Consider the following 176,451-nt stretch of genomic DNA (forward strand, 5'->3'; position numbering starts at 1 on the left):
GGGAACTGCGGAAATTCTGCAATGACATTTTCAGGCGCATCAAACAAGAAGCCATGATCAGCCTCACCCAGCATAGTTGTATCATTATAAGAATCGCCGGCAGCGATAACGCGGAAGTTTAAGCCATGCAATGCTTTTACCGCTTGACGCTTTTGATCCGGCTGACGCAGCTTATAATCGGTAATCATGCCATTTTCATCTGTTTCTAATTTATGGCAGAAAATCGTTGGCCAATCTAGCTGCTTCATTAACGGATGCGCAAATTCATAGAATGTGTCAGACAGAATAATCAGCTGGAAATGCGTGCTCACCCATTTTACAAATTCTTTCGCGCCTTCAAATGGCCCCATATCTGCAATAACCGCTTGAATATCATTTAAGCCTAAGCCATGCTCTTTTAAAATATTCAACCGCTGAGTCATCAGCACATCGTAGTCTGGAATATCGCGTGTAGTTGCTTCCAACTCTTTAATTCCAGTTTTTTTAGCAAAATTAATCCAGATTTCCGGAACTAAAACACCTTCTAAATCAAGACATACGATTTCCATGGACTCTCCCAATCTCAGTGAAAAAATTTGCACTATCATAGCTTAAGAAATAGCTTTTGCCTTGTTCTTTTTTAAATCTATTTTTTTCATAAGTATCTATTTTTTAGTGATAAGTCGTATTTATCAATTCTATTAAAATAGTTGTGAAATAAATTAATATAGGCTTAATGTTTCCAAGCCTATCGCCAGGACAATCATGACAACAATCCCAACGATCGATATTGTAGATGCGCTTGCAGCTGAATATGCAGATAAATCTCCAAACGAAATTATTGAACTTGCACTGAGTCAAGAAGGCGAAATTGCCATTTCATTTTCCGGTGCAGAAGATGTGGTTCTTATTGATATGGCCTCGCATTTAGGCAAGCCTTTTCGTGTTTTCAGCCTGGATACAGGCCGCCTGCATGCCGAAACTTATCAATTCATTGATGCAGTGCGTAAACACTATAATATTGATATTGAGATTTGCTTCCCTGAAACTGAAGCGATTCAGCAATTAGTGACTGAAAAAGGCTTCTTCAGCTTTTATCAGGATGATCATAAAGAATGCTGCGGCATCCGTAAAGTTCAGCCGCTGCGTAAAAAACTGGCGACTTTAGATGGCTGGATTACCGGCCAGCGTAAAGATCAGAGCCCAGGCACCCGCAATGATATTCCGGTCGTGCAAGCTGACCCAGGTTTTTCAGGCCCGGGCAAGCAGCTGATTAAATATAATCCTTTAGCCAACTGGTCTAGCGCCGATGTCTGGAACTATATCCGCCTGATGGAAATTCCTTATAATCCATTGCACGAACGCGGCTTTATTTCCATCGGCTGTGAACCGTGCACCCGGCCTGTATTGCCAAATCAGCATGAACGCGAAGGCCGCTGGTGGTGGGAAGACGCCACACATAAAGAATGCGGCTTACACGCCGGAAACTTAAAGAAATAATCAAGCCTAAACCATTGCCTGAGCAGTGGTTTTTTTCATCGTATTGATACATATAAAGCAGTTTTATTCTGATGGAAAACAGCTATAATTTCAGAGTAATTTATAATTCTAACAAGGCAGCTCATATAGGAGCGTCCCTAGACATTGCAGTGAGGCAATCCACGCTATGCGTCCATTACATCCGATTGATTTTATATTTCTCACTTTAGAAAAGCGTCAGCAGCCGATGCATGTTGGCGGACTATTTTTATTTACGATTCCAGATAATGCGCCATCCAGTTTTATTCAAGATCTGGTTACAGATATCCGAAATTCCAAATCAATTCCAATCCCGCCCTTCAATAACCGCTTAAATGGCTTTTTTTGGGATGAAGATGAAGAGTTCGATTTAGATCACCATTTCCGCCACATTGCCCTGCCGCACCCTGGCCGAATCCGTGAGCTTTTGACTTATATATCGCAAGAGCACAGTACGCTGATTGACCGCGCTAAACCGCTGTGGACTTGCCATATTATTGAAGGCATTGAAGGCAACCGTTTTGGCATGTATTTTAAAATCCACCATGCCATGGTCGACGGCATTGCAGGCATGCGCTTAGTGGAAAAATCGCTTTCAGATGACCCGAATGCAAAACGCATTGTTCCGCCCTGGTGTGTTGAAGGCCCCCGCGCGAAGCGTTTAAAAGCGCCAAAAGTCAGCCGTATCAAAGGTTTAATGGATGGACTGAAAGGTCAGCTGGAATCGACACCGCGTGTGATTTATGAACTGTCTCAGACTGTAATGAAAGACATGGGGCGCAATCCTGATTATGTCTCCAGCTTTCAGGCGCCAAGTTCCATTCTGAATCAGCGTGTCAGTTCGTCGCGCCGTTTCGCCGCGCAATCCTTTGAGTTTGCAAGATTAGCGCATATTGCCAAAGAATTGGGTGTGACCATTAATGATATTGTTTTGGCCATTTGTTCAGGCGCACTGCGTGAATATCTCATCAGCCAAAATGCGCTGCCGAAAAAACCGTTGATTGCCATGGTTCCCGCATCTGTGCGTACGGATGATTCGGATATGTCTAACCGCATTACCATGATTCTGGCCAACTTAGGCACTCACAAAGAAGATCCGCTTGAGCGCCTTAAAATTGTGCGCCGCAGCGTACTGAATGCTAAAGAACGTTTTAAACGCATGAACGCCAATCAGATTTTAAATTACAGCGCTTTTGTTTATGGCGCTGCCGGCTTAAATATCGCTTCCGGCTTAATGCCAAAACGTCAGGCATTCAATTTGGTGATTTCTAATGTGCCGGGACCGCGTGAACCTTTGTACTGGAATGGCGCGCGCCTAGATGCGCTCTACCCGGCCTCTATTGTTTTAGACGGTCAAGCGCTGAACATTACCATGACCAGCTATTTGGACAAATTGGAAGTGGGCCTGACCGCATGCCGCAATGCATTGCCGAAAATGCAAAACCTGCTGACACATTTGGAAGAAGAAATTCAAAGATTTGAAGAAATCGTGAATAAAAACAGCCCAAAGCTTCAGGCGGTTAGCTGACCGCAAACCCGCTGGAATAAATTGCCAATCAGGTTTGGCAGAATGTTGTAATTAATATTTCAAAAAATTGATTAAAAAAAAGGGGCTTTTAAATTGCCCCTTAATTTTTAATATTTCGGCACTGTTTTAATAATTGATGGCATGCTGTGCGGATCATCGATGCAGTGATTTGCACTTCATTGCCGCGCTCATCTACGATATAAGCTGAATGCATTGTTTTAACGTCCAGCATATGCTTTAAACCTGTACTCATTACTGCTTTACTTACACCCATCTCACACCTCACATTGCTAAACCTGTTCAAAAAAGGTTTTGGCTATTCGATGTGTTAAGTATAAAAAATACAGTTCAAAAGTAAAATTTCAGTTGTAACAAGTGTTTAACGATATTCTGTTACAATTTCAGCTCAAGATGATATCGTATTGCTCTTGCGTATATAGATTTTCCACCTGGAACTTAATCACGCCGCTGATAAAGTGCTCTAAATCAGAGACAGCTGGCGCTTCTGCTGTTAACAAGCGGTCAATCACCGATGGATGCGCAACGACAGTAAAGCCACTCTGATTTTCAAAAGCCCGCGCATAGCGCAAGATTTCCCGAAAGATTTCGTAACACACTGTCTCGGCCGTTTTCACATAACCCCGCCCCTGACAGGTCGGACACGATTCACACAGCAAATGCTCCAAAGATTCACGGGTACGCTTTCGGGTCATTTCCACCAAGCCCAGCTCTGAAACTTGGGTAATTTTGGTTTTGGCATGATCCCGTTCCAGCATTTTTTCAAACTGGCTCATCACCTGTTCACGATGATGCGCTTCCTGCATATCAATGAAATCGATAATGATAATGCCGCCCAAATTGCGCAGGCGCAGCTGGCGCGCAATGACCTGTGTCGCTTCCATGTTTGTTTTGAAAACAGTATCTTCTAATGTGCGGCCACCGACATAAGAGCCCGTATTCACATCGATGGTAGTCATCGCTTCAGTCTGATCAATCATCAGATAACCGCCAGATTTCAGCGCAACACGGGTCTGCAGGGCCTTCTGAATGTCTTCCTCAACATTGTATAAATCAAAGATTGGACGTTCGCCCGGATAATGAATCAGGCGGTTGCGCATAGTCGGCACAAATTCGTCTACAAACTCGGTCAGTTTGGCGTGGATTTCCCGTGAATCGACATGAATTTTAGAGGTCTCTGCATTAGCCAAATCACGGATCACCCGCTGCGGCAAAGGCAATTCTTCAAAAATCAATGAAGGCACCGCGATGATTTTTTGCTTGCGCTGAATAAATTCCCACAATTTCGCCAAATAGGCCATATCCTGAGCAATTTCAGCTTCAGCAATGCCTTCCGCGGCGGTGCGCACAATGACGGAGCCCGGCAATTTATGTTCCGCCTGAATGCGCTCAATCATGCTGCGAAGGCGGTCACGCTCTTCTTCAGATTCAATCCGCTGCGACACGCCGGTATGACTGCCAAAAGGCATCATGACCAAATAGCGGGATGGAATGGATAGATCAGTGCTTAAACGGGCGCCTTTCGTGCCCAGCATATCTTTCATGACTTGAACCGTCAGAACCTGACCAGGCTGCAGCAGTTCAAAGACATTTGGCGTCGGCTGATTTTTTGGCCAGACCATATCATTGATATGCAGAAATGCAGTGCGTGACAGCCCAATATCAACAAAAGCCGCCTGCATGCCGGGCAGCACGCGAACCACTTTTCCTTTGTAAATATTGCCCACTAACCCGCGTTTAACAGTACGCTCAACAAATAATTCATTGACTGTACCATTTTCGATTAACGCGACACGGCACTCCATCGGTGTGACGTTAATCAGCAACTCGTCAGACATAATAAAACTCAAAGCATTATAAAAATTCTTTTTTTCAGCAGTTAATTTAGTGCTTTAACTGTCTGTAATAACTGTGCAGTTTCATGCAGAGGCAATCCGACAACATTTGAATAGCTGCCGTCAATGCGTGGAATATAGCGGGCGGCAATGCCTTGAATCGCATAGGCTCCCGCCTTGCCCAAAGGTTCACCCGTAGCCCAGTAATCTTCCATATCCCTGAGGCTCAGCGCCTGAAATTCAACCTGTGTACGCACTACTATACTGCAAATTTGTTCTTTTGTACGTACGCAAACACCTGAAAAAACATCATGTTTTCGGCCTGAGATTTGCGCCCAAATTTCAAAGGCATGCTGTTTGGATTCAGGCTTGCCTAAAATACGCCCATCCACACCTAGACTGGTATCCGCAGCCACAATGACTGCTTCTGGGAAGCGCATCTGTACGGCTTTGGCTTTCATTCTGGCCAAACGCTCGACATATACCGCGGCGGTTTCACCATGCAGTATAGACTCGTCAATGTCCGGGCTGTAGACATCAAATGTCAGCCCCAGCTGGCTGAGCAGCTCATTGCGCCGAGGCGAACTGGAAGCCAGAATTAAATGCGCCATTTTTTCAGCAAATAATAAATGACAGGCCAGACCAATACGCTGCTTAGCAGCGGCTGCCAATGACGCGCAAAAGAAAAATGCACGCCGCTCATCACCTGCGCGATCCAAATAAAGAACAGATGCGCAAGAATTGCAATCGACGAGATAATCCATAGATTGCCGAAGGTTAAAATGCGGCGTTCACGCGTCAAAAATCTGGCTATAAATGCGATCAGCACAAAACTCAGCGCATTCATGCCCAATGGCGCATCGACCAATAGATCAACAAAAAGACCTGTGCCAAAAGCAAACCATACCCCGCACCATGTGGGCTGGCACAGCACCCAAAACAGCGTAATCATCAGCATGAATAACGGACGCCAGCCCGAAACTTCATAGGACAATGGATAGACCATCAGCGCCGATGCCATGATCACCGAAATAATAATAGCAAACAGCGGATCCCGGCTTGTCGGCCGGTTCAGTTTAGCGATCGGCATTCGGCTGCTCCATCGCTAATGAGTCTGAAAACAGCACCACCACATGGTGTCCGCCCGCTAATTGCGCAGCAGGAATGACATCAATCTGTGAAAATTCACCCGAGTTATGGCGCTGCACCTTAGACACCGTACCGACTAAATAGCCTGCCGGGAAATGTGCCCCTAGGCCGGAGCTATACACTTTTTCACCTACTTTGATATTGGCGCTGGTTGGAACATATTCCATTTTTAAGCGCCCAAGATCACCTGTACCGGTTACAATTGCGCGCATGCCTGTACGTTCCAAACGCACAGATAAAGAATGTTCCTTATCAGACAGCAGCATGATTCGGCTGCTATGCGGGTAGACATTGACTATCTGCCCCATAATGCCTTTATCATCCAGCACTGTTTGGCCGACTTTCAGCTGGCTGCTGGCTCCGCGGTTAATCACAATAATATGGCGCAATGGATCTGCATCGGTGCCAATCACTTCTGCAATTTCCATGCGGCCGTCAATAATTAAAGGCGTGTCTAATAAGCCGCGCAAACGGGTATTCTCTGCAGAGAGCTCAGAGAGTTTTTGCAACCGGACTTGAGCCTGAAGCAGTTCAGCCTGCATCGCGGTGTTTTCACGGCGCAGTTGAGCTTCTGACTTGGTTTGTTGATTCAGCCATTCTCGCGATAACACTGGATAGCTTGCAGCAGCATAAATGGGATTATAGGCTGCATACAAAACGTCTCTTGCCGGCTGAATTACATGCGGCATGCGCCAATCAAAGAAAAGCACCACCAAACATGCAATCACCGCAATGATAAATGAGCGAAAAGATGGCGGCTGTCTTGAAAACAGTTGAGTTTGCACCCGCCCAGTCCTTGTCTTAGCCTACAAACAGCATATCGTGATTTGGATTATCGAAGAAATCGAGTACTTTACCGCCGCCGCGAGTGACACAAGTTAATGGATCCTCGGCAACCACCACCGGCAAGCCTGTTTCTTTCGCTAGCAATTTATCCAGATTGCGAAGCAATGCGCCGCCGCCTGTCAATACAATACCGCGCTCTGCAATATCTGACGACAGTTCAGGAGGCGTCTGCTCCAGCGCAGATTTCACTGCAGACACAATGCTTTGCAGCGGATCAGAAATCGCTTGGGTAATTTCATCCGAAGTCACTGTAATCGCGCGAGGTACGCCTTCTGCAAGGTTGCGGCCGCGGACTTCAATTTCCAGCGCTTTTGCGCCTTCTTCAGGAAGCGCCATGCCTACTTCTTTTTTAATGGTTTCAGCCGTGGTTTCACCAATGACACAGCCATGCGCTTTACGGACATAATTAATGATCTGTTCATCAAAGACATCGCCACCAATACGCAATGAGTCTGCATAGACACAGCCCTGCAATGAAATAATGGCAATTTCTGTTGTACCGCCGCCCACATCAACCACCATCGAACCGCAAGCCTGCTCGACCGGCATGCCGGCACCAATCGCCGCCGCCATTGGCTCTTCAATTAAACGCACATCGCGCGCGCCGGCGTTATAAACCGCTTCACGGATCGCGCGGCGCTCTACCAAGGTTGATTTGCACGGCACACAGACCACGACACGCGGCGCTGGCGGAAACAGGCGTTTTTCATGCACTTTGCCAATAAACTGGTTCAGCATGGTTTCCGTCACTTCAAAATCCGCAATCACACCGTCTTTCATTGGGCGGATTGCAGAAATATTCGCGGGTGTACGGCCTAGCATCTGCTTAGCATCAAGGCCGACTGCCGATACAATTTTTTGTGAGCCGCTGTGGCGAATCGCCACAACCGTCGGTTCATTTAATATAATGCCTCGTCCTGGCGCATAAATAAGTGTATTTGCTGTACCTAAATCAATGGCTAGATCGGGCGAAAACAAGCCAATTAGTCTTTTTAGAATCACGGAGACGTTCTCGATTAAACTTTATGTGGACGCAAGGTGGCAACTTTAACTAAATGTGATGATTTGAACAAGTCAATCGCTTATTATAACGCACGATAATTTGAAATTTTTTAATACTGATTAGGTAATGTTATGTCTACATCGGATGCACAGCAGTCTGCAGATCTCAATGCAAAAACAGTTTCAGCAATTGCCCATTTGGCGCGATTATCGCTGAATGAGGCGCAATCTGCTGAATATGCTCAAAGTTTAAATAAAATTTTAGGCATGATGGAAACTTTAAAAGGCATCAATACTGACGGTGTTGAACCGCTGAAAAGTCCATTCGACCACCCGCAGCCATTACGTGAAGATGTGGTGACTGAAGAAAATCATCGTGAGGAATATCAATTCATTGCACCTGCAACGCAAGACGGCTTGTACCTTGTTCCGCGCGTAATTGAGTAATTACTGCTCAGTCCATCTATTTTCTTAAAATTAAACGTAAAGAATTATTTCTCATGACAGATTTACACCGCTTATCCGTTCGTGAACTGACAGAAGGCTTAGCTGCGGCTAAATTTTCTTCTCGCGAACTGACCGAACACTATTTAAAACGCATTGAAAAAATCGATGCACGAGTACAGTCGTATGTCACCGTCACCGCTGAACAGGCTTTGGCTGAAGCAGATGCAGCCGACGCTTTGCGTAAAGCTGGCGGCGCTACAGTGCTGACTGGCGTGCCAATTGCGCATAAAGATATTTTCTGTACGCACGGCATTAAAACTACAGCCGGCTCTAAAATGCTGGACAACTTTATCTCTCCTTACGACGCCACCGTTGTAGCGAAAGGCAAAGTTGCCGGTTTGGTGACGTTGGGTAAAGTGAACATGGATGAATTCGCCATGGGCTCTACCTCTGAATCATCTTACTTTGGCGCGACGGCAAACCCTTGGGCGCTGGACCACGTTCCTGGCGGCTCTTCAGGCGGTTCTGCTGCTGCTGTTGCTGCTGACCTTGCTCCGTTTGCTACAGGTACAGACACAGGCGGTTCTATTCGTCAGCCTGCATCTTTCTGCGGTTTGACAGGTCTTAAACCGACATATGGCCGTGTTTCTCGCTTTGGTATGATCGCTTATGCATCATCTTTAGACCAAGGCGGCCCAATGGCGCGTTCGGCTGAAGACTGCGCTTACCTGATGAACGTGATGGCGGGCCATGACGCCAAAGATTCAACATCGGTTGAAAAAAATGTTGATGATTACGTTGCAAACTTAAACGGCACCTCTGTAAAAGGCCTGCGCATTGGCATTCCTAAACAGTATTTCAATACCGCTGGTTTAGATGCCGATGTCAAAGCGCGCGTTGAAGAATCTTTGAAAAAATTGGAAGAAATGGGCGCAACCTTGGTTGAGATTGACCTCAACATGACTGAAAGCTATGTGCCGACGTATTACCTGATTGCCCCTGCTGAAGCCTCTTCAAACCTGTCACGTTTTGACGGCGTGCGTTACGGCTACCGTGCAGAAAATCCTGTGGACTTGATGGATTTGTACAAGCGTTCACGTTCTGAAGGTTTTGGTAAAGAAGTTCAGCAGCGCATTTTGATTGGTACTTACGCACTTTCTGCGGGTTACTACGACGCCTACTATGTAAAAGCGCAAAAAGTACGCCGTTTAATTCAGCAAGACTTCTTAAAAGCCTTTGAAACTGTGGATGTGATTGCTGCTCCTTCTGCACCAACAACTGCATATAGAATCGGTGCAAACCTGTCTCAGGTTGAGATGTACTTAGGTGACATTTATACCATCGCAGTCAACCTTGCGGGCCTTCCTGCAATCAATGCCCCGGTCGGTTTTGACAAAGACAGCCTGCCTGTGGGCCTACAGCTGATTGGCAACTACTGGTCAGAATCTCAATTATTGTCTGTGGTGCATCAGTACCAGCAAGCAACCGATTGGCATACAAAACGCGCGGCAATTGCTGAGGAGAATGCATAATGGCTCAAGCTCAAAAATCGGCTAAACCAAAATCTAACCTGATTGATGGCTGGGAAGTGGTGATTGGCATCGAGATTCACACTCAGCTTGCCACCAATACCAAAATCTTCTCTGGCTCTTCAACCACGTTTGGTCAAGACCCAAATACACAAGCGAGCCTTGTTGATTTGGCCATGCCTGGCGTATTGCCAGTACTCAACAAAGAAGTGGTTGATCTTGCGATCCGCTTTGGTTTGGGGATTGATGCGTACATTGACCAAGCCTCTGTGTTTGCGCGTAAAAACTACTTCTACCCAGACTCACCTAAAGGCTACCAAATCAGCCAGATGGACAACCCTATTGTGGGCTTGGGCCATATCGACATCCAGCTTGAAGATGGCACGGTAAAACGCATTGGCGTGACCCGTGCGCACCTTGAGGAAGATGCTGGTAAATCCATCCATGACCAATTTGAAGGCATGTCAGGCATCGACTTGAACCGCGCAGGTACGCCTCTGCTCGAAATCGTCTCTGAACCGGATATGCGTTCAGTTGAAGAAGCTGTGGCTTACATTAAGTCGATTCACACGTTGGTACGCTGGTTAGGCATTTCTGACGGCAACATGGCGGAAGGTTCGTTCCGCTGTGACTGCAACGTGTCTTTACGCCGTCCGGGCAATGAGTTTGGTACACGCTGTGAGCTGAAAAACCTCAACTCATTCCGTTTCATTGAACAAGCAATTAACGTTGAAATTGAACGTCAAATGGAAATCTTGGAATGGGATGGCACCATTGACCAAGAAACGCGTTTGTTCGACCCTGTGAAGATGGAAACGCGTTCTATGCGTTCGAAAGAAGAAGCGAACGATTACCGTTATTTCCCAGACCCTGACTTATTGCCTGTTGTGATTGCAGATGCGCAAATTGAAGCGGCACGTGCTGCCCTTCCTGAATTGCCTGCTGCACGCCGTGAACGCTTTGTCGCTGACTTTGGCGTGACTGAATACGATGCGCACGTTTTAACGCTGACTCGTGAAATGTCAGAGTTTTACGAAGCTGTAGTAAATGCTGCGGGCGGCGCTGCGCAAGGTAAAGTGGCTGCTAACTGGGTAATGGGCGAATTCTCAGGCGCTTTAAACAAAGCAGGCTTAGAATTAGCTGATGCTCCTGTAACAGCAGAAAAACTTGGCGGCATGATCGCGCGTATTGTGGACAACACCATTAACGGTAAGATTGCGAAGCAAGTGTTCGGCTTTATGTGGGAAGAAGGCAAAACTGCGGACGAAATTATTGCTGAAAAAGGCTTGAAACAGGAAACTGATACAGGCGCAGTTGAAGCAATTATTAAAGACGTACTTGCTGCGAACGAGAAGATGGTTGAAGAGTATAAATCTGGTAAAGAGAAAGCTTTCAATGGTCTTGTGGGTCAAGTGATGAAAGCAGCGAAAGGTAAAGCTAACCCTGCGCAAGTGAATGAATTGATGAAAAAATTGATTGGTTGATCTGATCTATTTTAAAAAAAACCCGCTTTAGAGCGGGTTTTTTTGTATAATTAACACTACAATTCCTTACAAAAGAAAACAAATGTTGAATACTTATTTTTTTTGTATTAGTGCCGGGCAAACTATCACTAGAAAGAAAAAAACACCTTTCTCATTAAAACATAGATATTTAAACTATGGCCTACTTTCATTAGCGACTCTTTTAAAAGAGCAAAATCTTCCTGCAATACAAATCCAAGGACTTTTTTATAGTCCCCAAAGAACTCTTCAAATCTGTATCGATGAATATAACTTTTTAGATTCTAACTATCCTCTTTTTTTATCTATTCCAAGTTTTTATGCCTTAGATTGGGCAAAAGAGTTTATTAATTTGATATATCGAGTCAAACCTGAACAAAAAGTTATTATTGGTGGTCGTTGGGTCGTAGGAGACTCAGTAGAGAATATCAAGAAAGTGCTTCCGCCTGTTGATCAAATCATTCCAGGATTAGGAGAGATTAAACTACCTGCTGTACTTTCTAAATACGGCATAACGTTTCTGAAAAAGGTATCAGAACATTATCAACTTAACTACAAACTATTACATGAAAGTCATCTTTATCAACCAAGTTTCGAAATTTCTCGCGGATGCGGTATGGGTTGTGCTTTTTGTCAAGAAAAAGATGAAAAATTAACCCCTTTAAAACCTGTAACACAGCTCATAAATGAACTTAAACATTTCATACTTTCAAACAATACAAACGAAATTACTCCATACTTTGAAACCTCCATGTTTACACCCAATCGAAAATGGGCTGTTCAACTAAATGAGAAATTGAAGGAGGAAGGATTAAAAATCAGATGGCGTACAGAAGGACGTATTGATTCAATTAGTCCTGAAAACCTTCTACATTTATCTGAAGCAGGATTAACTGTTTTAGATTTAGGTTTAGAAAGTGCATCCCATCAGCAACTAATATCAATGAAAAAAACTAGTAATCCCCAAGTTTATTTAGAACGAGCATCTAAATTAATAATTAAAGCTCATGAAATTGGGATTAAAATTAAAATTAACATTCTATTATATGCTGGAGAAACAAAGAAGACTCTACAAGAAACTGAAGATTGGCTTGAAAAACATAAGAATTATATTGCTGGGGTATCTATCGGACCGGTAACTATATACGGATGGGATGAAGACACTACTGCATATATGAATGAATTAATATTACTAGGAGCTTCTATCTCACACACTTCAGTCGGTATTAAATATTTAAATTTAAGCTCAGAGATAACCTTTGAAAATTCTTTAGAAATTTCAAGACAACTTAGTAAAAAGTTTATGACGAAAGAGAATTACTTTTTCCTTAAATCTTTTTCATATTTACCAAGAGATTATAAGTATGAAGATTTTTTAATAGATTTAGAAAAAATTGAAAATAAAAGTGATTTAAGTTTTTCTGTTATCTAAAAAATTTTTTAATATGGCTATCAAAAAATAGCCTCCATCAAAAACTTGAATATTGAAGAAGTATTCCCTCCCTCTGCGGGAGGGGGAGGAACCTTCCATTACAAATTATTTGATATCATGAATTTAATAATGAATATTCCCTCTTCTTTTTAAAAAATAAGCTTATTACGCGCAAGAGATAGATTATTACCGTGTTTGGTGTCATCAACACCAGCGAAATAAACAAAATCCACTTGCCGATCTTTTGGAATCTGACAGAGTAAGCTACTAAAGATCTGTAAGTCACTAACATTGTTTATTCTGAGCTGAACTGTCCATATTTGTATTGCTTCAACCGCTATCCCTATGCGGCATTTATACGCCATTGTCGGCAGTATTCAGGTTAAATGCTTCCATTTACATCTACCCACAACTCGATTTCGCCTTTTTTAGATGCAAAATTTAACTATTCATGAGCATAAAATAGGTTCTAAAACATTGAATTGACATCATGCTGTTTGATGCTCACCCGACTAAAGCGAACCACAGTATTCTATGTTGGTAACTTCTTGTGTCCTCTTGATTTTATTTGTTATGAATTTTGTGCATTGCTGTACATCATATTGCTGAAAACACCGAATATGGTTAAAAATAACTCACTAAACAAGAATAATGATGCGCCGCTTCATTTCATTTTTAGCTATAGGGCAAATGTTTCATATCACTTGAGTCAGGGGTCACAAACATAACCTCCTATTTGGAGAATAGACCATGAATTTCCCTAAAATATTAATTCTTACCAGTTGTATTGTCCTATCAGCACCTAACCTCTTTGCAGCGCAGACCAAGGCTGCTACTCACGGCAGCACCGCAGCAGCTGACCAAAAAGCTATTGCGAGCGCAATGAGCGCAGCGCCAAAAAAAGTGGCTGCAGCAGCAACCATTGTGGCCATGGGCAAAGATGGCAAGATGCATACCTTGCGTAAAGGCCATAACAACTTTACCTGCATGCCTGATAATCCAGCGACCCCAGGCCCGGACCCGATGTGCATGGACAAGGCGGCTTTGGAATGGGCAGAAGCCTGGATGGGTCACCAGCCGCCCAAAGCCGGTAAAATTGGCTTTATGTACATGCTGGAAGGCGGAACCGATGCCAGCAATGTTGATCCTTATGCCCAAAAGCCAACCGCAGGCAACCATTGGATCAAGACCGGCCCCCATGTCATGATTGTCGGCGCGAAACCCGGCTTTTATGATATGTATCCTAAGAGTGCCCAGCCGGACACCAGCATACCTTACATCATGTGGCCCGGAACACCTTATCAGCACTTAATGATTCCGGTAAAGTGAGCCTTAATATTCACATTACAGCTCTGGCCCAAACATAAAACGTCAAGGGATTCTGCCCGCGGCTGGCCAAACAAGTCTGTGCCAGCTGCTGTGATTGAGAGAGGCCTATCGGCCATCGCAAGAAAATATACCATCTATCCTTTCAGCTGCCTGTTAAATGACTGCTGAAATTCAAATTGTTCTAAAATAAGGCGTGTTGAGGTTCCGTGAAATCATCAAATAAATATGCAGGCCAAAACCGCAGAATTTTCATAATTTCGCTTTAGCTTGCCATCTTGTGTTGCGATTTTTCTTAATTGCTTCAATTGGCAAAACAACACTGATTTCATCAAATTTATAATATTGAACATTCCTTAGCACAGTCTTGCTGCGGCCAAAACTCAAAGCCGAAAAAGGCTGATCCTAGTGAGAGAAGGAGCGTTCATGAGCAATTAAACACGAGCATGAATTTAATATTGAATGTTCCCTCTCCTTTTAGGAGAGGGCTAGGGAGAGGATTACTATTTATGCTATAAAATCAAAAACATTAAAGAAAAACAAAAATGGCACCAGAACTTTTACAATCTATCATTCAATGTGCCCTTGGACTGATTCTAATCCTTATCATTGTGATGCTGACCCATCTCAAATGGCGTAAAAAGCCCACACAGCCTGAAGTCTATTCACCAAAAAAACAGCGAGGAATAGGCTTACTCTATGGCATCAAATTCATCTCCTATCCTATTTTGGGGCTATTTAAAATTATCTTTTCAATCTTTAAATAACCCGATGGATTTATTGTCGAGTCGAACCCAGTTTATTCCAAAGCTCAGGCGTTAAAAAGGTCATCACCAATTTATTCATATCCACATAGCGCAGCACGCCTTGCAACTGCGATTTCACTTCAGGATTCTTCAAAATTTCTTCGCCCGTGATGCTGCCAAGTTCCTGAAAACTCTCACCCACGGCCTGCATGCCTTCAGCCTTAATCACCGCTTTGGCCTGAGCAGAACACTGCTCCGTCAAAATCCGCTGCAAAGTCTGCGCTAAATTTTTATCCAGCTGAGTCCGCTGTGCATCTGTCACCTGACTGTATGCCTTTAAGTCTGGATGAGCCGACAAAGCGCTAAATGTCCATTGCAATACGGCGGTTTTATCTGCAGCTGTGGTTGATTTCACCAAACAGTCACTAAGCTGATCCACCGTTGGCCCTGCTGCGGCAATCTGGCTGACTCCACATAGAAATACGGCCATCAAGCTCAGGCAGCCCATGCGGGATTTTTTTGGGCGTACAGCAGTGAAAACATTGCGTGACATAAAGCAAACTCCAGTGAATATTCCACCTCTTTGTATCACAAAGTATGGCGGTGCACCTGTTACGACTCTGTAAAATAACACCCGTGATGCATCCTGCATAAAAACCTGATGATTTGATGCAGCAGCTTGCTTCGACTAAAGAGCAATGCTTACTGATTTTTCTAAACCTCCCGCATGTGCTATGGTCATTGAAAAAGCAATATAAATCACATCTAAACAGAGGGAAAAAACATGGCCAAACAAATTTTAATGCTGGTGGGCGACTATGCCGAAGACTATGAGACCATGGTGCCTTTTCAGTTCCTGACGGCGCTTGGCTATACCGTACACGCAGTTTGTCCGGATAAAAAAGCCGGCGGCAGCATTGCCACTGCCATTCACGACTTTGAAGGTGAGCAAACCTATAGCGAAAAACGCGGCCATAACTTTGCCATCAATTATGATTTTAGCGCAGTCAACACTCAGGATTATACCGGCTTGGTGATTCCGGGCGGACGGGCGCCTGAATATTTACGCATGAATGGCCGCGTGGTGGAAATTGTGCGTGAATTTGACGCTGCGGAAAAGCCGATTGCCTCAGTCTGCCACGGCGCACAGCTTTTAGCTGCAGCCGATGTCCTAAAAGGCCGTCTATGTTCTGCTTATCCAGCCTGCGCAGCGGAAGTAAAACTGGCGGGTGGAACGTATGCGGATATTGCCGTGACTGAAGCTGTAACCGATGGCCATTTGGTGACAGCGCCCGCTTGGCCTGCACATCCTGCATGGATGGCGCAATTTGCAAAAGCCTTAGGCGCTTCAATCAGCATCTAAACCATCAGAAGCTTTCAAAGCCAAAATTAAAAACCGCTAAGCATTTCTGCACTTAGCGGTTATCTGCTAATCCGCACATTCACGTCAGACCATCTGAACCATTCGATGGCTTCATTGATGCTGCGTCATTCACACTACTTCATTTGGCCAAGCATATGCTTTGCGCCTGCATGATTGTAATTATTAGACAAATTCTGCAGTATGCGCGTTGCTTGCACTTTTGAATTGGAAAAACGGTTTTTATACGCGGGTACACTGGTTAAGCAGCGCGCTACCAGCATGCCGGATTCTGTATAGACTTTCGTGCCGTCAGTTCCCTGCAGCTTGCCATAGTTATATGCACGCTGCGCATTATTGCACGCATTGACCTGATTTTGCCCTTTCCCTAAATCACGGCGTGCAGCCACATAATATTGCATTTGCTGCTGCTGCTCAGTCAGTGCAGGTTGCGCCATCCGCTTCACAGGCTCTGCAGCAGTACTGTCTTTTTTCTCTTCAACTTCTTTGACAGGAGCTTTCACTGCACTGCTTTTTGCTGCAGGCGCGGCAGGCATTTTTTTACTTGGATTCACGTTGGCACTGCTGTTTTTATAGAAGCGCCGCGCTTCATCTGCACTCATCATATCGGTCTTTAAGCGCACAGCTCGTGCATCTGCAAATTGCGATGACCGCAATTCAGATACAGGCTCAATGGACACGATCCAATGCTGGCCATTTTTCTGCGCACACTGATAAGCACCAATGCCTTGCTTAATATTGGCATGCGCAGCTAAAGCATTTTTAGACTTCGCCTCTTTAACCAAACTTAGCGTACTTTTATACAGCAAGGAAAAGCTGCCATTTTGGCTATGGCAGTAGTTGCTTAAATACTTGCGGGGATACAGAGACTGCGGTTCAGCATCACCATGCTTGGCTCCCCATGCATAGACATATTCTTTGGCGCTGCCATTGGCTTCGTTAATATTTTTTTGATCAATCACCTGCTGTGCCGACGCATATTTATCAAAGGCTTCTGAACCTGTTTTTCCAACAGTCGCGCAGCCATGCAGCGCCATGCCTGCACTAAACATCAACAATAATGTTTTGAAATTCACGCATATATTCTCAATCATGCTGAGAAAATGAACATATACCAAATACCCTTAAATCTCAAATACAACACTTTGTTTTTCATGTGTTTTTTAATTGAACCAATCTATGTTTTTGAAAAACAACTGCCAAGCAAGCAGGCCATTTATCCAATTACCTGAACCATGCATCCTTTTTATTTGTTTAAAAAGCAGCAATTTAAATCTCTTTTACCGCTGTGTTGCTGAGCCGCCCAATAAAAAGCCCGCTCGTCGCGGGCTTTTTTAGCAATCATCAGATGGAATCTTAAGAGATAAATCCACTATTGATCCAAGGTGGATTCAAAGGCTTTTAGTCGCTTATAGATTGACAGCAGTTCGATGATGGTTGGCCAAGAAGCGATTAAATACTGGAAAGATTCACGCACTTTGCCGAAAACGTTAGAAATCTGCATCATTAGGCCCAGTGTAATGGCGCCTGCAGCAATACTTGGAAACAGTACAAATAGGCCATACAAATTATCCAGCTGCATGTACCAGATACGCACCATATTGAAATAAGTATAGTGGAAATACAGTCGGAAATAGTTAAAGCGCACCTTGCTGAATAATTCTTTCAAGGTTGCTGGATCTGCGCGCTCAGCATGATCTTCACCATAGACCAATTCCTTCCGGTAGGCGGCTTCTACCTTTTGGTTATTGAACTCTAAGCCCGGCAGCTTATACCCCACTGCCATCAAAATGACAGTGCCGGCCACAGACCAAGTCACCGCTGCCCACATTAAGGCATGCGGGATTTCGCCGACAATCGGCAAGGCCTTCACATGGGAGGACAGTGAAAATAAAACCGGCAAAAAGGCCAATAAAGTCATCAGGGCCTCGATTAAACTCACGCCAAGCCCTTCCAATGTTCTGGCAAAACGCATGGTATCTTCCTGAATACGCTGTGAAGCCCCTTCAATCTGGCGCAGCTTGCCCCAATTGGCCGTGTAATAATCGTTCATTGCCGTGCGCCAGCGAAAGACATAATGATTCACAAAGAATATATTAAGAACCGCAGTCGTTACATAAACCATTGCCACATATAAGAATGTCATTACACCGCTGTACAGCAGCATGACATCCCCGCCGCCATTACTGAGCATTTTTTGAATGAGGTCATAGAACGGGTTATACCAAGCATTCACCACCAGGCTGACCTGAACGCCAAACCAGATATTGAACAGAATGAATGCCGAGCCCCATACCGACCATCTTTGCCATGGATTATTGGACTTGAATTGCCAAAAAAGGGCAAATATGACAGTCGAAATAAAAAACCATAAATAAAACCAAAGGAAGGATGGCGCCCAAAAGCGGCTCACCCCGATTGGCAATTCTGCAGAGGCATAGCCCTGCGGCATCCCTAGAAATGTTCCCCAGCTGTTGCCTCCGCTGTACCAAAGCGCGATATTAATGACGAACCATAGGATTAACGATCCAAAAAACCATTTTGGATGAGGAAAAAAGGATTTAAACATTCTGCTGCTGGTGTCCTTTATTATTGCTATGAAGAATATGAATCGATCTTAAAACTTAAACCTTAATTTTTCTTTTAAAATTTGCAATTTTGTCGGATATTTTGTTGCGTTTGTTCTGCATCATGCGCTTGATATGACGCTTTTAAAAGGTGTTGCTTATCTAAACTATGAAAAATTAGCAGACTGAGCAGGCTATTTTCTCAGACCGCATCCTTTGCCTGTTTTCGCTTGGATGTTTCCTGCATTGCATGAATAAGGGCTGCCCCGGTCTGCGGCCAGATCAGCAGAGACCGGGCTGATCGCGCCAAGTACAGCGCTTTCAAAATAGCCGCGGAATTCCAGCGCTATTCAGTTCAAAAATACAGCGATTATGATTCAATCTAAAGTACTAAAATGAAGCGGCGCTTAAAAAGCGAATAATTTTTTATATTAACTACCCTTCATTTATGGTTTTTTATATGACACGATCAGCAGTATTTACAACAAGAGTTAAAAAACAATAGAATGTGCTAATATCATAAAACAAACCATATAAATTTAAAGGGGATTAAAATGGACAACTTAATTATAGAACTGCTTAAACCGGTCACGCTGGAAAAAGAAAACTGCGAACCGCTGACATTTGAACAAGGCACAGTGCTGAAAGTCGTTATGCACACCCCTAAAGGCTTATTGGTCAGCAATGATGATAAGTTTAACTTCATGATTTCACTCAAAGACCAAAATACTGTTTGGCGCGAAATCTAAGCTGTTTTTCTAAAATAGATATACTGCATCTGTAAATTTCATTCCCTTAAATAGGTGCAGTATTCCTCGCTTTTACCTCTAACTTCTCACCATTGCCTATTTTATTCACTTAAAGTTTATTAACCGCACGTTTTAAGCCATATACCCAATCATAGGGATAGACAAATACGTGTACAGTTATTTTTTCAATTTCACAATATTTATTTCTCCCCCTCTGCATATTATTCAGTATTCATTTTCTTTCCCTCTCATTTTGGACAGGCCGCAATTTCCCGATTTTAAATGCACTATGAAACCGTCTTGCAATTATCCGCTGCCCTGCTGAGCCTGGTTCATCCGCACCCAAAGTGCTAAGTTTTCAGCCCATGCTAAAACCTGTGTGCATGCCCTGCTTAGCGCTTTGCAAATACAGAACTGAAGACGGCAGAAATGCGCTAAATTGACAGATGGGCAAGAAGATTCAGGCGCGGCACTGATTCTCTGATTTTCACCGCCCGCCAGCTGAACCGGCTAAAAGAGGGAATGCAATCATGACCGCCAAAGCAAAAAAAGCAGCAAAAACACCGCTGACCCGTTCAGAAAACATGGCTGCCATCCATTCTAAAAATACCAAGCCTGAAATTCTGATTCGTAAAGCGCTGCATCATTTGGGCTACCGTTACCGCCTGCATGATAAAAGCTTAGCAGGCAAGCCGGATATTGTGCTGAAAAAGTACAATACCGTCATTTTTGTACACGGCTGCTTTTGGCATCGGCATGACTGCAAATATTTTCATTGGCCTAAAAGCAATTTGGACTATTGGCAGCCGAAGATCCTAAAAAATGTTGAACGGGATACGGCCCACACCCTGCAGCTGCTGCAGGCTGGCTGGAAAGTCTGTATTTGGTGGGAATGCGCAACGCGCAATACAGCAGACTTTGAATGGTCTTTAATGCATTTTCAGAAATGGCTGCTGGACGCGGACAGCAAGTCTTTAGAACTTTAAGATGCAGCAATATAGCCTAGCGCATTGCAACGTTAAGATGGTCAAAAACCAATTTCGCCTCATGGCTTTAATTATCCCGCATGCACGCGCATCAATTTATTTTGCACGCCTGCCCTTGCACTGCAATAAATTCAGCACTGAATTGACTTACAAAACTTAACAATTAATAAAAGCATAAACTTGTTCTAAACATTAAAACTTTTTGTTATTAATTTCATTACTTTATATTATAAACATCTCAACAAAATATATTTATTACGTATTTCGTAATTAATTTATGTATTGAATAATTTTATTGCCGCTTTATGATGAAACAACAGATTGATTTTATCGAATATGTTTCATGAAATTGCTTTCAGCAAGTTCGTAAAATTAAATTTAGGCAAATGGAATTGTCATAAAAATTAGTTAGATATCATAAGTATGCACGTCCATTTGCGCTATACAACAAACTTAAATACGGCAATAGGATTGCCTGAAAAAAATGAGGACGTTTTATGAATGAGTTAGCAAATCCTTTAGAACTCTGCGGATTTGAATTTATTGAGTTTGTCTCTCAAGACGGTGAACTGGATGCAATTTTTCAAACCATCGGCTTCAGCAAAGTCGCAAAGCATAAATCTAAAAATGTGTATTTATGGCGTCAGGGCAATATCAACATCATTTTGAATTATCAGCCTGAATCCTATGCGGCATTTTTTTACAAAGAGCACGGCCCTTCTGCCTGCGCAATGGGTTTCAGAACTAAAGATGCAGCGAAAGCATTTAATAAGGCCGTTGAATTAGGCGCAGAACCGATTTACAGCACAATCGGCCCAATGGAATTGAACATTCCCGCCATTAAAGGTATTGGCGGTTCCCCTATTTTCCTGGTTGACCGTGATATTTATGAAAGCGATTTTATCTTTATTGAAGGCAAAGACCCGCACCCCGCAGGAACTGGCCTCAAAGAAATCGACCATTTGACCCATAATGTTTATAAAGGCCGTATGGACTATTGGGCCAATTTTTACGAGAAAATCTTTAATTTTCAAGAAATCCGCTACTTTGACATTAAGGGTGAATATACCGGCCTAACCTCTAAAGCACTGACTGCGCCAGACGGCAAAATCCGTATCCCGCTGAACGAAGACTCAGACAAAGGCAATGGGCAAATTGCAGAATTCTTAAGTGAATTCAATGGTGAAGGCATTCAGCATATCGCATTTATTACCGATGACCTGCTTGGCACTTGGGACAAGCTGAAAGCATTGGGCGCTAAATTTATGACGCCGCCGCCTAGCACCTATTACGACATGCTGCCGGAACGCCTGCCAAATCACGGCGAACCGACAAAGGAACTGCAAAAACGCGGCATCTTGCTGGACGGCAATACGAAAGATGGCAATCACCGCCTGCTGCTTCAGATTTTCTCTGAAAATATGCTTGGCCCAGTTTTTTTTGAATTTATTCAGCGCAAAGATGATGACGGTTTTGGCGAAGGCAATTTCAAAGCCTTGTTTGAATCGATTGAACGCGACCAAATTAAGCGCGGCGTACTGGATATTGCCAATGCCTGATTTTAGGTATGCACTGTAAAGCCATGCTGCGGCTTGCCTAGGCATTTAATCAAACCGAGCCTAGGCAATGCTCTTTTTATGAGCATGATCTTCAAAAAATTACGATACTGCTCTGATGGCCCAAGCAAAACAATAAGAATACGGACATTCAATGATAGAGTACGATCACGACACGGATGATGGAAGCAAATGCCTCAAACACCTCAACATCAACAAGGAAACCTGAAAAAAGGTTTAAGCAGCCGCCACATTCAGCTGATTGCTTTAGGCGGTTCAATCGGCACCGGTTTATTCCTTGGTATTGCGCAAACGATCAAACTGGCTGGCCCTTCGGTCATTCTCGGCTATGCCATTGCAGGCCTGATCGCATTTTTAATGATGCGCCAATTAGGCGAAATGATTGTTGAAGAACCCGTCAGCGGTTCATTCAGCCACTTTGCCTATAAATATTGGGGCAAATTTGCTGGCTTTATGTCGGGCTGGAACTATTGGGTGCTGAATATTTTGGTCTGCATGGCTGAGCTCAGCGCGATTGGCCTATATATTCATTACTGGTGGCCCGATGTTCCGACCTGGGTCTCGGCTTTAGGCTTTTTCATTTTTATTAATGTCATTAACCTGCTCAACGTGAAACTGTTTGGCGAAATGGAGTTCTGGCTCGCGATTATTAAGGTCATCGCCATTATTGCCATGATTGCATTCGGCAGTTACTTGCTGGCCAGCGGCAACGGCGCCGCAAGCTCCAATTTAAGCAATTTGTGGGCCTTGGGCGGCTTTTTCCCGAATGGCGTCATGGGCCTTGTGATGGCCATGGCCATGATTATGTTTGCCTTTGGCGGGATTGAACTGGTTGGCATTGCCGCTGCAGAAACCGATAATCCAAAAACCACTTTACCCAAAGCCATTAACCAAATTGTCTACCGCGTACTGCTGTTTTATATTTTGAGCCTGGTGATTATTTTATCGCTGTACCCATGGAATCAAATGGCGCAAGGCGGCAGTCCTTTTGTACTGATTTTTGATTCATTAGGCAGCCAAACCGCAGCAACGGTGCTGAATTTTGTCGTGCTGACCGCTGCGGTTTCCGTCTATAACAGCACCAATTACTGCACCAGCCGCATGCTGCTGGGCTTAGCAGAACAAGGCAATGCGCCTAAGCTTTTCAGCAAAATTAATGACCGCGGCATTCCTGTAAATGCGGTGATGGCCTCTGCATTTTTTACCCTGCTCTGCGTACTGATCAATTACTTATTTCCAGAAAAGGCCTTCAGCCTGCTGATGATGCTGGTGGTCGCGGCTATCGTCATTAACTGGGTGGTAATCTCGTATACGCACTTGAAGTTTAAACAGCGCATGATCGCGACGAATACGCCGACGCTGTTTCCCAGCATTGCCTATCCGCTGAGCAATTATTTGTGCATTGCCTTTATGTGCGGCATTTTATTGATTATGAGCCTGACACCGGATATGCGGATTGCGGTATGGATGATTCCCATCTGGATTTCAATTTTGCTGATTGCCTATTTCTTTCAAAAGAAAAAAACCGCTGATCATGCAATACTGTCCAAGGATAATGTCCGTCTTTTATAAAGACGGCGCGTAAACACGAAAAAGAAGGTTAAACCATGTTTCAACATGTAGATGCTTATGCCGGTGATCCAATTCTTTCCTTGATGGAAGACTTTGTGAAAGATGAACGGACTCAGAAAGTTAATTTAAGTATTGGGCTGTATTACAACGAAAGCAATATTGTGCCGCAGTTAAAGTCTGTCCAAGCCGCTTATAAAAATATTGAAGCAGGCAATGACAAGGTTAAGCTGTATTTGCCCATGGATGGCCTAAAGCCTTATAACCAGGCAACGCAAGCATTAGTGCTAGGCGAAGGCAGCCCAGCCCGCCGTGATGGCCGCGCAGTCACGATTCAAACGCTGGGCGGTTCAGGCGCACTGAAAGTCGGCGCAGATTTTCTGAAAAAATACTTTCCTCAGTCTGATGTTTGGGTCAGCCAGCCGACATGGGAAAACCATATTGCGATTTTTAACGGCGCAGGCATTGCATCCCACTTTTACCCATATTTTGATGAAAAGACGAATGGCGTAAATGTGCCGGCCATGCTGGACACCCTCAGTACGCTTCCTGCAAAAAGTATTGTACTGCTGCACCCCTGCTGCCATAACCCGACAGGCGCGGATTTAACGCCAGCTGAATGGGATCAAGTCATTGCTGTATTAAAGCAGCAGGATTTAATTCCATTTTTGGATATCGCGTATCAGGGCTTTGGTCAAGGCTTAGAGCAGGATGCCTACGCCATCCGCGCACTGGATCAATCCGGCATGAATTTTATTGTCAGCAATTCATTTTCTAAAATCTTTTCCCTGTATGGCGAACGCGTAGGCGGTTTAACCTTTGTCTGCGATGATGCAGACACTGCGCAAAAAGTTTTAGGCCAGCTGAAAGCCACTGTCCGCCGCATTTACTCCAGCCCAGCCACAACAGGCGCGCTGTTAGTTGAAAATGTATTGCATACGCCTGAACTGAACGCCTTATGGCAGACTGAACTGAATGAAATGCGCGAGCGGATCATTCATATGCGTGAATTGCTCAGCAGCAAATTGCGCTTAGCGCTGCCCGAACATAATTTTGACTATTTGCTGAAACAGCAAGGCATGTTCAGCTATACCGGTTTAACTGCGGCGCAAGTGGATCAGCTGAAAGATCAGTACGGCATTTATTTAGTGCGCAGCGGACGCATGTGCGTGGCAGGGTTAAATTTGAACAATATTGATTATGTCGCAGATTCGATCGCCAGCGTCATTCAGGCCACGGCTTGAAGGCTGCGTTTGAATTATTGCCGTATTTAAAAGACTGACAGTGAAATGCCCGCAGCTGCGGGCATTTTAATTTACAGCGGCATGAGCAAAAATCACATTGACCGGACTTCAACATTGCATTCAGTTTGCCGCCTGAGAGGGCGGACTAATACACCAATAAAAAATGATTTTGTTCAAAAAGTCGAATTAAACGATATTCTACGCAGTATGTATTGACTCAATTATTTTAATAAATACTATCCAATTAATCATTTATATAATCCTATTTTTTATTTTGGATGGTCAAAAATTAAAAAATTTTGTTTTTCGGGAAGAACATGGATGGATACAATATCTACAATATTGTTTTAACCGCAATCTTTTCAGTTGTCATTTTAGGGATTTTTTGAGGTGCGGAAAAAAAACAGAAAAATTATTGTCTTTAGAGATTATGATAATCTTGGACTCACTTTTCTAATTCCAACAGCATTTTTCGGTATTATTTTTCTATTTCATATGTTTGGTAGAAATCCTCTATATGGCACTGTTTTAGCGGGTGTTGTTTCTTTTATTTTATTGATCATCTTGATTAAAAATAGCTATGCAGATAATAACCGAGTGATTTGGTTACCAAGTTCCCACCCGCTTTTCTATGGGTGATTAATTTATTTTCACTCATTAAACCAAGTGGTCAAACAGCCAAACAGCGAAGAGAAAGCCAAGCAACAGCACTTTTAGTTTTAACGGCCATTACCCCTATTATTGGGATTCTAGTTGTCGATAAATCTGGAGAACTGTTTAGCCCTCGGCAATGGATTAAAGGTAAAAGAGTTGGCCGTATCCGAAATCATATGTAAAAAGTTTTATTATTTAGCTGTCTTTTCTACATATTCAGCTTTTTGAGTGTTGTAATTGAATATGCTTTTGTATGGCTTGTTTTCTTTGCCTTTGTCAGTGTATGTCACTTCTATAGGATAATATTTTGAATTATTTACAACGACCTTTAATTTAGAGCTTGTACTAGATGCACGTTGAGGTCGGCCGGCATAAAAGCCTGCTGTACTACCGCCAGCCGAACCAATTTCTAAAGCTTGGATCTTACCGACATCTGGAAGTAGCAAGGCAAACCATATAGAAACTTCTTGTCCGCCTGCACCAGTAAATGAAGCTTTGCTATAACTTCCCATTTTGTCTATACCAAAAGGCTGTATGTTGTTTTGTAGATCAATTTGAAAATTAAAGCTGAAATGCCCATTTGCTGAAGGTATTTGGGTTTGATCTTTTGCTGAATTGATCAAGATAAATTGATCCTTTTTCTTTTTATAAAGTAAAAAATCAGCTGTACTCGAGCAAGCTCGACAACCTTGGATATATCCATCAGAAATGCCGACTTTCTCAACGATAACAAGGTAACGCTCTTCACCCTGGATATTTTTAAATTGGATCGTTGGGTGGATAAATCCGAGTACATTTGTATCCAGTTGTTCACTTGGTAGTTTTTTAAAATAGTCATCTAGTTCTTGAGGTTCAACGTATGCCATGGCATTACTCAGCGTATAGGGATATGCCGTTTCAAGTATTGTATTTTTATTGAGCAATATTGACGTAGTGGATGATTGTTTTTGTATTGGAGATAATGCATAGCTTAGGTTCAGCCCTGAAAGGAGTAGGATTGCTGTTAGTACAACGGATAATTTTATTGTTTTCATATTGTTCCTATTTTTCTAAAGTTTTACAGTTTGACTGTATAGCGGATTCATCGCGGATAGTGACATGCAGGAGTTTTATATTGTTGTGCTTTTAATAAAAGATTTTCATATTTTTGAATAAGTTGTTCTTCAAGTTCTGCCATTTTCTATTATCTCTATTATTTATATTTTACTGAATCCACAAAGCACAGTACTTTTGTTGTGTGATGTGCTGTTTCTGCGCGGAATAATTCAGAACATTTCACATCAATCGCTTTACCTTCTTTCTTAAAATATTGGTTATAGCGTTGCATGTTTGAATCCGCCAATTGAATCAGTTTGGTTTTTTCTAAGCCTTCTTCACCATTTACATTAAGTTGTTGATCTAGTGCTAAAGCAATTTGATTACCGCCAAAAGTTTCTTGGTTCGGATGAAGGCTTTTAATTTTAATTAATTTTCCTGAAATGGTAGCAGGCTTTCCATAATAAAAATTTTGTGCATGACTTAAAATAGGCATAACCATTAGCATTGAAATGAATATTTTTTTCATAATTTTAGACTCGAAAACCTTATTCTTGTACTTCACATTTTATTGCTTTCGTAGGCGTAATATTTTTTGCTGAGACCAATTGAGTTAAGTCAAAACCTTCTGTTTCTTCTATAAATAATTTGTAGTCTTTAATTTGAATGGTTGCTTGACCTTTATACTCGCAATACCCTTTTTTGATATTGTTAGGTAATTTAAAGGTTTTTTTCGCTGTGTCAAAATTGCTAAAGCAGAACCATACAGTTCGCTCATCACCTTTTGGGCGAGGAATAAGTACAGATGATGCTTGGTTGGGTTCAAAGCAAATATCATCGCCCATATAATCCAAATACTCTGGGTCTAAGTTGCGTGAAAAAGTTCCTGTTAAAGTTGCCTGCCCTTGGTAATTTTTAAACCCAGACTCTGTTTTTTGATACTTGAAACTTTGTGCTTGCGCCAATACTGGGAATAGCATAAAGGCAAAGAGTAAAATTTTTTTCATAATCAGCCTAATTTACATTTTATAAAGTGTTAAATATCCAGTAATTCTACTCAATCTATGAAAATAAAAAAACTAAACAAACATATGCTGTAACACGCCTTTTTCCACGTTTCTGCTTACTCAATTTGCTGTGCCACGATTTCAATTTTTTTGGTCAAGATTCGATAAGAAATTGGCGATTTTTGTTTGTTCTTCTAGGCAGGGAAGCTGTATTGGTAGTTCTCTTTGCTCTGAAATTCCAGTATATAATCTTGTTGCACCTATACATAAATCAAATAAACTTTTTGAAAGCGTGAAGTTACTCGGCATCGTAAGATGATTCTTATTATTCCGAGAAAATCTAACAGCAGAAAACCCAACATAGAGTTTGATCATCACCTATATCGCTTAAGGCATCTTGTTGAAAATATGTTTGCTCGTTTAAAACATTTTCGCGGTATTGCCACACGTTTTGAAAAATTAGCTCGAAATTATAAGTCCATGTTGTTCTTAGCGTGCTTATTTATTTGCTACAAAGCCAAATGAGGACACGCCATAGTTTACCGAAAAATAAAACGATTTCAGCCTTAAACACCTGATGCAAGTCAAAATATGTCGCTATAAAACTAATACAAATGGGCTCATTTCATAAAATCTAATAAAAATCATTTACTAAGGACATATTGATTGCCAGAAATAAGCACCCAGAAACAACCGAAGATACCATCAGTTATCTAGATCACTAAATCATCATTATTTACCAATCGCTTGCAATAAAATACTTGTAAATTCCAGTCAAAAAATTTAATTTAGTAAAAATTATATCTATTTACTAAATTATTATGAATAGCATCCCATATATTGATCTAGCATTAAAAATGCTTAAATGCTCTCAAAAAGAGCTTGCCCAAGCTTTGGAAGTTTCCCCTACCCAAATTACAAAATGGAAAAAGGGTGAATATATATCTTTTGAAATGGAGGAAAAATTTAAAAAATTACTTAACTTAGGTGATTTTTCAGCAGAGTTTATTTTATTAACAGGTTCCACTGAAAGTGCCGAAAAATGGAACAAATTGACTCAATTTATTGCTGAAACGGTTCGTGATAATGCAGAAACTGGCTATGAAACAACACCTCTTTATGATGAATTAGATCTTCTAACTCAATCCACACTGAGAACTTTGCAGCAAATGGGAGTAAATTTCCCACCTGAATATCCTCAAGAATTAGATTTAGAATTTGAGGTTTCTATAGATGATAAGCAATATGACGAAACATTTAATTCTATATATGAAGTGATTTACGAAAACCCTTATTCATCATTAATTTATAAAATTTTTAGCGCGCTTAATGATGTTTATGGCTTCTACGCGGCATACATTTATGACTTTTTTTATGACGATGATTTGGGTTTAGAAAATACAGATGCATGTAACATTGAACCATGCTTGTTAGGACTTGCAGCAAGTAAAATTGAGCCACCATTAGAATCTTTTGCACCCAATTTTCAAAAGTTTAAAGCTAAAACCACTCATTCATTTGAAAAATGGATCAATATTGTCAAGGAAAAAGCTTTTCGAGCTGGTATTCCTCTTCGAGCCGAGCTGATGAACCTCATCTATGACAATCATGATTCAAATGGTCATGAAGCTGAAGCAGAGAGCTTAGGAGTTAATAAAACAAGAATTCATCCTGATATTTATATGAATGAATTATTAACAGGTATGAGAGTAATTCATCAAGTTCTACCAGAAATTCTTAAAAAACTTGAAATTTATGAAAATTTTATTGTTGATGAATCTAATTTGAAAATTAATAAGTAAATCAAATGTTGCGAAAACGAGGCAATAAAAAAGCCACTTTTTAAAGTGGCTTTTTTATATGGAATTTTGGTGGAGGTGGCGGGAGTTGAACCCGCGTCCGCCAGCATTACGCTCGAGAATACTACATGCTTAGATATCGTCTACTGTTTTAACTCTTTGTGACCCGACGAACAGGGTACAAATCGCGATCCTCTTAATTTAGTACAAAGCCCCGAGGCTTGGCTTTATACGGACTTGTGTGCGTGCGCTTCAGTCGGACTCTCTAACCACAAGTATTCGGAGAGGCGGACAAGCTGCCCTTAGGCAGCTAGAGCGTATGATTCGTCGTTTGCGACTAAAAAATGCAAATTTGATTTACGAGAGAAAATGCGCTCTCGGCATGCATCTATGAGTTTCATCACCAGCGTCGAAGCCAGAAACACCCCCAAAGTACTTAGCAATCATAGCACAAATGTTTAATATCGCGATGCGTTTTTTAAACATTTAAACAACTTGATGTGCTTAATAGCATAATTGCGCTAATATTTTAATTTTCAAGTCAAACAATAAAATAATTTATGAGCTACTTACTTGCACTCGACCAAGGAACCACTTCGAGTCGTGCCATTATTTTCAATGAACAAGGTCAAGTTCAGGCAACGGCGCAACGCGAAACACGTATACATACCCCGCATTCAGGCTGGGTAGAACAAGATGCGCAGGAGATTTGGAGTTCACAAATTGCCGTTATACAACAAGCTTTAGCAAATGCACGAATTCTAGCCAAAGACATCAAAGCCATTGGGCTCACCAATCAGCGCGAAACGACGGTCGTATGGGACAAGCGTACAGGCAAGCCGCTTGCCCCTGCCATTATTTGGCAAGACCGCCGCGCAGCAGAATGGTGCAATCAGCTCATACAGCAAAATCTGCATGATCGCATTCATCAAAAAACGGGGCTAAGAATCGACCCCTATTTCAGTGCGGGCAAATTAGTCTGGCTGCTGGAAAATATTTCTGGACTGCGTCAATTGGCGCAGCAAGGCCATGCTGCTTTTGGCACCATAGACAGCTGGCTGATTTGGAATTTAACTCAAGGCGCAGAACATGTGATTGAGGCCAGCAATGCTTCACGCACCATGCTGATGAATTTGCAAAACCAGCAATGGGATGAGGAGCTGCTGGAGTTATTTAAAATTCCTGCTTCAATTTTACCTAGAATCATCAGTTCTGACAGCTATGTAGCAGATACGGCGCCAGGCTTGCTTGGCGCTAATATCCCCATCACCGGCATTTTAGGCGATCAGCAGTCAGCGCTATTCGGCCAATCCTGCTTTGAAGCGGGAACCGCGAAAAATACCTACGGCACAGGCTGCTTTATGCTGTTTAACACGGGGCACGAGGTTCAGTTTAGCCAAAATAAACTGCTGTCTACACTCGCTTGGCAAGCACAGAATCAGACCACTTTTGCACTGGAAGGCAGTGTATTTATGGCTGGCGCTATCGTGCAATGGCTACGTGACGGCCTCGGCATCATTCAAACAAGCAGTGAAGTAGAAAAGCTGGCCAGCCAAGTTCAATCTACAGATGGCGTTGTTTTAGTGCCTGCATTTACGGGCCTTGGCGCACCTCACTGGGACAGTGAGGCGCGCGCCCTGCTCTGCGGCATGTCACGCGGCACCAGCAAGGCGCATATCGCTCGGGCTGCTTTAGAGGCCATTGCCTTTCAGGTGTCAGATGTACTGACGGCCATGCAATCGGATATTTGCAAACCGCTGAAAGAGCTTCGGGTCGATGGCGGAGCATGCGCCAATGACATGCTGATGCAGTTTCAGGCCGATATTCTGAATGTTCCAGTACTCCGTCCGAAACTGCTCGAATCCACGGCTTGGGGCGCTGCCGCGATGGCTGGCTTAAAATCTGGAGTATTTTCCAATTTAGACGAGATTGCGCAGTCTTGGCAGCTGGAACGCGCTTTTGAACCCAAAATGAATGCAGATCAGCGTGAATATCATCTGCAGCAGTGGCAAGCAGCACTGAAACGCGCGAAATCCGATCTGTAATCCATTCTTGCTATCATGCTGCCCATCCATAAAAAAAACCGCTTATAAAAGCGGTTTTTTTTATCAAGAACTGTCACTCAATGCGCATGGCCGCCACCCGCTCCAGTTTTCGGCCGCGGGCAAAGCCAAATGATCAAGGCCGCTGTAATAAAAATAAATGACAACAATAAAAACACATGATTGGCTGACAAGGTCAGCGCCTCTTTATCCACAAGGCTGGAAATATAACCCTGTATGGTTTCGCTGCTCATGCCCTGCTGCTGCAGCGCAGCTTTAGCATCCTCCGTATGCAGGCTGCCGACCATCTCACTGCGCGCTAGCTTAGTGTGATCATCCCAAATGGTCACCGCAATGGATGCGCCGATAGCGCCCGCCATGGTTCTTAAAAAGTTCATTAAGCCTGCCGCAGATGCCAACTCCTGCGGCTTGACTGCGGACATTGCCATATTGGACAAGGGAATAAAGAAAAACGGCACAGCAAAACCCTGCAGAATTTGCGGCAAAGCCAGTGCAAAGAAATCGGCATCGGTCGTCCAAAAGGCGCGCATTAGCGTCACCCCGCCCAATATGCTTAAGCCGAAACTTGCCAAAGCGCGCTGGTCATATTTGGTCGCCAGTTTTGCCACCAAAGGCGACATGGTCAAACTGCCAAAACCCATGGTTGCCGTGAGATAGCCAGCCCACGTTGCTGTATAGCCCAAATTAATCTGCAGCCACTGCGGAATCAGCACAATACTGCCAAAGAATGCGCCAAAGCCCATGGCTAATGCCAATACTGAAATCGTAAAACTCTTGTATCTGAAAATTTGAATATTGACCACAGGATGCCGTTCGGTCAGCTCCCATATGGTAAACACGATCAGCCCGATCAATGCCGTTAAAGCCAAGACCACAATAAATGGACTGTTGAACCAGTCGTGTTCATGGCCTAAATCCAGCATCAGCTGCAGCGCGCCAATCCATAGCACCAGCAGCATTAAACCGCCCATATCAATCTTCAGTTTTGCGGTTTCTGTTTCCGCTGGTTTCAGCAGGCGCATCGCAGCCATAGCGCAGACAATGCCCACTGGAATATTGATAAAGAAAATCCAGTGCCAAGATAAATTATCGCTGATGGAACCGCCTAAGATTGGCCCTAAGATTGGCCCGACGACAGTGGTCATCGCCCACATGCCCATGGCCTGTGACTGCTTCTCTGGCGGGAAAATCCGCAGCAGCAGCATTTGGCTGAGCGGCATAATTGGCCCGCCAAACAGGCCCTGCCCAATTCGGCAAAACACCAGCATTTCCAAACTGGTCGACAAGCCGCAAAGCACTGAAAAGACTGTAAATCCAATCAAGCTGAGGGTAAATACTTTTACCCCGCCAAAGCGCCCCGCCAGCCAGCCGGTCAGCGGCACACAGATGGCTTCCGCCACGGCATAGGAGGTAATGACCCACGTACCCTGTGAGCTGGAAACCGCCAGACTGCCTGTAATATGGGTGACTGAAACGTTGGCGATGGTCATGTCCAGCACGACCATAAAGTTCGCCAGCGCCAGCACAAAAGCCGCCAGTATCAGCCGGCTGCCTTTTAGGTCTCCATAGGGAACATAAGTATTCATAGGCGATTACTTCGATGTCAGGTCAATTTTCGCTTCCATCGATAGGCCGACACGCAAAGGATGCTCAGCCAATTCTTTAGGGTCTAACTGAATACGCACCGGTAAACGCTGTACGACTTTAATCCAGTTGCCCGTCGCATTCTGCGCAGGAATTAAAGCAAAGGCCGAACCCGTACCGCCAGAAAAGCCAACCACAGTCCCTTGATATTCGACCGAATCGCCGTATAAATCTGAGGTCAGCGCAACTTTTTGACCCGGCTGCACGTTTTCCAGCTGGCTTTCTTTAAAATTGGCATCCACATACAGCTGCGATAAAGGCACAACCATCAGCAGCACGCTGCCCGGCGCTACGCGCTGCCCCACTTGTATTTTACGGCTGGTGACCACTCCGTCAAACGGCGCCTTGATTTGCGTACGCTCTAAATCCAGCAGCGCCTGCTCAACACGCGTTTGAGCCACTAAAACATCAGGGGCTGAGTTCTCATTGCTGCCTTGAATCAAAGCGTCATTCGCAGCTTTATTGCTTTGCGCCGCTTTTTGGCTAGACTTTGCCTGATTTAAGCCTGCTTGCGCAACATCTAAACTGGCTTTGGCCGTATTCACAGCACTTTGCGCCGTGCTGAGCTCCTCTTTGGAAATCGCGCCGGAAGCCGCTAATTGGCTGCGCCGCTGCAATTCATCCTGCGCTTTTCCGGCATCCGCTTGCGCTTTTGCCACTTGCGCTTCTGCGCTGTGAATCACATCATCGCTGACATAAATCTGCGAGTTTAAAGAATTGCTGTTTGCTGAGGTCTGCTTATACTGGCGCTTCGCTTTGGCCAATTCGGCTTGAGCCTGCGCAAGCGCAATTTTGGCATCGCGGTTATCCACAACCACCAGCAGGTCGCCTTTTTTCACTTGATGCGTATCGCTGACCAAGACTTCTGCCACCTGCCCAGTCACCATCGACGTTACTGTGGCTGTTTCCGCACCGACATAGGCATTGTCCGTTGAAACTGAATGATTAAAAAATAATTTCCAAATCAAATATAAAATGACCGCAAGAATTACAATCAGCGCGACAAAACTTAAGCTTTTCTTGCGCTTGGCTTTTAATTCCTGATCGCTTGGCTGATCAGCAGTTTGAGAATCTGGCAGTGTGTTTAGAGCATCTGTCATTGATTTTTCCTAAATCCAACAGACTTGGTCAGACGGCATCACGCTTGCCTCACGCAAGAAAACGGACATTTTTGTCCTCAATGGTGTCGATGAGAAAGTCATTTCTTTTTAAATTTGACGCATTTTATAGCGAGATCATCATCTGTTGAGAATATAAATGTAACTGGTCAGTCTTTTTCTGCCAACAGCATCCAATTTTCATTGGATGCTGTAAATTATGATTGACTTAGCTGAGTTCAAAATTAATACGCATAAGATGCGATGGCCGTCGCGATCGCTTTGCCTTCGTCATTCACCATAGTCATGCGCATCGTGCATCCTTTACGCCCTAAACGCAGTGTTTCCGCCCGAGCGCAGAAATGCTCGCCGCGGCCTGGGGCTAAATAATCCACCCGCATATCCACCGTGGCTAAGCGCGAAACTTTTTTGCTGGTTTCAGCCAAATCTTCTGGCGCAGACTTGCGGTACAGCTCCGCCATGGCGGAAATGCCTCCAATGCTGTCCAAAAGGGTCGCCGCTACGCCGCCATGCAAAATCTGAAACGCCACATTGCCGATCAGATTTGCGCCCATTTCCACATGCGCTTCGACCTGGCCATCCACAACCCGCATCTGCATGCCGTTATGCAGGTAAAAAGGAGAACTGTTGAACGCTTGGCAAATTTTTTCCAGGATCACATTGATATCAATATCCGAGCCAGAACCGATATTGCCTGTCCAACTTTTTTCTGTACTGTTTGTTTCCGTACTGCCTGTCATCTGCTCGAATTCCTAAAAACAAAAATCTATTACATTTCACCCAAAAGGCGATTCTGGGGCTACAATACCTGAAAGTTTAATACTGATCATTGAGATTGTTATGACCTATACGTTCAATCGTCCAGCATTTCCTGCCACCCGCATGCGCCGCATCCGCAAAAATGGCCAACTTCGCGCCATGGTTCGTGAAACACAGCTGACGGCCGACCATCTCATATACCCAGTATTTGTCCTGCCAGGGCAAAATCAAATCCAAGATATTCCAAGCATGCCCAATGTTCAGCGCTTATCTGCAGATCTGCTGCTGAAAAAAGCCGAACGGCTCATGGAATTAGGCGTCTCCAAACTGGCGCTGTTCCCTGTGACGCCGCAGGAAGATAAAAGCCTAACGGCTGAAGCTGCTTGGCATGAAAATGGCCTGGTGCAGAATACCGTACGGCTGCTGAAAAAAGAATTGCCGGAAATGGTGCTGATTACTGACGGCGCGCTGGACCCTTATACTACGCATGGCCAAGACGGCATTGTTGATGATACCGGCTATGTGCTGAATGATGAAACCGTCGAATGCCTCATTAAACAGGCGCTGAGCCATGCCGAAGCAGGCGCGGATGTTGTTGCGCCAAGCGACATGATGGATGGCCGCATTGGCTCAATCCGTCAGGCTTTAGAAGCCAATGGCCATATTTATACCAATATCATGGCCTATTCCGCAAAGTACGCCTCCAGTTTTTATGGCCCGTTCCGTGATGCCGTCGGTTCATCCAGCAACCTGAAAGGCGGCAACAAATACAATTATCAAATGGATATCGGCAACCGTGCCGAAGCCCTGCATGAAATTGCGCTGGATATTCAGGAAGGCGCAGACATGGTGATTGTCAAACCGGGCATGCCGTATTTAGACATCGTGCGTGAAGTTAAAGATACCTTTGGCATCCCAACGTTCGTGTATCAAGTGAGCGGTGAATATGCCATGCTGGCTGGCGCGATTCAAAACGGCTGGCTGTCTGACAATGTGATTATCGAATCGCTGATGAGCTGCCGCCGTGCAGGCGCTGACGGTATTTGGACTTATTTTGCAGAAGAAGCAGCGCTTAAACTGAAAGAGATGAAATAAGCAAACTGCTTAATTTTTTTATAAATAAGGCATCCAGTGAGATGCCTTTTTTTTGCTGAAAATCTAAGCTTTTCAAGCTGTATATTAGCGTTAATGCAAGCGTTTAGAACTTGTAGCTATAGGCTAAACCTAGGATATTTTGACTCATTTTCAGATTCGCTTCACCGCCGCCAAGTATAGCTGGAATCGAATTTTCACCCTTCACTTCTTTTTCCAGCGCATATGTATAGGCAATGCTGACATCCTGATGCTCATCCAACTGCCATGTGGCGCCCGCGCTTAAATGATCCTGCACCACTCCTGGCGCCAAAATATTCAAGAAAGTCTGATCTTTTTTAATGGGCTGATCATTGTGGCTATATCCGGCACGCAAGGTCAATTTAGGCGCAGCTTGGTACGTCAGGCCTAACTTGTAGATATTGATATCCTGCCAGCCAAAGCCGGAACCTTGTGCAGAGCCCAGAGGCTGAGACAAATCTAAATCATTCCCCACCGATGCCACATCTGCATAATTGATGCGCTCTACATCTGCTGCAACCGCAAATGCAGGGGTTACCTGTAGTGCAGCCCCAATGCCATAACTTTCAGGTACATCGAAGCCGCCATTTTCAGCAAACAAACCGCGGTATTGGTCAAATTTATCCGCTCTAATTTTAGAAGAATATTTTGCGCCCAGCGTCAATTTTTCATCCAGAAACTTGCCCGACCAGCCAGCACGGAAACCAATGCCCGTCGAAGAGTCTTTCCCATTGTTGCTTAAATTGCCGCCATCCTGAGACAGCATTGCAAACCCTTGAATCCCTTTGCCTTCAAACTGCTGATATAAAATATTGGCCGCAATGCCTAACGATTGCGTTTCACTGTATTTCCACGCCACAGAGGGCGAGAAAAACACTTGAGCCAAGTTGACGCCTGCTGTACCCGCATTGCCGAATTTTTCATAAGGATTCTGCTTATAGCTGGTGTTCATGCCGCCATTGCCATATATAGCAAAACCTAAAGCCACCTGATGATTCACCTGATGGCTGTAAGCGATTTCCGGGAGTACAAAATATTTACGGCCATTGCCGCTGTATTCGCCATTGGCTAGCGGACTGCCGGTAATTTCTGCAGACCGGTCTGGGGCAAATAGCGTTGCGCCTACATCAATACGCTGTCCTGCCCAGCTTAAACCCGCAGGGTTGCTGGCCATGCTCAAAGCATCATTGAAATTGGCTATTGATGTTCCCGCATTGCCCTGCGCTTTTACACCATAGCCATGCATGAAATATCCCGTTGTTGCGTTCGCGGCTGTACTGGCCAAGACGGCAAAAATGCCCGATGCTAAAGTGCGGTTCAACGTTTTATAAGCTGGTTTCATCATCAAGTTCTGTTAATCAATTAAGGAAATCATATTTTGTTAACAAAATTTTGTAATCGATTTTTTCGTGGCTTAGTTATCTCTTAAATTCATAAAGAAGCTTTCAATTTCTCAGCATGTTTATCAGCCAAAGCAGTCGCCATAACGATTTTGATATGCTCTAATAAGTGCAAATTTTTAAAACAGCAACACGGAATGCATATTGCCATTATTGGTGCAGGCATTAGCGGCTTATTGTCTGCATTGGAACTGACCGAACAAGGCTGTTCCGTCGCTATTTTTGATCAGCAGTCTGCCGGTAAAGCAGCCTCATGGGCGGGCGGCGGCATTCTCTCCCCGATGTATCCCTGGCGCTATCCGCAAGCGGTCAATGACCTTGCCAAACACGGCAAAAGCCTATACCAAGCATGGAATGCCAAATTAAAGCCGATTTCAGCTATTGATTTTGAAATTCATGAAACGGGCATGCTGATTTTCGATGAAGATGATTTTGAAATTGGCTTGAATTATGCCGCTAAATATCAGGAACCCATGCAGCGCTGCGAATATCTGCAGCACGAACAGCTTGAGCAAATTAATCCTCGCCTGTCAGCACAGCTGAAGCAGGCTATTTATTTTCCGCAGATTGCCAATGTGCGCAATCCGCGCCTGCTGAAGTCCATTATTGCGTACTTAAAACAACATTCCAATGTGCAGTTTTTTGAAAATACCTGGATTGACCATTTCCAAATCCAAGAGCATAAAATTCAGTCGATCCGCACATCTTGCGGCCAAAGCTTTGAAGCCGATCAATTTGTGATTGCGACCGGTGCATGGTCTGAGCATTGGTCAAATCAGCTGCATCTTTCTATTCCCGTGGAGCCTGTGCAAGGGCAAATGCTGCTGTTTAAAACGCCTGAAAACTGGCTGCCCACCATGTGCATGAATGAGGTGATGTACCTCATTCCGCGCGCAGACGGCCATATTGTCTGCGGTTCCAGCATGAATCATTTGGGGTTTGATAAGCGCCCGTCAACGCAAACACAGCAGAACATTTACAAAGCCAGTCTGGCCATGGTGCCAGAACTGTCCGATTTTCCTGTCGTCAAACAATGGGCGGGGCTGCGTCCGAGCTCTCCGACGGGAATCCCCTATATTGGCAAAATGCCCAATTTAGAGAACCTCTGGGCCAATTTTGGCCATTACCGCAATGGCTTGTGCATGGGGCCTGCGTCTGCGCAATTGCTGCGCCAGCTGATGCTGCAGCAGCCGTTAATTGTTGAGCCTGCAGCCTATGATCCAGCTCTGCTGATGCAAACTGGGCACGCAAACGGCGGCATCAATCTCTCTTCAATTCCTTAGATGAATCTCTTCATCAAATGACGAAACATCCCGCACATCATTTTCAATGTTAGCGGGATGTTTGGTTCATATGGCAAAATTTTGAAGATCCGTTCTAAACACCAGCATGTATTTGCGATCAGCTCAGCAAATCCGCCAACGCTTCTTTCAGCGTTGGAAACTTAAATTCAAATCCTGCATTTTGCAGTGCGCGCGGTTTGACATATTGCCCATTCAGCACCAGCTGAGACTGCTCTCCCAGCATCAGTTTCATGGCCCAAGCGGGAACTGACAGCAACGGCTGTTTTTTCAGCTGATGCGCCGCCAATGCGGCAAATTCTGACTGACTGTCCCGTTCTGGCGCAGTTAAATTAAACACTTTAGCTTCAAGCGGCTGGGTCATTAAAAACTCAATCGCCCGAAGCACATCCTGAATGTGCACCCAAACCAAAGGCTGTCTGCCATGGCCAATTTTGCCTGCTAAATTCAGGCGGATTGGACGCAGCATTTGCGGCAATATCCCGCCTTTAGCCGACAGTACAATGCCCAAGCGGATAATCTTGGTGTTTTGATCAGTAAATTGCTGCGCCGCTTTTTCCCATTGCTGACACAATTCAGACTGAAAGATCGTCTGCGGGTTTGACTCTTCTGTACAGGCATTTTGCCATTTTTCATCGGCATCAATACCGTAATAGCCGACCGCTGAACCTGAAATAATACACTTGGGCACAATACGGCGCTGCGCTAAATACCCGTATAAGTTTTCAGTCGTTTTGACCCTGCTTCGGATCAGCTGCTGTTTACGCGCATCGGTCCAGCGCGCCTTGCCTATACTTTCGCCCGCCAAATTAATCACATAGTCAATTTGATCGCTTTTCAGTTCATCCAGCTGGCTAATCCACTGCATATCGGGATGGCGCGAAACTAAATTCTTTTGCCGGCTTAACCCAATCACGGCATAATCTTGCGACAGCAAATATTCAATCAGCCGCGTGCCGATAAACCCGCTTGCGCCTGTAATCAGTACCCGCTCTTTAAGCATGACGCCATCTCATTGTTATAAATATCTATCCTAGATATAAAATAAGATTTATTTGCATTCAAGTGCTTATTCGTGTCCAAACATCTTCACTGACATGCGTTTGGCTTGCGGCCCATAAAACCAATATGTCAATACATATAGCGGGATAGCCAGCAGCAGCGCCATAATCAGCACAATACTGAGAAATTGAGCCTGCTGCAGATAAAGCAGAAAATTCTGCCAAATTTCAGGATCTTGCATTGCAAATACAGCAACACCTATAATTTGAAAAGCAATGTTGTAGCCCCAAAAAATCAAGGTATAGCCCATAGTCAGGCGCTTGCGTTCGGCCTGCGTTGGCGCGCGCTGATTCCGTTTTAAAAAATGGAACAGCACCCAAATCATGGCCGCAAGATACGGAACAGCGGTTAAAATACCGCCGACACCGGCAGGCATTAACGCCGCCAGCACGCCGCAAATGCAGGTCAGCACCAAACAAATCAGAAAAAATATAATGAAATAGCGTTTTAAAGACATCTGAACGATGACCAGAGAAAAAAGATTAACAGCAGTATAAAAAAAAATGACTTTTTTTTCATTTTATTGTCAACCGATCTGCAGCCCTATGCGTTATATAGGTTACAAGGTCTGTAGCAACCGATGATTTGTACTGGCATCCACAATGTTTCGGTGACCTTTCTTAAAGCAATAAGCTTCATTTCAGATTTAAGTTTTGAACAGCAGCCACAGCTTAAATTTGAAATAATTTTTTGACCAGCGATTTACTATCACTCGAATCGCTGGTCTTTTATTTTGTGCATGGGAAAATTTTGCATCGCGCACGGTTTCCGCCTCTCCCAAAACAATCCAAAACCTTGAAGTTCTGTGCAGCCGCTTATGCCAGATCGGCGACATAACGGTTGCGCCCCAAACTTTTCGCCTGATACAAATTGGCATCCGCCAAACTTAAAAAGTTCATTTGACCGCTTTCTTCGCTCGGCAAAATACATTTCACGCCTAAACTCAAGGTCAGCTGATCCGAAACGGGCGATGCCTTGTGCGGTAAAGCCGCGGCTTTGACTGCGCGCTGAATATTTTCCGCCACCTCTATCGCATTCTTTAAATTTGTTTCAGGCAAAACGATAACGAACTCCTCGCCGCCATACCGGGCGACCAAATCCCGCGGACGCATACAGCTGCTTTCCAGCAGCTGCGCAATCTGCTGAATGCAGGCATCCCCCACAATATGGCCATTCACATCGTTATATTGTTTAAAATAATCAATGTCCGCGATAATTAAAGACAGCGGCTTTTGCACCCGGAGTGAATTCAGCCATTCGCGCGAATAATATTCATCAAATAAACGGCGGTTCGCAACGCCCGTTAAGCCATCCTTATAAGAATACTCTTCAAGCTTTCGCTGCATGGCTTTCAGCCGGTCCTCCTGACGCTTGCGCGCAGAAATATCAAACATAAAGCCGACTAAGCTGTCTACCTCGCCGTTCGGCTTGCGCACCACATGCACAACATCGCGGATCCAGGTATATTCGCCATTGGTTTTCAAAGCCCGGTAATCGGCTTCATGATCCAGCCCTGCAATTGACTGAGACACACAGTAATTAAACACATGATCGCGGTCATCTTCATGCATGCGGTCCACCCAATCTTGAACGGACTGCCATGAATGCTGCGGCCAGCCCAGCAGTTTTTCAATCTGCGGCCCAATATAGCTAAATGTTTTAGTCTCCCAATCAATGCTCCATGGAATCGCTAAAGTCGACTCAATGAGGGTTTTATAAATCATGTCATTCGACATTTTTTCTGAATCAAAAGGATAGTTCGTCATATTTCGGCCTGGCGCTGATTTGCACTTTTTGTAATAAGCTAAATTCTTATGATATTTACAGAAAAAAATTGCTTTTTTCTTTACCCATGATCAACCCACTAAGCATCTGGCTTTAGCTTATATTAATACAATGCCTAGAATAACACTGCATGTTTTTCACACAATAAAGCAACATTACGTCATATGTCAAAATTCAGAAAAATGCTTTAATTTTTTAATGATAAACCACATTATTTCAGCGCAGCCTGCCGTGCTGAACAGCAAACAGCAGAAGAATCGGTCTAATGGTTTTATGCATATGCGGCGGCAAAACCATCATGAGGGTCTAGGATGAATCAGCTCTGTTATTTTGAAATCCAGTCATCTAATCCGTCTCGCGAGATGAAATTCTATCACGGGGTTTTTGGCTGGAATTTCACGAAAGTTGAAGGCTTGCCCATTGAATACTATCAAATTGAAACGGCGGCAATGCATGGCGGATTATTAGCGCGTCCAGCGCCCGTTCCGCCAACCCATTGCGGCACGAATGCCTTTACCTGCTCCTTTGAAGTGGACGATTTTGATGCGGCGGCAGAAAAAATCTTGGCTTTAAATGGAAAAATTGCGATGGAAAAATTCGCCATTCCCAGCAAATGCTGGCAAGGCTATTTTCTTGACCCTGATAACAATACATTTGGACTGGTTCAAGTGGATGCAAATGCAAAATAAAAAAGCCGGCTGCAGCAGCCCAGCTAATGCTGCCTATCCCTCACATATTTAGATGGAAATCATTTTCCAGACACAGCATGCCGCGCTGCAATGTTCTTGCATCTCGAATCAATGAAATTATGCTAAGTTATACAGGGCATTTTAAACACTTGAGTTCACATGACTGTACGCTTTTTTCATACATCCGACTGGCATTTGGGACAATTCTTTTATAACCATTCCCGTCAGTATGAACATGAACAGTTTTTGGCATGGTTAATTAAACAAATACAGCAAAAACAACCGCATGCCCTGCTCATTGCCGGTGACATTTTTGATGTCATCAATCCTGCATCCGCTGCGCAAAAACAGCTCTATCAGTTCTTAGCAGACGCGCATGACATTGCCCCCAATATGCAAACCTTGATGATTGCAGGCAATCATGACTCAGGATACCGCATTGAGCAAGTTGAGCCCTTGCTTGAAAAATACAATGCTAAAACAGTCGGAGTCATTCATAAAAATGCAGAGGGTCAGATCGACTTAGACCGATTGCTGGTGCCCATTTATGATGAACATAAAAAGATTGTGGCCTGGTGTTTAACCCTGCCGTTCCTTCGCCCCGCTGAAATTACAGGATTTAATGAACAAACCGCCAGCAGCCAAAATGCCATTGCCTATCTGCACCAGCAGCTGATCACGGAAGCGAAAAAACGCACAACAGACGATCAGGCGCTGATTTTAATGTCACATGCCCATATGCAGGGCGGCGAAACATCTGACTCGGAACGCCCCATTATTATTGGCAATGAAGAAGCCCTTTCGACAGCGCTTTTTGATGATGCCATTGATTATGTGGCTCTGGGCCATTTGCATAAGCCTCAGAAAGTTGGACAAGAGCACATTCGCTATAGCGGCTCACCGATTCCGCTGTCTTTTAGTGAAATCAACTATAAGCATCAAATAGTTGAAGTCACCATTGATCCAACTCAGACAGATGAATCACGCCTTCAATTTGAAGCCGCCGCTATTCCGCGCAGTGTGCAACTGCATAAAATTAAAGGTGAATTGAATGATGTCTTTACTCAATTAACAGCCTTGCCGCATGGTGAAATTGACAATATTGACCATCGTGAATATGTCGATATTGAATATCATACGGCTGTACCGCCGCAGCCCAATTTGCGTCAGCAATTTGAGGATGCCCTGCCGAAAGGCCGTTACCGTCTGGTGCGGATTTCACGGCAATATTTAGCTTCAGAAAAAAGTGGCGATGAAAATACTCAAATCAGCTTAGAGCCGCCAACCCCTGCAAAGCTCTTTCAGCAAATTTGGGAGAAACAAGGTTATTCAAATGATGATCAAGTGTTGAAAGACTTTCTCTGCCTGGTGCAGGAAGCTGAAAAAACACTTGAAAATGAGCATGAGGCTTAGGGATTTGCCATGAAAATTTTATCAATCCGCATAAAAAACTTGGCATCACTTTCCGGTGAACATTTTATTGATTTTGAATCTGAACCTTTGGCCTCAGTAGGCTTGGTGGCAATTGTCGGCAAAACAGGGGCCGGAAAATCAACCATTTTAGACGCCATGTGCCTCGCGCTCTTTAATAAAATTCCACGTTTAAAGGACAGTGACGGCAAACTGCAGGATGTAGATGGTTCAGAACTTTTAACCAATTCCCCCCTCACCGTGCTGCGCCGCGGCACGGCGCATGGCTTTGCAGAATTGACCTTTATTGCACAAGATCAAAAACAGTATTTAGCCCGCTGGGAAATTAAACGTTCGCGTGAAAAAGCCGATGGCAAATTACAGAGTGTGCAGCGCTATTTAAAATGCCTGACCGATGGCGTCGTTGTGGCGGATAAAGCCAAAGCCGTTGATGCCGGCATTTTTAAAATTACCCAATTGAGCTTTGAGCAATTCACCCGGGCGGTACTGCTGGCGCAGTCTGAAGTCACGGCTTTTTTAAAAGCCCGTGACAATGAACGCGGTGAATTATTGGAATATCTGACCAACTCTTCAATTTTTGGGAAAATTGGTGAGTTAGCCTTTCGAAAAACGGCCGATATTGCAAAGCAGCGCAAAGATTTAGAAAACTTGTTAGGGCATATTGAATTATTGTCAGAGGAGCAAGTCGCTGAATTCACAGCTCAGTTTCAAAAAGCGGATGCTGAACATCAGAAATTGAATACGGATAAATCACAGCTTGAAAAACAGCAGCAATGGTTTGACCGAAAGCAAAAATTGGATAGTGAGATCCTTCTCAAACAGCAGCTTGTCAATGTTCAGCTCAAAACGCAACAGGATTTAGCCCCGGAACGTGAACGGTTAAACCGCCTGGAAATATTTTCAAGCATTCGCCCCACTGTGTTTCAACAGCAGCAATTACTTAAAACAGAGCAGCAACTTGCCCCACAAATTCAGAAACAGCAGCAGCTTTTTGACACCATTCAAAGCCAATTTGAAACTGAAAAATCACGTTTTACCCGAGCTGAAACAGCATTCTCTGAACAGCAAAACTTTGAAAACATTCACCGTGAATCGCTAAGCGAAGTTCGCAAATGTGTTCAGGAACGTGATTTTTTTGCAGGTGAATATAAAAAAATCAGTGCAAAACTCACCGAATTAGAAACAGCCAAAGCACCCTTGTTAATGCAGCAACAAGCGCTGGAACAGCAGATTCAGCATGCAAATCAACAGCAAAACACCTTGCATCAACAGCTTGCAGAAACTCAACAATTTTCCAGTTTGGATAAGGGCTTAACTGCTCACTTACAACAGTTAGAGCAATTTATTCAGCAATATCAGAATATTGAAAATCAATTAGGCAATGTGGCGCAGGCTGAGAATCGTTTAGCAGAGCAAAAACATCAGCTCGCACAATCTATTCAGCAATTTGGCAATATTGAACAGCTTGAAGGCCTGCTTGAGCAGACCCGCCAGCAGCGTGATTTTAAAATCAGTCAGCGCAATCAGCAGAATGTGGTTCGGCAAAATTTGACGCATTTTTTTGATTTACAGATGGATACTCAACTGCTTCAAGATAAATTAGCGGCCTCATCTGTCAAATTTCAACAGCTTGAAAAAAGCACACTGGATGCTGAACATGATTTTCAATCCGCCAAAGATGCACGTTTAAAACTGCAAGAAATCCTGCAGCAGCAGCGCTTACTGCATACTGAAAATGTTGAACATTTACGTGCAGAACTGAAAGATGATGAACCTTGTCTGGTCTGCGGAAGCACTTCTCATCCGTACAAAGTGGATGATTCTGCTGTGTCTAAAGCGCTGTTTGAATTACAGCAGCAGCAAGAACAGCAAGCGGCATTCAAAGAGCAAGAATGTTTAAATATTTGGCAGCAGAGTCAACAGCATTTAACCAAGCTGGCCAGCGAATTGGAACAATTCAAAGTTTCGATTCAAAGCGCTGCGGATAAAATTTCCACCGCACAAAAAGCATTACTTGAACAAACTCAAACTGCCCATATCCACATTGATTTTGCTCTCACTCAAGCTGAAATTACAGCGCAATTGAATCATCTCGCTACGCAATTTCAGACTGATCTTCAACAGATTGAAATGCAGTCAAATCAGTGGATGCAAAGCATTAAGCATCAGCAGCAACTGGATAAAGCAATTCAACAGACTGAGCACCTGATTCAAACCGCACAGCATTGGCAGAACCAAGTTCAACATATTGTCGCTTGTTTCAATGATGGCGAAAAAACGGCTTGGCAACAGCAGAGCATTGCGGCTGCTCAACAGGTTTTGAAGCAACTCAAACAGCGTCTTCATCAACTTGATCAATCAGAACGGCAGTCCAAACAGCTCGACCTTCAAAATCAGCGGCTTAAAACACTGCTGCTGAATATTGAAAATACGGCACAGCACATTGCCGATACTGCGCAAGGCCTGAATGAAATCAAAGCCCAAGGGCAGCAAAATACAGAAACAGCCATTCAATTGATTCAGCGAATGACGGGATTGGCAGATGTAAAACCCAATGACTGGCTGGCTCAATATGATAGCAACCGTCAGCAGGCTCAAAACCATTATCAGCAACTGAAGCAAAGTTTTGAGCAACTGCGGCAGCAATTTGAGCAAGAAAAGAGTCAGCTTGAACAGCTTAAAGCGCAGCAGCAGCAGAATCAAAATCATGCGCAGCACGTCAGCCAAGAGATTCAACACTGGCTGGCTCAGCATACTGATTTTAACCTTGAGGGTTTAGCGCAATTGGCGCAGATCAGCCCAGCTCAGGAGCAGCAAATCCGCCAGCAACTGCAAAATGCTGAACGCTTATTGAATGAGGCAAGTTCTGCATTAAGAACCATGCAAGAGCAGCAAACCGAACATGCGGCGCATCAGCCTGAAATTGATTTAGCGCAATTGCTGCAGCTGATTTCAGACAATGCTGCAATGCTAAGTGCGCAGCTGGAAATTCGGGATCAGCTCAAACTTAAACTTGAGCTGCATCAGCAGAATGTGGCAAAGCAACAGCAATTTGCAGATCAGATTCAGAAAATCCAGCAGGAAGAACACCGCTGGGGCAAAATCTCTGGCTTAATGGGAGATGCCGCAGGTAAAAAATTCCGTGATTATGCGCAGCAATATAATTTGGATATTTTACTGGAACACGCCAATCAGCAATTGGCGATGCTGTCACAGCGCTATACTTTAAAGCGTTTAGAAAATTCGCTCAGTTTAGCGATTATTGACCATGATATGGATGGAGAAACCCGTTCCGTGGCCTCACTGTCTGGCGGCGAATCCTTCCTCACCGCCCTTGCCCTGTCTTTGGCAATTGCCAATATGGCGTCGGGTTCAATGAAAATTGAATCACTGTTTATCGATGAAGGTTTTGGCACCTTAGATGCCTCATCCCTGCATATGGTGATGAATGCACTCGATCAACTGCAGAATCAAGGCCGTAAAGTGGTGCTGATTTCCCATATTCAGGAAATGCACGAACGGATTCCTGTGCAGATTCAGGTGCGGCCATTAGGCGCAGGCGCCAGCACCATTGCGGTGGTGTGCTGATCTGGCGCGGCCAAATCCGCACTGGCCATGACAATTAAGCGCTTAATCTGCAGGAAACGCATTCGGCGCAGGCGCATATTGCCCTTCCGGCTGCGCACTGCCGCGCGGCGCATTCAATTCATATACCGCGGTGCCAATCACGCCAGTGTTATAAATAGAACCATTGGCCGAATTGGCAGCATAAGACTCTTTAGGCTTGCTGAAGGTAAAAGAAGCCACTGCGGCATTGCTTTTACGGAAGCCTTCGATAGCCAAACTGCTGTAGGGCCGCAGCACATAGCCGCTGTTGTAGCGTGACGCCCTTTGGCCGTTAATCACATCCAGCCCATCCACACTGGCAACAATTTCATAGGTTTGCGCACTGCTGTTGCTGTATTTCAGTACGTAGCTTTGCCCCTCGCGGGCCGACAGGAAATACTGCTGGCCATCGCGGTACAGCGGCAAAGTGCGCTCGCGGTCATCCACCACGGAAAAACTGATTTTGCCGGAAGCTAAAGAAATGCTGTTAATGCCGCGCCCTGAAAATGGCTTGTCCGCATAGCGGATTTGCGTTTCAGCAATTGGCGCAGCGCTCAGCCGCTTCAAATTCACTTGAGTAATGGGTGAATTAATATCATCGCCCCATTTCGTCCCTAGGCGCTGTTCAGTCAAAATACGGCTGTTGCCTGAAGATAGCGACGCACGGCTGGCTGCAGGCTGTGCCAAATCAGCACTGGCCATTTCTGATGCGGCTTGCATGTTCTGTGATGCATCACTTGGGGATTGCACCGCCGTGGAACTGCAGGCCGTTAAAATCAGCATAAAAATGCTGGAGAGAATGCTCCATAGTTTCATTTGAATCCGTGTCATCGCGCTGGCCTTTATTAGAATATTTATAAGCACCAGTATACGGGTATCAGAAAGCCAATGACGCAGCAAATTGTTGATTTATGCAAAGCCCCTGTAAAGCAGCAGGCAATAAGACCTTGCCTGCTGCCGCAGAACGGCAGCGCTATTGAAACCGATGGCGGCGTTAAGCTAATTTCCGCAGCGTTAAAATCTGCTCACTGCGGCCAAAAGGGCCATTCACATCATGTAAAACCGAACTGCTTAAGCCGATGCCATCATCGCCATATTGCTGTACAGTTTCCAGCCCAAGCCATTGCCCCTTTGGCATGCGGTGCAAATGAATCTGCAAATCCAGATTCGGAAAGCCCCATTTAAACGGCCAATCCTGTCTTGGCACAATACCGTTGGCCGTATCCACCATGCCCATCAAGCGCACAAAATCGGAACTGCTTTCACCTTCAATCATTTCATGCTGGGTGCGGATCCAAACAATGCCCTTGCCTGTACGCCGCTCATGGCTGCGCGCTTCTATCGATTGTATATAGCCGCCCGGCCACTGGTGAATTCCTTCCCAAATTGGCGCATACTCAGGCCTTTCCACACACATATCTTCCAGCCCTTGGACACTTTGACTGTCCTGCTTCATCATGCGCCAAGTGCGCGCCGCAATGCAGACTTTCCCTTGCGCACTCATCTCAGATTCAATCAATTCAATTGTTTTTCCCGGACGGATCACTTTAGTTCGAATGCTGAACTCCCCAGCTGGAATCAGGCCGAAAATATCCAGGCTGATGCGGCCGATGCGCATGTCATTGCGCGGGAAAAAACGATCCAGTTCAGCACAGATAATTCCGGTTGCAGGCGCCATATGCTGCTCGTGTTCATTCCACGCGCCCTGCGCAGAGAGGGTCGAACAATATAATGCCGCGACAGTTCCATCGCTTTCCGTTTCTCTTTGAATTAATTGATAATAAGCGGCCATGAACCTTCCTTTTGTTCTGCAAATTGAGTCATTTCATCTTCAGAAGATCAAGCAATCTAACGCCCGATCCTGCCTGTTTTGTACGCAACTTTTATGGAAAGTTCAACTTTTAAAGCCGAAATTGAACCCGCAGGTTCTATTCATTGATAAATAGTTCCTGCCGCGCCTGATGTATTTTCAATCTGTGATACAGCCCTAAAAGCGCTGAATTATCTCCTCATCAGCAACTTTTGGGTCAATGGCAATTAAATGAGGTTCATTTGCGGCAGCCTGTTTTCATCAAAAAATCAGGCCTGCTTGGAATAATCGCGGACGCCAAACAGCGCTGTGCCGACACGCACCATGGTTGAACCGGCGGCGATCGCCTCAGCCATATCGCCTGACATCCCCATGCTTAAGGTATCCCAGTCTTCAGGATGCGCATGCTGGTCTTTCACAAGGTCGAATAATTGACGCGCATCAGCAAAGGCTTGCGGATTGTTTGGCGCCGGAATCACCATCAAGCCGCGTAAGCGCAAATGCGGCAGCTGGCTGATCCGGGCAACCAGTTCTGCAGCGTCAGCGGGCTGGCAGCCATCTTTGCTGTCTTGCGCATCAATGTTCACCTGCAGACAAATATTTAAAGGCTCCTGCGAAACATCACGCTGGCTAGATAGGCGCTCAGCAATAATCAAGCGGTCAACGCCATGCACCCAGGCAAATTTTTCGGCCAGCTGTTTGGTTTTGTTGCGCTGCACATGCCCGATAAAATGCCATTCAATGTTTAAATCTGCCAGCGCTTCTATTTTTTCCAAAGCTTCCTGCAAATAATTTTCACCAAAAGCGCGCTGGCCCGCAGCATGCATTTCCCGCAGCATTTCACTCGGATGCGTCTTGGACACAGCCAGCAGCTGCACCGTCTGCGCATCGCGTCCAGCCTGCGCGCAGGCCTGCCGAATCTGGCACAGGACCTGATCTCTTGCTTGTTGAAGTGTATTCATTGACGGGGTTCTCATTTCATTCATCTTTTTTTTCTTTGCCCTTTAACTAACAGTTGGTTAAGCTGAGGGAAAGCCTTATTATTCTATCAAAATAATTAAGATTTAAACGTTCTCGGGGATATTATGGACATTACAGAATTACTGGCATTTTCGGCCAAAAATGGTGCATCCGATTTGCACTTATCGGCAGGCATGCCGCCGCTGATCCGTGTGGATGGCGAAGTCCGCCGCATTAATTTACCGGCTTTGGAACATAAAGAAGTTCACAAACTGGTCTACGACATTATGAATGATAAACAGCGCCGGGACTTTGAAGAAAAGCTGGAAACAGACTTTTCTTTTGAAGTGCCCGGTGTTGCCCGTTTCCGTGTCAACGCATTCAACCAAAACCGCGGCGCAGGCGCGGTATTCCGGACCATTCCATCAAAAGTCCTTTCTATGGAAGACTTAGGCATGGGCCAAATCTTTAAGGATATCTGTGAATATCCGCGCGGCATTGTGCTGGTTACAGGGCCAACGGGTTCCGGTAAATCAACCACCCTGGCAGCAATGATGGACTATATCAACGACAACCGTTATGACCATATTCTAACCGTCGAAGATCCTATCGAATTTGTGCATGAATCAAAAAAATGCCTGATCAACCAGCGTGAAGTCCATCGCGATACCCATGGGTTTAACGAAGCGCTCCGTTCAGCATTGCGTGAAGACCCCGATATTATCCTGGTCGGCGAGATGCGTGACCTTGAAACGATCCGTTTGGCTTTAACAGCCGCAGAAACAGGCCACTTGGTCTTCGGCACCCTGCATACCACCTCTGCTGCCAAGACCATTGACCGTGTGATTGACGTTTTCCCAGCTGAAGAAAAAGATATGGTTCGCGCCATGCTGTCAGAATCCTTACAGGCGGTTATTTCACAAACACTGCTGAAGAAAAATGGCGGCGGGCGTGTCGCTGCGCATGAAATCATGATCGGTATTCCAGCCATCCGCAACTTGATTCGTGAAAACAAAGTGGCGCAAATGTATTCGGCCATTCAGACAGGTGCAAACTACGGCATGACGACGCTGGATCAAAGCTTAAAAGGCTTAGTCTCTAAAGGCATCATCAGCCCGCAAGTTGCGCGTACAGCTGCAAAACAGCCTGAATCTTTCCTATAAGCATAATAATACTGTCATTGGGGACTATTTATGGACTTTAACGGCTTGCTCGACTACATGGTCGAGAAAAAAGCATCTGACTTATTTATCACCGCTGATGTAGAGCCCTCAATTAAAATCAACGGCACCATTATGCCGATTGGCTCTACCAAGCTGCCAGGCGCAACAGTCGGCCAGCTGCTCAACTCCATCATGTCAGACAAGCAGCGCAAGGAGTTTGCGGATACACGCGAATGCAACTTTGCCATCAGCAACAAAGACAAATCCTCCCGTTTCCGTGTCAGCGCATTCCAGCAGCGTGACCAGCCGGGCATGGTGCTGCGCCGCATTGAAACGGTCATTCCGACCATGGATGAATTGAAACTGCCGCCAATTTTAAAAGAATTGGCCATGACCAAACGCGGCATTATCATTTTTGTTGGCGCAACCGGTACTGGTAAATCCACGTCACTGGCTTCAATCATTGGCTTCCGCAATGAAAATTCACATGGCCATATCATTACTATTGAAGATCCAATTGAATTTATTCATGAGCATAAAGGCTGCATCATTACGCAGCGTGAAGTCGGCATTGATACAGATTCATTTGAAATCGCGCTGAAAAACACGCTGCGCCAGGCGCCGGATGTGATTCTGATTGGCGAGATCCGTTCCCGTGAAACCATGGATTACGCAATTGCCTTTGCCGAGACCGGCCACTTGGTTTTTGCCACGCTGCATGCCAACAATGCCAACCAAGCGATTGACCGGATTATTCACTTCTTTGAAGCCGACCGCCATGGCCAATTATTCATGGATTTATCGCTGAATTTGAAAGCGATGGTGGCACAGCAGCTGATTCCAACGCCAGACGGCAGCTCACGCCGCGCAGCCATTGAAATCCTCATCAACTCCCCGCTGATTTCAGACCTGATCCGCAAGGGTGAAGTGCACGAAATTAAAGATTTGATGAAACGTTCGCGTGAATTGGGAATGCAAACGTTTGACCAAGCGTTGTTTGATTTGTATAAAGCCAAGCAAATTACCTACAAAGATGCGCTCAAACATGCAGACTCACCCAACGACTTGCGTCTACAAATCAAACTGTCTGAAGAAGGCGGTGACCGCCTGCTGCATGCCAGCTCAAATATTACGTTTGATGGTCAGTCCTAAAAATTGGCCAAAAAAAACAGGCCTCTGATGAAGCCTGTTTTTTTATTGCTCAGCACTGAATTTTCGCTATAAGACTATTTCTTGCGGTAAGCGTCACGGCACTCTGGCGCATCGCAGTAACCGTAAAGATTCAATGAGTGGCCAGTCAATTCAAAACCGAATTTTTTCGCCACTTCATGCTGTTCATGCTCGATTACATCATTGGTGAATTCCACAACTTTATTACAGTTCTGGCACACGATATGATCGTGGTGATCTTCCTGCATAATCTCAAAAACAGAATGATTGTTTTCAAAATGATGGCGCTGAATAATGCCTGCCGCTTCAAATTGCGTTAACACACGGTAAACAGTTGCTAAACCAACATCTTCACCCTGTTCAAGTAAAGTCTTATAAATATCTTCCGCGCTTAAGTGATGTTGTCTTGAATTTTCTAATAATTCCAATATTTTAATTCGTGGAAGCGTAACTTTAAGTCCAGCTTTGCGTAAATCTTGGTTTGATATCGGCATGAAAAAAGGTCTCTCAACAAAATTAAAGTTGGAATATGCAACAAACTTTAGATGCAGTATGATCTATCCTTGGATCAAATGCATCATAATTAATTTGGGATAGTGTAGCAAAATGCAAAAACTCATGCTGACGTTATTCGTCACTTCATTGCTCGTAGGCTGTTCAACCTTGGGCGTTTATAAAGTTGATATTCCTCAAGGAACGCCTTTAACACAAGCGCAAGCAGCTAAAATCCAGCCTGGCATGAGCTTCCAGCAAGTCCGCTTTTTACTTGGCAGCCCAACGGTTACAGATCCAATGAATCCTTTACGCTGGGACTACATTTACAACTATACCCCAGGCACTTATGCAAAAAAAGCAAAGATCGCAGCAGCGCAAGGGCAGCATTTAAAAATTTACTTTAACCAGCAAGGCATTGTAGAAAAAGTTGAAGGCTTGGAAACTATTCCTGCAACTCAGCCGGGCCTGCCGGGTTCTAAAGAAGCGATTCTAAATGCGCCTCCACTATAGTCAGTTTAAGATAAAAAGAAACCCCTCATTGAGGGGTTTTTCTTATTGCTTCAATTGTTTAAAGCGATTTCCCTGACTAAAGCGCCCTACCGGATGATTAATTGCCCGATTGCGGCGGATATCTTTCGGATTAATGGTTAAGGCGCGGTAAATTTCAACACGGTCGCCAGCTGTCAAAAGCTGATGATGATTTTGCAAATGCGCGCCGAAAATTCCCAGCCGCAGCGTTTCAGGCAAATCTACAAGATCGGCGATTCCGCTTTGTTCAATCGCATCTAAAGCCGTCATGCCATCTTTAAAAGGAACAGCAAGATGAAACTGCCGATCCGCAGCTGCAAATGCCACCCAAACCTGCGCTTGCGCCGTCATCAGAAGAACTTTCCTATCACAGCAATCATCGCAGCGATAATGGCCAGAGGAAGCACGATACGCACCGCAATGCGCCAAATGTTGTAAAGCGCTTCATTGCTGAAATTCATCGCTTTACGCAAATGACTGATTTTCATAATCCATCCCGCAAATACCGCATAAATCAAGCAAATCACTAAGCCCCACAGCATCAAGACCAGATTGAAAACAGCCGTGACTTGTGGAACAGCCCACACAAATACAGCCGCCAGTAAAATCAGCCATTGCACAGGCAGTTGCAATTGGCGCTGCTGCAGCTGCTCACGCGCCATATTTAAAATCAAGCCGGCAGCCATTACTGTTGCAAATGTTAAAATATAAGCTGGAATAACCGAAGCTACGGCAAAGAAGCCGAACGCCACAACGGCCAGCAGCTGTGCAATCCAAATCGGCAAGGCGGATTTCGTTGCAGAATCCTGCGTTTGAACGGCTGACAAACTGCTTTGCCAATACAGGCCTAAACCCAAGCCGCTTGCCACCAAAGCCAGTACAGATGCGCTGCCCCACTCGCTGAACTCCACGGGTGTGACCTGCCACGCAGGCAGTGCTGTGCCGAAGACATTCGCCAAAACCAAAGCGGCCAATACACCCGCAGCAGTCAAAAGCACCGTAAATTGACGCGGAATAAAAGAAGCAGCGACAGCGGCAACTGCCAATGCCGCAAACAAAATATTAGGCGCGGCACTGAACCCTGCGGAAACATTTAATATCTGAGCGGAATTCGACAGCATTCCCCCTGCCAGAAATGGAATAAATACTGCACCGAACCAGCCTGCTAAACGCCACTTTTGAGATGCGTCCGCATCGCGTGTCAAATTGGATAAGGCCTGTAATGCGGTTGTTTTAGAGCGTTTGGCTAATGCAATCTCTAAATAGCAGACTGGCAATGCCAGAATCAGCATTGCAGTGAGCCAGAGCATCCAAAAATCCAGCTGGCGGTCAATTTGAATGCCGGTCATCGGCGCCAAAGTGGCGATCACAATAAACGACAAACAAAATGCCATCAGAGGCGATAACCATTTTGACATAGCATGATCCTGCATGATGCATTCCTTTATAAAATCTAGCGCTATTTTGCCCTGCTCAAGGCTGAAAATCAAAAACAAAAAGCAAATCACCATGACAGTGATTTGCTGCGCCAAGTTATATTCACATTTTAATTCTAATTATTAACTCTTATTTTAATTTTATGAGAAGAACCGGGCGAACCAGTTTTTACCTTTTTTCTTCTCTTTTTCTTTAATAATGCCCATCATATTTTCTTTTACTGCGCCGACATAATCTGCATCATCGTGCTGAATATGATTAATCAGCCATTTTGACAGCACTTCATGCAGTTCAGATTCAATTGAATGGCCCAGCTCGAAACGGTCGCGGTATGATTCAATTTTTTTAATAAATAAATCATGCACGCGCTTATGCGGTACACGGTATTTATAGCCCGCCTCTTCTTGAAGAGACTCTTCAAAAGTAAAATGTGATTGCGTGTAATCAATAATATTTTCAAGAATTTGCTTTACTCGTTCACGATCAACATGGGCATCAACACCATCAATTTCATTGATGTAGTCCAAAATACGTTTGTGCTGATCGTCAATCACATCGATGCCGGTATTATATTCTGGAACCCATTTCATTTTCATTCCGACCACCTGTGTAACAATTTAAAAGATAAATCACATTAAAATTAATGATATAGCTAAACTGAAAAAATAAAAATGAAGTGAAATACTCGGGTTTATGCAATATTGATTCTGTTTTTTATACCTTATTGTTTTACAAGCTATTTATTAAAATACCCGACCATAAAGCTAAGATATTTTTTAATCAATTCAACTATTTATAATTTAACCAGACTATACATTAATACAGTTAAGCTCTTGCGGTTTCAGCCAATGCGGGCAGCAAACCCGCAATAAAGTCCAGCTGAATTAATATTGGTCCGCTTTCGTCACCCGCTTCAGAGACGGATCTAAATGCTCTCGCTCCAAACGCTCAATATGCGTTTTGCCGTGGCGAATTGGCCGGCCATGCTGAAACAAAATCAACTCACCGGGCTCAAAAGCCGTCCACACTTCATTCTGCGTTAACGGCTCAGTGGTAATGACTGCTACGCGGTCTTCGGGCGTTGTCACTTCACTGAAATCCACCTCAACATCCAGATCAATCAGCTGCGCAGGCTTGAATGGATATTCACGCACCAGCCAGTGCAATTTGGTAATGGCGTAAGCGAACAGCGCCTGTCCATTGGATAGGCAGAAATTAAAGGTGCCATGTTCAGCGATTTGAGGCGAAACTTCCAACAGCACATCAAAAACCTGATCCAAGGACGGTTCGGTATAGCCAAAGCGCTTTACCAGCTGTTCCAGCAGGTAGCAGAACGCACGCTCGCTGTCAGTATTGCCGACTGGTGTAAAACGCCCTGCCAGTTCGGGATGGAAATCATGCAAGTCGCCATTATGGGCAAAAATCCACTGCCGCCCCCACAGTTCACGGCTGAATGGATGAGCGTTTTCAAGATTGATTTTGCCTTGAGTCGCTTTGCGGATGTGCGCAATCACATTACGTGATTTAATGGGATAATTGCGGATCAGCTCTGCTATCGGCGACTCAACAGCAGACTGGTTATCGGCAAAAAGCCGGCAAGCTTTATCTTCAAAAAATGCGATGCCAAAACCGTCACAATGGTCAGAGGTAATCCCCGCGCGCTGAGAAAAGCCGCGGAATGAGAAGGTAATATCCGTAGGTGTCGCACAATTCATCCCTAACAGCTGGCACATAAGTCTTCATCATCTGTTTAATCAACCACAGTGCTATTTTGCATGAGTCCTTATGCCATTTCAAACGGGAAAATCAGCGTTCTTTATGATTTTTTGTGATTTAGAAAAGGCTTCATAATCATTTTTTTTTGCAAAATAAAATCTTTGGCCAGCCGCGCCGCATCCAGATAGACAAAATAATCCAAGCAGTTAAACGCTTCATCATGATATGCCTGCGCGGACAGCTGAGCATTCATTTTTAAATACACATCAAACAGCTTAGGCATCCGCTCATCCTGCTGAAAGCCGCATTGCGGATACGGTGGGTCAAAGGCCCGCTGCGGCTGAATAGCGCAGCTGGACGCCAGGGGCAGATTCTTCATATGCTGATGGGTGTGATAGGCCCGCGCTTCATTACCCCGCAGGCGGATGCTGACGCAGCCGATAATATGCTTGGCGCGCATTTCGCATAAGACTTTCGGCATCAAATGCAGCCAAAGCGCTGATAACGCTTTACCCGAACGGTAGCGCGGATGCACGCAGGTGCGGCCAATTTCAACAATATTGCTGAAGCGCCCAAATTCATCTGCTATTTTAAATTCCTGCTGACTGTAGCTCTGAGCAAGTTCATGGCCTTGAAATAATTTTAAGCGCGTATAGGCAATAATTTCATTGCTCCATGTATCCCGCAGAACTGCATGTTCGCAGCCAAAATCATAGAAGTCCTGATCCAAGCCGGATTCAAACTTTATGCCGAATTGCTGCGAAAACTGCGCTGCCCGAAAGCGCTGCGCTTCCTGCAGGCTCTGCAAATTTTCGATCCATTCAAATTTATAGGATCCGCTTTGCGCGGATTTCTGTTCTAAGGGAAATATAAAGTTTTGACGATACTGATTTTTTAATTTATCCAACATCATAAACAGCTCAAATATTTTTTTCTACACTAGGCAATCCCGATGACATTTTCATGACGCACAGCCAATCTGCAGACAATAAAAATGCCAGTCAATATCTGTATTGACTGGCATTCATATTTTAAGACGGCTTTCTATTTTACCGAAATTTTGCAGAATCTAAATTCGGTAAACAGCCGTCATTCAATCAAGCTTTTTTCACATTGCTGCGGTTGGTAATGAGTGTGCCGACGCCATGATCGGTAAAGATCTCCAGCAGCGTTGCATGCGGTACACGGCCATCGACAATATGCGCGCTGACGACCCCGCCTTTTACCGCATCCAATGCACAGCCGACTTTCGGAATCATGCCGCCGTAAATCACACCGGTTTCAATCAGGCGATCCACTTCCTGCGTGCTTAAACCTGTCAGCAAGTTTTTGTTTTCATCCAATACGCCGCTGATATTGGTCAGCAGAATCAGTTTTTCAGCGCCCAGCGCTTCAGCAACTTTGCCTGCAACCAAATCTGCATTGATGTTGTAGGTATTGCCTTCTTCATCTACCCCCAAAGGCGCAATCACTGGAATAAAATCACTTTGCGTAAACATTTCCAGCACATCTGTTTTTACGCCAACCACTTCACCGACCAGGCCCAGATCAATTTCAGTCACTGAACCGTCTTCTGCTGTCTTCTGCATCAGCAGCTTTTGCGCGCGAAGCAAATTGCCGTCTTTACCCGTCAAGCCTATCGCGCGGCCGCCATGCTGGTTAATCAGGTTCACAATCGATTTGTTCACGCTGCCGCCCAACACCATTTCGACCACTTCCATGGTTGCAGGATCGGTGACACGCATGCCGTCAATACGGTCAGATTCGCGGCCCAGCTGCTTCAAGAAGGAATCCACTTGAGGGCCACCACCATGCACTACGATCGGGTTGATGCCCACCGTTTTAAGTAAAACGATATCACGCGCAAATGAACTTTCCAGCTCAGGATCGGTCATGGCATTGCCGCCGTACTTTACAACCAGCGTCTTGCCCGAAAATCTTTGAATGTACGGCAAAGCTTCTGTCAAAATTTGCGCTTTGTCGATGCCAGTATGCTGATGCGGCATTCGCCTCTCCTTATTGAGCATCTAAGATGTCTTGAGCAATATGCGGATACTGCTCTGACAACATGGAACTGAACAAGGTCCGTATTTCATCTAATCGCGCGGCATTATCTGCATCAAAGCGCACCGTGAAATACTCGCCTGTATTCGATGCTCGAATGATGCCAAATCCATCATCAAAATCAAGACGTATGCCATCAATTTTACTGATTTCTGCATCAATATACTGAGATTGCTGCTCTACCGCATTTAAAACGGTTTGAGGGATGGCCTGATAGGTGCTGATATACAAATCCTCGGTGCCGTTTCTTTCCGGGTACGGCGCCAGCGCCTGTGACAGGCTTAGGCCTTTGCGCTGAATGTATTCAAGCACCCGCAGCGCCGCATATAAGCCATCATCATAGCCGCCGCCGCGGCCATCATTAAACACATAATGCCCCGCATACTCACCGCCAAAAATAGCTTTTCCTTTTGATTTAGCTAAATATTTTCGCAGAAAGGAACTGCCTGTGCGGATCATGACAGGCCAGCCGCCTAAAGCCTGTATTGTATTTCGGACCATGGTTGAACACTTTACGTCATAGACAATTTCACAATCAGGATGATCTGACAGGCACATTTCTGCAAACAGGCACAGCAGTCGGTCTGCAGAAATAATTTTGCCATGCTCATCAATCAAGACCAGGCGGTCGCCGTCGCCATCTAAAGCAATGCCAATCTCAGCATTTTGATCCAGCACGGCTTGGCGGATTTTTTTCAAATGAACTTCTTGCGATGGATCCGGCGCATGGTCTGGAAAATTGCCATCCGCTTCACAGCGTATTGCAGCAACATCACAGCCTAACTTCTTCAGCACCAGCGCGGCGCAGCGCCCAGCCGAACCATTCAAGCCATCCAGCACAACTTTGACAGGATGCTTTAATTGAATATCCGAAAGCAGTGAATGCTGATACTGCAGGCAAAACTCCGGAAAAACCCGCTGCTCCGCCAAGACGGTGTGCGCTGCTGCTTTAGGGACAAAATATTTTTTAGAATCCTGCCCGGCTTGCTGAATCATTTCAGGACAAGGCGGTTCGCCTTGAATAATCCACTTGATGCCATTATCTGTTTTGGGATTATGGCTGGCTGTCACCATAATGCCGTTGCCGCCATACTGGCCAGCAATGTAATACAGCATAGGGCTGGAGCAGCAGCCGATCATCACGGTCTGCAATTGATGCTGCTGGCATATTTCCTGAATAATTTGCGCATAGCCTGGACTGGTTAAACGCGCATCATAACCGATCACCAGCTGTGATTGACCTGCACGAATATACTGCTGCGCCAAACCGTGCGCGACTGCCTGCACCATTTCCGCATTCAGCAATGATACTTTTCCGCGGATATCATAAGCACGGAAAATCTGTATCGGGAAATTATTATACAATGACCCCATAATGCATTCTTCTAATCATCAAGGTTGCTAAAACCGATTCATAATTTCAAACAAATCGCAGTGTAAATAAGTTAATTAAGCCCTATTTTAATTAAATTATATTTGCCTCGCCAAGGCGTATCTTTTTTATATGATTGCTGTTTTAGAATCAATTAAAAAAAATCAGCCTGAATAATACAGCATATTCATCATCAGAAGAAATGTTAGCGTTTATACGCCCATCTATTTATTTTAAATTTCTTAAATTTATCAAGACAATGTTTTCAATCTTTTAATGTATTATGCTTATTTTTAAAGTGACACTTCATGGTCAAATTCACATTAAAAAACAATATATTGCCAAATACATATTCAACAAAAAAAAACAGCATTTCTCACTTAACTTACAATCCAGCTGCTGATTGGCTCATTTAAAATCACTTTACATTTCTGTACAAAAATACAATGAATTAAATTTTTTAAATACAAGATGATTCATCATTTTAAACGGCTTAAATCACTGTTTATATATTATTTATTTCATGCAAATATCTATTTATAACGCAACAAAAAACGGATTGTCATTGAATACAGCAATCCGTTTTTGTTTTACACTAAGTGTTTGAACTCAGCTGCACTGAGGCTCAATTTTTGCCAGTATGGCCAAAACCGCCTGCACCGCGCTCAGTTGCTGCAAATTCATTAACCACATCAAACTCAGCTTGCACGACAGGCACCAGCACATATTGCGCAAGGCGTTCACCCGGCTCTAGGCTGAATGCTGCCTGACTGCGGTTCCAGACTGAAACCATCAGTTCACCTTGATAATCAGAATCAATCAGACCCACTAAATTGCCCAATACAATACCGTGCTTATGGCCTAAGCCTGAACGCGGCAAAATCAGACCTGCAAAGTTCACATCTTCAATGTAAATCGCCAAGCCTGTTTTTACCAATACGGTTTGCCCCGGCTCAATCACGGTGGTCTGCTCAACGCAAGCGCGCAAATCTAAGCCTGCTGAACCTGCAGTTGCATATGTTGGCATCGGCCATTCTGTACCTAAACGTGCGTCGAGTACTTTTACCTGAACTTTCATCGGTTCATTCCTGTTTATAAAATTGATGGAGATTAACGCTTAATCAGCGCACGTAAATTGTCTAAGTAATGCTGCGCCTGCTGTTTCGGATCAACATTGCCTGCCAGCTTTTTCTTGCGGCCCAGCCATTCCAGTTCATCTTCCGGCAATTCATCCAAGAAACGGCTCGGCGTCTGCTGCTTCATCTGTCCGCCCGCTTTGCGCTGTTCCGCCAAAGTAATGGTTAGGCCTTGGCGCGCCCGGGTAATCCCCACATACATCAAGCGGCGCTCTTCCTCGACAGTATCGGCGGCAATTGAGTTTTTATGCGGCAGCAGCTCTTCTTCCAGGCCAATCAGATAGACATATGGAAACTCCAAGCCTTTAGAGGCATGCAGCGTCAGCAGATTCACTTTGTCGGTATCTTCCTCTTCCTGCTGCTGCTCCAGCATATCCAGCAGCACCATTTTGCGGATGACGCTTTCAATATTTTTTTCATCCACATCTTCAGCACGGTTAATCAAGCTTTGAATACTGCTGTACAGCACTTCAATGTTGTCCAGCTTGGTTTTTTCCTGCGCAGGCGTGGCGGCCGTTTCTTTGACATAATCGATATAGCCGGCTTCCAGCATCATTTGACGGATAATCGGAACCGGTTCGTCATCTTCCAGCAAGTTGCGGGTAAAGCGGTCGATAAAGTCTGCAAACTCGGCCAGTTGCGTTGTGGCTTTTTTCGGAATGGCCATGGTCAGGCGCTGATCGCCGGCTGCAGCCAGCAGAGAAAGCCGCTGCTCCTGAGCAAACAAGCCCAGTTTTTCCAGCGTTACAGGGCCAATCGCGCGCTTTGGCGTGTTGATAATGCGCAAGAAGGCGCTGTCATCTTCCGGATTAATGATTAAGCGCAAATAGCTCATCATGTCTTTGATTTCTGAGCGCGCGAAGAATGACTGGCCGCCGGACAGCTTATAGGGAATCTGCATTTGACGCAGCTGGGTTTCCAGTACGCGGGCCTGAAAATTGCCGCGGTATAAAATCGCGTAGTCTTTCCAGTTTTTGCCGTTCATCAGTTTATGCGTAATTAAATCTTTAACCACACGTTCCGCTTCATCATCATCATTGCGGCACGTGATGACACGGATCACCTCGCCATGGCCTTTATCTGACCAGAGTTTTTTGTCAAAAATATGCGGATTATTGCCAATCACGGTATTGGCGGCTTTTAAAATACGGCTGGTCGAACGGTAGTTCTGTTCCAGCTTAATGACTTTTAAATTGCGGAAATCTTCATTCAGCAGCGCCATATTTTCAGGCTTAGCGCCGCGCCAGGCGTAAATTGACTGATCATCATCGCCCACTGCGGTAAACTGCCCCATCACGCCAACCAGCAGCTTCACCAGCATATACTGCGCCGTATTGGTGTCTTGATATTCATCGACCAGCAGGTAACGCGTGCGGTTTTGCCAGCGGTCGCGCACTTCAGCATTTTGCTGCAGCAGCAGGGTCGGCATCACAATCAGGTCATCAAAGTCGACGGCATTATAGGCGCGCAAGTTGCGCTCATACAGCTGGTACAGATGCGCCATCTGCACATCTTCTGCCGTTTCACAGGTGGTATGCGCCTGCTCTGGCGGAATCAGGTCATTTTTCCAATCCGAAATCATCTTCATGGCTTTGGCGATCAGTTCTTTGCTTTCCGCACCCGATAAGTTATCGCGGTGCATCAGATCCATCAGAATGCGTTTGCAGTCATCGGCATCTAAAATTGAAAAGTTGGCTTTCAGCGGCGTATTTTTGAGTTCTAAGCGCAGCAGATTCAAGCCGAAAGTATGGAAAGTAGAGACTGAAAGGCCTTTGGCCTCTTCACGCGACAGCAGCTTCGTCACCCGCTCTTTCATTTCGCGCGCGGCTTTATTGGTAAACGTCATTGCCGTAATGCGGTGCGCCGGTATGCCGCAATTTTTGACCAAATGGGCAATTTTACGGGTAATTACCGATGTCTTGCCCGAACCTGCGCCAGCAAGCACTAACAAGGGCCCTTGAGTATATTTCATGGCTTCAAGCTGCTTGTCGTTTAACTGGCTGCCGAGTGACATAGTGTTTCCTTTTCCTGATTCGGAGTCGATTATAGTCATCTCTGCACAACTTTCATAATCTAAAAGTCGATTTTCCGTTCATAAAAAAAACCACCCGAAGGTGGTTTCTCTCACTCAATAAAAATTATTGAATGGCATAGATGCTGATTTCAACACGGCGGTTTTGTTCACGGCCTGCTGGCGTTGAATTTGACGCGATTGGGTTTGCAGAACCTTGGCCTTGCGCATTAATGCGTGTAGTAGAAACACCCTGAGCCGCTAAATAGCTTGCAACAGATTGTGCACGCGCTTGCGACAATGGAATGTTAATTGAGTCGTTACCAGTGTTATCGGTATAACCCGTAACAAGAATACCGCTCTTGTTGTCTTCAGCCAAAGTTTGCGCCACTTTATTCAAAGTTGCATAAAAGTTTGGTTTGATGTTTGATTTGTTGGTATCAAACGTAATGCTGCCCGGCATAATCAAGCCCACAGAACCATCTGGATTACGGTTAACTTCTACGCCAGTACCCGCCATTTGCTGACGCAGTTTTTTCTCTTTATTGTCGAGGTATACGCCTGTAGCGCCGCCCAGCACTGCGCCGATAGCGGCAGCACGGTTATTTTGCGCGCTCGAGTTTGCATTGCCCCGAGACAAGCCATAGCCGGCAGCAGCGCCTACAAGTGCGCCAATCGCAGACTTGTCATATTCCATGCCGCCAATATTATTGCCTGTTGATTGACAGCCAGATAGAACTAATGCCCCTACTACCGCTGACGAAATTACCAGTGCACGCATCGCATGCCTCCTTCGTTGTGTTTGTTGTATGAATGAAATGATGAATGAAAACAAATGGCTGAACCATTGAATTTTTGTTAATAATAAGCTCTTTATTTACATTTTGTAATGATTGATTGCGGGAAAACAGTTAACTTCGTCACAATTCCTTCATAGTTAGAATACAAAACTTTTCTATTTTCAAATCTGCAGCTATATTTGTGAGATTCGGCAAATTATAAATGATTTGATCCTAGGAAACTTTTATGCCATCTCAAAGCAATAAGCAACCAGCCTTAAAAAAAATCACACGCGGGCTTACAGTCGGTTCAGTTATTACCGGCAGCACTTTTTTTCACGGCCCACCCGTTTTAGCCTTGGGATTGACCAAGCTTTTTAAGAAATCCAGCAAGGTGGATGAAACCAATATTAAAATTACCAACAGCTGGCTGGCAGTCAATAACTGGCTGATTGATAAAGTTTTACCCAATACACAATGGGACATTACCGTTGATGAACAGCTGGATTTGAATATGCAGGGCCGCTATTTGATGACCTGCAACCATCAAAGCTGGGTTGATACTACTGTGAACCAGTATTTTGGCCTGACCCGCATGCCGTTGACCCGCTTCTTTACAAAATGGGAACTTATTTTTATCCCCTTTGTCGGCCAAGCCTTTAAAATTCTCGGCTTCCCGATGATGAAGCGCCACTCCAAAGAGCAAATTGCGAAAAATCCGGAACTGAAATACCGCGATATGGATGAAGCCCGCAAGTCCTGTGAACAGCTGCTCAGCCAGCCGTTCACCTTGCTGAACTATTTGGAAGGCACGCGTTTTACGCCTGAGAAGCAGGCGAAGCAGCAATCGCCGTATCAGCATTTGCTGAAGCCCAAAGCCGGCGGCTTAGCGCTGGCGCTGAGTATTTTAGGCGATAAAATTGATGCTTTGGTTGATATGACCATTGTCTACCCTGACGGCGCGCCAGGCTATGGCGAGTTTTGGCTGGGCGAAGTGCCGCGCATCGCCGTCAATTTGCGTAAAATTGAGGTTCCGGCATGGGTGCTTGAAGGCAACTATGATGAAGATGCGGCATTCCGTGAAAAATTTCAAATCTGGGTTGACGGGCTGTGGGCTGAAAAAGATCAGCTGATTGGAAAAATGAAAGCGCAATATGCAGCGCTTGAGCAATAAGCCCTAGAAATAAGGAATAAGTGAACGGACATGCCGCAAACTGAAAGTGTTAAAAAGTCTAAATATCATCATCTTGACCCCGGCAGCTTACCCTTCAAGCTGTTCTTGGCCTATGATATTTTTATGGTGTTTATCATCATTTTTAACCTCTTCTGCTTGGGCATGAACTTCTTCCTCATGAGCAACATCGGCGGCTGGTTCTTCAACAGCATCCACCTGAGCAGCGTGCTGGAATTTTACCGTGAGCACCTGCATCCTTGGGTCATTACCACTGAAGCCTGGTTCATCATTTTTCTGATTGCAGAGCTGCTCATCCGCTGGGGCATTGCAATTGTTCAAAAACATCATCAGCGCTGGTTCTTTTTTCCCTTTATTCACCTGTATGAAATACTGGCCATTATTCCGTATCTGCGTTTTTTAAGGCTGTTCCGCGCTGGCATTATCGCTTACCGCTTATATGAAATGGGCTATCAGATTTTTCCTAAATCCTGGCAGAACAAAGCCCTGTTTTATTACCGGGTGGTGATGGAAGAACTGTCTGACCGCGTCGTTATTACCGTTTTGGATGGGCTCAAGCATGAGCTGAATACCAGCACCACGCATAAAGACTTGATCAGCAATGTGATCCAGCATCACCGCGAGCTGTTTTCTCAAGTACTTGCCGACATGCTGCAGGAAAACTTGAGCAGAGAACTCAGAGCAGACCGTGAGCGCATTGCAAAAAATGTCGGACAGATTGTCAGTCAAGCCATTGAAGACACGCCTGAACTGACTCAGCTGCTGCGCTTAATCCCGATTGTCGGCGGACGCATTGAACAGCAGATTCAGAGTATCGGCCAGCGTCTGGGTGAAAATATCACCCAAGGCCTGATTGACCCGCTGGCTTATCCTGACACCTCTGCAGCGCATCAGCCAAACTTGTACTCGGATATTTCAAACCGAATCAGCCAGATTGAAATTGAAAAAAATGAAAAATTGGATGAACTTGTCCGTTCCGCAGTATTTGAAAGTCTGGATGCGGTCCGCAAACAAGTCAAAGTAAAACAATGGCAGCAAATCCTGCAAGAGCAGGATCAAGCCAAAGAATAAGCAGCAGTGCAAAATATTTGATTTTCACGCTAGTGAAATGCGTCAATTTGTTCTAGCATTTGCTTTATTTATCACATCGCTTCGGCATAAAACAAACAGCTCAGAAGTACGAAGGAATAATTATGGCTGACATACGGATAAAAGGCAGAATGGTCAATGCGATACGCATTAGCCTCGATACGAATGATCATGATGCGATCCGCCAGCAACTCACCCCAATGCTTCAAAAAGCTTTTCCAGCGGGCACTTTAGCTGTGATTGAAAGCAGTGTGGATCAGGAACTGATTGAACTTATTCAGCTTTTGATCAGCCTGGACTTGCAGCCAATGGCTGTCACTGAAGGCCTGCTTGCCTCTCAGGCGCGCGCCATTCAATTCCCTGTTATTCCAGCTGACCGCCAATTGCAGCAGGTGAAAGCCACCAAAGAACAAGTGGTGGAAACCCAGCCTGCTTCTGCTGAAAATAATGCAGCGGCTGAGCAGGCTGAAGAAGCGCCTGCAGTGCGGCACATCAGCTCTTATCACGATGAAATTCTGCGCACTGGCCAATGCCTGGTGCAAAATCATGGCGACATCATCAGTACCGCCGGCATCAACAGCGGCTCTGAAGTGATTGCTTCAGGAAATATACATATTTATGGCAGCGCCCGTGGTAGAGTCATTGCCGGAGCTGGAGGCAATGCCGCTGCGCGCATATTCTGCCATTCACTGGAAGCAGAATTAGTATCAATTGCGGGAACTTACTGCGTTGCTGATGACATTCCGCAGCATGTGGCAAAACAGCCTGTACATATTTATTTAAATGATCAGCAAGAGCTAGTATTTGAAGCTTTGCAATTTTAATGTATAAATAAACACCAAAACCCCCATTTTTATATAGGGGGATTACCATAACAGGAGTGGATTCGGTGGCGAAAATTGTTGTCGTAACATCAGGCAAGGGCGGCGTAGGTAAAACTACAACAAGTGCATCTTTTGCAACAGGTTTAGCCCTGCGCGGTCACAAAACTGTTGTTATCGATTTTGACGTAGGTTTACGTAACCTTGACTTAATTATGGGTTGTGAACGCCGCGTTGTTTACGACTTTGTCAATGTCCTGAATAATGAAGCCCGATTGCAGCAGGCGCTCATTCGCGATAAAGACATTGAGAACTTGTATATTTTACCCGCTTCTCAAACCCGCGATAAAGATGCCTTAACCGACGAAGGCGTTGCACGCGTTATGGATGAGCTTTCTCAAGAATTTGACTACATTATCTGTGACTCGCCTGCCGGTATTGAACGCGGTGCAATTATGGCCATGTATCATGCTGATGAAGCCATTATTGTGACCAACCCTGAAATTTCATCGGTTCGCGACTCAGACCGCATCATTGGCATGCTGGATAGCAAAACCAAAAAAGTAGAACAGAATGAAGGCCGCATCCGCAAGCATCTGTGCATTACACGCTTCAATCCGGAACGTGCTGATAAGCAGGAAATGCTGACCATTGATGACATCTCTAAAGACATTTTGCGTGTCCCGACTTTAGGCGTCATTCCTGAATGCAAGAGCGTGCTTCAAGCTTCAAATGAAGGTAAGCCAGTGATCCTCTTTACAGAAGAAACTGCGGGCCAGGCATATGATGATTTGGTCGCACGTTTCCTTGGTGAAGAACGCAGTTACCGTCATATTACGGTAAAACCGAAAGGCTGGTTAGCACGATTATTTGGAGCATAAAATGGCAGGATTCTGGAGTAAACTTTTCAGCAGCGATGACAAGCCATCTAGCGCTCAAACTGCGAAAGACCGTTTAAAAGTTATTGTTGCTTCTGAACAGGGCTTGGGCAAACGCTTAAGCCAAGAAAAAATCGACCAAATGAAAAAAGAAATCATGCAGGTCGTGAACCGCTACGTCAGCGGCGTAGATGAACAGCACATTCAAATGTCTGTTCGTTCAGAAGCAAATATTGAAATGCTTGAAATGAATATCAATTTGCCTGAAGAGCGATAATCTAATTTCTGATTAGTCAAGCAAATTGATTCAAGGCAAAATATGAGGCTGGACAAAGCGCTGCTTTGTTCAGGCGCAAGACAAGAAGCTGAGCTTCGAAGTGGCTGAATGATTAAGCAGCACTTTAACCCTCCGCAGGGCGGGAAGCTCTGCTTCCTATTGGCAAAGACATTCAAAATGCTTTGTCACTTGCTTGCTCATATTTTGCCTTTATTTATTTTCAAAAGAATACCAAGGAGACTGCGATGGCATTATCTCAACCAGCGACGTTTAACGAAGAATGGTCTGATGAGCGTGTATTTGCCTACTTGAATCAGCTGCCTCCTGAAGGCGTAAACGGCGATTTTCATGTGCTTTATCATGCGTTCAAACACATGCGCCCTAATGATTATGAGCGCCTGCTGACTAAATTCACAGCCGATGACCGCGATGTCAATGCCACCAATCCTGAAGGTCAGCGCATTCATGAGGTCATCATGCAGTACCCGCGTCAAAGTGAAGGTTTTTTAGAAGTATTGGCAAAGTTCGCTTAAACATTTTTCTGCCAATAAAAAGGCCTGTGCATGCAGGCTTTTTATTGGGCTGCTTTCTTAAGTCACTTTCAATTTAATGCATTGCTTATTAAGTATAACATTTTGATTTATAAAATGATTATATTAACCATTTATTGCATCCTTCTATACACTTAACGCTTTTCACAGTGATTGCAAACCCTTAATACAGCAGCCACATCAATACAGGAAAACTGGCGGTAAAGCATAGTGTTTGCAAACTGATTATCCCCGCCATCAGCTGGCTGTCCCCTTGAAAATACCGCGTCAAAATATAGGATGCTGAAGCGGTCGGCAAGGCAAAGAACGTCACCATGATGATGCTCTGCAGCGTACCGAGGCCGATCCACAGGCTGACCCCAAAAGCAAAACAAGGCATCAAAATTAAGCGTCCAGCAGTGTTCAGCGCTAAGCTGCGTACATCGCAGCGCAGCTGGCCAAACTGCAAAGCCGCGCCAACTGAAAGCAGGCCTAGCGGCAAGCTCATGGACGCCAAAATTTTCAGCAGGGACTGCAGGCCTGTAAATAAGCTTAAGCCAGATAAATTAAACATCACCCCTGCAAGACAGCCTAAAATCAGCGGATTTTTTAAAATCGTCCATACTGTATGGAGCCACTGGCCGCGCTGTCCTTGCGAAAAAGACATCACAGATAAGATATTCACCGCCGGTATCGCAACTGCAATCAGCATGGCGAACATCTGCATGCCCTTTTCGCCGTAAAGCGTTCCCATCAGCGCCAAACCAATATAAGTATTAAAGCGGATCTGGCTTTGCAGATATACCCCAAAACGGGCTGGCGGAATTTGATAAATTCTTTTGATGCACCACAATACGGCGCTGGCGCTCAGCACCACAATAAAGAATGCCATCAACATGCGGAATACCGCATTTAAATTGAGCTGTATATCCGCCAAATTGCTAAACAGCAAAACGGGAAAAAGGATAAAGTAATTCAGCTTTTCAGAATTGGCCCAAAATTCATCTTGCAGGAACTGCCGTTTTTTTAAGGCATACCCCATGGCGATCAGGACAATCAGCGGAAATAAAGCCATGATGAGGTTCATTGTTTTCCCCTGCGCATACCATCTATGCACTTTCTCTTTCATTCACTCCATAATATAATCCTCATTCATATTCATAACAAAATGAGTGAATGCTCATAACAAGCAATGACCTTAACTCAACTCGAAATTTTTGTTTTAGTTGCCGAGTATCAAAGCTTTACTCTAGCGGCTAAACATCTAGGGATCACTCAGTCGGCTGTTTCACACGCGCTGAAATCCTTAGAAAGCCACTGGCAGGTCAATTTATTGATTCGAGAACAGAATCAAGTCGAGTTATCTCATATTGGCCGCCAGCTGCTGTCATACGCCAAAGAAATGCTGAATACAGCGCAAATTATGCAGCAGGAAATCAATGCGTCTCATGGCATTCAGCAAGGGACCTTGCGGATCGGTTCCTTTGGCGCATCAGCATCCATTCATTTGCTTCCAGAACTGCTGAATGCCTACCGCCTGCGTTATCCCAAGATTGAAGTTTTTGTAGAAGAAGGCACAGACCATGATGTCTCGCAATGGATTCAAGAACGGCAGGTGGATGTCGGTTTTGCTGTCCTGCCCCGCGCCGATTTAGAGACTTATCCCCTGCTGCAGGATATTTTTATTGCGCTGATTCCAAAATCGTATCCCGTAGCGCAGCAAAGCGCCTTAAATATACAGGACTTGCAGGATTATCCTTTTATTATGACCAAAGCCGGCAGTCAGACGCATGTCGAGCAGCTGTTAAAGCAATACCGGATTCAGCCGAAAATCATGTACCAGATGTCACAGCTGCTGACGATCTTAAATATGGTCAATTTGCAGGAAGGCATTGCGATTGTCGCCGATATGTCGATGACGCCTGAATTGCTGCAGCTGCATCCCCATGTAGTGAAGCGGCCGTTAATTCCAAATACGCAGCGGCAAATTGGGCTTGCGGTCAAGGATGCAAAATCGGCCAGCCCCGCAGCTAAAGCGTTTATTCAAGTGGCGCAAGAACTGTTCTCTTTTAAGCCGTGAAATAAGATAAAAAACTGAATGGCTCACTTTGATTTTTAAGCAACGCCACCCAACTTCAAGCTGTTGATTTAAAATTAAAAATTCACTATATTAAAAAATGAGCTCAAAAAATAATGATCATGCAAAATCTAGAAAATAAAGAAACGGAAATCCACATCCCCAATATTGGTGTAGAAGAACAAAGAATCATCAGCTTAAACAGATTTATCTTCCTGTCGGTAATTTCTTTTGGCCTTTACCCTATTTGGTGGATGTTTGAAGCATGGCGCTTTTTTATGCAAAAGGACAAGCTGAATATTATGCCTGCAGCCCGCGCCATATTTGCCGTGTTCTTTATTTATCCATTATTTAACCGCATCCAAAATTATGCCAAGGCGCAAGGCTATACACCAACGTTCTCATCGGTATTCATGTGCATTGGCTTCATTGCCTGCTCATTACTCGTCCAATTACCTGACCCGTACTGGCTCATTTCAATAGGTTCTTTTCTATTTTTAATTCCTGCTTTCCAAGCCCTGAATCATGCCAAACAGCATACGCAAGGCTTAAAACTCATTCATATGCAGAAATTCAGCATCCCGCAATGGATACTGGTTGCGCTCGGTGCAATATTTTGGCTGCTGATTCTGGCTGCGCTGTTCATATGAGAAACGCCGCAATAAGCAAAACTTATTGCGGCGTCATCATGCCTTATAATAAATGACAGCTGGATTTCATCAGCATGTCATATTGTCATCGATATACAGATGACAATTAAACTAAAATATCGCGTTTGCCGTTGGCGCCCATGCCGCTGACAATGCCGTTCTCTTCCATCTGGTCAATAATGCGGGCGGCACGGTTGTAGCCTAAACTGAATTTACGCTGCAGTGAAGATGTAGAGGCTTTGCGGGTTTCCAAAACAAAAGATACACACTGATCATACAGCGCATCGCGGTCTGAGCCGCCATCGCCGTCTTCAAAACCGCGTGAAGTCGGCTCTTCATCATATGGCGTTAAAATTTCATCAACATAATTAGGCTCGCCGCGTTCACGCCACGCATCACAGATCCGGTTGACTTCATCATCTGAAATAAAGGCGCCATGCACGCGTTCCGGCTCAATTTTACCGGGCCCAAGGAACAGCATGTCGCCATGGCCCAGCATGTCCTCCGCACCGCCCGCATCCAAAATCGTACGCGAGTCAATTTTACTGTTTACACGCAAAGCCACGCGGGTTGGAATATTGGCTTTAATTAAGCCGGTAATCACGTCTACCGATGGACGCTGCGTCGCCAGCAGCAAGTGAATGCCCGCAGCACGCGACTTTTGCGCCAACCGGGTAATCATTTCTTCAGCTTTTTTACCCACCTGCATAATCATGTCGGCAAATTCATCCGCCACAATCACAATCGACGGCAAAGGCTCTAAACGCGGCGCACGCTCACCCGCTACAGAATCACTGGCTTTCCATGTTGGATCAATTAAATCTTCACCATTGATCAGCGCCTCTTCTACCTTGCGGTTGTAGTCGGCCAATTTACGGATTTTCAGGAATGACATCAGCTTATAGCGGCGTTCCATTTCATTGACACACCAGTTCAATGCATTTACAGCATCTTTCATGTCTGTCACAACGGGAGTAAGCAAATGCGGGATATCGTTATAGTTCGCAAGTTCCAGCTGTTTCGGGTCAATTAAGATGAAGCGCAGCTGGTCTGGCGTATATTTCAGCAGCATCGACAGAATCATCGAGTTCACAGCAACTGACTTACCGGAACCCGTCGTTCCGGCAACCAGCATATGAGGCGCTTTGCCCAAATCTGCAATAACAGGATTGCCTGAAATATCCTTGCCCATTGCCATCGAAAGGATGCTGTTGGGATCGGTAAATGCAGGAATAGTCAATAACTCAATCAACCGCACCATTTCACGCGCGCTGTTCGGCACTTCAATCCCGATATAAGGCTTGCCTGGAATCACTTCAACCACGCGGACGGAAGCCATGGACATTGAACGCGCTAAATCTTTTGAAATATTGGTGACTTTAGATGCCTTTACGCCAGGCGCAAGATCCAATTCAAAACGCGTCACCACAGGCCCCGGCTGCGCCTCGATCACTTTCGCCTTTACGTTGAATTCCTGCAGCTTGATTTCCAGCAATTCAGATAAGCGCGCCAGCTGTTCTGCTGTAAAATTGACTTTCTTATTGGGATCAATCTTGTCCAGCAATTCCAGTCCCGGCAATGGCGGCAAATCCAAACGCTTTTTGGCAACCTGCATGGCGCGCGACATTGGGCGGCCCATCGCATCGGTCAATGGCGCATCTAAATCGAAGTCATCTTCTTCATCAAAATCAACTTCAGCCGGTTTGCCGGCAGTATCCTGCCAGACGTCGCGGAATGCATCCTTATTGGCAGCAATCAGCGCTTTTTCATCTTCAGAAATATAAGACTCTGGCACTGCTGCCGGCGGATTGAAATTCGTCTGAATATCCGCTTTCACAAAAGCGGAGGATTGCGCATAACTGCCCGCAGTACGCGGCGCTGGCTCAACTGCATCAGCCTCATCGACCAGCAAATCGCCCAAATCATCAAAATCGGGTTCTGCTGCCGATTTAGGAAATGGCACAGGCTGTACTGCCGCTGCTGCGGGCATGGCTGCAGCTGCGGCAACAGAAGCAGTATTTTCTAAAATATGCAGGGCTGGCGCAGGAGATGCCGCATCAGCAGCGTGATTGAATGGCGTATGAACATCTGTCGCTGTTTTGCCGTTCGGCACAGCTGCCAGCAGCTCATCAAAGATTTCGTCATCATCCCAATCCACATTTTTTTGCTTTGGCGCTTCTGCGGCTTCAATGCCCGCCTGAGGATGAACCACGTGCTGAAAATGTCCAGCCGGACTGCTTGGCTGCTCTTCTTCAGCAGCCTTCAGCAAAGCGTCGATATCCTGTTTATGGCGCTGATCCTCATTAGAATTCAATGCGCGCCAAACTTCACCGGTTACGACGACACGCTGGCTGTCTTGCTCTAAACGGTGAGCCTTTTCCAATGTGCGTTCAAATTCCTCATCCTGCTCAGCTTCATCCAGGAAGTCATCCAGCGGCTGATTCTGCGCAGAAGTCCATTCTTTATGCGCAATATCTTCAAACAGGCGTTCAGCTGCGCGGTCGCGAACCGCTGGATCAACCTGCGCTTCATGATGTTCTGGCGCTGGTGTTACCGCTGCCGCAGGCTTAGCAGCCGCGGGGTCTTTTTTAAGCGGCGGCGCAGTACGGTTAAATGCAGACTCAGATTCAGGCACATTGCGGTAAAACAGATCCTGCAAATATGCGGGCGCAGCTTTTAACGTAGCCCATGTCCGGTTCCATTTTATACCGAAAGCTAAAGTCAGCAGCAGAATCAAAAATGCCAGTAAAAAAGGCACAGCGCCGTATACTGTCAGCAGATTTTTTAAACTGCCGCCCAATTCATAGCCGATAATGCCGCCGGAAGAATTGTCTAAAGTGTCTGCAGGAACATTCCAAAGCAAAAACAGCAGGCTTGCGCTTGCCAGCAAAATAAAGAATTGCGCAGCATAGCGGAATGGGCGGTTCAGAAAACTGTGCGGCCACCAAACCTGTATGGCTTCAGCAAATAAATACACAGGAATAAGCAGGCTGGCCCAGCCCAAAAAACCGAACAGCAGATCGGCAATCCATGCGCCAGCCACGCCGCTTGCGTTTGACACCTGCAAGGTATCACTGGAAATATGCATCCAGCCTGGATCAAAGGGTGTATATGTCACTGTTGCAAGGAACAGATATATCCCAAAAGAGACTAAAAATAATGTCATTACTAAGCGCTGTGCATAAGCACTCGACACCGCTGTCATATACTGTCCTGTAGCCAATTCTTCATGAATGTTTTTGTTTGCTGTTTTGCTTTAAAAAGCCCCGCAATAACCCATTATTATGCACCTGTTCCTAAAAAAAAGATGCAAGATTATTGATGTATGTTGTTAACTGAAAGCTATATAGCTCAAATCGATTTCAATGATCAGTAATATCGACTTTAATCGCACACATTCGCCATACACTTTCACGTATAATTCCACAAATTTCTATATAAAAAAAGGATGCCGCGGATGAGCGCTCGTCACTCACGTTTGATTATTCTTGGTTCTGGCCCTGCCGGCTACAGCGCTGCAGTTTACGCTGCCCGCGCCAATCTAAAGCCAACATTGATTGCCGGCCTGCAGCTTGGCGGTCAGCTGACCACAACCACTGAAGTGGATAACTGGCCGGGCGACCCTGAAGGCTTAACAGGCCCAGCCCTGATGGAACGCATGCAGGCGCATGCTGAACGCTTCGGCACTGAAATTGTGTATGACCATATCAACGAAGTTGATTTAAGCGTCCGTCCATTTGTACTTAAAGGCGACATGGATGAATTCACCTGCGATGCATTGATCATTGCAACTGGCGCAACCGCACAGTATCTAGGTCTTGAATCTGAAGCGGCATTTATGGGCCAAGGCGTCAGCGCTTGCGCAACCTGTGACGGTTTCTTCTATAAGAATCAGAAAGTGATGGTGGTGGGCGGCGGCAACACTGCAGTTGAAGAAGCGCTGTATCTATCCAATATCGCTTCGCACGTTACGCTGGTTCACCGCCGTGATTCGCTGCGTTCTGAAAAGATTTTGCAGGATCATCTTTTTGAAAAAGAAAAAGAAGGCAAAATCAGCATTATCTGGAATCATCAAGTGGATGAAGTCCTGGGCGATGCCCAATCTGGCGTAACAGCTGTCCGCCTGAAATCAACTCAAGACGACTCGACTCAAACGGTTGATGTAACCGGTATGTTCGTCGCGATTGGCCATAAGCCAAACAGTGAAATGTTCGCGGGTCAATTGAATTTGCGTGACGGCTATATTCAAGTGCAAAGCGGAACAGCCGGCAATGCCACTCAAACCTCAATCCAAGGCGTTTACGCAGCGGGCGATATTGCTGACAGCGTTTACCGTCAAGCGATTACTTCTGCAGGCTCAGGCTGCATGGCGGCTCTAGATGCAGAAAAATATTTAGATGCGCTTTAATCTTAAAGCCATTTCAATCTGAATCAAAAAACCGCCATTAACGGCGGTTTTTTTATGTATCATCCCCAATACGACTACATTTGAACCGTGCCCATATGATACATACTTTGCCGCCTTCAAAATATATTTTCCCCGATCCGGCTGAGGCAGATCCCGAGGGCCAAGGTTTGATCTGCATTGGCGCAAACCTCTCCCCTGCCACCCTGTTTGAAGCCTACAGCCATGGTTTATTTCCCTGGTTTTCGGCAAGTGAACCAATTTGCTGGTGGAGTCCGGAACCGCGCTGCATCATCCGCCCGCAGGATTATCATCCCAGCAAGTCTCTCCTGCGCAGCATGAAAAAGATGGACTATAAAATTACGGTCAATCAGGCTTTTGAAACCGTCATCCGCTCCTGCTCCCTGCCCCGCAGCTATGCCGATGAAACATGGATCAGTGAAGACATCATAGAAGCCTATTGCCAAATGTTTGATGCCGGCTACGGCTACAGTATTGAAGTTTGGGACAGCGGCGTAGTTGTGGGCGGCTTATATGGCCTTGCCATCGGGCATGGCTGCTTTGGCGAATCTATGTTCAGCACGCAAACCGATGTATCCAAGATGGCTTTTTACGCCTTAATGCTGCTGGGCCGTGACAATCATCTGCCGTGGATTGACTGCCAGCTGGTCAATGAGCATTTAATCAGCCTGGGTGCTTGTACACTTTCTCGCCATGAATACCTAAAATCGTTACAAGATGTAATAAAACAGCCTGCTATAGATTGGAAAAATTATCAGGACGGTGTATTTTCAAGTAAAACAATAGCAGAAAATGCTCGGCTCATTGAATAAGCAATAGCCGCACCACAAGAATAGCGAGGGATATTTGAAATGAATTCATATCAACCAAAATCCCTACTGAATGAATTGCAGTATTACATTACGCCGCCGCATGGCTGCAGCTATCTGGACAATAAATCTGCACGCATGGTCTTTTTAGATCCAGTTCACCGCATTGATGTGGTGACTCTGTCTGAACTTTCCCGTATGGGTTTCCGCCGCAGCGGTGATTTTGTATATCGGCCAGAATGTCATTTATGCCGTCAATGCCTCTCCTCCCGTGTTCCAGTTCAGCTTTTTAAGATGAACAGCAAACAGAAAAAAGCCTGGAAACGCAACCAAGATTTACAGCTAAAAATCAGCCGGCCTCAAGATGCAACAGATGTGCACTATGCCCTTTATGAGCGCTATATCAATGAACGCCATGCTGACGGCGACATGTATCCGCCAAGCCGCGACCAGTTTGAAAAATTTCTGATTCACAGCTGCACTGACAGCTTCTTTTTAGAATTATGGAAAGATGACCGCTTGATCAGCGTTTCAACCTGTGATCCGCTGGATGACGGCCTGTCTGCCGTTTACACCTTTTTTGATCCCGATGAAAGCCGCCGTTCATTAGGGGTCTTTGCCATCTTAAAACAGATTGAATATGCGAAAAATTTAGACCTGGAATACATCTATTTAGGCTATTGGGTGCCGCATTCCAATAAAATGAACTATAAATCTGACTATATTCCGCTGGAGCTTTTGCTTGATGGGCAATGGCGCAGGCTCAACCGCGCGCTCACTGCCGAAGAAATCGCGCAACTGGGGGATTCCCTGATGACCACTTTGCCGTCTGGCTGGAACAGCCCGATTATTAAATAACGACGGGCTGCAATCGTTATTAAATTTCAACAACATGCTAAATAAATCGGCAAGGCCTAACTGAACAATTTGGAAAAATCATCGCTGCAGGCTTTCACCATGATAATCGCATGCTCGCGGCCGCCATCCGGTTTGGGATAATAATTTTTGCGCAAATCGATTTGATGAAAATCTGCTTTTTCATACAGTTTGATTGCAGGGGTATTGCTTTCACGCACTTCAAGAAAAATCTGTAGCGGATTGTTTTTCAACATAGCCGTTGATTCTTCCAAAAGCTGATAGCCCAAGCCCTTGCCTTGCTGAGTGGGATGAACGGCCATCAGCAATAAATTTGCTTCATCCAGCACGGGCTGCAATATGCAGAAGCCCAGCACTTGGCCATGCAATTCAATCACTGTGCATTGATAGGCATCTACAGCTTCTTCAAACTGTTTTTTGCTCCACGGATGGCTTTGTACTAATCTTTCAATTTCTGCTACCGATGCAATATCCGCAGCATTCATCAAACGAATCATCTTCGTTTATCTTTTATCATCATAGGAACATCAAATTATAAAAACTTTCTTAAAAAAATCGAGCAAAAAAAAGAGCGATTCTCATCGCTCAACACATTAAAAAAACTACAGCTTAAAACTTAAAAACCTAGTTTCGCTTTCCAGCTCATCAATATCTGATCTGTATCTAAATCATTTGGATGAAATCCTGGACGGAAATACGCCAGCATTTCTTTCCACATTCCGGTAATCACCCCTTTTGACGGGCTGTAGCCATAGGTGTAAATATCCTTTAACGACTCTAAATTCAGCTGCTTGTCATCCTGCAGCAGGCGAAGTACAAAATAGCTTTGCACAAAGAATAGAGTCACCATTGCGCCGACCAGCGAGCCTGTACGCAGCGCATAGGCTTTTAGGCCTTTGCCGAAGACCCCTTCAAAAACATCATAAGCTACGGCTTTGTGCTCATTTTCTTCAATGGCATGCCATAACCACATGGTTTTCATGGTTTCATCCGTCATCAGCTCTTGAATATGCTGATTGGTCAGCAACTGTGATGCGATAGTTGCTGTAAAGTGCTCTAAGGCCGTAGTCGCAGTTAAATCAACCATTTCCTGCGTGATGCCGATGGGCTTGCCAATAAAAGCAAAGACCTTGCGCGTACGCTGAATCACGCGGTCTGTAATTTGATCCAAACGGTCGACATCATGGCCAAATTTTTGAGCTGATGCGTTAAAGCCCACATGCTCCTGAGTATGCATGGCTTCCTGGCCAATAAATGCGCTGATTTCTTTTTGCAGCGCCTCATTGTCTTTTATAGCCGGGTGCTGGCGCACAGCGCGCACACTGTCAATAAAAAACTTTTCACCTGCTGGAAATAATGCAGACAAGCCTGTCATAAAATGGGTCAAGCCTGCTGAACCATCCATCCAGTATTCCGGCACCGAATCAAAATCAAAATTCATGCGGCGGACTGGAAAGCTTGCGCCAGCACGGTTGGTAATTTTCACTTTAGCATTCATCTTACTGCTCCTTTTAAGCAAGCAACTCACTTAAAACTTATATTTGTTTTCATAGTTTTATCTTACGTTTTTCTCATTTTTCGTTAAGTGCAGTTAAGGACAGCGAATTATCAGTTAAGGACAGCTTATGAAAATTTTGTCTGACAATTTTCAGTATAGAATGATTCAGCAATAAAAAAAGCGCCCCTTCGGGGCGCTTTTTTTTCACACAATCAGATGATTATGCAGTTACTTTAGCAACTACACCAGCACCAACTGTACGGCCGCCTTCACGGATCGCGAAGCGTAAGCCAGCGTCCATAGCGATCGGGTGGATAAGCTCTACTGACATTTCTACGTTGTCACCAGGCATAACCATTTCAACGCCTTCTTTCAACTGAATCGCGCCAGTTACGTCAGTTGTACGGAAGTAGAACTGTGGACGGTAACCGTTAAGGAATGGAGTATGACGGCCGCCTTCTTCTTTAGAAAGCACGTATACTTCTGCATCAAATTTAGTGTGCGGCTTGATCGCGCCTGGCTTAGCCAATACTTGACCACGCTGAACGTCTTCACGCTTAGTACCACGCAGAAGAACACCACAGTTCTCGCCCGCACGGCCTTCGTCTAGAAGCTTACGGAACATTTCTACGCCAGTTACAGTTGTTTTAACTGTATCTTTAATACCAACGATTTCAACTTCTTCGCCTACTTTCACGATACCAGCTTCAACACGGCCAGTTACTACTGTACCGCGGCCTGAAATTGAGAATACGTCTTCGATAGGCATCAAGAATGGCTTGTCGATTGCGCGTTCTGGTTCTGGGATGTAAGTGTCAAGCGCTTCAACTAGAGCAACTACAGCTTCTTCGCCGTATTGGCCAGCATCACCGTTCAACGCAAGAAGAGCTGAACCACGGATTACTGGAGTGTCGTCGCCTGGGAAGTCATAAGTAGAAAGAAGTTCACGAACTTCCATTTCTACCAATTCAAGAAGCTCTTCGTCGTCTACAAGGTCGCATTTGTTCAAGAATACAACGATGTATGGAACGCCTACTTGGCGAGAAAGAAGGATGTGTTCACGAGTTTGCGGCATTGGGCCGTCAGTCGCAGCACATACAAGGATCGCGCCGTCCATCTGAGCAGCACCAGTAATCATGTTTTTAACATAATCGGCGTGGCCCGGGCAGTCTACGTGAGCGTAGTGACGGATTGGAGAATCGTATTCTACGTGTGAAGTATTAATTGTAATACCGCGTGCTTTTTCTTCTGGTGCAGAGTCGATTGCAGCGTAATCTTTCGCTTCACCGCCGAATTTCTTCGCACATACAGTTGCGATCGCAGCTGTTAAAGTAGTTTTACCATGGTCAACGTGACCAATTGTGCCCACGTTAACGTGTGGCTTATTACGTTCGAACTTAGCCTTAGCCATGAGATCTTCCTTTTTTAACTACTCATGCAGGGACACTGCATGAGCACTTGGTTTTTAACTATGAATTAGTTTGGGCTTATAGTAATCGAAAGATTACTCGTCGTCACCTTTTTTACCGCCAGACTGGAACTTAGAAATGATGCCTTCAGCCACGTTACGTGGAGTTTCAGCATATTTAGAAAATTCCATTGAATAAGTTGCACGGCCTTGAGACATAGAACGCATTTGAGTCGCGTAACCAAACATCTCTGCAAGTGGAACTTCAGCTTTAATTGCTTTAGTACCGCCAGGCAAATCATCCATACCTTGAACCATACCGCGGCGACGGTTTAAGTCACCCATGATATCGCCCATGTAGTCTTCTGGAGTTTCTACTTCAACTTTCATGATCGGTTCAAGCAAGATTGGATCTGCTTTCATGAAACCGTCACGGAAGGCATAAGAACCTGCCATTTTGAACGATAATTCGTCAGAGTCGACATCGTGGTAAGAACCGTCGAACAATGTCGCTTTAATGCCAACAACTGGGTAACCAGCCAAGACACCATTCTTCATACGCTCTTGGATACCTTTATCCACAGCGCCGAAGAATTCTTTCGGTACTACACCGCCTACAACTTCTTCTACGAATTCGTAATCTTTTCCTGATTCAGGATCAAGCGGTTCTAAACGTACGTATACGTGACCGAATTTACCTTTACCACCAGTTTGACGTACGAACTTGCCTTCTTGCTCAACTGACTTTTTGATCGTTTCACGGTAAGAAACCATTGGCTTACCAATGTTTGCTTCTACGCCGAATTCACGCTTCATACGGTCAACAATGATGTCAAGGTGAAGCTCACCCATACCAGCAATAATTGTTTGACCAGATTCTTCATCTGTACGAACGCGGAATGATGGATCTTCCTTAGCCAAACGGCCTAAAGCGATAGACATTTTTTCTTGGTCAGCTTTAGTCTTTGGTTCAACAGCCAATGCAATTACTGGCTCTGGGAATTCCATACGTTCTAAAGTGATGATATTTTTCTCATCACACAGCGTATCACCGGTAGTTACGTCTTTAAGACCTACACACGCAGCGATATCACCAGCACGGATTTCTTCAACGTCTTGACGATCGTTTGCGTGCATTTGCACGATACGGCCGATACGCTCACGCTTAGATTTAACTGGGTTATAAACCGAGTCACCTTGCTTAAGAACACCAGAGTAAACACGTACGAAAGTCAAGTTACCTACGAATTTGTCGTTCATGATTTTGAACGCAAGCGCAGAGAACGGAGCTTCATCAGATGCTTCACGAACAGCTTTAGTTTCAGCTTTGTCGTCAAGAACACCTTCAATCGCTTTAACTTCTGTAGGCGACGGCAAGAATTCAATTACAGCATCCAACATACGTTGAACACCTTTGTTTTTGAACGCAGTACCGCAAAGCATTGGCTGAATTTGACAAGCCAAAGTTTGAACACGCAGACCAGCTACGATTTGCTCTTTGCTCAAATCGCCATTGTTCAGGTATTCATCCATCAACTCTTCAGAAGCTTCAGCAGCAGCTTCTACCATGTTGGTGCGCCATTCTTCAGCAGTCGCTTGAAGTTCAGCCGGGATTTCACCGTATTCGAACTGCATGCCTTGTGAAGCTTCATCCCAAATGATCGCTTTCATTTCGATCAAGTCGATTACGCCTTGGAAGTTTTCTTCAGCGCCAACAGGGATAACTACAGGTACAGGGTGCGCACCAAGGCGTGTCTTCATTTGTTCAACAACGCGGAAGAAGTTGGCGCCAGTACGGTCCATCTTGTTCACGAATGCTAAACGAGGCACTTGGTATTTGTTCGCTTGACGCCATACAGTTTCAGACTGAGGCTGAACACCGCCTACAGCACAGTAAACCATGCACGCGCCGTCAAGAACACGCATAGAACGTTCAACTTCGATTGTGAAGTCAACGTGTCCCGGGGTATCAATTACGTTGATACGGTGTTCAGGGAACTGCTTAGACATACCTGACCAGAATGTAGTCGTCGCAGCAGAAGTAATGGTAATACCACGTTCCTGCTCTTGCTCCATCCAGTCCATTGTTGCTGCACCGTCATGTACTTCACCAATTTTGTGAGATACACCTGTGTAGAACAAGATACGTTCAGTTGTTGTGGTTTTACCCGCATCGATGTGCGCAGAAATACCAATGTTACGATAACGAGAAATTGGGGTTTGACGAGCCATGATTTCTTGCATTCCTAAATTTTGTTATTAAAACAGGACGCTTTAAGCTGCAGAGCAGCTTAAAGCGATTCGATGACAAAACAATGAAAACTGCTTTGCCACCCTCCTGAATAGGGGCTGTTTTATCCGCTTAGAAACGGTAGTGAGAGAAGGCTTTGTTGGCTTCAGCCATACGGTGCACATCTTCACGTTTTTTGATCGCTGCGCCTTTGCCTTCAGCTGCATCAAGCAGCTCGCCAGCAAGACGTAAAGCCATAGTTTTTTCAGAACGCTTAGCAGCAGCATCTACTAACCAACGCATAGCCAAGGCAGTACGACGGGATGGGCGTACTTCCATAGGTACTTGGTATGTAGCACCGCCGACACGGCGTGCTTTTACTTCGACCATAGGACGAACTTTTTCAAGAGTAGTCTCGAAAAATTCAACTGGATCTACTTTTGATTTTTCTTGAACGCGGTCTAAAGCACCGTAAACGATACTTTCAGCAATAGATTTTTTACCATCTTGCATTACGTGGTTCATGAATTTAGCGATTGTTTGGCTACTGAACTTCGGATCCGGAAGGATTTCACGAGCAGCAACTACGCGACGTCTTGGCATTTTAAACTACCTAATAAATATGACACTTCAGGTTTATCCAGCATCAGTGCAAAGTGTCATGCACCCTTCGCTGGCCTTACTACACGTCGCTTGAATTTCACAAAATTAATGCAGAAATCAGACAAGCGAGACGATAAAGGATTGCAGTTCTAGCGAACTAAGAGCTTAATCTCGAAAGATTATTTCTTAGGACGTTTAGCACCGTATTTAGAACGAGACTGGTTACGATCTTTAACACCAGCGCAGTCTAAAGAACCACGAACGGTATGGTAACGCACACCTGGTAAATCTTTTACACGGCCGCCGCGGATAAGAACAACACTGTGCTCTTGCAGGTTATGGCCTTCACCGCCGATGTAGCTAGAAACTTCAAAGCCTGAAGTTAAGCGAACACGGCAAACTTTACGCATTGCTGAGTTAGGTTTTTTAGGTGTAGTTGTGTAAACACGTGTACAAACACCACGACGCTGTGGACAAGCCTTCAACGCAGGAACTTTTGATTTTTCAATCAAAGTCGTACGACCCTTGCGGATCAACTGATTTGTTGTTGCCATTTGGCAATTCTCCCGTTAATAAAAAGCCCCAAAACCATACTGCTTTTTGAGGGCATGCAATTGTAATTCAGGAAGCCAAAATGGTCAAGATTCAGCATGCAGCCAAATCTTGACTGGATTACATTTCAATCCAATATTCAGAAGCGTATAAACAGCTTATTCCCCTGCATCATTTGCCGGCTTTTTTGTAACTCTTTTCTTTACCGGCTTTTTTGCAGGTTCCAGCGTCTTTTCCACTGCAGCGTCTGTTGCGGCCTCTGCTGGCTGTTCATCGGCAAAACTGCTGTCTGCATATGCATCGTCTGCATCTGGCTCTTCAATCACTTCGGATAGAGCCGGCTTTTGCGGCGGAACAGCTTCACTAGGCGCGACTTCTTTCTTTGCCAAGGCATCCAGCTGCTCTGAAATACCTGAGGCCTTGTCTTCCGGCTGCGCTTTAGGCGCTTTGCCTTTTTTCATGATTTTCACTTGGCTGATATTGCGGTTGCCCGAAATCTCAACCTCCCGCCCTATCACAGGCTCTTTTAAGCTGCTTTCAATCGACTTAATGGATTCCAATAATTTGGGCGCAGCCTGCGCCAGCAGATCCAGTGACTTTTCATAAGCCGCCAAGGGCGACAGCTGATGATCTGCATGCTGAATCAAATATTCACGCGCATGTGAAAATACCAATTGCGCTTTTTGATTCGCCTCATCAACGAGACGGCGGCTATAGACCGCGCTGATTCCCGCACTGGCCAGCGGAGTCAGCTGGGTCAGCTTATCCAGCACCGAAACCTTAGGCACTTGATTGAGCCAGCCCCATTTGTACTGTCCATTTTCATCAATCAAATGCTTTTTCAGCGCCTCAGCATCATTGCTGGAACCCAGCATTTGCTGCAGCTGACTGATATCACTGTTTTGAATGGTGCTTGAAAGGGCTTTTAAGCCCATCAGCAATGCCTGCTTTTCTGCAATAATGCCTAAATCAATCTGCTTAAAGATGTGCTGCACAATATCCTGATCGCTTTCTTTGCTCAAATCGAAACCGTAAGCGCGCCCAACTTGATAAATCACCCGCAAAGACATCACCAGGGAGGCAGGAATATCAATAGCCGATCCCAATGCCCCTGTTGCGCCTGTCAGTGCGCCTTGCACAGCAGCGATCCATTTATTTTGCTCCGCCAAAGCTGAGCTGAGGCGTTTAGAGCGGTCAACATCTTGAGTCAGTTCTTCTAAGTCGCGCACGCCTGCCTGATCCAGCACATCGTCCACCGAACTTAAACTGTTGCTGAAGTGATTCAGCTGATCAAAGAGATAGTCTGAAACTTTGTCTGAAAACTGCGGCGCTACAAAATGCGCCACACTATTCACCTTGCTGTAATGACGGCCCAGCAGCTGACGTGAAACATTCGGGACATGTTCGCGCAGCACCTGCTGCGGATTGTCATAGTTTTTGACGTTAAAAATGCCTTTATACTGTGCAGTTCCTTCTATTGCCTTGGCATGGTTTTCTGATGAGGAAAGCTTAGTGACGGTGTCCGGCGCTGCCTGATTCAGCAATGACGCGCCTGCCGCACTGAGCTTTTTAGCCACTCCAAAGGCATTTGATAAGAATCCTGCTGTCTGTTTATTATTAGAATCCGCCATTCATTCCCCCGCATTTGCAATTCTTGAAATTATGGATAAATACTAGGTCCTGTCTGAGTTTATCTCAATATCATTGTGTATCTTTTAGTTAACTTATCGGCCAACTGTGTTCAATTCCGGCTCTGCATAAATAGGCATAGGATTTGCCATAAGAATTCAAAAATCTTTCTGCTATCATGATTGCAATTGAATAACATGAGATGTAAACCGCCGCAGCGTCTTGAATGCGCGGGGCTTCTGCATCTCTAACTCAACATAAAGGGATCTGTAGATGAAACGTGTTGTAATCACTGGTATGGGGATTAACTCATGCATTGGTAATACATTGGAAGATGTTACTCACTCTTTGCAAAACGGGATTTCAGGAACACGTTTTAATCCGACTTATGCGGAATTGAACTTTAAGAGCCATATCAGCGCAGCTGCTGAACAGGACTTTGACGGCATTGACCGCCGCTTAAAGCGCTTTATGGGCGTTTGCGCCATGTATGCCTACAATGCTGCCTTGGCTGCGGTTGAAAATGCAGGCTTAACGGCAGAGCAAATTGGCGGCAATCCGCGTTACGGCATTACCGGCGGTTCAGGCGGCGGTTCAACAGCATCTGTCGTTGAAATGAAAGAATTGCTGGACACCAAAGGCGCACGCAAAGTCGGCCCGTTCTTCGTGCCGCGCAACATGTCGAACACCATTACGGCAAACGTTGGCGTTGCTTTTAAAATGCAAGGTGTTGCACACACCATTACCAGCGCATGCGCAACATCTGCGGATGCCATTGGTTATGCCTACAACCTGATTCAACTCGGCAAGCAGGACTTAATGCTTGCAGGCGGCGGTGAAGAAGACCACTGGTCTCAAAGCTTGCTGTTTGATGCCATGGGCGCACTATGCTCAAAATACAATGACACGCCAGAAACAGCGTCTCGCCCTTACTCTGCTGACCGTGACGGTTTCGTGATTGCCGGCGGCGGCGGTTTTGTAGTGCTTGAGTCTTTAGAGCATGCGCAAGCGCGCGGCGCCAACATCTTGGCTGAAGTCGTAGGCTACGCTGCAAACTCTGACGGTGCGGACATGGTTGCGCCATCGGGTGAAGGCGCGACACGCTGTGTGCTGATGGCGCTTGAAGAAGCAAAACAGCACGGCGTAGACAAAATTGACTATGTGAATACGCATGGTACGTCGACGCCTGCTGGTGACATCACTGAATTAAAAGCAATGGAACGTGCATTTGGCGAAGGTCAAGTTCCTCCATTGAGCTCAACCAAATCAATGACAGGTCATAGTTTGGGTGCTGCTGGTGTACAAGAAGCAATTTACTCTGTCCTCATGATGCAAAATGACTTTATTGCACCCAACATCAACGTGACTGAACTGGATGAAGGCGCAAAACCATTTGATATCGTGCTTGAAAAACGTGACGCAAAATTGAATACTGTGATGAGTAACAGTTTCGGTTTTGGCGGCGTAAATGCATGTCTCATTTTCAAAAAGTGGGAAGGCTAAGCCGCCCATTTTAGGGTGACTTGATGGATGCTCCTTCTGATGCTTTTTTGTGGGTAAAAGCATTACATATTATTGCCGTGGTGTGTTGGTTCGCTGCATTGTTCTACTTGCCACGGCTCTATGTTTACCATGCCATGAGTGATGATGCCGTCAGCCATCAACGTTTCGAGGTCATGGAACGCAAGCTGTACCGCGGCATTATGTGGCCGTCGATGATTGCAACACTGATCACGGCACATTTCTTGGTAGATTGGGGTGATGCAACGCGCCACTACCATGAAGCCCTGTGGTTCTACCTCAAAGTCGGCTTGGTTGGACTATTAGTGATTTATCACTTTGTCTGCGGTTATTACCGTAAGAAATTGATTGGTCATGCGCACTACAAGTCACACAAGTTCTGGCGCTTCTTTAATGAAATGCCGACCCTCATTTTATTTGCTGTGGTGATTTTAGTCGTGGTGAAACCGACATTTTAAATCCCACACTTTAAAAGCCCCGATTGATTCGGGGCTTTTTAATGTCTGTAAGAAATCAACAGTTCAGCTCAAGATCAGTGCTGCGAGCGTATCCAAGATTGACGAATTTTTAAATTGAGCGGGGTCGAATAATATTTCTCAATCGCCCAACTCAAAATAAACACCGCGATAAAATAAACAGGCAACAACATCAGCTTTTCAGCCGCTAAAGTGTCTTTAGGGAAATACACCACTTTCATTAAGCCGAGAACAATTAAGTGAAACAGATACATTTCATAGCTGCGCTGTCCAATCCAGACCAAACTCCGTGCCGTGTATGAGACAGGCTTCACTTTCGGGTCTTGGGTAAAGCAAAATATCAGTAACGCCGTAAGTAAAGCAAATACGCTGATGCCCCAAGTACTCACCTCTTTAATTGGCGCATAAAAATATAAAGCGCTCATCAGAAGCGCTGCCACAGCAACGATCACTCTTTGATTGTAAATAGTTCCCTTGAAATGCTGCGCATAAATTGCGGTGAGGCAGCCAATGGCAATTCCATCAAAGCTGGAGAAATAGTGATACAGATAAGCGCCGCTTTCCTCGCCAAAATGCAGGGCGCGAAAATACGGCGCATAAGCGATGACAGCGAGCAAAAAAACAACAAACCCCTTGCCTCGGCCAAGCCCTAAACACAGGACAGGAAACGCTAAATAAAAGACTTCTTCAACCGATAAAGACCACAATACGCCCAAAGCATAGTTCACCCAACCATATTCAATAATCAACAGATTCATCCAGAAACTAAAGGCAGATAACACCGTCAGTCCATAAGATACTTCAATGCCATTCGGCGCCTGATTCATAAATGGCTTCAGCCCTAAACTGCCTAAAAAACTGACCATTGCAACAAGCAGCACCAGACACGGCATGATTCTGGCAATCCGGCGGATATAAAAATCTTTGAGCTGAATCTGCGCCAAAGAACCGCTGCGCTGCAAGGTATGCTGCGTGATTAAAAATCCGGAAATGACAAAGAACATAGTCACACCGTAATTGCCGTTTCGGGCAACCAGCGTACTAAGGCTCTCACCAAAAATGTGCACGCCTAAAACCGTATCATGCAGTTTATAAGGGATATTGAAATGGTGAATCAGCACCAAAAGGATGGACACGCCGCGCAGGATGTCGATTTTATAATTACGCATAGACTGCTGTTAAAATTTTAAAGTGCCTCATTAAAAGTGAAACCGCCTGAATTAAACAGCTTTTAAAGCCAAAATCATACAATTATCGAACACTTAATTAGAACCTATTGATTCAATTCCAGCAAAAAGAAAGCCCTGCTTATGCAGGGCTTTCTTTTAAACATTGCGAGTACAAAATAAATTTTGTTAGCTATTCAGCTGCTGTTCTAACAGGCGTTTTTTCATACGCGGCTTATACAGCAGCTGATAGGTCACGGCTAAAATAATCACCCAGAGTGGACTGATCATTAATGCGCGAAGGGTATCCGCCTCTAAGCTCAAAATAATCAACGTAAAGAACAAGAAGATTAAGACCACATAAGACATCCAAATACCGCCCGGCATCTTAAAGGTCGATTTTTCATGCAGCTCAGGACGCAATTTACGGTAGCGGATATAGCACACCATAATAATGCTCCAGATGCTGATAAACAGAATCACGCACAATGAGCTGGCTAAGGTAAAGGCTTCAACCGTGTTCGGTACAAAGTACTGCAGCGCTGCACCTGCCATGATAAACGCACATGAGAAGAATAAGCCTTTTGCTGGCACCGCACGTTTTGACAGACGCGCCAGGCTCTGCGGCGCTTGCCCTTCTCTTGCCAGGCCAAACAGCATGCGCGATGTAGAGAACACGCCACTATTCATTGAAGACATTACTGAAGACAGCACCACCAAATTCATAATGATAGCTGAAGTCGGGATACCCGCATGTAAAAACAGCGAAACGAATGGACTTTGATCCGCAGGGATTTGATTCCACGGCGTCACCGACATCACTACAAATAATGACAAGACATAGAATAAAATGATGCGGGTTGGAATCGCATTGATTGCTTTCGGCAAGTTCTTTTCAGGGTCTTTGGTTTCAGCCGCCATGGTTCCAATCAGCTCTACACCGACAAAGGCAAACAGCGCAATTTGAAAACCGGCCAAGAAGCCATCGGCACCTTTAGGAAACATGCCGCCATGCGACCAGACATTGGTAAAGCTGGAAGCCGTGCCATCCGGTGAGTGGAAATGGCTGAATACCATAAAGCCGCCAATCACAATCAGCCCTAAAATGGCTAAAATTTTGATTAATGCAAACCAAAATTCAATTTCACCAAACAGTTTCACAGTCAGCAAATTCAGCCCAAGGACAAACAGCACACAGCCGACACTGATTAAGGCCTGCCCCATGGGCGTGAAGGCCATGTCTGGCGGGAGCCAAAAGCCGAGATAGTTAATAATGGCTGCCAAGTCCGCAATACCGACCAAGACCCAGCCGAGCCAATACGACCAGCCGATGTAATAGCCCGCACCCGGCCCAATCAGATCATGAGCCATGTCGATAAACGACTTATAATGCAAATTTGACAGTAAAATTTCGCCCAATGCACGCATCAGGAAGAAGAACATGGTCCCGATAATCATATAAATGACTAAGATAGAAGGACCAGCGAGAGAGATGGTTTTGCCCGAGCCCATGAACAGGCCCGTACCAATCGCGCCGCCAATGGCAATCAATTGCAGGTGGCGGTTGGATAATTTCCGTTGTAATTCATGCGATGATGCATTTGCACCGTCAGCTTGTGGGGTAGTCGTCATATTTTAACATCCTGTTAAAGTCCTTTTTGCGTATAAACCATGTTCATACAGTGCCCGTTATCCTAACGGGCGGCATTTATACGCTCATCAGCGCTTTGGTGAAATCCAAGCGCTGACATACACGGGGAGAGTTTAAAAAATCAGTTTTGCGCAGCCGTCACTGCAATTTCGATCAGCCAGTTTGGATTGACCAAATCAGCCTGAATCGTGGCGCGTGAAGGTGCCACACAACCGTTCATCCAGTCAATCCAAATCGCATTGACTGTTGAAAAATCAGAGAGGTTTTTAATATAGAGCTGAGCAGATAGCAAACGTGATTTATCTGTATTTGCCAAAGCTAAAAGCTCATCAATTGTTGCTAAAATTTCACGGGTCTGACCTGCGACATCATTGTCAGTATTTTTTGGCACTTGCCCTGACAAATACACCACTTGATTAAACACAGTGACTGCACTCATGACTTCGTTGGTGTTGAATTTTTGAATGTCTGAATGTGACATAGGTCTTTCCTTGTATGAAACTGTATAAAAATAAAATTTAATCTTGAATAAAATTGACACGTGCAGTGACAGCGCACATCAGCTCATAGCCAATCGTGCCTGAACCTGCGGCCACTTCATCAATGCTGAGCACAGTGCCCTGTTTTGATGTGCCCCACAGCACCACTTCACTGCCGACTTGGGCATTTGGAAGGTGGGATAAATCGACCGCCAGCATATCCATGCTGACCCGCCCGACCAAGCTGCTGCGCTGTCCATCAACTAAAATAGGCGTGCCTGTTGCGGTAATCCGCTGATAACCGTCGGCATAGCCGCAAGCCACAATACCCACACGCATGTCAGTTTCAGCCATGAACTTTGAGCCATAACCGACGCTATCGCCTGCTTTTAACTGCTGAATGGCTATCAGCTCGCTGCGCAAACTCATGGCCGGCTGCAAATCCCAGTCTTGAATCGAATGGCTTGGATAATCTGGAGAGCTACCATACAGCATGATGCCGCTGCGGATTACATCCGACTGCAGCTGCTGATGGCGTAAGATAGATGCACTGTTGCTGACTGAGCGCGCGCCCGGCAGATCATGGGTAATCTCATCAAATAACTGACATTGATGCGCAATGCCGTCACGCCCGAAACGCTCACCATCGGCATCCGAAAAATGCATCATATGGGTCAAACGCTGAACTTGAGGCAAGCTGGAAAGCTGCTGCCACACTTGAGGGTATTGTTCAGGGCGGAAACCCAAGCGGTTCATGCCGCTATTCATTTTTAAATAAACATCGAACTGCGCCTCTAAAGGAAAACGCGCCAGCCATTCAAGTTGATATTCACTATGAATACTGAAACTGAGATCCAGCTCATGGCAGTCAAATAGATCTTGCTCTGAAAAAATACCTTCGAGCAACAGAATTGGACCTGTCCAGCCTAAAGCGCGGATGCGTTTCGCCTCCGCTAAATCGAGCAGTGCAAATCCATCGGCAGATTTGAACGCTTGATAGACGCGTTCAATGCCATGACCATAGGCATTGGCTTTGACCACCGCATAAACTTGGCTGTTCGGCATTTTCGTGCGGGCAACATTTAAATTATGCTGCAGTGATTGGCTATGAATCACTGCAGTAATTGGACGCGGCATTTTCTTCTTCCTTGAATCAATATGGCCTAAAGCGGATTAGGCTGCTGAAGGGTAACGTTGAATCGATAGACCTTCAGTACTGATGTCCGGCTGATGATTCATCACCAAGTCACTGATGAGCTTGCCTGAACCGCATGCCATGGTCCAACCCAAGGTGCCGTGTCCTGTGTTGAGGAATAAATTTTTAAAGCGGGTCGCGCCAATAATCGGCGTAGAGTCTGGCGTCATTGGACGTAAACCAGTCCAGAAACTTGCTTCAGCTAAGTTTCCACCTGGGAATAAATCTTGAGTCACCATCTCCAAGGTCGCACGGCGGTCTTGGTTTAAACCGTGGTTGAAACCGCTCAGTTCCGCCATACCGCCCACGCGGATACGTTGGTCAAAACGCGTAATGGCAATTTTATAAGTCTCATCAAGAACCGTAGACTGCGGTGCAAATGCAGGATCTACAATTGGAATCGTCAGTGAGTAGCCTTTGACAGGATACACAGGCAAATTCAAATTCAATGGTTTTAAGAAATCACGTGAATAGCTGCCAAAAGCAAGCACATAACGGTCTGCTGTAAGCACTTGGCCGTCAACCACCACGCCTTTGATTTCATCGCCTTCAACCACAAGTTTTTCAACATTTTGGTTAAATTTGAATTTTACGCCCATGTCTTTGGCAAGATTGGCCAAAGCATTGGTAAATAAGTAACAGTCGCCTGTTTCATCATTCGGCAGATGTAAGCCGCCGACCAGTTTGTCTTTGGCATATTCTAAGGCTGGCTCAACTTTGGCTAAGTCATCTTTCAATAGCAGTTCGTAGTCGACGCCGCATTCTTTTAACACTTGGATGTCACGCTGTACTGCATCCAGCTGCGCTTCATTACGGAAAACCTGCAAAGTTCCTTTCGCGCGGTTTTCATAGTGAATGCCGGTTTCTTTGCGCAGTTCACGCAAGCAGTCACGGCTGTATTCAGCAACACGCGTCATACGTTCTTTGTTAATGGCATAGCTTTGCGGATTGCAGTTTTTCAACATTTGCGCCATCCAGTTCAGCTGCCACATGCTGCCGTCAATATTAATCGCCAACGGCGCATGATGCTGGAACATCCACTTTACAGCTTTAAAAGGAATACCCGGTGCAGCCCATGGTGTAGAATAACCTGGAGAGATTTGCCCTGCGTTGCCGAAGCTAGTTTCTTCAGCAGGACCAGCCTGACGGTCTAAAACCGTAACGCTTGCGCCTTGTTGTGCAAGGTAATACGCACTTGCAACACCAATGACACCACTACCTAAGACAATTACACGCATGATTGATCCCTTACACACACTAGTTTATTTCACTAGTATATTTTTGGTTCAATAGTTGATTTTGCTATTTTTACAGCTTAATTTCAGTGGATTCACTTGTTTTATCGTGAAATTATTAAAAAGACAGGGAAAAATAAATGCGTAAATTAGACCGTATCGACCGCATGATTTTGGATATTCTGCAAAAGAATGGCCGTATTGCCATCAGCGAATTGGCGGCTCAAGTCAATCTGTCCACCACCCCCTGTTCTGAGCGGGTCAAGCGGCTGGAACGCGACGGCATCATCATGGGCTATTACGCCCGGCTTAACCCCGAACTCGTTGATAAGCGCCTGCTGGTCTTTCTAGAAATTAAGCTCTCAGCCAAATCTGGTGATGTTTTTGAGCAGGTGGCCCGGGATTTAACCGATATTCCAGAAGTGCTGGAATGCCACCTGATTTCAGGCGATTTCGACTATTTAGTCAAAGCGCGCTTAAAAGAAATGAGCGCTTACCGCAAGCTGCTGGGCAATATTTAAAAAAAACTGCCGGCCTCAGCATCATCCCACAGCTATGTGGTGATGGAAGAAGTAAAGGAAAGCCTGTATTTGGATGTGGATTCTTAGCCCGCCTTAACATCAAAACCGCACAGCAGCGGCCAAAATGATGCGCAATAAAAAAGCCGCTATCATAGCAGCGGCTTTTTTATTGCATTCAGCCTATGCAGGAATACGCAGCACCTGTCCCGGAAAAATATCATCTGCATTTTTCAGCAGCGGGCGGTTGGCTTCAAAGATTTTCGTGTATTGATTGGCATCGCCATAGAACTCTTTAGAAATTTTAGACAAATTATCGCCTGACTTCACCGTATAGAATTTGCTTTCCGGCTCTGGCGATGCAACGGCCAGCTGATCATCCACCTGCGCTACATGGTCAATATTGCCGACCGCCAGGATAATTTTTTCTTTATCAGCCTGTGTCTGCACCTGGCCTTTTACTGTTGCTAAATCAGAAGTTGAATTATAGCTCACGGAAAGCCCTGCCACAGGCAAGCCCAAACTCTTAATATGCCCCAAAAGCTGATTGGCAATTTCCTGTGCAGACGGCTCTGCAGGTGTTGCTGGCGCAGCCTGCGGTTCCGCCGGCGCTGTATTTTTTTTACCGATGCCTTTAACAAAATCAAAAAGACCCATGCGCTATACTCCTTATTGTTTTATGTAATGAATCTGAAATTCAAAAATTTATGAACCTTTATTTTTATAGCGAAAAAATCAGCGGCGTTTAGCTGCCATTAGTTTTAAAAACGTAAACTCATGTAAAGTTAAAACTGAACAGGCCTCCATAAAAAAACCGCCAATACTGGCGGCCTTTTTATTTCAGCAAAGCTGAAAAATCAGAAATTAACCCAGTTTCTTAGAAACATAGTCAATTGCAGATTGAACAGTTGTGATTTCGTTAGAATCTTCATCTGGAATAGTGATGTCGAAGTCATTTTCGAAAGACATAACAAGCTCAACTAGGTCAAGAGAGTCAGCACCTAAGTCATCCATGAAAGATGCTTCGTTTTTAATCTCGTCAACTTTAAGGCCAAGTTGTTCAGCAACCGCTTGTTTAACGCGTTGTTCGATATCGCTCACAGGAATTCTCCTCATTGCTTGTGGCGTTTTTAATGCCGTTAGTTTAATTGAATATAAATAATTTGGAAAGTTTATACTTCGGCTTAAGCCATGTATAAACCGCCATTTACGTGTAACACTGTACCAGTAATGTAACTTGCTTTGTCTGAAGCTAAGAAACTTACGGCATCAGCGATATCCTGAGGCGCACCTAAACGGCCTAAAGCCACTTGATCGCTCATTTTCTTACGAATTTCTTCGCTCAACTGTTCTGTCATTTCTGTTGCAATAAAGCCGGGCGCCACACTGTTTACAGTGATTTGACGGCTGCCCATTTCTTTTGCAAGGCTGCGGCTGAACGCTTCAATGCCGGCTTTGGCCGCAGAATAGTTCGCCTGGCCTGGGTTGGCGAAATGCGCAACCACAGAACTGATGTTAATAATGCGTCCAAAACGCGCTTTGGTCATGCCTTTCAGCACACGTTTAGACAAACGGTAGACTGCTTTCAGATGAATGTTCAAAATATCATCCCAGTCATCTTCTGACATGCGAAGCAGCAGGTTGTCTTTGGTAATGCCTGCATTGTTCACCAATACAAGAACAGGACCATAATTTTGCTCAATGTCTGACACTAACGCATCAATCGCTGCGCCGTCGCGCACATCCAGCACCTTGCCAGCGCCATGTTCACCCAATGCAGCAGAAAGCTTTTCTGCGCCGGATTCAGAAGTTGCTGTGCCTACAACAAAATAACCGTCTTGAATCAGCTGCTGAGCGATGGCTGCGCCAATCCCCCTGCTTGCACCTGTAACCAGTGCAACTTTGCGTTCTTGTGTCATGCAATTTTCCCTTCAGCCATTAAAATGGCGTTTAGTGCATCCTCCAAGCGACCTGTTGAGTCTAATGGAAATGCTTTTTCGATATTTGGCAATCGTTTAGCCATATTCGCAAGCACATTGCCCGGACCGCACTCTGCAACATACTGAACCCCTTGGTCCTGAATAAACTGCATAGTTTTGCTCCACTGCACAGACTGGTACAGCTGTGCAGTCAATGCCTGACGCAATTGCGCTACATCAGTGGCAATTTCCGCATTGACATTTTGTATTACAGGTATGCGCGGCAGCTCAATGGCAGTTTGTTCCAAAGCTTCCGCAAACTGCTCAGCCGCAGGCTTCATCAATGAACAATGCGACGGAACAGACACCGGCAGCGCAATTGCTTTGCCTGAATTTTCTTTCGCCAATGCAATCACTGCATCTACAGCGTCTTTAGCGCCTGCAATCACGACTTGGCCTTGCGCATTGAAATTGGCCGCTTCAACACTGCCCTGACCCGCTGCGCTTACTTGGGCGCAAAGCTCAATGACTTTCTCATCATCAAAGCCCAAGATCGCTGCCATGGCGCCTGTACCCTGCGGCACAGCATCCTGCATCAGCTTGCCGCGCAAGTTGACCAGTTTCACAGCATCGCCCAAACTCATTGCGCCTGCCGCCACCAAGGTGCTGTATTCACCTAAAGAATGGCCCGCCAGATACTTCGGCATGATCCCGCCCAGCTCCAGCCATATGCGCCATAAGGCAATACTTGCAGTCAGCAGCACAGGCTGAGTGAATTCAGTCTGATTCAAACCTTCGCCGCTTTGCGCGATATGCCACAAATCAAAACCAACTGCTTCCGATGCTTCAGCAAATGTCGCTTTAACACCGCTAAACTGTTCTGCAAGATCAGCCAGCATGCCGATTTTTTGTGAACCTTGGCCAGGAAACAAAAATGCAGTTTTAGTTGCCAGAGCCGCTTGCTCGAGTTGTTTAGCAGACATAAAAAAATCCTTTAATTAAGATATGCTGAGACATGACAAATGTTCACTATTTCAGCAAGACCTCATATCAGCTCATATGTGGTGCGGAAATTTAACATTTAAATTTGCATTTAGTAATTGCCAAATACAACAAAAATCGGCACAAAAAAAGGGAGCTTAACGCTCCCATTTTTTCTACTAAGCTTGACGCTTAATACATCATCAATTATTCAGCAGATGCTTTAGCGAATAATTGACGACCACGGTAGACACCATCTTTAGTTACGTGGTGACGACGGTGAGTTTCACCAGTCGTTTGGTCTACTGTTAATGCATTCTCGGTTAAAGCGTCATGTGAACGGCGCATGTCACGGCGAGAGCGACTTTTACGGTTTTGCTGAACGGCCATGATGGCTCCTTACAAATCGAAAAAATGGATCAGAACAAATTCAGTTGTCTTATACTTCACAGTATAACACAAAAATTAGTTAAGTTTACCCTTCAAACCTGCCAAAACATCAAACGGGTTATCCCGCTTTTCTTCAGCAAGCTCCTCAACGGCAGGCTGATGCTTATGTTCACAAAACTCATGCTTTGGAGACAAAGGCATCAACAATAACAATTCATCCTCTATAAGCGCCAGTAAATCAGCAGTTGCAGGCGCATCAAAGCTGCCCTTAACCGTTGCTTCACTTTCACCTAGAACAATGAAATCAGCATCCTCATCCAAGCGCTCTATCAGTGACTCATCATCCACAAGAGCCAGATGGAAATCTAAAACAAGTTCAAGATCCACAGAGTTCAGACAGCGCTGACACTCTACAGATACTTTTGTTTCAACGTGACCATCCAGCCATACAATGCGATGATAGGCATCCATTGATAGCTTACAGTCTATGTTAATCAATTGATTATCAATTGATCCAACAGCTTCACGGGAAATTCGAACAAAACGTGATAATGGCAGTTGTCCTGACCACTTGAAGCCTTGTTCGGCCCATTTAAACGGCTCAATCTGTGCCGGAAAGGTATTTGCTGACATAATTAAGGCGGCAATTCTACAAATTCATCAGTACTCTGTCAAAGATTAAGATACAATTTTGTACTTATTTAGACAGACCATTTGGGTAATTCAAGTCATGCATCTGTTGCAGCCGCAAACAGAAGTGAATGTTTCATCACTTATGAGCACACTTTCAACCGCCAATTCTGACAGTTCAGCCAAGCCAGTGCAACTCTCGCAATGGGCTAAAGCATCATCAGAACCAGAACAGGTCGATTGGCTCATCTTACACTTTAATCACTGGTTTTCCCACTTAAATGTCACTTTAGTCAAAGGTGATTTTGAACCTGAATACTTTCCAGCGGATGAAACCGCCCCTGCCCGCATTCAATTTGCGCACGGTTTTTTCAACAGCGCCCTGCATGAAATCAGCCATTGGTGCATTGCAGGCGATCAGCGCCGCCTCTTGCCGGATTTAGGCTACTGGTATGCGCCCGACGGCAGGACAGCTGAACAGCAAGCATTATTTGAACAGGTTGAAATTAAGCCTCAAGCCATTGAATGGTTATTTTCCAAAGCGTTTGGACGCAAATTCCGTGTCTCTTTAGATAATTTAACAGGTGAAGGCGGCAACGGCGCTTCTTTTAAAGACAATGTCTACGCACAGCTGCAGCGCTATTTTAGCGGTGAAGCCACGCTTCCGCGTGACGCGCAGCGCTTTATAGACTGCATCTGTTGCTGCACCCGAAGTGGCAAAAGCTTACATTCGAATGAATTTCAACGTGAAATGCTTGATTAAGTGGCGCAATTTCCTCTCTAATAGATGACGTGCCTACCGTGTGCAGATCCATCACAATTTAAACTGATAAAAAATAGCCTATAAAAGCCAGAATCCGGAGGAACTGATATGCTGCATTTACGCGTACATCCCGAAAATCCTCAGCCCCGCCTCATCAGCCAAGCGGTCGAACGCATCCGCGCGGGTGACGTTATTGTGTACCCGACCGATGCCGCCTATGCCATTGGCTGCCAGATTGGCAATAAAAACGCCATGGAACGCATTGCGCAAATCCGCCAGCTCGATGCCAAGCATCAATATGCCATTATCTGTTCAGATCTTTCAGACATTGCCACTTATGCCAAAGTAGACAATGCCATGTACCGCCTGCTGAAAAGCAACACCCCGTCCATTACCACATTTATTTTGCCGGCCACCAGCGAGGTGCCGCGGCGCTTAATGCATCCGAAAAAGAAAACCATCGGCCTGCGCATTCCAAGCAACCCGATCTGCCAGCAGCTGCTGAAAGAATTAGGTGAGCCGCTGCTGACATCAACGCTCATTTTGCCGGAACAGACAGATCCGCTTGATGATCCCTATGAGATTGAAATGCAGATTGGCAAGCAGATTGATGTGCTGATAGACGGCGGCCTCGGCACATTAAATACCACCAGCATTGTCAACCTTGCGGGTGACCATCCAGAAATCATCCGCCGCGGCGCTGGAGATGTCAGCGCATTCGAATGAATCGGCAGCGTTAAATAAGGCTGCCTTCAATAGTGCTGGTAATCTCTCTTATAAAAAACCTTGCTGAATAAGCTTCAGCAAGTTTTTTTGATTCTGCGGCATATACGGCGCAGCTAAAACGCTTTATCTTTTAAATCTTGCTGATGTATTTTCAATACTAATGCGCTGCCGCCTCCTCACTGCCAGTATATGCCGCAGCGGGCGCAGTGGCAGTTGCTGCGGGTGAAGGAATCGATGGCGCTGGAGCAGGTGTCAGCGTCATTTGCGGTGGACTCGGATCAGCAGCCTGTTCTAAGTTTTTTAAGGTTAAAAAATTAGGGCACGCGGAAAGCTTTTGCTGATGTCCAGCCAATTCAGCGCCAAATTTATTCTTTAAAGAAATATGAAAAGTGACTTGATCCTCTTCGAGCACATTCAGCAGCGCAGTTCGCGCCTTCTCTTCCATTGGACGAAACGACTCCATTGACTCGCATCCCATAGTACTGACCATGCTGCGCACATCTTCCGGCAAATCTGTTCCAGAATACGCAGTATTGCGCATATAAAAGCGGATATTTGGATATTGATCCAGTACAGAAAAGTCAATTTTCGCAGCGCGCATCAATGGCCGGTATTTCGCCTCAAATTGGGCAAATCCCCCAGACTTCAAATCATGTCGCGCTTCATCTTCAAGCTGCATCATCTGATATTTTGGATAGCCCAAAAATACACCAAAACAGATCATCCCAATCAGCACCAATATCTGCGGCATTTTTCCAGTTCCTTATTATTCAATTTTATTTTCAACCAGTTATGCCACAAATTTAATCTATTCCATCAACCCTAGACAATAGGTTTTAGCTTTTTTTCTAAGCCCTGCGCCATCCTGAATTTTTAAGATCCCTTCTTCTTTAGACCCAAAGCACCGGCGATTTATGATGTCAGATGCAGCCGAGAAAACCGCCCAAGAACAAGAGCAGTGAAATCAGGCATTGCATCGGCAATGGCCACCTTAAAAGATCCACTGCTCTCATAGCTATTGTATTTTTTTGAGCTTATTTTTTCTGAGGCTGCTGAATAAAATCCTGCAGGCGTCGTTTTTGCTGCCCGGCTGCATTAAAATTATCCGCATTCAGCCAAGCTTGATAGGCATTGTCCAACTCAGGCCATTCTTCATCCAGCATCGAAAACCATGCCGTATTGCGGCTGCGCCCTTTAACAATATAATGCTGGCGGAACAGCCCCTCATGATGAAAACCGAAACGCAGCGCAGCGCGTTTGGAGGGTTCATTTAAATCATCGCATTTCCACTCTACCCGGCGATAACCTGCGCTAAAGCAGGCACGCAGCAACAAGTAAATGGTTTCTGTGGCAGCTCTCGACTGTTTCAGCTGATGAGAAAAATACACATTGCCAATTTCTGCGGTGCCGTGCGCGCGCTGTATATTCAACAGCGCCGCCCAGCCCACAGCGCGCCCATCGGCTTCAATCACATAGTGCGTTGAGTTTTGAAAACCAAAAGCACGCTGAAGCGCATCATTTAAAGCATCAGCGCTCGGCATTGGCGGATAAGGCAAATATATCCAGCACCGTACATCCGGTTCTGTGCAAACACTCTCCCACAATTGCTGCAGCCTCGCCGCATTCAATGTCTGCGCTGAAAAAGGCAATAAGCGGACACTGCGCCCTTGCAGCATGTCAAAGCGGTGTTCTGGCTGAATATTGAGCTGCACAGGCAGTCCAATTTTCTGACCAAATTCATTTTCTTTAAATTTTAAGCAGTTCTTCATCGCAGCCTGATCTTTTTTTATACATAAGTGCTATTCAGCATGCATCATACCGCATCAACAGCAAGACAGTTTTTATTAAAAACATGACTTGCGTCATCATTCTATCGGCAATTCAAGGTTTTTTTTAAGGAATTGCCTCTGCCGCGATTTATTTCAAGCCGGTTTTCCATTAAACTACCGCGATACTATATCTTTGCTTTTTCTGATCATCTGCTCGCGATTGCGTTTCCAATTTGATTTGAAATAGCTTTTTCATGCTTTTGAAAATTCGCGTGGCCTAAAACTGCAATGAATCAAACCGTCCATGAGCCAATGGAACTCTCTGCACACATCCGTGTTTTGGATGAATGGCAAGATACAATTCCAGAGGATCTCTACATTCCTCCCGCCGCATTTGAAATTCTTTTAGAACATTTCGAAGGGCCGCTCGACTTTTTGATTTACCTGATTCAGAAAAACGGTTTCGATCTGCTGCAATTGGATATTGCGCCCATTGCCGCGCAATACCTGTCATACATGGATGCAATGAAGTCTCTGAACATTGAGCTGACCGCAGATTATATGGTGATGGCTGCGCTGCTGGCCGATTTAAAATCCCGCCTGCTGCTGCCGAAGCCGAAACATCTGGCTACGCCTGAAAATGATCCAAAACAAGAATTGATCGACCGCCTAGAAAATTATTTACGCATTAAGCAGGCTGCCGAACGCTTAGGCCAAATGACCATTTTAGAGCGCGATACCTTTGAAACCAATGTCACTCTGGGACATGTGTCGTTCAGCAACGATGGCTATGAAGCCAGCTTGCTGCGGGATGCGATTCTCTGCGTCTTCAACCGTCCGGAACCTGTGGTGCATCAGATCCTGCAAGAGCCGGTGCTCTTGGAAGAGCGCATTGCCTATATTGAAAGCAAATTGCAAAATGGCGCAGTGCTCGAATTTGAAGCCCTGTTAAAACCGAGCCAAGGCCGCATGGGCATGGTAGTGACTTTCATGGCTATTTTAGAGCTGACCCGGCAGCAGAAAGTCAATATTATTGCCACGGGTATTGAAGCGCCGCTTGCGATTCAGGGGGCGCATGCATGAATAATGACGTGAATTATGAATTGAATCTGGATACTGCGCCGCAGCAGGAAGATATCCACGAAGTGCTGATGCAGCTGGAAGCCATTATTTTTGCCAGTGACGCCGCTGTATCTGTTGCCCGCTTGAAAGAAGCGTTTCAAGACCGATATACCAAAACAGAAATCCGCCAGTTTCTGCAGCAGCTCACATTGCTGCAGCATGGCAGATCCATTGAATTGATTGAAACTGCACAAGGTTTCAGATTTCAAGTTCGCGCAAAATATCGTAATATTATTGTACAGACATGGCCTGAACGACCATCTCGTTTATCGCCATCGTTGCTCGAAACCCTCGCTGTGATTGCTTACCACCAACCAGTGACCCGAGCAGATATAGAGCAAATTCGCGGAGTCACCAATAACAGCCAAATTTTACGTACGCTGTTTGACTGGAACTGGATTAAAGAATCCGGTTTCCGAGAACTCCCAGGAAGACCTGCGTTGTTAGTTACAACGCCACACTTTTTAAATGCTTTTGGCCTTCACTCTTTAGGTCAATTGCCTCCCCTGCAGGATGCCAAGGAAGCTTTTATGGCCCTCGACGCGAATGCGCCGAAGTCATAAATAGGTGAACTGTTGATGATAATTTCTAAGGTTATGCTGTCATGAGTGAAAAATTGCAAAAAGTGCTTGCACGTGTTGGTTTGGGTTCTCGCCGTTATATGGAAGAAGTCATTGCCGCTGGGCGTGTAAGCGTAAACGGGCAAGTTGCCCAAGTGGGTGAACGCATTGAACCGGGCGATGAGCTTCGCATCGACGGCCGTAAAGTGCAATTTCAGATTGAAGATGAAATCCGCCGCCGCGTGCTGATTTACTACAAGCCAGAAGGCGAAATCTGCTCGCGCAACGATCCGGAAAACCGTCCGACTGTATTTGAGCAATTGCCGCAAATTCAAGGCGACCGCTGGGTAATGGTGGGCCGTCTAGATATTAACTCGACTGGCTTACTGCTGTTCACAAACGATGGTGAATTGGCGAACCGCTTAATGCATCCATCCAATGAAATTGAACGCGAATATGCCGTCCGCGTCATGGGCGAAGTGACTCCGCAGCTGAAAAACAACATGCTGAAAGGCGTCACACTGGACGATGGCCCTGCCAAATTTGAATCTTTCACAGAAATTGGCGGTGACGGCATCAACCGCTGGTATCAAGTAGTGGTTAAAGAAGGCCGCAACCGCGAAGTGCGCCGTATTTTTGAGTCTCAAGGCTTAAAAGTCAGCCGCCTGCTGCGTACCCGTTACGGCACAGTTATCCTTCCGCGCGAGCTGCGCACTGGCCGCTGGATGGAATTGGACAAACAAGATATCGACAACTTAACCAAATCTGTAGAGCTGAAGCCGCGTCAAGGCACGGGCCTATTCGGCATGGCCAAACGCCGCAACGAACGCATGCAAGACAAGCCGATGTCTGCGCGCCGCGGCGGTTTTCTGCGTCAGCAGCGCCGTGACAATGAAGAAGAAGGCCAGCAAAAGCCAGTATTTGGCCGTGAACGCGAACGCCGCGATGAAACCAACCAATTTCAGCAGCGTGAACGCCGTCAAAACAATACGCAAGGCGCGTATGGGCAGCAGCGTGAACGCAGCAACGGCAATCAAGGCACTTATGGCCAGCGTGACCGTCAGGAAGGCGCTGCAAACCGCGAACGCCGTGACGACAACTTCGGCAACCGCGAGCGCCGTGATGACAATGCGCCGCGCAAGCCATACGGCACGAAAAAAATCTTTAAAAAGTTCTAATCTAAAGGCTTTTTAAAGATCAAAAAAAGACAGAGCTAAGCTCTGTCTTTTTTATTTCTATTTTCCTGCGGTTTAATATGCCCGCTTTTGCATGTGCGCCTCATTATTGCTGTTTCCACAATGCATATAATTCAAATGGCGCATTCAGCCTTACTTGCGGCAGCGCCAAACCTTTCTGCGTATGGCTGACCGCTTGCATAGACCAAGCAGCTTTTCAGCGGTACACTTTTTAAGTGTTGGCCAGCTTGACGCAGCGCATTCAATTCAGCACGAGACGCAGGATCACCGCCATCTGACTGACAATGCATCTGATTATTTCAGTACAGGAATATCAATCCACAGCGCTTGTGGAAAATATTTCGCCAAATACGCTTTTAAATACTCTGCTGTATCTTTAGAAATCAATTCATCCTGTGATTCATCATTTAAATTATAGGCCAATGCATACAGCTCTAAACCGCGGCTTTTCAAGGCTTCCAAACTTAAAATGGTATGGTTGATGCTGCCCAAACGCCCCGAAGTGACTAAAATGACAGGATGTTTTTTCTCTGCGACATAATCAATCGTCAACAAATTTGTGGTGAGCGGCACCATCAAACCGCCTGCGCCTTCCAATAAAACCACTGCATATTTTTCAGCCAATTGCGCTGTAGCATGTTCAATTTTTTGAAAATCAATTTCACGGCCATCGAGCTTGGTCGCGAGATGCGGTGATGCAGGATAGCTAAAAATTTCAGGCATGGTCAGCTTAGCTTCATCTTCAGGTAACCACCCCATGCCCATAATTTCACGATGCTGTTCAATATCTTCTGAAATATCGACATTGCCCGTTTGAATCAGCTTTTGCGTGATGGTTTTCTGGCCTTGCGCATTCCACAGCTTCGCCAAATAGCCTGTCGTGTACGTTTTGCCGATGCCTGTGTCGATGCCGCTGATAAAGTAAACTGAACCTGTCATGGCATTCTCCGTGCGATGCAATAAATGGGATGATAAGTCAATGGAAATTGCGCCTGACCCGATTCATCCCTGTATGAAAACTGTTGATAAGCCTGATAAAAATCGACCAGTGACTGTTTCGTCCAGCGGAAATTAGACGCCGTTGCCGTCACACCTGTGGCTTTTAAATGCTGTAAAACCTGTTTGGGATATTTAAAATTCAGATGAGCGGTTTGTTCTGAAATCTGTAAAATTTCAAAGCCATTGCGTTCTAACAAGTTTTGGATCGTTTCAATATTGAAATAGTCTAAACCCTGCCCTGTTAAGGCTTTAATTTCCTGCAAATTTTGCTGTCCAAACGTAGAAAAGCAGAAATAGGCATCAGGCTTTAAACTGTGGAATGCTTTTTGAAAAATACCTTCTAAATTCTGCACCCACTGCAAAGCGGAACTTGAAGTGATCAAATCTAAATGCTGCGGAAATTCAAGCCGCTCAATATCGCCAATCAGATATTCGATCTTGGAATGCGGTGGAAAATGCTGCTGGATTTCAGCATATAGATCATTTAACACCAGATGTTTGACTTTCAGATGATGCAGCAGTAAATGGCTTAAATTGCCTGAACCGCAGCCGATTTCCAAAACGTGATTGAGATGCGCAGGGCAATATTGCTGAATTAAATCAAATAAATGCTGTGCAATCTGCTTTTGCACAACGGCATGCTCAACATAGCTTTGCCCTGCCTGAGCAAAGCGCAGCGCCACTTGGGATTTATCAATGTCTGAATGATTCACGCGCTTCATCACCATCAGCTCACAATAACGGTGTCAGCTGATTAAGATCAGTCTGGGTTATCTGAGCAGTCAAGGAAATGCGTAGGCGTGAACTGTGCTGCGGCACCGTCGGCGGGCGCACAGGCATGATGTAAAAGCCCGCATCCTGCAAGGCTTGGGCTTTCTCTACCGTTTTGCCCGATTCGCCAATCATCACCGGCACAATATGCGAAGTCGATGGACAATCAAAACCTTTGGATTGAACCGCTTGCTGCAAACTTTGACTGATTTGCTGTAAATGTTGACGCTCTGCTTTTAAATTTAAAACTTTCTTGAAGATAAAATCTGTCCACGCCATACAGATCGGCGGCTGAGCGGTGCTGAAAATCAAAGGCCGCATCGAGTTAATCAGATAATCCCGAATGACCGGATGGCAAATCAGATAACCGCCAATCGAAGCCATGGCTTTGCCAAATGTCCCGACTAAAAGGTCAATATCATCCATCACGCCATATTGTTCGGCACAGCCTAGACCCTGCTCGCCACGCACGCCAATGGCATGCGCTTCATCGACATACAGCATGACTTTGGAAAATTGCTTTTTGATGCGCACCAATTCAGCCAAATCGGTTTCATCGCCATCCATACTGAAAATGGATTCCGTCACCACAATGATGCGCTCGAAAGACTCATCCTGATGATATTTATGTAAAAGCTGTGCCAGATGCGCCAAATCATTATGGCGATAGCGCACATATTTCGCAGTCGATAAGCGGATGCCATCAATCATACTGGCATGAATCAGCTTATCCGCCAAAATCAGGGTTTTACTGTCTGCGAGCGCAGGTAAAATCCCGATATTCATGTGATAACCGCTGTTGAATAACAGCGCTGCACGGCCGTGAAAGGCTTGGCCTAAACTGTCTTCAAGCTGTTCATATTCAGGAAAATTTCCTGTCAGCAATCGAGAGGATGATGAACTCATCCAACGCTGTGCGTTCGGGGTTTCATCAAAAAACTGCTCACGAAGCTGAATATTAGACGCTAAACCTAAATAGTCATTCGAGGCTAAATTCAGCATTTTTTTATGGTGAATGGTGATATAACGATCTTGCTGAAGATTTGAAGTGAACTGACGCAGATTGCCTTGCTGCTTTAAATCATCCAATTGGCTTGCAAAGTGGCCGAGCAATGGACTGTTCATGCACTTTGCTCCTGAATGTTCTGAATATTTTTAACCACTTCAGCCAATTGTTCCAACAAGGTTGTTAATTCTTGCTCGGAAATAATATACGGCGGCATCACATACACCAATTTGCCAAATGGCCGAATCCAAATGCCGCGGCGGACAAACTCTTGCTGCAGGGGTTTCATATCGACATTAAAGCTTAATTCCACTACGCCAATGGCGCCAAGCACGCGTACATCTTTGACATATTCAAGCTGTGCAAGTGGCTGTAAATGGATGAATAATTGCTGTTGAATGCGCTGAATGTTGGCTTGCCAATCTTGAGAAATCAGCAATTCGGTACTTTTAACGGCCACTGCACATGCCAATGGATTTGCCATAAAGGTCGGGCCATGCATAAATACGCCTGCTTCACCCTGACTAATAGTTTCAGCGACTTTTTTGGTGGTGAGTGCCGCAGACAAGGTCATATAACCACCTGTCAGCCCTTTGCCGATGCACATAATGTCCGGCTCTACCCCTGCCCACTCCCATGCAAAGAGCTTGCCTGTACGCCCAAAACCTGTAGCGATTTCATCAAAAATCAGCAGGATATTATATTTTTCACAAAGCAGTTTGGCTTGGCGTAAATATTCGGGATGGTAAAAACGCATTCCCCCTGCACCCTGCACAATCGGTTCAAGAATCAAACCAGCAATACTTTTATGCTGTTCAACTAGAGTCTTTTCCAGTTCAGCAATATCCGCCTGATTCCATTCTTCATTAAAGCCAACTTGCGGCGCAGGAACAAAAATCCGATTTGGCAGGCTTGAGCCGAAAATTTGATGCATTCCCGTGACAGGGTCACAGACCGACATGGCATTCCAGGTATCCCCATGATAGCCCGAACGAGGCGTGACAAAGTTGGTTTTCTGAACCTTGCCTTGCGCATGCCAAAACTGCACCGCCATTTTCAAAGCCACTTCAACAGCGACAGAGCCAGAATCGGAAAAAAAGATTTTATCCAAACTGGGCGGGGTAATTTTCAGCAGCAATTTACCAAGTTGAATCGCAGGATCATGGGTAAAGCCGCCAAACATGATATGCGACATGTTCTGCAGCTGATCGGTCACTGCCTGATTCAATTCAGGATGATTATAGCCGTGAATTGCGCACCACCAAGACGACATCCCATCAATGAGCTGACGGCCATCGTCCAATTCAATGATTGCCCCTTGCGCCCTTTTCACTTTAAAAGTCGGAAGCGGATGAGTCATAGAGGTATAAGGATGCCAAATATGCTGCTGATCAAAAGTTTGATCATCTAACTCAATCAATGAATCGGCCATCCTTAACTCCATGTGCAACATCTACAGCAAAAAATCTAATTTGCAGATCTTAAACCCGCATGAATTAAAAATAAATTGCGAGATTTGCCACTTATCAGGATGTTTGATTTATTTTTTGTAAATATTGGCAGATTTTGTCAGTTATGCTGTCATATTGAAAAACTGGAAAGCCATGCGAGCCGCTAATGAGCTCAGTTTCTAAAAATTTTGCATTGAAGTTTTGAAAATTTTCAGCAACTTTGTAACTAACTAAGAAATCTTGTTTTGCGAATAAATGGTACTGATGCCCTGCATAGTTTTTCAAGATGCTGACATTATTGAGTTGTTCAAGACAATTCAAACCCTGCTTTAAAATGTCTAAATTCTGCGGCTGTATCAAACTTTGTAAAGTTGCAAAGTCTTCTTTGGTGGTTTTTACGCCCTGACAAACCATAAAGCCAAATTTCTTTAAAGTGGCAATCGCATCTTGCTGAAAGGATTGTTTAAAGCTTTGGAATGTCGCCTGAGGCATCGCTGTATGCCATTCTGCATTTTCAATACAGCTTTCAACAAAACATGGATTTGAGGCCAGTGTAATCAGGATTTTCTGCTGATGATATTGTTTGGAAATTTGATCGGCTAATAAGGTGGCAAGTTGCCCGCCTAAAGACCAGCCGATGATCACATCAAAAGCTTTGGCTTTTTCAGCCTGCCGCTGTAATGCATACTCATCCAAAGCATTAAAAATATTGATCAGTTCAACGCTATGGCCTTTATTTTCCAAGGCCTGTTTGAATGAATTGAGCAGCTTGGTTCCACCGCCCCAGCCTGTAATGAGTAAAATTTTTTGATTCAATGGAGGATTCTTATGACAATAAAACACCAGTATTATGAAATAATTTCGCGTTTGTTCCTATGATCAATATGCTTGATCGAGCTCAATTAAATGCGCTATCGCGGCATCAAATGCCTTTCGTTCAAATTCAAAACTTTGATCCTCAACCCGCCAATCAACAGCAGAAACCACAGCATTGATTTCATTCACAGCCTGACCAAATCTTTTCCAAATAATTTTTGAATCCATTTGCACTTGTTCAACAACCAAAGTCGTACAGGTCAAATCCAAATCATCAGGACAAATCAATAAAGGGACAATCGCCGAACTAGATTTATCATCTGTTGTTTTTAGGAGAGTCCAAGCTGCTTTATTTTCTTGCTCATCAATCAGCCAGCCTTGTGCAGGGACCAATGAAAGAATAGATAAATCATCTTTGAATTCCATAAATTGATTCATCCACTGGTTTAAGGGAAGATCATCAATAGCCAATATCGGAAAAGGTTTAAGTTCACCTTTTGCAGTATGAATCACACCATGAATAGGATGCTCATCTAATAAAACCGCCTTAACTTCATTCATCTATTTGTCCATATTTTCCAAATCGGCCAATAACGTGGCCTGATAGCCTTTTGCCCAATTGGTTTTAAACTGCTTGTGCATGGCATCTATGGGAAAACTGCTTTCCCGTCCAATTTGCTGCGCCTTGGCAATATCTTCAGCGCGCATATAGGCAATCAAATAATCTTTGCCTTCAAGCGCCACATGAAACCATGATTCAACGCGCACACCTTCAGCTTTCAAGGTTTCAATCGCTTCATCCTGACGCGCATTTAATTCTGTTTGCCATGCTTCAACATTTGGCATGGAATCCGGTTTAAGCTGAATCAGCACTGCGCCAACATCGGTCATTTTATTTCTGCTTATTTTCAATGGATTTCCATCATAAGATGATCAACAATAAATACCAGCATTTCACAGCAAGCAAATACAATAAACTTTGCTAAACTCAAAACAAATTCAATTTAGGCATGTATGCACGATGAAACTCAATACACTGTTTAAGATCAGCTTACTTTCCCTTTCTGCAATTTTCGGGTTAACTACAGTGAGCCATGCTGAAAGTTCAATTTTCTCTAAATCCGCGTCAGAGCAAAGGCAATGGGTAGGCAAAGCCGCGCCAGCCTTCAAGCTGCAGGACCAAAACTCAAAATGGCACGAACTCAGCCAGTACAAAGGCAAATGGATTGTTTTATATTTTTATCCGAAAGATAATTCGCCTGGCTGCACTCAGGAAGCCAATCAATTCAAAGCGCTTTATCCGCAATTCATTAAAAACAATGCTGTGGTTTTAGGGGTCAGCCTGGACGATGTTCAATCACATCAGAAGTTTTCAGAAAAGCTCGGACTGAATTTTCCGATTCTGGCCGACCATGACCATAAACTCGCAGCGCAATTGGGTATTGTCAGAAACTTAGGCATTGCGAAAATCGCCAAACGGGAGACCTTTTTGATTGACCCGCAAGGGACAATTTCCTATCACTATAGCAGTGTCAATACGCAGGCTCATGCTGGGCAAGTGCTGGCAGATATTCAGAAGTTTTCAAAGAAATAAACGATAAAAAGCCTTCGAACATTCATTCAAAGGCTTTTTTAACATCAAAAATTCAAGTGATGCCGTTCAGCTTACATCTGAGATTGAATATAGTTTTGCAGGCCAATCAGCTCAATCAAACGCATTTGTTTTTCAAGCCAGTAGGTATGGTCTTCTTCGGTATCTGACATTTGCTGACGGAGCATATCGCGGGTCACATAATCGCCCTTTTCTTCGCACAGCTTCACGCCCTGTGCCAATTTTCCGCGCACATGATATTCCAGCGCCAAATCCGCTTGCAGGCAAGTCACAACATCGGAACCAACGTCAATCGCGTCACGGTCCATGTTTGGAGTTCCTTCAAGGAACAATACGCGGCGGATCAAGGCATCCGCATGCGCGCCCTCTTCCTGGCTTTCATGATCAATCCGTTCAAAAATTTTGGATAAGCCCCAGTCTTCATACATGCGGGAGTGGATGAGATATTGATCACGAGCAGCCAGTTCGCCACCGATCAACATATTTAAGTAGTCTACGACTTCTGGATTGCCACGCATTTTGATTAACTCCATACCCTTTTTTAAATATTATGGACAAGTTTAATGGTGATTGCAAAACTTTAATTTTGTAAGTTTATGATTTATATAAAATTTAAATGATAAACATACGCATTTACAGTTCAATTCAGCGCAATTTCTACATAAAAAATAAGCCTTTGCGCAATGCGCAGATATCGCGGCATGCCAATTATTCAAATAATGAAGCGCGCTGTTTTTTGTAACAATTAACAATGCGTCTTGTTTAGCGCAAACATCACCTGATTGATTTAACACGCCACGCTTGAGCTGCTGCGCTTATATACAGGGAGCACTGTACTGATGCTTCATGCATTGCACTCAAAGATAAGGGGACCATTTCCAGAGAAGACAGGCTTAAGCTGAAGTCCAACGCGCATTCTTCCACGCTTGCTGTTGCGTTGAATCTAGAAAAGACCAAGCAACAAAACGGCTTTCTTTTTGTCCCTGCGTCATTTTAATGGTTTTCACATCTACTGCTCCGCTCTTAGCTAAGGCATTTAAGAGCACAGGCAATGTTGTTTTCTTGGAAACCAGTGTACTAAACCAAAGGCATTGCTTAGCAAACTGGATGCTCTCTTGTACCATTTGGCAGACAAATCGTTCTTCGCCGCCATCACACCAGAGTTCGTTTTTTTGACCGCCAAAGTTTAACACCACCTTTGTCCGATCAACCGGCTTGCCTAGTTTTCTTAATTTTTGAGTTGCTGTCGCATTTGCTTCATCTTGCGAGGCATGAAATGGTGGATTACACATCGTCAAATCAAAACGATCTGAGGATTTAATCACACCGTTGAAAATATTGCTCGCTGTCTTCTGCAATCGAATCTGAATCCCTTTACGCAGATTCGGATTTGCCTCCACAATAAATTGAGCACTTTTAACGGATGCAGAATGAATGTCTGAGCCGACAAATTTCCAGCCATAGCTCCGATGACCAATGATCGGATAAATACAGTTCGCTCCCACCCCAATATCTAACACTTGAACTGCGTTTCCTGTTGGAATTTGACCTTTATTGTTGGCACTCAGCAAATCAGCTAAGTAGTGGATATAGTCGGCTCGACCCGGAATAGGCGGGCAAAGAAAATTTGGAGGAATATCCCAATATTGAATGCCATAAAAATGCTTGAGCAATGCTTTATTGAGCATTTTCACAGCGTGTGGATCAGAAAAGTCGACCGAAAGATCGTTATATTTATTTGGGCTGACAAAAGGCGCAAGTTCCGGACAACTCTTGATTAACTGAGGAAAATCGTAACGACTGCGATGCAGATTTCGTGCATGTAATTCCGATTTTTGCTGCGGAAAAGATTTCTTTGCTTGCGCCATGTGTATGCCAATATTCAACGGGAGAACAGAATCATCTGATAAGGCAGGATATCTACCTGCAAATTAGTCGATATTGTACGTGAATTTAACCATCAATGACGCCCCATTCCTTTTATTTGTCTATCCAACATTCATCCCATCTTAGCGTTTTTTGAAATCAACAAAAAATCGCTTTTGCAGCGCTCTCATGAGATTTCTGCTGAATTTAGAGCACATTAAACTCCATAATAAAAATATATTTTTTCAAATTAATCAAAGACAAAACTAAATATTCTCAATATGATAAAAAATGCGTCAATTAAAGTTGAAGAACATGAATACCAAGACAACACCGATACTCGTTACAGGCGCCACAGGCTATATTGCCAGCTGGGTCATTAAACAATTGCTCGAAAAAGGACACACCGTACATGCCACCGTTCGAGATTTAAATAAGAAAAAGAGTTTTGCCCACCTGGAAAAAATCGCCAATCAAAGTTCAGGCTCACTGCAGCTGTTTCAAGCCAATTTGCTGGAGTCGGGTTCTTTTGACCAGGCCATGCAAGGCTGTGAAGTTGTTCTGCATATGGCTTCGCCTTTTGTGGTCACCAATTATAAAGATGCCGTTAAAGACATTATTGAACCCGCTGTTTTAGGCACTGAAAATGTCCTGAACAGTGTCAATAGCACTGAATCGGTCAAGCGTGTGGTCGTCACCTCAAGCATTGCATCGACCTATGGCGATGCCATTGATATCCGGCAGACAGCCAACAATGAATTTGATGAATCGCACTGGAATACCAGCAGTTCCGAAACGCATCAGCCTTATCCGTATTCTAAAGTCATGGCTGAACGTAAAGCATGGGACATGCAAAAAGCGCAAACGCGCTGGGATTTAGTTTGCATTAATCCTGCGCTGGTGCTTGGCCCATCGCTTACGCCGAGCACACAGTCTGGCAGCGTCGAGGTTCTGCAGCAATTTGCCAACGGCATGACGCTGGCGGGTGTTCCGCCCATGTGGAACGGCATTGTCGATGTGCGTGACGTTGCAGATGCTCATCTGCAAGCCGCCTTCAATCCAAAGGCAGAGAACCGCTATATTATCAGCGGCGGCACCTTAAGCCTGCTGGAGATGGGTAAAATCCTGCGCCAGCATTTTGGCAATAAATTCCCCTTCCCGCGCAATCAGCTGCCTAAAGCGGCGTTCAAGCTGCTGGGCCCTTTCATTGGCTTTTCTAAATCTTTTGTAGAACTGAATATGGGGTATCCAATTTACTTTAATGCGGATAAAAGCAAAAAAGACTTGGGCATTCATTACCGGAATATTGAGACCAGCTTAGTTGAACATTTCCAGCAATTGCTGGATGACGGCGTCGTGAAAAAATATATTCCTTAAATGCAAAAAAAGCCCAGCGTTTGATTAAACGCTGGGCTTTTCCTTTCAATCAGATCAATTAATACTGCTGCACAAATTCTAAAAATTCAGCTTCCGTCATGACCTGTACACCTAATTTCTCAGCTTTTTCCAGTTTTGAACCCGCTTTTTCGCCTGCGACAACGCATTTGGTTTTGCTGGATACGCTGCCGCTGACCCGCGCGCCTAAAGCCTGCAGCATTTGAGTCGCCTCATCACGGCCCATGGTGCTTAAAGTTCCAGTTATCACCCAGCTTTCGCCATTTAAAGGCTGACGGGTTGGCGCGGCTGGCGCATCCCAATGGATGCCTGCCGCCAGCAGGCGGTCAACCACTTCAAGATTGTGCGGCGCCTGAAAGAAATCTACAATCCATTCTGCGGTGATCTCGCCGACATCAGGGGTTTTCTTCAACGCTTCAATATCCGCATTCCGCAGCGCATCCAAAGTCTGAAACGTATTGGCCAGCATGCGTGCCGTGGTTTCACCTACCCCACGGATGCCTAGGGCATAAATGAAAGCTGCCAGTGTGGTTTTCTTGCTGTTCTCAATCGAATCTATTAAATTCTGAACCGACTTTTCCCCCATCTTTTCAATGGTCAGCAGCTGTTCACGATGTTCGTGCAGGCTGTAAATATCCGCCACATTTTGCAGCAAATCCAAATGCAGCAGCGACTCTACCCAGCGGTCGCCCAAGCCCTCTATATCCAAAGCCTTGCGTGAAACAAAGTGGCGAATCGCCTCAATACGCTGCGCCGCGCAGTACAGGCCGCCTGAACAGCGCGCCAATGCTTCCCCTTCCGGCATCACCACAGGCGATGAACAGACTGGGCAGCATTCAGGCAAATGCACTTCTACAGCATCATTTGGGCGGAATTCAGGCCAAACCTTTTCCACCTTCGGAATCACATCGCCGCTGCGGTATACACTGACCGTATCGCCAATGCGTACATCCAGACGGTGAATTTCACCGATATTGTGCAAGGTTACATTCGAAACAGTTACACCGCCTACGGCAACAGGATTCAAGCGCGCTACCGGGGTTAAGGTGCCTGTACGGCCCACTTGCCAGTCAATATTCTCCACCGTGGTCAAGGCCGCCACAGCAGGAAATTTATAAGCGGTCGCCCAGCGCGGCTCCCGGCTTAAAAAGCCTAAAGTCTGCTGCTGTTTCAGATCATTCACCTTAATCACCATGCCATCTATTTCAACACTGAGATTTGGACGTTCGGCATTGATCTGCTCATAAGCGGCCTGCACATCTTGAATATTGTCACAAATAAAGTGGCGTTCACCGACTGCAAAACCAAACTGGGTCAGCCATTCCAGACTCGCGGACATGGTGCTTTGGCCATGATTCGGCTCACATTGCGCGATGCCGTAGGCATAAAATGCCAAAGGCCGCGAGGCCGCAATTGCAGGATCGAGCTGGCGCAGGCTGCCGGCTGCCGCATTGCGCGGATTGGCAAAGGTTTTTTCGCCCTTGGCTTCATTTTCTGCATTTAACTTTTCAAAGCCCGCTTTGGGCATCAAGACTTCACCGCGCACTTCCAGCAGTTCAGGCACCGCTGTTTTTTCTGAACTTAAGACTTTAGGCAAATTGCGGATGGTTTTCACATTTTGGGTAATATCTTCTCCTGTTTCACCATCGCCGCGCGTTACGCCACGGACTAAAATGCCATGCTCATACCACAGTGAAATCGCCAGGCCGTCAAACTTCAGTTCAACATCATATTCAATTTTCTGATTCGGCAAACGCTCTTCTGCGCGGCGCGCAAAGGCATATAAATCTTCTTCATTGAACACATTGCCTAAAGACAGCATGGGCACCGCATGCGTCACATTGGCAAACTTGGATAACGGCTTTGCGCCTACCGTATTCGTCGGCGTATCAGGCTGCACTAAATCAGGATGCTGCTCTTCCAATGCTTTAAGCTGGTGAAATAACTGGTCATATTCACTGTCAGCAATTGTCGGCTGATCCATCACATAGTAAGCATGATTATGCTTGGCCAGAATTTGAATCAGTTGGCGCATTTGCGCAACAACAGTGTTTTGCTGTGTCATAGTTTCACCATAAAAAAGGGCGGTAAATTCTCCGCCCTCAAAAAATTCTTAATCTGCCGCCATTATAAAAATCAGCAGCGGCAGTTTCAATGCTAAGCTTCCGCCACCGCCTGGCCCGGACGGTAATCGATTGCCTGATGGCGCCAATGTTCACGCAGCTGCGGCGTAAATTCCTGATTGTTCTGATCATACACCGTGCCTTCAATTTCACGGGCAATCAGACGTGAAACACTGTCCATGGTATCAAAGGCAATCTGCACATCGCTGTGCGGCAAGGCTAAAAAGAAAGCCAAGCCCTTCACTTGCTCCGTCGACAGCGTTTCCAAATCAAAACCTGCGGCCGCGCCATCATTGCTGATCTGCAGCACAGAGAACAGCAGCTTGCCGCCATCTTCGCTATAGCGGTGAAAACAGGCCATTTCACCAAAGCGCAGCCCATATTTCAGCAGCACTTTCAGCGCTTTTTCACCCGACAGCGCGCGGCTGTCAGGATAGACATTCAATGCAATATAGGTTTCTGCAGTCGCCAGCGCGCTTTCATCATCCACCAGTTTCTGCTCATAAAGATGCGCATCTAAAATATTGCTTTCATCTTCAAATTCACTGATTTCCGCTTTTTCAATTTGATTCAGGCTTAACTCTGGCGCGGCCTTGTCCAGCGCAGCATCATGGGGCTTTTTGGCGCTTTGCGCGGCAGTCAGAATTGCCTCTGCGGTCTGCGGTACAGGCGCTTCAGCCGGTTTTTCTTCTGATGGCGCAGCAGCCGATTCAGGCTGGGCATCTTCCGTTTTAAGTTCTGAAACTGCTTGCGCAGGCTCCGACGTTTCTGCCTGCTCAGGTTTTGCATCTGCCAAAGTCGGTTCCACGCGCTGCGCTGAGGACGGCTCCGCAGCGCTCAGCTGGCTGCGGACATGCCGCGGGATCACTGGCTGCTGGCTGTCAGGGTCGATATGCAGCTCCGAATCCAGCGACGGCGCCGCATCGGATGGCTTTTTCAAGACCAGCTTAAGGCCAACCAAGATCAAAATGACAGCAGCAACAATCCCAACGATTGTGGTGATTTCCATGTTATGACTCCGCAACTAAACCGTATTCTTTTGCCTGCTCTAAATTCACAGTCACTAATTTTGAAGTTCCCGGTTCCGGCATGGTCACACCGAGCAAGTCAGTCGCCATGGTCATCGCCAGTTTATTATGTGTAATGTAAATGAATTGAACCTGTTCAGAAAGCTCTTTTACCAAATTACAAAAACGTCCTACATTGGCATCGTCTAAAGGCGCATCCACTTCATCCAGCACGCAGAATGGCGCAGGGTTCAGTCTGAAAATCGCAAAAACCAAGGCCAATGCCGTCAGGGCCTTTTCACCGCCAGACAGCAGAGCTAGCGAACTGTTGCGCTTGCCCGGCGGGCGCGCCATGAGTTTTACACCGGACTGCCAGCCGTCTTCAAGGCTTAAACTTGCTTCGCCGCCATTAAAGACTTTCGGAAACAGCTCCTGCAGCTCTTCATTCACCTGATCAAAAGTGGTCATGAACAGCTTGCGGGTTTCCTGATCAATGCTTTTCATGGCGCCTTGCAACTGCTCAACAGTTTTTTCCAAATCTTCGATTTGATGGCTGAGCTCTTCATAGCGTTTTAAAACGTCTTCATATTCAGCAGATGCGGCCAAGTTCACTGCGCCCAATTTATCAAACTGCTGCTGGGCTTTTTCCAGTTTCTGCTGATGTGAAGCAACATCAAGGCTCAAGCCTGTCAGCATCTCACTGTTCAGCTCTTTCAGCTGTTCACTGTAATGCTGCAGGTCTGACTGCGCGGCTTGCCAAGCCAAACGCTTGTGTTCCAGCTCTGACCGCAGCTTTTCATCCTGCTGCTGCTGGCTGTGGCGCTGTTCGGTCAGCTCTTTTTGCTTAGACTGCACATTGTTCAGCTCCAGCTGCCACTCTGCCCATTTCTTTTGCAGCTTTTCAGTGGCTTCTGACTGCGCTGCGTACTGTGACTGCAGGCTTGGCAGTTCCAATTGCGCGGGGTCGACAAATTTCTGCGCCTGCTCCATTTGCGCCGCGATCTGCTGGCGCTGCGCTTTTAAGAACACGGCATCTTTTTCCAGTAGCTCTATTTGCTGCTTAGCCTGCAAGGCCTGACGGCGGATCAGTTCCAGCTCCTGCTGCGCCTTTTGCGTCACTTGCTGCGAATCTTCCAGCTGGCCTGTCAATTCTTCCACTTGAAACTGCTGCGCCTTAAAATTCGGCAGCGCCAATTCCAGCTTCATATTCAAGGCGTGCAGATCAATTTCCAGATCATCTTTCTGCATGGCATCTTCTTCCAGCTGCGCTTCCACTTGCGTCAGCTGATCGGTCAATTGCTGCTTCTGAACAGCAAATGCTTGCGCTGCGCTTTGCACTTTAACCACAGCCACATCCGCCTGCTGCAGTTCTTGCTGCAGTTTTTTCAACTGCCCCTGTTCTGCCTGCAGCGCTTGCTGCAGCTGCTGCGCCTGCTCCTGCAGCACTGGCAAGCCACTTTCCGCCTGCGCAAATACTGGCATTTTTTCCGCCAAGGCCTGCTCAATTTCGTCTAAACGGATGCGGTGGCTTAAGGCGCCTTGGCCCGCTTGGCTGTCTTCATCATAGTGCAGGCCAATCACCCAGTCTGAACCGACCTGATAGCCGTCTAAAGACAAAATAGACTGGCCTGCCTGCAGCTGGCCCTGATAGGCCAAGGCTCCCTGCAAACTCTCTGCAACCGCCACTTGCCGCCATAAAGAGGACTGCGGTGCATCAATCCAGTCCGCCAGGCAAGCCAGTTTTGGCAAGTCAATTCTTGCAGTTTTTGAATCGGTTTTCAGCTGGCGCGCAACGCTGTCCTGAAACTCATCCGCATGCTCCAAGACCTGTGCATGCAGCCATTTGGCCAAATATTTTTCAATCAGCGGCGCATGAGCTTTGCCCTGTGCAGACAGCTGTAGCGCTTGCATTAAGCGCGCAGACTTTACCTGAACTTTTGGACTGGCTTTAATCAGCAATTGATTGAGGTTTTTCTGTTCCGACTGCAGCACCTGAATTTCAGATTTCAGTTCCTGCTTCAGTGATTTCTGCTGCGTCAATTCATCAGTCAGCTGTTCTAACTGCTGCTTCACATCAGCAATCTGCTGTTCTTTATCCGTACAAATCTGCTGCAGCTGTACTTTGAGCTGTTCCAGCTGCTCCAGTTCATCTTGCTGTGCATGATGCTGAATTTGCAGGGACTGCTGTTTTAAAGTGTCCTTTTGCTGTTCTAAACGGCTGATGTTCTTTGTCAGCTGTTCGCCTTGCGCCAGCATCTGCAGTTTTTGCTGCTGCTGTTTTTCCACCTGCGCCTTAGCCTGTTCGTACTGCTGCAGCACCGCAGACTGCTGCGCCTTTAAATTGCTGAAGCCCTGTATCCGCTCTTGGCTTTGGCTTTCCTGCAGCTTCAGCTGTTCGTCGTATTCTTCCTGCTGCGCATGCAAAGTTTCCAGCTGCAAATCAATGAGCTGCAAGCGCTCTTTGCTTTGGAATTTCTGCTGTTCCAGCTGCACCAAGCTTTCAGAGTTTTGTGAATACAGCGCCTGCTTCTGCTCCAGCGTCATTTTCAATTCAGCCAGCTTTTTCTCAGCCTGCTGCCACTCATTCTGCAAAGGCGTCGATTGCTGAATTAAACGCTGAAACAATTCACTGGTGGAGGTTAAATCATGTTCTAAAGTCGTTAATTCAGAGCGCACCAGCTTGAAGCTTTCGCCCAGCGTGTTCAGCTGCACGGTGTATTCCTGCTGCAGGCGGGTGCTTTGCTCGCACTGGAAAGACAGCACTTCAATTTTAATGGTGCGGATCTGTGTTTCCAATTCCTTATACTGCACCGCAGTTTCAGACTGGCGCTTTAAGGTTTTCAGCTGTGATTTCAGCTCAGATGCAATATCTTCTAAGCGCGATAAATTCTGCGTGGTGTGTTCTAAATGCTGTGTGGTTTCACGGCGGCGCGCCTGATAGCGAGACACACCTGCAGCCTCTTCAATAAATACCCGCATTTCTTCAGGTTTGGCATCCACCAAGCGGTTGATCATGCCCTGTTCAATAATCGAATATGAGCGCGGGCCTAAACCAGTGCCCAAGAAAATATCGGTAATATCACGGCGCCGGCATTTGGCGCCATTTAAAAAGTATTCAGATTTGCCGTCTCGGTTGACCTGACGGCGTACCGCCAGTTCGCTGTAAGCATTGTATGCGCCGCCCAGCTTGCCATAGGTATTGTCAAAGCGCAGTTCTACACTGGCCATGCCGACAGGCTTGCGCTTTGCAGTGCCGGTAAAAATCACGTCCTGCATGCTGCCGCCGCGAAGCTGGCGCGCGCTGGATTCGCCCATCACCCAGCGGATGGCGTCAATGACGTTGGATTTTCCGCAGCCATTGGGCCCAACTACAGCGGTGCGGTTATCTTTGAATTGTAAAGTTGTACTGTCGGCAAAAGATTTGAAGCCTGAAAGTTTTAAACTGCTTAAACGCATAGTGTCCTGATTAACGTCGTGAGCGTCTAGCCCACGCGAGTTCAATTTGTTTCATCCGTGTCAGCGATTCCAACACAAGGTTACGCAAGTGTCGACAAAAATCTTCCATAAATAAAGCAGCTTGTTGTGACTTTCTGATTAAAACTGCATCGCTTACCAGCTTAAACAGCTCAGAAGATTCCTGAAGCTCACGGCGCGAGATATTTAAGGTTAAAAAATAGCTGCGGCGCAACGACGGCAGCAGTTCTTGATAATAGCGCATCAAGTACGGATTGCCGACCATTTCATGCTGGCGCGCCATGCTTTGAAAGATTAAATCATAAAATTTTTCGGTATGGCCTTGGCTGGTTTCAATATTTAATTGTTCTAATAGCAGCTGAATGCGCTCGGCTTCATGGCTGCGCCAAGTTTCAGCCATGCGGTGCACAATTTGCCCCAGCAGCAAGGATGCCATATCAAAAAGGGAACGCACTTGCATCGCTGACATTTCAGAAACAATCGCGCCGCGGCGCGGAAAAATTTCAATCAGCTGGGTGCGCTCTAAAATCAGCAATGCCTCGCGCACAGAACCCCGGCTGACGTCCAGCTCTGAAGCAATGCGCAGTTCTTGAATGCGCTCTCCCTCCACCAGTTCGCCGCGAATAATCTGCTCACTGATATGCTTGGCGATTTGTTCTGACAAACTTTCCGCATTATGTGGCTGCATGCTGTTCCCGTCTTGTTTTTATAAAAATGCAAATCTAGATTTCTCCGAATCTGCATTCATTTAAACGGTTTTCCGTCAAATTAAATATGACATTGTCAGACAATCTTATGTCTATAAAGCCAATCCGCAGTTCAGCCTACCGGCTTTTAAAACAGCTGGCTCAGGCCTTGATACATAAAATAGCTGCCTACAGCGGTCAGCAGGCAGGCAAAGCATTTCTTCAGCATCGCTGGAGACAGCATATGCACCACTTTTGCCCCCAGTTTTGCAGTGATGAAACTCATGACGCTGATGCCAATAAAAGCATAAATATGCACATAGCCAATCGTATTCGGCACAGCAACATCGGCCTGTTTGCCAAACCACATAAAGCCCAAAGCGCCGGCAACCGCAATCGGCAAGCCGCACGCTGCAGACGTCGCCACGGCTTTTTGCATGACGACACCGTGACGGTTGAGATACGGTACGGTCAAACTGCCGCCGCCAATGCCAAAAATGGCCGAGGCGATGCCAATCCCTCCGCCGGCAGCCAGCTGCATTGGAGCAGAAGGCATACGGCGCTGCGGGTCTACGGCCACACCCGCGCCTCTGAACATTTTGAATGCCACCCAAATGGCAAAGCAGCCGATCAGCAGCTGCAGGCCTTGCCCTGAAAGGTAGTCTGCAATGCCTGCACCCAGAAATGCGCCCAGCGCCAAACCGGGCGCTAAATTGCGGAACACCTGCCATAGCACTGCGCCTTTTTTATGATGCGCGCTGACCGAACTGATTGAGGTCACAATAATGGTCGCCAAAGACGTGCCCAGCGCCATATGCATAATAATCGACGGATCGTAATGCATTTGGGTAAATACAATATACAGAATCGGGACAATTATTAACCCGCCGCCTACCCCAAATAAGCCCGCAGCAAAACCAGCGATTGCGCCGATCAGCAAATATATGATTAACTCCATCAATTATTCCACAACTCTCAGATTCAAATGGATTTAGAGACTCGATTACTGCAGCAGATGCTGAGCGATGCGCATCAGCTTCCTGAAGTGCTGCTCTTAAAACCCGTGACCGCATCCACCAACGATGATGTGCGGGAAATTGCGCTCAAAGGCGTACAGCAAGTCCTGGTAACCAGTGTTCGGCAAACGCAGGGGCGCGGACAGCGTCAGCGCCAATGGGTGTCGCCGGAAGGCAACATCTATTTAAGCACATTGCTCAATACCCGAACAGCTATTGACGGCCGTTTAGCGCTGGAAATTGCGTTAAATATCCTGCAAATGCCGAGCCTGCAGTATTTAGATTTACAGGTGAAATGGCCAAATGACCTGTACAGCGCAGCTGGGAAATGGGGCGGCATCTTAATTGAGCCATTAAATGCTCATCAGGCAGTGGTCGGTGTTGGACTGAATGTGCTGCCTTTGCCTAAAGAAGGGATAGATCAGGCCGTAACCTCGCTGACAGAACTGGGCTTGACTCGATTTGACCGCATTAAATTGACTGCAGAACTGTATCTGGCGATTCAGCAGGCCGGTGAATGGTTCAATCATGACAGCTGCAATTTGGCGGCCCGCTTCAATCATTATGCGGCCTTTAAAGATCAAGCGGTCGAAATTGAACATTTGCAGGGCATCAGCCAAGGCATCTTTTTGGGTATCCGCAGCGACGGCGCTATAGAAATCCGCAATGAAAACGGCATTGAACACTTTTTTCAAGGCCGCTTGCGCAGAATCGGCGCATTGGATCAGTGATTTAGAGATTCTGACATGAAGAATTTATGGCTTGATATTGGCAACACCCGCCTGAAATACTGGATTACCGAAAATGGGCAAATCATTGAACAGGCGGCGGAACTGCATTTGCAGTCCCCTGCTGAGCTGCTGCTGGGTTTAATTCAGCATTTTAAAAGCCTTGATTTGCAGCGTGTTGGTGTTTCCTCGGTGCAGGACAAAAAAAACAACGACCGCATTCAGAAAATTCTCAAGTTTTTGCAGATTCCAATTGTCTTTGCCAAAGTGCATGCAGAATTTTCCGGCCTGCGCTGCGCGTATGAAGACACCGCTAAATTCGGCATAGACCGCTGGCTGCAAATGCTGGCAGTGGTGCATGATCCGCAGCAGAAATACTGTGTGATCAGCTGCGGAACAGCTTTAACCATTGACCTGACCAATGGCTTTGAGCATTTAGGCGGCTATATTCTGCCGAATTTGTATCTGCAGCGGGATTCCCTCATCCAAAATACCAAAGGCATTAAAATTCCAGATGCATCTTTTGACGAACTCAGCCCAGGGCGCAACACCATTGATGCGGTGCATCACGGCATCTTGCTCAGCCTGCTCAGCACCATTGAAAAAGTCATGGATAAATACCCCAGCAAACTGATTTTAACCGGCGGCGATGCGCCACTATTTGCTCAATATCTGCAGCGCTACCAGCCTGAAATTGAAACAGATCTGCTGCTGAAAGGCTTGCAGGTTTATATGCAGGCTTTATCGGCCTCTAAAAACTAAATCTTTTGCCTTTTGCAGAATAATGCATTCCCGCATTTTTCTGTATTCAGCCAACCGCGTACCCTTCGAGTCAGGAAAAGATTGACCAAGGCCTGCTGTTAAGCCTTGGCGCATTTTTCTAATCTTCTATTCAGCGGCAGCATGGCCAAAGACCCGTTTCAAGATGACAATAAGGGCTTTATCAGCTCCCAAATTTCATGAAACTCGCTATAGCCGTCTTTACGCATAAAATGCCCTGCTTTTTTCACCTCAAAACATTGCGCGTTCAGCAAGTTGCTTAACTGCAGCGTCAATGGCGGCGGGACAATCGGGTCATTGGAAGACAATAAGCAGAAGGCCAAAGGCATAGAGGTCTGCAGTTTGACACTGTCTAATTTTGCTGCCGCAATAAATTCATTTAATTCAGGTATCGCCGCTAAAGGCGCAGCAAACCCTGAAACAAAAATACCAGCCTGAATATTTTTTGCAGCCGTCTGAAAATGCTGAGTCAAATAATGCAGCACAGCCGCACATCCTAGACTATGCGCAACAATAATGGTGTCTTCATTCAAATGCGGGATTTGCAGTGCGAGAGACTGCTGCCAGGCGTCAAAATCAGGCTGGCTGGATTCCGGCAGCATCACCCGCTTGGAAAAATGGCCGGCAGCATGCACTTTCCGGCTCAGCCACGGAAACCAATGGTCATTCGGAGAAGCTTGGTAACCGTGCACAATATAGACTTTTTTTTGTTTCATATTATTCATGTTCGCGTTTTTCTTATGTATTACTGGCTGCCTCTTAAAATAGCATGAGACCAGATGCATGAATATGACCTGTTTTTATATGCTTAATGGGCAAATCTATCCATATTTTGTGCATTTTCCATAAAAATCAACATAGGCATTAATAAAAAAAGGCGTATAAAACGCCTTTTTTTCACTTACCGCATCATCATTTATTTTGGTCTTTGCCGCCGAATAGCGGCCCCATGCCGCCGCCGCCGCCAAACTGCTTCTGCATATTGCCCAATGATTTCATCATTTTTGCCATACCTGACGGATTGGCAAATTTCTTCATCATTTTCGCCATCTGCGCATGCTGCTTAATCAGCTTATTCACTTCCACCACATCCATACCGCAGCCCGCTGCAATGCGCTTTTTACGGCTTGGGTTCATCAGGTCTGGGTTACGGCGTTCTTTGATGGTCATCGACTGAATAATCGCTTCCATCTTTTTCACTTGCTTTTCAGGATTCGCTTGCGCCAGCGCATCTTGAATCCCGGCATTGCTCATGCCAGGCAGCTTATCCAGGAAGCCCCTCATGCCGCCCATTTTATTCATTTGCTCAAACTGCATCAGCATATCTTCAAAGTTGAAGCTGCCGCCTTTTTGCAGTTTTTTCGCCATTTTTTCGGCTTTTTCTTTGTCGATTTTGCGTTCAACTTCTTCGACCAAAGACAGCACGTCACCCATGCCCAAGATGCGCTGCGCAACGCGTTCCGGATGGAATGGCTCTAAGGCATCCAGCTTTTCGCCCATACCCAGGAATTTAATTGGCTTGCCTGTGATTGCGCGTACTGAAAGCGCCGCGCCGCCGCGCGCATCACCGTCAGTTTTAGTTAGGATCACACCGGTAAGCGGCAATGCATCATTAAAGGCTTTGGCTGTATTGGCAGCATCCTGACCGGTCATGGCATCGACAACGAATAAAGTTTCAGTTGGCTTAATGGCCGCATGAAGCTCTTTAATTTCGTCCATCATTTCATCATCGACATGCAGGCGGCCTGCGGTATCGACAATCAGGACATCAGCAAATTGAATTTTCGCTTGTTCAATGGCACGGTTGGCAATCGTAATCGGCTTTTCATCAGCACTTGATTCAAAGAAAATCGCGCCAACTTCGCCAGCAACAGTCTGCAGCTGCTTAATCGCTGCTGGACGGTATACGTCGGCAGAAACCATCGCGACTTTTTTCTTTTGACGTTCTTGAAGGAAACGCGCAAGTTTTGCCGCAGTGGTGGTTTTACCCGCACCCTGCAGACCGGCAAGCAAAATAACCACCGGCGGTTTGGCGGCAAGGTCAAGGCTTTCATTGGCCTCGCCCATCATTTTGGTCAGTTCGTCATGGACAATTTTGACAAACGCCTGGCCTGGCGATAACTGAGTCATCACTTCCTGACCCAATGCTTCTTCCTTAACTTTCGCGATAAACTCACGAGTTACAGGCAACGCCACATCGGCTTCAAGAAGCGCCATACGCACTTCACGCAACGTATCTTTAATATTGTCTTCGGTTAGCTGCCCAGAGCCAGTAACATTTCTTAAACTCTGCGTGAGTCGTTCTGTTAAGGTATCAAACATTGCAAAATCCGCTTAAAATGGTTGTTGCAAAAAAATCTTTCTTAAAATAGAAAATTTATGCATAGAATGCTATAGGATACTGTAGTTCGCATCGAATTTACATCTCTGAATTTTCATCATCCTGAAAAAGGTTTGACATGATTAGCCTGCCCTTGGTTTACACAATTTTAGCATTAATCGCATACACCACGTCTTTTTGGTATTTGTTTATGCATTTGATGTCTAAGCGTGTTCCCAATCACTGGTTTGTCGGTGTAATTTTAAGCTTAGGGCTGCTGCTGCACGCAGGCGTGCTGTATAACGATATGCTGACACCTGCAGGCGTGAACTATAATGTATTTAACATTATGTCCTTCACGTCCGCCCTGATGCTGCTTCTCAGCATCTTATTCAGCACCTACCGGCCAGTCTTGCCGCTGGCTTTAATCGGCATTCCTGTGGCGGCCACAGGACTGATCCTCGGCTTCGCATTCAGCAAACACGATTTATTCATTTCACAGAATTCATTCGGCCTCGACCTGCACATTATTCTGTCTTTATCCGCCTATGCTATTTTGCTGATGGCCACGATTCACGCCGTGCTGCTGTGGTTCCAAGACCGTGAATTGAAAAACAAGCAAAAGCGCCGTGTTTGGGTCAACTTGCTGCCCCCCTTCCAAGCCATGGAGTCACTGCTGTTTGATATGCTGATTGCCGGTTTTGCGCTGCTGACTTTAGCCTTAGGCTTTGGCTTCTTTACCATTGACAATTTCTTTGGGCAGCATTTGGCGCATAAAACAGCGTTCAGCATTGTGTCCTGGTTTGTATACGGCGCCTTGCTGATTGGACATTATAAATTTGGCTGGCGCGGTCAAAAGGCCATCCGCTTTACCATTATTGGATTCTTTTTATTGGCTGTCGGATTTATTGGTTCTAAATTTGTATTGGAAATGATTTTAAACCGCTAAATACAAAGGTGCGTCTATGGAAAAAGTCTGCCCGTTTATTCTGCGAAAAAATACAGAATTTCAAACCGAGCTGTTGGTTTTTCAGCATCCGCTGTCTGGCATTCAGCTGGTCAAAGGCACGCTGGAAGAAAATGAGCCGGTTATTGATGCGGCCATTCGCGAGCTTTTTGAAGAGTCCGGCATTATAAGAACGGCTGATCATTGCACCTATATCGGCCAGAAACCGATTGCGTCTATGTCATGGCATTTTATTGCGGTTGATATTCAGGATCTGAGCTTAGCGGAACAATGGCAATATCAAACTTTGGATGATTATGGCCATGTCTTCAGCTTTTTCTGGATGGCTGCGCCGTATTTGCTGGACATGGATGCCAGCCAAATGCATCCTAAATACCTCGATGCAATCCGCTATATTTTGCGCAGCCAATCCAAACCCTAGGCTCAAGCAGACCGAATGAATTTAGGCTCCTGCTCATTTCCCAGATTGCAAACATCACAGCATTAACCGCCTTAGCCTGAAAAATACCGCAGCTACAGCGGTTCAGCCGCTACTTAAAATAGACTTCATAATTAATGACAGAGGTGAATTTTCCGGCATTTACCGGCTTTTTCAGAAACAGTACGCCCGCTTCAAAGTTTTTACTCAGCTGCGTTCCTGTACTGTAGCCAAAATCAACCGTGTCATTCAAGCTCAAAGGCGCGCTGTTTCCTGATTCAAACAGGCGGATTCCCACCACATCTTTCATGCCTGTTTCTATGGCCGTGACCGTTTGCTCATCCACTTTATATGCCGAACTGAACACGCCAACAAAAGGATATTTTGCGCAGTCTTTGCCATTGGTGGTGACATTAATGGTAAATGGCGTTTTCCTTAGAACGGTATTTAAATCCTGATAAGCATAGTATTTGCCCAAATCCACACTCTGCGTGCTCAGCACAGGGACACATTCCACATAATTGATTTGAACCCCGCTGACTTTTTCCTGAAAATTGCCGTTGCCGTTGCGCCCGCCAATACCGTCCAGCTGGAAAACATCATAGTTTTTCACCGTTGCAGGAAAATTGCTGCCTGAACCGCGCGCCTTAATATATAAAGAATAGGTTAAGGTAATGGTTTGAGGATCTGCACAACGCTTTGAACTTGACCAATTATTTTTACCAATCAAATTACAATTTTGAGAAGCTCTTGAGGTAGGCCAGTAGTTATCTGATTGATAGCTGAGCGCGCGCTTGCCGGTCGCGATTTTATCGGTGGTTTTTGTAATGGGATATTCTTGGCCATTAAAACGGATGCCCATAATTAAATTAGAGTTGCCAAAATCGGTCGCTAATTTTTTCGCAGCGTCATCGACATATAAATAAGCATCTTCACTGGAGTTGGTCGTTGCATCATCATAACAGGTAAACGTCGATGAATAAGTTTGCGACTCCCACAATAATGCATTGGTTGCACTATTAAAACTGGTGACCGTAATGGTGCCGACATTTGTAGTATTGGTGGTATTTTTTGCTGTATCAATATTAAAATTGCTGGTCGCCTTGCCGCCGGACAGGCAGCGCATAGCCGATGCGCTTTGCGCAGCGGTTAAACTGATGGCGATTAAAAATGCATTCAAAAACAGCGGAAGCCATTTGCTCTTCATTTAGATTCTCCAGCTTCACATGCTAATGCCAGTTCATCGTAACCAATATCACGGCTGCTGAGCTGCGGTAAAGTAAAATGACACTGCTGATTTTCAGCACTGCCCCATTTTGCGGTCAAAACCTGCCCTGACTCAACATTGGTCAGGTAAGCCTGGCTGTTCAGTCCCACCAGGCCATAACGGTTAAGGCCTTGCACATCGCTGATTTCCGTGCCGGCCGCTAATTCACGGCCTTTATAATTCAAATTGACCAGCAAGCTGTGGCCTGTCTTCACATCAAATTTTACTTTCACAATCGCATATTTAGTAGGAACAATATCATTCTTCACCAATTCATCAATAAAGATATTTTGCCCTAAATCTTCCGCCTGCAGCGCCACACGGTTTTTTGCATAAGGATTGCTGCTGCTGATAATAGCATAGCCACGCTTATCCAATTTTAAACCGGTTTGATTTTCAATACGGATATCGCTGGCGCCTTTGGCTTCAATCAAAATCGGCGAATTATACATTTGCTGCCCGAAGACTGCCCCGTGGGAATGCACAAGCAGGCCGCCGCTCACCCCTGCATACAGCTGCCGGTATTGATCAGCATAAGCATATCCCACATTGGCATTGCCTTTGATTCCCCGATATGCTGCATTCACATTAAAATGATCGCCGCTTTTTTCAGAATGCCCCGCCAGCAACTGCGCCTGCAGGTTTTTATCCTTCAAAAAGCTTGCAGACAGCGCGCTTTGCAGGGTTGCGCCCGAGCTTTCAGAATAGAGCGCGCTGTTATTGGCAATAACATCATGCTGCTTAAAGGATTTCGGCGTATCAAGCGGCAGGCTCAAATTCAGGCCAACCGAATAGTCGGAACCGCTGAAGAGGCTTTTGCTGTTTTGATAATACAGGCCATAGGTCAAACGATGAATATTGTTATTATAGCCAATCTGCCAATTGTGCTGATTGTATTCCTTTTGCCAAAACTGAGTATCGGACACATTGGCATACAGCTGCCCCCATTTGCCAAGACGCTGATTCAGTGAAATTTGATACTGAGTTTTTCTATTGAAAAACACAGGCGAATAATAGGAATGTGTTTGAATATCAGCAGAATTTGCGGGGTCATTGACTGCCGATGAGTTTTGGTACTGATACTCATACGCGCCGTTCTGCCACTGCGCTTTTTCTTGTACGGCGTCTGCAAAGCTGAAATATTGCTCACTGTAATGAGACCCGGTCAGGTGAATATCAGTTCCCAGCGTATTGATGGATTTTGCATAGTTCACACGCACAGCTAAGCCGTCTTCTTGACGGCCGCTGAATAAGGTGTTGCGGGCATAGCTCAGGTCAGCAGAAACGGCGCCCCAATTTCCCAATGACCACGCGGTACCGCCTGCAACGGAGTGATAATCCTCTGCAGCCAGCACGCCTGCATACGGCGTCAGAAAATTGTTGAAGCCCAGCGTATAGGTCAGCTGGCCAAAATACGGCAGCTTCGCGCCTGAACCGCTGCGGTATTGCCCTGCAGTGATCTGATATTTATGCTGCCCAGCGCGCACCATATTCGGTATAGATGCATACGGCTGCATATAAGTGCGGACAGAGCCGTCACTTTCAATAATTTTGATTTCCAAATCGCCGCTGTCGTTCACGCCAGATAAATCGGCGATTTCAAAATTGCCCGGCGCAACATTCATGCTGTACACCAAGTAATTATTTTGACGGATTTCGACCAGCGCATTGCTGCGCGCGGTGCCGCGGATCACTGGCGCATAGCTTTGCAAGCCGATTGGCAATTGCGCCTCATCACTGCTGAATTGCAGGCCGCGGAAATTAATGCTTTCAAAAACATCGCCGCGGGTATTGGCATCACCCAATTCCAGGCGCGCCTTTAATGGAATAATGTCGCGTTCAAGCTTATTGATGGCATTGTCCCAAGAGGCAGACTGCCCCGTGCTCTTTAAAAAGCTGCTCTGATTGCGGTAACGCCACGCGCCCCAGTTAAAGCCGCCGTTCAGTAATAGGCTGCTGCTGCTGGTATCCGGGCCTGACTGGCTTTTATAGGTATTGGTATTGGCGCTGTAATTTAAGATCAGCGCATTGATGCCTTGATCATACAGCTTGGGTGAAATATAGCCGCGCGCATTCTGCTGTAAAAAAACCTGTGGAATGGATAAATTCAAGGTTTGCAGGCCAGCATCAAAATTCAGTTTTGCGCCGGACAATGCCGTCAGGTCATAACAGGCCGTAGATGGCTGCGCATCCGTTTGAGTGTCTAAAAGTATTTGATAGTCTTCAATAAAGCTGGCATCAACACAAGGAACAACATCCTGATCTTTTTGATAGAATTTTACTTTTCTTTTTTCTATGCGCTGATTATTCAGATAAATACTGAAATCATAATCACCCGGCAAAATGCTGTAGCCTTTGGTGACAGCATCAAAAACCACTTGGTCGGTAACATCTTTAAGAAATGCTGTATTGAACGCTGAATCTTCTGCCTGTGTATTTAATGCAGCAAGGCTCAGACTAAGCAAAGACAGTTTTAAATAATGCAAGTTCAAATCCAACTGCAGGTCAAATCATTATTTCAAAATAACTTCGGGCATCTCAATATTGCTGCCATAGTCATTGATATAGGTAAATTTAAGGCTTTTTACATTTTCCTGCACGTTGCGCAGCACATCAATGCTTTGGAATGGCGGCGCCATATCCTGATTCATATGGGTGATCGGCTGGCCATTTTTGCCTAAAGCCAAATCACCGATCGTGATAAATAACGGGCTATTATTTTTCAGCTTCAATGTGCCATGTTCAACAGACCACTGAAGTTTTTTCACCGCTGCCGGCAAATCCATTTCAATTTGCTGCGGACGGTAGAATAATTTAAGTTTTGAACGCACTGCCAGCTGTAAAGTGTTTTCTTCTTCCGGCTTTGGCGGTATTTCCTGCACATTAATCCAAACTTGGCTTTCACGGTCTGTCGGCAAGCCTGAACCCGAATAAATGAATCGTAAAACAGATTCTTTTTGCGGTTCAATTTTGATTAATGGCGGCGTCACAATAAAAGGCACTTTAGCTGAAGCTGTTTTATCTTCACCAGCTTCAAGCCAAGTTTGCACAATATAAGGTTTAGACGCGTTATTTTTCAGATTTAGCGTGGCAGCTTTGCTGTCACTGTGATAAATCACGCGGCTAGCCATAGCCTGAATCGCAGCATTGCTTGGCGATGCAAACGCAAGGCCGGATAAAACAATGGCGAATAACAATGGATTCAGGCGCATGACAGTTCCTCAGGGTGCTAAATTATTTTTGCTGCAATGTAATGCTTACAGTTGCATCTGCTTTACCTGCAGTCACAGCACTGCCAGTCGCTTGATAGAACGCCTGCAATGGCAAAGTTCCTGCAGCAGTTGCGCCAGTGCCAGACGCAGTTAAAGCCGCGTTAGAATCAGCACCGACTACTGTATTTAAATTCACTAAATTTGATGTACTGTTTGCGTTTGCAATTGCAATGCCGACACCTGTTGCAGCTGATGCTTTCAGCAGTTTAGCGTTCGTTGCATCTGCAGTACCTGCAAAGTTAACTTGATAGTTGCCGGCAACACAGTTGGCTGCGTCAATCGTAAAATTTGCTGGAGTTGATTTATCGCCAGCTGCTTTAAACATAGACGTTGGCCATTTGCCTAAAACAACTTCATTGCTGCTGCTGTTGTTGATTTTAATATCACATGCGGCATTCACAATTTCGCCAGTAAAGTTAATTTGACCCGCAGCAAATGCTGAAGTTGTGAAAGCCAATGCTGAAACTGCTGCGAATGCCAAAGAAATTTGTGTTTTCATTTACTTAACCTAAAGATAATCAATAATTTTTTTCCGCTTATTGCGGGGCTTACTAAAATATGACCACAAACACAAAGGAAATACAAAATGTGACATATCTTACATTTTTTGGATCATAGCAGAAAAAAAATATTTGAAAACTCTTTTTATATATTTTTTGTAAACAAGACATGGAAATATCAAAGAAACAGCTCAAAATCGCTTCATTAAATTTTCAATGTATTGTTTTTATTATATTTATTAATGAGCAATATTATTAACAAAAAAAAACATTTTCTATTGCTTAAAATATATTTCGAAATTTTACTTAAAAAAAAGAAACACTTAAGCTATTGAAAGCAGATGAGTTATGAAAAATGACGTTATTTATAGTTTATTTCAAGATTTAAGGCTTTTTTTTCAGGAAGTTGCTTTACATTTACCGCAAAAAAAGTGGACCATATTTCGGCCTGCTGCTGCAGGTAGGATTGCATTTCTACAGCCGAAGGATCTTCTGCCTTCATGCGCTCAACAAGGTTTGCAAATTGATTTTCTAAAACTTCACATTTTTTTTCATTGTCAGAATAATTTAAATCACATGTGTTTTCATAAATTTCCCCATTGAAATTCAGATTAATCGCTTCTTGAGCAAAAACAGCTGAAGCAGCACACACAGATATCAAAATTATTGCGATATTTTTTAACATGACATCGCCCCTGTTTATTTTCTTTTATAATTTTTATAGCACAGCTGTTCAATCCGTTATTCTTCTTAATTATCAAAAAAATCAGGGATTGATAACTTAATCACATACTGCGCGATTTTAATTTTCAATTGTTCATCCTGTGTGCAGGGACACCCATGTTTTATTTTTCAGTGACATCCGCCCTTTAAGACAACAGCCTCTATGCATATGCCATTTATTGTAAAAAACTTAAATTAATCATGAAGTATAATTAAACAAAATTAGCAGGATAGCCAAATTTAACCCCCTGTATTGGCTATCAAGGCTAAAAGCCTATTTGCCGAAAAGTTCCCTGCAGAATCGCTTTTATATGATATTTTTTAACGGCTTCAGCAGTACGCCCTATGGCCAAGCCAATTAAAATAACAATGCCTGCCTGAATATTCTTTTTAATAATCTTATTTTAATGGTCGCATTTTGAAAAATACCCTTTGCTGCGCATTATAATATGCCGCAGCTCCCCGTCCCGATTATATGCTGTTTCATATTATCGGCCCGCTCTATAATATCTGGATGCGCTAGGCTGCTCATATATTGACAGTATCCGCCTGCAGTATTAAAGCGCTTAAACCATAGAATAAAAGCAATTTTCGCTAAACTAGACAAGTACAGGAAAACAACGTATAACTCCGTTTTTCTTCGTACAGGCAATGGCAGTGAAACTTGTATTAGCACCCATGGAAGGCTTAACCGATCCAATTATGCGCGATGTGCTGACATCCGTCGGGAGCTTTGACTGGTGTGTCACTGAGTTTATCCGGGTCACCAATTCTGTCCTGCCCGACCATGTCTATCACTCCTATTGCCCTGAGCTGCTCAATGAGGGGAAAACGGCAGCAGGCACGCCTGTGCATGTACAGTTTTTAGGCAATGATCCTGAAATGCTGGCTGCCAATGCCTTACGCGCGGTTGCCTTAGGCGCGCCTGCTATTGATATGAATTTTGGCTGTCCTGCAAAAACGGTGAACCGCCACCGCGGCGGTTCGGTGCTGCTGGATGAACCCGAAGTGGTCTATGAACTGGTCAAAGCTGTGCGCGATGCCGTGCCGAGCCATATTCCGGTATCAGCCAAAATGCGCCTAGGCTATATGGACCGCAATTTCACGATGGAAAATGCCCATGCCATTGAAGACGCTGGCGCAGCATGGGTTACTGTGCATGCCCGCACCAAAGCGGACGGCTATACTCCACCCGCCTTTTGGGATCAGCTGCGCCCCATCCGCGAAGCATTGAAAATTAATGTGATTGCCAATGGCGAAATTTGGAACAATGCCGATGCCAAGCAGTGCCGGCTTGAATCAGGCTGTGAAGATTTAATGATTGGCCGCGGTGCCGTCACCACCCCGGACATTACCCAATGCATCCGCCAAAATAGTGATGATGCGCTGATTACATGGAATCAGCTGATTCAGCTGCAGATCCGCTTTTTGAACGGCACATATAAAAAAGAAATGAATATGGTGGGCCGCTATAAGCAATGGCTGGGCATGATGTCTAAGCATTATCCTGAAGCCAAAGAGCTTTGGAATGAAGTGAAAAAAGTTAGACCGCTCGAAGATATTGTACAGAAATTGCAAAGCCATCAATAAATACCTGAATTAAGATCTGAAAAGCCCTTTCTCAAAAGGGCTTTTTCATCTATAGCTGAATGTCCAGATCAAATGCTCTAAGCAAATTCAGCCTGCAGCAAAAATTCAATTTCGTCCGCCGAAAATTCTTTCGAATAGGATGACGTCGGGTTTAAGACCAAAATTGCACCTTGCGTCATTTCCAATAATTTTCTGGCAGGCATGCTCATATAAGGTTCACCTGCACCTAAATCGGCACGAATCGTTTCAGATGATAAAAAGAATGGGATGGCCTGCTCTCCATGTTCTGTTTGCAGCATGCGGAATTGAATGCGGCCATTGGCCTGCGCTAGGCCTAGACAGTAAATGTCTGAAAGCAGCAACTGCTTCAAAAATTCAGGCGTATTTTCAGGATTTTCGGCAGCCTGCTGAAAAAGCGCGTCTAAATGCGGATTGCTCATTCTGTTGTTCTTGTTCTATTGCTTTTATTTTGCAGAGCATCATAGCAAAAGCATTCAAAAGTACAACTGCTGTCAGCGGACGCAGCTGTTCACTATGTTTCATTTTTCTGCCTTAGGTTTTCCACATGGGTCCGATTGGTCTTCCAGGACTTTTCCAGCACTGCTTTTTCAATCCGCAATTGAATCCGTTTCAGCTTTATCGCTGGAATCAGCTCTTCACGGAAACCGTTGACATAATCTGTCCATGCCGCGCCGCGGAATACATTCTCAGGCATAGGGGTTTTAAATTCACAGTCTGGCATAAACACCACAATCGAATGCATCCATGCCGGCTCAACAAGATCGCTCAAAAGGGTTTGCAAAACTTTTTGATGCTTATAGTTTTGATGCAATGGATTTTGAAACTTAAACGATTTTTTATAAATTTTCTGCGTCCACATTTTTTGACGTGCACCGCCAAAGATCCAGCCCTTATAGTTTTTGGTTTCAATGACAAAAATGCCGTAAGGGCTTAATAAAATATGGTCAATCTGCGTGGTTTGGTTCTGCTCATCAGGCAAAGTGCAATCGTTCAATAAACGGTACTTTTCTTTATTCAAATACCGTTTGGCCTGTGTGCTGACGACAAACTCCCCTATTTTTCCTTTCAAAAAAGGCGTAAATATTTTGAAGAGGCCAGCAGCAGCAAACAGTAAAATCAGCCACCATAGCTGTGAAAACAGCGGGGAAAAAATTTGCGCTATATTCATTCAATCCAGTTCATATTATAGTTTTAACAAAAACAATATAAACTGGCTGAGTTCATAAAGCTTCTAATTTCAATAGAATATCCTTATTTTCCAGCCCGCCGGCAAAGCCCACCAATTTGCCATTCGCCCCCACCACACGGTGGCACGGCGCAATAATCGAAATTGGATTTTTACCGTTGGCTGCGCCGACTGCGCGCACCGCTTTAACATTGCCGAGCTGTTCAGCAATTTGCTTATAGCTGCGGGTTTCACCAAAAGGAATGGTCAGCAGCGCCTGCCAAACTTTTTGCTGAAATTCAGTCCCTTCAAAATCCAAAGGCAAATCAAAAACTTGACGTTGACCTGAAAAATACTCATTTAACTGCTTTTGCGTTTCCAGCAAAATTGGATGCTTTTTATCTTCAACCAGCTCTGCCAAACGAACACGTTTGGGGTCTTCATTTTCCCAAAGCACCGCAACAAGCGCTGTGTCATGCGCGACCAGTTTCAGCAAACCAACAGGTGAAGCCATTTCCATAAAAGACAATTGCATGCTCGTGATCCATATCGTTCAAGGCGTTTGAAATATAACTCAACTCGATGAAAGTTTCATCAGCACCAGCCCCGAAATAATCAGGACTGCCGCCAGCATGCGCATTGCCGAAGCAGGCTCGCCTAAAAAGAAAATGCCTACGGCAAATGAGCCGACCGCGCCAATGCCCGTCCAAACAGTATACGCTGTACCCAGCGGCAAAGTTTTCATGGCATAAGACAGCAAAGCAAAACTTGCGATCATAAAAACAATGGTCAGCACACTTGGAACGAATTTAGAAAACCCATCAGACACTTTCATACAGTATGCCCAAACCACTTCCAAAAATCCTGCAACAAGCAATAAAACCCAAGCCATATCCTAAGCCTAATCTAACTTTCAGCCGCTTAAATGAAAAATCATAAACCTAAAAAAGAGCCATATGGTTGAATATGGCTCTTTAGAAACCTCAGTATTAACTTGATGAAAGCTTCATCAGTACAAGGCCTGAAATAATCAATACCGCTGCCAGCATGCGCACCGCAGTCGCAGGTTCACCCAAAATAAAAATACCGACCAGAAATGAGCCGACCGCACCGATCCCCGTCCAAATGGTATACGCCGTTCCCAGCGGCAAAGTACGCATGGCATACGCCAGCAGGCCAAAGCTTAAAATCATAAAAAATAAGGTGATAATGCTTGGGGTGAGCTTGGTGAAACCTTCGGACATTTTCATGCTGTATGCCCAAACGATTTCAAAAATGCCCGCAAAGATAAGAAGAATCCAAGCCATGATATCTGCTCCAAATTTAAATTAGAGTCAGGCCGTCCTGACGGATTTTCTCAAGAGATGAAGCTTTAGATTAAAACTCAAAAATGAGGGAGGTCGTTCCTCCTTATAATGGTGCAATCATAGCGAATTATGAATTCTTTTGGGGCAATTTTTACAACTTATGACCAAAAATAAACCTATAAAAAATAGGACTTTAAAATTGCCTCTTAAAGTCCTATGGTTAGGATAATGATGATGAATACTTATTTCTTAAAACTTAAAGCGCACACCTGCGCCATACAGCCAGCCCTGTTCAGAATCTGACTGAACCTGCCACGGGTTTTCATCATTGCCCTTCGAATATTCATAAGCAATGTCGAGATACGGCATGACTTTTTTACTGATCTCATAACGGGTTTCTAAGCCTGCTGTTGCATTGCTCAACCCTGCTTTTTTGGCATATTTGGAATCATCACTGAAGATTACATTCAGGTCTAAATACGGCTGCACAATCAGCTTTTGTGTAATCAATAAATCTCGTTCCGTCTCAAGGCTAAAACCTGCATAGCTGTCCTTACCGGCATAGAGATAAGCATCGGTTTCAAAGAAATACGGCGCCATGCCATGCAGGCCAATTACCGCATCAACATTGTCTTCAGTGTCTTTACAATGATGATCAAGTTCGACTTTTTCACTTCGATAACGTGCGCCGATTTGTGCATCCCAAAAATCTGAAATCATGCGGCTATACAAAATTTTGGCATCATAATGCGCGTCATGTGACTCTTGTTTTTCCGCATGCACTTTAATGAAAACTTTGTTTTCATCTGTCCCGATACGGGTTTCAAACTCAGACTTTAAAGCGCCGGCGCCATCTTCATTCACCAGCCATTTATTATCGACTGTGGTCACTGCATAAATCTGTGCGCCATGCTCTTTGCGGTGGTCATGCCCTTGATGCGCTGTTTCAACCGATGCAGATGCCGAATGAGTTGTATGGTCTTGCACAGGCTGCGCTTCAGGAACACGTTGTGCTGCAGGGGCAATGTGCTGTGAATGATCCATTTCGCCATGCTTCATATCAGCATGATTCATTTCTGCATGGTTCATCTGCTGGTGATTCATTTGAGAATGATCCATCGGCATAGCTGTAATGGTCGCTTTTGCACCATGATCTTCACCATTATGCGCAAAACTCACCGCACTGATCATCAGCAAAGAACTGCTTAAAACACTTTTAGAAAAAAGATTAATGATGCGCATGCTGATCTCCTTTCTGAGCATTTTTGTCCTGCTGCTTTTCTGTGGCATCTTGCTGCTGATCTTTTGCAGGCTGTGACTGCTGATGATTCATATGCGCTGAATGATCTTCAGGATTCATCTGCGCCATCATCTGCATATGCTGTTCATGCGCTTGCGCAGAATGCTGTGAATGATCCATCTGCTGGCTCATTGCCAAAGTCTCTGTTCCCTTTTTGACAGGTGAATGATGGCCGTCATGCGCCAGGCTCAAACTACTCAACCCCAGGACTGCAGCAGAGAAAACCGCTTTCAATACAAAATTAGTGATGTGCATGTTCAGCCCCTTTTTGCTCAGCTGCCGGTGTGGCTTGCGTCATTTTTGCTGCGCTTTGAATGGGTGCTGTCGAAACTTTGCCATCAGTAACATTGGCAACGATGAGTTTATTCATCATGCCTGCGCTCATGTGATACAGCAGGTGGCAATGAATCGCCCACTCCCCCAATTCATCCGCGGTCAGTAAAGCCGTCACGGTTTTGCCCGGCGGAACAATCACTGTATGCTTATTGGGCATATCCGCCACAGGCTGGCCATTTTCCAGCTGCATAAACATGCCATGCAGATGCATGGGATGCGCCATCATGCTGTCATTGATAAATTTGATTCGGATACGCTCGCCATACTTCACTTTCAGCGGTTCAGCATCACTGAATTTTTTGCCGTTGATAGTCCAGATATAGCGCTCCATCGTGCCGCCCAGACGGATGACCAATTCACTGGCCGCTGCGCGGGTATCCGCTTGAGGATGTAAAGATTTTAAATCACTGTATTGCAGTGCTTTATCACCTTCTGGCGTAGAGGCATTGGCCCAGCCATATACAGGCTGATCATTTTTCTGCGGCATATGCTGTGAATGATCCGTGTCCGGCATCTCGTCATGATTCATTTTCGTATGATCCATGCCCTGCATTGCATCGTGATTCATTTTCGTATGATCCATGCCTGGCATCGCTTTATGATTCATTTTCGAATGATCCATGCCTTGCATCGCATCATGATTCATCTTTGCATGATCCATGCCCGGCATATCGCCATGCCCCATATCTTCCATCGTCAGCAGGGAGCGCGGACGCGGTGCAGGCATGTGAATGCCGTGAGTTATTGGATTCAATTCATTGTGCAGCGTGCCCACAGCAAAGCCTGAACGGTCAATGGATTCCGCCTCTATCTGATAGTGCCCATTTTCCGGTGCAACGATCACATCATAGGTTTCTGCGGTGCCGATGCGGAACTCATCCACAGGCACAGGCTTAACCGGCTGGCCGTCCGCGCTGACCACCGTCATTTTCAGGCCAGGAATGCGCACATCAAAAAAAGACATGGCCGAAGCATTAATAAAGCGCAGGCGGACTTTTTCGTTCGGCTTAAACATGCCTGTCCAATTCTGTTCAGGCGTTTTGCCGTTGATCAGAAAGGTATAGCCGGTGACATCGGACAGATCCGTTTTCAGCATGCGCATCTGATTCCACATTTTGCGGTCAGCCCATGTGGCTTTCAGCCCATCCCGCTGGACCTGTTTCCACACATCCCCCAAGGTTTCACGCTGATTTTGATAGTACTCTGCAGAAATTTTCAGATTTTTCTGGATCTGATCGCTGCCTTGCTCATGAAAATCCGACAGCATCACCACATAATCACGCTCGGTTTCTTCATGCGGCGCCAAAGGCTGTTTCCCTTTCGGATAAATCACCAAAGCGCCGTACAGGCCATCCTGCTCCTGCCCTTTAGAATGCGCGTGATACCAATAGGTACCGCTTTGACGCACTTTAAATTTATAAACAAATTCTTTATTTGGCCCAATGCCGTTGAAACCGTTAAAGCCTGGCACGCCATCCATAATGCCTGGCAGCAGCAGGCCATGCCAATGAATGGAAGAGTCTTTATTTTTCAGATGATTCTTGACCCGGATCACCGCATCATCGCCCTCTTCAAACTCTAAAAGCGGAGCAGGAAACTGACCGTTTACGGTAATCCGAGTGAGCGGTTTTCCTGTGACCTGTACTGTGCTCTCATCAATAATGAGCGAGTATTCTTTCACAGCCGCATACAGCGCTGTAGATGATATGAAGCAAATACCTGCAAGCAGGCTTTGACTGAATTTACTGGACATAACTTAATCCTAATTTTTTAAAGGGACTTTGAGATAAAAGTGTTCTAAAAACCGGATTAAGCTTTAGGAGGGCGCAGCAGTTCCTGCCAATGGCCAGGCAAATACTGCGCAGTGTAGATTATATTGGGCTGTTCAGACGCCAGCTTCAATTCAGGCAAAGAAAACTGAACGGCATGCATTTCTAAAGAAAGCGAGGCAATTTGGCAGTGCCACAAGGCGCAGTCAGCACATTGCATGTTACTGCCCATGGGAGCGGGTTTGGTCTGGCAATGCTCTGAAGCCTGAGCTGCAAGCTGCATCTTGCCTTGATGGCAATCCTGCATTTGCATATCGGATGCGGCAAAGCCGGAAGAAGCCTGTTGCGCCATGGCCTGCGGGGCAGCTGAATCATGCTTCTCCATCACACCATGAGGCGCAGAATGCATCGGTACTGTTTGCATGTGAGAAACAGCGGCCTGCGCATTGTCAGCCTGAGCATTCCTCAACTGCGGCGCTTCGGACGGAGTACTGCTGGCCTCAACGGCTTGGCTCATCATCAGCAAGTGAATAGGCTTTTGCACAGCAAAGGCAACACTGCTCCATCCGATGACCAATGCCATCAGAAAAGCGAAGCTGGTATACCGCCGCATGAGTTTCAGCAAGCCTATTCTGCCTTCAGCATAAAATGAGAATCCGTCAATCACTGCATCAGCTGTTGCCCGATGAGCAATTTCGCCAATTATTTTGCAGTTTTCCACATCCCGTGATGTATCTTTCCATCATAAAGAACTGCGCACTTATGCACAACACCCTTAATTTATCCGTAAAACGGTTTTTTCCTTTTTGGCAAATCATTTAAAACAATGCAGTTATATTTTGAGCAGCGCCTTTTTTAAGCAATGCTGAATAAACAATCAATAATTCAAACACTTTAAAACAATAAAAATGGCTCAAATGAGCCATTTTTATACAAATAAAGTCTAATTAATAACCCTTTGATACACTGTTGTTTATTCTTTATTCAAGTTATCCATATAGTTATCGACATAGATATCCATACGTTTATCCATAAAGTTATCCACAACCTGTATCGGATTTATTCATAACGGCTTAAGCTTCCACTGCACCAGCTTTTGCCAATTCAGAGCGCATTTCATCAATCACAGCTTTATAATCCGGCTTGCCGAAAATAGCTGAACCGGCAACAAACATATCTGCGCCCGCCTCTGCAATTTCACGGATATTGCCGGGCCCTACACCGCCATCCACTTCCAGGCGGATGTCACGGCCTGAAGCATCAATAATTTTTCGCGCTTGACGCAATTTCTCCAGCGTCATTGGAATAAATTTCTGACCGCCAAAGCCCGGGTTAACACTCATCAGCAAGATTTGATCGACTTTATCCAAGACATAGTCCAAATAATGCAGCGGTGTTGCAGGGTTGAAGACCAGACCCGCTTTCGCGCCGCCAGCTTTGATCAGCTGTAAAGAACGGTCAATATGATCTGTCGCTTCCGGATGGAACGTAATAATATCCGCACCCGCTTCCAAAAAATCACCAATCATGCGGTCGACTGGCGACACCATCAAATGCACATCAATCGGCGCTTGAATACCGTATTTTTTCAATGCTTTGCACACGCCTGCACCAAAAGTCAGATTCGGCACATAGTGATTATCCATCACATCAAAATGCACAACATCTGCGCCGGCCTGCAGAACATTGTCCACTTCTTCACCTAAACGGGCAAAGTCAGCAGATAAAATGGAAGGCGCAATTAAAAATGGCTTGGACATGATGAACCTGGCTATGGAGAAGTAGTATTTTTTACAGTATAGCAAAACTGGCTGATCGGCGCTTGCCTGCTGCTATGCATTGCCATGATAAATATTAAGGCAAGAATGCTGACCGCATCAGGGAAAATAAGCTTTGGCATCACGGATGTATGCTCAAGAAAAGAGGCTGAACACGATCCATCAGCCGCAAGATTGCTTTTAAACAATGCGCTGCAATTTTTGAATAGGCATCTGCAGATAAATGCTTTAGGGTCTAAGTCCTATTCATCTTTACCTGTGGATCAGTATGCCTCAATCTTCACATAGCCAAATTGCGACAGGGCAAGCGGCTCGAATTGCCAAACGCTTGCTTAATCATTGGAAGCACAAATTTGACGTTTCTGAATCGGAAACCCTGCTGCAGATTTTTATGCCGACTGCTGAAATTCAGCTTAGCCCTGACACTGCGCATCTGAACGTAGCGATTATCGCGACAACGCCAGATGCTGATTTGCCCCGCTTAGAACAGGTGGTGCTGGATCATTTAATCCGCATGGGGCAAGAAGAACTTAGCGCAGAATGGCTGCGTTCAGAATAAAATGCTGCCATCTGCTGCCCAATGTGATTTGAGACAAGTAGAATAGCTCCGCTTGCCTCAAAAGCACTCTTCTTAAGAAAAGCCATGATAAAAGCTGCGTGAAATATCCAGCGTCCTTATATACTGCATTTTCTTCATAAAGATGGATGCTGTGACTGATAATTTTTAACCGCTTCAATCCGCTCGTAGGTTGCAGGATGCGAACTTAAAAAATCTTGCCAAGAGCGCTTTTCAGTCACTTTCTCACCGGCATCATCCGCAAGGCGCTGTAAAAAATTAGCATAGTGCATGGTTTTCAGATGATGCTGATCCATCATGCGCATGGCATATAAATCTGCTTCGGACTCAAAATCCCGCGAATAGCTTGCGCCAATCAGCGCAACAGGCAATGTGGTGATCAGATCAGAACTGTCCCCCGTAATCATCAAGGCAATGACGCTGAACCCAAGGCTGGATAATGCCTGCTGCATGCTGTGGCGCTGCGCTAAATGCCCTTGCTCATGCGCCAGCACTCCTAAAAGCTCATCATCATTTTTGGCCAGCTTCACCAGCTCATCGGTCAGTATGATGGTGTTATTCGGAATTGCCAGCGCATTGGCGCCAATGCTTCCGCCGCCGCGGAAAATCAGCTTTGCAGGCTGCGCTCCGGCAACCAGACGCTGATATTTCTGCAGCAGTTCATTCTGGCGGGCTTTAGGCAGCTGCGAGTCTGCTGTCATCTCCAGAATATACTTTTCCGCTTGATCGCCCCAGCTCTGCATTGTCTGTGCAGGTAAATGCTTTGACACCTGATAAGACGCCGCAGGCACGCCCCATTTAATGACAGCAAAGGCCAAAGCAGCCACAAATGCCACACTGAACAGAATTAAACTGGGTGTTTTTTCCAGTTTCCAGACGGTATGCAGGCGGTCTTTAGCGGTTAAATTAAACCACTCAGGCAAAGCATCTTTAAATTCCAGCCGAGATTCATCCTTAAATTCAATAATCGGCTGAATCGTCCCCAATGCGCCAATCAATGTCATATCGTCATACATATAGACCCGCTGCTGCACCAGCTGAATGCCATATTTCACTAAAACACGCTGTTCATCCAGTTTAAGCACTTGCGCAATTTGCGGCTTAGCGCTGATACCGTCGTAAAATACCGCATCGGCAGAAAGGTTCATGGCTGTCTCCCGCAATTAAAGTGAAATATCCAAATCAAAGATCTCACTGAGTTCTTCAGCGACCGCATTGTGGTCTTGCTGCAGCTGGTTCATCAAATAATCGGGATTATCGGCCAGCACCAGTTTTAATGATTCGGTCTGATATTTGTATAAGCGAATTGCAGCCCATGGCGTAAGCAATCCGAGAGAAATAATTTTTGCCAGCCAGTTGCTGAGAATAATCCATGCATAGCGCCATTGGCTGCAGCCCGCGGTGAAGCGGCTGCGGTTAATCGATGTGCTGTTCCATGAGGTAATAAAAATACGCGCCATCATCAAAGGCCAAACAAATAAGTAGCCAATGAGATATGCAAGCAAAAACAGCCCAGTATAATATTTAATCCCTAAGCCTCCGCCCATGCTGTACATCAGGCCCAGCACCGCGGCCAATACAGCCATTGCTGCCATAAAAATAAACACCGGCATATACATCGCGCGCATATAGGCAGGCCAATCAGCATTTAACTTAAAGTTCAGCTGCCCAATATACAAATGATTCAGGCACTCCCGCTTATAGAGCCAGACTGCGGCTGGAAAAAACAGCCCCATGGTGAATACCGTCACCGCAACGCATTTCAAAAAGCACCAATACACGCTTTTATTGCTTCCTGCAAAAAAGAACCGGCTATTGCCGAACTTGCTGTTGCGGGCGCGGAAACGGATCGTCGAACGCACCAGCCATGGCACTGCCAAGAAAATCAGCAGCAGGCCTGCCAAGAGCAACTCGACTGAATATTTCATAGCAAAGGAAATTGCGCCGTAAATAACGAGGGCAATGATACGTCCGATTAAAATTTTAGACGGCAGACCTGTAAAATCGAAACGGCGCTGAATAAACCATGTATTGCCATAGAAATAGCGTAGGCGGCGCACTTTCGCCCACGGCGCGTATAAGCCTAATGTAATGATGGTCAGTAAAATATTGACAATCCAAATGCCAAAATATTCCGAGGCCGTTCCCTGAAAACGAAATGAATATTGCAGTCCCAAATCAATGGAAGCCCCCACCGCTTGCTGCGGTGTTTCTTCAAAAAATGGAGTGGGAAAGTCTGGGTTTTGATTGGGATAGGTTTCTGAATTTTGCATAAAAAGCCTAAAAAATTATTTTAATAATTGAGTGATCCAGTGTCACCGCACTGTTCAGCATGACTGCAATATACGGTGAATTATACAAGCAGGTGCTGACGTTATTCTGCGCTATCCTTTGATTCTATAGATAAAATGAATAAATATGGAGTACTTTGCTGTCAGCGGGCGGAAAAACTATTTCAATCAGCGGCAAACATTCAGTCTGGCAGGACTCACGTTAAAATCGCCTGCATATGAAACATATCCATTGACCTGAATAAAAATTTTCCAAGATTGAATCCACACTATTTCGGCTAAATGCACGGCGCTGTGAAGCGCCTATCCCGCCAGTGTGGCTTTGATCAGCAATATCCGCTATATCGAAGCGCAATCCGCAGCATAAATGCATCATACTGCGGCATCCGAAACAGCATTTCAAATTGCTCTGATCCGAGATTTTATCTGTTTAATTCAGCGCTATGGAACTGAATATGCGCGTCAATAAAACTGGCAATAAAGTAATAGCTGTGGTCATACCCTTCACGCATGTTCAGCGTCAGCGGATAGTTCATTTCACGGCAGGCATCGCTCAGCAATTCAGGCTTTAGCTGTTCTTCCAAAAACGAATCCGCAGAACCTTGATCCACTAAAATTGGCTTGCGCGCTGCACCCGACTTAATCAGCTCAACGGCATCATAACGGCACCACAGCAATTGATCATCGCCGAGATAAGCCCTAAATGCCTTCTGCCCCCAAGGCACTTGCGACGGCGCAACAATAGGCGAAAAGGCGGAAATGCTCTGATAAACATCCGGATTGCTCAAGCCAATGACTAAAGCGCCATGCCCTCCGGCACTATGCCCCATAATGCTTTGCACCCGCTTGCTTGGAAAGTTTTCATCTATTAAGGCCCGCAGTTCATGAACGATATAATCATACATTTGATAATGTTCAGACCATGGCGCTTGAGTCGCATTGAGATAAAATCCTGCACCTTGCCCTAAATCGTAAGCCGCATCATCCGCGATATTGTCACCCCGCGGGCTGGTATCCGGAGCGACAATAATCACTTTATTTTCGGATGCATATTTTTGAGCGCCGGCTTTGGTAATGAAATTCTGCTCATTGCAGGTCAGCCCGGAAAGCCAGTAAATGACTGGCAATTTCTCATCCTTTGCATGCGGCGGCAGATAGATTGAGAAGTTCATAGCGCATTTTAAAACATCTGACTGGTGCTGATAAACGTCCTGCCAACCGCCAAATGAGGCATGTCTTTCCATTCTTTCCATGAATCATTCCTTAAATCATTCTGGCTAACATACTAACGCAATTGCTTCATAAGCTTATGCTATTTTGATCATGAAATTTTGAATTTCTGCTTCTTTAAATCTGCAACAGGCCTGTTTCATTGTTCTACATAAGACACATGCTGCTCCAGCGCGTTGCAGTAGAAAGGCATGCATCTTTTTAAAGTGCATTTATTTAAAGTGTGTTTATAAATGCAGCTAAGCGCTGGTCAAACAAGCTTGATTCCTCCCAAAATGGCGCATGCCCAGAATGATAAAAAATATCGGATTGAATTTTTGGATTGATATGCTTTGCCCGCTGTAATGAAGCTTCAGCATTCACCAAAGCATCGTGCTGGCCATAAATAAATAGCATAGGTAAATTAGGCTGATTCAAACCCTGTTCTGCGGGAATGCTGATAGCAGGCACTGAGCGCTGCATGGTGGAATTTGCAAGCGCAGCTGCGGAGAGCAGCCGTTCAAAACTAACCGTATCAGGCTGCTGATAAAAACAAAGTTGTAAAAAATCACGTTCTGCATCTAGGTGCGTTTGCAAATTTTCAGCAGCCATCCCACTATATACAGCGGGATGGGCGGGTATTTGTTCAGTATTCAGCTCAACTACACCGCCAGCAAAGACCGCTCCGCGTATATTCGCCTTTGTATATTTTGCAAAATAATTACTGATGACCGCTCCGCCTAATGACCAGCCAACCAGCACAGTTTTTTGAGCATGACTGGCATCTATCACGGCAGCCAAGTCATCCGCCCAAAGTGCGCCATCGGTATAAGCCGCTGCAGAGTTGGGCTGATCAGAGTTTCCATGCCCGCGTAAATCATAGCGGATTAAACGATACTGTTTTAGTTGAGGATCAATACGTTGCTTCTCCCAATTTAAATGGCTGCCCAATAAACCATGAATAAAAATGATGGCGGCGCCTTCAGACGGGCCTGTTTCATATATCGAAATCTTCACGCCATCGCTTGAAATAGCAAAATAGCTCTTTTCTTGCGCATAAAGCGCAGTTGAAAGCATAAGAAGGATTGCGCTGAAAGAAGTTTGAATAAAGGTAAATAACGGCATAAATTTTCTCTGTTGTTAAGCTGGCTTGTATGCTAAACATTGACACTAACGTCAGAGTCAACAGGGCTAATTCAATTTATGCTGTTATCTATTGGGGAGCTAGCTAAAAAAGCAGGTGTCAGTGTCCGCGTAGTCCGTTATTACAACAATCAAGGACTGCTTCATTCTCAGCGCGGGGCCAATGGCTACCGCTACTTTAAAGAGCAAACCATTACTCAAATTCAGCAAATCCAGCGCTTTATCGCGTTTGGTTTCAATCTGGCTGAAATCCGTACTTTCCCCGACTGCATGCGTTTAATTGAAGACGCAGCATTTTGCCCAGAAACGCAAAGCCTGCAAAAAGCGCGCTTAGATAAAATTGAGCAGCAGATTATAGATTTGGAAAGAAAGAAGCTTGAGCTGTTAAAGTCTCTCGCTGAAGAGCAATAAAAGATCGCATAACAAAGAAAGTTTCAATTTTAAGGTGCAGGCTTAGGCTCTGCCACAGCGGTATGAACATGCGTGCAGCTGTAACAAATGCCTATGAATGAGGTGTGGAGTTAATTCAGCGCTGCGGCAACAGGCTTCTGTGGTGCCGAAACAAGTTTCTGCGGCGCAGTGGCAGGCGGAAATAAGCGCTGCTCTAATTGCGGCAGCATCAATTGCATATTTTTGCCAATTGACCATTGCGGTTCAGACGGTTCAAAGCCTTGCGCACTTTCCCATTGCGCGACTGTTTGTTTGGTTTGTTCAAATGCTGCTTCTATGGAAGGCTGCTCACGCATCGCCTGATCAAAAAATGCGCGCCCAAAATAGGTGTAATCCGCTTCACTCGAACAGCCGAAGGACTGGCGGTCAGCCGCCGATGCGGTAATCACCAGCGTATTTTCATCCTGCAAAGCAGGAACAAAACTGCCGGAATAGCAAGACGAAATCACAATCACCCGCCAGCGGATGCCAGCGGCATCCAAAGTGTCACGCAGCCATTTCGGGTCAACCTGCGCTAAATCCAAGGGAGCATTTTCTATTTCAAACACGTTCGGCAAGCCATGCGAAGTCATATATAAAAATAAGACATCGCTTTCCTTATTCATCTGCTGGCCAATACGGCGCAAAGCCATTTCCATGCTGGTTCGGGATGCAATCGGCAATTCCGTGCGGGTTGCCGGATTGTTGACTAAAGCCATAGAGTGGCCAAAGGTGCCGAAACGCGTATCAAACTGTTCTTTAATCCGTTCAATTTCCAGTTTAAAGACATCTTGATAGCTGGCTCCCGCCACCCCTAAAAAATACCAGTGGGTTTGCGCAAATTCCCCATATTCCACGCCATCTAGAGATTTGTTCAGCAATTTGCTCTGCGCATAGAACGCATCTTCTGCAAATGTTGGCGGCATGTCTTCCACTTTCCAGATCGGCTGGTCTTTGACTGATATTTGCCATACCACCAAAGTAAACAGCGTCGCCAGCATAATCAGCGCGCGCTCCCACCATGGCCATTTCAGCTCTCGGGAAATCACCCAGACAACAGCCAGGCTTTGCCACACAAACAGGATAATGAACAGGGTTGGAATAAAGTCATACAGGATATACGGCAGCGCATCCAGATCGCCCAAATACTGTATCAAACCCTGGAACAGCATGATGTGGGTATCCAGCACCAGCCATAACAGCGCAGGCACCAGCATCAGGCGCGGGTTATTGACCCGCTGTGACAAAAAGATCCCGACAATCAAGGCAATAAAAGGCCAAAGCGCGTAGCTGACCAAGCCTTGCGGGTTAAATTCGCCAATGCGCCCGCTGCTCAGCCAGCTGAACAGGCTGTTTGCGCAGCCGCCTAAAATCCCCCAAAACACCAATTGCAGAATAGATGGGCGGACAATCTGAAGCGAGCGCCTAGACCCTAAAAACAGCCACATCCCCGCAGTTTGGTTGCTTTTAAAATCATGCCAAAAATTGATGGAGGGTTTGAAGTCGATCATATAAATCTTATGGGGGTTATGGCTCACTTATCACATCAGCAAGTGTATGCTTGATGCAGTTTTTATCAATGCTATTTTTCAACTATATAGCAAATCAGGGGGATTTTTGAAGTCATTATCACACTAAATTGCCAGATCATGCTGAAAATAGGCATCAAAACGGCAGGCATCCCCTTGCCATTGATGCTGCGGTTCCTGATTCGCCAGAAATACCGCCAGTCTTGGGCGTTTTACCACAACACGTTTTGCCACCTGCTGCGCTAAACCCAGCAAATTGTCGCCCAAATCCATTTCGCCATCTTCCGGCAACAGCATGTGCAGCAACTGCATCTGCTTTTTCACTTGCGCCTGTTTTTTAATGGCCTGCTGATTTTGATCACGCTGAGGAAACATGGGATCTAAATATACGACATCCGTCGTTTTGCGCTGCACGGCCTGTTCACGCAAATAATCTGCTGAATCTTGAAAAACCAAATGAATGCGCGCAGCCACTGGCTTTAAAAAAGGATCCTGCATGGCCTGCCGATGCGAGTCTTCAAGCAGCGTAAACAAAATCGGATGGCGTTCCAGCAAAGTTACGTTGGCGCCTAAATACGCCATCAGCAGGCTGTCATGGCCAAGGCCGGCTGTCGCATCAATCAAATTGGGCTTTTCTGCCAAATTGCAGGCGCGGCCAATCATTTCAGATTTAATCGATGCCCGTTTCAAACGTCCGGCTTCCGCTTTCCAGTCCGGCTGCATTTTCATGCCATTGGCACATAGCCAAAGGCCATCCGCATCTACGCTCAAAGCGATATCCGGATTTTGGCGGAAAAACCGCGCATTGAGTTTTTCTGCAACCTGAATATTTACATCAACCCCACGAGAAGAAAGCACAGCAGAGAACTGCTGTGCTTTCGGTTCAAACTCGGCTTCTGTGTATAAGCGCATTTCGCTTACCATAATTTCCAGCCTGTAAATGCAAACAATAGGATCAATAGGCCTGATGCAATGCGGTACCAGGCAAAAATCATAAAATCACGTTTTGCGACATAAGCGACCAATGCGCGGATAAGGATCAATGCGGAAACAAATGAAACAATGATGCCTGTTGCCAAAACGCTCCAGTCTTCAGTGGTTTTAAACACATCATAGCTTTGATATAAATCCAGCAGGCCCGCGCCAATAATCACAGGAATACCCAAAAAGAATGAAAATTCCGTCGCTGCTTTACGCGATATGCCCAAGAACATTGCGCCAATAATGGTGGCGCCTGAACGCGAGGTGCCCGGAATTAAAGACAGCACTTGAATGAGGCCAATCCACATCGCTTCTTTATAGCTGATATTTTCGACTTCCTGCGCATTCACTTTCGGCGGGTGCTTTTCAATCCAGATAATAATAAAGCCGCCAACAATGAGGCCAATCGCAACCGCAATATCATTAAACAGCAGGTCTTTTACTGCCTGGCCAAAAGTTAAGCCCACCAGGACAATAGGAATAGACGCCATGATCAAGCTAAAGCCTAAATGCCGGCCTTTGACTTCACCTGTGAACATGCCGGTTGCTGCGCCCCAAAGGCGTGACCAGTATTCATAAATGACGGCAGCGATAGCGCCCATTTGAATCGCAATCACAAAGACGTCGCTTTTTTCTTTGGTCCAAAAGTTCATCAATTCAGAAGCTAAGATCAAGTGCCCAGTACTTGAAATTGGCAAAAATTCAGTTATGCCTTCAACGATGCCCATGATTGCTGCTTTAAGCAGCAGGATAAGATCCATACAAATTCCTAATTATGGTGTGCCCTGTTCTGGGATTTTTTTCCAAGCATTATCACGCAAATAGACAGGCAAAGCCTGTTCAGCAGTCACCCAATTCTGCTGCTGTGCATGCATGCGCGCGATTGTGGCGATATCCTGTGCGGTTGCACTGATATCTTTATATTGTATTTGTTCTGGCTTAACTAAAACTGAACCCGAGCCAATCAGCGTAAATTTCACGGCCTGCTCCGCTTCGCTGTAGCTTAATAATTGTTCTTCATCTGCCGCCTGCATAATGCCGCTTTGATCCAGCTGATAACTGGCCATATAAACTTCTTTCATACGTGCATCCAGTACCGCCGTGACTTCAGTCAAGCCGGCGATACGGTACGCAGCTTGCGCCAAGGCCTGCAGGCTGGATACGGGAATAACCGGCAAGTCATTTGACCACGCCAAGGCTTGCGTCACGGCGGCATTAATGCGCACGCCGCTGAAAGAGCCTGGGCCGCGGCTGAAGGCAATTGCGGTTAAATCTGAAATTTGAATGCCTGTTTGCGAAAGGCCCTGCTCAATGAATGGCAAAATGGTTTGCGTTTGTGCTTTCGCCCGCGCATCGAGTTGGAAATAAAGCTCTTGATTTTCTTCTGCAATACAGACGGAACACTGCTCATTGGCGGTTTCCAGTGCCAGCAATTTCATGCACAACCTTAATAAAACGGACTAAAAAACGGTGATTATGATACTCCACTCGCAGATGCTTCGCGAGATTTTCCATCATTGGATACAAAAAAGCCTGGAATCATCCAGGCTGAATATTTTTTAGATTGAAACTCAATCTAATTGAGCAGGTTCCAAATGCATGAATTTAGGGAAATGCGCAGCATAATGCAGAGCGCTCATTTTCAATTTTGCTTCGGCAGCCTCATCAAGCATTTTTACAACTTTGCCTGGAGAGCCCATCACTACTGAATTATCGGGAATGATTTTGCCTTCTGGAATTAAGGCATTCGCGCCAATAATGCAATTTTTGCCAATCACCGCATTGTTTAATACCACTGCGTTAATCCCGATGAGGCTGTTGTCGCCAATGATGCAGCCATGCAGCATCGCTTGATGGCCAATGGTCACATAATTGCCGATATGCAGTTCAATGCCGGCATCGGTATGCAACACTGCATTTTCCTGCACATTGCTATAATCCCCCACATGAATGCGGCAATTATCGGCACGGATGACAGCACCAAACCAAATGCTGACTTTCTGCCCCAGCTCAACCTGGCCAATCACTGTGGCATTGTCCGCTACCCAGCCATCCCATGGCTGATGCAGCGCTTTCGGCGAACGCCCTTCAAATTTATACAGCATCATGCTTCCTTGAAAATATCCTGTTGAGAATAAGACATGAAATAAGTCACTTAAATGTCGGTGAATTAACTAAAAAAGGCCATTCTTTTTGATAGCCTAATCCGTATTGAAACAGCGAAATCAGCATCCGCGCAGTTAAGCCCCAGACAATTTCATTTTCAACCCGCATGCTGGGAAAATACAGCGATTGATGCGCGTAACGCACTTCATAAGGAATCGGCGGCGCCTGCATTAATTTTTCGACAGAAGCGAAGAAAATCCGGTCAATTTCGGATGGCTGCGCAATCAGTTCAACTTGCGGCGGAATCAACCCCACAACGGGCTTAACCAGCATGCCATTTCTTGCTTTTTGCATGGGCAGATCACCCAGCAGCTGCACATCAAAAGGATTAAGCGCCGTTTCTTCCTGCGCTTCACGCAAGGCGACTACAATATTGCTGGTGTCATTCGGGTCACGCTTGCCCCCAGGAAACGAAACTTCCCCAGCATGATTGGACAAATAAGCAGAACGGCGGGTCAGCAGTATTTTAGGATCGGCTTCATCTGTAACCGCAATCAACACAGCGGCTTGCGCGTATTGCACCCGCGTCGAAAACCGTAAGCTCTGCTGCAGTTTTTGTGTCAATGAACGATCCTTCATCCATATTTCTCTTTCTTATTGGCTCATTTGATCATAGCTCAATTTTATTGCCACTGCCTGAGAAATGATGCCAAAGTTTAATTTTTCAGTTATGCTGACTGCAAGTTTAATCATTGACCTTGAATATGAACTTCTGTACAAACTGCGGCGGCACAACAGCTGAAAAAATCCCTCTTGGTGATCACCAAGTCCGCCGTATATGCACTCAGTGCAGTTATATTCATTACGTCAATCCCAAGGTGATTTGCGGCGCGCTTGCCCTTTGGGAAAATAAAGTGCTGCTGTGCCGGCGCGCAATTGAACCGCGCTATGGACTGTGGACTTTGCCCGCCGGATACATGGAGCTGTTTGAAACCATGGAGCAAGGCGCAGCCCGTGAAACCCGTGAAGAGGCTGAAGCTGAAGTCGAAATTCAGCAGCTCTACTGCATGTACAATATCCCTCGGATTGGTCAAATTTATGTCCTGTTTAAAGCCGACCTCATTGAAGGAAAATTTGGCGCCGGTGAAGAAACCATCGAATCCCGCTTATTTGCTGAAGACGAAATTCCATGGAATGATTTGGCGTTTCCCAGTGTGGAGCGCACACTCCGGCATTATTTTGCAGACCGGAAAACCGGCAGTTTCTCAAACCATCTGGAAACATTAGGCACGCGCTTGGATCATACCGGATAGCGCTTTTCATCGTTAGCCAGCAGCCCTGCAAAGATAAAAAAGCCCATCAGGAGATGGGCTTTTTTATCTTTTATATTTAATTTTTAACTTTCACGCTATAACACGGCGCAAGGCTAATCGATAAAGTGCCGCCCGCTAATTTTGCCAGTTCAGTATCTTGAGCCGTTACTGCGGTCGTATTATTCGTATTGTATGTGCGCTGGAAACTCGCCAGACTGTTTGCCCATTTTACATCACCGGTTTTGGTTGAATCGGTAAATGGGATGCTTGCCGTACCGCCAGTCAGGCCTAATAAATTGCCGACATTCAATAAAGCGCCGCCAATCACCAAACTGTTGCCATCACTGTCCGTCTTAATGGATGAGTTCATGCCAATCAAGGCGCCATCAATTTTCCCTAGTGTCGCCCCGCCTAAAACCATCCGCAGGGACACCGTCTTATCATTGGTAAATGCGCGAGAAACGGAACCCAAGCGATATTGCTGCACACCGTCTTGAATATATGTGGCTTTATTGAAAGTGCTGCTGTCACACGTGCCTGTGGACATATCGTCAGCGGTAAAGCCCGATTTAATATTTGAACGGATGTTCCCGTTTTCCTCAATCACAATGCCCAATTTGACATTGGAAACAGAAGTATCCGTAAATTTAAAGGTCAAATCCGCATACATTGGGAAAACATAGCTTTCGCCGTTGCTTACATTGGCTGTGGATTTGAAAACCGCTTTGTCTAAATAAGTAATTGGGAACGTTTTATACAGATCCAGCGTTCCTTTAAACTGATCGGCCCCTGCTGTTTGCTTCCAAAGTCCAAAATCCAGCTGATCCGCACTGCTTACTGTCGTCTTTCCGGTCAGCAATTTATAGAATTTTTCTTTGCCGGCAATCATATAATCGTTATACAGCTTGCCTTGATAAATCGTTAACGGCGAGGATGAATTCCCTACATTAAAATTATAATTTTGATCAATTTTCTTCGTTAACGGATTCAGCCATGTATTTTGAGATGGCGCGGTTAAACGGATCGGCCGCGTCGATGTAATTAATTTCGTATTTAATCCGCCTACGGTTTGTGTCCCGGAAATACCTGAGCCCTGCCACTGCAAACCGCTGCCAAAAGTATAGCCTTCACGGTCTGTAATCACCATAAAGTGACCAAAAATATGCTGTGTAGACGCATCGGTTGTATCACAGCTGTCTTTATTGCATCCGACCAAACCGTCTGAACCGCTTAATGCGCTTCCCAAAATCGCTGCGGTAGAAAATAATGAAAACTCTGGCTGATACACCGCGCCATTCGTAATCATGACTAATGTTTTTACAGCTTCAAAAGCTTGCGCATTCGTTACAGACGATAGATTAATCCATGGATTAATCAATGCTTCAAATTCAGCATCTGTGGTATTAATCAGCTTGTCTTGAGGAATCGAAGCCGCAATATTTTCAAGCTGCGTACGCATGCTGTCTGTAATATATAAAGCTTGAATGTCAGCAGGATTAGAAATTTTCCGCTCTTGAAGCGCTAATGCCTGTAATATCCGGACAATACGAACCGCGACTTTAATGGTGGCATCATTTTCATTTAAAGATGCAGCGCTGCTTCCTGTGAGCCCAGCAGCAATATCAGCAATAGATAGGCGCGGCAACTGAGCAACACTTACTTTTGCAATGCTGTTCAGGTCTAAGCTACCCAAATTAATCCGTTTATCTTTTTCACCTTTAATAAAAAAGGTCGCCGTATCCCCAATCTTGCATGCGCCTGTTGCTGCGCCATCTGTTAAATTCAAATTCGTGGTGAATACATTTACCGTGTCACTGCTACAGGTGAAATTCAGCCCATCTAGCGGATAGTCCAGCGCAAAGCCCAAGCAGCCGCTTGTACCAATTGTGCATGCCCCATTTGCCGTGCTGGTGTCATAAACCTCTGGAATCACATTAGCGCTTTCGCCGCCGCAGCCAGATAATGCTGCAGCCAATGCTGTTGCTGCAAAGGGTAAAAAATAATTTCTTTTCATTCCTGTTCTCTTTATTCAAATCCTATCGGATTGCGACTAATTTCAACTGTCCATGATTGGATAATTCACGATGATCAACGTCCAGCGCAGAAGCCAAAGGCGTCAGTAAAATATATTGGCTCTGCTGCGGAACGTGTATGACACCTTCAATTTTTTCATGTTGGGTCATTGTTGCAGCGCTGTCATTATTTTTAAAACCCCCAGCCCCTTCCAGCACACATCCCTGCTGATCTAAGAAAACCACAAAGGGCCAATAAAATGTTGGATTATTCTGTTTAGATGCATACGAGTTAATTCGGATATTTTGTATTGGCTTTTCGACTTTGATCACTTCAAAATCAAACTCATCTTTCAATGGCGCCCTTGGCCAGATATTCATTTCAGACTGCGGCTTTAAATTTTTCGCCTTTTTAGTTTGCTGTTCTTGGAAGCACTGCTGCCCCAGCCCTAAAACAGCATCCGCCTGAGAAACCCTATAATAAGATGCAGATAAGGTAATGGGCCCATTTTCCACAGGCTGATTGCGCTTAAACAGGGATTCAATTATAGATTTACTGACCCCCTTCTCACGCTCAACCATCTGCATTCGAGTTGCGCCGACTTTATGATCAATTACGCCTTCCGGCATCGCATAAAAGCGCTTTTTGCCTTCTAAATTAAATTCTTTATCTTCCAGATATTCACTGTTGACGTACTGCTCGCCATCGATGGCGGAAAAACCTGCGCGCGGTTCTGTTTGCGCTAAAGGCTTCTCAGCTGCGCCCGTTTTTTTTAGCAGATCCGGCGGCAGGGTCTTAAATGGAGACTGCACTTGATTCAGCTGCTCATTTTTTTGAATCGACTGCATGACCGCAGGCGCAATCTGCACACGTTTCGCCAGTACTGCTGACACTGGCGGCTTAGGCTCTTCCGCGCGCGTGTTGAGTTTAAGAACTGGCGGAACATTCTCTTGGACTGTTTTAGGCCGCTTCAGCTGCTCAGCCGCTTTCCCATCATCCTGTTTTTGCGGTTTAGTCCGCTGGGCATCTGCCGCATGAGCCGGGGGTATTGACGGCAAATTCTCTTTAGCCTGCTGACGCTCTTCTACTGAAGGAACAGGCTTTTTTACATCTAATTTTTTGATAACTTGCTGTAAATTCTGTTCTTGCGCCCTACTGATTTGTGACGATGAGCGGATTTCTTGCGGCTGGGCAATAACAGCAGATTCTATCTTTAAGTTAGACTGTTTCAGATCATCCTTACTTGGATGTTCGCTCTGCTGCGCATCCTTTTGGGGTTCGCCTTCCTTTACTGGCTCTTTTTTCAAAACTTTCTTGTCTGGCAGCTGCACTACCATCGGACGCCCATCTGGTCCAATAATTGTATGGAATATGCCAGCATTAGAAACCGCTGCCTGCAATATTCCAAATGCAAGCACCGATTTCATGAATAAATTCCCTTTCATTCTTCTGCCTTTCCTACCATCTTGTTCTATAGTTCAACCCTAAAATCGTGATTTTTGTATCTGTTTTAACATTCAAACCCGCGTACGGATTTAGCAATATATTATTTACCCCAGTTTGGTTGGATAAGCTACTGGAATTTGCCGGGATGTTATCTTTGCTGCGTAAAAAGCCGATCGATAAGTCTAAATCAGTATCGGCATCAAAACGGTAACCTACGCCCATGCCAAATAATTGCGCCCCATTGATTGGAATCATCGTATTCCGCTTATCAGCCGGAATGGCGCTGGTGCGGGGTTCATAACCCATCCGAAGCTTTAAGCGGTCCGTTGCAGAATACTCTAAGCCAATGCCGTAGTTCCATGGCGATGTGAACTTCAAGGGCAATGCCAGTGAGGTATCATTAATGTCCGCAGACAATAATTTGGCAATTTTCAGGGCAGAAATTTGACGGTCAAATTCAAAACGGAATTTGTCCCATGCACTATAGTCCGTCCAGCCAATGTCAAAGTTGACTTGCAGATCTGGCAAGATTTTATATTTGATGCCGGCTTGAAAATGCTGCGGATATTCAAAATCCATCGAAATCAGGCCGGATTCGCTTGCAGGCACCGCTGTCGGAAAACCTAAGATAGCTGCTAAAATCTGCCCTGTTGGAGAAGACATTAAGCCTTTAATCAGTTCCTGCGGCGCTTTAGAGTTATCAATATGGTATTTTCCTTTCAAGCGCATTTTTGATGCACTTTGATAAACCATACCAAAACCGAAATCCTCCCGGGGTTCCCACAGCACACCCAAGTTAAAGCTTGGACTTAAGGACTGCTCAAGTGAGAGCTGCAGCTGGCCAAAACGGCTAAAGGGGTTCATGCCCTCTTCTGTATTACACATCCCCAGCAAAAGAATGTCGGTAATAATGTCTGAATTTTCTTTAAAGGGCGTACAGACAACCTCATCGATCATGCGCAGCATGCCGATCAGCTCATTTGGGAACCTTAAATCTGTTTTCAGGCCAATAGCCTGATAAGACATGCCGATGCCGCCGCCGATCGACAGTTCATCATTAACCTGATAAGCCATTGTTGGCGATAAATACGTAATTCGCTCCAGCGCTACCTGCTGGCCCATATAATTGCCCACATTGCCATTTTCCGCACCGAAACCGGCAATTAATGGCGCGTACATTGCAGTTGCGAATGTCGCTTTTGAGCCTGGCGGATTATATGCAATACCTGCAGTGGGCGCAGCTAAAGGCATCCCCTCGCCCAAGTCCACCATTTTTTTCAATATCGGCACATAGAGGCTCGCATACTCTACATCCCCATTGATGGTATCTTTGAAGTCCGTACAAATATCTGCAGAAATTTCTGGGCCGTCATTACAGACCATTGGGTCGTCTGAATAGCCAAAAACATTATAGCCAGCTGGAACAGAAAACTGCCGCTGAATATCAAAGTTAGCAATAATGCCCTGCACATCGGTTTGCAGGCCTTCGATTTTGGTTAAAGCAGCAGGGTTAAAATGCACGGCGCTGATCCCCGGGGGATCTGCCGTAACAGCATTACCCAGCGCCAAAGAACGTACATCTACAGATAAGTTTGTACCCAGCTGCGCAAATGCGGCGCTGGAACAGCCCGTTAAAATAATCGCGGTAACGAGTGGGCTGAGCCGAATATTATTCATGCAGCAGCCCTCTTAACGGAGTTTCTTTCCGAAACCCAAGATATCCAGCGGGAAAGATAAGCCCAGAGAAACATCTGGCGCATCTTCTGTTAAGCCTAAACCAACTGTTCCATTCACAATCGTATCTGGCGACACCCGGACACCTAATGAAATGGCTAAAGTTGAACTGGTTTGATCTGCTGGAGAGTATGATTCCCCAGTGTTATATCTAAATTCAGAGCCAGTATTGAAACTTTGCTGATATGACATCGTCAAGGAGACGTCATAGTTGAATGAATAGGCAAAACCGAAAGCAAAACCGCCGCTGATGCCCGGATCAAACTCATTAATGATTCTTGTGCCGCGGCGCTGGTTCAAACCAGTTTCCGGCAGGCCATAATTGGCTGAAACAGAAGCAAACAATACGACTGGATCAATATACTTGCGCGTACTTGCGCCCACCCCGACAGAATAATAGCCTTTACCTGTCGCTAAATCTGAAGCGGCATTGACTTCATATGGACTGTCACCCGTTTTAGTGGACAAGTTACCAAATAAAATTAATGGCAAACGCCCTGCTTTCAGCGGAAACGGCTCCCAGCGCGCGCCTAATGAAATATCGCCTAAACCGGCAGTAGAGGTATCTTTCAGCAAATCCGATTTAGCGACTAAAGGCAATGATGCAGTAAACGTTAAATTATCCAAAACACCATATTGCAGTGTAAAAGTGTTGGTCATCGAATGCGTTGCATTTTCCTGCACACGCAACTGATAGAGCTGGCCGTTAGCCATTTCCATATCCAGCTGCGTATCCCGATAATACGTATAGTCCACGTCATAGAAAGATGAAATTTCAGCTTTTTTAATCAGAGAATACTGACGTTCATTTGAGGTGAACACCTCTTGCAGATTTGTTTCCTGATTTGCATCGCCAGCCTGCTGCTGCAAAGCGGATGATGCATCAGGAGCGCTTGCTGCTGCCTGAGTTTCTGGCGCAGCTGGACTTGATGCGGATGCTTCTGCTGTTTGAACTGGCACAGCAGGCGCATCTGCATCTGGCTCATCGACAGAGTCATAGCCGCCTACTGCCGTATCCGCCGCAACAGTTTGCTCTTGCTGTTCAGGCTGCTCATACTCTCCGACCGTCGACTCTTCAGCAGCATAGGCAACCCCCATCACCAGCTGAATACTCATAGCCAATATTGTTCTGTTCATCCATTTACTTTTCATGTTCCATCCCACCGCTTTTATTTTTTTAATTTCGCTTTTCTTTCGATTGACTGTTAACAGAAGTTATTTGCTCTTATAGTAAAGCCGCAAATAGTTGTATTCTTGCTTGCCGTAGTTCTCCGAATCTTTATTCATATTTTTATCGAGACGGATTGTTGAAGCTTTATCTGCAATTTTATTCATATAAAATTGCGGATATTGAATATCAACAAATGCATATCTGTTCACGGTCGCATCATCCACATGACGAAGATCAGCATCCTGCAGCGCCAATAAATTTTTTCTATGTTCAGGCGCAACATTAATCAAATATAGAGTATTATTTTCCCAGATTTGCTTGAATCGAGTTTCATCAAAGCTGATGTTTCCCAGTGCAGGATCCGCAACATACACCCTGCCATTTTTATAGCCTTTAAAGACAACAAAATGTTTAAAGCCAGCATATGAAATTGGGACAATAGCAGGCTGACCTTGACTGACTAAATCCGAAAATTCTCCGCGGTAACCTTCGCTTTGCAAACCCAAAGCGCCCACAAAACGCTTCATATCCAGCAAAGAAAAACTGCGGCGTTCGATAATTTTTTCGGTTTCGCCGTATTTCAGCAAACCATTCATAATTTGCTGTTCTGTCAGCTGAGTGCCTACATAACCATTGAGCAAAGTCGTTAATGCAGCGGAACCGCAGCTGTAGTCGTAAGCCTGCCGGACAATTCCGCGGAATTGATCTTCTATGGCAGGCTTGATTTTAACCGCTTCGCGGTGCATACGCGTAAACGAATCATTACGGGAATCCAAGGTTTCAGTGTATTGCACTGTCCCGGCTGGCTTTTCCTTTATATCGAACGACTCTTTGGCAAAGTAATACATCAATGCCGAGCCTAGTGCTATCTCTAACATATGTTCTAACTTTTTTAGTTATCGGCAATGATGTGCCTTTATTATCTTTGTTTTAGAGCTAATGCTCTACATCCATGTAATATGCAAGATACCGCTTTTTTCCAAAATAAAACAGTATTTTTTTTATTTTTTTGATGATTTTTATCTTTTTTTGTAAAAAAAAAGCGCGTATAAATACGCGCTTTTTTTTAAAGATATTAACGGCCAGAGATCTTAATTACAGAACCTGCGTTATAAGTACCTTGTGCCGGGCTCCAGAATGTTTGCAAACCTTGCACTTCTACATCACCAATAGAACCGCCTGTTTTGTTGCCTAAATGGATGCCTGCAACATAAGTATCGATTGGGCCGCTGTTGCTTTGAATTTTAAGGAAGCCGTCAGTCGCTTTATTTGCGCCTAAATAACCTTCGTTATATACAGATACAGTCGCATTTAAAGTTAAATCTTTGCTATTTGCATCAGCAACTTTAATGCTGTCAATATGAATTTCACCAGCTTGTTTAGTGGTAATAGCTCCTGCTGTAACAGCGCCGACTACAGCACCATTTGTAGAGTTATCAAGAATACCGAGATTCGTAATTTCAAGACCGCCAACCATCGTGCTCGCCAACTTGATCATTGCACCTTGAGGCGCTGCGCCCAGCTGGATGTTTGCAGACATTTTACCCGTTTTAAGTGATAAGCCTGATAAAATCGCATTATAGTTAGTATCAGAAGCACCGCGGCGAATAGAAGTTGCTGATGCACCAGGCACTGCATTAGACGCTGCCACACCAATCTCACCGATTTTAATATCCAAGCCTGATACATCTGCAGCGATATTGATGAATGCGCCTTTAGCACCTGTACCGGCATCAGAATCGATGCGCAAATCAGCCAAGTTGCGAGAAGTTAAAAGATATGCGCCATTATTGTCGTAGTTTGCGCCGATAATCAAACCTTTGGTTTCCAGTACATCGCCTGAAATGCCATTGCCTTTGATTACAATTGCGCCGGCAGTGCTTGTACCACCGTTATAATCTGCAGATCCAGGTGTCCCTTTTAAAGTTAAACCGTCATTATCATGAATCAATAATTTTTCGATTTCAATTTTTGAAATGCCGATACCGATATTGATGCCATCTTGACCTGTAGAAGCACTTAGCGCCGCATCATCCATTGCTTGCATTGCCATTGCATTTGCGCTGATAGCCATTGATGAAACTAAAGCAAGTTTAGTAAGTTTTTTCATCTTGTACTCTCCCAAGAGTATTATTTTTTTGATTGTCAACCACTCGATATACCCAGCTGATTATTCATTTTGTGACAGCTGTTACATCTTTCCTTGAGTAGTGCTCGCCTGACTAAATTATATCTGTGTCATTTTTTGTTCAACTGTTGTTGGTCGCAATCTTTCTCTTGCCGATAAACGGTATTTACACAGCCAACGGCGCGGCATTGATATAAACTATCCAGTATTACTCAATTCTGCATTAAATTGACGCATGCAAAACCCCGAAATTTGTAAAAAAAACCTTTTTAATCATACTATTGATGCCAGCCTTATTTTAAAAGCTTTGGCCGGCTTCAATCATGCCGCCTATTTGCAAAATGATAATTCGCCGGTCATTGCCTTTGGCGCAGATGAATATTTTCTTTTGCAAAACGCTCAGCTCAGTCATTTTATTCAGCAGGATTTGCACACATACCGTAAATCGGCAATGCAGCAATTGCCGCGGATCGGCAATAACACACTGAAAGAAAATCACAACAAAAGTTTTAATGGCGGATACATAGGGTTCATCAGTTACGATTACGGCGCTTCACAGCAGATTGATTTGGCGGAAAAAAATCAGCCCAGTCTATTTTTAGGGCATTTCAGCACTTTTCTCGCCTGGACGAAGGATGGCTGGATATTGCATTGCTCACCGGAAAAACTGAGTCAAACAGAGGCTTTGCTCCTTGACGCAATGCAGAATATCAATAAAAACAAAAGCTTTTCATTGCAATCTGCCTGCACAGCCCGCTGGTCAAAAAACCAATATAAATCAGCATTTCAGCAAGTACAGGAATATATAACAGCAGGTGATTGTTACCAAATCAATTTAACTCAAGAGTTTACTGCCGCCGCGGAAGGGTCACTTTTAGATACTGCTGCGCAATTTTGGCAATTAACAGATGCTCCGTATTCAGGCTATCTCCGCATTGATGATTTTGAATTGCTGAGCTGTTCGCCGGAGCTGTTTATTGATTTTGAAGCTGACCGCAAGATTGTGACCAAACCGATTAAAGGCACGATGCCCCGCTTTGATGATCCGATTCTAGATCAGCAATCAAAACAGACACTCATAAACTCTGAAAAAGATCAGGCTGAAAATGTCATGATTGTAGACCTGCTGCGCAATGACCTCAGTGTTTATGCTGAAACTGGATCTGTTAAAACCCCAAAACTGTTTAATATTGAATCATTTAATCAGGTGCATCATATGGTCAGCGAAGTGACCGCCACACTGAAAAATGATGTCAATCCCTTCGATATGCTGCTGTCTGCCCTGCCCGGCGGTTCAATTACGGGCGCACCAAAAATCAGGGCAATGCAGATTATTGCCGAGTTGGAAGGCGCGCCGCGCGGCGCATATTGCGGTTCTTTAGGCTATTTTAATGAGGATGGCACAGGCTCTTGGAATATTCTCATCCGCTCAATTCAAAAATACCAAAATGAGGTGTCTCTATGGGCAGGCGGCGGCATTACGATTGCGTCTGATTGCGATGCTGAATATCAGGAATGCTTTGATAAAGTATACGCCATGCTGAATTTACTCAATACCTGGCATCAGCCGGCCGAATAAAAAAGCGGACCCGAAGATCCGCTTTCATTTTTAAATTCCGCTTAGCCCTTCTTGATCAGACAATGGGGACTCTGGCAGAGTAAAAATCGAGTTCACTTTAAAATTTCATGCTTCAACGTATCAACAAGGCGCTGATTCTGTTCATCTGTACCAATTGTGATCCGCAAAAATTGATTAATGCGCGGCTTATTGAAATACCGCACAATAATCCCTTTTTCACGTAAATCAGCAGCTAAGTCGCCGGCATCTTTGGATGGCAGCGACGCAAAAATAAAATTCGCGCTTGACGGCAAAACTTTAAACCCTAAATCTGAAAGCTGCGCCACAAGTTTGTCGCGGCTGTTTATCACCTTCTGATTATGCTCTTCAAAATAAGCTTGATCTTCAAACGAAGCAACGGCGGCAGCAATGGCAAAACGGTCAATTGGATATGAATTGAAACTATTCTTCACCGCTTGCAATGCAGCAATCAAATGCGGCTGGGCAATAGCAAAGCCGACACGCAAGCCCGCCAAAGAACGCGATTTGGAAGTGGTTTGGCAGACCACCAAATTATCGTACTTTTCAACCAATTTGACTGCGGATTCCGCACCAAAATCGACATAAGCCTCATCAATCACCACCACTGAATCTGGATTGGCTTGCAAAACTTCTTCAATAGCAGATAAACCGAGTGCAATACTGGTAGGCGCATTGGGATTGGTAATGATAATCCCGCCATTGGCTTGCTTATAATCAGCCACCACAATTTCAAAGTTGTCATTCAAAGGCAGCACTTTGGTTGTTACCCCAAAGAATTGGCTATAAACCGGATAAAAACTGTAGGTAATATCAGGATACAAAACCGGTAAATCTTGAATGAAAAATGCTTTAAAAATATGCGCAAGCACTTCATCAGAGCCATTGCCAACAAATACGGTTTCTACAGCCACATGCTGCTGCTTGGCAATCGCCTGCTTTAACGCCGATGCATCAGGATCAGGATAAAGACGTAAAGCATCGGCTGAATTAGCCAATACCGCCTGTACCGCAGCAACCACTTTAGGGGATGGCGGATAAGGGTTCTCATTGGTATTTAATTTTAATAGATTTTGAATTTTCGGCTGTTCTCCAGGCACGTAAGGCTCAAGCTCACGCACTTCCGGGCTCCAAAAACGCATCTGTTCGGTAGTAATGCTAGACATTTTATATTCTCTTATTGCCCTCTCCTAACCTCTCTTGAACTGTGGTTTGAAAGCAGCACTTTCAAACTCGTTCAGGCAGAGGAATCTCCATCTCATGAATGATAAAATCGGACATCGAATTTTTTCATTGCATGCGTTTCCCTCTCCTTGCAGGAGAGGGTCAGGGAGAGGTTTGTCATTTTAGAAAGCTAGATTTTTTCAGCTAGCCTATAACTCAATTACTGATAACGGTAACGTGCAGAACGCGCATGCGCATCTAAGTTTTCCTGCTGCGCCAAAATGTCTGCCGTTTTCGCCAAGGTTTTAACACCTTGCTCTGAGCACATGATCAGGCTTGAACGCTTCTGGAAATCATATACGCCCAGAGGTGATGAAAAACGCGCTGTGCCAGATGTTGGCAGCACATGGTTGGGACCCGCACAGTAATCACCGATGGCTTCAGGAGTGTAGCGCCCCATGAAAATTGCGCCTGCGTGACGGATATCCTCAGCCATTGCTTGCGCATCATCCAAACACAGCTCTAAATGCTCTGGCGCTACCTGGTTGATCAGCTCAATGGCTTCCGCACGGTCTTTTACCAAGACCAATGCGCCGCGATTGGCAATCGATGTGCGCGCAATCTCCGCTTTAGGCAAAGCTTGCAAATGCGCTTCAATCGCAGTTGCCACATCATTCAGCAGCTGCTCATCAGGTGTAATAAAAACAGCTTGCGCAACAGTATCATGTTCCGCTTGCGACAATAAATCCATGGCCAGCCATTCAGCATTGTTCTCACCTTCAGCATAAACCAGAATTTCTGATGGCCCGGCAATCATATCAATGCCGACCTGACCAAATACGGCCCGCTTTGCCGCAGCAACAAAGCGGTTGCCTGGACCAGTGATTTTATCAACAGATGGAATCGTTTCCGTGCCATATGCCAAGGCAGCGACCGCTTGCGCCCCGCCAATGGTAAATACGCGGTGCACGCCTGATAGATAAGCAGCCGCCAAAACTAATGGATTGAGTTCACCATTCGGCGCAGGCACCACCATAATAATTTCTGGCACGCCAGCGACATGGGCTGGAACCGCATTCATCAATACAGAGGATGGATAAGAGGCTAAACCGCCCGGTACATAAATGCCCACACGGTCTAAAGGCGTGATTTTTTGACCTAATGTATTGCCCAAAGCATCAACATAGGTCCAGCCATCCTGCTTCTGCGCTTGGTGGAATTCACGTACGCGGCTGGCTGCCAGCTCCAAAGCTTCACGCACTTCAGCTTTTAAACCATCAAAGGCGGTTTTTAGCTGTTCTTGGCTCAGTTCTAGATCTGAAAAATGATGCGCAGGATGTCGATCGAACTGTTGAGTGAGTTTAAGAACGTGAGCATCACCATGCTGACGGACATCAGCAATAATTTGGTCAACGGTCTTTAAAAGTTCAGGATCACTAACTGTCTCAAAAGCCAACAAGTCCGCAAAGTCTTGTTTAAAGCTTTGATCTTGAGTCGATAAACGTCGCATCAATTTACCCACAAGGTTTGAATTGGAAAACTTTAGTTTACCTTGTTTCAGCTACTTTGTGGACGGCAAATACACGCTCATTTGCCAAGTTTTCTCAATAAGCATCTATGTTTAAATCAATAAAGCCTGCATCAGGCTGATAAAAAAACCGCCATGAATGGCGGTTTTTTGAGGCACAGTCAATTAAGCTGTTTTGGCGTTTTCACGTTCTTCTACAGCGGTTTCCAGCTGAGCAAGAATCGGATTCAATAACTGCTGCTTACGCTTAAAGCTGGCTTTGTTCACAATCAATCGTGAAGACACTTTGCAGATTTCTTCCAAAGGCTCTAAACCATTGGCGCGAAGCGTATTGCCCGTATCAACTACATCGACAATATAATCACCCAACCCAACTAATGGCGCCAGTTCCATTGAACCGTAAAGCTTAATCACATCTACCTGCTCGCCAAGGCTTGCATAATATTGACGCGTTAAGTTCACATATTTAGTGGCAATTTTTAAACGCCCTTTCGGACGTTCCATCCCCACTTTACCTGCTGTCATTAACTTGCAGTTAGCAATTTTTAAATCTAATGGTTCATAAACATTTTGCGCGCCATGTTCCATCAGCACATCTTTCCCCGCAACACCTAAATCTGCAGCGCCGTTCTCAACATAGGTCGGCACATCAGATGCGCGTAGAATTAGAATACGCACACGCTTATGTGTTGTCGGAAAAATCAATTTACGGGATTTATCCGGATCTTCCAGTAAATTGATCCCCGCCGTTTCCAACAGCGGCAATGTCTCTTTTAAGATACGTCCCTTGCTTAATGCTAAAGTTAAACCATGATCAAAATTGCCCATAACGTCAAAGTTTGGATCATCGTTTCTCATATCGCTCATTAACTTACTCGCTTAATCTGGGCACCTAAACCTTGTAACTTCGCTTCAATATCTTCATAACCGCGGTCAATGTGATAAATACGGTCAATCAGCGTTTCCCCTTCAGCAGCCAAGGCAGCTAAAACCAAAGAGAAAGAAGCGCGTAAATCCGTTGCCATCACAGGCGCTGCAGAAAGTTTTTCTACACCTGTCACAACAGCATCATTGCCTTCAACCTGAATGTTTGCTCCCATACGGGCCAACTCAGGCACATGCATAAAACGGTTTTCAAAAATCGTTTCAGAAATTGTGGCAAATCCGCGGCCGATTGCATTGACTGCCATCAGCTGCGCCTGCATATCTGTTGGAAATTCTGGATGCGGCAAAGTTTGGAAGCTCACAGCTTTTGGACGTTTGCCCAACATATCCAGCTCAATCCAGTCGTCACCGCGAGTTACTTCCGCGCCCATTTCTTCAAATTTATCCAATACAGATTCGAGAAGATTGGGATCGGTATGCGTGGTTTTCACACGGCCGCCTGTAATTGCTGCAGCAGCCAGATATGAACCTGTTTCGATACGGTCAGCAACCACTGCATATTCACAGCCATGCAGGCTTTCTACGCCCGTTACAATCAGGGTATCTGTATCTAAACCTTCAATCTTTGCGCCCATCTTAATCAGCATTTGCGCAAGATCTGTAATTTCCGGCTCACGGGCTGCATTACGGATTGTGGTTACACCATCCGCCAATACCGCAGCCGTTAAAATATTCTCTGTACCGCCCACAGTCACCATATCAAAGACAACTTCGCCGCCTTTTAAGCGGCCATCGACTTTGGCGTGTACATAGCCATTTTCAACTTCAATATGCGCGCCTAAAGCTTCTAATGCTTTTAAATGCTGATCAACTGGACGTGAACCGATCGCACAGCCGCCCGGAAGTGACACTTGTGCACTGCCATAGCGCGCGAGCAATGGTCCAAGCACCAGAATTGAAGCACGCATGGTTTTAACGAGCTCATACGGGGCAAACTGATTATCTAAAGTAGATACATCTGCTTTTACGGTATCGCCTTCATAAGAAATCTGTACGCCCAAACCGCCAATCAATTTTACTAAGGTATTGACATCTTTAAGGTTTGGAACATTCGTCAGGGTAATCGGAGTGTCTGCTAAGATCATTGCAGCCAGCAATGGAAGCGCCGCATTTTTTGCACCAGAAATGCGCACTTCGCCTTCGAGCTTCACACCGCCCTGAATTAAAAATTTATCCATTAAATTATTAAGCTCCGAAAAGGCTTGCTTTGCGCCATTCTTCTTTGGTCATTGCGCGAATTGTGACTGCATGAACTTCACCGCTGGCAATATAGGAATTCAAAGGCGCGTAAACGGTTTGCTGGCGGGCAACGGGACGCTTGCCTTCAAATTGATCATCCACTATACGAAGATCAAATTTTCCGCCTTGCCCACTCACTGCAACTTCAGCTTCTGGAAACGCAGCTTTTAAAATATCAGCGAGCTGTTCACTATTCATCACAAGACCTCTTTATAGGACTAACGGTGTAAAACCTGCCATTTTACTATAAATCAAAAAAATAATTCATTAATCACACACAATATATCAATAAAAAAAGAGGTTATTTAAAACCTCTTTTTTGCGCAAATTATGAGCTAAACCTCTAAGGGCATATAAATCAATTGCATTTTCCGGTGCTTATGCAGCTGTCTTTTTAATTTTTCCGCCAATTTTTTAATTGAAGTATACATATCATCGGCTGTGGCCTGAGCAAACAGCTCTGCGCCAGGCAGCCGAATGATCGCTTCTGCAATATGGTTTGAACTTCCTTTACGGGAACGCTTATCAATTTGATGATCTTTGGTCAGCTTTACTTGCATACTGTTGACTTGGTCTAAATGCTTAGTCATCTGTGCAAATTTAAAACGAATATCTTCTTCTATCGCAGATGTAACGGTTAAATGATGGCCACGAATTGTAATTTGCATAACTCTATCCCTCACCTTCTTTAGGATTAGAAAGAAACAGCCCAAAAGTTCGAAGACTTGCAAATTGCTGGAGCTCTGCATTTAACATCAAATCATTTTGGCCGTTCCTTAAAATAAAAAGAGATTCATTATTTTGTCATAATGAACCGCTAGGATAGTCAGATTTTAAAATTCAGATCAAGACTTTTCGCTCAGAAGACGACGGAATATGTAACGACTCGCGATATTTCGCCACTGTTCTGCGCGCAACATCAATACCTTCATCCTTCAACATATTCGCAATAGCGTTATCTGACAAAGGTTTACGCGTATTCTCATCCGCAATCATTTTTTTAATTTTCGCCCGGATAGCCGTAGATGATGCTTCACCGCCGGATGTGGTGCCAACATGGCTGGAAAAAAAGTATTTCAATTCATATAAGCCGCGCGGCGTCAGCATAAACTTATTCGTGGTTACCCTTGAAACGGTAGATTCATGCAGTTCGACTTCTTCAGCAATATCACGAAGCACTAAAGGCTTCATGCCTTCAGGGCCGATTTCAAAAAAAGCCCGTTGATGCTCTACTATACAGGTGGCAACTTTCAGCAGCGTTTTATGGCGCTCATCAATACTTTTAATAAAGTTTTTGGCTTCCAGCATTTGACTGCGCAAATATTGATTATCATCACTCTGATCCGCTCGCTTAATCATATTGGCGTAGAACGAGTTAACCCTCAGTTTAGGCATGACATCCTGATTCAGCTGTACATGCCAATGTTCATTCTTCTTAGAGACAACGACATCAGGAATCTGATAATCAGAACTGCGGTCTTCGAATTCCATGCCGGGATGCGCTGTTAAGGTCTTCAGCAAATCAACAGCTGCTTTTAACTGCTCAGCATTCAATCCTGTCTGTTTCACCAATTTAGGAAGCTCATTGGAAATCAGCAATTCATAATGCTGCATCAGCAGCAATGCTTCCCTGCGGTTTGGAACCGCTGCAGGCAGGTTTTCCAACTGTACGGTTAAGCATTCTGCCAAGTTTCTCGAACCGATGCCTATAGGCTCCAAGCGCTGAATATGCTTTAAAACAACCAGGACCTCATCATCCTCGACCTCTTCATCATAGTCCATGCTTTGCAGCAAATGCTGCGCAGAATACGTAATCTCCGAAAGATCACAATCTAAAAAACCTTTATCATCAAGAGAATCAATAATACAATGCGCGACCAGTTTATCAACAGTCGAAAAGTGAAGTAAATTCACCTGCTCAAGCATATGTTCTTTTAGGCTTAAATGCCCTTGGCGATTATCCTCACGCTCTTCAAATTCTGCACTGCCAAGACTGGTGGGCTGATGGGTATACACATCATCCCAATCTGTATCAACAGGCAAATCATCTGGCAAATGATCCGCATTCAGCTCATTGGTTAAATCTTTACGGTCTTGCTCCGATTCACTTAATGTCTCTAACGCTTCAACACTGGATTGCTCCTCAATTTTTTCCAATAGAGGATTGCTGTCTAACTGAATCTGAATTTCCTGCTCTAATTCAAGGCTGGAAAGCTGAAGTAACCGAATGGCTTGCTGCAACTGCGGTGTAAGCGACAGAGAGTTTGCAACCTTTAATCCAACCGATAACTTCATCTTTTATTCCCTATATAAATACCGCGAGTTATAAGCAATTTTTATGCCGTATTTATTTTTTATAGCATAGTTTTATTAAAAAACATACAAAATTATAGCAATAATACTGCCTTAAACAGCTCAAAAAGCAAACTTCAAAAATGTTTTTCGAAAGGCCTATATAAATGATGTTCCACAGCCAACTTTGATAAAAGGGCTACAAGCTTGTCTGATTTTTCAAAAAACTGATCCTCCAGCAAACGCAGTTCTGCATCATACTGCTATTCTTGCTTGGCCTCAATATTCTGCAACAATTGCCGTCGCTGCTCACAATATGCAGGTACCGCTTGCCCCGCAAAGATCTGCTGCTTCGCGCGCAGCAATAGTCTAAAGATGTCCTCTTCACCATACTGAATCAGAACTTGCTTTGTCTGTGTGTAATAATCCCCTGAACTATTGAAAAAATATTGCTCAAAACCGCCATTTAAAACCTCACCAATTAAAATACTAATGACAAAATAATGCTGATCCTGTCGTGACAGTACTGACCAGCGCTGCTGATTAACTTTTTCAACCAATTGAACCCAATAATGGGGTTCTTCGGATTGCCGGTAAAGCCTGTCTCGCTCATATTGCTGTTTAGAATGCTCATGCGCAGCTCGTGTGCCATTTTTACATGGCATACACAGTCCTGTATTCCGCTCAAAAGTATCTTTTAGAATCATTGCACCGCACATTGTGCATGGAAGTTTCCCTGTCATTCTTCTTTAGCCATCAAGCTATTCTTTTTTAAAATCTTATATCGCCTCATTTTCTTAAAGCGCCTTAATCTGCTAATTTAGAATAAATTCAATAAAATCTAAAATACTATGCCGTTATCTCCCAGATTTTTTGATTATTATTTTGCATAAAAAAACACCCCTAACTGCTTGAGTTAGGGGTGTTTTCGAATAATGAGCTGGCGATGACTTACTCTCACATGGGTAACCCCACACTACCATCAGCGCTAAGAGGTTTCACTTCTGAGTTCGGGAAGGGATCAGGTGGTTCACTCTTGCTATTGTCGCCAGCACAACTGTTATGACTTTGCATTTGGTCTTATCTTTTCAGTGCCGTTGCTTGGTCAAATGAGTTATTAACAGAAGTACTTGAGTTCATTTAATTTGTTCATTGTATCTAGCTTTTTAACTAAATCAAGTTTGATTGATTATATGTGAATCAATTGAAGCATGATATACAGCTGCTTGGGCGTTGTATAGTCAAGCCTCACGAGCAATTAGTACTGGTCAGCTTCATGCGTCACCGCACTTCCACATCCAGCCTATCAACGTCGTAGTCTTCAACGGCTCTTTAGAGGACATAAAGTCCTAGGGAAATCTTATCTTGAGGTAGGCTTCCCGCTTAGATGCTTTCAGCGGTTATCCCTTCCGAACATAGCTACCCGGCGATGCGACTGGCGTCACAACCGGTACACCAGAGGTTCGTCCACTCTGGTCCTCTCGTACTAGGAGCAGATCCTCTCAAATTTCCAGCGCCCACGGTAGATAGGGACCGAACTGTCTCACGACGTTCTAAACCCAGCTCGCGTACCTCTTTAAATGGCGAACAGCCATACCCTTGGGACCTGCTTCAGCCCCAGGATGAGATGAGCCGACATCGAGGTGCCAAACACCGCCGTCGATATGAACTCTTGGGCGGTATCAGCCTGTTATCCCCAGAGTACCTTTTATCCGTTGAGCGATGGCCCTTCCATACAGAACCACCGGATCACTAAGACCTACTTTCGTACCTGCTCGACTTGTGGGTCTCGCAGTTAAGCGCGCTTTTGCCTTTATACTCTACGCGTGATTTCCGACCACGCTGAGCGCACCTTCGTACTCCTCCGTTACTCTTTAGGAGGAGACCGCCCCAGTCAAACTACCCACCAGACATGGTCCTCGCTCCAGATTATGGAGCAGAGTTAGAACCTCAATATTACCAGGGTGGTATTTCAAGATTGGCTCCACCGCAACTAGCGTCGCGGTTTCAAAGCCTCCCACCTATCCTACACAAGTAAGATCAAAGTTCAATGTCAAGCTGCAGTAAAGGTTCACGGGGTCTTTCCGTCTAGCCGCGGGTACACCGCATCTTCACGGCGATTTCGATTTCACTGAGCCTCTGCTGGAGACAGCGCCCCCATCATTATGCCATTCGTGCAGGTCGGAACTTACCCGACAAGGAATTTCGCTACCTTAGGACCGTTATAGTTACGGCCGCCGTTTACTGGGGCTTCGATCAAGAGCTTCGCTTACGCTAACCCCATCAATTAACCTTCCAGCACCGGGCAGGCATCACACCCTATACGTCCACTTTCGTGTTTGCAGAGTGCTATGTTTTTAATAAACAGTTGCAGGGGCCTGGTTTCTGTGGCTGCCAGCAGCTCAAGAAGCAAGTTCTATCACCGCCGGCAGCGTACCTTCTCCCGAAGTTACGGTACCATTTTGCCTAGTTCCTTCAGCAGAGTTCTCTCAAGCGCTTTGGTCTACTCGACCTGACCACCTGTGTCGGTTTCGGGTACGATTCCTGTGCAACTGAAGCTTAGAGACTTTTCCTGGAAGCATAGTATCAGCCACTTCACTGTACAAGTACAGCTTGCTATCAGATCTCAGCATAGAGTACCCCGGATTTGCCTAAGATACATGCCTACATCCTTTCACCTGGACAACCAACGCCAGGCTGACTTAACTTACTCCGTCCTCTCATCGCATTACACAGAAGTATTGGAATATTAACCAATTTCCCATCGACTACGCCTCTCGGCCTCGCCTTAGGGGTCGACTCACCCAGCCCCGATTAACGTTGGACTGGAACCCTTGGTCTTTCAGCGAACGGGTTTTTCACCCGTTTTGTCGTTACTCACGTCAGCATTCGCACTTCTGATACCTCCAGCAGACTTCTCAATCCACCTTCATCGGCTTACAGAACGCTCCCCTACCACTTGCAATAAATTGCAAATCCGCAGCTTCGGCATATAGTTTTAGCCCCGTTACATCTTCCGCGCAGGCCGACTCGACTAGTGAGCTATTACGCTTTCTTTAAAGGGTGGCTGCTTCTAAGCCAACCTCCTAGCTGTCTATGCCTTCCCACATCGTTTCCCACTTAACTATAATTTTGGGGCCTTAGCTGGCGGTCTGGATTGTTTTCCTCTTGACTACGGACGTTAGCACCCGCAGTCTGTCTCCCGGATAGTACTCATTGGTATTCGGAGTTTGCATCGGTTTGGTAAGTCGGGATGACCCCCTAGCCGAAACAGTGCTCTACCCCCAATGGTATTCGTCCGAGGCGCTACCTAAATAGCTTTCGGGGAGAACCAGCTATCACCAGGCTTGATTAGCCTTTCACCCCTATCCACAAGTCATCCCCTGGCTTTTCAACGACAGTGGGTTCGGTCCTCCAGTTAGTGTTACCCAACCTTCAACCTGCTCATGGATAGATCACCCGGTTTCGGGTCTACACCCAGCAACTAAACGCCCTATTAAGACTCGATTTCTCTACGGCTCCCCTATTCGGTTAACCTCGCTACTGAATGTAAGTCGCTGACCCATTATACAAAAGGTACGCAGTCACCGGACTAAGCCGGCTCCCACTGCTTGTATGCATGCGGTTTCAGGATCTATTTCACTCCCCTCACAGGGGTTCTTTTCGCCTTTCCCTCACGGTACTGGTTCACTATCGGTCAGTCAGGAGTATTTAGCCTTGGAGGATGGTCCCCCCATATTCAGACAAGGTTTCACGTGCCTCGCCCTACTCGACATCATCATATAAGCCCTTTCGTGTACAGGACTATCACCCACTATGGTTGCACTTCCCAGAGCATTCCACTAGAACTTATATGACTTAATGGGCTGTTCCCCGTTCGCTCGCCGCTACTGAGGGAATCTCAATTGATTTCTTTTCCTAAGGGTACTGAGATGTTTCACTTCCCCTCGTTCGCCTCATACACCTATGTATTCAGTGTATGATACCTGCCTTATGACAGGTGGGTTTCCCCATTCAGAAATCTCCGGATCACAGGATATTTGCCGCCTCCCCGGAGCTTATCGCAGGCTATTACGTCTTTCATCGCCTCTGACTGCCAAGGCATCCACCACATGCACTTAATTACTTGACTATACAACCCCAAACAGCCGACGATGCCTACAAGTAGCATCTTCAACATTTTAGTTCAGAGTTCTGTGAACTTAATCACTGTACAGCTTCAATTAGATTCATATACCAAAACGCTTGATTCAGTTAATTTCGCTAGTAACTCATTTCATTCAACATTAACAATTGCTTGTTAAGTTAACTAAAACGAGTATGAACAAATTATTTCAACTCAAATATATTCTGTTAATGATTTTTCCAGCCTTCGTCAGGTCAGGAAACCGTGATAAATCACAGAGATTATCAAGTCCGCGTATCATAACGCTTATACTTGCTAATCTCTAGGATCTAAAACTTCGTTTGCTTAAGGACTAAACTAACAGCCTTTTGACTGTTCATTTATTAACTTAACCATATCGCAAAGCGATATATGGTGGAGACTAGGAGAGTCGAACTCCTGACCTCCTGCGTGCAAAGCAGGCGCTCTACCAACTAAGCTAAGTCCCCAGCTTATCATCTAGATTCAATGCATCTTCTTTCTGTACAGCTAGTCAGAATGGTGGGTCTGACAAGACTTGAACTTGTGACCCCACGCTTATCAAGCGTGTGCTCTAACCAACTGAGCTACAGACCCTCAGATACATCAATGAAGAACAACTTGTTGTGGATTCTTACCGGTCGTCAATCTTTCGTTAAGGAGGTGATCCAGCCGCAGGTTCCCCTACGGCTACCTTGTTACGACTTCACCCCAGTCATCGGCCACACCGTGGTAAGCGTCCTCCTTGCGGTTAGACTACCTACTTCTGGTGCAACAAATTCCCATGGTGTGACGGGCGGTGTGTACAAGGCCCGGGAACGTATTCACCGCGGCATTCTGATCCGCGATTACTAGCGATTCCGACTTCATGGAGTCGAGTTGCAGACTCCAATCCGGACTACGATCGGCTTTTTGAGATTAGCATCCTATCGCTAGGTAGCAACCCTTTGTACCGACCATTGTAGCACGTGTGTAGCCCTGGTCGTAAGGGCCATGATGACTTGACGTCGTCCCCGCCTTCCTCCAGTTTGTCACTGGCAGTATCCTTAAAGTTCCCGGCTTAACCCGCTGGCAAATAAGGAAAAGGGTTGCGCTCGTTGCGGGACTTAACCCAACATCTCACGACACGA

The 176,451-nt window shown here is 45.3% G+C and carries 164 protein-coding genes, 2 tRNA genes, 3 rRNA genes, 1 other RNA gene and 3 pseudogenes (1 of these 173 running past the window's edge); 54 read left to right on the top strand and 119 right to left on the bottom strand.

Translation table 11 applies throughout. From position 1 onward, the window contains the following. Nucleotides 1-548, bottom strand: the 5' portion of a protein-coding gene (gene thrH / locus F941_RS12005; protein ID WP_005011640.1) for a bifunctional phosphoserine phosphatase/homoserine phosphotransferase ThrH. The gene continues 70 nt to the left of window position 1, outside the view; the window shows 548 of its 618 coding nt (coding positions 1-548); the start codon lies at nt 546-548; its stop codon lies beyond the left edge, outside the window. Between the two features lie 196 nt (nt 549-744). Between thrH and F941_RS12010 the strand changes: the two genes are divergently transcribed. After that, a complete protein-coding gene (locus F941_RS12010) occupies nt 745-1,479 on the top strand; it encodes a phosphoadenylyl-sulfate reductase (protein WP_005011642.1) in 735 nt (244 codons plus the stop codon). A gap of 166 nt (nt 1,480-1,645) precedes the next feature. Next, nucleotides 1,646-3,025 carry a WS/DGAT/MGAT family O-acyltransferase gene (locus tag F941_RS12015; protein ID WP_005011645.1) on the top strand — a complete coding sequence of 460 codons (1,380 nt, stop codon included), beginning with the start codon at nt 1,646-1,648 and terminating at the stop codon, nt 3,023-3,025. 100 nt (nt 3,026-3,125) lie between these two features. Here F941_RS12015 and F941_RS16650 read toward each other — a convergent pair whose 3' ends face one another. From F941_RS16650 to F941_RS12040, 6 genes are all read right to left on the bottom strand, one after another. Beyond that, nucleotides 3,126-3,299 (bottom strand): PA1571 family protein, encoded by a 174-nt coding sequence (locus tag F941_RS16650; protein ID WP_005011648.1) that lies wholly within the window; start codon nt 3,297-3,299, stop codon nt 3,126-3,128. A 127-nt stretch (nt 3,300-3,426) separates the two neighbouring features. Next, nucleotides 3,427-4,881 (bottom strand): ribonuclease G, encoded by a 1,455-nt coding sequence (rng, locus tag F941_RS12020; protein ID WP_005011649.1) that lies wholly within the window; start codon nt 4,879-4,881, stop codon nt 3,427-3,429. A gap of 41 nt (nt 4,882-4,922) precedes the next feature. Beyond that, the gene (locus tag F941_RS12025) at nt 4,923-5,489 is read right to left on the bottom strand and encodes a Maf-like protein (protein ID WP_005011651.1); all 567 of its coding nucleotides are present in this window, start codon (nt 5,487-5,489) and stop codon (nt 4,923-4,925) included. After that, nucleotides 5,477-5,968: a rod shape-determining protein MreD gene (gene mreD / locus F941_RS12030; RefSeq protein ID WP_005011653.1), complete on the bottom strand. Its 492-nt coding sequence runs from the start codon at nt 5,966-5,968 to the stop codon at nt 5,477-5,479. The genes F941_RS12025 and mreD overlap by 13 nt, the downstream gene beginning before the upstream one ends. After that, nucleotides 5,955-6,812, bottom strand: a complete 858-nt coding sequence (mreC, locus tag F941_RS12035) for a rod shape-determining protein MreC (protein WP_005011656.1) — start codon at nt 6,810-6,812, stop codon at nt 5,955-5,957. The genes mreD and mreC overlap by 14 nt, the downstream gene beginning before the upstream one ends. A 16-nt stretch (nt 6,813-6,828) precedes the next feature. Beyond that, nucleotides 6,829-7,875 (bottom strand): rod shape-determining protein, encoded by a 1,047-nt coding sequence (locus F941_RS12040; protein WP_005011659.1) that lies wholly within the window; start codon nt 7,873-7,875, stop codon nt 6,829-6,831. 132 nt (nt 7,876-8,007) lie between these two features. On the opposite strand from F941_RS12040, the gene gatC reads away from it, so the two are divergent. The 5 genes from gatC to F941_RS12070 all read left to right on the top strand — a co-directional run bounded on the left by gatC (nt 8,008) and on the right by F941_RS12070 (nt 14,114). After that, a complete protein-coding gene (gene gatC / locus F941_RS12045; protein WP_005011668.1) occupies nt 8,008-8,322 on the top strand; it encodes an Asp-tRNA(Asn)/Glu-tRNA(Gln) amidotransferase subunit GatC in 315 nt (104 codons plus the stop codon). 53 nt (nt 8,323-8,375) lie between these two features. Continuing rightward, nucleotides 8,376-9,854 (top strand): Asp-tRNA(Asn)/Glu-tRNA(Gln) amidotransferase subunit GatA, encoded by a 1,479-nt coding sequence (gatA, locus tag F941_RS12050; RefSeq protein ID WP_005011669.1) that lies wholly within the window; start codon nt 8,376-8,378, stop codon nt 9,852-9,854. Further along, on the top strand, nt 9,854-11,335 hold the full coding sequence (gene gatB, locus F941_RS12055) for an Asp-tRNA(Asn)/Glu-tRNA(Gln) amidotransferase subunit GatB (RefSeq protein ID WP_005011671.1): 1,482 nt from the start codon (nt 9,854-9,856) through the stop codon (nt 11,333-11,335). Before gatA ends, gatB begins: the two co-directional genes overlap by 1 nt. Before the next feature lie 82 nt (nt 11,336-11,417). Beyond that, complete coding sequence (locus tag F941_RS12060; RefSeq protein ID WP_005011672.1) at nt 11,418-12,785, top strand: B12-binding domain-containing radical SAM protein; 1,368 nt, start codon at nt 11,418-11,420, stop codon at nt 12,783-12,785. A gap of 882 nt (nt 12,786-13,667) precedes the next feature. Beyond that, nucleotides 13,668-14,114, top strand: coding sequence for a hypothetical protein (locus F941_RS12070; RefSeq protein WP_228128347.1), 447 nt, complete (start codon nt 13,668-13,670; stop codon nt 14,112-14,114). A gap of 774 nt (nt 14,115-14,888) precedes the next feature. Here the strand turns inward: F941_RS12070 and F941_RS12080 are convergent. Further along, the gene (locus F941_RS12080; protein ID WP_005011677.1) at nt 14,889-15,410 is read right to left on the bottom strand and encodes a hypothetical protein; all 522 of its coding nucleotides are present in this window, start codon (nt 15,408-15,410) and stop codon (nt 14,889-14,891) included. A gap of 231 nt (nt 15,411-15,641) precedes the next feature. Here F941_RS12080 and F941_RS12085 point away from each other — a divergent pair, with 231 nt between their 5' ends. After that, complete coding sequence (locus F941_RS12085; protein ID WP_005011679.1) at nt 15,642-16,220, top strand: DJ-1/PfpI family protein; 579 nt, start codon at nt 15,642-15,644, stop codon at nt 16,218-16,220. Between the two features lie 134 nt (nt 16,221-16,354). On the opposite strand, the gene F941_RS12090 is transcribed toward F941_RS12085, so the two are convergent. After that, entirely contained in the window at nt 16,355-17,332 is a 978-nt protein-coding gene (locus F941_RS12090) for a hypothetical protein (RefSeq protein ID WP_005011680.1), read from the bottom strand. A 278-nt stretch (nt 17,333-17,610) separates the two neighbouring features. Further along, the gene (gene sbmA, locus F941_RS12095; protein ID WP_005011683.1) at nt 17,611-18,807 is read right to left on the bottom strand and encodes a peptide antibiotic transporter SbmA; all 1,197 of its coding nucleotides are present in this window, start codon (nt 18,805-18,807) and stop codon (nt 17,611-17,613) included. Nucleotides 18,808-19,359: 552 nt separating this feature from the next. Between sbmA and F941_RS12100 the strand changes: the two genes are divergently transcribed. From F941_RS12100 to F941_RS12120, 5 genes are all read left to right on the top strand, one after another. After that, nucleotides 19,360-19,554, top strand: a complete 195-nt coding sequence (locus F941_RS12100; RefSeq protein ID WP_005011685.1) for a hypothetical protein — start codon at nt 19,360-19,362, stop codon at nt 19,552-19,554. A 530-nt stretch (nt 19,555-20,084) separates the two neighbouring features. After that, complete coding sequence (locus F941_RS12105) at nt 20,085-20,540, top strand: very short patch repair endonuclease (protein ID WP_005011688.1); 456 nt, start codon at nt 20,085-20,087, stop codon at nt 20,538-20,540. Between the two features lie 497 nt (nt 20,541-21,037). Further along, the gene (gene hppD, locus F941_RS12110; RefSeq protein WP_005011689.1) at nt 21,038-22,099 is read left to right on the top strand and encodes a 4-hydroxyphenylpyruvate dioxygenase; all 1,062 of its coding nucleotides are present in this window, start codon (nt 21,038-21,040) and stop codon (nt 22,097-22,099) included. Between the two features lie 189 nt (nt 22,100-22,288). Then, a complete protein-coding gene (locus F941_RS12115) occupies nt 22,289-23,689 on the top strand; it encodes an amino acid permease (protein WP_005011690.1) in 1,401 nt (466 codons plus the stop codon). A gap of 35 nt (nt 23,690-23,724) precedes the next feature. Beyond that, nucleotides 23,725-24,930: an amino acid aminotransferase gene (locus F941_RS12120; protein WP_005011691.1), complete on the top strand. Its 1,206-nt coding sequence runs from the start codon at nt 23,725-23,727 to the stop codon at nt 24,928-24,930. Nucleotides 24,931-25,775: 845 nt separating this feature from the next. On the opposite strand, the gene F941_RS12125 is transcribed toward F941_RS12120, so the two are convergent. From F941_RS12125 to F941_RS16275, 4 genes and pseudogenes are all read right to left on the bottom strand, one after another. Further along, complete coding sequence (locus F941_RS12125) at nt 25,776-26,618, bottom strand: hypothetical protein (protein ID WP_005011692.1); 843 nt, start codon at nt 26,616-26,618, stop codon at nt 25,776-25,778. A gap of 158 nt (nt 26,619-26,776) precedes the next feature. After that, complete coding sequence (locus F941_RS12130; protein WP_228128348.1) at nt 26,777-27,115, bottom strand: DUF4431 domain-containing protein; 339 nt, start codon at nt 27,113-27,115, stop codon at nt 26,777-26,779. 52 nt (nt 27,116-27,167) lie between these two features. Then, nucleotides 27,168-27,626, bottom strand: a complete 459-nt coding sequence (locus tag F941_RS12135) for a hypothetical protein (protein WP_005011697.1) — start codon at nt 27,624-27,626, stop codon at nt 27,168-27,170. A gap of 72 nt (nt 27,627-27,698) precedes the next feature. After that, nucleotides 27,699-28,001 (bottom strand): annotated as a pseudogene (locus F941_RS16275) (restriction endonuclease subunit S). Between F941_RS16275 and F941_RS16280 the strand changes: the two are divergent. Together F941_RS16280 and F941_RS12140 are read left to right on the top strand one after the other, a co-directional pair. Then, nucleotides 27,951-28,151, top strand: a pseudogene (locus F941_RS16280) (transposase); the annotation flags it as partial. The pseudogenes F941_RS16275 and F941_RS16280 overlap by 51 nt on opposite strands. 296 nt (nt 28,152-28,447) lie before the next feature. Further along, entirely contained in the window at nt 28,448-29,428 is a 981-nt protein-coding gene (locus F941_RS12140; protein ID WP_005011698.1) for a helix-turn-helix domain-containing protein, read from the top strand. Nucleotides 29,429-29,495: 67 nt separating this feature from the next. Here F941_RS12140 and ssrA read toward each other — a convergent pair. Beyond that, nucleotides 29,496-29,854: a transfer-messenger RNA gene (gene ssrA, locus F941_RS16285) on the bottom strand. A 131-nt stretch (nt 29,855-29,985) separates the two neighbouring features. On the opposite strand from ssrA, the gene glpK reads away from it, so the two are divergent. After that, the gene (gene glpK, locus F941_RS12145) at nt 29,986-31,470 is read left to right on the top strand and encodes a glycerol kinase GlpK (RefSeq protein ID WP_005011699.1); all 1,485 of its coding nucleotides are present in this window, start codon (nt 29,986-29,988) and stop codon (nt 31,468-31,470) included. Between the two features lie 77 nt (nt 31,471-31,547). Here glpK and F941_RS12150 read toward each other — a convergent pair whose 3' ends face one another. The 3 genes from F941_RS12150 to F941_RS12160 all read right to left on the bottom strand — a co-directional run bounded on the left by F941_RS12150 (nt 31,548) and on the right by F941_RS12160 (nt 34,990). After that, entirely contained in the window at nt 31,548-33,074 is a 1,527-nt protein-coding gene (locus tag F941_RS12150) for a DHA2 family efflux MFS transporter permease subunit (protein WP_005011701.1), read from the bottom strand. Between the two features lie 6 nt (nt 33,075-33,080). After that, on the bottom strand, nt 33,081-34,232 hold the full coding sequence (locus F941_RS12155) for an HlyD family secretion protein (RefSeq protein WP_005011702.1): 1,152 nt from the start codon (nt 34,230-34,232) through the stop codon (nt 33,081-33,083). A 242-nt stretch (nt 34,233-34,474) separates the two neighbouring features. Continuing rightward, a complete protein-coding gene (locus tag F941_RS12160; protein ID WP_005011704.1) occupies nt 34,475-34,990 on the bottom strand; it encodes a thioesterase family protein in 516 nt (171 codons plus the stop codon). Nucleotides 34,991-35,090: 100 nt separating this feature from the next. Between F941_RS12160 and hemB the strand changes: the two genes are divergently transcribed. Next, nucleotides 35,091-36,104, top strand: a complete 1,014-nt coding sequence (hemB, locus tag F941_RS12165) for a porphobilinogen synthase (protein ID WP_005011706.1) — start codon at nt 35,091-35,093, stop codon at nt 36,102-36,104. 103 nt (nt 36,105-36,207) lie between these two features. Here hemB and F941_RS12170 read toward each other — a convergent pair whose 3' ends face one another. Then, complete coding sequence (locus F941_RS12170; protein WP_005011707.1) at nt 36,208-37,467, bottom strand: OmpP1/FadL family transporter; 1,260 nt, start codon at nt 37,465-37,467, stop codon at nt 36,208-36,210. Nucleotides 37,468-37,659: 192 nt separating this feature from the next. Here F941_RS12170 and thiO point away from each other — a divergent pair, with 192 nt between their 5' ends. Next, nucleotides 37,660-38,805 (top strand): glycine oxidase ThiO, encoded by a 1,146-nt coding sequence (thiO, locus tag F941_RS12175; RefSeq protein WP_005011709.1) that lies wholly within the window; start codon nt 37,660-37,662, stop codon nt 38,803-38,805. A 118-nt stretch (nt 38,806-38,923) separates the two neighbouring features. Here thiO and F941_RS12180 read toward each other — a convergent pair whose 3' ends face one another. The 3 genes from F941_RS12180 to F941_RS12190 all read right to left on the bottom strand — a co-directional run bounded on the left by F941_RS12180 (nt 38,924) and on the right by F941_RS12190 (nt 41,651). Next, the gene (locus tag F941_RS12180; protein ID WP_005011714.1) at nt 38,924-39,826 is read right to left on the bottom strand and encodes a TIGR01777 family oxidoreductase; all 903 of its coding nucleotides are present in this window, start codon (nt 39,824-39,826) and stop codon (nt 38,924-38,926) included. A 66-nt stretch (nt 39,827-39,892) separates the two neighbouring features. Beyond that, a complete protein-coding gene (locus F941_RS12185; RefSeq protein WP_005011717.1) occupies nt 39,893-40,342 on the bottom strand; it encodes an ABZJ_00895 family protein in 450 nt (149 codons plus the stop codon). A gap of 358 nt (nt 40,343-40,700) precedes the next feature. Continuing rightward, nucleotides 40,701-41,651: a sensor domain-containing diguanylate cyclase gene (locus F941_RS12190; RefSeq protein ID WP_005011719.1), complete on the bottom strand. Its 951-nt coding sequence runs from the start codon at nt 41,649-41,651 to the stop codon at nt 40,701-40,703. Nucleotides 41,652-41,981: 330 nt separating this feature from the next. Here F941_RS12190 and F941_RS12195 point away from each other — a divergent pair, with 330 nt between their 5' ends. The 3 genes from F941_RS12195 to F941_RS12205 all read left to right on the top strand — a co-directional run bounded on the left by F941_RS12195 (nt 41,982) and on the right by F941_RS12205 (nt 47,378). Next, a complete protein-coding gene (locus tag F941_RS12195; protein ID WP_005011721.1) occupies nt 41,982-42,359 on the top strand; it encodes a VOC family protein in 378 nt (125 codons plus the stop codon). Nucleotides 42,360-42,518: 159 nt separating this feature from the next. Then, on the top strand, nt 42,519-43,772 hold the full coding sequence (locus tag F941_RS12200) for an exonuclease SbcCD subunit D (protein ID WP_005011723.1): 1,254 nt from the start codon (nt 42,519-42,521) through the stop codon (nt 43,770-43,772). Nucleotides 43,773-43,781: 9 nt separating this feature from the next. Continuing rightward, nucleotides 43,782-47,378 carry an AAA family ATPase gene (locus F941_RS12205; protein ID WP_005011726.1) on the top strand — a complete coding sequence of 1,199 codons (3,597 nt, stop codon included), beginning with the start codon at nt 43,782-43,784 and terminating at the stop codon, nt 47,376-47,378. Between the two features lie 42 nt (nt 47,379-47,420). Here F941_RS12205 and F941_RS12210 read toward each other — a convergent pair whose 3' ends face one another. The 3 genes from F941_RS12210 to F941_RS12220 all read right to left on the bottom strand — a co-directional run bounded on the left by F941_RS12210 (nt 47,421) and on the right by F941_RS12220 (nt 50,168). Next, nucleotides 47,421-48,227 (bottom strand): hypothetical protein, encoded by an 807-nt coding sequence (locus F941_RS12210; protein WP_005011728.1) that lies wholly within the window; start codon nt 48,225-48,227, stop codon nt 47,421-47,423. Nucleotides 48,228-48,390: 163 nt separating this feature from the next. Next, nucleotides 48,391-49,188 carry a thioesterase family protein gene (locus F941_RS12215; protein ID WP_005011733.1) on the bottom strand — a complete coding sequence of 266 codons (798 nt, stop codon included), beginning with the start codon at nt 49,186-49,188 and terminating at the stop codon, nt 48,391-48,393. Nucleotides 49,189-49,475: 287 nt separating this feature from the next. After that, nucleotides 49,476-50,168 (bottom strand): YggS family pyridoxal phosphate-dependent enzyme, encoded by a 693-nt coding sequence (locus F941_RS12220; RefSeq protein ID WP_005011736.1) that lies wholly within the window; start codon nt 50,166-50,168, stop codon nt 49,476-49,478. 123 nt (nt 50,169-50,291) lie between these two features. Between F941_RS12220 and F941_RS12225 the strand changes: the two genes are divergently transcribed. Both F941_RS12225 and F941_RS12230 read left to right on the top strand, forming a co-directional pair. Then, entirely contained in the window at nt 50,292-51,329 is a 1,038-nt protein-coding gene (locus F941_RS12225; RefSeq protein ID WP_005011739.1) for a type IV pilus twitching motility protein PilT, read from the top strand. 30 nt (nt 51,330-51,359) lie between these two features. Next, nucleotides 51,360-52,481 carry a PilT/PilU family type 4a pilus ATPase gene (locus F941_RS12230; RefSeq protein ID WP_005011741.1) on the top strand — a complete coding sequence of 374 codons (1,122 nt, stop codon included), beginning with the start codon at nt 51,360-51,362 and terminating at the stop codon, nt 52,479-52,481. Between the two features lie 74 nt (nt 52,482-52,555). Here the strand turns inward: F941_RS12230 and fur are convergent, their stop codons facing one another. Further along, entirely contained in the window at nt 52,556-52,993 is a 438-nt protein-coding gene (gene fur, locus F941_RS12235) for a ferric iron uptake transcriptional regulator (RefSeq protein ID WP_005011743.1), read from the bottom strand. 112 nt (nt 52,994-53,105) lie between these two features. On the opposite strand from fur, the gene F941_RS12240 reads away from it, so the two are divergent. Beyond that, nucleotides 53,106-53,504, top strand: a complete 399-nt coding sequence (locus F941_RS12240) for an outer membrane protein assembly factor BamE (RefSeq protein ID WP_005011745.1) — start codon at nt 53,106-53,108, stop codon at nt 53,502-53,504. 42 nt (nt 53,505-53,546) lie between these two features. Here F941_RS12240 and F941_RS12245 read toward each other — a convergent pair whose 3' ends face one another. The 10 genes from F941_RS12245 to F941_RS12290 form a co-directional block, all read right to left on the bottom strand. Beyond that, nucleotides 53,547-53,873, bottom strand: a complete 327-nt coding sequence (locus F941_RS12245; RefSeq protein WP_005011748.1) for an RnfH family protein — start codon at nt 53,871-53,873, stop codon at nt 53,547-53,549. Continuing rightward, complete coding sequence (locus F941_RS12250) at nt 53,873-54,955, bottom strand: hypothetical protein (protein WP_005011755.1); 1,083 nt, start codon at nt 54,953-54,955, stop codon at nt 53,873-53,875. Before F941_RS12250 ends, F941_RS12245 begins: the two co-directional genes overlap by 1 nt. 144 nt (nt 54,956-55,099) lie before the next feature. Continuing rightward, nucleotides 55,100-55,555: a bacteriohemerythrin gene (locus tag F941_RS12255; protein ID WP_005011758.1), complete on the bottom strand. Its 456-nt coding sequence runs from the start codon at nt 55,553-55,555 to the stop codon at nt 55,100-55,102. A gap of 288 nt (nt 55,556-55,843) precedes the next feature. Then, the gene (locus F941_RS12260; protein ID WP_005011760.1) at nt 55,844-56,692 is read right to left on the bottom strand and encodes a class II glutamine amidotransferase; all 849 of its coding nucleotides are present in this window, start codon (nt 56,690-56,692) and stop codon (nt 55,844-55,846) included. Nucleotides 56,693-56,775: 83 nt separating this feature from the next. Further along, on the bottom strand, nt 56,776-57,585 hold the full coding sequence (locus F941_RS12265) for a GNAT family N-acetyltransferase (protein WP_018573115.1): 810 nt from the start codon (nt 57,583-57,585) through the stop codon (nt 56,776-56,778). 187 nt (nt 57,586-57,772) lie between these two features. Then, on the bottom strand, nt 57,773-58,681 hold the full coding sequence (argB, locus tag F941_RS12270; protein ID WP_005011762.1) for an acetylglutamate kinase: 909 nt from the start codon (nt 58,679-58,681) through the stop codon (nt 57,773-57,775). Nucleotides 58,682-58,691: 10 nt separating this feature from the next. Then, nucleotides 58,692-60,113 (bottom strand): phosphomannomutase/phosphoglucomutase, encoded by a 1,422-nt coding sequence (locus tag F941_RS12275; protein ID WP_005011764.1) that lies wholly within the window; start codon nt 60,111-60,113, stop codon nt 58,692-58,694. A gap of 623 nt (nt 60,114-60,736) precedes the next feature. After that, the gene (gene dut, locus F941_RS12280; protein WP_005011768.1) at nt 60,737-61,189 is read right to left on the bottom strand and encodes a dUTP diphosphatase; all 453 of its coding nucleotides are present in this window, start codon (nt 61,187-61,189) and stop codon (nt 60,737-60,739) included. Between the two features lie 32 nt (nt 61,190-61,221). Then, nucleotides 61,222-63,261 carry a UvrD-helicase domain-containing protein gene (locus tag F941_RS12285; RefSeq protein ID WP_005011770.1) on the bottom strand — a complete coding sequence of 680 codons (2,040 nt, stop codon included), beginning with the start codon at nt 63,259-63,261 and terminating at the stop codon, nt 61,222-61,224. A gap of 124 nt (nt 63,262-63,385) precedes the next feature. Next, a complete protein-coding gene (locus F941_RS12290) occupies nt 63,386-64,039 on the bottom strand; it encodes a YiaD family glycine zipper/OmpA-like lipoprotein (protein WP_005011774.1) in 654 nt (217 codons plus the stop codon). A 245-nt stretch (nt 64,040-64,284) separates the two neighbouring features. Here F941_RS12290 and F941_RS12295 point away from each other — a divergent pair, with 245 nt between their 5' ends. The 6 genes from F941_RS12295 (at nt 64,285) to F941_RS12320 (ending at nt 68,827) form a co-directional block, all read left to right on the top strand. Continuing rightward, nucleotides 64,285-65,211 (top strand): acyltransferase, encoded by a 927-nt coding sequence (locus tag F941_RS12295; RefSeq protein ID WP_005011776.1) that lies wholly within the window; start codon nt 64,285-64,287, stop codon nt 65,209-65,211. Between the two features lie 30 nt (nt 65,212-65,241). After that, the gene (locus F941_RS12300) at nt 65,242-66,300 is read left to right on the top strand and encodes a hypothetical protein (protein ID WP_005011779.1); all 1,059 of its coding nucleotides are present in this window, start codon (nt 65,242-65,244) and stop codon (nt 66,298-66,300) included. 122 nt (nt 66,301-66,422) lie between these two features. Next, nucleotides 66,423-67,142 (top strand): septum site-determining protein MinC, encoded by a 720-nt coding sequence (gene minC / locus F941_RS12305; RefSeq protein WP_005011780.1) that lies wholly within the window; start codon nt 66,423-66,425, stop codon nt 67,140-67,142. A gap of 65 nt (nt 67,143-67,207) precedes the next feature. Continuing rightward, the gene (minD, locus tag F941_RS12310) at nt 67,208-68,020 is read left to right on the top strand and encodes a septum site-determining protein MinD (protein ID WP_005011782.1); all 813 of its coding nucleotides are present in this window, start codon (nt 67,208-67,210) and stop codon (nt 68,018-68,020) included. Between the two features lies 1 nt (nt 68,021). Beyond that, nucleotides 68,022-68,294, top strand: coding sequence for a cell division topological specificity factor MinE (minE, locus tag F941_RS12315; RefSeq protein WP_005011785.1), 273 nt, complete (start codon nt 68,022-68,024; stop codon nt 68,292-68,294). Nucleotides 68,295-68,539: 245 nt separating this feature from the next. Next, nucleotides 68,540-68,827, top strand: a complete 288-nt coding sequence (locus tag F941_RS12320; protein ID WP_005011787.1) for a PA4642 family protein — start codon at nt 68,540-68,542, stop codon at nt 68,825-68,827. A gap of 181 nt (nt 68,828-69,008) precedes the next feature. Here F941_RS12320 and F941_RS12325 read toward each other — a convergent pair whose 3' ends face one another. Next, complete coding sequence (locus tag F941_RS12325) at nt 69,009-69,911, bottom strand: AEC family transporter (protein ID WP_005011790.1); 903 nt, start codon at nt 69,909-69,911, stop codon at nt 69,009-69,011. 105 nt (nt 69,912-70,016) lie between these two features. On the opposite strand from F941_RS12325, the gene F941_RS12330 reads away from it, so the two are divergent. Both F941_RS12330 and F941_RS12335 read left to right on the top strand, forming a co-directional pair. Beyond that, nucleotides 70,017-70,904 (top strand): LysR family transcriptional regulator, encoded by an 888-nt coding sequence (locus tag F941_RS12330; protein ID WP_005011792.1) that lies wholly within the window; start codon nt 70,017-70,019, stop codon nt 70,902-70,904. A 113-nt stretch (nt 70,905-71,017) separates the two neighbouring features. Next, on the top strand, nt 71,018-71,551 hold the full coding sequence (locus tag F941_RS12335) for a hypothetical protein (protein ID WP_005011794.1): 534 nt from the start codon (nt 71,018-71,020) through the stop codon (nt 71,549-71,551). Nucleotides 71,552-71,657: 106 nt separating this feature from the next. Here the strand turns inward: F941_RS12335 and F941_RS12340 are convergent, their stop codons facing one another. Next, the gene (locus F941_RS12340) at nt 71,658-74,756 is read right to left on the bottom strand and encodes a DNA translocase FtsK (protein WP_005011797.1); all 3,099 of its coding nucleotides are present in this window, start codon (nt 74,754-74,756) and stop codon (nt 71,658-71,660) included. Between the two features lie 252 nt (nt 74,757-75,008). On the opposite strand from F941_RS12340, the gene trxB reads away from it, so the two are divergent. The 3 genes from trxB (at nt 75,009) to F941_RS12355 (ending at nt 77,644) form a co-directional block, all read left to right on the top strand. Beyond that, nucleotides 75,009-75,959: a thioredoxin-disulfide reductase gene (gene trxB, locus F941_RS12345; protein WP_005011799.1), complete on the top strand. Its 951-nt coding sequence runs from the start codon at nt 75,009-75,011 to the stop codon at nt 75,957-75,959. A 98-nt stretch (nt 75,960-76,057) separates the two neighbouring features. Further along, nucleotides 76,058-76,789: a leucyl/phenylalanyl-tRNA--protein transferase gene (gene aat / locus F941_RS12350; protein ID WP_026253465.1), complete on the top strand. Its 732-nt coding sequence runs from the start codon at nt 76,058-76,060 to the stop codon at nt 76,787-76,789. Nucleotides 76,790-76,828: 39 nt separating this feature from the next. After that, nucleotides 76,829-77,644, top strand: coding sequence for an arginyltransferase (locus F941_RS12355; RefSeq protein ID WP_005011803.1), 816 nt, complete (start codon nt 76,829-76,831; stop codon nt 77,642-77,644). 56 nt (nt 77,645-77,700) lie between these two features. Here F941_RS12355 and rimI read toward each other — a convergent pair whose 3' ends face one another. The 7 genes from rimI to F941_RS12390 form a co-directional block, all read right to left on the bottom strand. Beyond that, a complete protein-coding gene (rimI, locus tag F941_RS12360) occupies nt 77,701-78,159 on the bottom strand; it encodes a ribosomal protein S18-alanine N-acetyltransferase (protein ID WP_005011805.1) in 459 nt (152 codons plus the stop codon). A gap of 119 nt (nt 78,160-78,278) precedes the next feature. Next, nucleotides 78,279-79,160: a metal-dependent hydrolase gene (locus F941_RS12365; protein ID WP_005011810.1), complete on the bottom strand. Its 882-nt coding sequence runs from the start codon at nt 79,158-79,160 to the stop codon at nt 78,279-78,281. A 220-nt stretch (nt 79,161-79,380) separates the two neighbouring features. Further along, nucleotides 79,381-80,571 carry an elongation factor Tu gene (gene tuf / locus F941_RS12370; RefSeq protein WP_005006977.1) on the bottom strand — a complete coding sequence of 397 codons (1,191 nt, stop codon included), beginning with the start codon at nt 80,569-80,571 and terminating at the stop codon, nt 79,381-79,383. A 93-nt stretch (nt 80,572-80,664) separates the two neighbouring features. Further along, the gene (gene fusA, locus F941_RS12375) at nt 80,665-82,800 is read right to left on the bottom strand and encodes an elongation factor G (protein ID WP_005011812.1); all 2,136 of its coding nucleotides are present in this window, start codon (nt 82,798-82,800) and stop codon (nt 80,665-80,667) included. Between the two features lie 130 nt (nt 82,801-82,930). Next, the gene (rpsG, locus tag F941_RS12380; protein ID WP_005011815.1) at nt 82,931-83,401 is read right to left on the bottom strand and encodes a 30S ribosomal protein S7; all 471 of its coding nucleotides are present in this window, start codon (nt 83,399-83,401) and stop codon (nt 82,931-82,933) included. A gap of 179 nt (nt 83,402-83,580) precedes the next feature. After that, a complete protein-coding gene (gene rpsL, locus F941_RS12385; protein WP_004638184.1) occupies nt 83,581-83,955 on the bottom strand; it encodes a 30S ribosomal protein S12 in 375 nt (124 codons plus the stop codon). Nucleotides 83,956-84,111: 156 nt separating this feature from the next. Beyond that, nucleotides 84,112-85,584: an EcsC family protein gene (locus F941_RS12390; protein WP_005011817.1), complete on the bottom strand. Its 1,473-nt coding sequence runs from the start codon at nt 85,582-85,584 to the stop codon at nt 84,112-84,114. Between the two features lie 271 nt (nt 85,585-85,855). Here F941_RS12390 and F941_RS12395 point away from each other — a divergent pair, with 271 nt between their 5' ends. Next, a complete protein-coding gene (locus F941_RS12395) occupies nt 85,856-87,085 on the top strand; it encodes a beta-ketoacyl synthase N-terminal-like domain-containing protein (RefSeq protein ID WP_005011818.1) in 1,230 nt (409 codons plus the stop codon). A 23-nt stretch (nt 87,086-87,108) separates the two neighbouring features. Continuing rightward, entirely contained in the window at nt 87,109-87,561 is a 453-nt protein-coding gene (locus F941_RS12400; RefSeq protein WP_005011820.1) for a CopD family protein, read from the top strand. Nucleotides 87,562-87,635: 74 nt separating this feature from the next. Here the strand turns inward: F941_RS12400 and F941_RS12405 are convergent, their stop codons facing one another. The 5 genes from F941_RS12405 to F941_RS12425 form a co-directional block, all read right to left on the bottom strand. Continuing rightward, nucleotides 87,636-88,748, bottom strand: a complete 1,113-nt coding sequence (locus tag F941_RS12405; RefSeq protein WP_005011827.1) for an acyltransferase family protein — start codon at nt 88,746-88,748, stop codon at nt 87,636-87,638. A gap of 186 nt (nt 88,749-88,934) precedes the next feature. Beyond that, nucleotides 88,935-90,377, bottom strand: a complete 1,443-nt coding sequence (locus F941_RS12410; protein WP_005011833.1) for an amino acid permease — start codon at nt 90,375-90,377, stop codon at nt 88,935-88,937. A gap of 140 nt (nt 90,378-90,517) precedes the next feature. After that, complete coding sequence (locus F941_RS12415) at nt 90,518-90,877, bottom strand: RidA family protein (RefSeq protein ID WP_004694941.1); 360 nt, start codon at nt 90,875-90,877, stop codon at nt 90,518-90,520. Between the two features lie 37 nt (nt 90,878-90,914). Next, nucleotides 90,915-92,012, bottom strand: coding sequence for an alanine racemase (gene alr, locus F941_RS12420; protein WP_005011834.1), 1,098 nt, complete (start codon nt 92,010-92,012; stop codon nt 90,915-90,917). Nucleotides 92,013-92,048: 36 nt separating this feature from the next. After that, nucleotides 92,049-93,308, bottom strand: coding sequence for a D-amino acid dehydrogenase (locus tag F941_RS12425; RefSeq protein WP_005011835.1), 1,260 nt, complete (start codon nt 93,306-93,308; stop codon nt 92,049-92,051). Between the two features lie 137 nt (nt 93,309-93,445). Here F941_RS12425 and F941_RS12430 point away from each other — a divergent pair. Beyond that, nucleotides 93,446-93,913 (top strand): annotated as a pseudogene (locus F941_RS12430) (winged helix-turn-helix transcriptional regulator). Nucleotides 93,914-94,006: 93 nt separating this feature from the next. Here F941_RS12430 and lysM read toward each other — a convergent pair. The 6 genes from lysM to F941_RS12460 form a co-directional block, all read right to left on the bottom strand. Next, the gene (gene lysM / locus F941_RS12435; protein WP_005011839.1) at nt 94,007-94,480 is read right to left on the bottom strand and encodes a peptidoglycan-binding protein LysM; all 474 of its coding nucleotides are present in this window, start codon (nt 94,478-94,480) and stop codon (nt 94,007-94,009) included. A 207-nt stretch (nt 94,481-94,687) separates the two neighbouring features. Beyond that, nucleotides 94,688-94,924 (bottom strand): acyl carrier protein, encoded by a 237-nt coding sequence (acpP, locus tag F941_RS12440; RefSeq protein WP_005011841.1) that lies wholly within the window; start codon nt 94,922-94,924, stop codon nt 94,688-94,690. Nucleotides 94,925-95,007: 83 nt separating this feature from the next. Then, complete coding sequence (fabG, locus tag F941_RS12445) at nt 95,008-95,742, bottom strand: 3-oxoacyl-ACP reductase FabG (RefSeq protein WP_005011843.1); 735 nt, start codon at nt 95,740-95,742, stop codon at nt 95,008-95,010. Next, nucleotides 95,739-96,725: an ACP S-malonyltransferase gene (gene fabD / locus F941_RS12450; protein ID WP_005011846.1), complete on the bottom strand. Its 987-nt coding sequence runs from the start codon at nt 96,723-96,725 to the stop codon at nt 95,739-95,741. The genes fabG and fabD overlap by 4 nt, the downstream gene beginning before the upstream one ends. Nucleotides 96,726-96,930: 205 nt before the next feature. Continuing rightward, on the bottom strand, nt 96,931-97,113 hold the full coding sequence (gene rpmF / locus F941_RS12455; RefSeq protein WP_005011848.1) for a 50S ribosomal protein L32: 183 nt from the start codon (nt 97,111-97,113) through the stop codon (nt 96,931-96,933). Between the two features lie 75 nt (nt 97,114-97,188). Beyond that, a complete protein-coding gene (locus tag F941_RS12460) occupies nt 97,189-97,746 on the bottom strand; it encodes a YceD family protein (protein ID WP_005011849.1) in 558 nt (185 codons plus the stop codon). A 97-nt stretch (nt 97,747-97,843) separates the two neighbouring features. Here F941_RS12460 and F941_RS12465 point away from each other — a divergent pair, with 97 nt between their 5' ends. Continuing rightward, the gene (locus tag F941_RS12465) at nt 97,844-98,506 is read left to right on the top strand and encodes an elongation factor P hydroxylase (RefSeq protein ID WP_005011852.1); all 663 of its coding nucleotides are present in this window, start codon (nt 97,844-97,846) and stop codon (nt 98,504-98,506) included. 108 nt (nt 98,507-98,614) lie between these two features. After that, entirely contained in the window at nt 98,615-99,232 is a 618-nt protein-coding gene (locus F941_RS12470; RefSeq protein WP_005011862.1) for an L-threonylcarbamoyladenylate synthase, read from the top strand. Nucleotides 99,233-99,389: 157 nt separating this feature from the next. On the opposite strand, the gene F941_RS12475 is transcribed toward F941_RS12470, so the two are convergent. Beyond that, complete coding sequence (locus F941_RS12475) at nt 99,390-99,983, bottom strand: hypothetical protein (protein WP_005011863.1); 594 nt, start codon at nt 99,981-99,983, stop codon at nt 99,390-99,392. A gap of 283 nt (nt 99,984-100,266) precedes the next feature. Then, nucleotides 100,267-101,001, bottom strand: a complete 735-nt coding sequence (locus F941_RS12480) for a GNAT family N-acetyltransferase (RefSeq protein WP_005011865.1) — start codon at nt 100,999-101,001, stop codon at nt 100,267-100,269. Nucleotides 101,002-101,289: 288 nt separating this feature from the next. Here F941_RS12480 and F941_RS12485 point away from each other — a divergent pair, with 288 nt between their 5' ends. Genes F941_RS12485 through rluB form a run of 3 tightly spaced genes read left to right on the top strand, consistent with a single transcriptional unit; the run spans nt 101,290 to nt 103,861 of the window. Further along, nucleotides 101,290-102,084, top strand: coding sequence for a segregation and condensation protein A (locus tag F941_RS12485; protein ID WP_005011868.1), 795 nt, complete (start codon nt 101,290-101,292; stop codon nt 102,082-102,084). Then, entirely contained in the window at nt 102,081-102,686 is a 606-nt protein-coding gene (gene scpB / locus F941_RS12490; protein WP_005011872.1) for an SMC-Scp complex subunit ScpB, read from the top strand. The genes F941_RS12485 and scpB overlap by 4 nt, the downstream gene beginning before the upstream one ends. A gap of 41 nt (nt 102,687-102,727) precedes the next feature. Next, on the top strand, nt 102,728-103,861 hold the full coding sequence (gene rluB / locus F941_RS12495) for a 23S rRNA pseudouridine(2605) synthase RluB (protein ID WP_005011873.1): 1,134 nt from the start codon (nt 102,728-102,730) through the stop codon (nt 103,859-103,861). Between the two features lie 131 nt (nt 103,862-103,992). Here rluB and F941_RS16570 read toward each other — a convergent pair whose 3' ends face one another. The 8 genes from F941_RS16570 to F941_RS12530 form a co-directional block, all read right to left on the bottom strand. After that, on the bottom strand, nt 103,993-104,169 hold the full coding sequence (locus tag F941_RS16570; protein WP_018572658.1) for a tRNA-specific adenosine deaminase: 177 nt from the start codon (nt 104,167-104,169) through the stop codon (nt 103,993-103,995). A 4-nt stretch (nt 104,170-104,173) separates the two neighbouring features. Continuing rightward, the gene (bioD, locus tag F941_RS12500) at nt 104,174-104,818 is read right to left on the bottom strand and encodes a dethiobiotin synthase (protein ID WP_005011875.1); all 645 of its coding nucleotides are present in this window, start codon (nt 104,816-104,818) and stop codon (nt 104,174-104,176) included. After that, nucleotides 104,815-105,600 (bottom strand): malonyl-ACP O-methyltransferase BioC, encoded by a 786-nt coding sequence (gene bioC / locus F941_RS12505; RefSeq protein WP_005011876.1) that lies wholly within the window; start codon nt 105,598-105,600, stop codon nt 104,815-104,817. The genes bioD and bioC overlap by 4 nt, the downstream gene beginning before the upstream one ends. A gap of 10 nt (nt 105,601-105,610) precedes the next feature. Beyond that, nucleotides 105,611-106,774, bottom strand: a complete 1,164-nt coding sequence (locus tag F941_RS12510; RefSeq protein ID WP_005011877.1) for an 8-amino-7-oxononanoate synthase — start codon at nt 106,772-106,774, stop codon at nt 105,611-105,613. Continuing rightward, complete coding sequence (bioA, locus tag F941_RS12515; protein WP_005011879.1) at nt 106,771-108,087, bottom strand: adenosylmethionine--8-amino-7-oxononanoate transaminase; 1,317 nt, start codon at nt 108,085-108,087, stop codon at nt 106,771-106,773. The genes F941_RS12510 and bioA overlap by 4 nt, the downstream gene beginning before the upstream one ends. 94 nt (nt 108,088-108,181) lie before the next feature. After that, nucleotides 108,182-108,922, bottom strand: coding sequence for an alpha/beta hydrolase family protein (locus F941_RS12520; protein ID WP_018572656.1), 741 nt, complete (start codon nt 108,920-108,922; stop codon nt 108,182-108,184). A gap of 63 nt (nt 108,923-108,985) precedes the next feature. Next, entirely contained in the window at nt 108,986-109,483 is a 498-nt protein-coding gene (locus F941_RS12525; protein WP_005011883.1) for a hypothetical protein, read from the bottom strand. Next, the gene (locus F941_RS12530; protein WP_005011888.1) at nt 109,484-109,813 is read right to left on the bottom strand and encodes a DUF6176 family protein; all 330 of its coding nucleotides are present in this window, start codon (nt 109,811-109,813) and stop codon (nt 109,484-109,486) included. It lies immediately after the preceding gene. A gap of 130 nt (nt 109,814-109,943) precedes the next feature. On the opposite strand from F941_RS12530, the gene F941_RS12535 reads away from it, so the two are divergent. Then, complete coding sequence (locus tag F941_RS12535; protein WP_005011890.1) at nt 109,944-110,516, top strand: peroxiredoxin; 573 nt, start codon at nt 109,944-109,946, stop codon at nt 110,514-110,516. A 71-nt stretch (nt 110,517-110,587) separates the two neighbouring features. Here F941_RS12535 and ftn read toward each other — a convergent pair whose 3' ends face one another. Both ftn and rlmF read right to left on the bottom strand, forming a co-directional pair. After that, on the bottom strand, nt 110,588-111,052 hold the full coding sequence (gene ftn / locus F941_RS12540) for a heteropolymeric bacterioferritin subunit Ftn (protein ID WP_005011891.1): 465 nt from the start codon (nt 111,050-111,052) through the stop codon (nt 110,588-110,590). A gap of 375 nt (nt 111,053-111,427) precedes the next feature. Further along, nucleotides 111,428-112,402 carry a 23S rRNA (adenine(1618)-N(6))-methyltransferase RlmF gene (gene rlmF / locus F941_RS12545; RefSeq protein ID WP_005011892.1) on the bottom strand — a complete coding sequence of 325 codons (975 nt, stop codon included), beginning with the start codon at nt 112,400-112,402 and terminating at the stop codon, nt 111,428-111,430. 289 nt (nt 112,403-112,691) lie between these two features. On the opposite strand from rlmF, the gene F941_RS12550 reads away from it, so the two are divergent. Further along, complete coding sequence (locus tag F941_RS12550; RefSeq protein ID WP_005011893.1) at nt 112,692-113,777, top strand: SDR family oxidoreductase; 1,086 nt, start codon at nt 112,692-112,694, stop codon at nt 113,775-113,777. Nucleotides 113,778-113,835: 58 nt separating this feature from the next. Here the strand turns inward: F941_RS12550 and ligA are convergent, their stop codons facing one another. From ligA to F941_RS12575, 5 genes are all read right to left on the bottom strand, one after another. Beyond that, complete coding sequence (gene ligA / locus F941_RS12555) at nt 113,836-115,860, bottom strand: NAD-dependent DNA ligase LigA (protein WP_005011894.1); 2,025 nt, start codon at nt 115,858-115,860, stop codon at nt 113,836-113,838. 92 nt (nt 115,861-115,952) lie between these two features. Further along, the gene (locus F941_RS12560) at nt 115,953-116,927 is read right to left on the bottom strand and encodes a cell division protein ZipA C-terminal FtsZ-binding domain-containing protein (RefSeq protein ID WP_005011895.1); all 975 of its coding nucleotides are present in this window, start codon (nt 116,925-116,927) and stop codon (nt 115,953-115,955) included. Between the two features lies 1 nt (nt 116,928). Beyond that, a complete protein-coding gene (gene smc / locus F941_RS12565) occupies nt 116,929-120,381 on the bottom strand; it encodes a chromosome segregation protein SMC (protein ID WP_005011896.1) in 3,453 nt (1,150 codons plus the stop codon). Nucleotides 120,382-120,391: 10 nt separating this feature from the next. After that, nucleotides 120,392-121,087, bottom strand: a complete 696-nt coding sequence (locus F941_RS12570; RefSeq protein ID WP_005011897.1) for a GntR family transcriptional regulator — start codon at nt 121,085-121,087, stop codon at nt 120,392-120,394. Between the two features lie 146 nt (nt 121,088-121,233). Continuing rightward, nucleotides 121,234-122,043, bottom strand: coding sequence for a sulfite exporter TauE/SafE family protein (locus F941_RS12575; protein WP_005011898.1), 810 nt, complete (start codon nt 122,041-122,043; stop codon nt 121,234-121,236). A gap of 27 nt (nt 122,044-122,070) precedes the next feature. On the opposite strand from F941_RS12575, the gene F941_RS12580 reads away from it, so the two are divergent. Together F941_RS12580 and F941_RS12585 are read left to right on the top strand one after the other, a co-directional pair. Continuing rightward, complete coding sequence (locus F941_RS12580; protein ID WP_005011900.1) at nt 122,071-122,832, top strand: biotin--[acetyl-CoA-carboxylase] ligase; 762 nt, start codon at nt 122,071-122,073, stop codon at nt 122,830-122,832. Nucleotides 122,833-122,847: 15 nt separating this feature from the next. Beyond that, the gene (locus tag F941_RS12585) at nt 122,848-123,591 is read left to right on the top strand and encodes a type III pantothenate kinase (RefSeq protein WP_005011901.1); all 744 of its coding nucleotides are present in this window, start codon (nt 122,848-122,850) and stop codon (nt 123,589-123,591) included. A gap of 158 nt (nt 123,592-123,749) precedes the next feature. Here the strand turns inward: F941_RS12585 and F941_RS12590 are convergent, their stop codons facing one another. Both F941_RS12590 and ffh read right to left on the bottom strand, forming a co-directional pair. Beyond that, on the bottom strand, nt 123,750-124,334 hold the full coding sequence (locus tag F941_RS12590) for an RBBP9/YdeN family alpha/beta hydrolase (protein WP_018572652.1): 585 nt from the start codon (nt 124,332-124,334) through the stop codon (nt 123,750-123,752). 187 nt (nt 124,335-124,521) lie between these two features. Next, nucleotides 124,522-125,931, bottom strand: a complete 1,410-nt coding sequence (gene ffh, locus F941_RS12595) for a signal recognition particle protein (protein WP_005011903.1) — start codon at nt 125,929-125,931, stop codon at nt 124,522-124,524. A 137-nt stretch (nt 125,932-126,068) separates the two neighbouring features. Between ffh and F941_RS12600 the strand changes: the two genes are divergently transcribed. Both F941_RS12600 and F941_RS12605 read left to right on the top strand, forming a co-directional pair. Next, nucleotides 126,069-126,878 (top strand): cytochrome C assembly family protein, encoded by an 810-nt coding sequence (locus F941_RS12600; RefSeq protein ID WP_005011905.1) that lies wholly within the window; start codon nt 126,069-126,071, stop codon nt 126,876-126,878. Nucleotides 126,879-126,894: 16 nt separating this feature from the next. After that, the gene (locus tag F941_RS12605) at nt 126,895-127,317 is read left to right on the top strand and encodes an NUDIX domain-containing protein (protein WP_005011906.1); all 423 of its coding nucleotides are present in this window, start codon (nt 126,895-126,897) and stop codon (nt 127,315-127,317) included. 109 nt (nt 127,318-127,426) lie between these two features. On the opposite strand, the gene F941_RS12610 is transcribed toward F941_RS12605, so the two are convergent. From F941_RS12610 to F941_RS12630, 5 genes are all read right to left on the bottom strand, one after another. After that, on the bottom strand, nt 127,427-128,521 hold the full coding sequence (locus tag F941_RS12610; protein WP_005011907.1) for a fimbrial protein: 1,095 nt from the start codon (nt 128,519-128,521) through the stop codon (nt 127,427-127,429). Beyond that, nucleotides 128,518-131,067, bottom strand: a complete 2,550-nt coding sequence (locus F941_RS12615; RefSeq protein ID WP_005011910.1) for a fimbria/pilus outer membrane usher protein — start codon at nt 131,065-131,067, stop codon at nt 128,518-128,520. The genes F941_RS12610 and F941_RS12615 overlap by 4 nt, the downstream gene beginning before the upstream one ends. A 27-nt stretch (nt 131,068-131,094) precedes the next feature. Beyond that, the gene (locus tag F941_RS12620; RefSeq protein WP_005011911.1) at nt 131,095-131,793 is read right to left on the bottom strand and encodes a fimbrial biogenesis chaperone; all 699 of its coding nucleotides are present in this window, start codon (nt 131,791-131,793) and stop codon (nt 131,095-131,097) included. 22 nt (nt 131,794-131,815) lie between these two features. Further along, nucleotides 131,816-132,352 carry a fimbrial protein gene (locus tag F941_RS12625; protein ID WP_005011914.1) on the bottom strand — a complete coding sequence of 179 codons (537 nt, stop codon included), beginning with the start codon at nt 132,350-132,352 and terminating at the stop codon, nt 131,816-131,818. A 362-nt stretch (nt 132,353-132,714) separates the two neighbouring features. Further along, on the bottom strand, nt 132,715-133,038 hold the full coding sequence (locus F941_RS12630; protein WP_005011917.1) for a hypothetical protein: 324 nt from the start codon (nt 133,036-133,038) through the stop codon (nt 132,715-132,717). A gap of 695 nt (nt 133,039-133,733) precedes the next feature. On the opposite strand from F941_RS12630, the gene F941_RS12635 reads away from it, so the two are divergent. After that, nucleotides 133,734-134,666 (top strand): tRNA dihydrouridine synthase, encoded by a 933-nt coding sequence (locus F941_RS12635; protein ID WP_026253364.1) that lies wholly within the window; start codon nt 133,734-133,736, stop codon nt 134,664-134,666. 77 nt (nt 134,667-134,743) lie between these two features. Here F941_RS12635 and F941_RS12640 read toward each other — a convergent pair whose 3' ends face one another. From F941_RS12640 to rpe, 10 genes are all read right to left on the bottom strand, one after another. After that, nucleotides 134,744-135,106, bottom strand: a complete 363-nt coding sequence (locus F941_RS12640) for an SseB family protein (RefSeq protein WP_005011922.1) — start codon at nt 135,104-135,106, stop codon at nt 134,744-134,746. A 92-nt stretch (nt 135,107-135,198) separates the two neighbouring features. After that, on the bottom strand, nt 135,199-135,855 hold the full coding sequence (locus tag F941_RS12645; RefSeq protein ID WP_005011923.1) for a nuclease-related domain-containing protein: 657 nt from the start codon (nt 135,853-135,855) through the stop codon (nt 135,199-135,201). A gap of 52 nt (nt 135,856-135,907) precedes the next feature. After that, on the bottom strand, nt 135,908-136,387 hold the full coding sequence (locus tag F941_RS12650) for a methylated-DNA--[protein]-cysteine S-methyltransferase (RefSeq protein ID WP_005011926.1): 480 nt from the start codon (nt 136,385-136,387) through the stop codon (nt 135,908-135,910). A 39-nt stretch (nt 136,388-136,426) separates the two neighbouring features. Beyond that, nucleotides 136,427-136,744, bottom strand: coding sequence for a DMT family transporter (locus F941_RS12655; protein WP_005011929.1), 318 nt, complete (start codon nt 136,742-136,744; stop codon nt 136,427-136,429). 97 nt (nt 136,745-136,841) lie between these two features. Next, the gene (locus tag F941_RS12660; protein WP_005011931.1) at nt 136,842-137,159 is read right to left on the bottom strand and encodes a DMT family transporter; all 318 of its coding nucleotides are present in this window, start codon (nt 137,157-137,159) and stop codon (nt 136,842-136,844) included. A 249-nt stretch (nt 137,160-137,408) separates the two neighbouring features. Beyond that, nucleotides 137,409-138,401 (bottom strand): copper resistance protein B, encoded by a 993-nt coding sequence (locus tag F941_RS12665; protein WP_005011933.1) that lies wholly within the window; start codon nt 138,399-138,401, stop codon nt 137,409-137,411. Next, complete coding sequence (locus F941_RS12670; RefSeq protein WP_005011934.1) at nt 138,388-138,714, bottom strand: hypothetical protein; 327 nt, start codon at nt 138,712-138,714, stop codon at nt 138,388-138,390. The genes F941_RS12665 and F941_RS12670 overlap by 14 nt, the downstream gene beginning before the upstream one ends. Beyond that, nucleotides 138,701-140,548: a copper resistance system multicopper oxidase gene (locus F941_RS12675; protein ID WP_005011935.1), complete on the bottom strand. Its 1,848-nt coding sequence runs from the start codon at nt 140,546-140,548 to the stop codon at nt 138,701-138,703. Before F941_RS12675 ends, F941_RS12670 begins: the two co-directional genes overlap by 14 nt. Nucleotides 140,549-140,604: 56 nt before the next feature. Further along, entirely contained in the window at nt 140,605-141,189 is a 585-nt protein-coding gene (locus tag F941_RS12680) for a hypothetical protein (protein WP_154649289.1), read from the bottom strand. 448 nt (nt 141,190-141,637) lie between these two features. Then, nucleotides 141,638-142,324 carry a ribulose-phosphate 3-epimerase gene (gene rpe, locus F941_RS12685; protein WP_005011938.1) on the bottom strand — a complete coding sequence of 229 codons (687 nt, stop codon included), beginning with the start codon at nt 142,322-142,324 and terminating at the stop codon, nt 141,638-141,640. A 286-nt stretch (nt 142,325-142,610) separates the two neighbouring features. Here rpe and F941_RS12690 point away from each other — a divergent pair, with 286 nt between their 5' ends. Next, a complete protein-coding gene (locus tag F941_RS12690; protein ID WP_005011939.1) occupies nt 142,611-142,901 on the top strand; it encodes a DUF2218 domain-containing protein in 291 nt (96 codons plus the stop codon). A gap of 134 nt (nt 142,902-143,035) precedes the next feature. Here F941_RS12690 and F941_RS12695 read toward each other — a convergent pair whose 3' ends face one another. The 4 genes from F941_RS12695 to F941_RS12710 all read right to left on the bottom strand — a co-directional run bounded on the left by F941_RS12695 (nt 143,036) and on the right by F941_RS12710 (nt 147,544). After that, nucleotides 143,036-144,067, bottom strand: a complete 1,032-nt coding sequence (locus F941_RS12695; protein WP_005011940.1) for a M48 family metallopeptidase — start codon at nt 144,065-144,067, stop codon at nt 143,036-143,038. 15 nt (nt 144,068-144,082) lie between these two features. Continuing rightward, complete coding sequence (locus F941_RS12700; RefSeq protein ID WP_005011941.1) at nt 144,083-145,192, bottom strand: YjgN family protein; 1,110 nt, start codon at nt 145,190-145,192, stop codon at nt 144,083-144,085. 440 nt (nt 145,193-145,632) lie between these two features. Beyond that, the gene (gene fghA, locus F941_RS12705) at nt 145,633-146,463 is read right to left on the bottom strand and encodes an S-formylglutathione hydrolase (protein WP_005011942.1); all 831 of its coding nucleotides are present in this window, start codon (nt 146,461-146,463) and stop codon (nt 145,633-145,635) included. A 193-nt stretch (nt 146,464-146,656) separates the two neighbouring features. Then, nucleotides 146,657-147,544, bottom strand: coding sequence for an alpha/beta fold hydrolase (locus F941_RS12710; protein ID WP_005011943.1), 888 nt, complete (start codon nt 147,542-147,544; stop codon nt 146,657-146,659). Between the two features lie 78 nt (nt 147,545-147,622). On the opposite strand from F941_RS12710, the gene F941_RS12715 reads away from it, so the two are divergent. Beyond that, the gene (locus F941_RS12715; RefSeq protein ID WP_005011944.1) at nt 147,623-147,973 is read left to right on the top strand and encodes a MerR family transcriptional regulator; all 351 of its coding nucleotides are present in this window, start codon (nt 147,623-147,625) and stop codon (nt 147,971-147,973) included. Between the two features lie 110 nt (nt 147,974-148,083). Here F941_RS12715 and F941_RS12720 read toward each other — a convergent pair whose 3' ends face one another. The 6 genes from F941_RS12720 to F941_RS12745 form a co-directional block, all read right to left on the bottom strand. Beyond that, the gene (locus tag F941_RS12720; RefSeq protein ID WP_005011945.1) at nt 148,084-149,502 is read right to left on the bottom strand and encodes a C13 family peptidase; all 1,419 of its coding nucleotides are present in this window, start codon (nt 149,500-149,502) and stop codon (nt 148,084-148,086) included. Between the two features lie 123 nt (nt 149,503-149,625). Further along, nucleotides 149,626-150,432, bottom strand: coding sequence for a class I SAM-dependent methyltransferase (locus F941_RS12725; RefSeq protein WP_171065518.1), 807 nt, complete (start codon nt 150,430-150,432; stop codon nt 149,626-149,628). A gap of 5 nt (nt 150,433-150,437) precedes the next feature. Next, nucleotides 150,438-151,262 carry an undecaprenyl-diphosphate phosphatase gene (locus F941_RS12730; protein WP_005011955.1) on the bottom strand — a complete coding sequence of 275 codons (825 nt, stop codon included), beginning with the start codon at nt 151,260-151,262 and terminating at the stop codon, nt 150,438-150,440. 12 nt (nt 151,263-151,274) lie between these two features. After that, the gene (tsaB, locus tag F941_RS12735; protein WP_005011958.1) at nt 151,275-151,940 is read right to left on the bottom strand and encodes a tRNA (adenosine(37)-N6)-threonylcarbamoyltransferase complex dimerization subunit type 1 TsaB; all 666 of its coding nucleotides are present in this window, start codon (nt 151,938-151,940) and stop codon (nt 151,275-151,277) included. A gap of 132 nt (nt 151,941-152,072) precedes the next feature. Beyond that, nucleotides 152,073-152,606 (bottom strand): gamma carbonic anhydrase family protein, encoded by a 534-nt coding sequence (locus F941_RS12740; RefSeq protein WP_005011960.1) that lies wholly within the window; start codon nt 152,604-152,606, stop codon nt 152,073-152,075. Nucleotides 152,607-152,652: 46 nt separating this feature from the next. Beyond that, the gene (locus tag F941_RS12745) at nt 152,653-153,246 is read right to left on the bottom strand and encodes an NUDIX hydrolase (RefSeq protein WP_005011961.1); all 594 of its coding nucleotides are present in this window, start codon (nt 153,244-153,246) and stop codon (nt 152,653-152,655) included. 125 nt (nt 153,247-153,371) lie between these two features. On the opposite strand from F941_RS12745, the gene F941_RS12750 reads away from it, so the two are divergent. After that, nucleotides 153,372-153,920, top strand: coding sequence for an NUDIX hydrolase (locus tag F941_RS12750; RefSeq protein ID WP_005011963.1), 549 nt, complete (start codon nt 153,372-153,374; stop codon nt 153,918-153,920). 76 nt (nt 153,921-153,996) lie between these two features. On the opposite strand, the gene filF is transcribed toward F941_RS12750, so the two are convergent. From filF to filA, 6 genes are all read right to left on the bottom strand, one after another. After that, the gene (filF, locus tag F941_RS12755; RefSeq protein ID WP_005011967.1) at nt 153,997-155,934 is read right to left on the bottom strand and encodes a putative pilus system protein FilF; all 1,938 of its coding nucleotides are present in this window, start codon (nt 155,932-155,934) and stop codon (nt 153,997-153,999) included. Between the two features lie 22 nt (nt 155,935-155,956). Further along, nucleotides 155,957-157,360, bottom strand: coding sequence for a putative pilus assembly protein FilE (gene filE / locus F941_RS12760; RefSeq protein ID WP_409360575.1), 1,404 nt, complete (start codon nt 157,358-157,360; stop codon nt 155,957-155,959). 31 nt (nt 157,361-157,391) lie between these two features. Further along, entirely contained in the window at nt 157,392-159,056 is a 1,665-nt protein-coding gene (gene filD / locus F941_RS12765) for a putative pilus system OmpP1/FadL family transporter FilD (RefSeq protein WP_005011970.1), read from the bottom strand. Between the two features lie 12 nt (nt 159,057-159,068). Continuing rightward, nucleotides 159,069-160,265, bottom strand: coding sequence for a putative pilus system protein FilC (gene filC / locus F941_RS12770; protein ID WP_005011971.1), 1,197 nt, complete (start codon nt 160,263-160,265; stop codon nt 159,069-159,071). Nucleotides 160,266-160,328: 63 nt separating this feature from the next. Continuing rightward, nucleotides 160,329-161,162 (bottom strand): putative pilus system C39 family peptidase FilB, encoded by an 834-nt coding sequence (gene filB / locus F941_RS12775; RefSeq protein WP_035361865.1) that lies wholly within the window; start codon nt 161,160-161,162, stop codon nt 160,329-160,331. A 197-nt stretch (nt 161,163-161,359) separates the two neighbouring features. After that, nucleotides 161,360-162,394: a putative pilus system protein FilA gene (filA, locus tag F941_RS12780; protein ID WP_005011973.1), complete on the bottom strand. Its 1,035-nt coding sequence runs from the start codon at nt 162,392-162,394 to the stop codon at nt 161,360-161,362. Nucleotides 162,395-162,647: 253 nt separating this feature from the next. Here filA and F941_RS12785 point away from each other — a divergent pair, with 253 nt between their 5' ends. Beyond that, entirely contained in the window at nt 162,648-163,991 is a 1,344-nt protein-coding gene (locus F941_RS12785; protein WP_005011975.1) for an anthranilate synthase component I family protein, read from the top strand. A gap of 92 nt (nt 163,992-164,083) precedes the next feature. Here F941_RS12785 and hisC read toward each other — a convergent pair whose 3' ends face one another. The 13 genes from hisC to F941_RS12850 all read right to left on the bottom strand — a co-directional run. After that, nucleotides 164,084-165,175: a histidinol-phosphate transaminase gene (gene hisC / locus F941_RS12790; RefSeq protein ID WP_005011977.1), complete on the bottom strand. Its 1,092-nt coding sequence runs from the start codon at nt 165,173-165,175 to the stop codon at nt 164,084-164,086. 218 nt (nt 165,176-165,393) lie between these two features. Next, nucleotides 165,394-166,695: a histidinol dehydrogenase gene (gene hisD / locus F941_RS12795; RefSeq protein WP_026253363.1), complete on the bottom strand. Its 1,302-nt coding sequence runs from the start codon at nt 166,693-166,695 to the stop codon at nt 165,394-165,396. A gap of 171 nt (nt 166,696-166,866) precedes the next feature. Next, the gene (gene hisG, locus F941_RS12800) at nt 166,867-167,568 is read right to left on the bottom strand and encodes an ATP phosphoribosyltransferase (protein ID WP_005011980.1); all 702 of its coding nucleotides are present in this window, start codon (nt 167,566-167,568) and stop codon (nt 166,867-166,869) included. After that, nucleotides 167,568-168,824 carry a UDP-N-acetylglucosamine 1-carboxyvinyltransferase gene (gene murA, locus F941_RS12805; RefSeq protein ID WP_005011981.1) on the bottom strand — a complete coding sequence of 419 codons (1,257 nt, stop codon included), beginning with the start codon at nt 168,822-168,824 and terminating at the stop codon, nt 167,568-167,570. Before murA ends, hisG begins: the two co-directional genes overlap by 1 nt. 7 nt (nt 168,825-168,831) lie before the next feature. Further along, entirely contained in the window at nt 168,832-169,083 is a 252-nt protein-coding gene (gene ibaG / locus F941_RS12810; protein ID WP_005011984.1) for a BolA family iron metabolism protein IbaG, read from the bottom strand. 137 nt (nt 169,084-169,220) lie between these two features. Next, nucleotides 169,221-169,553 carry a ribosome hibernation-promoting factor, HPF/YfiA family gene (gene hpf, locus F941_RS12815; RefSeq protein WP_005011988.1) on the bottom strand — a complete coding sequence of 111 codons (333 nt, stop codon included), beginning with the start codon at nt 169,551-169,553 and terminating at the stop codon, nt 169,221-169,223. Nucleotides 169,554-169,725: 172 nt separating this feature from the next. Beyond that, nucleotides 169,726-171,180 (bottom strand): RNA polymerase factor sigma-54, encoded by a 1,455-nt coding sequence (locus F941_RS12820; protein ID WP_005011990.1) that lies wholly within the window; start codon nt 171,178-171,180, stop codon nt 169,726-169,728. A 260-nt stretch (nt 171,181-171,440) separates the two neighbouring features. Continuing rightward, nucleotides 171,441-171,920 carry a DMP19 family protein gene (locus F941_RS12825; protein WP_228128324.1) on the bottom strand — a complete coding sequence of 160 codons (480 nt, stop codon included), beginning with the start codon at nt 171,918-171,920 and terminating at the stop codon, nt 171,441-171,443. Between the two features lie 195 nt (nt 171,921-172,115). Next, nucleotides 172,116-172,230 (bottom strand): 5S ribosomal RNA (gene rrf, locus F941_RS12830). Nucleotides 172,231-172,414: 184 nt separating this feature from the next. Next, nucleotides 172,415-175,309 (bottom strand): 23S ribosomal RNA (locus F941_RS12835). Between the two features lie 406 nt (nt 175,310-175,715). Then, a tRNA-Ala gene (locus F941_RS12840) sits at nt 175,716-175,791 on the bottom strand. A 50-nt stretch (nt 175,792-175,841) separates the two neighbouring features. Next, nucleotides 175,842-175,918, bottom strand: a tRNA-Ile gene (locus F941_RS12845). A gap of 59 nt (nt 175,919-175,977) precedes the next feature. Further along, nucleotides 175,978-176,451 (bottom strand): 16S ribosomal RNA (locus F941_RS12850); the annotation flags it as partial.

The sequence above is a fragment of the Acinetobacter bouvetii DSM 14964 = CIP 107468 genome (assembly GCF_000368865.1).
In the GTDB taxonomy this organism is placed as follows: Bacteria; Pseudomonadota; Gammaproteobacteria; order Pseudomonadales; family Moraxellaceae; genus Acinetobacter; species Acinetobacter bouvetii.

Coding starts and splice junctions, on each gene's coding strand:
- F941_RS12010 (WP_005011642.1), top strand. CDS start 745: ATGACAACAATCCCAACGATCGATATTGTAGATGCGCTTGCAGCTGAA.
- F941_RS12015 (WP_005011645.1), top strand. CDS start 1,646: ATGCGTCCATTACATCCGATTGATTTTATATTTCTCACTTTAGAAAAG.
- F941_RS16650 (WP_005011648.1), bottom strand. CDS start 3,299: ATGGGTGTAAGTAAAGCAGTAATGAGTACAGGTTTAAAGCATATGCTG.
- rng (WP_005011649.1), bottom strand. CDS start 4,881: ATGTCTGACGAGTTGCTGATTAACGTCACACCGATGGAGTGCCGTGTC.
- F941_RS12025 (WP_005011651.1), bottom strand. CDS start 5,489: ATGGCGCATTTAATTCTGGCTTCCAGTTCGCCTCGGCGCAATGAGCTG.
- mreD (WP_005011653.1), bottom strand. CDS start 5,968: ATGCCGATCGCTAAACTGAACCGGCCGACAAGCCGGGATCCGCTGTTT.
- gatC (WP_005011668.1), top strand. CDS start 8,008: ATGTCTACATCGGATGCACAGCAGTCTGCAGATCTCAATGCAAAAACA.
- gatA (WP_005011669.1), top strand. CDS start 8,376: ATGACAGATTTACACCGCTTATCCGTTCGTGAACTGACAGAAGGCTTA.
- gatB (WP_005011671.1), top strand. CDS start 9,854: ATGGCTCAAGCTCAAAAATCGGCTAAACCAAAATCTAACCTGATTGAT.
- F941_RS12060 (WP_005011672.1), top strand. CDS start 11,418: ATGTTGAATACTTATTTTTTTTGTATTAGTGCCGGGCAAACTATCACT.
- F941_RS12070 (WP_228128347.1), top strand. CDS start 13,668: ATGAGCGCAGCGCCAAAAAAAGTGGCTGCAGCAGCAACCATTGTGGCC.
- F941_RS12080 (WP_005011677.1), bottom strand. CDS start 15,410: ATGTCACGCAATGTTTTCACTGCTGTACGCCCAAAAAAATCCCGCATG.
- F941_RS12085 (WP_005011679.1), top strand. CDS start 15,642: ATGGCCAAACAAATTTTAATGCTGGTGGGCGACTATGCCGAAGACTAT.
- F941_RS12090 (WP_005011680.1), bottom strand. CDS start 17,332: ATGATTGAGAATATATGCGTGAATTTCAAAACATTATTGTTGATGTTT.
- sbmA (WP_005011683.1), bottom strand. CDS start 18,807: ATGTTTAAATCCTTTTTTCCTCATCCAAAATGGTTTTTTGGATCGTTA.
- F941_RS12100 (WP_005011685.1), top strand. CDS start 19,360: ATGGACAACTTAATTATAGAACTGCTTAAACCGGTCACGCTGGAAAAA.
- F941_RS12105 (WP_005011688.1), top strand. CDS start 20,085: ATGACCGCCAAAGCAAAAAAAGCAGCAAAAACACCGCTGACCCGTTCA.
- hppD (WP_005011689.1), top strand. CDS start 21,038: ATGAATGAGTTAGCAAATCCTTTAGAACTCTGCGGATTTGAATTTATT.
- F941_RS12115 (WP_005011690.1), top strand. CDS start 22,289: ATGCCTCAAACACCTCAACATCAACAAGGAAACCTGAAAAAAGGTTTA.
- F941_RS12120 (WP_005011691.1), top strand. CDS start 23,725: ATGTTTCAACATGTAGATGCTTATGCCGGTGATCCAATTCTTTCCTTG.
- F941_RS12125 (WP_005011692.1), bottom strand. CDS start 26,618: ATGAAAACAATAAAATTATCCGTTGTACTAACAGCAATCCTACTCCTT.
- F941_RS12130 (WP_228128348.1), bottom strand. CDS start 27,115: ATGCCTATTTTAAGTCATGCACAAAATTTTTATTATGGAAAGCCTGCT.
- F941_RS12135 (WP_005011697.1), bottom strand. CDS start 27,626: ATGAAAAAAATTTTACTCTTTGCCTTTATGCTATTCCCAGTATTGGCG.
- F941_RS12140 (WP_005011698.1), top strand. CDS start 28,448: ATGAATAGCATCCCATATATTGATCTAGCATTAAAAATGCTTAAATGC.
- glpK (WP_005011699.1), top strand. CDS start 29,986: ATGAGCTACTTACTTGCACTCGACCAAGGAACCACTTCGAGTCGTGCC.
- F941_RS12150 (WP_005011701.1), bottom strand. CDS start 33,074: ATGAATACTTATGTTCCCTATGGAGACCTAAAAGGCAGCCGGCTGATA.
- F941_RS12155 (WP_005011702.1), bottom strand. CDS start 34,232: ATGACAGATGCTCTAAACACACTGCCAGATTCTCAAACTGCTGATCAG.
- F941_RS12160 (WP_005011704.1), bottom strand. CDS start 34,990: ATGACAGGCAGTACGGAAACAAACAGTACAGAAAAAAGTTGGACAGGC.
- hemB (WP_005011706.1), top strand. CDS start 35,091: ATGACCTATACGTTCAATCGTCCAGCATTTCCTGCCACCCGCATGCGC.
- F941_RS12170 (WP_005011707.1), bottom strand. CDS start 37,467: ATGATGAAACCAGCTTATAAAACGTTGAACCGCACTTTAGCATCGGGC.
- thiO (WP_005011709.1), top strand. CDS start 37,660: ATGCATATTGCCATTATTGGTGCAGGCATTAGCGGCTTATTGTCTGCA.
- F941_RS12180 (WP_005011714.1), bottom strand. CDS start 39,826: ATGCTTAAAGAGCGGGTACTGATTACAGGCGCAAGCGGGTTTATCGGC.
- F941_RS12185 (WP_005011717.1), bottom strand. CDS start 40,342: ATGTCTTTAAAACGCTATTTCATTATATTTTTTCTGATTTGTTTGGTG.
- F941_RS12190 (WP_005011719.1), bottom strand. CDS start 41,651: ATGACGAACTATCCTTTTGATTCAGAAAAAATGTCGAATGACATGATT.
- F941_RS12195 (WP_005011721.1), top strand. CDS start 41,982: ATGAATCAGCTCTGTTATTTTGAAATCCAGTCATCTAATCCGTCTCGC.
- F941_RS12200 (WP_005011723.1), top strand. CDS start 42,519: ATGACTGTACGCTTTTTTCATACATCCGACTGGCATTTGGGACAATTC.
- F941_RS12205 (WP_005011726.1), top strand. CDS start 43,782: ATGAAAATTTTATCAATCCGCATAAAAAACTTGGCATCACTTTCCGGT.
- F941_RS12210 (WP_005011728.1), bottom strand. CDS start 48,227: ATGACACGGATTCAAATGAAACTATGGAGCATTCTCTCCAGCATTTTT.
- F941_RS12215 (WP_005011733.1), bottom strand. CDS start 49,188: ATGGCCGCTTATTATCAATTAATTCAAAGAGAAACGGAAAGCGATGGA.
- F941_RS12220 (WP_005011736.1), bottom strand. CDS start 50,168: ATGAATACACTTCAACAAGCAAGAGATCAGGTCCTGTGCCAGATTCGG.
- F941_RS12225 (WP_005011739.1), top strand. CDS start 50,292: ATGGACATTACAGAATTACTGGCATTTTCGGCCAAAAATGGTGCATCC.
- F941_RS12230 (WP_005011741.1), top strand. CDS start 51,360: ATGGACTTTAACGGCTTGCTCGACTACATGGTCGAGAAAAAAGCATCT.
- fur (WP_005011743.1), bottom strand. CDS start 52,993: ATGCCGATATCAAACCAAGATTTACGCAAAGCTGGACTTAAAGTTACG.
- F941_RS12240 (WP_005011745.1), top strand. CDS start 53,106: ATGCAAAAACTCATGCTGACGTTATTCGTCACTTCATTGCTCGTAGGC.
- F941_RS12245 (WP_005011748.1), bottom strand. CDS start 53,873: ATGACGGCGCAAGCGCAGGTTTGGGTGGCATTTGCAGCTGCGGATCGG.
- F941_RS12250 (WP_005011755.1), bottom strand. CDS start 54,955: ATGCAGGATCATGCTATGTCAAAATGGTTATCGCCTCTGATGGCATTT.
- F941_RS12255 (WP_005011758.1), bottom strand. CDS start 55,555: ATGAAAATGAAATGGGTTCCAGAATATAATACCGGCATCGATGTGATT.
- F941_RS12260 (WP_005011760.1), bottom strand. CDS start 56,692: ATGTGCCAGCTGTTAGGGATGAATTGTGCGACACCTACGGATATTACC.
- F941_RS12265 (WP_018573115.1), bottom strand. CDS start 57,585: ATGTTGGATAAATTAAAAAATCAGTATCGTCAAAACTTTATATTTCCC.
- argB (WP_005011762.1), bottom strand. CDS start 58,681: ATGCCGCATCAGCATACTGGCATCGACAAAGCGCAAATTTTGACAGAA.
- F941_RS12275 (WP_005011764.1), bottom strand. CDS start 60,113: ATGGGGTCATTGTATAATAATTTCCCGATACAGATTTTCCGTGCTTAT.
- dut (WP_005011768.1), bottom strand. CDS start 61,189: ATGAAAGTTCAGGTAAAAGTACTCGACGCACGTTTAGGTACAGAATGG.
- F941_RS12285 (WP_005011770.1), bottom strand. CDS start 63,261: ATGTCACTCGGCAGCCAGTTAAACGACAAGCAGCTTGAAGCCATGAAA.
- F941_RS12290 (WP_005011774.1), bottom strand. CDS start 64,039: ATGCGTGCACTGGTAATTTCGTCAGCGGTAGTAGGGGCATTAGTTCTA.
- F941_RS12295 (WP_005011776.1), top strand. CDS start 64,285: ATGCCATCTCAAAGCAATAAGCAACCAGCCTTAAAAAAAATCACACGC.
- F941_RS12300 (WP_005011779.1), top strand. CDS start 65,242: ATGCCGCAAACTGAAAGTGTTAAAAAGTCTAAATATCATCATCTTGAC.
- minC (WP_005011780.1), top strand. CDS start 66,423: ATGGCTGACATACGGATAAAAGGCAGAATGGTCAATGCGATACGCATT.
- minE (WP_005011785.1), top strand. CDS start 68,022: ATGGCAGGATTCTGGAGTAAACTTTTCAGCAGCGATGACAAGCCATCT.
- F941_RS12320 (WP_005011787.1), top strand. CDS start 68,540: ATGGCATTATCTCAACCAGCGACGTTTAACGAAGAATGGTCTGATGAG.
- F941_RS12325 (WP_005011790.1), bottom strand. CDS start 69,911: ATGAACCTCATCATGGCTTTATTTCCGCTGATTGTCCTGATCGCCATG.
- F941_RS12330 (WP_005011792.1), top strand. CDS start 70,017: ATGACCTTAACTCAACTCGAAATTTTTGTTTTAGTTGCCGAGTATCAA.
- F941_RS12335 (WP_005011794.1), top strand. CDS start 71,018: ATGATCATGCAAAATCTAGAAAATAAAGAAACGGAAATCCACATCCCC.
- F941_RS12340 (WP_005011797.1), bottom strand. CDS start 74,756: ATGACAGCGGTGTCGAGTGCTTATGCACAGCGCTTAGTAATGACATTA.
- trxB (WP_005011799.1), top strand. CDS start 75,009: ATGAGCGCTCGTCACTCACGTTTGATTATTCTTGGTTCTGGCCCTGCC.
- F941_RS12355 (WP_005011803.1), top strand. CDS start 76,829: ATGAATTCATATCAACCAAAATCCCTACTGAATGAATTGCAGTATTAC.
- rimI (WP_005011805.1), bottom strand. CDS start 78,159: ATGATTCGTTTGATGAATGCTGCGGATATTGCATCGGTAGCAGAAATT.
- F941_RS12365 (WP_005011810.1), bottom strand. CDS start 79,160: ATGAATGCTAAAGTGAAAATTACCAACCGTGCTGGCGCAAGCTTTCCA.
- tuf (WP_005006977.1), bottom strand. CDS start 80,571: ATGGCTAAGGCTAAGTTCGAACGTAATAAGCCACACGTTAACGTGGGC.
- fusA (WP_005011812.1), bottom strand. CDS start 82,800: ATGGCTCGTCAAACCCCAATTTCTCGTTATCGTAACATTGGTATTTCT.
- rpsG (WP_005011815.1), bottom strand. CDS start 83,401: ATGCCAAGACGTCGCGTAGTTGCTGCTCGTGAAATCCTTCCGGATCCG.
- rpsL (WP_004638184.1), bottom strand. CDS start 83,955: ATGGCAACAACAAATCAGTTGATCCGCAAGGGTCGTACGACTTTGATT.
- F941_RS12390 (WP_005011817.1), bottom strand. CDS start 85,584: ATGGCGGATTCTAATAATAAACAGACAGCAGGATTCTTATCAAATGCC.
- F941_RS12395 (WP_005011818.1), top strand. CDS start 85,856: ATGAAACGTGTTGTAATCACTGGTATGGGGATTAACTCATGCATTGGT.
- F941_RS12400 (WP_005011820.1), top strand. CDS start 87,109: ATGGATGCTCCTTCTGATGCTTTTTTGTGGGTAAAAGCATTACATATT.
- F941_RS12405 (WP_005011827.1), bottom strand. CDS start 88,748: ATGCGTAATTATAAAATCGACATCCTGCGCGGCGTGTCCATCCTTTTG.
- F941_RS12410 (WP_005011833.1), bottom strand. CDS start 90,377: ATGACGACTACCCCACAAGCTGACGGTGCAAATGCATCATCGCATGAA.
- F941_RS12415 (WP_004694941.1), bottom strand. CDS start 90,877: ATGTCACATTCAGACATTCAAAAATTCAACACCAACGAAGTCATGAGT.
- alr (WP_005011834.1), bottom strand. CDS start 92,012: ATGCCGCGTCCAATTACTGCAGTGATTCATAGCCAATCACTGCAGCAT.
- F941_RS12425 (WP_005011835.1), bottom strand. CDS start 93,308: ATGCGTGTAATTGTCTTAGGTAGTGGTGTCATTGGTGTTGCAAGTGCG.
- lysM (WP_005011839.1), bottom strand. CDS start 94,480: ATGGGTCTTTTTGATTTTGTTAAAGGCATCGGTAAAAAAAATACAGCG.
- fabG (WP_005011843.1), bottom strand. CDS start 95,742: ATGACACAAGAACGCAAAGTTGCACTGGTTACAGGTGCAAGCAGGGGG.
- fabD (WP_005011846.1), bottom strand. CDS start 96,725: ATGTCTGCTAAACAACTCGAGCAAGCGGCTCTGGCAACTAAAACTGCA.
- rpmF (WP_005011848.1), bottom strand. CDS start 97,113: ATGGCCGTTCAGCAAAACCGTAAAAGTCGCTCTCGCCGTGACATGCGC.
- F941_RS12460 (WP_005011849.1), bottom strand. CDS start 97,746: ATGTCAGCAAATACCTTTCCGGCACAGATTGAGCCGTTTAAATGGGCC.
- F941_RS12465 (WP_005011852.1), top strand. CDS start 97,844: ATGCATCTGTTGCAGCCGCAAACAGAAGTGAATGTTTCATCACTTATG.
- F941_RS12470 (WP_005011862.1), top strand. CDS start 98,615: ATGCTGCATTTACGCGTACATCCCGAAAATCCTCAGCCCCGCCTCATC.
- F941_RS12475 (WP_005011863.1), bottom strand. CDS start 99,983: ATGCCGCAGATATTGGTGCTGATTGGGATGATCTGTTTTGGTGTATTT.
- F941_RS12480 (WP_005011865.1), bottom strand. CDS start 101,001: ATGAAGAACTGCTTAAAATTTAAAGAAAATGAATTTGGTCAGAAAATT.
- F941_RS12485 (WP_005011868.1), top strand. CDS start 101,290: ATGAATCAAACCGTCCATGAGCCAATGGAACTCTCTGCACACATCCGT.
- scpB (WP_005011872.1), top strand. CDS start 102,081: ATGAATAATGACGTGAATTATGAATTGAATCTGGATACTGCGCCGCAG.
- rluB (WP_005011873.1), top strand. CDS start 102,728: ATGAGTGAAAAATTGCAAAAAGTGCTTGCACGTGTTGGTTTGGGTTCT.
- F941_RS16570 (WP_018572658.1), bottom strand. CDS start 104,169: ATGCATTGTCAGTCAGATGGCGGTGATCCTGCGTCTCGTGCTGAATTG.
- bioD (WP_005011875.1), bottom strand. CDS start 104,818: ATGACAGGTTCAGTTTACTTTATCAGCGGCATCGACACAGGCATCGGC.
- bioC (WP_005011876.1), bottom strand. CDS start 105,600: ATGAAGCGCGTGAATCATTCAGACATTGATAAATCCCAAGTGGCGCTG.
- F941_RS12510 (WP_005011877.1), bottom strand. CDS start 106,774: ATGAACAGTCCATTGCTCGGCCACTTTGCAAGCCAATTGGATGATTTA.
- bioA (WP_005011879.1), bottom strand. CDS start 108,087: ATGGCCGATTCATTGATTGAGTTAGATGATCAAACTTTTGATCAGCAG.
- F941_RS12525 (WP_005011883.1), bottom strand. CDS start 109,483: ATGAATGAAGTTAAGGCGGTTTTATTAGATGAGCATCCTATTCATGGT.
- F941_RS12530 (WP_005011888.1), bottom strand. CDS start 109,813: ATGACCGATGTTGGCGCAGTGCTGATTCAGCTTAAACCGGATTCCATG.
- F941_RS12535 (WP_005011890.1), top strand. CDS start 109,944: ATGAAACTCAATACACTGTTTAAGATCAGCTTACTTTCCCTTTCTGCA.
- ftn (WP_005011891.1), bottom strand. CDS start 111,052: ATGCGTGGCAATCCAGAAGTCGTAGACTACTTAAATATGTTGATCGGT.
- rlmF (WP_005011892.1), bottom strand. CDS start 112,402: ATGGCGCAAGCAAAGAAATCTTTTCCGCAGCAAAAATCGGAATTACAT.
- F941_RS12550 (WP_005011893.1), top strand. CDS start 112,692: ATGCGTCAATTAAAGTTGAAGAACATGAATACCAAGACAACACCGATA.
- ligA (WP_005011894.1), bottom strand. CDS start 115,860: ATGACACAGCAAAACACTGTTGTTGCGCAAATGCGCCAACTGATTCAA.
- F941_RS12560 (WP_005011895.1), bottom strand. CDS start 116,927: ATGGAAATCACCACAATCGTTGGGATTGTTGCTGCTGTCATTTTGATC.
- smc (WP_005011896.1), bottom strand. CDS start 120,381: ATGCGTTTAAGCAGTTTAAAACTTTCAGGCTTCAAATCTTTTGCCGAC.
- F941_RS12570 (WP_005011897.1), bottom strand. CDS start 121,087: ATGCAGCCACATAATGCGGAAAGTTTGTCAGAACAAATCGCCAAGCAT.
- F941_RS12575 (WP_005011898.1), bottom strand. CDS start 122,043: ATGGAGTTAATCATATATTTGCTGATCGGCGCAATCGCTGGTTTTGCT.
- F941_RS12580 (WP_005011900.1), top strand. CDS start 122,071: ATGGATTTAGAGACTCGATTACTGCAGCAGATGCTGAGCGATGCGCAT.
- F941_RS12585 (WP_005011901.1), top strand. CDS start 122,848: ATGAAGAATTTATGGCTTGATATTGGCAACACCCGCCTGAAATACTGG.
- F941_RS12590 (WP_018572652.1), bottom strand. CDS start 124,334: ATGAATAATATGAAACAAAAAAAAGTCTATATTGTGCACGGTTACCAA.
- ffh (WP_005011903.1), bottom strand. CDS start 125,931: ATGTTTGATACCTTAACAGAACGACTCACGCAGAGTTTAAGAAATGTT.
- F941_RS12600 (WP_005011905.1), top strand. CDS start 126,069: ATGATTAGCCTGCCCTTGGTTTACACAATTTTAGCATTAATCGCATAC.
- F941_RS12605 (WP_005011906.1), top strand. CDS start 126,895: ATGGAAAAAGTCTGCCCGTTTATTCTGCGAAAAAATACAGAATTTCAA.
- F941_RS12610 (WP_005011907.1), bottom strand. CDS start 128,521: ATGAAGAGCAAATGGCTTCCGCTGTTTTTGAATGCATTTTTAATCGCC.
- F941_RS12620 (WP_005011911.1), bottom strand. CDS start 131,793: ATGCGCCTGAATCCATTGTTATTCGCCATTGTTTTATCCGGCCTTGCG.
- F941_RS12625 (WP_005011914.1), bottom strand. CDS start 132,352: ATGAAAACACAAATTTCTTTGGCATTCGCAGCAGTTTCAGCATTGGCT.
- F941_RS12630 (WP_005011917.1), bottom strand. CDS start 133,038: ATGTTAAAAAATATCGCAATAATTTTGATATCTGTGTGTGCTGCTTCA.
- F941_RS12640 (WP_005011922.1), bottom strand. CDS start 135,106: ATGAGCAATCCGCATTTAGACGCGCTTTTTCAGCAGGCTGCCGAAAAT.
- F941_RS12645 (WP_005011923.1), bottom strand. CDS start 135,855: ATGAATATAGCGCAAATTTTTTCCCCGCTGTTTTCACAGCTATGGTGG.
- F941_RS12650 (WP_005011926.1), bottom strand. CDS start 136,387: ATGCAATTGTCTTTTATGGAAATGGCTTCACCTGTTGGTTTGCTGAAA.
- F941_RS12655 (WP_005011929.1), bottom strand. CDS start 136,744: ATGGCTTGGGTTTTATTGCTTGTTGCAGGATTTTTGGAAGTGGTTTGG.
- F941_RS12660 (WP_005011931.1), bottom strand. CDS start 137,159: ATGGCTTGGATTCTTCTTATCTTTGCGGGCATTTTTGAAATCGTTTGG.
- F941_RS12665 (WP_005011933.1), bottom strand. CDS start 138,401: ATGCGCATCATTAATCTTTTTTCTAAAAGTGTTTTAAGCAGTTCTTTG.
- F941_RS12670 (WP_005011934.1), bottom strand. CDS start 138,714: ATGCACATCACTAATTTTGTATTGAAAGCGGTTTTCTCTGCTGCAGTC.
- F941_RS12675 (WP_005011935.1), bottom strand. CDS start 140,548: ATGTCCAGTAAATTCAGTCAAAGCCTGCTTGCAGGTATTTGCTTCATA.
- rpe (WP_005011938.1), bottom strand. CDS start 142,324: ATGTCCAAGCCATTTTTAATTGCGCCTTCCATTTTATCTGCTGACTTT.
- F941_RS12690 (WP_005011939.1), top strand. CDS start 142,611: ATGCCTCAATCTTCACATAGCCAAATTGCGACAGGGCAAGCGGCTCGA.
- F941_RS12695 (WP_005011940.1), bottom strand. CDS start 144,067: ATGAACCTTTCTGCCGATGCGGTATTTTACGACGGTATCAGCGCTAAG.
- F941_RS12700 (WP_005011941.1), bottom strand. CDS start 145,192: ATGCAAAATTCAGAAACCTATCCCAATCAAAACCCAGACTTTCCCACT.
- fghA (WP_005011942.1), bottom strand. CDS start 146,463: ATGGAAAGAATGGAAAGACATGCCTCATTTGGCGGTTGGCAGGACGTT.
- F941_RS12710 (WP_005011943.1), bottom strand. CDS start 147,544: ATGCCGTTATTTACCTTTATTCAAACTTCTTTCAGCGCAATCCTTCTT.
- F941_RS12715 (WP_005011944.1), top strand. CDS start 147,623: ATGCTGTTATCTATTGGGGAGCTAGCTAAAAAAGCAGGTGTCAGTGTC.
- F941_RS12720 (WP_005011945.1), bottom strand. CDS start 149,502: ATGATCGACTTCAAACCCTCCATCAATTTTTGGCATGATTTTAAAAGC.
- F941_RS12725 (WP_171065518.1), bottom strand. CDS start 150,432: ATGCGCTTATACACAGAAGCCGAGTTTGAACCGAAAGCACAGCAGTTC.
- F941_RS12730 (WP_005011955.1), bottom strand. CDS start 151,262: ATGGATCTTATCCTGCTGCTTAAAGCAGCAATCATGGGCATCGTTGAA.
- tsaB (WP_005011958.1), bottom strand. CDS start 151,940: ATGAAATTGCTGGCACTGGAAACCGCCAATGAGCAGTGTTCCGTCTGT.
- F941_RS12740 (WP_005011960.1), bottom strand. CDS start 152,606: ATGCTGTATAAATTTGAAGGGCGTTCGCCGAAAGCGCTGCATCAGCCA.
- F941_RS12745 (WP_005011961.1), bottom strand. CDS start 153,246: ATGAAGGATCGTTCATTGACACAAAAACTGCAGCAGAGCTTACGGTTT.
- F941_RS12750 (WP_005011963.1), top strand. CDS start 153,372: ATGAACTTCTGTACAAACTGCGGCGGCACAACAGCTGAAAAAATCCCT.
- filF (WP_005011967.1), bottom strand. CDS start 155,934: ATGAAAAGAAATTATTTTTTACCCTTTGCAGCAACAGCATTGGCTGCA.
- filE (WP_409360575.1), bottom strand. CDS start 157,360: ATGAAATCGGTGCTTGCATTTGGAATATTGCAGGCAGCGGTTTCTAAT.
- filD (WP_005011970.1), bottom strand. CDS start 159,056: ATGAATAATATTCGGCTCAGCCCACTCGTTACCGCGATTATTTTAACG.
- filC (WP_005011971.1), bottom strand. CDS start 160,265: ATGAAAAGTAAATGGATGAACAGAACAATATTGGCTATGAGTATTCAG.
- filB (WP_035361865.1), bottom strand. CDS start 161,162: ATGTTAGAGATAGCACTAGGCTCGGCATTGATGTATTACTTTGCCAAA.
- filA (WP_005011973.1), bottom strand. CDS start 162,394: ATGAAAAAACTTACTAAACTTGCTTTAGTTTCATCAATGGCTATCAGC.
- F941_RS12785 (WP_005011975.1), top strand. CDS start 162,648: ATGCAAAACCCCGAAATTTGTAAAAAAAACCTTTTTAATCATACTATT.
- hisC (WP_005011977.1), bottom strand. CDS start 165,175: ATGTCTAGCATTACTACCGAACAGATGCGTTTTTGGAGCCCGGAAGTG.
- hisG (WP_005011980.1), bottom strand. CDS start 167,568: ATGAGCGATATGAGAAACGATGATCCAAACTTTGACGTTATGGGCAAT.
- murA (WP_005011981.1), bottom strand. CDS start 168,824: ATGGATAAATTTTTAATTCAGGGCGGTGTGAAGCTCGAAGGCGAAGTG.
- ibaG (WP_005011984.1), bottom strand. CDS start 169,083: ATGAATAGTGAACAGCTCGCTGATATTTTAAAAGCTGCGTTTCCAGAA.
- hpf (WP_005011988.1), bottom strand. CDS start 169,553: ATGCAAATTACAATTCGTGGCCATCATTTAACCGTTACATCTGCGATA.
- F941_RS12820 (WP_005011990.1), bottom strand. CDS start 171,180: ATGAAGTTATCGGTTGGATTAAAGGTTGCAAACTCTCTGTCGCTTACA.
- F941_RS12825 (WP_228128324.1), bottom strand. CDS start 171,920: ATGACAGGGAAACTTCCATGCACAATGTGCGGTGCAATGATTCTAAAA.